General features: G+C 72.3%; 175 protein-coding genes and 7 pseudogenes (1 of these 182 running past the window's edge). 113 read left to right on the top strand and 69 right to left on the bottom strand.

The window, feature by feature from the left end:
* The 3 genes from ACZ3IJ_RS25910 to ACZ3IJ_RS25900 form a co-directional block, all read right to left on the bottom strand.
* The coding region (locus ACZ3IJ_RS25910) for an ABC transporter substrate-binding protein (protein WP_467471894.1) at window positions 1–434 on the bottom strand (434 nt) is incomplete at its 3' end.
* A gap of 108 nt (window positions 435–542) precedes the next feature.
* Window positions 543–653: a putative leader peptide gene (locus ACZ3IJ_RS25905; protein ID WP_467471893.1), complete on the bottom strand. Its 111-nt coding sequence runs from the start codon at window positions 651–653 to the stop codon at window positions 543–545.
* A gap of 140 nt (window positions 654–793) precedes the next feature.
* Window positions 794–1,252: an RrF2 family transcriptional regulator gene (locus tag ACZ3IJ_RS25900; protein ID WP_467471891.1), complete on the bottom strand. Its 459-nt coding sequence runs from the start codon at window positions 1,250–1,252 to the stop codon at window positions 794–796.
* A 588-nt stretch (window positions 1,253–1,840) separates the two neighbouring features.
* Between ACZ3IJ_RS25900 and ACZ3IJ_RS25895 the strand changes: the two genes are divergently transcribed.
* From ACZ3IJ_RS25895 to ACZ3IJ_RS25840, 12 genes and pseudogenes are all read left to right on the top strand, one after another.
* On the top strand, window positions 1,841–2,971 hold the full coding sequence (locus ACZ3IJ_RS25895) for an LLM class flavin-dependent oxidoreductase (RefSeq protein ID WP_467471890.1): 1,131 nt from the start codon (window positions 1,841–1,843) through the stop codon (window positions 2,969–2,971).
* Window positions 2,968–3,396: pseudogene (locus ACZ3IJ_RS25890) on the top strand (GNAT family N-acetyltransferase); the annotation flags it as partial. The gene ACZ3IJ_RS25895 and the pseudogene ACZ3IJ_RS25890, both read left to right, overlap by 4 nt.
* A 66-nt stretch (window positions 3,397–3,462) precedes the next feature.
* A complete protein-coding gene (locus ACZ3IJ_RS25885; protein WP_467471924.1) occupies window positions 3,463–4,452 on the top strand; it encodes an amino acid ABC transporter permease in 990 nt (329 codons plus the stop codon).
* Window positions 4,453–4,496: 44 nt separating this feature from the next.
* Window positions 4,497–5,249, top strand: coding sequence for an amino acid ABC transporter ATP-binding protein (locus tag ACZ3IJ_RS25880; protein WP_467471922.1), 753 nt, complete (start codon window positions 4,497–4,499; stop codon window positions 5,247–5,249).
* Window positions 5,250–5,336: 87 nt separating this feature from the next.
* Complete coding sequence (locus tag ACZ3IJ_RS25875; RefSeq protein ID WP_467471889.1) at window positions 5,337–6,329, top strand: ABC transporter substrate-binding protein; 993 nt, start codon at window positions 5,337–5,339, stop codon at window positions 6,327–6,329.
* A 73-nt stretch (window positions 6,330–6,402) separates the two neighbouring features.
* Window positions 6,403–6,963, top strand: a complete 561-nt coding sequence (ssuE, locus tag ACZ3IJ_RS25870) for an NADPH-dependent FMN reductase (protein WP_391796989.1) — start codon at window positions 6,403–6,405, stop codon at window positions 6,961–6,963.
* Between the two features lie 93 nt (window positions 6,964–7,056).
* Window positions 7,057–8,229 (top strand): LLM class flavin-dependent oxidoreductase, encoded by a 1,173-nt coding sequence (locus ACZ3IJ_RS25865; RefSeq protein WP_467471887.1) that lies wholly within the window; start codon window positions 7,057–7,059, stop codon window positions 8,227–8,229.
* A 409-nt stretch (window positions 8,230–8,638) separates the two neighbouring features.
* Window positions 8,639–9,766: an LLM class flavin-dependent oxidoreductase gene (locus ACZ3IJ_RS25860; protein ID WP_467471885.1), complete on the top strand. Its 1,128-nt coding sequence runs from the start codon at window positions 8,639–8,641 to the stop codon at window positions 9,764–9,766.
* Window positions 9,751–9,951: a hypothetical protein gene (locus ACZ3IJ_RS25855; protein ID WP_467471884.1), complete on the top strand. Its 201-nt coding sequence runs from the start codon at window positions 9,751–9,753 to the stop codon at window positions 9,949–9,951. Before ACZ3IJ_RS25860 ends, ACZ3IJ_RS25855 begins: the two co-directional genes overlap by 16 nt.
* Window positions 9,952–10,254: 303 nt before the next feature.
* The gene (locus ACZ3IJ_RS25850) at window positions 10,255–11,607 is read left to right on the top strand and encodes a uracil-xanthine permease family protein (RefSeq protein WP_467471920.1); all 1,353 of its coding nucleotides are present in this window, start codon (window positions 10,255–10,257) and stop codon (window positions 11,605–11,607) included.
* The gene (locus ACZ3IJ_RS25845) at window positions 11,604–12,992 is read left to right on the top strand and encodes an amidohydrolase family protein (protein ID WP_467471882.1); all 1,389 of its coding nucleotides are present in this window, start codon (window positions 11,604–11,606) and stop codon (window positions 12,990–12,992) included. Before ACZ3IJ_RS25850 ends, ACZ3IJ_RS25845 begins: the two co-directional genes overlap by 4 nt.
* Window positions 12,989–13,699, top strand: coding sequence for a sulfite exporter TauE/SafE family protein (locus tag ACZ3IJ_RS25840; RefSeq protein WP_467471880.1), 711 nt, complete (start codon window positions 12,989–12,991; stop codon window positions 13,697–13,699). The genes ACZ3IJ_RS25845 and ACZ3IJ_RS25840 overlap by 4 nt, the downstream gene beginning before the upstream one ends.
* Before the next feature lie 58 nt (window positions 13,700–13,757).
* Here the strand turns inward: ACZ3IJ_RS25840 and ACZ3IJ_RS25835 are convergent, their stop codons facing one another.
* The 4 genes from ACZ3IJ_RS25835 to ACZ3IJ_RS25820 all read right to left on the bottom strand — a co-directional run bounded on the left by ACZ3IJ_RS25835 (window position 13,758) and on the right by ACZ3IJ_RS25820 (window position 17,685).
* Entirely contained in the window at window positions 13,758–14,822 is a 1,065-nt protein-coding gene (locus tag ACZ3IJ_RS25835) for a LacI family DNA-binding transcriptional regulator (RefSeq protein WP_467471879.1), read from the bottom strand.
* An 82-nt stretch (window positions 14,823–14,904) separates the two neighbouring features.
* Window positions 14,905–15,912 carry an alpha/beta hydrolase gene (locus ACZ3IJ_RS25830; RefSeq protein ID WP_467471877.1) on the bottom strand — a complete coding sequence of 336 codons (1,008 nt, stop codon included), beginning with the start codon at window positions 15,910–15,912 and terminating at the stop codon, window positions 14,905–14,907.
* 13 nt (window positions 15,913–15,925) lie between these two features.
* A complete protein-coding gene (locus ACZ3IJ_RS25825; protein ID WP_467471875.1) occupies window positions 15,926–17,194 on the bottom strand; it encodes a cation:proton antiporter in 1,269 nt (422 codons plus the stop codon).
* Between the two features lie 5 nt (window positions 17,195–17,199).
* Window positions 17,200–17,685 (bottom strand): cation:proton antiporter regulatory subunit, encoded by a 486-nt coding sequence (locus ACZ3IJ_RS25820; RefSeq protein WP_467471874.1) that lies wholly within the window; start codon window positions 17,683–17,685, stop codon window positions 17,200–17,202.
* A gap of 230 nt (window positions 17,686–17,915) precedes the next feature.
* Between ACZ3IJ_RS25820 and ACZ3IJ_RS25815 the strand changes: the two genes are divergently transcribed.
* Both ACZ3IJ_RS25815 and ACZ3IJ_RS25810 read left to right on the top strand, forming a co-directional pair.
* The gene (locus tag ACZ3IJ_RS25815; protein ID WP_467471872.1) at window positions 17,916–18,332 is read left to right on the top strand and encodes a hypothetical protein; all 417 of its coding nucleotides are present in this window, start codon (window positions 17,916–17,918) and stop codon (window positions 18,330–18,332) included.
* Window positions 18,333–18,785: 453 nt separating this feature from the next.
* Entirely contained in the window at window positions 18,786–20,273 is a 1,488-nt protein-coding gene (locus tag ACZ3IJ_RS25810; protein ID WP_467471871.1) for a SulP family inorganic anion transporter, read from the top strand.
* Window positions 20,274–20,384: 111 nt separating this feature from the next.
* On the opposite strand, the gene ACZ3IJ_RS25805 is transcribed toward ACZ3IJ_RS25810, so the two are convergent.
* Together ACZ3IJ_RS25805 and ACZ3IJ_RS25800 are read right to left on the bottom strand one after the other, a co-directional pair.
* Window positions 20,385–21,548, bottom strand: coding sequence for an agmatine deiminase family protein (locus ACZ3IJ_RS25805; protein WP_467471869.1), 1,164 nt, complete (start codon window positions 21,546–21,548; stop codon window positions 20,385–20,387).
* A gap of 180 nt (window positions 21,549–21,728) precedes the next feature.
* Window positions 21,729–22,388, bottom strand: a complete 660-nt coding sequence (locus tag ACZ3IJ_RS25800) for a TetR/AcrR family transcriptional regulator (RefSeq protein ID WP_467471868.1) — start codon at window positions 22,386–22,388, stop codon at window positions 21,729–21,731.
* 158 nt (window positions 22,389–22,546) lie between these two features.
* Here ACZ3IJ_RS25800 and ACZ3IJ_RS25795 point away from each other — a divergent pair.
* The 9 genes and pseudogenes from ACZ3IJ_RS25795 to ACZ3IJ_RS25755 form a co-directional block, all read left to right on the top strand.
* Window positions 22,547–23,063 (top strand): annotated as a pseudogene (locus ACZ3IJ_RS25795) (serine/threonine-protein kinase); the annotation flags it as partial.
* 192 nt (window positions 23,064–23,255) lie between these two features.
* Window positions 23,256–23,837: a TetR/AcrR family transcriptional regulator gene (locus ACZ3IJ_RS25790; protein WP_467471918.1), complete on the top strand. Its 582-nt coding sequence runs from the start codon at window positions 23,256–23,258 to the stop codon at window positions 23,835–23,837.
* A gap of 233 nt (window positions 23,838–24,070) precedes the next feature.
* Entirely contained in the window at window positions 24,071–25,087 is a 1,017-nt protein-coding gene (locus tag ACZ3IJ_RS25785) for an agmatine deiminase family protein (RefSeq protein ID WP_467471866.1), read from the top strand.
* 61 nt (window positions 25,088–25,148) lie between these two features.
* Window positions 25,149–26,828 (top strand): ABC transporter substrate-binding protein, encoded by a 1,680-nt coding sequence (locus tag ACZ3IJ_RS25780; RefSeq protein ID WP_467471865.1) that lies wholly within the window; start codon window positions 25,149–25,151, stop codon window positions 26,826–26,828.
* Window positions 26,825–27,793 carry an ABC transporter permease gene (locus ACZ3IJ_RS25775; protein WP_467471863.1) on the top strand — a complete coding sequence of 323 codons (969 nt, stop codon included), beginning with the start codon at window positions 26,825–26,827 and terminating at the stop codon, window positions 27,791–27,793. Before ACZ3IJ_RS25780 ends, ACZ3IJ_RS25775 begins: the two co-directional genes overlap by 4 nt.
* Entirely contained in the window at window positions 27,790–28,650 is an 861-nt protein-coding gene (locus ACZ3IJ_RS25770; protein ID WP_467471861.1) for an ABC transporter permease, read from the top strand. The genes ACZ3IJ_RS25775 and ACZ3IJ_RS25770 overlap by 4 nt, the downstream gene beginning before the upstream one ends.
* Window positions 28,647–29,669, top strand: a complete 1,023-nt coding sequence (locus ACZ3IJ_RS25765; RefSeq protein WP_467471859.1) for an ABC transporter ATP-binding protein — start codon at window positions 28,647–28,649, stop codon at window positions 29,667–29,669. The genes ACZ3IJ_RS25770 and ACZ3IJ_RS25765 overlap by 4 nt, the downstream gene beginning before the upstream one ends.
* Window positions 29,662–30,504, top strand: coding sequence for an ABC transporter ATP-binding protein (locus ACZ3IJ_RS25760; protein ID WP_467471857.1), 843 nt, complete (start codon window positions 29,662–29,664; stop codon window positions 30,502–30,504). Before ACZ3IJ_RS25765 ends, ACZ3IJ_RS25760 begins: the two co-directional genes overlap by 8 nt.
* A complete protein-coding gene (locus tag ACZ3IJ_RS25755; protein ID WP_467471855.1) occupies window positions 30,501–31,613 on the top strand; it encodes an agmatine deiminase family protein in 1,113 nt (370 codons plus the stop codon). The genes ACZ3IJ_RS25760 and ACZ3IJ_RS25755 overlap by 4 nt, the downstream gene beginning before the upstream one ends.
* Window positions 31,614–31,625: 12 nt before the next feature.
* Here the strand turns inward: ACZ3IJ_RS25755 and ACZ3IJ_RS25750 are convergent, their stop codons facing one another.
* The 5 genes from ACZ3IJ_RS25750 to ACZ3IJ_RS25730 all read right to left on the bottom strand — a co-directional run bounded on the left by ACZ3IJ_RS25750 (window position 31,626) and on the right by ACZ3IJ_RS25730 (window position 36,579).
* Entirely contained in the window at window positions 31,626–32,273 is a 648-nt protein-coding gene (locus ACZ3IJ_RS25750; protein ID WP_467471853.1) for a class F sortase, read from the bottom strand.
* 64 nt (window positions 32,274–32,337) lie between these two features.
* Window positions 32,338–32,820: a hypothetical protein gene (locus tag ACZ3IJ_RS25745; RefSeq protein WP_467471852.1), complete on the bottom strand. Its 483-nt coding sequence runs from the start codon at window positions 32,818–32,820 to the stop codon at window positions 32,338–32,340.
* Window positions 32,821–32,943: 123 nt separating this feature from the next.
* The gene (locus ACZ3IJ_RS25740; protein ID WP_467471850.1) at window positions 32,944–34,884 is read right to left on the bottom strand and encodes a sensor histidine kinase; all 1,941 of its coding nucleotides are present in this window, start codon (window positions 34,882–34,884) and stop codon (window positions 32,944–32,946) included.
* Entirely contained in the window at window positions 34,871–35,581 is a 711-nt protein-coding gene (locus ACZ3IJ_RS25735) for a response regulator transcription factor (protein WP_467471849.1), read from the bottom strand. The genes ACZ3IJ_RS25740 and ACZ3IJ_RS25735 overlap by 14 nt, the downstream gene beginning before the upstream one ends.
* Window positions 35,582–35,637: 56 nt before the next feature.
* Window positions 35,638–36,579: a carboxylesterase family protein gene (locus tag ACZ3IJ_RS25730; RefSeq protein WP_467471847.1), complete on the bottom strand. Its 942-nt coding sequence runs from the start codon at window positions 36,577–36,579 to the stop codon at window positions 35,638–35,640.
* A 274-nt stretch (window positions 36,580–36,853) separates the two neighbouring features.
* On the opposite strand from ACZ3IJ_RS25730, the gene ACZ3IJ_RS25725 reads away from it, so the two are divergent.
* Entirely contained in the window at window positions 36,854–38,119 is a 1,266-nt protein-coding gene (locus ACZ3IJ_RS25725) for an NAD(P)/FAD-dependent oxidoreductase (protein ID WP_467471845.1), read from the top strand.
* 62 nt (window positions 38,120–38,181) lie between these two features.
* Here the strand turns inward: ACZ3IJ_RS25725 and ACZ3IJ_RS25720 are convergent, their stop codons facing one another.
* Window positions 38,182–39,063, bottom strand: a complete 882-nt coding sequence (locus ACZ3IJ_RS25720; protein WP_467471843.1) for a GNAT family N-acetyltransferase — start codon at window positions 39,061–39,063, stop codon at window positions 38,182–38,184.
* 268 nt (window positions 39,064–39,331) lie between these two features.
* Window positions 39,332–40,303, bottom strand: coding sequence for a helix-turn-helix domain-containing protein (locus ACZ3IJ_RS25715; RefSeq protein ID WP_467471842.1), 972 nt, complete (start codon window positions 40,301–40,303; stop codon window positions 39,332–39,334).
* 131 nt (window positions 40,304–40,434) lie between these two features.
* Here ACZ3IJ_RS25715 and ACZ3IJ_RS25710 point away from each other — a divergent pair, with 131 nt between their 5' ends.
* The gene (locus ACZ3IJ_RS25710) at window positions 40,435–41,463 is read left to right on the top strand and encodes a saccharopine dehydrogenase family protein (RefSeq protein ID WP_467471840.1); all 1,029 of its coding nucleotides are present in this window, start codon (window positions 40,435–40,437) and stop codon (window positions 41,461–41,463) included.
* Window positions 41,464–41,645: 182 nt separating this feature from the next.
* Here the strand turns inward: ACZ3IJ_RS25710 and ACZ3IJ_RS25705 are convergent, their stop codons facing one another.
* Entirely contained in the window at window positions 41,646–43,382 is a 1,737-nt protein-coding gene (locus ACZ3IJ_RS25705; protein WP_467471839.1) for an amidase, read from the bottom strand.
* A gap of 175 nt (window positions 43,383–43,557) precedes the next feature.
* Here ACZ3IJ_RS25705 and ACZ3IJ_RS25700 point away from each other — a divergent pair, with 175 nt between their 5' ends.
* Window positions 43,558–44,280 carry a TetR/AcrR family transcriptional regulator gene (locus ACZ3IJ_RS25700; protein ID WP_467471837.1) on the top strand — a complete coding sequence of 241 codons (723 nt, stop codon included), beginning with the start codon at window positions 43,558–43,560 and terminating at the stop codon, window positions 44,278–44,280.
* A gap of 72 nt (window positions 44,281–44,352) precedes the next feature.
* Here ACZ3IJ_RS25700 and ACZ3IJ_RS25695 read toward each other — a convergent pair whose 3' ends face one another.
* Both ACZ3IJ_RS25695 and ACZ3IJ_RS25690 read right to left on the bottom strand, forming a co-directional pair.
* Window positions 44,353–44,571, bottom strand: a complete 219-nt coding sequence (locus tag ACZ3IJ_RS25695; protein WP_467471835.1) for a DUF6243 family protein — start codon at window positions 44,569–44,571, stop codon at window positions 44,353–44,355.
* Window positions 44,572–44,652: 81 nt separating this feature from the next.
* Entirely contained in the window at window positions 44,653–45,780 is a 1,128-nt protein-coding gene (locus ACZ3IJ_RS25690; protein ID WP_467471833.1) for a magnesium and cobalt transport protein CorA, read from the bottom strand.
* A 158-nt stretch (window positions 45,781–45,938) separates the two neighbouring features.
* Here ACZ3IJ_RS25690 and ACZ3IJ_RS25685 point away from each other — a divergent pair, with 158 nt between their 5' ends.
* Window positions 45,939–47,060: a winged helix DNA-binding domain-containing protein gene (locus tag ACZ3IJ_RS25685; RefSeq protein ID WP_467471831.1), complete on the top strand. Its 1,122-nt coding sequence runs from the start codon at window positions 45,939–45,941 to the stop codon at window positions 47,058–47,060.
* Between the two features lie 87 nt (window positions 47,061–47,147).
* On the opposite strand, the gene ACZ3IJ_RS25680 is transcribed toward ACZ3IJ_RS25685, so the two are convergent.
* A complete protein-coding gene (locus ACZ3IJ_RS25680) occupies window positions 47,148–48,050 on the bottom strand; it encodes a helix-turn-helix transcriptional regulator (RefSeq protein WP_467471829.1) in 903 nt (300 codons plus the stop codon).
* A gap of 91 nt (window positions 48,051–48,141) precedes the next feature.
* Between ACZ3IJ_RS25680 and ACZ3IJ_RS25675 the strand changes: the two genes are divergently transcribed.
* Window positions 48,142–49,818, top strand: a complete 1,677-nt coding sequence (locus ACZ3IJ_RS25675) for an AMP-binding protein (protein WP_467471827.1) — start codon at window positions 48,142–48,144, stop codon at window positions 49,816–49,818.
* Window positions 49,815–51,398, top strand: a complete 1,584-nt coding sequence (locus tag ACZ3IJ_RS25670) for an AMP-binding protein (RefSeq protein ID WP_467471826.1) — start codon at window positions 49,815–49,817, stop codon at window positions 51,396–51,398. The genes ACZ3IJ_RS25675 and ACZ3IJ_RS25670 overlap by 4 nt, the downstream gene beginning before the upstream one ends.
* A 64-nt stretch (window positions 51,399–51,462) precedes the next feature.
* Here the strand turns inward: ACZ3IJ_RS25670 and ACZ3IJ_RS25665 are convergent, their stop codons facing one another.
* From ACZ3IJ_RS25665 to ACZ3IJ_RS25650, 4 genes and pseudogenes are all read right to left on the bottom strand, one after another.
* Entirely contained in the window at window positions 51,463–52,089 is a 627-nt protein-coding gene (locus tag ACZ3IJ_RS25665; protein WP_467471823.1) for a GNAT family N-acetyltransferase, read from the bottom strand.
* Window positions 52,090–52,111: 22 nt separating this feature from the next.
* Complete coding sequence (locus ACZ3IJ_RS25660) at window positions 52,112–52,951, bottom strand: TIGR04222 domain-containing membrane protein (RefSeq protein ID WP_467471820.1); 840 nt, start codon at window positions 52,949–52,951, stop codon at window positions 52,112–52,114.
* Window positions 52,952–53,046: 95 nt separating this feature from the next.
* Window positions 53,047–53,622, bottom strand: a complete 576-nt coding sequence (locus tag ACZ3IJ_RS25655) for a hypothetical protein (protein ID WP_467471818.1) — start codon at window positions 53,620–53,622, stop codon at window positions 53,047–53,049.
* 77 nt (window positions 53,623–53,699) lie between these two features.
* Window positions 53,700–54,128, bottom strand: a pseudogene (locus ACZ3IJ_RS25650) (hypothetical protein); the annotation flags it as partial.
* Window positions 54,129–55,091: 963 nt separating this feature from the next.
* Here ACZ3IJ_RS25650 and gcl point away from each other — a divergent pair.
* On the top strand, window positions 55,092–56,879 hold the full coding sequence (gene gcl, locus ACZ3IJ_RS25645; protein WP_467471816.1) for a glyoxylate carboligase: 1,788 nt from the start codon (window positions 55,092–55,094) through the stop codon (window positions 56,877–56,879).
* Window positions 56,880–56,888: 9 nt separating this feature from the next.
* Here gcl and ACZ3IJ_RS25640 read toward each other — a convergent pair whose 3' ends face one another.
* The gene (locus tag ACZ3IJ_RS25640; RefSeq protein ID WP_467471814.1) at window positions 56,889–57,908 is read right to left on the bottom strand and encodes a transcriptional regulator; all 1,020 of its coding nucleotides are present in this window, start codon (window positions 57,906–57,908) and stop codon (window positions 56,889–56,891) included.
* Between the two features lie 72 nt (window positions 57,909–57,980).
* Here ACZ3IJ_RS25640 and ACZ3IJ_RS25635 point away from each other — a divergent pair, with 72 nt between their 5' ends.
* Window positions 57,981–59,183, top strand: a complete 1,203-nt coding sequence (locus ACZ3IJ_RS25635; RefSeq protein ID WP_467471812.1) for an MFS transporter — start codon at window positions 57,981–57,983, stop codon at window positions 59,181–59,183.
* Here ACZ3IJ_RS25635 and ACZ3IJ_RS25630 read toward each other — a convergent pair.
* The 4 genes from ACZ3IJ_RS25630 to ACZ3IJ_RS25615 form a co-directional block, all read right to left on the bottom strand.
* Window positions 59,119–59,784, bottom strand: a complete 666-nt coding sequence (locus ACZ3IJ_RS25630) for an HNH endonuclease (RefSeq protein ID WP_467471810.1) — start codon at window positions 59,782–59,784, stop codon at window positions 59,119–59,121. The two genes, ACZ3IJ_RS25635 and ACZ3IJ_RS25630, sit on opposite strands and share 65 nt — an antisense overlap.
* A gap of 461 nt (window positions 59,785–60,245) precedes the next feature.
* Window positions 60,246–61,703, bottom strand: coding sequence for a catalase (locus ACZ3IJ_RS25625; RefSeq protein WP_467471808.1), 1,458 nt, complete (start codon window positions 61,701–61,703; stop codon window positions 60,246–60,248).
* Between the two features lie 190 nt (window positions 61,704–61,893).
* Entirely contained in the window at window positions 61,894–62,784 is an 891-nt protein-coding gene (locus tag ACZ3IJ_RS25620; protein ID WP_467471806.1) for a 2-hydroxy-3-oxopropionate reductase, read from the bottom strand.
* 133 nt (window positions 62,785–62,917) lie between these two features.
* Entirely contained in the window at window positions 62,918–63,751 is an 834-nt protein-coding gene (locus tag ACZ3IJ_RS25615) for a TIM barrel protein (protein WP_467471805.1), read from the bottom strand.
* 140 nt (window positions 63,752–63,891) lie between these two features.
* Here ACZ3IJ_RS25615 and ACZ3IJ_RS25610 point away from each other — a divergent pair, with 140 nt between their 5' ends.
* The 9 genes from ACZ3IJ_RS25610 (at window position 63,892) to ACZ3IJ_RS25570 (ending at window position 72,096) form a co-directional block, all read left to right on the top strand.
* Entirely contained in the window at window positions 63,892–64,140 is a 249-nt protein-coding gene (locus tag ACZ3IJ_RS25610) for a YkoF family thiamine-binding protein (protein ID WP_352189185.1), read from the top strand.
* Window positions 64,141–64,184: 44 nt separating this feature from the next.
* Window positions 64,185–64,523, top strand: coding sequence for a helix-turn-helix domain-containing protein (locus ACZ3IJ_RS25605; protein ID WP_467471916.1), 339 nt, complete (start codon window positions 64,185–64,187; stop codon window positions 64,521–64,523).
* A gap of 156 nt (window positions 64,524–64,679) precedes the next feature.
* Window positions 64,680–65,207, top strand: coding sequence for a 2-oxo-4-hydroxy-4-carboxy-5-ureidoimidazoline decarboxylase (uraD, locus tag ACZ3IJ_RS25600; RefSeq protein WP_467471803.1), 528 nt, complete (start codon window positions 64,680–64,682; stop codon window positions 65,205–65,207).
* Window positions 65,204–65,593 carry a hydroxyisourate hydrolase gene (gene uraH / locus ACZ3IJ_RS25595; protein ID WP_467471801.1) on the top strand — a complete coding sequence of 130 codons (390 nt, stop codon included), beginning with the start codon at window positions 65,204–65,206 and terminating at the stop codon, window positions 65,591–65,593. Before uraD ends, uraH begins: the two co-directional genes overlap by 4 nt.
* 5 nt (window positions 65,594–65,598) lie before the next feature.
* Entirely contained in the window at window positions 65,599–66,522 is a 924-nt protein-coding gene (pucL, locus tag ACZ3IJ_RS25590) for a factor-independent urate hydroxylase (protein WP_391796950.1), read from the top strand.
* A 70-nt stretch (window positions 66,523–66,592) separates the two neighbouring features.
* Window positions 66,593–68,071: a nucleobase:cation symporter-2 family protein gene (locus ACZ3IJ_RS25585; RefSeq protein WP_467471799.1), complete on the top strand. Its 1,479-nt coding sequence runs from the start codon at window positions 66,593–66,595 to the stop codon at window positions 68,069–68,071.
* 75 nt (window positions 68,072–68,146) lie between these two features.
* Window positions 68,147–69,538, top strand: a complete 1,392-nt coding sequence (locus tag ACZ3IJ_RS25580; RefSeq protein ID WP_391796948.1) for an 8-oxoguanine deaminase — start codon at window positions 68,147–68,149, stop codon at window positions 69,536–69,538.
* A 342-nt stretch (window positions 69,539–69,880) separates the two neighbouring features.
* Window positions 69,881–71,329 (top strand): nucleobase:cation symporter-2 family protein, encoded by a 1,449-nt coding sequence (locus ACZ3IJ_RS25575; protein ID WP_467471796.1) that lies wholly within the window; start codon window positions 69,881–69,883, stop codon window positions 71,327–71,329.
* Window positions 71,330–71,385: 56 nt separating this feature from the next.
* Complete coding sequence (locus ACZ3IJ_RS25570) at window positions 71,386–72,096, top strand: aspartate/glutamate racemase family protein (protein ID WP_467471794.1); 711 nt, start codon at window positions 71,386–71,388, stop codon at window positions 72,094–72,096.
* A gap of 294 nt (window positions 72,097–72,390) precedes the next feature.
* Here ACZ3IJ_RS25570 and ACZ3IJ_RS25565 read toward each other — a convergent pair whose 3' ends face one another.
* Entirely contained in the window at window positions 72,391–72,990 is a 600-nt protein-coding gene (locus tag ACZ3IJ_RS25565) for a TIGR03086 family metal-binding protein (RefSeq protein ID WP_467471792.1), read from the bottom strand.
* A 30-nt stretch (window positions 72,991–73,020) separates the two neighbouring features.
* A complete protein-coding gene (locus ACZ3IJ_RS25560) occupies window positions 73,021–73,599 on the bottom strand; it encodes a hypothetical protein (protein WP_467471790.1) in 579 nt (192 codons plus the stop codon).
* Between the two features lie 131 nt (window positions 73,600–73,730).
* Here ACZ3IJ_RS25560 and ACZ3IJ_RS25555 point away from each other — a divergent pair, with 131 nt between their 5' ends.
* The gene (locus ACZ3IJ_RS25555; RefSeq protein ID WP_467471789.1) at window positions 73,731–74,681 is read left to right on the top strand and encodes a fibronectin type III domain-containing protein; all 951 of its coding nucleotides are present in this window, start codon (window positions 73,731–73,733) and stop codon (window positions 74,679–74,681) included.
* A 54-nt stretch (window positions 74,682–74,735) separates the two neighbouring features.
* Complete coding sequence (locus ACZ3IJ_RS25550; RefSeq protein ID WP_467471787.1) at window positions 74,736–76,622, top strand: hypothetical protein; 1,887 nt, start codon at window positions 74,736–74,738, stop codon at window positions 76,620–76,622.
* 25 nt (window positions 76,623–76,647) lie between these two features.
* On the opposite strand, the gene ACZ3IJ_RS25545 is transcribed toward ACZ3IJ_RS25550, so the two are convergent.
* The 3 genes from ACZ3IJ_RS25545 to ACZ3IJ_RS25535 form a co-directional block, all read right to left on the bottom strand.
* A complete protein-coding gene (locus ACZ3IJ_RS25545; protein ID WP_467471785.1) occupies window positions 76,648–77,802 on the bottom strand; it encodes a GDSL-type esterase/lipase family protein in 1,155 nt (384 codons plus the stop codon).
* A 300-nt stretch (window positions 77,803–78,102) separates the two neighbouring features.
* The gene (gene aceB, locus ACZ3IJ_RS25540; protein WP_467471784.1) at window positions 78,103–79,734 is read right to left on the bottom strand and encodes a malate synthase A; all 1,632 of its coding nucleotides are present in this window, start codon (window positions 79,732–79,734) and stop codon (window positions 78,103–78,105) included.
* A gap of 225 nt (window positions 79,735–79,959) precedes the next feature.
* Window positions 79,960–80,574, bottom strand: a complete 615-nt coding sequence (locus ACZ3IJ_RS25535) for a nucleotidyltransferase family protein (protein ID WP_467471782.1) — start codon at window positions 80,572–80,574, stop codon at window positions 79,960–79,962.
* A 191-nt stretch (window positions 80,575–80,765) separates the two neighbouring features.
* Between ACZ3IJ_RS25535 and ACZ3IJ_RS25530 the strand changes: the two genes are divergently transcribed.
* Window positions 80,766–81,089, top strand: coding sequence for a DUF5955 family protein (locus ACZ3IJ_RS25530; protein WP_467471781.1), 324 nt, complete (start codon window positions 80,766–80,768; stop codon window positions 81,087–81,089).
* Between the two features lie 85 nt (window positions 81,090–81,174).
* Window positions 81,175–82,542, top strand: coding sequence for a pyridoxal phosphate-dependent decarboxylase family protein (locus ACZ3IJ_RS25525; RefSeq protein WP_467471779.1), 1,368 nt, complete (start codon window positions 81,175–81,177; stop codon window positions 82,540–82,542).
* A 54-nt stretch (window positions 82,543–82,596) separates the two neighbouring features.
* Here ACZ3IJ_RS25525 and ACZ3IJ_RS25520 read toward each other — a convergent pair whose 3' ends face one another.
* Both ACZ3IJ_RS25520 and ACZ3IJ_RS25515 read right to left on the bottom strand, forming a co-directional pair.
* On the bottom strand, window positions 82,597–83,235 hold the full coding sequence (locus ACZ3IJ_RS25520) for a response regulator (RefSeq protein ID WP_467471778.1): 639 nt from the start codon (window positions 83,233–83,235) through the stop codon (window positions 82,597–82,599).
* Entirely contained in the window at window positions 83,232–84,404 is a 1,173-nt protein-coding gene (locus ACZ3IJ_RS25515) for a sensor histidine kinase (RefSeq protein WP_467471776.1), read from the bottom strand. The genes ACZ3IJ_RS25520 and ACZ3IJ_RS25515 overlap by 4 nt, the downstream gene beginning before the upstream one ends.
* 112 nt (window positions 84,405–84,516) lie before the next feature.
* On the opposite strand from ACZ3IJ_RS25515, the gene ACZ3IJ_RS25510 reads away from it, so the two are divergent.
* Entirely contained in the window at window positions 84,517–85,602 is a 1,086-nt protein-coding gene (locus ACZ3IJ_RS25510; protein ID WP_467471775.1) for an ABC transporter permease, read from the top strand.
* Window positions 85,599–86,261 (top strand): ABC transporter ATP-binding protein, encoded by a 663-nt coding sequence (locus ACZ3IJ_RS25505; RefSeq protein ID WP_467471772.1) that lies wholly within the window; start codon window positions 85,599–85,601, stop codon window positions 86,259–86,261. Before ACZ3IJ_RS25510 ends, ACZ3IJ_RS25505 begins: the two co-directional genes overlap by 4 nt.
* 52 nt (window positions 86,262–86,313) lie before the next feature.
* Here the strand turns inward: ACZ3IJ_RS25505 and ACZ3IJ_RS25500 are convergent, their stop codons facing one another.
* Window positions 86,314–87,123, bottom strand: a complete 810-nt coding sequence (locus tag ACZ3IJ_RS25500; RefSeq protein ID WP_391796932.1) for an IclR family transcriptional regulator — start codon at window positions 87,121–87,123, stop codon at window positions 86,314–86,316.
* 327 nt (window positions 87,124–87,450) lie between these two features.
* Between ACZ3IJ_RS25500 and allB the strand changes: the two genes are divergently transcribed.
* Complete coding sequence (gene allB, locus ACZ3IJ_RS25495; RefSeq protein WP_467471769.1) at window positions 87,451–88,785, top strand: allantoinase AllB; 1,335 nt, start codon at window positions 87,451–87,453, stop codon at window positions 88,783–88,785.
* A 3-nt stretch (window positions 88,786–88,788) separates the two neighbouring features.
* Window positions 88,789–89,904 carry an allantoicase gene (gene alc / locus ACZ3IJ_RS25490; RefSeq protein WP_467471767.1) on the top strand — a complete coding sequence of 372 codons (1,116 nt, stop codon included), beginning with the start codon at window positions 88,789–88,791 and terminating at the stop codon, window positions 89,902–89,904.
* Between the two features lie 397 nt (window positions 89,905–90,301).
* Here the strand turns inward: alc and ACZ3IJ_RS25485 are convergent, their stop codons facing one another.
* Window positions 90,302–91,042 carry an SDR family oxidoreductase gene (locus ACZ3IJ_RS25485; protein WP_467471765.1) on the bottom strand — a complete coding sequence of 247 codons (741 nt, stop codon included), beginning with the start codon at window positions 91,040–91,042 and terminating at the stop codon, window positions 90,302–90,304.
* Window positions 91,043–91,215: 173 nt separating this feature from the next.
* Between ACZ3IJ_RS25485 and ACZ3IJ_RS25480 the strand changes: the two genes are divergently transcribed.
* The 3 genes from ACZ3IJ_RS25480 to ACZ3IJ_RS25470 all read left to right on the top strand — a co-directional run bounded on the left by ACZ3IJ_RS25480 (window position 91,216) and on the right by ACZ3IJ_RS25470 (window position 93,230).
* On the top strand, window positions 91,216–91,824 hold the full coding sequence (locus tag ACZ3IJ_RS25480) for a dihydrofolate reductase family protein (RefSeq protein ID WP_467471763.1): 609 nt from the start codon (window positions 91,216–91,218) through the stop codon (window positions 91,822–91,824).
* Between the two features lie 108 nt (window positions 91,825–91,932).
* Window positions 91,933–92,859 carry a DMT family transporter gene (locus tag ACZ3IJ_RS25475; RefSeq protein ID WP_467471762.1) on the top strand — a complete coding sequence of 309 codons (927 nt, stop codon included), beginning with the start codon at window positions 91,933–91,935 and terminating at the stop codon, window positions 92,857–92,859.
* 11 nt (window positions 92,860–92,870) lie between these two features.
* On the top strand, window positions 92,871–93,230 hold the full coding sequence (locus ACZ3IJ_RS25470) for a hypothetical protein (protein ID WP_467471760.1): 360 nt from the start codon (window positions 92,871–92,873) through the stop codon (window positions 93,228–93,230).
* Window positions 93,231–93,236: 6 nt separating this feature from the next.
* Here ACZ3IJ_RS25470 and ACZ3IJ_RS25465 read toward each other — a convergent pair whose 3' ends face one another.
* Window positions 93,237–93,455, bottom strand: a complete 219-nt coding sequence (locus ACZ3IJ_RS25465) for a hypothetical protein (protein WP_385850473.1) — start codon at window positions 93,453–93,455, stop codon at window positions 93,237–93,239.
* A gap of 146 nt (window positions 93,456–93,601) precedes the next feature.
* On the opposite strand from ACZ3IJ_RS25465, the gene ACZ3IJ_RS25460 reads away from it, so the two are divergent.
* The 4 genes from ACZ3IJ_RS25460 to ACZ3IJ_RS25445 are packed head-to-tail and all read left to right on the top strand — an operon-like array spanning window position 93,602 to window position 97,129.
* The gene (locus ACZ3IJ_RS25460; RefSeq protein ID WP_467471757.1) at window positions 93,602–94,819 is read left to right on the top strand and encodes a sensor histidine kinase; all 1,218 of its coding nucleotides are present in this window, start codon (window positions 93,602–93,604) and stop codon (window positions 94,817–94,819) included.
* Complete coding sequence (locus ACZ3IJ_RS25455; protein ID WP_467471755.1) at window positions 94,816–95,484, top strand: response regulator; 669 nt, start codon at window positions 94,816–94,818, stop codon at window positions 95,482–95,484. Before ACZ3IJ_RS25460 ends, ACZ3IJ_RS25455 begins: the two co-directional genes overlap by 4 nt.
* Window positions 95,485–95,517: 33 nt before the next feature.
* Window positions 95,518–96,696 (top strand): cytochrome P450 family protein, encoded by a 1,179-nt coding sequence (locus ACZ3IJ_RS25450; protein WP_467471754.1) that lies wholly within the window; start codon window positions 95,518–95,520, stop codon window positions 96,694–96,696.
* A gap of 4 nt (window positions 96,697–96,700) precedes the next feature.
* Window positions 96,701–97,129, top strand: a complete 429-nt coding sequence (locus tag ACZ3IJ_RS25445; RefSeq protein WP_467471752.1) for a PaaI family thioesterase — start codon at window positions 96,701–96,703, stop codon at window positions 97,127–97,129.
* 92 nt (window positions 97,130–97,221) lie between these two features.
* Here ACZ3IJ_RS25445 and ACZ3IJ_RS25440 read toward each other — a convergent pair whose 3' ends face one another.
* On the bottom strand, window positions 97,222–98,223 hold the full coding sequence (locus tag ACZ3IJ_RS25440; protein WP_467471750.1) for a Gfo/Idh/MocA family protein: 1,002 nt from the start codon (window positions 98,221–98,223) through the stop codon (window positions 97,222–97,224).
* A gap of 143 nt (window positions 98,224–98,366) precedes the next feature.
* Between ACZ3IJ_RS25440 and ACZ3IJ_RS25435 the strand changes: the two genes are divergently transcribed.
* The 7 genes from ACZ3IJ_RS25435 to ACZ3IJ_RS25405 all read left to right on the top strand — a co-directional run bounded on the left by ACZ3IJ_RS25435 (window position 98,367) and on the right by ACZ3IJ_RS25405 (window position 104,195).
* Window positions 98,367–99,086, top strand: a complete 720-nt coding sequence (locus tag ACZ3IJ_RS25435; protein ID WP_467471914.1) for a GntR family transcriptional regulator — start codon at window positions 98,367–98,369, stop codon at window positions 99,084–99,086.
* 75 nt (window positions 99,087–99,161) lie between these two features.
* Entirely contained in the window at window positions 99,162–100,181 is a 1,020-nt protein-coding gene (locus ACZ3IJ_RS25430; protein WP_467471749.1) for a sugar ABC transporter substrate-binding protein, read from the top strand.
* Window positions 100,178–101,233: an ABC transporter permease gene (locus ACZ3IJ_RS25425; protein ID WP_467471747.1), complete on the top strand. Its 1,056-nt coding sequence runs from the start codon at window positions 100,178–100,180 to the stop codon at window positions 101,231–101,233. The genes ACZ3IJ_RS25430 and ACZ3IJ_RS25425 overlap by 4 nt, the downstream gene beginning before the upstream one ends.
* Window positions 101,230–102,057, top strand: a complete 828-nt coding sequence (locus ACZ3IJ_RS25420; protein WP_467471745.1) for an ATP-binding cassette domain-containing protein — start codon at window positions 101,230–101,232, stop codon at window positions 102,055–102,057. Before ACZ3IJ_RS25425 ends, ACZ3IJ_RS25420 begins: the two co-directional genes overlap by 4 nt.
* 36 nt (window positions 102,058–102,093) lie before the next feature.
* Window positions 102,094–103,272 (top strand): ROK family glucokinase, encoded by a 1,179-nt coding sequence (locus ACZ3IJ_RS25415; protein WP_467471743.1) that lies wholly within the window; start codon window positions 102,094–102,096, stop codon window positions 103,270–103,272.
* The gene (locus tag ACZ3IJ_RS25410) at window positions 103,269–103,844 is read left to right on the top strand and encodes a hypothetical protein (protein ID WP_467471740.1); all 576 of its coding nucleotides are present in this window, start codon (window positions 103,269–103,271) and stop codon (window positions 103,842–103,844) included. The genes ACZ3IJ_RS25415 and ACZ3IJ_RS25410 overlap by 4 nt, the downstream gene beginning before the upstream one ends.
* A 96-nt stretch (window positions 103,845–103,940) precedes the next feature.
* Complete coding sequence (locus ACZ3IJ_RS25405; RefSeq protein ID WP_467471738.1) at window positions 103,941–104,195, top strand: hypothetical protein; 255 nt, start codon at window positions 103,941–103,943, stop codon at window positions 104,193–104,195.
* Window positions 104,196–104,200: 5 nt separating this feature from the next.
* On the opposite strand, the gene ACZ3IJ_RS25400 is transcribed toward ACZ3IJ_RS25405, so the two are convergent.
* Window positions 104,201–104,803 (bottom strand): hypothetical protein, encoded by a 603-nt coding sequence (locus tag ACZ3IJ_RS25400; protein WP_467471736.1) that lies wholly within the window; start codon window positions 104,801–104,803, stop codon window positions 104,201–104,203.
* Between the two features lie 126 nt (window positions 104,804–104,929).
* Between ACZ3IJ_RS25400 and ACZ3IJ_RS25395 the strand changes: the two genes are divergently transcribed.
* On the top strand, window positions 104,930–105,217 hold the full coding sequence (locus ACZ3IJ_RS25395; RefSeq protein WP_467471734.1) for a DUF6479 family protein: 288 nt from the start codon (window positions 104,930–104,932) through the stop codon (window positions 105,215–105,217).
* Window positions 105,218–105,326: 109 nt separating this feature from the next.
* Here ACZ3IJ_RS25395 and ACZ3IJ_RS25390 read toward each other — a convergent pair.
* Together ACZ3IJ_RS25390 and ACZ3IJ_RS25385 are read right to left on the bottom strand one after the other, a co-directional pair.
* Window positions 105,327–105,545 (bottom strand): annotated as a pseudogene (locus tag ACZ3IJ_RS25390) (MepB family protein); the annotation flags it as partial.
* Between the two features lie 7 nt (window positions 105,546–105,552).
* Complete coding sequence (locus ACZ3IJ_RS25385) at window positions 105,553–106,350, bottom strand: hypothetical protein (protein ID WP_467471732.1); 798 nt, start codon at window positions 106,348–106,350, stop codon at window positions 105,553–105,555.
* Window positions 106,351–106,707: 357 nt separating this feature from the next.
* Between ACZ3IJ_RS25385 and ACZ3IJ_RS25380 the strand changes: the two genes are divergently transcribed.
* From ACZ3IJ_RS25380 to ACZ3IJ_RS25340, 9 genes are all read left to right on the top strand, one after another.
* Entirely contained in the window at window positions 106,708–107,430 is a 723-nt protein-coding gene (locus ACZ3IJ_RS25380) for a dienelactone hydrolase family protein (RefSeq protein WP_467471730.1), read from the top strand.
* Between the two features lie 88 nt (window positions 107,431–107,518).
* Window positions 107,519–108,091 carry an SMI1/KNR4 family protein gene (locus tag ACZ3IJ_RS25375; RefSeq protein ID WP_467471728.1) on the top strand — a complete coding sequence of 191 codons (573 nt, stop codon included), beginning with the start codon at window positions 107,519–107,521 and terminating at the stop codon, window positions 108,089–108,091.
* Window positions 108,092–108,163: 72 nt separating this feature from the next.
* A complete protein-coding gene (locus ACZ3IJ_RS25370) occupies window positions 108,164–108,883 on the top strand; it encodes a FadR/GntR family transcriptional regulator (protein ID WP_467471727.1) in 720 nt (239 codons plus the stop codon).
* Between the two features lie 2 nt (window positions 108,884–108,885).
* Complete coding sequence (locus ACZ3IJ_RS25365; RefSeq protein WP_467471725.1) at window positions 108,886–109,635, top strand: sterol desaturase family protein; 750 nt, start codon at window positions 108,886–108,888, stop codon at window positions 109,633–109,635.
* 230 nt (window positions 109,636–109,865) lie between these two features.
* Window positions 109,866–111,134: a bifunctional 3-oxoadipate enol-lactonase/4-carboxymuconolactone decarboxylase PcaDC gene (gene pcaDC / locus ACZ3IJ_RS25360; protein WP_467471724.1), complete on the top strand. Its 1,269-nt coding sequence runs from the start codon at window positions 109,866–109,868 to the stop codon at window positions 111,132–111,134.
* A 40-nt stretch (window positions 111,135–111,174) separates the two neighbouring features.
* Window positions 111,175–111,807 (top strand): MBL fold metallo-hydrolase, encoded by a 633-nt coding sequence (locus ACZ3IJ_RS25355; RefSeq protein WP_467471723.1) that lies wholly within the window; start codon window positions 111,175–111,177, stop codon window positions 111,805–111,807.
* 66 nt (window positions 111,808–111,873) lie between these two features.
* Entirely contained in the window at window positions 111,874–112,653 is a 780-nt protein-coding gene (locus ACZ3IJ_RS25350) for an exodeoxyribonuclease III (protein WP_391796902.1), read from the top strand.
* A gap of 78 nt (window positions 112,654–112,731) precedes the next feature.
* Window positions 112,732–113,166, top strand: coding sequence for a DUF6278 family protein (locus tag ACZ3IJ_RS25345; protein ID WP_467471720.1), 435 nt, complete (start codon window positions 112,732–112,734; stop codon window positions 113,164–113,166).
* Between the two features lie 149 nt (window positions 113,167–113,315).
* The gene (locus ACZ3IJ_RS25340) at window positions 113,316–113,516 is read left to right on the top strand and encodes a hypothetical protein (RefSeq protein ID WP_467471719.1); all 201 of its coding nucleotides are present in this window, start codon (window positions 113,316–113,318) and stop codon (window positions 113,514–113,516) included.
* A 52-nt stretch (window positions 113,517–113,568) separates the two neighbouring features.
* Here ACZ3IJ_RS25340 and ACZ3IJ_RS25335 read toward each other — a convergent pair whose 3' ends face one another.
* Both ACZ3IJ_RS25335 and ACZ3IJ_RS25330 read right to left on the bottom strand, forming a co-directional pair.
* Window positions 113,569–115,122: an alpha/beta fold hydrolase gene (locus ACZ3IJ_RS25335; RefSeq protein ID WP_467471718.1), complete on the bottom strand. Its 1,554-nt coding sequence runs from the start codon at window positions 115,120–115,122 to the stop codon at window positions 113,569–113,571.
* Between the two features lie 123 nt (window positions 115,123–115,245).
* On the bottom strand, window positions 115,246–116,415 hold the full coding sequence (locus ACZ3IJ_RS25330) for a L,D-transpeptidase (RefSeq protein WP_467471716.1): 1,170 nt from the start codon (window positions 116,413–116,415) through the stop codon (window positions 115,246–115,248).
* Window positions 116,416–116,599: 184 nt separating this feature from the next.
* On the opposite strand from ACZ3IJ_RS25330, the gene ACZ3IJ_RS25325 reads away from it, so the two are divergent.
* On the top strand, window positions 116,600–117,211 hold the full coding sequence (locus ACZ3IJ_RS25325) for a hypothetical protein (RefSeq protein ID WP_467471714.1): 612 nt from the start codon (window positions 116,600–116,602) through the stop codon (window positions 117,209–117,211).
* A gap of 68 nt (window positions 117,212–117,279) precedes the next feature.
* A complete protein-coding gene (locus tag ACZ3IJ_RS25320) occupies window positions 117,280–118,497 on the top strand; it encodes a cytochrome P450 (RefSeq protein WP_467471912.1) in 1,218 nt (405 codons plus the stop codon).
* Here the strand turns inward: ACZ3IJ_RS25320 and ACZ3IJ_RS25315 are convergent.
* Window positions 118,469–119,236, bottom strand: coding sequence for a hypothetical protein (locus ACZ3IJ_RS25315; RefSeq protein ID WP_467471713.1), 768 nt, complete (start codon window positions 119,234–119,236; stop codon window positions 118,469–118,471). The two genes, ACZ3IJ_RS25320 and ACZ3IJ_RS25315, sit on opposite strands and share 29 nt — an antisense overlap.
* A 104-nt stretch (window positions 119,237–119,340) precedes the next feature.
* On the opposite strand from ACZ3IJ_RS25315, the gene ggt reads away from it, so the two are divergent.
* The 10 genes and pseudogenes from ggt to ACZ3IJ_RS25265 all read left to right on the top strand — a co-directional run.
* Window positions 119,341–121,146, top strand: coding sequence for a gamma-glutamyltransferase (gene ggt / locus ACZ3IJ_RS25310; RefSeq protein WP_467471711.1), 1,806 nt, complete (start codon window positions 119,341–119,343; stop codon window positions 121,144–121,146).
* A 183-nt stretch (window positions 121,147–121,329) separates the two neighbouring features.
* A complete protein-coding gene (locus ACZ3IJ_RS25305; RefSeq protein ID WP_467471709.1) occupies window positions 121,330–121,581 on the top strand; it encodes a helix-turn-helix domain-containing protein in 252 nt (83 codons plus the stop codon).
* A 19-nt stretch (window positions 121,582–121,600) separates the two neighbouring features.
* The gene (locus ACZ3IJ_RS25300; protein ID WP_383172682.1) at window positions 121,601–121,981 is read left to right on the top strand and encodes a PPOX class F420-dependent oxidoreductase; all 381 of its coding nucleotides are present in this window, start codon (window positions 121,601–121,603) and stop codon (window positions 121,979–121,981) included.
* Between the two features lie 154 nt (window positions 121,982–122,135).
* A complete protein-coding gene (locus ACZ3IJ_RS25295) occupies window positions 122,136–123,527 on the top strand; it encodes a serine/threonine-protein kinase (RefSeq protein ID WP_467471706.1) in 1,392 nt (463 codons plus the stop codon).
* A gap of 267 nt (window positions 123,528–123,794) precedes the next feature.
* Window positions 123,795–124,637 (top strand): nitrilase-related carbon-nitrogen hydrolase, encoded by an 843-nt coding sequence (locus tag ACZ3IJ_RS25290; RefSeq protein ID WP_467471705.1) that lies wholly within the window; start codon window positions 123,795–123,797, stop codon window positions 124,635–124,637.
* The gene (locus ACZ3IJ_RS25285) at window positions 124,634–125,914 is read left to right on the top strand and encodes an aspartate aminotransferase family protein (protein WP_467471703.1); all 1,281 of its coding nucleotides are present in this window, start codon (window positions 124,634–124,636) and stop codon (window positions 125,912–125,914) included. The genes ACZ3IJ_RS25290 and ACZ3IJ_RS25285 overlap by 4 nt, the downstream gene beginning before the upstream one ends.
* 28 nt (window positions 125,915–125,942) lie before the next feature.
* Window positions 125,943–127,346 (top strand): dihydropyrimidinase, encoded by a 1,404-nt coding sequence (gene hydA / locus ACZ3IJ_RS25280; protein ID WP_467471702.1) that lies wholly within the window; start codon window positions 125,943–125,945, stop codon window positions 127,344–127,346.
* Between the two features lie 12 nt (window positions 127,347–127,358).
* The gene (locus ACZ3IJ_RS25275; RefSeq protein WP_467471700.1) at window positions 127,359–128,375 is read left to right on the top strand and encodes a TIGR03842 family LLM class F420-dependent oxidoreductase; all 1,017 of its coding nucleotides are present in this window, start codon (window positions 127,359–127,361) and stop codon (window positions 128,373–128,375) included.
* 13 nt (window positions 128,376–128,388) lie between these two features.
* Complete coding sequence (locus tag ACZ3IJ_RS25270; protein WP_467471698.1) at window positions 128,389–129,228, top strand: YhjD/YihY/BrkB family envelope integrity protein; 840 nt, start codon at window positions 128,389–128,391, stop codon at window positions 129,226–129,228.
* Window positions 129,229–129,302: 74 nt separating this feature from the next.
* A pseudogene (locus ACZ3IJ_RS25265) lies at window positions 129,303–129,428 on the top strand (RidA family protein); the annotation flags it as partial.
* A gap of 21 nt (window positions 129,429–129,449) precedes the next feature.
* On the opposite strand, the gene ACZ3IJ_RS25260 reads toward ACZ3IJ_RS25265, so the two are convergent.
* Window positions 129,450–129,743 (bottom strand): hypothetical protein, encoded by a 294-nt coding sequence (locus ACZ3IJ_RS25260; RefSeq protein WP_467471697.1) that lies wholly within the window; start codon window positions 129,741–129,743, stop codon window positions 129,450–129,452.
* A 160-nt stretch (window positions 129,744–129,903) separates the two neighbouring features.
* Window positions 129,904–130,287, bottom strand: a complete 384-nt coding sequence (locus ACZ3IJ_RS25255) for a hypothetical protein (RefSeq protein WP_467471696.1) — start codon at window positions 130,285–130,287, stop codon at window positions 129,904–129,906.
* Window positions 130,288–130,459: 172 nt separating this feature from the next.
* Here ACZ3IJ_RS25255 and ACZ3IJ_RS25250 point away from each other — a divergent pair, with 172 nt between their 5' ends.
* Complete coding sequence (locus ACZ3IJ_RS25250; protein WP_467471694.1) at window positions 130,460–130,879, top strand: helix-turn-helix transcriptional regulator; 420 nt, start codon at window positions 130,460–130,462, stop codon at window positions 130,877–130,879.
* 171 nt (window positions 130,880–131,050) lie between these two features.
* Here ACZ3IJ_RS25250 and ACZ3IJ_RS25245 read toward each other — a convergent pair whose 3' ends face one another.
* On the bottom strand, window positions 131,051–131,599 hold the full coding sequence (locus ACZ3IJ_RS25245) for an SRPBCC family protein (protein ID WP_467471911.1): 549 nt from the start codon (window positions 131,597–131,599) through the stop codon (window positions 131,051–131,053).
* A 189-nt stretch (window positions 131,600–131,788) separates the two neighbouring features.
* Between ACZ3IJ_RS25245 and ACZ3IJ_RS25240 the strand changes: the two genes are divergently transcribed.
* From ACZ3IJ_RS25240 to ACZ3IJ_RS25215, 6 genes and pseudogenes are all read left to right on the top strand, one after another.
* Window positions 131,789–132,325: a cysteine hydrolase family protein gene (locus ACZ3IJ_RS25240; protein WP_467471692.1), complete on the top strand. Its 537-nt coding sequence runs from the start codon at window positions 131,789–131,791 to the stop codon at window positions 132,323–132,325.
* A gap of 74 nt (window positions 132,326–132,399) precedes the next feature.
* Window positions 132,400–133,080: a HemK2/MTQ2 family protein methyltransferase gene (locus tag ACZ3IJ_RS25235; RefSeq protein WP_467471910.1), complete on the top strand. Its 681-nt coding sequence runs from the start codon at window positions 132,400–132,402 to the stop codon at window positions 133,078–133,080.
* A pseudogene (locus tag ACZ3IJ_RS25230) lies at window positions 133,064–133,324 on the top strand (CDGSH iron-sulfur domain-containing protein); the annotation flags it as partial. The gene ACZ3IJ_RS25235 and the pseudogene ACZ3IJ_RS25230, both read left to right, overlap by 17 nt.
* Window positions 133,325–133,660: 336 nt before the next feature.
* Entirely contained in the window at window positions 133,661–134,638 is a 978-nt protein-coding gene (locus ACZ3IJ_RS25225; RefSeq protein ID WP_467471909.1) for an iron-containing redox enzyme family protein, read from the top strand.
* 2 nt (window positions 134,639–134,640) lie between these two features.
* On the top strand, window positions 134,641–135,132 hold the full coding sequence (locus tag ACZ3IJ_RS25220) for a flavin reductase family protein (protein ID WP_467471908.1): 492 nt from the start codon (window positions 134,641–134,643) through the stop codon (window positions 135,130–135,132).
* A 78-nt stretch (window positions 135,133–135,210) separates the two neighbouring features.
* Window positions 135,211–136,656: pseudogene (locus tag ACZ3IJ_RS25215) on the top strand (amidase); the annotation flags it as partial.
* Window positions 136,657–136,670: 14 nt separating this feature from the next.
* On the opposite strand, the gene ACZ3IJ_RS25210 reads toward ACZ3IJ_RS25215, so the two are convergent.
* Window positions 136,671–137,726, bottom strand: coding sequence for a lipoate--protein ligase family protein (locus tag ACZ3IJ_RS25210; protein WP_467471690.1), 1,056 nt, complete (start codon window positions 137,724–137,726; stop codon window positions 136,671–136,673).
* A 122-nt stretch (window positions 137,727–137,848) separates the two neighbouring features.
* Between ACZ3IJ_RS25210 and ACZ3IJ_RS25205 the strand changes: the two genes are divergently transcribed.
* From ACZ3IJ_RS25205 to ACZ3IJ_RS25195, 3 genes are all read left to right on the top strand, one after another.
* Window positions 137,849–138,685 carry an inositol monophosphatase family protein gene (locus tag ACZ3IJ_RS25205; protein ID WP_467471689.1) on the top strand — a complete coding sequence of 279 codons (837 nt, stop codon included), beginning with the start codon at window positions 137,849–137,851 and terminating at the stop codon, window positions 138,683–138,685.
* Window positions 138,686–138,749: 64 nt separating this feature from the next.
* A complete protein-coding gene (locus ACZ3IJ_RS25200) occupies window positions 138,750–140,171 on the top strand; it encodes a phytoene desaturase family protein (protein WP_467471687.1) in 1,422 nt (473 codons plus the stop codon).
* Between the two features lie 22 nt (window positions 140,172–140,193).
* Window positions 140,194–140,712: an O-acetyl-ADP-ribose deacetylase gene (locus ACZ3IJ_RS25195; protein ID WP_467471685.1), complete on the top strand. Its 519-nt coding sequence runs from the start codon at window positions 140,194–140,196 to the stop codon at window positions 140,710–140,712.
* Between the two features lie 30 nt (window positions 140,713–140,742).
* Here the strand turns inward: ACZ3IJ_RS25195 and ACZ3IJ_RS25190 are convergent, their stop codons facing one another.
* Window positions 140,743–141,204 (bottom strand): Lrp/AsnC family transcriptional regulator, encoded by a 462-nt coding sequence (locus ACZ3IJ_RS25190; RefSeq protein WP_391796871.1) that lies wholly within the window; start codon window positions 141,202–141,204, stop codon window positions 140,743–140,745.
* 161 nt (window positions 141,205–141,365) lie between these two features.
* Between ACZ3IJ_RS25190 and ACZ3IJ_RS25185 the strand changes: the two genes are divergently transcribed.
* Both ACZ3IJ_RS25185 and ACZ3IJ_RS25180 read left to right on the top strand, forming a co-directional pair.
* Entirely contained in the window at window positions 141,366–142,340 is a 975-nt protein-coding gene (locus ACZ3IJ_RS25185; protein WP_467471683.1) for a DMT family transporter, read from the top strand.
* Entirely contained in the window at window positions 142,333–143,514 is a 1,182-nt protein-coding gene (locus ACZ3IJ_RS25180; RefSeq protein WP_467471682.1) for an amino acid aminotransferase, read from the top strand. Before ACZ3IJ_RS25185 ends, ACZ3IJ_RS25180 begins: the two co-directional genes overlap by 8 nt.
* Window positions 143,515–143,543: 29 nt before the next feature.
* On the opposite strand, the gene ACZ3IJ_RS25175 is transcribed toward ACZ3IJ_RS25180, so the two are convergent.
* Entirely contained in the window at window positions 143,544–145,466 is a 1,923-nt protein-coding gene (locus ACZ3IJ_RS25175; protein WP_467471680.1) for a glycoside hydrolase family 5 protein, read from the bottom strand.
* 181 nt (window positions 145,467–145,647) lie between these two features.
* On the opposite strand from ACZ3IJ_RS25175, the gene ACZ3IJ_RS25170 reads away from it, so the two are divergent.
* Window positions 145,648–147,705 carry a SpoIIE family protein phosphatase gene (locus ACZ3IJ_RS25170; RefSeq protein ID WP_467471679.1) on the top strand — a complete coding sequence of 686 codons (2,058 nt, stop codon included), beginning with the start codon at window positions 145,648–145,650 and terminating at the stop codon, window positions 147,703–147,705.
* Window positions 147,706–147,748: 43 nt separating this feature from the next.
* On the opposite strand, the gene ACZ3IJ_RS25165 is transcribed toward ACZ3IJ_RS25170, so the two are convergent.
* Window positions 147,749–150,574, bottom strand: a complete 2,826-nt coding sequence (locus ACZ3IJ_RS25165; RefSeq protein WP_467471677.1) for a SpoIIE family protein phosphatase — start codon at window positions 150,572–150,574, stop codon at window positions 147,749–147,751.
* 246 nt (window positions 150,575–150,820) lie between these two features.
* On the opposite strand from ACZ3IJ_RS25165, the gene ACZ3IJ_RS25160 reads away from it, so the two are divergent.
* On the top strand, window positions 150,821–152,302 hold the full coding sequence (locus ACZ3IJ_RS25160; protein ID WP_467471676.1) for an AlkA N-terminal domain-containing protein: 1,482 nt from the start codon (window positions 150,821–150,823) through the stop codon (window positions 152,300–152,302).
* Window positions 152,303–152,317: 15 nt separating this feature from the next.
* A complete protein-coding gene (locus tag ACZ3IJ_RS25155; RefSeq protein WP_467471675.1) occupies window positions 152,318–152,815 on the top strand; it encodes a methylated-DNA--[protein]-cysteine S-methyltransferase in 498 nt (165 codons plus the stop codon).
* A 19-nt stretch (window positions 152,816–152,834) separates the two neighbouring features.
* Here ACZ3IJ_RS25155 and ACZ3IJ_RS25150 read toward each other — a convergent pair whose 3' ends face one another.
* Window positions 152,835–153,554 (bottom strand): SIR2 family NAD-dependent protein deacylase, encoded by a 720-nt coding sequence (locus ACZ3IJ_RS25150; protein WP_467471673.1) that lies wholly within the window; start codon window positions 153,552–153,554, stop codon window positions 152,835–152,837.
* Window positions 153,555–153,620: 66 nt separating this feature from the next.
* Between ACZ3IJ_RS25150 and ACZ3IJ_RS25145 the strand changes: the two genes are divergently transcribed.
* Both ACZ3IJ_RS25145 and ACZ3IJ_RS25140 read left to right on the top strand, forming a co-directional pair.
* Window positions 153,621–153,830, top strand: a complete 210-nt coding sequence (locus tag ACZ3IJ_RS25145) for a type II toxin-antitoxin system VapB family antitoxin (protein WP_467471671.1) — start codon at window positions 153,621–153,623, stop codon at window positions 153,828–153,830.
* 4 nt (window positions 153,831–153,834) lie between these two features.
* Window positions 153,835–154,353 (top strand): NUDIX hydrolase, encoded by a 519-nt coding sequence (locus ACZ3IJ_RS25140; RefSeq protein ID WP_467471668.1) that lies wholly within the window; start codon window positions 153,835–153,837, stop codon window positions 154,351–154,353.
* A 10-nt stretch (window positions 154,354–154,363) separates the two neighbouring features.
* Here ACZ3IJ_RS25140 and ACZ3IJ_RS25135 read toward each other — a convergent pair whose 3' ends face one another.
* Together ACZ3IJ_RS25135 and ACZ3IJ_RS25130 are read right to left on the bottom strand one after the other, a co-directional pair.
* On the bottom strand, window positions 154,364–154,858 hold the full coding sequence (locus tag ACZ3IJ_RS25135) for an NUDIX domain-containing protein (RefSeq protein ID WP_467471667.1): 495 nt from the start codon (window positions 154,856–154,858) through the stop codon (window positions 154,364–154,366).
* Window positions 154,855–155,922: an ADP-ribosylglycohydrolase family protein gene (locus ACZ3IJ_RS25130; protein ID WP_467471665.1), complete on the bottom strand. Its 1,068-nt coding sequence runs from the start codon at window positions 155,920–155,922 to the stop codon at window positions 154,855–154,857. The genes ACZ3IJ_RS25135 and ACZ3IJ_RS25130 overlap by 4 nt, the downstream gene beginning before the upstream one ends.
* Window positions 155,923–156,091: 169 nt before the next feature.
* On the opposite strand from ACZ3IJ_RS25130, the gene ACZ3IJ_RS25125 reads away from it, so the two are divergent.
* Complete coding sequence (locus ACZ3IJ_RS25125; RefSeq protein ID WP_467471664.1) at window positions 156,092–157,246, top strand: glycerate kinase; 1,155 nt, start codon at window positions 156,092–156,094, stop codon at window positions 157,244–157,246.
* 108 nt (window positions 157,247–157,354) lie between these two features.
* On the opposite strand, the gene ACZ3IJ_RS25120 is transcribed toward ACZ3IJ_RS25125, so the two are convergent.
* Entirely contained in the window at window positions 157,355–158,554 is a 1,200-nt protein-coding gene (locus tag ACZ3IJ_RS25120; RefSeq protein ID WP_467471663.1) for a PucR family transcriptional regulator, read from the bottom strand.
* A gap of 179 nt (window positions 158,555–158,733) precedes the next feature.
* On the opposite strand from ACZ3IJ_RS25120, the gene ACZ3IJ_RS25115 reads away from it, so the two are divergent.
* From ACZ3IJ_RS25115 to ACZ3IJ_RS25090, 6 genes are all read left to right on the top strand, one after another.
* Window positions 158,734–159,549: an ABC transporter ATP-binding protein gene (locus ACZ3IJ_RS25115; RefSeq protein ID WP_467471661.1), complete on the top strand. Its 816-nt coding sequence runs from the start codon at window positions 158,734–158,736 to the stop codon at window positions 159,547–159,549.
* On the top strand, window positions 159,546–160,337 hold the full coding sequence (locus ACZ3IJ_RS25110) for an ABC transporter ATP-binding protein (RefSeq protein WP_467471659.1): 792 nt from the start codon (window positions 159,546–159,548) through the stop codon (window positions 160,335–160,337). Before ACZ3IJ_RS25115 ends, ACZ3IJ_RS25110 begins: the two co-directional genes overlap by 4 nt.
* Window positions 160,334–161,224 (top strand): branched-chain amino acid ABC transporter permease, encoded by an 891-nt coding sequence (locus tag ACZ3IJ_RS25105; RefSeq protein ID WP_467471658.1) that lies wholly within the window; start codon window positions 160,334–160,336, stop codon window positions 161,222–161,224. The genes ACZ3IJ_RS25110 and ACZ3IJ_RS25105 overlap by 4 nt, the downstream gene beginning before the upstream one ends.
* A complete protein-coding gene (locus tag ACZ3IJ_RS25100; RefSeq protein WP_467471656.1) occupies window positions 161,217–162,344 on the top strand; it encodes a branched-chain amino acid ABC transporter permease in 1,128 nt (375 codons plus the stop codon). Before ACZ3IJ_RS25105 ends, ACZ3IJ_RS25100 begins: the two co-directional genes overlap by 8 nt.
* The gene (locus ACZ3IJ_RS25095; protein ID WP_467471654.1) at window positions 162,341–163,612 is read left to right on the top strand and encodes an ABC transporter substrate-binding protein; all 1,272 of its coding nucleotides are present in this window, start codon (window positions 162,341–162,343) and stop codon (window positions 163,610–163,612) included. Before ACZ3IJ_RS25100 ends, ACZ3IJ_RS25095 begins: the two co-directional genes overlap by 4 nt.
* Before the next feature lie 147 nt (window positions 163,613–163,759).
* Window positions 163,760–164,341 carry a GNAT family N-acetyltransferase gene (locus ACZ3IJ_RS25090; protein WP_467471653.1) on the top strand — a complete coding sequence of 194 codons (582 nt, stop codon included), beginning with the start codon at window positions 163,760–163,762 and terminating at the stop codon, window positions 164,339–164,341.
* Window positions 164,342–164,407: 66 nt separating this feature from the next.
* On the opposite strand, the gene pssA is transcribed toward ACZ3IJ_RS25090, so the two are convergent.
* The 9 genes from pssA to ACZ3IJ_RS25045 all read right to left on the bottom strand — a co-directional run bounded on the left by pssA (window position 164,408) and on the right by ACZ3IJ_RS25045 (window position 175,323).
* Window positions 164,408–165,283 carry a CDP-diacylglycerol--serine O-phosphatidyltransferase gene (gene pssA, locus ACZ3IJ_RS25085; RefSeq protein ID WP_383177307.1) on the bottom strand — a complete coding sequence of 292 codons (876 nt, stop codon included), beginning with the start codon at window positions 165,281–165,283 and terminating at the stop codon, window positions 164,408–164,410.
* The gene (locus tag ACZ3IJ_RS25080; RefSeq protein ID WP_260226710.1) at window positions 165,276–165,932 is read right to left on the bottom strand and encodes a phosphatidylserine decarboxylase; all 657 of its coding nucleotides are present in this window, start codon (window positions 165,930–165,932) and stop codon (window positions 165,276–165,278) included. The genes pssA and ACZ3IJ_RS25080 overlap by 8 nt, the downstream gene beginning before the upstream one ends.
* 180 nt (window positions 165,933–166,112) lie before the next feature.
* The gene (locus ACZ3IJ_RS25075) at window positions 166,113–167,318 is read right to left on the bottom strand and encodes an acyl-CoA dehydrogenase family protein (RefSeq protein WP_467471651.1); all 1,206 of its coding nucleotides are present in this window, start codon (window positions 167,316–167,318) and stop codon (window positions 166,113–166,115) included.
* A gap of 2 nt (window positions 167,319–167,320) precedes the next feature.
* A complete protein-coding gene (locus ACZ3IJ_RS25070) occupies window positions 167,321–167,845 on the bottom strand; it encodes a MaoC family dehydratase (protein WP_030320137.1) in 525 nt (174 codons plus the stop codon).
* 5 nt (window positions 167,846–167,850) lie between these two features.
* Window positions 167,851–168,816, bottom strand: a complete 966-nt coding sequence (locus ACZ3IJ_RS25065) for an HpcH/HpaI aldolase/citrate lyase family protein (protein WP_467471650.1) — start codon at window positions 168,814–168,816, stop codon at window positions 167,851–167,853.
* Window positions 168,813–170,825, bottom strand: a complete 2,013-nt coding sequence (locus tag ACZ3IJ_RS25060) for a protein meaA (RefSeq protein ID WP_467471648.1) — start codon at window positions 170,823–170,825, stop codon at window positions 168,813–168,815. Before ACZ3IJ_RS25060 ends, ACZ3IJ_RS25065 begins: the two co-directional genes overlap by 4 nt.
* Before the next feature lie 14 nt (window positions 170,826–170,839).
* Window positions 170,840–172,177, bottom strand: coding sequence for a crotonyl-CoA carboxylase/reductase (gene ccrA, locus ACZ3IJ_RS25055; protein ID WP_467471647.1), 1,338 nt, complete (start codon window positions 172,175–172,177; stop codon window positions 170,840–170,842).
* Window positions 172,178–172,568: 391 nt separating this feature from the next.
* Window positions 172,569–173,420 (bottom strand): TetR family transcriptional regulator, encoded by an 852-nt coding sequence (locus tag ACZ3IJ_RS25050; protein WP_467471645.1) that lies wholly within the window; start codon window positions 173,418–173,420, stop codon window positions 172,569–172,571.
* Between the two features lie 121 nt (window positions 173,421–173,541).
* On the bottom strand, window positions 173,542–175,323 hold the full coding sequence (locus ACZ3IJ_RS25045; RefSeq protein WP_467471644.1) for a 3-hydroxyacyl-CoA dehydrogenase family protein: 1,782 nt from the start codon (window positions 175,321–175,323) through the stop codon (window positions 173,542–173,544).
* A 311-nt stretch (window positions 175,324–175,634) separates the two neighbouring features.
* On the opposite strand from ACZ3IJ_RS25045, the gene ACZ3IJ_RS25040 reads away from it, so the two are divergent.
* Window positions 175,635–176,231, top strand: coding sequence for a HEAT repeat domain-containing protein (locus ACZ3IJ_RS25040; protein WP_467471643.1), 597 nt, complete (start codon window positions 175,635–175,637; stop codon window positions 176,229–176,231).
* A gap of 83 nt (window positions 176,232–176,314) precedes the next feature.
* On the opposite strand, the gene ACZ3IJ_RS25035 is transcribed toward ACZ3IJ_RS25040, so the two are convergent.
* Both ACZ3IJ_RS25035 and ACZ3IJ_RS25030 read right to left on the bottom strand, forming a co-directional pair.
* Window positions 176,315–177,955 carry an alpha/beta hydrolase gene (locus ACZ3IJ_RS25035; RefSeq protein ID WP_467471641.1) on the bottom strand — a complete coding sequence of 547 codons (1,641 nt, stop codon included), beginning with the start codon at window positions 177,953–177,955 and terminating at the stop codon, window positions 176,315–176,317.
* A gap of 110 nt (window positions 177,956–178,065) precedes the next feature.
* Window positions 178,066–179,091: an Rv2578c family radical SAM protein gene (locus ACZ3IJ_RS25030; RefSeq protein WP_467471907.1), complete on the bottom strand. Its 1,026-nt coding sequence runs from the start codon at window positions 179,089–179,091 to the stop codon at window positions 178,066–178,068.
* 162 nt (window positions 179,092–179,253) lie between these two features.
* Between ACZ3IJ_RS25030 and ACZ3IJ_RS25025 the strand changes: the two genes are divergently transcribed.
* Together ACZ3IJ_RS25025 and ACZ3IJ_RS25020 are read left to right on the top strand one after the other, a co-directional pair.
* Complete coding sequence (locus ACZ3IJ_RS25025; protein ID WP_467471639.1) at window positions 179,254–179,697, top strand: SRPBCC family protein; 444 nt, start codon at window positions 179,254–179,256, stop codon at window positions 179,695–179,697.
* A gap of 237 nt (window positions 179,698–179,934) precedes the next feature.
* A complete protein-coding gene (locus tag ACZ3IJ_RS25020) occupies window positions 179,935–182,346 on the top strand; it encodes an MFS transporter (protein ID WP_467471638.1) in 2,412 nt (803 codons plus the stop codon).
* Window positions 182,347–182,440: 94 nt separating this feature from the next.
* Here the strand turns inward: ACZ3IJ_RS25020 and ACZ3IJ_RS25015 are convergent, their stop codons facing one another.
* Window positions 182,441–183,559: a hypothetical protein gene (locus ACZ3IJ_RS25015; protein WP_467471636.1), complete on the bottom strand. Its 1,119-nt coding sequence runs from the start codon at window positions 183,557–183,559 to the stop codon at window positions 182,441–182,443.
* 203 nt (window positions 183,560–183,762) lie between these two features.
* On the opposite strand from ACZ3IJ_RS25015, the gene ACZ3IJ_RS25010 reads away from it, so the two are divergent.
* Together ACZ3IJ_RS25010 and ACZ3IJ_RS25005 are read left to right on the top strand one after the other, a co-directional pair.
* Window positions 183,763–186,153, top strand: coding sequence for a collagenase (locus ACZ3IJ_RS25010; RefSeq protein WP_467471635.1), 2,391 nt, complete (start codon window positions 183,763–183,765; stop codon window positions 186,151–186,153).
* 131 nt (window positions 186,154–186,284) lie between these two features.
* On the top strand, window positions 186,285–186,986 hold the 5' portion of the coding sequence (locus ACZ3IJ_RS25005; RefSeq protein WP_467471633.1) for an NAD(P)/FAD-dependent oxidoreductase. Its footprint extends 480 nt past the window's final position; the window shows 702 of its 1,182 coding nt (coding positions 1–702); the start codon lies at window positions 186,285–186,287; the stop codon falls past the right edge of the window.

The following is a 186,986-nucleotide window of genomic DNA, read 5'->3' as shown; positions in this document are numbered from 1 at the left end:
ATCTTCTCCGGGTTCACGACGAGCTTCACGCCGCCGGAGGCGGATCCGGAGATGATGCGGAGGTTCTTCCCCTTCGACTTGGTGTAGCCGTTGATGGAGGGGGAGGGGCCGATGAAGCCGATGTCGATGGAGCCGGCGTTGAGGGCCTCGATCTCGGAGGGGCCGGCGTTGAAGGTGGCGACCTTCAGCTGGGTTCCGCCCAGCTCCTTCTGGATGATGCCTTCCTCGTCGCCCACCAGGGCGGTGGCGTGGGTCAGGTTCGGGAAGTAGCCGAGCCGGACCGTGTCGGCCGAGAGCTTCGCGCCCTCGGCGGCCACCTTCTTCTCGTCGCTCTTGGCGTCGGAGCCGTAGCCGCACGAGGCGATCAGCAGGGGGAGCGCGGTGATGGCGGCGACGTTGCGCAGGGTGGTGGTGAGCGGTCTGGCGGCAGACACGGAGGTGTCCTCTCAGGGGCTGGGTGATCAGGAAGGTGCGGACGGACGGCCTGAGACGGATGGTTCACGCCTCGGGCGGGCGGCGGCCTGAGGCGGGCGGTTCACGCCTCAGGCGGGCCGACAGAGAGCGCTGGACGTACGGCCGAGATCGATGTGGCGACGGGAGGTCAGCAGGGGCGAGCGGCGGTCGTCGCGATCGAACGTGTGCAGGGCCGTCATGTGCCACCCTCCTGATCCCTAGTTCTCCTACCTGGTTGATAGGGATCGTGGCAGAAGGTCGCCGGTACCCCAAGAGGGATTTCATATTCCGGACGGGGATGTCTCGGAATGTGGAACTGGGTGGCGGGTGACCGGCTTGGTCAGGGGTTGACCCAGGCGTCCGGTGCCGTGGCCAACGCCGAGATCTCCGCAGGCAGTTCGGCTGACGCGACGTCGGCGAGCGACACCCCTTCGAGGATCTCGCGCACATTGGAGCGCAGTGCCACCCAGAGCGGGAGCAGCGACTCGGCGGAGCCCGTGTAGGACAGATCCGGTGGCCGGACCCCGCGTACCGAGACGAGCGGGCCGTCCACGACCCGTATGACGTCCGCGATGCTGATGGACTCGGCGGGCTTGGCGAGCCGGTAGCCGCCGTTGCCGCCCCGCCGGCTGAGGACGAGACCGCCCCGGCGCATGTCGTTCAGGATGCCTTCGAGAAACTTGTGCGGGATGTCCTGCGCCTCGGCGATCGCCTCCGTCTTCAGAGGCTCGTCCGACCGCGACACGGCGAGTTGCAGTGCGGCGCGTACCGCGTAGTCCGCCCTGGCTGAGATCCGCATGGGGGCAGTATCCCGCACCGTCCCGCGGACGCGGGTGGGGCGGGTGGCCCGGACCGCCGTCCGCCGGCGCCCGTTTGTGTCGGCCACGCTAACGATCCGACCAACTCGGCCCCGTAGGCCGGGCGATGGTTGACGGGCGGCGCGATGTACTGCTCAATGGGTCGCATGGATGCCGATCAGCGCCTGTCCACCCGCCACCACATCGACTTCTGTCGTGTGTGGTCCGCGGCGTGTCGCGGCTGACGCGGCAGCGGGCCGCCCGAACGGCCCCTCCCTCCACCGGTGCCCCCGTCGCGGGCCGTTCCCTCTCCTCGTAGCACCGTCGCACAGGCGCGCCGTGCCGACCGTCGCGCGTTCGTGTACGGAGAGTCCCGCATGACGTGACGCGCCGTCGCCGCACCATCCGGGCCGGGGCCCGCACCCCACCGCCCTCACCGCTGCTCACCCTCCGCACACCCTGAAGCGCCGGCGCGGCCGGCCGCGCCCCGGGCCGCTCCGGCGCGCCCGCACGCCGCCCCGCGCCCGCCCACGAGGCCCTGACGTCCCAGGGCCCCCGGACCCCCAGGACCTGAGGAAAGGCCAACTCCCATGCCAGTGGAATTCCTTGGCATCGCCGCCACCCACGACGGCTCCGAGACCACCGCGCGCTCCGGTGCCGCCTTCGACAAGGAGTACACGCTCCGGCTCGCCCGGGCACACGAGGAGCACGGCTGGGACCGGGTGCTGTTCGCCTACGGTTCCGGATCACCGGACCCCGCGCCGGCCGCCGCGTACATCGCGAGCCGCCTGGACCGGCTCCAGATCCTGCTGGCCCACCGCCCCAACGTCTCGTACCCGACCTTCGCCGCGAAGACCTTCGCCACCCTCGACCAGATCAGCGGGGGCCGGCTGACCGTCCACTTCATCACCGGCGGCAGCGACCACGAGCAGGGCCGCGAGGGAGACACCCTCACCAAGGACGAGCGCTACGCCCGCACCCGTGAGTACATCGGGATCGTCAAGAGGATCTGGACCACCCACGAGCCCTTCGACCACGAGGGCGAGCACTACCGCTTCCACGACTTCGTCAGCGACGTCTTCCCGTTCCGGCAGCCGCGCCCCGACGTGTCGTTCGGCGGTTCCTCGCCCGCCGCGTACGCCGCCGGCGGCGCCGAGGCGGACATCTACTGCCTCTGGGGCGAGCCCCTGGCGGAGACCGCCGCCCAGATCGAGGCGGTGAAGGCCGCCGCCAAGGCCGCCGGTCGGACCGACGTACCGCGCATCCAGGTGGCGTTCCGCCCGATCATCGCGCCGACCGAGGAACTGGCCTGGGAGAAGGCCCGGCGCACGGTCGGGGCCATCAGGGCGCGGCGCGCGGAGGGGCTCGTACGGCACCACCGCGGGGACGCCCCGCAGAACACCGGCTCGCAGCGGCTGATCGCCATCGCCGAGGCGGGCGAGCGCTACGACCGTGCCCTGTGGACCCCGACGGCCGCGGCGACCGGCGGCGCGGGCAACTCGAACGCCCTGGTCGGCACGCCGGAGACGGTCGCCCAGGCCCTGCTCGACTACTACGACCTCGGCGTCGACATCCTCTCCGCCCGCGGCTACGACCTGTTGGACGACGCGATCGACTTCGGCCGGTACGTGATCCCGATCGTGCGCGAGGAGGTCGCCAGGCGCGACGCGGAGCGCGCGCCCCGAGGTGACCGCCAGACCCTCGCGACGGTGAGCGGATGAGCTCCGTCACCCGACCACGCGCCTCCCGAGAGCCGTTGACGGTCGTCCGCGTCCCCGTGACCGACCCGCGCGTCGAGCCGCTGCTGCGGGAACTCGGCGACGAGTACGCCGCCCGCTACGGGACGGACGCCCACACCGAACTCGCCGCCTACCCGGACGAGGAGTTCACCGAGCCGTACGGCGGGACCCTGCTCCTCCTCCTGGAGGGCGGTGAGCCCGTCGCGGGCGGTGCCTTCCGCCGGTACGACCCCGACACCGCGGAGCTCAAGAGGATCTGGACGCACTCCGCCCACCGGCGGCGCGGACTGGGCCGCCGGGTGGTCGCGGAGCTGGAGCGGGAGGCGGGCGCCCGCGGATACCGGCGGATCTTCCTGACCACCGGTCCGCGCCAGCCCGAGGCCCATGGGCTCTACCTGGCCGCCGGCTACACCCCGCTCTTCGACACCGCCGCCGATCCGGCGACCCTGCGCCTGCTGCCGTTCGAGAAGCGCCTGCCGTTCGAGAAGCACCTGCCGGACGACGGCCGGGACACGGACGGCCTCCAGGTCGTCCCCGTCCGCCACTACGCCCGCTGGGCCGCGGCCGTCGCCGTCGCCGTACTGGTCGCCCAGTTCGGCCACGGCCTCGCGACCAACCCGGTCTGGGAATGGGACGTCTTCCGTGCCTACTTCCTGTCCGAGACCATCGTCCGGGCCGTGTGGGTCACCCTCCAGCTCACCGCCTATGCCACCGCCCTCGGCTTCCTCCTGGGCACCGCCCTCGCCTTCATGCGGCTCTCGCGCAGCCCGGTGCTCCGGACCGTCGCCTGGACCTACATCTGGATCTTCCGGTCCATCCCGATGATCGTCCAGCTGGTGTTCTGGTTCAATCTCAGCGCCCTCTACGAGAGGCTGGGCGTCGGGATCCCGTTCGGCCCGGTGCTCTGGTCCGTCGACAGCAACAGCCTGATCGGCACCATGGGCGCCGCGATCATCGGACTGACACTGCATCAGGCCGCTTACGCCGCCGAGATCGTGAGGGGCGGCGTCATCGCCGTCGACCACGGGCAGCTGGAGGCCGCCGCCGCGCTGGGCATCCCGCGGTCGCGGCAGATCCGGCGCATCGTGCTCCCCCAGGCCATGCGCGCCATCCTCCCCACCGCCGGCAACGAGATCATCGGCATGCTGAAGGGCACCTCGGTGGTCTACGTGATGGCGATCGGCGAGCTGTTCTACCAGGTGCAGGTGATCTACGGCCGCAACGGCCGTGTGATCCCGCTGCTGCTGGTCGCCACCGCCTGGTACGTGCTCCTCACCTCGCTGCTGTCGGTCGCCCAGTACTGGGTGGAGCGCCGCTTCGCCCGGGGGAGCGACCGCACCCCGCCGCCGACACCGTTCCAGCGCGCACGTCGACTCGTCCGCGATGTGCGCGATCTTCCCGCCCGCGCGGCCCGGCGCGACCGGGCCGTCGTCCCCCTGGAGCCTTTGCGAGGCGGCCGATGAGCGGCGTGCGCGAACGGCCTGAGGGGAACGGCGTCGGTCAGGTGATGGTGGACGTCCGCGGCGTCCACAAGAGCTTCGGTTCGCAGGAGGTGCTGCGCGGTATCGACCTGCGGGTGCGAGCCGGTGAGGTCACGGTCGTCCTCGGCCCGTCCGGCTCGGGGAAGTCCACGCTGCTGCGGACCGTCAATCAGCTGGAGAAGGCCGACCGGGGGTGGATCGCCGTCGACGGCGAGCTCATCGGCTACCGCCGCTCGGGCGGGAAGCTGTACGAGCTGAGGGAGCGGGACGTACTGAAGCAGCGCACCCACATCGGGTTCGTCTTCCAGAACTTCAACCTCTTCCCGCATCTGACCGTGCTGGGCAACCTCGTCGAGGCGCCGGTCTCCGCGCTGCGCCGGCCCCGCGAGGAGGCCGAGGAGACCGCACGGCGACTGCTCGCCCGGGTCGGTCTCGGGGACAGGGCCGACGCCTTTCCGCGGCAGCTCTCCGGCGGCCAGCAGCAGCGCGTGGCCATCGCCCGCGCGCTCGCCCTCGAACCGAAGGTGCTGCTCTTCGACGAGCCCACCTCGGCGCTCGACCCCGAGCTCGTCGGCGAAGTCCTGGACGTCATCAAGGACTTGGCCCGCTCCGGCACCACCATGATCGTCGTGACCCACGAGATCGGCTTCGCCCGCGAGGTCGCCGACACCGTGGTCTTCATGGACGACGGCGCCGTGGTGGAGCAGGGCCCGCCCGGGGCCGTACTCGACGCCCCTCGGCACGAACGCACCCGAGCCTTTCTTTCCAAGGTCCTCTGATCCGTCCTTCCCCTGCCCCGTTCTTCCCCCGCCTCTCCCTCCTCCGCCCCCTTCCTCACTCGCCTCTCCGGCACGCAAGGAGCACCCATGCCCACCCCGCTCACGCGCCGCACCACCACGACGGCCGCCGCGGCCCTCGGACTGGCCCTCACCCTCGCCCTCGCGGGCTGCGGAAACCCCACCGACGGCGGTACGACCGAGGTCGCGGCCGCGTCGGGCGCCACGACGAAGATCAACCTGAGCCCGGACCAGAACCGCGTGACCACGCCCAAGGTCGACTCGATAGCGGCGAAGGTCCCGGAGAAGATCCGCGAGAGAGGCACCCTGGAGATCGTCGACTCCTCCGGCTCCGCCGCGCCGCTGACCTTCTACGCCACCGACAACAAGACCGTCATCGGCGTCGAGACCGACCTCGCCTCTCTCGTCGCCGACGTCCTCGGCCTCGAACTCCACATCAACACCGTCTCCTGGGAGAACATCTTCGTCGGCCTCGACAGCGCCAAGTACGACGTCGGCTTCAGCAACATCACCGTCACCGAGGAGCGCAAGGAGAAGTACGACTTCGCCACCTACCGCGAGGACAACCTGGGCTTCGAGGCGAAGAAGGGCAGCGGTCTGAAGGTCGCCGGGCCCGAGGACGTGGCGGGCAGGAAGGTCGCCGTGAGCAGCGGCACCAACCAGGAGAAGCTGCTCGTGGAGTGGAGCAGGGAGAACGAGAGGGCCGGCCGGAAGCCGGTCGACATCGCGTACTACCAGAACGACAGCGACACCTATCTCGCCCTCCAGTCCGGCCGGATCGACCTCTACCTCGGGCCGAACCCCACCGCCGCCTACCACGCGGCCACCACAGGGAAGACCGAGGTCGTCGGCACCTACTCCGGGGCGGGGGCCACCCTCCAGGGCCTCATCGCCGCCACCACCAAGAAGGACAGCGGCCTCGTCGAGCCGCTCGCCGCCGCGCTCGACGAGGTCATCGAGAACGGCACGTACGCCGAGGTGCTGAAGCGCTGGGGCCTCTCCGACGAGGCCGTGCCCACCTCCGAGATCAACCCGCCCGGCCTCCCCAGGACCGCCGGCTGACGCCCGCACGACCGCCGACCGACGCCCGCACGACCGCCGACCGACGCCTGCTCACGCTCCCGAAGGATCCGACATGGCCACCGTCCTCTCCGTCTCCGGAAGTCCCTCCGCCACCTCCCGTACCGCCCGACTCCTGCGCCACCTGGACGCGCGCCTCGCCGCCCAGGGGCACGAGGTCGTCCCGCTGGACGTCCGTACCCTTCCCGCCGACGCGCTGCTCGGTGCCGACTTCGCGCACCCGGCGATCGTCGAGGCGGCCGCGCTCTTCGACCGGGCCGACGGGGTCGTCATCGGCACGCCCGTCTACAAGGCGGCCTACTCGGGGCTGCTGAAGTCCCTGCTCGACCTGCTTCCCCAGTACGCGCTCGCGGGCAAGGTCGTCCTCCCGCTGGCGACCGGCGGAACCACGGCGCACGTCCTGGCGATCGACTACGCGCTCCGCCCGGTCCTCAGCTCCATGGGCGCCGCGCACATCGTCCAGGGCTGGTTCACGCTCGACAAGGACCTCACGGTCGGCGGCGACGGCGTCCTGACCGTCGCTCCGGGCGCGGCCGAGGGCCTCGGCCAGGTCGTCGACCGCTTCTCCGACGCCCTCGCCCACCGCCGAACGGCCCTTCTGGCGGCCACCGGCTGAGCGGCCGTCGGCCCGCCTTCAGCCGTGCGGCCCGTCCGCGCCGTGCGGCCCGCACCCCCGCCTCGTACCGTCGACCAGGAAGGCACCGACTCCGTGTCCGCACCCTCCGCCCCCACACCCGCGTCCTCCCCGGCCCCGCCGCCGCACCTCCACCTCGCCGTCGCGCTCGACGGTGCGGGTCGGCACCCCGCGTGGCGCGAGCCCGGCCGCTGGGCCGACCTCGTGGCCGAGGCCGAGCGCGGCCTGCTCGACTTCGTCACGATCGACCCGCGGGGCCGCCTGGACGCGGTGCTCGTCGCCGCCCGGGTCGCCCGGCAGACCCGGCACATCGGCCTGGTGCCGACGGTGGTCGCCACCCACACCGAGGCGTTCCACGTGGCCAGGGCGATCGCCACCCTCGACCACGTGAGCGGCGGTCGCGCGGGCCTGCGCGTCCAGGTGTCGGCACGGCGGATCGAGACGGCGCAGGTCGGCCGCCGTACGTTCTCCGGGCTGCGGGCCGTGGACCGCGACACCCCGGGGGGCCGGGTGCTGACGGCCGAGCTCTTCGACGAGGCCGCCCACCACGTGGAGGTCGTACGCCGGACGTGGGACAGCGGGGCGGAGGCCGCGGACGCGCGGGACGTTCGCACCGGGAGTTCCGGAGGTCGCCCCCGACCCCACCATCTCGGCCTCGTGGGCAGGCGCTTCGGCGTGGTGGACGCGTCGGTCACGCCCCGGCCGCCGCAAGGACAGCCCGTCGTGAGCACGCCGGCCCACGGCGGTGTGGCGTACCGGCTCGTGGGCCGCGCCGCCGACATCGGGTACGTCACCCCGCGCGACACCGACCATATGCGCGGCGCTGTCGCCGGGATACGTACGGCCCAGGCGGCGGCCGGGCGCGCGGCGGAGCCGCTGCACGTCTTCGGCGACCTTGTCGTGTTCCTGGACGGCGACCCCGAGGAGGCCGAGGACCGCCGGGCCCGCCTCGAAGGCGGCGCGGGTGAGGCGTACACCGGCGACGCCACGGTCTTCACGGGCACCCCCGGCCGACTGGCGGATCTGCTCCTGGAGTGGCGCGCGGCCGGCCTGACCGGCTTCCGGCTGCGCCCCGGGGAGGTCACCCACGACCTGGAGCGGATCACCCGGGACGTGGTGCCGGAACTCCAGCGCCGCGACGCCTTCCGGCGCGCCTACGAGGCGGACACCCTGCGCGGGCTGCTCGGGCTCGGCAGCCCCGCCGGCCGCCGTGCCACCGCCCGACTCGCGGGAGCGGCACGAAGGTGAACGGCACAGCGCGGAGCCGATCGCCACCACAACGCCCTTCCGGGCAGAGCCACTTGGCCCGAGGTCCCGCGACCGCGGGCCCGCGACCACGGGGCCCACTGCCACGGGCCCGCGACCCCAGGTTCCACGACCCCAGGCCACTCGACCTCGGGTCCTACGCCCCCCAGGTCCCACGACCGCAGGCTCACGCCCCCAGGTCCCACGACCGCAGGCCCACGCCCCCGGGCCCCACGACCGCAGGCCCACGCCCCCGGGCCCCACGACCGCAGGCCCACGCCCCCGGGCCCCACGACCGCAGGCTCACGCCCCCAGGTCCCACGACCGCGGGCCCGCGCCACGCCCCGAGGTTCCACGCCTCCGAACCCTTCGACGCAGGCAACCCCGACCGACCGCTGAGGAGCACCCGACCATGTCCCGCATCCCGCTCGGGGTCCTCGACCTCGTCCCGATCTCGTCCGGCTCGACCGCGGCCGAGGCGCTCCGCAACACCGTCGACCTCGCGCGGCAGGCCGAGCGGTTCGGCTACAGCCGGTACTGGTTCGCCGAGCACCACCTCAACCCCGGTGTGGCCGGGGCCTCTCCGGCGGTCGTCCTGGCCCTGACCGCCTCCGCGACCTCCACGATCAGGATCGGATCGGGGGCCGTACAGCTCGGTCACCGCACCGCCCTGTCCACCGTCGAGGAGTTCGGGCTGATCGACGCCCTGCACCCCGGGCGCCTGGACCTGGGCCTCGGCCGCTCGGGCGGCAGGCCCCCGGGACCGGCGCAGGAGCCCCGGCCGACCACCACGCCGGTCGTCGACGGGCGGACCCCCAACGGGCTCAGGATTCCTCCGCGGTTCTCCTTCGAGAACCTGGTCGCCTCGCCGCGCCTCCTCCTCCAGCACCAGCTGCTGCACCAGCCCGGTGCCCGCCCCCAGGAGTACGGCGAGCAGGTGGAGGACATCCTCGCGCTCCTGCGCGGCGACTACCGCTCGGCGGACGGACTCGAAGCGCACGCCGTCCCCGGTGAGGGCGCCGAGGTGCAGGTGTGGATCCTCGGCAGCAGCGGCGGCCCGAGCGCCGACGTCGCGGGCCGCAACGGCCTCCGCTTCGCGACCAATTACCACGTCAGCCCGGCGACCGTACTGGAGGCCGCCGAGGGCTACCGCGCCGCGTTCCAGCCCTCCGACGACCTGGAGAAGCCGTACGTCAGCGTCTCCGCGGACGTCGTCGTCGCCGAGGACGACGAGACCGCCCGCGAGCTGGCCACCGGCTACGGCCTGTGGGTCCGCAGCATCCGAACGGGGGAGGGCGCCATCCCCTTCCCGACCCCGGACGAAGCCCTCGACCACGCCTGGACGGAGGAGGACCTGACGCTGGTCGCCGACCGTGTCGACACCCAGTTCACCGGCTCCCCGGGGCGGGTCGCCGACCAGCTCGAACAGCTTCAGGAGGCGACGGGCGCGGACGAGCTGATCATCACCACCATCACCCACTCCCATGCCGACCGGGTCCGCTCCTACCGCCTCCTCGCGGAGGAGTGGCACCGCCGCTGAACCGGGCCGGATGCTGGTGGCGGCGGCAGCCTGCCGATGGCGGGCATCCGACCGTGCTCGGCTCCGGCATCTCCACCGGCCGCATCGTCGCCGTCGCGCTGAAGCTCAACTTCAACCACCTTCGAATCAAGGCGGGTTCGGCCGTTCCGGTGGAGGCCGCACCGCCTGCGGCGCCTACGCACTGACACGGTCGCCGTACCGAGGAGCGCCGCTCGCCCGGGGTCGGGGCGGGCGGCGCTCTCTCGTCGTACCCCTTGACGCTCCTCCACAGCCCTTCGATACTGGCGGCCAAATCGATTTGGCCAAATCGATTTGGCTCTCCGTCCAGGGCCGGATCGCGGCTGAAATCCGAGCGTGCAACGACGCCCGAACGGAGCCCGAACGTGTCCAGTCCCCGCACGAACCCACCGCAACCCCAGACCCAGACGCACGACCAGTTCCAGCCCCATGCCCAGCCCCCGTCCCAGACCGAGCCCCGGCCCCATCCCGTGGACGAGTCCCGCCCCCTCGGCCGGATTCTGCTCTTCGGGATCCAGCACGTCCTCGTCATGGCAGCCACCCCCATCTCGGCGATCTTCCTGATGAGCGCGACCCTCCGCCTCGACCCCGGTCTGACCGTCAATCTGCTCTCCGCGGCCTTCGTGCTCTCCGGAGTGGGATCGCTGATCCAGTCGCTCGGCCCCTGGAAGTTCGGCCCCCGGCTGCCGTTCGTGATGCTTCCGGGCGGGGCGCCGCTCATCCTCTTCCTCGCCATCGCCGAACAGCACGGGCTGCGCACGGCCACCGGAGCCGTGATCCTCACCGCGGCCTTCTACTTCGTCGTGCTGCCGGTCTTCTCGCGGCTGCTGGCGTTCTTCCCGGCCCTCGTCATCGGCACGATGATCGTCATCGTCGGCGTCAACCTGGTGAAGGTCGGTGCGGTCCTCGTCACCGGACGACCGGGCCAGCCCGGCTTCGCCGACCCGCTCAACCTCGGCCTCGGCATGGCCACCATCGGCTTCACCGTCGCCTTCTACCTGCTCTTCAGCGGCATCCTGCGCCAACTCGCCGTCATGCTCGGACTGCTCGCCGGCACCGCTCTCGCCGCGGCTCTCGGCGCCGTCGACCTCGGCCGCGCCGCCGACGGCGGTCTGTTCACCCTGCCGCAGCTGATGCCCTTCGGCTCACCCCAGTTCAACCTGGTCGCCGCCCTGCCCCTGATGCTCTACAGCCTCGCCTCCATGGCGGAGGCGACCGGACAGACGGTGATCAACGCCGAGGCCGTCGGCAAGGAGATCGACAAGCGCACCGACGTCCCCAAGACCGTCCGCGGCGACGCGCTCACCTCGCTCTTCGGCGGCTTCTTCGGGCTCCCGCTCATGGTCACCAGCGGCGAGAACATCGGGATCGTCCGCGTCACCGGGGTCCGCAGCCGTTACGTGACCGCCGCGGCCGGCGCCGTCCTCGTCGTCATCGGCTTCCTGGCGCCCGTGACCCGTGCGATCAGTGTCATCCCGTCCGCGGTCGTCGGCGGCACCGCGATGGTCGTGTTCGCCGTGATCACCGTGCTGGGCGTCCAGATGCTCGGCCGTTCCGACCTCGACAGGCACACGAGCACCTTCGTCTGCGCCGTGGCCCTGGCGCTCGGCCTGCTGCCGATCCTCGTCCCGGGTGTGTACGGCGGCTTCCCGCCGAACGTCCGCATCCTCCTCGAAAGCGGCGTCGCCGTCGGCGCGTTCGTGGCCGCCGTCCTCAACATCCTCTTCCACCACGTCCGGCCGAGCGTCACGGCCCGCATGGCCCCCGCCACCCCGACCACCGCCCACCCGAGCGACACCTCCCGTACGGAAAGCGACCGATGAACCCGCTCACGCGCGACCTCCTCCACGGCCCCGGCCCGCTCCTCCTCGTACCGGACGCCGTCCTGCTGCCCGAAGGCCCGGCCGAGGGCCACGCGGCCGTCGTCGCCGACGGTGTCTTCCGGGCCGTGGGGCCCACGGAGGATCTGGTACGCACGCACCCGCACCTCGACCCCGTGCGCCTCTCCGGCCACGTCCTCATGCCCGGCTTCGTCGACGCCCACCACCACCTCACGCAGAGCTTCGGTTCCGCGCTCGCCTTCGGCGAACCGTCGGAGATCTTCCGCCGGGTGTGGGTACCGCTCGAAGGCTCCCTCGACGAGGAATCGGCCTACGTGGCAGCCAAGTTGGCCGCGTACGAGGCCCTCCGCGGCGGCTTCACCACCGTCGCCGACGCCGGGACCCGCGCCGACGTCGACGTCGAGGTGATCGCGTCCGCCGCCCGCGACGCCGGCATCCGCTGCGTGCTCGGGCTCGTCTGCAACGACGCCGACACCGGGAACCCGTCCGTCCTGGACGGTGCCGAGAAGCATCTCGCGCGCTACGAGGGCGATCCGCTCGTCCACCCCTCCCTCGCCGTCTCCATCCCCGAGGCCGCCACCGAGGAGACCCTCCGCGGCACGGCCCGCCTCGCCGCCGAGGCCGGGGCCGTCGTCCAGATCCACGTCAACGAGCACCTCGCAGGCGTCGAGCGCTCTCTCGTGCGACACGGACTGCGCCCCCTCGAACACCTCCACCACATCGGCGCTCTGGGACCCCAGTTGCTCGCCGCGCACGCCACCCTCCTCACCCCGCGCGAGCTCACCCTGCTCGCCGACACCGGTACGGCGGTCAGCTACAACCCCGTCGCCAGCGCCTGGAAGGGCAACGCAGTCGCTCCCGCCACCGCCATGGCCGAACGCGGGGTCCGCTTCGGACTGGGCACGGACGGCACGCGGGGCGACGGCTTCCGCCTCGCCGAGGCTGCCGAGTTCGCCCAGCGACTCGCGTACGGCCTGGTCACCGGCGACTCGTCCTGCGGCGCCGGCTGGACCTGGCTGGAGCACGCCACGCGCCGGGGCGCCGACGCCGTCGGGCTCGGCGCGCGGACCGGCGCGATCGCCGAGGGCCTCGCCGCCGACTTCCTCCTCGTCGACGTCACCAACCCCGAGCTCGCGCTCTCCTGGGACCTGCCCTGGGAGCTCGTACGACGCGGCAATCGCGACCAGATCAGCGCCGTGTTCGTCGCGGGCCGACTGCGCCTGTGGTGCGGCCGGCCCGTCGACTGGGACGGCCCCGCCCTCGTGAGCCGGGCGGTCGAACTGGCCCGCGCCGCCGTGGGAAAGGCCGCCATCACCCGCGTACACCCCACCTCCACGACGGCACGGGAACGGAGCACCGCGCGGTGAGCGCGGAGACCCTGGCGGTGCTCGCCGTCACCGTCGCCGTCGCCGCGTTCGTCCAGGGCGGCAGCGGGCTCGGCTTCGCCCTGATCGTCGCTCCGGTGGCGGGCATCCTCGACCCCGGTCTCCTCCCGGTGTTCGTCCTGGCGACGATGATCCCGCTCAACGCGTACGTCGTCTGGCGCGAACGGGCCTCGCTCGACCTGCGGGGCGCCCGCTGGATCACGGGCGCGCGGCTCGCCGCCACCCCCGGCGGACTGGCGCTGCTCTGGCTGATCCCGGACCGGAGCCTCGGCCTCTTCGTGGGCGTCGCCACCGTGCTCGCCGCCGTGGCCAGCCTGGCCGCGCCGGCGTTCACCCCCGGCAGGGCCGCCTACGTGGGCGCGGGTGCGGTGACCGGTCTGACGGAGACCGCGACGGGGGTCGGCGGTCCGCCGCTTGCGCTGGTCTACCAGCACCGGCCCCCGGCCGAGCTGCGCTCCACCGTCGCCGCGTGCTTCCTCGTGGGTGAAGTCGCCTCGCTGATCCTGCTGTTCGCGACGGGGGAGGGGGACCCCGCCGACCTCGCGCGGGCGGCGGCGCTGCTGCCCGCGATCGCGGTGGGGGCGTGGCTGAGCAAGCTGGTGCACCACCGCCTGGACGCACGGCGGATGCGACTCTTCGTGCTGGTCTTCGCCCTGGTCTCGGGGGTGGTCCTGATCCTCGGCATCTGAGCCGTCGCCCGCACCGCCCTTCGAGCCTGCGCCCGCACCGCCCTTCGAGTAGGCGCCCCTACGTGTTCCGCAGGGACGAGGCCCTGGCGATCACCCGCGGCTCAGGCACCGTCGCCGCCCCCGCCGTCCCAGCTGTCCCGGCCGTTCCCGCCGCCCCGATCGGGTCGCCGCGCAGCCGGGCGAGGAGCAGCTCGACGGCCCCCGCCGCCGCCCGGTCCAGGTGCAGATCGACGGCGGTCAGCGGCGGTTCGCAGGTGCGGGCGCGCAGACCGTCGTACCGGGTGACGACCATGACGTCGTCCGGGATGGCGCGCCCGCTGTCCCGCACGGCCCGCACCGCGCCCACCGCGAAGGCGTCCACCAGCGCGCAGACCGCGTCGATCCCGGGATGCTCGGCGAGCAGGGCCGCGCACCGGTCGTACCCGGCCTGTTCGCCGCCGGACTCGGGCGCCGTCGCCACGATCGGCGCCCAGCCCTCCTGCTCGGCGACCCGCGCGAAGGCGGCGCGGGCGTCGACCGCCGAGTGCCGCGAGCCGGCGCCGACGATCAGGGCGGGCTGCCGCGCGCCCTGATCGCGCAGATGGGCGAGGAGCAGTTCGGCGACGAGCCCGCCGCGCAGATCGACGTACGGCACGTCCTGGTCGGGGGAGACCGGCCGGCCGAGCGCCACGTACGGCAGGCCGCGCTCCTTGAGGGTCGCCACCGCCACGTCGTCCACGTCGGGCTCCACGACGATCGCCCCGTCGATGTCGACGGAGTAGAGGGCGGAACCGGACTGCACGGGGGGGACGAGCACGAGCGCGTAGTCGTGGACGAGGGCGCTCTCGGCGGCGGCCGCCGCGACCTCCATGTAGAAGCCGAGCCTGGACGGGCCTCCGGCCACCGCGAACGGCATGGACGAGGCGAGCGCGATGGCCTTGGCCTCGCCCCGCCTCAGCCTCTGCGCCCGCAGGTTCGGACGGTAACCGAGCTCCGCGGCGACCTGCTTGATGCGCTCCCGGGTCCGCGGGTCGACCTTGCCGATCCCGTTGAGGGCGTGCGAGACCGTCGTACGCGACACCCCGGCGACCCGCGCGACGTCGGCGATCGTCGGCGGCCTCGGACCGGCGCCGGAAGGGGGCATGTGCGGATGCGCTCCTCGCGTGATGAGGACGGGTGACCCCACCATCTTCGCCGAACGGCGATCATCGGGGGAGTGGCGGGGGCTACCGGCCTTCCTGCGCGAGGACGCGCCGGAGCCAGCGGAGACGGGCCTCGCCCGCGTCCCGGCTGAGCGCCGCGTCCGGCGCCCAGCTGTCGAATCCGTGGAAGGCGCCCGGCCACACGTGCAGTTCGGCCCGGCCCCCGGCGCGCCAGATCGCGTCGGCGTAGGCCACGGCCTCGTCCCTGAACGTCTCGGTCGAGCCGACGTCGATGTAGGCGGGCGGCAGCCCGGACAGATCCGTGGCGCGGGCGGGCGCCGCGTACGGCGGAACGTCGGCGGTGCCGTACAGCTCGCCGAGCAGCGCCTGCCACCCGGTGGCGTTCGAGATCCGGTCCCAGGTGTCGACGCCGGCCATCTGGCGGCTGGAGAACGTACCGCCGCGGTCGTCGAGCATCGGCGACTGCAGCAGCTGCCCGATCATCCGGGGCCCGCCCCGGTCGCGGTTGAGCAGGGCGAGCGCGGCGGCCAGCCCGGCTCCGGCGCTCCTGCCCCCGACGAGGAGACGGTCCGGATCGACGCCCAGCTCGGCCGCGTGCTCGGCAGCCCACACGAAGCCGGCGTAGCAGTCCTCCACCGGTCCGGGGTACGGCGTCCGCGGTGCCAGCCGGTACTCGACGGAGATGACGGCCAGCTCCAGCGTGACCGCCCACGAGTCCAGCACCCCGGGGAGCACGGACGGGGCGTTGCCCATGACCATTCCGCCGCCGTGCATGTAGTACAGCAGGGGCAGCGGTCGCGTGATCCCGGCGGGCCGCGCGCTCACGAGCGTGACCTCCGGTCCGCCCGGCGGCCCCGGGACGCGCAGCTCCTCCACCTCGAAGCGGCCGTCGGCCCGGAGCTCCGAGGCCGTCGGCCTGGGCCTCGTCGCGACGTCCCGTTCCTGCGCGGCGGCGAGGTCATCCGGAGTGAGAGGGGCGTACGCACCTTCCCCCAAAGCCGCCAGCACCGCACTCAGTTCGGGGTCGAACGGGGGAGCTCCCGCCTCGGGGCGCTCTGGTGTGAGGTCCATACGGCGCAGTCAATCACCTGGTGCCGTCGTCCACCGGCTCCAGCGTCTCCCGCGGCGGGGTGTCGCCGGAGTCGGCGGAGTCGGCGGAATCGACGAGGACCGGCCTCGACGCCGGACGCCCGCGGAGCCGCCCGGTGAGGTACGTGGCGACGGGCTCGGTGTAGCGGGCGGTGAGCGGACCGAGGACGACCAGGACGAGGACGTACGCGGTCGCGAGGGGGCCGAGGCCCGGCTCGATGCCCGCGGTCACCGCGAGACCGGCGATGACGATGGAGAACTCGCCGCGCGCGACCAGGGTCCCGCCGGCCCGCCAGCGGCCCTTCACCGAGATCCCGGCCCGCCGTGCGGCCCAGTAGCCGGTGGCGATCTTCGTCGCCGCCGTGACCAGGGCCAGGGCGAGCGCGGGCAGGATCACCGGCGGGATGCTCGCCGGGTCGGTGTGGAGACCGAAGAAGACGAAGAACACCGCCGCGAACAGGTCCCGCAGCGGGCTGAGCAGGTTGTGCGCGCCCTCCGCCACCTCCTCGGAGAGGGCGATGCCGACGAGGAAGGCGCCGACGGCGGCGGAGACCTGGAGCTGCTGGGCGATCCCGGCGACCAGCAGGGTCAGACCGAGGACGACGAGGAGGAGCTTCTCGGGGTCGTCGCTGGAGACGAACCGCGAGATGACCCGTCCGAAGCGGACGGCGAGGAAGAGGACCGTACCGGCGACACCGAGGGCGATGGCGAGGGTGAGGCTTCCGGCGGCGAAGCTCACCCCGGCGAGCAGGGCGGTGAGGATCGGCAGGTAGACGGCCATGGCCAGGTCCTCCAGGACCAGGATGCTCAGGACGGCCGGGGTCTCCCGGTTGCCGAGGCGGCCCAGATCGCCCATGACCTTGGCGATGACTCCGGAGGACGAGATCCAGGTGACGCCCGCGAGCACGACGGCGGCGACCGGGCCCCACCCGAGGAGGAGGGCCGTCCCCGCGCCCGGCAGGGCGTTGAGCGCGAAGTCCACCAGGCCCGCCGGGTACTGCGTCTTGAGGTTGGTGACCAGATCGCTGGCGGTGTACTCGAGTCCCAGCATCAGGAGCAGGAGGATCACACCGATCTCGGCGCCGATCGCGACGAACTCCTCGCTGGTGCCGAGCGGCAGCAGACCGCCCTCGCCGAAGGCGAGGCCGGCCAGGAGGTAGAGGGGTATCGGGGAGAACCGGAAGCGTCCGGCGAACCGGCCCAGGAGACCGAGCGCGAGAATGATCGCGCCGAACTCGATCAGGAAGACGGCGGAGGAGTGCACGGCGTTCACTCCTGGCCGAGGATCGCGGCGGCCGCCTCGACACCCTCGCGGGTGCCGATCACGATGAGCGTGTCCCCGCCCGCGAGACGGAAGTCCGGCGCGGGGGAGGGGATCGCACCCGCCCGGCGCAGGACGGCGACGATGGACGCCCCGGTCTCGGTGCGCATCCGGGTCTCGCCCAGGACGCGCCCGTTCCACTGGGAGTGCGCCGACAGTTCTATTCGCTCGGCGACCAGCCCCAGATCCGTGGTGGAGAGCAGATTGGGACTGTGGTGGGACGGCATCAGCGCGTCGATCAGCGCCTCGGCCTCCCCGGCGGTCAGCCTGGCCGAGAGCGCGCACTCGTCCGGGTCGTCCCTGCGGTAGGCGTTCAGCGTCCGGCTGCCGTCACGGTGGGCGATGACCGAAAGTCGACGGTGTTCGCGGGTGGTGAGGTCGTAGCGGACCCCGATTCCGGGGAGCGGGGTGTTGCTCATACGGGGAACGGGCATGGAAAATCTCCCTTTTGTTCGCGGTCGCCGGAAATGGGAGCGAACACGATCCGCCTCCGGAAGTCACCTTATCGACACGGGTTCCGCCCGGTCCGGTCGCGAAGGGGGCGCCGTGGGTGCTCAGTTGCGCGAGCGGGGCCCGGGACGAACCGGCATGCCGCGTACCCCCCGACGTGGTGCATCATTCTTCAGGGCCCCGACGGAGGGGCGGTGCGTGAAGGAGGCGCTGCATGATCGAATGGATGCGGATCCGCTCCCGTACGCGCCCTGTGCCGGACCCGGCCGCGACCTCCTCGATCTGGGCCGTGTCGGCGGTACTGGCCTTCGGCCTGGTCATCGCCCTCAACTTCCTCGACGGACACGGGGACCCGATTCTCGACCTCGTGGCGCTGTCCGTCGCCGTGGCCGCCGTCAGCACGGGAGCGCGGCTCGCCGCCGCCCCGGGCACCGCCCTGCTCTGCTGGCTCATCCTCAACGTCTTCGCCACCGCTCCCGTCGGGCAGCTCACCTGGGAGGCCGCCTACGACCTCGGGCGCATGGCCTGCCTCCTCGTCGCGGCGAGCACCGGGACCGTCATCGCCCGGCTCGTCCACGCCCGCGCGGCGCATCGCCGGCTGACCCCGTGGACACGCCCGCCCGGCCCCTGACGGCGGGTCCCTGTCTCGGGTCCCTCCGCCCCTGACGGCGGGTCCCTGTCTCGGGTCCCTCCGCCCCTGACGGCGGGTCCCTGTCTCGGGTCCCGTCCACGTGGTCGTCCGGGGCAGCCGTGCGCCGCACGGTAGAATCGCCGGTCGTGACGGCGTACCGAGCCGTCCCCGCCGAGTCCGACTTCCCGCTGGAGAGAGCGTGCGCGAGCCACTGACGCCGACCGCCGCCCTCTGCCCGCCGTGACGCTCCGCCCCGGGATCTGAGCCGTCCGGCCTCGCCGCCACGCCGGCTCCGTACCCCTCTCACCGACTTCCGGTCCGCCACCGCGCGGCCCGATCGCGGGGGTGCCGCCCCGGTCTTTCCGCGTCCCCCCACACGTCACGCACGTTCCGCCCCCGTCGCGTGGGCGTGCCCGAGCACGACAGGTGTCTGTTCCGTTGTCCTCATCCGCTGTGTCCCCGGCCAGGTGGTCGCGCGCCCTGCGTCCGACATGGCTGACCGACCCGAAGGTCTGGCGTACGGAGGTGCTGGCCGGTCTGGTCGTCGGCCTCGCGCTCATCCCCGAGGCGATCGCCTTCTCGATCATCGCCGGCGTCGACCCGGCCATCGGCCTCTTCGCCTCCTTCACGATGGCCGTGACCATCGCGATCTTCGGCGGCCGCAGGGCGATGATCTCCGCGGCGACCGGCGCCGTCGCGCTCGTCATCGCCCCGCTCAACCGCGAGCACGGCCTCGGCTACCTGATCGCCGCCGTCATCCTCGCCGGGGTGTTCCAAGTGGTCCTCGGCCTGCTCGGCGTGGCGAAGCTGATGCGGTTCATCCCGCGTTCGGTGATGGTCGGCTTCGTCAACTCGCTCTCCATCCTGGTCTTCATGGCCCAGGTGCCCGAGATGCGTGACGTCCCCTGGGCCGTCTACCCGCTCGTCGCCGCCGGTCTGCTCATGATGGTGTTCTTCCCGAGGATCACGAAGGTGGTCCCGGCCCCGCTCGTCTCCATCGCCGTCCTGACGGCCGTCACGATCGCCGCCGGGATCGCCGTGCCGACCGTCGGCGACAAGGGAGCCCTGCCGTCCTCGCTGCCGGTCCCGGGCCTTCCCGACGTGCCGTTCACGACGGACACCCTCGTCCTCGTCGCTCCGTACGCCTTCGCCATGGCACTCGTCGGCCTGATGGAGTCGCTGATGACGGCCAAGCTCGTCGACGACATCACCGACACCCACTCCAGCAAGAAGCGCGAGTCGATCGGCCAGGGCATCGCCAACATCGTCACCGGTTTCTTCGGCGGCATGGGCGGCTGCGCCATGATCGGCCAGACGATGATCAACGTGAAGGTCTCGGGTGCCCGTACCCGGCTCTCCACGTTCCTCGCCGGTGTGTTCCTGATGGTGCTGTGCATCGTCTTCGGGCCGGTCGTCTCCGACATCCCGATGGCGGCGCTGGTCGCCGTCATGATCATGGTCTGCTTCGCGACCTTCGACTGGCACTCCGTGGCGCCGAAGACCCTCAGGCGGATGCCGCTCGGGGAGATCGCCGTCATGGTGATCACCGTGGTGTGCGTCGTCGTCACCCACAACCTCGCCGTCGGAGTGGTCGCCGGCTCGGTCACCGCGATGGTGATCTTCGCCAGGCGGGTGGCCCACCACGCCGACGTCACCGCCGTGAAGGACCCCGACGGCACGACGGTGGTCTACCGGGTGGCGGGAGAGCTGTTCTTCGCCTCCGCCAACGAGCTCGTCGGGCGGTTCGACTACGCCGGCGACCCGGACAGGATCGTCGTCGACCTCTCCGCGGCCCACGTCTGGGACGCCTCGTCCGTCGCCGTGCTCGACACGATCGAGGCGAAGTACGCACAGCGGGGCAAGACCGTGGAGATCACGGGCCTGAACGCCCCGAGCGCGGACCTCCACAACCGACTGACCGGCGAACTCGCGGGCCACTGACACGAGGGGCCGGGTCCGGGTCCCGGGGCGTTCAGGCGCCGGGGAGCGCGGAAGGCGGCGCTCCCCGGCGCCCCGGTCGGGCGGTGACAAGCCGGTCGGGCGGCGCCCCGGTCAGGCGGCGGGCTTTCCGGGCTGGTCGTGGGTGGCGCAGTGGATGCCGCCACCGCCGGAGGCGATGGTGTCGATCTGCACCATGACGACGTCCCGGTCGGGGAACTGCTCCTGGAGAATGGCCTTGGCACGCGCGTCGGCCTTCCGGTCGCCGAACCTGGGCATGAAGACCGAGTCGTTCGCGACGTAGAAGTTGGCGTAGGTGGAGACGAAGTCGTCGCCCTCGCCGGTGATCCTGTCGAGGTCGGGCTGCGGCAGGTCGACGATCTCGAAGCGCCGGCCCCGGGCGTCGGTCGCCTTGTCGAGCACGGAGCGGGCCTGGTCGGCCGAGCGGGACCAGGAGTCCGGGGGAGTGCCGGGGAACGCCTGGTCGAGAAGAACGACGCCTGGTGCGGTGAACCGCACCAGGCTGTCCACGTGCGCGTCGGTGATGTCCTCGCCCCGCACACCCGCCAGCCAGACGACCTTCTCCACCCCGAGGGTCTCGATCAGCTCGTCCTCGATCTGGTCCCGGCTCTTCCCGCGATTGCGGTTGTCGTTGACGATCGAGCTCTCGGTGAGGAGCAGCGTGCCCTCGCCGTCGGTCTCGAACGAGCCGCCCTCGGCCACGAGCGGTGCCTGCTCGCGCGGGATGCCGTACCGGGCGAGCAGCTCGCGTCCCACCTGGGCGTCGTTGGTGTGCTCCTGCTTGTTCCCCCAGCCGTTGAAGTTGAAGTCGACGCCGACGAGCTCGCCCCCGTCCTCCACGAACACGGGAACGGTGTCGCGCGCCCACAGGTCGTCGACGGCGAGCGGGATGACCTCGACCTGCGAACCGCAGGCACGCTGGGCCGCCGCCACCTGCTCCGGGCGGGCCATCATCACGACCGCCTCGTACTCCCCGACCGCCCGGGCGATGCGGGCGATGTCCTCCCGTACGTAGGGCAGGTCGTCCTCCCAGACCGAGGCGAGGGCGGGCCAGGACATGAACGTACGGGTGTGGCTGTCCCACTCGGCGCCGAACCGGCGCTCGCCCGCGGGGGCGGGGTTGCTGCGGGAGGCGCTGGTCGCTCCGCTCCGAGGCTGCTCACCAGGGCCGCAGGCGGCGGCGCCGAGGGCGAGCGCGCCCCCGGTCCCGGCGAAGGCGCGCAGGGCGGTGCGGCGGGAGGGGAGAAGGTGGGACACGCTGTGCTCCGATCGTGGGCTGGCGAGACTATCCGGCGGCGGACGGCGGATCGCGGTGACGCGCGCGGCGGCGGGGATCGCGGGCCTGGCTGCACACCTGCGGCGTCCGAGGGAGACGGCTGCGCGGGGCGTGCGTGGGGGTGGCCGTTGACTCCACTCTGGCATTGACTGAATTTTCAGTCAAACTCCACGCCGCATCGGCACCCGCGAAGGGATCGAACGACCGCGTCTGCCGACCGGGCAGACGGCCCTCGGCCGCGCCACTCGCAGGCCCTCGACCTCCACCGCGACCGCCACCCGCATCAGCTCCCGGGCGTGAGCGACCGGCAGCGCCCCGGTCAGCCACCGGGTGCTCAGGCCCTCCAGCAGGACGGTCAGCCGTTCTGCCGCGGCGACGAGGGCGGTACCGGGAGCGGTCGGCGTGACCTGCCCGAGCAGTTCCGCGATCTCGCGCAGCCACTCGGCGCTCGCCTCGCGCAGTCCCTCCCGCAGGTCCGGATCGAAGACTGCGCCGGCCCGCAGCTCCGCCCAGGCGGTGCTGTTCTCGCGCACCTCGGGGGTCTCCTGGAGCTCCTGTGCCAGCCTGCGTTCGAGCTCCCGCAGCGAGCCGCCGGGTTCACCGGACCAGGGCGGTCGGTGCCGGGTGTACCGCTGCGCCCGGTCGCCGATGAACCGCAGGGTGTGGTGCAGCAGGCCCGCGCGATCGCCGAAGTGGTAGTAGACGAGCGCCTTGGAGACGTGCGCCTCGGCGGCCAGCTCCTCCATCCGCAGCCCGCGCACCCCGCGGCGGGCGATGACCCGGGCGGCGGCTTCGAGGATCACCCTCTTCCGGTCCTTCACCCTCTGCTCCTTCTCGCGGGCCTCATTCGATGAGGTCCACCTCTTGTTGACTGAAACTTTAGTCAACGAGCACGATCGTGCGCGGGGGTGTACGCGCATCTGCTCCCGTTTACTGCCGCCGTTCTCTGCCGCTGTCCCTACCGCCGAAACAACCGCCCATGTCCTCCACCCAGCCGGCCCGGGTGCAGCCGGTCCACCACCTGCCCCTGTCGTCCGACGACCCCCACGAGATCGGCCTCTACCGGATCCACGTCCGGCTCGGCTCCGGAGGCATGGGTGTCGTCTACCTCGCCCACACTTGGGGTGGCCGGCCCATCGCCCTCAAGGCCGTCCGCGCGGACTTCGCCGCCGACCCCGACTTCCGCCGGCGGTTCGCGCAGGAGGTCGAGAGCGCCCGCCGCATCCACGGCCTGTTCACCGCCCAGGTCGTGGACGCCGGCGTCGAGGCCGCCGTGCCCTGGCTCGCCAACCGCGTACGTCGCCGGGCCCTCGCTCCAGCAGGTGGTCGAACGGCACGGTCCGCCCCCGGCGCGCACCGTGCTGCTCCTCGTCGCGGGAATCGCGGAGGCTCTCCAGGCCATCCACGGCGCGGGCGTGGTCCACCGCGACCTCAAGCCCGCCGACGTCCTCGTCGCCGGTGACGGCCCCCGCGTCATCGACTTCGGGATCGCGCGCGGCCGACGCCACCGGACTCGAGAGCGGCTCGTCCTGGCGCGGCTGGTGGAGGCGGACTCCGGCGGCGGGCCGGTGACGGTCGTGCTGAGCCAGTACCGGAGGGACAGGTGGGCGGAGCCGGCACGCGGGCGTCGTTCAGCCGGGGTGACGGCCGTGGACGGGGCGCCCCGTGCGCCGGATAGGGTTCGTGACATGGCGTCTCGCAGTACTCAGATCCTGGAAGCGGCCGCCCGGGTCATCGCCCGGCGCGGGGTCCGCGGGCTCCGTGTGGAGGAGCTGGCCGAAGAGGCCGGTGTCTCCACCGGCCTGATCTACTACCACTTCAAGGACCGCACCGGAATCCTGCGCCACACGCTGGAGTTCATCAACGACCGCGCCGAGCGGTACACCACGGCCCAGGACCCGGACGCGGAGCCGCTGACGCCCCGCGAGGAGCTCGACGAGGTCCTGCTCCTGGAGCTGCAGGACACCCCCGAGGTGCGGGAGAACAGCACGGCGTGGGGCGAGCTGCGGGCGAGTGCCGTGTTCGACCCCGTCCTCCGCGAGGACCTGGCCCGCGCGACGCTGATGTGGGTGCAGGAGGTTGCCGCGCTTCTGGGCCAGGTCCAGCCCCTGACGCCGGCGGCGACGCTCGCCGCGGCAGCCGAGCGGCTCACGGCCCTGCTCGAAGGCCTGAGCATGCGCTGGCTGAGCGGCGGACTCGCGCTCGACCACGCACGCACCCTCATGGCGGAGGCCGTGGAGGTCGAACTGACCCGGCTGGGGCGACGCTAAAGCCCCGCGTCGCGCCGATGTGAACGGTCGGCGAACCCTCTCTGTGCCATCGGTGGTGTACGCCCGTCCGCTCTCTTGACTGAATTTTCAGTCAGTGCCACAGTGTGCGCATCGCCGGGGACGCTTGGGTGAGGAGAGCCTCCGGAGCCTCTTTCCGGCGCCTACCTTCTCAGCTGCATTGACTGAAATTTCAGGTAGGGCGATCCAGCCGACTACTCCTCGAAAGAGCCCCGATGACCGCTTTTCGTATGCCCGCCGAGTGGTCCGAGCACGAGGGCTGCCTGATGGCCTGGCCCACTCGTGAGGACCTGTGGCACGACGTCCTGGACGCCGTGAAGGAGGAGTACGCCGATGTCGCCCGCACGATCGCGCGCTTCGAACCCGTCACGATGGTCGCCCCTCCAGGCTTCGCCACCGACGCCCGCGCCCACTGCGGCGACACCGTCACCGTTGTCGAACTGCCCCTCGACGACTCCTGGTTCCGGGACTCGGCCCCGATCTTCGTCCTGGACGGCGACGGCCGCCGCGCCGGTGTCGACTTCCGCTTCAACGCCTGGGGCCGAAAGCACCATCCGTACGACTCCGACGACCGGATCAGCGCCCTGCTGCTGGACCACCTCGGGGTCGACCGGATCGCCTCCGGCATGATCCTGGAGGGCGGCGCGATCACGGTCGACGGCGAAGGCACCCTCATCACCACCGAGCAGTGCCTCCTCCATCCCAACCGCAACCCGGAGATGACCCGGGAGGAGATCGAGGCGGAGCTGAAGGCGCGGCTCGGCGTCGAGAAGATCATCTGGCTTCCGTACGGCGGACTCCTCGACACCGAGACCGACGGTCACGTCGACGGTGTCTGCGCGTTCGCCGCCCCCGGCAAGGTCGTGGTCTCGACGCCCGACGACCCCGGGCACCCCGATCACGCCCGGATGCGCGCCAACCGCGCCGTCCTCGAGGTCTCCACAGACGCCCGGGGCCGCGCCCTGGAGATCGTCGACGTACCCCAGACCGCGTTCGCCGAAGTCGCGGGCGGCCGGGTCGAGGTGTCGTACCTGAACTACTACGTCGCCAACGGCGGAGTCGTCGTCCCGGTGGCCGGGGTGCCGCAGGACATGGCCGCCCTGGAGGTGATCGGCGCCGCGTACCCCGACCGCAATGTCGTCGGCGTACGGGCCCCGGTCATCGCGTACGGCGGAGGAGGCGTCCACTGCATCACCCAGCAGATCCCGGCAGCCGTCCGCCCCGGCGCGTAACCCCGGCACACGACCCCACGTCCTCCCTCCTCCCCTCGCCGTACCGAAAGAGAGCGCGACGATGAGCACCGCACCACCTCCGCCCCGCCTCCCGAGACCTCGACCGTCGAAGACCGCGCTCGCGGCACTGGCCTCGGCCGCCGCCCTCACCGCCCTCACCGCGTGCGCCGGCCCGCCCGCCGGCGGTGCGGACGGAACAGGTGCCTCGTTCGCGCTCTCCGCCGGCACCCCCAAGCCCAGGGGCGACATCGACGCGTTCACCTGGGCCGTCTACGCGGAGCCGCCCACGCTCGACTACACGATGGCGTTCGACTACCCGCAGAACACCATCCTCTCCAACGTCTGCGAGAGCCTGATGCGTTGGACGCCCGGGCTCACGCTCGAACCCGGGCTCGCGGAGAAGGCGTCCAACCCCGACCCGACCACCTGGGTGTACGACCTGCGGCGCGGCGTGCGGTTCCACGACGGCGGGACCATGACGGCGGACGACGTCGTCTTCAGCCTCGGCCGGCAGACGGACCCGAAGAACGCCGCCGCCTGGGCGCAGAACTTCCAGAACGTCGCCTCCGTGCGCAAGACCGGTCCGCTCCAGGTGACCGTCACCCTGAAGAAGCCCGACTCGCAGTTCCCGCAGTACATGGCGACCGCCGCCGGTGTCGTCGCCTCGCGGTCCGGGGTAACCGCGGCCGGCGCCGACTACGGCACGTCCGGAGGCCTCGCCTGCACGGGTCCGTTCACGCTCGGCGCCTGGCAGAAGGGCCAGTCGCTCGAACTGAACCGCTTCGACGGCTACTGGGGCACGCGTGCCAAAGCCGGCAAGGTGGTCTTCCGCTTCCTCACCGACGCCTCGGCCCGTACGAACGCCCTGCTCAGCGGTGAGGCCGACGGCGGCTATCTCATCCCCACCGAGAGCTACGGCCGCCTCAGGGACAGCGGGGTCGGCACCCTTCACTTCGGCGAGGGCCTGAGCACCGTCAACCTCGGCATCACCGACATGAAGGGCGCGCTCGGCGACGTACGCGTACGCCGGGCCCTCTCCCTCGCCCTCGACCGCTCCGGGTTCGTGAAGGCCGGTCTCGGCGGCGCGGGAACCGCCACCACCTCGCTCACCAGCCGCGCCGCGTGGGCGCAGGCCTCGCCGGAGGTGCGCGCGGCGGCCTTCGACGGACTGCCGCCCACGGACCGGGACGTCGAGCGGGCGCGAGCGCTCGTCAAGGAGGCCGGAGCCGAGGGCAGGTCGCTGACCGTCGCCACCAGCTCCATCGGCCAGGACGTCTCCCTCCTCGCCACCGCCGTCCAGGCCGCGGGCAGTGAGATCGGGCTGAAGGTCACCCTCAAGTCCGTCGCGCCCAACGCCTTCACGGCCCTCTTCACGGACCCCGGGGCGCGCGAGGGCATCGACCTGTTCCCGCTCACCTACTACGACTCGATCACCGACCCGCTCGACCTGCTGACGAACTTCAGGACCGGCGCCTACCTCAACTTCGCCGGATACAGCGACAAGCGGTACGACACCCTGGTCGAGCAGGCCACCGGCACCTACGACAAGGACAGCCGGCTGCGCGTCGAGACCGAGCTGCAGAAGCACGCCGCCGAGCAGCTGCCCTGGATACCCGTCGCCGAGTGGCCCACCGCCCTCTTCCTCAACAAGCGGATCACCGGCGCCCCCACCACCATCGCGTACATGTACCACCCGTGGGCCGCCGACATCGGCGCCACGGACCCGGGGGCCGCACCGTGACCCCCGCCGACTTCGCCAGATTCGCCGCGCGCCGGGTCGCCGGGATGGCGGCCACCCTCCTCGTCGCCTCGTTCGTCGTCTTCGGCGCCCTCTACCTGGCGCCCGGCAGCCCGGCCGGCTTCCTGCTCTCCGGCCGCTCCGCCTCGCCCGAGGCGCTCGCCGCCGTCAACGCCCGCTACCACCTCGACGACCCCTTCGCCCTGCGCTACCTGCGCTGGCTCGGCGACATGGTCCAGGGCGACTTCGGCCGCTCCCTCACCTACCGTACGGACGTCTCCCGGCTCCTCGCCGACCGGCTGCCCACCTCGCTGCTGCTGATCACCATGGCGCTGGTCGTCGTCGTCATCGTGGGCCTCGTGCTCGGCCGGATCGCCGCGGTGCGCGGCGGCACCACCGACTCGGCCGTCCTCGTCACCACCGCCTTCGCGATCGGGACCCCGTCCTTCGTCGCCGCCGTCCTGCTCCAGGGCCTCTTCGCCGTCAACCTCGGCTGGTTCCCGAGCAGCGGTTCCGGCGACGGCCTCCTCGACATGGTGTGGCACCTGACCCTGCCGGCCGTCGCCCTCGCGCTCTACCTGATCGGGATGCTCGCCCGGGTCACCCGCGCCGCCATGCTCGAAGCCCTCGACGGCGAACACGTCACCGTCGCCCGCAGCCGGGGCGTCCCCGAACGCCTGGTCATCCGCCGCCATGTGCTGCGCAACGCGCTCGGGACCGTCCTCACCACCGGCGGCCTCATCGTCTCCACGCTCCTGGTCTGCACGATCCTCGTGGAGACGGCCTTCAGTATCGGCGGCATCGGACAGCTCCTCGAACTGGCCACCACGACGAAGGACTTCCCGACCGTCCAGGCCGTCTCCCTGATCATCGTCGGCCTGTTCATGGCCGTGAACCTGATCGTCGACCTCCTGCTGCCGCTGGTCGACCCACGCATCGCCCTCGGAACGAGAGGGGCCGCCGTATGACCGCCGTCCTCACCCGGCGTCCCGGCCTCGCGAAACTCCGTGCCCCGTCCGGCCGTTCACCGCTCCACCTCGCATGCCTGACCGTCGTCGGACTCGTCGTCGCCGCCGCGCTGCTCGCGCCCTGGCTGGCGCCCCACGACCCCAACGCCGTCGACCTGGGCGCGGCGCTCGCCGGACCCTCGGCCGGCCATCCGCTCGGCGCCGACACCGCCGGCCGCGACACGCTGTCCCGGCTCCTCCTCGGAGCCCGTACCTCCCTGCTCGGCCCGCTCGGCGTGGTCGCCGTCTCCACCCTCGTCGGGGTCGCCGTCGGCACCGTGGCGGCCTGGCGCGGAGGCCGGCTCGACTCCCTCCTGTCCCGCTCCACCGAACTCGTCTTCGCCTTCCCCGGGATGCTGCTGGCGATCCTGGTGGTGTCGGTGTACGGCGAGGGCCTGCTCGCCCCGGTCGTGGCGCTGGGAGTCGCGTACCTGCCGTACGTCTGCCGGCTCACGCGCTCCCTCGTCCTCGCCGAACGTGCCCGCCCGTACGTCAGCGCCTACCGCGTCCAGGGCCACTCCGGGCTCCAGATCTGTCTGCGTCACGTCCTGCCCAACATCGCCCCGGTCGTCCTCGCCCAGTCGACCGTCAACTTCGGCTACGCCCTCATGGACCTGGCAGGGCTGTCCTTCCTCGGTCTCGGCGTGCCACCGCTCACGCCCGACTGGGGCCGCATGGTCTTCGACGGCCAGACCGCCATCCAGCACGGCTACCCGCTCTCCGCGATCCTGCCGTGCGTCCTCGTGGTCCTGACCGTCGTCGCGTTCAACGTGGTCGGCGAGCGCTGGGCCGACCGCGTGGCCAGGAGAGACCGATGACCACACCGCCGCACCCCGAGCAGTCCACCGCACCGACTCCCACGCTCGACGTCCGGGATCTGCGCCTCACGCTCCCCGGCACCGCCCGCCCCGTCCTCGACGGCGTGCGCCTCACCGTCGGACCCGGCGAGACCGTCGCACTCGTCGGCGAGTCCGGTTCCGGGAAGTCCCTCACGTCACGCAGCGCACTCGGCCTGCTGCCGCCCGGCGCGACCACCGAGGGCACCGTCCTCGTCGAGGGCCGGGACGTCCTCGCCATGAACGCCGACCGACTGCGCGCCCTGCGCACGGGCACCGTGGCGATGATCTTCCAGGACCCGCGGGCCACGCTCAACCCGCTGCGCCGCATCGGCGACTTCCTCACCGAGGGCGTCCGCGCCGCCGGAACCCTGGACCAGGCCGCCGCCACCGCCCGCGCCACCGAACTCCTGCACGCCGTCGGCCTCGACGACACCGTACTGCGCGCCTACCCGGGCCAGGTGTCCGGCGGCATGCTGCAGCGCGTCGTGATCGCCGCGGCGCTCATGGGCGAGCCCGTGCTCCTCCTCGCCGACGAACCCACCACCGCGCTCGACGTCACCACCCAGGCCGAGGTGATCGCCCTGCTGGCCCGGCTCCGCCGGTCCTTCCGCACCGGTCTGCTCTTCGTCACCCACGATCTCGACCTCGCGGCGGCGATCAGCGACCGCGTGTACGTCATGTACGCCGGCCGGATCGCCGAGACCGCCCCCGCGGCCGCCCTCTTCGAACGCCCCCGCCACCCGTACACCGCGGCGCTGCTCGCCTCCACGCCCCGTCTCACCACCCCGGGCGGCAGGCTCTCCGCCATCCCCGGGCAGCCGCCCGACCTGCGGACCGCGACGACCGGCTGCGCGTTCGCCGCCCGCTGTCCCCTCGCCACCGAGGTCTGCGAGCGGACGGTCCCCGAGCCGCTGCCCGCTCCCGGCCTGCCCGGACACCTCGCCGCCTGCCACCACAGCGAACGCCTCGCACCGGAAGGAGCGGTCATCGATGGCTGAACCCCTGCTCCAGGCCGCCGGCCTGAGCCGCGCCTTCGGCGCCGTACGGGCCGTGGACGGTGTGTCGTTCACCCTGCCCGAGGGACGCTCGCTCGGCATCGTGGGCGGCTCCGGCTCGGGCAAGACCACCACCGCCCGCATCGTCGTCGGTCTGGAGCGGGCCGACGCCGGAGAGGTACGGATACGGGGCCGGGCCCGCCCCGCCCGGGCCCGCGGCCGGGAACAGCGCCTGGCCAGAGCCCGCGAGGTGCAGATGGTCTTCCAGGACCCCTATCTGTCCCTCGACCCCAGGACCAGCGTCGAACGGGTCCTCCGCGAGACACTGCGCCTGCACTTCCCCGACCGGAACCCCGAGCCCCGCATCCGCGAACTCCTCGACCAGGTCGGCCTCTCCACCCGCGCCGCCGACGCCCTGCCGCGGCAGCTCTCCGGCGGTCAGCGCCAGCGTGTCGCCATCGCCCGCGCGCTCGCCGTGGAACCGGCCGTCCTCGTCCTCGACGAGGCGGTCGCCGCGCTCGACGTGTCCGTCCAGGCCCAGATCCTCAACCTGCTCGCGGACATCCGCGCACAGACCCCCGTCGGCTACCTCTTCATCACCCACGACCTCGGCGTGGTCCGGTGCGTCACCGACGAGGTCCTCGTCATGCGCCACGGCAGCGTCGTCGAGGCCGGCGCCACGTCCGACGTGCTCGCCGCGCCGCACCACCCGTACACCCGGCTGCTCCTGGACTCCGTCCCGCACCCCGGCTGGAACCCGCACCGGATCGCGGCGGCCCGCCAGGAGCTCGCGTCCCTCCCGTCCCCGCAGGCACCCCCACCCAGGAGGCAGAAATGACCAGAGGCCTGAACCGGCGAGGATTCCTCGTCGCCGCCGGAGCGACAGCGGCCGGCGCCGCCCTCGCCACCACGACCCAGGGCACGGCACGCGCCTCGGCGGGCACCTTCCGGGTCCCCGCCGAGGACGTCCGCCACACCCGCACCTGGATGTGCTGGCCGGACAGCACCTCCGTCTGGGGCGGCACCCTGAGCGGCGTCCAGGCGGACATCGCCCTGATCGCCCGCACGATCGCGAAGTACGAACCGGTCGTCATGTGCGCCAACTCCGGCAGCGCCGCCAGGGCGCGCTCGATGTGCGGCTCCACGGTGACCGTCATCGGCTCGATCCCCGTCGACGACTGCTGGACCCGCGACAGCGGCCCCGTCTTCCGTACGGACGGGGCCGGCGCCCTGGACGCCGTCGGGCTCAACTTCAACGGCTGGGGCAACAAGCAGACCCATGCCAGGGACGCCCTCGTCGCCGAACGGATCGCCGCCTACGCGGGCGTCCCGTTCACCTCCGCCGACCTCGTCGGGGAGGGCGGCGCGATCGAACAGGACGGCGCCGGAACGCTGATGGCCACCCGCAGCAGCCTGGTGAACCGCAACCGCAACCCCGGGATGTCGGAGCGCGCCCTCGCGACCGCGATGTGCGAGGCCTACGGAGCCTCCAAGGTCATCTGGTTCGACGGCGTACGAGGCCAGGACATCACCGACGACCACGTCGACGCCACGTCCCGCTTCCTCGCGCCGGGCGAGGCCCTCGTCCAGATGCCCCTCGCCTCCGACACCGACGCCTACGCCCGTGACGCGCGGCAGCAGTTCAGCATCCTGTCCGCCTCGACGACGTCCACCGGCGACCCGATGGAAGTGCTGCGCCTCCAAGGTCCGGACTACGACAAGATCCGCTCCAGGAACCGGGACTTCCTCGCCTCGTACGCCAACTACTACCTCTGCAACGGCGCCGTCATCAGCGCCCACTTCGGCGACACCCGCGCGGACCAGGCGGCCCGGGCGACCCTGGCACGCCTCTACCCGGACCGTGTGATCGAGCAGCTGAACATCGACCGGCTCGGGGCGGGAGGCGGGGGCATCCACTGCGTCACCCAGCAGCAGCCGGTCGCGTAGCCCCGCGTCGGGTCAGGGTGCGACGGCGTAGACGATCAGGTTGTCCACGGGGTGGCCGGCCGCGTCGAACGCGCCGTCGCACGTGATCAGCCGCAGCGCTCGCTCGCGGGTGGTGCCGTAGACCTTCCTCGTGGGAAAGGCGTCCTTGTCGACGGTCTCGGTCCCCGTGACGGTGAAGCGGACGGTGCCGCCCCGGCTGTCGCGTACGTCGACGGTCGCGCCTTCGCGTATCCGCTTGAGGTCGTGGAAGACGGCCCGGCCGAAGCGGGTGTCGTTGTGGCCGATGATCACCGCGGCGCCTGCCTCTCCCGGTCGGACGTTCCCGGTGTACCAACCGGCCGTCATCCCCTTGTCCGGCGGGGGTACTTGGACCATGCCGTCCTGATTGAGGCCGAGCCCCATCAGCTCGCTGTCGATGCCGAGCGACGGGACGGACACGCGGACCGGGACGGCCTTCGTCGCGGTCGACGGGGGTGGGTCCGCCGGCTCCCGGGGCCCGGCCTCACGGTCGGGGGCCTGTGAGGCCGTCGCCGCCGGGGAAGCGCTCCGGGCGCCGTCGGTCGCGCAGGCTCCGACGGTCGTGCTCAGGACGGCGCAGAGCAGCAGCGGCCGGACGTACGTCCGCCAGGCCCGTGCTCGTCGGCCGGTGGTGCGGATCATGGGGGCTCCCGTGGCGCCGAGCCGTGGTGCCGCCGTCGCCGACGGCACCACGAGGCGTCGGTCGTCAGTCGTTGCGGTGGGCGGTGTCCCGGCGGCGCAGTACGAGAGTGGCACCGGCGCCCGCGAGGAGCACCGCACCGACGGCCGCACCGGCGACGGCGGTGGCCGGGTTCCCGGCCTCCTGGCCGACGGGGCGCTCACCTGCGGCGACACCACCGCGCGGCGCCGCCACCTCGCCGGGGGCGCGCTCCGCGACGGGGCGGGTCCGTCCGTCCGCGCGCTCACCTGCGGCCACACCACCGCGCGGCGCCGCCACCTCGCCCGAGGTGCGGTCCGGTACGGGGCGCGGAGTGGCGGAGCCGGAGTCGCGGGGGGTCTCCGAGGCGCTCGCCGACGGGACGGCGCCCGGCTCCGACGGCGCCGCGGACGGCCTGTCGTCGGCGAACGCCGACGTCGAGGGCAGGAGCACCCCGCCGATCACGGCGGTGGTGAGAGCTGCGGCGCGCAGACTGCGACGGCGCCGGGACGGGCTGCGGTGGGACGGCATGGCTGTGGCTCCCTATCGGTACGGAAACGGCCGGCGCCCTCGCCTCGATCCGCTCGGGCGCCCGGTGATCGCCATGCTCACCGGAACATGTCAGAAAGCTGTCAGACGCCTGTGGCTTTGCCGTCAGACCTTCGCGGCGCGGCCCGCTTCCTCCCGCACCCCCGGCGGAAGACGCAGCGTGAACGTCGAGCCGACGCCCTCCGTCGACGCGGCGGTCGCCGAACCGCCGTGGGCCTCGGTGAGTTTGCGGACGATCGCCAGGCCCAGACCGCTTCCGCCGGTGCGCCGGCTGCGGGACCGCTCCGCACGCCAGAACCGGTCGAACACGTACGGCAGATCGTCGGCCGCGATCCCACCGCCCGTGTCGGCGACCTCCACGACGACCTCCGCCACGGCCCCGTCGCGCGCACCACGGACCGCTCCGTACGCGCGCAGATCGACGCGACCGCCGCGCGGGGTGTGGCGGACCGCGTTCGAGACCAGGTTGCCGACGACCTGCCGCAGCCGTACGGGGTCCGCGGTCAGCGCGGGCGTCGGCCCGGGCACCTCGACGGCCAGGCTGACACCCGCGCGCTCGGCCTCGGCCTGGTGCGCGGCGGCGACCTGGCCGAGGAGCTCCGCCACGTCGACCGGCTCCCGGTGCAGCCGTAGCGCACCGGCGTCCGCCTGCGCGAGGTCCTGCAGGTCGTCGATGATGTGCTGAAGCTGGACGGCCTCCTCCAGGAGCGAGGCGATCAGGGCCGGATCGGTGTCGGCCACCCCGTCCTGCGCGGCTTCCAGCCAGCCCCGGATGTTGCTCAGCGGCGTACGCAGCTCATGGGCGACGTCGCTCACCATCGCCTTGCGCTGGGCTTCGAGCCGGGCCCGATGTTCCGTCAGTTCGTTGAAAGCGGCGGCGAGTTGTCCGATCTCGTGGTCGGCGGGGACCGTGATGGGGGTGGCCTCGCCGCCCTCCTTCAACCGCTGGGCCGCGCCGGTCAGCGCGCGCAGCGGGCGGGCGAGCCGACGGCCCATGACGACCGAGACGCCGATGGTGAGCGCGAGGACGAGCGCCGCGGCGCCCGCGATGCGGGCCGTGCTCGCGGCGGAGAGGTCGAAGCCGGGAACGCTGCCCCTGTCGGGATCGCCGATGAAGAGCAGCGCGGGCCGGGCCACGTGCGAACTCAGCTGCTCCCGTCGTGCCGTGTTCACGCACGAGCCGATCGCCTCGTCGGCCGACCGGTCGACCGCGCTCGGCGCGGGAACCGGCATCGGCACCTCCGAGGGGGCGGCCGGCCGGCGTGGTCGGTCCTGCCAGGTCAGATCCGCGTTCAGGATGACGGCCGGACGGTCCTGGCGGCTCAGGCAGGCGTTGGCGAGCTTGGTCAGGGCCTCGAGGGCCTTGGCCTCGGTCGCCGTGGGGGTGTCGAAGCCGGTGGTGGGGCACTCGTCCGGTGCCAGGAGGCCGCTGGTGGCGGCGGAACGGGTGACGCGGGGGCGCCCTGACGGGCCGTCCGTCACGACGGCGTTCTCACCGGCCCGGTGCAGACAGGCCACGAGGCGATCCGCCCTGGCGCGCAGCTCACGGCGTTCCGAGGACGGCAGCCGGAAGGGGCCGACGGCCCGCGCGTCGATCCGGTCGGTCGACGACGTGGCATCGCCCTGGCCCGCCTTCACGGCGCCGGAGAGGGCGCTGTCCACGGAGAGCGGATCGACGACGGCCGACGGCCGGGCGGGCAGCTGCGCTCCCGCGCCCCCGGCCGAGTCGGCGAGGGGCCCGCGGTCGTGGGTGGTGAGGGCGATACGGCGCCCGAACCGCGCCGCCAGTTCCTCCACCTCCCGGTCCACCCCGTCCCAACGGGGGTGGGTCGCCGCGTACCCGAGCAGCGCGTCGTAGATCCGGGCGTCGTCGGCCAGGGCCTGGCCCTGCTCCTGCTTCAGCGCCCCCGAGGTGGTCTGGGAGGCCAGCCACGCCGTCGCCGCGACCGAACACGCCGCGACCAGGGCGAAGACCCCGAGGAAGCGCCCGAGCAGGCTCTTGCGCAGCGGCAGCCGTGCACGCGCCCCGCGGTCACGACGACGCACGCGGTGCGCCCTTCGCGGGGTCGGTCAGCTTGTAGCCGACGCCGAAGACGGTGAGCAGACGGGCCGGCGTGCGAGGCTCGGTCTCCAGCTTCCTGCGCAGGTTCATGATGTGCATGTCCACGGTGCGTTCGCTGACGTACCGGTCGAAGCCGTGCAGCTCCTCCAGGAGCCGCGGCCGTGTGAAGACCCGGTCGGGCTCGGCGGCCATGGCGGCGATGATCCGGAACTCACCGGGCGTGCACTCCACGGGCGAACCGCCGACGGTCACCTCGTGCCGGTCGGGGTCGACCCGCAGCGCGCCCACGGACAGCACCCGCCCGTCGTCGGCGACGGGCGCCCCGGCCCGGCCGGTGCGGCGCAGCAGGGTCCGTACCCGCGCCATCAGCTCGCGCGGGCTGTACGGCTTGGTCATGTAGTCGTCCGCGCCGAGGTCGAGCCCGAGCAGCAGGTCGTCCTCGGTGGAGCGGGCCGTGAGCATCAGCACGGGCAGCTCCCTGGCCTCGCCGCGCAGCACCCGTACGACGTCGAGGCCGTCGGTGCGCGGCATCATCACGTCGAGGACCAGCAGGTCGGGCTCCCGCTCCCGGACCAGGTCCAACGCCGCCCGCCCGTCGGCCACGACGGTGACCGAGTGCCCTTCGCGTTCGAGATAGCGCCTGACCAGCTCGGCCTGCTTCTCGTCGTCCTCTGCAACCATCACGTCAGCGCACACGCGGCCGATCGTAGGCGATCCGTTCGAGGCCCGGCCGACGCCTAGCGGCCGGTCAGGGACAGTACGGGAAAGGTGTGGTCCTGCCAGATCAGGCGGGAGGACTCCTCCGGGTAGGCGGTGACGGCGGGGCTCGTGTCGAAGAGCCGGACGAGTCGCCGCTCGGTGTCGTACGCGGGCCACCCGGGGTCGCCGTGGGCGGCGAACGCGGTCCACGCGGCGCGCATGCGGGCGGACAGGGCTTCGGCCTCAGGCGAGGGCGCCTCACCGATCAGCAGGGCGGGTCGACCGCGGTCCAGGTTGCCGAAGACGAGAGGTACGTCGAGTCCGTGGCAGGCGCCGAGGGCGCCGCCCATGCCCGGGGCGGACCAGGTCAGCTCGTAGACGTGGGCGCGGCCGCCGGCGGCCGTGTGCGCCTGGGCGAGGTGGAGCGACGGCATGCGGAACAGCCAGTCGGAATGGACCCGTTCGTACAGCGCCTCGGCGTCCGCCGCCGGAAAGGCGTCGCGATACCTGCGAGGGCCGTCCGGGCCCGGGGCGAGGACGCGGAGGGCGGCGGCGGCCCGCTCCTCGCCCACCTCGCCGAGCAGCCCGTCGATCGCCGTGAACAGACGCTGCTCGTCGCGAGTGTGGCCGACGAGGAGTTCGATGTCGCGGGCGGCGCCGCCGGAGAGGGCCTGCCACGGCGTGACGGGGAGGATGTCGCCGTCGACGACGGGCGAGAAGGGGATCGTCCGGTACGCGGGCTGCCCCCAGCGCTCCGTCCGGCGGCCCATCGTGGCGCCGAGCGCGTCACTCGCGGCGGGCAGCCGGTGCGGCGGAACAGCGGACAGGTCGGTCGCCGTGGGCCGCAGCCCCAGTTCTGCGGCGCAGGCGGCTGCGATGTCCGCGGCGAGCTCCGTCGAGAAGAAGGTGCCCTGCGCACTCTGCGCGACGGCCCGGCGGAAGAGTCCCGCCGGAGACCGCTGCCAGCACCTTGTCTTCACCTCACCCGGCCTCGACCGTGACGGGCTGGAGCGACTTCTCGACTCCTGCCTGCTGACGGACGCGGTACGAGTCGGGCCGCGAGGCCTGGAGAGGACTGTCCGCGGCCTGCGACTCCCTTCTGGGCGCATCCTGAGAGCCGATCGGCGCCGTGTGCGGCCGCGGCCTGAAGACGCCTCGGCCGAGGGGCGGTTCCCTACACTTGGTCATGCGCCTGACAGCGGAGGCGCTGCACCACTCCCACGAACGGACATACCCGAAGGGGGCGATCGGCGCATGACCAGGCCTGAGAGCGCGGCACACGACTACGACGTCGTCATCAGCGGAGCCAGCCTCGCCGGCAGCGCGGCGGCGACCCTGCTGGCGCGGCGCGGCGCCCGCGTCGCGCTGCTGGAACGCCGCTCGGACCCCGAGGCGTACAAGGTGCTGTGCACCCACTCCGTCACCGCCTGTGCCTACCCGGTACTGGACGAACTCGGCCTGGTCCCCGCCCTGGAGAAGGCGGGAGCCGTCCGCAACGAGGCCCGCTGGTACACCCGCTGGGGCTGGATCCGGCCGAGGGCCGCGCCCGCGGGACCCGAGCTGCCGTACGCGTACAACATCCGGCGCAGCGTCCTCGATCCGCTGATCAGGTCGAACGCCGCCGAGACCCCTGGCGTCGACCTGCTCCTCGGCCACCGCGTGACCGGGGTCGTCATGGAGGCCGGGCGGACCGTGGGGGTGCGCGCGACGACGACGGAGGGCGAGCGCGAGATCAGGGCCCGCCTCGTCGTCGGCGCCGACGGCAAGGACTCGGCCGTGGCGAAGTTCGCCGGTGTGCCCGAGCGGGAGCACGAGAACGCGCGCTTCGGCTACCTCGCGCACTTCCGTGACCTTCCGCTGCACGACGGGATCGGTCAGACGTGGTTCCTCGAACCCGACATGGCGTACGCGTTCCCGAACGACGACGGGGTGACGGTCCTCGCCGTGCTCCCGGACAAGAAGCGGCTGCCGGCCTTCCGGGAGGACCTGGAGGGCAGCTTCCTCGACTTCGTACGCGCCCTGCCCGAGGCACCGCCCATCGACTCCGCCGAGCGTGTCTCGAAATTCATCGGCCTGGTCGACTACCCCCTCCACAGCCGGAAGCCGACCGCACCGGGCCTCGCGCTCATCGGCGACGCCGCCCTGACCGGCGATCCGCTCTGGGGAGTGGGATGCGGCTGGGCCCTGCAGTCCGCGCAGTGGCTGGCCGAGGCGGCCGCCCCGGCCGTCGCCGGCCGGGCGGAACTCGACAAGGCGCTCGCCGTGTACGCCCGCCGGCACGGACGCCGGCTCCGCGGTCACCAGTACCTCGGCGCCGACTTCGCCAAGGCCCGGCCGTTCAACCCCGTGGAGCGGCTGATGTTCGCGGCGGCGGCGCGCGACGAGTCGGTGGCGCGCCACATGCACCTGTTCGCCAACCGCCTGATCGGCCCTCTGCGGTTCCTGAATCCCTTGGCGGTGGCCAAGGCCTCGGCCGTGAACATCAGGCACCGCAGGGCGGTCGGAGCGTCCGCACGCTGAGCTGCCCGGGCCGGAGCGGTGCGGCGCCCCCCTTCGGCCCGGAGCCGACCCGACGACGACCGCTACAGATCGAGCTGGAACTCGTACGCCACGTGCGTCGGCAGGTAGCCGAGCCCGTCGTTGACGTGCCGCATGTACGGGTTGTTGTCGGCGGTGTCGGTGAGCAGGCCGCCGAGTCCGGGGTGGCGCTCGCGGGCCCCGAGGATCGCGGCGGCCTTCATCCAGCGGGCCAGGCCGTGGCCCCGGTGGCCGGGCAGGACGGCCGTGCCGTAGTGCTGGGCGTCGCCGGTTCCGCTGCCGGGCACCACGAGTTCGGTGAAACCGACGACGGAGCCGTCCGACCGGTCGACGGCGGCGACGGTGTGCAGGATCTCCCCGCGCGCCGCGACGGCCGCCGCAGCGGCCCGCATCCGTTCGGCGTCCCAGACCACCGTGCCGTAGTCGACGGCGCCCATCGGCATGTCGTCCATCGCCCGGCGCGACGCCACGTAGGTGTCGGCGAGCTCGTCCGGCACCATCCCCTCCCAGGCCGTCAACCGGTAGCCCTCGTACGGGGCTTCGGCGATCGAGGTCAGGGCGGGGAGGTCCGCGTCGGCCAGGGCGAGCCGGGCGTAGGTCAGGGTCAGGGCGACCCGGAACCCGCGGGCAGCCAGGAAGGCCTGGCCGGAAGTGCCCTCCTCGGCCTGGGCGACGACGCTCCGCCGGCCGTCCGCACGGGCTGCCGCCACGGCCGCCGCGAGCAGTTGGGAGCCGGCCTGCCTGCGCCGCTCGGCGGGATGGATCTGAAGGTCCAGTTCGGCGAGGTGGCGCTGGCCCTCCCTGGTGAACAGGCGGAGGAAGGCGGACCCGACGGGGCGGCCGTCGGCCTCCGAGGCCAGCCAGGCCAGACGGCGGCTGGAGGAGGACTCTTCGGGGTCGGTCAGGGCGGTGATCCGGACGGACAAGCTGTCTCCGTGGCTGGGTTCGGTACGGCGTGGCTGTCCGCGAAGAGTACTGACGGCACGTCACCGTGCCGATGGCGGGGCTCACTCCGGGCTAGGGCGTGTTGCGAGAGTAGCGCCGTCCGCCCGAAGGGCGGGCCCCGCGGCGTCTGGTGCGTGCGATCGCAAGGCGGAGGGTCGTCCTCGTACCGGGTGTACTCGGACGATCCCGACAACGCAGCGAGCGTGCGTGCCAGGCGTCGCGGGGCAGGCGGGACTTTCGCAACACGCCCTAGGGGGTTCGGATCTCCTGTCGGGCGTCGCGGGTCCGGGTGCGGAACGTGCGGCGGTAGGTGTCCGGCGGGACGCCGACCGTCCGGGCGAAGTGTCGGCGCAGGGTGGTGGCGGTGCCCATGCCGGTCGCCGTCGCGACCGTGTCGACGGTGCCGTCGGTGGTCTCCAGCAACTCCTGCGCATGCCGGATGCGTTGCGTGAGCAGCCGCTGCAGTGGAGTGGTGCCGGTGACCGCTCTGAAGTGGCGCCCCAGGTGGCGCGAGCTCATCCCGGCCTGACGGGCCAGGTCCTCCACGGTGAGCGCCTGGTCGAGACGCTGCAGCACCCAGGGGAGCAGGTCGGCCAGCGGGTGGTTGCCGGGGGCGGGCACGGGAGTGGTCACGAACTGGGCCTGGCCCCCGTCGCGGTGCGGAGGGACGACCAGGCGCCGGGCGATCGTGTTGGCGACGGCCGAGCCGTGGTCGAGGCGTACCAGGTGCAGACACAGGTCCATGGCGGCGGCCTTGCCCGCGGAGGTGAGCACGCTGCCGTCGTCCACGTAGAGGACGTCGGGATCCACCGTGACCCGGGGGTGGCGTCTGATCAGCTCCTCGGTGTGCGCCCAGTGCGTGGTCGCGACCCGGTCGTCCAGGAGGCCGGCGGCGGCGAGGACGAAGGCACCCGTGCACAGCGAGGCCACACGGGCGCCCGCCTCGTGGGCCGCTCGCACGGCGTCGACCAGCTCGGCCGGCGGCTCCTGGTCGACGTCGGCCCAGCCGGGGACGATCACGGTGTCGGCTCGCCGGAGGTGGTCGAGCCCGTGGTCGGGATCCAGCCGGAACCGGCCGACCCGGACGGCGCTCGGGCCGCAGAGCGCGACGTCGTACCAGGGGTCGACGATGTGGGTCAGATCGGATCCGAAGACCTCGATCGCCAGGGACAGTTCGAAGTGGAGCATGCCGTCGGTGAGGGCCAGGGCAACGGTGGTCACGTCCGGAAGTGTACGGGTCATGTCGTTCCGGACACTCGTGTGAAGGCCTGGCCCGCGCCAGGATTCTCATGACGGAGCGCGGCGGATCACACGGATCCGCGGCACGGCACTCGGCGCGGAGGAGCGGGTTCATGGGATCGGGGCAGCTGGTGGCGGTGTTCGGCGCGTACGGGCACACAGGTCGTTTCGTGGTGGCGGAGCTGGTGGAGCGGGGCTTCGTCCCCGTGCTGTCCGGCCGCGACACGGGCAGGCTCGAGACGCTGGCGGACGAGTCCGGTCTGGACGCCCGCCCCGCGACGGTGGACGACCCGGCATCGCTCGACCGTGCGCTGGCCGGTACGGCCGCCGTCGTCAACTGCGCCGGGCCCTTCGCCTCGACGACCGCCCCCGTGATCGAGGCGGCCCTCCGGGCCGGGATCCCGTACCTGGACGTGGCCGCCGAGCTGGAGGCCAACATCGACACCTTCGCCCACTACGCCGACCGGGCGCGCGACGCCGGCGCGGTGGTCGTTCCCGCGATGGCCTTCTTCGGCGGCCTCGGAGACCTGCTCGCCACCGCCGCCATGAGCGACTGGACCGAGGCCGACGAGGTGCACATCGCCTACGGCCTGAGCAGCTGGCACCCCACCGCGGGGACGCGGCGCTCGGGCGCGGTCTCCCGGGAGCGGCGCGGTGAGCGACGCATGCGCTACACCGGCGGACAGTGGGAGTACCGCACCGACGCCCCGCCCACCCTCACCTGGCCCTTCCCGCGGCCGATGGGCCCCCGGCCCGTGATCGGGGAGTTCACCATGGCCGACGTCGTGACCGTGCCCAGCCACCTCTCCGTCCCGGAGGTCACGACCTACATGACGGTCGACGCCGTCCAGGACATCGCGGCCCCCGGCACACCGGCGCCGGCCGCCGCCGACGAGAGCGGGCGGTCGGACCAGACCTTCGTCGTCGACGCGGTCGTACGGCTCGGCGGCGCCGAGCGCCGCGCGGTGGCCCACGGACAGGACATCTACGCCGTCACGGCGCCCCTCGTCGTCGAAGCCCTCGAACGCGTGCTCACCGGCCGCACCCGCACCGTCGGCGTCGCCGCCGCGGGCGAGATCTTCGACGCCGCCGACTTCCTGCGCGCCCTCGCCCCGCACGTCACGCTCGAACTGCTCCCGTAGCGCGACTCCGGCCGACGTGAACCCGGCGCCCGACCGGCGCCACCCGCCGTGGACGAGAACGCGGGCACCAACCCGTCGCGCACGCGGGGGGCGTACGGGGCGTGTACGCGACCGCCAGGCTGTCCGCGCACGCGGAGGAGGGGGCGTGGCCTGCGGCCACGCCCCCTCCTCCGCGCGTCAGGTCACCGCGCGGTCAGGCGCGGCGTGCGCGGCGGCGCCGTGCGTCGGCTGCCGGTCTTCTCGAAGGCCGCAGCGAGGGCCAGCAGGGCGTTGTCGTCGTAGGCGCGGCCCGCGAAGGTCAGCCCGACGGGCATGCCGGTGTCCGTCATGGTGCCCATGGGCACGGTGACGGTCGGGATGCCCAGGTGGCGGGGGACCAGGTTGCCGTTGGCGACCCAGACGCCGTTGCGCCAGCCGAGGTCGGCGGACGCCACGTCGACGTCCATGTCCGCGGGGCCCACGTCGGCCACCGCGGGGAAGACCACCGCGTCCAGGCCCAGTCCGTCCATCCACAGCTCCAGGTCGACGCGGCGCGTCTCCTCCAGTCCGCGCAGTCCCTGCTCGAGGAGCGGCATGTCGGCGAGGGACGCGTACGGGCGCTCGCGCACGAAGCGGGGGTAGTCGCCGATCGTGTCGTCGAAGCCGTCGTACCGGTCGGGCAGTTCGCCCTCCTGCTTGGGCCAGATGCGGTCGCCGTCGACGTCGGCCAGGGTGGAGAGCGCGGGGTCGCCGTTGGCGCGCAGGAAGTCGTCCCAGGCCCAGGCGGAGAGGTCCTCGATCTCGAAGGTGAGGTACTCGCGGCTGACCAGTCCGCGGGTGAGCAGCGAGGGCGCCCCGGGGCGGTCGGACTCGTAGCGGGACACCACGGGGAAGTCGACCTCGACGACCTCGGCGCCGGCGGCCTCGAGGTCGCGGCGGGCGGCTTCCCACAGGGTGATCACCGAGGGGCGGGTGTCGATGCGCTGTCCGGTCTGGCCGCCGATGCCTCCGTCGGGGTTCGTTCCGGCGTCGGGGTCGGCGTTGATGTACATCCGGGGCACGCCGACCCGCTTGCCGGCGAGCGCTTCGGATGCGGCCGCGGCGTCGGCGGGGGCGAGGGCCGGGTAGGAGGCGGGGCGTACCTGGGACGGCGAGGGCAGTGCCACCCACGGCTGTGCGCGCCAGAGGTCCCCGCGGGTGTGCGGGTCGTCGGCGACGACGACGTCGAGCAGTTCGAGCAGGTCGGCCATGGTGCGGGTGTGCGGGACCACGACGTCCATGGTCGGTACGAGCGGCCAGTTGCCACGGACCGAGATCACGCCGCGGCTGGGGGTGTAGGCGCACAGCGCGTTGTTGGAGGCGGGGGCACGGCCCGAGGACCAGGTCTCCTCGCCGAGGCCGAACGCGCCGAAGGAGGCCGCCGTCGCCGTGCCGGAGCCGTTGGAGGAGCCGGAGCCGTAGGCGCTGGTGAGCCAGTCGGCGCTGTACGGGCTCTCCGCGCGGCCGTACACGCCGCGCTGCATGCCGCCGTTCGCCATCGGCGGCATGTTGGTCAGGCCGATCAGGACCGCGCCGCCGGCGCGCAGGCGCTCGATGGCGAAGGCGTCGTGCTGGGCGACGAGGTGCTCGAACGCCGGGGAGCCGGACGCGGCCGTGAGTCCTTCGGCGAGGTAGCTGTCCTTGGCGGTGTACGGGATGCCGTCCAGCGGGCCCAGGGTCTCGCCGCGCGCGCGGCGGGCGTCGGAGGCCTCCGCCTCCGCCCGGGCGCGCGGGTTCATCACGACCATCGCGTTCAGAGCGGTGGCCGTACCGGGCCGGTCGTACGCGTCGATCCGCGCGAGGTAGGCGTCGAGCAGTCCGACCGCGGTCGTCTCGCCCTTCTCCAGCGCTGCGCGCAGGTCGGCGATACAGGTCTCCACGACATCGAATCCGCGCGTCATGTGGGTTTCTCCCGGGTGGTGAGCAGGGCAGGTGGGCCGCTGGCCGTCGGGGCGGCCGGGTACAGCCGGCCGTCACACTCCCCATCACATTAACTAGATTTTCAGTCTAGACTAAGAGTCTAGATTTTCGGAACCTAGACTTGGGGCCTGGATTTCCGGAACCGAAAGCGAGCTCATGGCAACGTCAGAGACCGGACCCGGGCTGCCCGACCGCCTCCTCCGGCCGAAAGGCGTGACCGGGCCGGCGGGCGCCGGGAGCGGCGCCGTCTCGCGGCCCGAGGCCCGGGTCCCGATCGACCGGAAACGTCAGTCCAGCGGGGACGAGGCGCGGGGGAGGGCCATGCAGGCCGCCATCAGCGTCATCGCCGAGAAGGGCACGGCGGCCCTGCGGATGTCGGACATCGCCGAGAGGGCCGGCATGAGCACCGGGCACATCCTCTACCACTTCGGCAAGAAGGACCGGCTCCTGCTCGAAGTCCTCGCCTGGAGCCAGGCGGACCTCTGGACCCGGTTCCGGCAGGCCACCGACCAGGCCGCGTCCCCCGCCGAGAAGCTGGACCTGTTCGTCCGCTTCTACCTCCCCCGCCACCAGGGCGACGAACGCTACGCGCTGTGGACGCAGGTGCTCGCCCAGCGCCACGACGAAGCGGGCCGACGCGTCCTCACCGAGCTGCTGGACGGCTGGGACGAGCGCCTGGAGGCGATCCTTCGCGAGGGGCGGGACCTGGGGCACTTCGCCGACGTGGACCTCCCCGAGTTCACCATCCGGGCCGTGGCCATGCTGAGCGGGCTCGCCGAGGACGTGATGTTCGGCCGCTCCCGCTGGCAGCACACCTCGGCACACGCGTTCGCCCTCGCCGCCCTCGAACGCGAACTGCGCCCTGCCCGTCAGGGCTGACGGCAGGGCCCGGACCGCTGCGTCGCGGTCCGGGCCCTGTCCCGTGCGGTGCCGCCCTGCGGCGGCGGTGCGTCAGCTCTGCGTGGCGTCCTCGCCCGCCTGCCCGGCGGCGGGCTCGGTCGCGCGGGCCTTCTCGCGCATCTTGCGCACCAGCTCCGCCTTCCTGTCGGCGGCGCCCTGCCGGTCGAGGTTGCGGTGCGGACCGTTGTTCTGCCGCTCGGCGCGGGACTGCCTCTTGCGCTGGCCGCCGCCCTGGCCCACGGGGTTGTTGATGTTCTTGCTGTCGGTCACGGGTTCTCCCGGTGGTGAGATGGGTGATACACGGCTCTCGGTCGGCGACCGCTGAGTCGATCAAGCGTTTCGAGGTGCGGCCTACAGCCAGTCCTTCTTCTTGAAGACCACGTACAGACTCGTACACACCACCGCCATCAGCACCACCGCGAACGGATACCCGCCCGCCCAGTGCAGCTCCGGCATGTTGTCGAAGTTCATCCCGTAGATCGTGCCGACCAGGGTGGGGGCGAAGAGGATGGCGGCCCACGAGGAGATCTTCTTGATCTCCTCGTTCTGCTCGAAGCCCGCCTCCGCCAACGCCCGCATCTCCGCGTTCTGCTGCTGTGTCACCAGCGTCGCGTTCACCGTCAGGATCTCCGTCAGGGCCTGGCGGAAGCCGTCCACGCGTTCGCTGGTGTGGGTGACGTGGTCGGCCACGTCGCGGAGGTAGCGCTGGAGTTCCTCGTCCGTGCCGTATTTGGCGAAGCCCGCCATCAGGCCGTGCAGCATGCCCACCAACGGGCGGGTCGCGCGCTGGAACTCGACCATCTCCCGGGAGAGTTCGTAGATGCGGCGCGAGACCGCCGGGTCGCCGCCGAAGACCTCGGTCTCGATCTCGTCGATGTCGTTCTGGACCCCCGCCACCACCGGCGCGTAGCCGTCCACGACCGCGTCGAGGATCGCGTACAGGACCGCCTCCGGGCCGAGGGCCAGCAGATCCGGGTCCTCCTCCATGCGGTGGCGGACGGCCGACAGGTCCGGGGCGGCCCCGTGGCGGACCGTGATCACGAAGTCCCGGCCCACGAAGACGTGCAGCTCGCCGAAGTCGACCTCCTCCTGGGCGTCCAGGTAGCGGGCCGCGCGCAGCACCACGAAGAGCGTGTCCCCGTAGCGCTCCAGCTTCGGCCGCTGATGCGCCTCGAGCGCGTCCTCGACCGCCAGCTCATGGAGGTCGAACTCGCCCGCCAGCGAGTGCAGTTCGGACTCCGTCGGGCGGTGCAGGCCGATCCACGCCATGCCGTCCGGGTGCTCGCGCAGCTGGCGGAACGTCTCGGCCAGCGTCGCGGGGGAGGCGACCTTGCGGCCGTCACGGTACAGCGTCGCCTGCACCACGCTCGGCCGGTCCGCCTGCTCGGAGCCGGGTCCGGACGGCTGCGGCTCCGGGCGCTGCGCCGCCGGCGGTTCCGGTTGGCGGCGCCAGGCTGCGCGGGGGCGACGATCCGACATCGTGGGGTCCATCTCCGTATGCATGATCGGGGCCGGTGGCTCCCAGGAAGGATATACGGGGCGAATTCGAGCGGCTCGGCGGCGGTGGTCCGCAACCGCCGAGCCGGACATCCGTATTGCGGACCATAGCTGTCCGCAAGTCCGGGTAGCGTGCCCGTATGGCCTCCACCTCCACGAACCCGGTCCTCTCCACCCGCGCCCTGGGCCGTGCCACGCTGGCCCGCCAGCTCCTCCTGGAGCCCGCCGCACTCTCCGCCGAGGACGCCGTCTCCCACCTCGTCGGCCTCCAGGCGCAGAACACCAAGCCGCCGTACCACGCCCTCGCCGCCCGTCTCGCCGGCTTCCGGCCCGAGCACCTCTCCGACCTCATGGAGTCCCGCGCGGTCGCCCGGATCGTCACCATGCGCTCCACCATCCACACCCACACCGCCCACGACGTGCTCACGCTGCGGCCCCTCGTCCAGGCCGCCCGCGACCGCGAGCTGACCATGTTCCGCAAGGGCCTCGACGGCGTCGACCTCGACCGGCTCGCCACCCTCTCCCGCGAGCTCGTCGAGGAGGCGCCCCGTACGCCGAAGGAGATCCGCGAGGCGCTCCTCGCCCACTGGCCCGACGCCGACCCCCAGTCGCTCTCGGTCGCCGCCCGCTGCCTCCTGCCGCTCGTCCAGGTCACCCCGCGCGGACTCTGGCGCCGCAGCGGGCAGGTCCGCCTCACCACCGCCGAGAACTGGTTCGGCCGCCCCTCCGAACCCACCCCCGCCCCCGACGCGACGGTCCTGCGCTACCTCGCCGCCTTCGGACCCGCCTCCGTCAAGGACATGCAGACCTGGTGTGGCCTCACCCGCCTCCGCGACGCCTTCGAGCGCCTGCGCCCCGAGCTCCTCACCTTCCGGGACGAGCACGGCGTCGAGCTCTTCGACCTCCCCGACGCCCCCCGCCCCGACGCCGACATCCCGGCCCCGCCGCGCTTCCTCCCCGAGTACGACAACCTCCTCCTCTCCCACGCCGACCGGACGCGCTTCGTCTCCGCCGAGGCCAGGAGCCGCACCTGGAAGGGGAACCAGGCCTTCTCCGTGTTCCTCCTCGACGGCCTCGTCGCCGGGCTGTGGCGCCTGGAGGAGACCAAGGAGCGCACGACGACGACCATCCAGCCCTTCGGCCGCACGACCAAGGCCCAGCGAGCCGCCCTGACGGAGGAGGCCGAGCGCATGGCGGGAGCCGGAGTGTCGGGCGTGGAGGGCGTTCCGTTCGCCGTCGAGTTCGGTGTCGTGGACGCGTAGCGCAGACGCCCCGACGACCGTCGCGCGCTAGGGCAGCAGCCCCGCCGGGTGCCGAGGACGCCCGGATCCCCCCACCACGATCAGCCGCTACGGCAGCAGCCCCGCCCTCCTCGCCGCCACCACCGCCTCCAGGCGCGTGTGCGCCCCCAGCTTCCGCATCGTCGAGCGCAGATAGCCCTTCACCGTCTCCGCGCGCAGCCCCAGCCGCTCCGCCGCCACCGCGTTCGTCGCCCCCGTCGCCACCGCCGCGAGGACGTCCAGCTCGCGGGGCGTCAGCGACACGCCCGCCGGACGCTCCGGGCCCGCCGAGGCCGTCTCCAGGCGGCCGCACACCGCCAGGAGCCGGGCCCGCAGCTCCGGGTCCGTGATCCGTGGGGCCAGTTCGCGCAGCTCGCCGTGCGCCTGGCGGACCTCTTCCCACGACGGCGACGAGGCCCCGCCCGGCCCCGGCTCCAGCCCCGGCTGCGACCCCGGCCCCGCCCCCGGCCCGGGACCACGCCTCGCGGCGTGACCGCCGAGCCCGGGGCCCGCCGCCCGCTCCCGCAGCCCGTCCCGGACCGCCAGCGCCTGCTCCACGTCCCTGGCCGCCGACACCGCCGCGTCGAGGACGCGCTCACCCAGCGGCAGCGCGTCCCGCAGCGCGCCGTACAGCACTCCCCGCACCTTCCGCCGTACGACCACGGGCACGGCGATCACCGAGCGGAGCCCCTCGGTCGAGACCGGACCGTCGTACTCGTGCGTGATGTGCCGCGCCGACGGATAGTCGACGACCGCGCAGGGCCGCGACAGCGCCAGGCACTTCCCGCCGAGCCCGCTGCCCGTCGAGATCGCGAGCCCCCGCAGGGCGGGCGTCAGGGCTCCGTTCAGCTCCGCGATCCGCAGCCGGCGGCCGTCGTGCAGCAGACCGCCGAAGACGACGGCGAGGCCGGTGGTGCGGCGCATCCGCGCCAGCGCCGCCCGCAACTCCACCGATTCGATCCGCTCGGTCACGCGACCACTCCTTCACCCCCGAACGGGGGTAGTGAGACCTGGGTCACTGATTACACGATGTCCGTGACCGGAACCGCAACGAGGAGGACACATGACGGCCACCACCGCGACGGAGAGGTTCCGGGCAGCCCGCGACTTCCTGCTCCAGCACCGGGAGGACTACGAGACGGCGTACGAGGGCTTCGCCTGGCCCCGCCCCGACCGGTTCAACTGGGCCCTCGACTGGTTCGACGTCATCGCCGCGGGTAACGACGGGACCGCGCTGCACATCGTCGAGGAGGACGGCACCGAGACGCGGCTGAGCTTCGCGGAGATGTCCGTACGCTCCCACCGGGCCGCCAACTGGCTGCGCGCACAGGGGGTACGGGCCGGTGACCGGATCATCGTCATGCTCGGCAACCAGGCCGAGCTGTGGGAGACCGCGCTCGCCGCGATGAAGCTACGGGCCGTCGTCATCCCCGCCACCCCGCTCCTCGGCCCCGCCGATCTGCGCGACCGCGTCGAACGCGGGCGGGCCCGGCATGTGATCGTGCGCGCCGAGGACACCGCCAAGTTCGACGACGTACCGGGGGACTACACCCGGATCGTCGTCGGGGGCGAGCGCGCGGGCTGGGCTCCGTACGAGGGCGCGTACGACGAGTCCGGGAGCTTCGAACCCGAGGGCGTCACACGCGCCGACGACCCGCTGATGCTGTACTTCACCTCCGGCACCACCGCTCGCCCCAAGCTGGTCGAGCACACCCACACCTCGTACCCCGTCGGCCATCTGGCGACCATGTACTGGATCGGCCTCAAGCCCGGCGACGTGCACCTGAACATCTCCTCGCCGGGATGGGCCAAGCACGCCTGGTCCAACCTGTTCGCGCCGTGGAACGCCGAGGCGACCGTCTTCATCCACAACTACACGCGCTTCGACCCGGCCCGCCTCATGGCCGAGATGGAGCGGAACGGCGTCACCAGCTTCTGTGCGCCGCCGACCGTATGGCGCATGCTCATCCAGGCCGACCTCACGCAGCTGAGGCAGCCGCCGCGCGAGGTCGTCGCGGCCGGCGAGCCGCTCAACCCCGAGGTCATCGAGACCGTGCGCCGGGCGTGGGGCGTCACGATCCGCGACGGCTTCGGTCAGACGGAGACCGCCGTCCAGGTCTCCAACAGCCCCGGCCAGCGCCTGAAGGAGGGCTCGATGGGGCGTCCGAGCCCCGGCTTCCGGGTCACGCTCGTCGACCCGGTGAGCGGGAAGGCGGACGTCGAGGAGGGTGAGATCTGCCTCGACCTGTCGAACGACCCGGTGGGCCTGATGACCGGGTACCACGGCGACCCCGAGCGCACGGCCGAGGCGATGGCGGGCGGCTACTACCGCACCGGTGACATCGGCTCCCGCGACGCCGAGGGGTACATCACCTACGTCGGGCGGGCCGACGACGTCTTCAAGGCCAGCGACTACAAGATCAGCCCCTTCGAGCTGGAGAGCGCGCTCCTGGAACACGAGGCGGTGGCCGAGGCGGCCGTCGTCCCGGCCCCCGATCCGCTGCGGCTCGCCGTCCCGAAGGCGTACGTCGTCCTCGCGGAGGGCTGGGAGCCGGGGGAGGAGACGGCACGGGCCCTCTTCGCCCACTCGCGCGCCGTGCTCGCCCCGTACAAGCGGCTGCGGCGCATCGAGTTCGCCGAGCTGCCGAAGACGGTATCGGGCAAGATCCGGCGGATCGAACTGCGCGAGCGTACGGCGAAGGGCGAGGGCACGGAGTACGCGGAAGGGGACCTCGCATGAGCCTCTCCTACGCGCACGGCGCGAGCCCCACCCCGCTCCTCGGCGACACGATCGGCGCGAACCTCGACCGGGCGGTCGCGACCTGGCCGGAGCGCGAGGCGCTCGTCGACGTGGCCACCGGACGCCGCTGGACGTACGCACGGTTCGGCGCGGACGTCGAGCGGCTGGCGGACGCGCTGCTCGGCAGCGGGGTGGCCAAGGGCGACCGGGTGGGGATCTGGGCGGTGAACTGCGCCGAGTGGGTGCTCGTCCAGTACGCCACCGCCCGCATCGGCGCCGTCATGGTCACCATCAACCCCGCATACCGAGCCCATGAGTTGGAGTACGTGCTCCGGCAGGCGGGGATCTCGATGCTCTTCGCCTCGCTCACACACAAGTCCAGTGACTACCGGGCGATGGTCGAGCAGGTCGAGGGCGACTGCCCGGAGCTGCGGGAGACCGTCTACTTCGGCGACGCCGGATGGGACGACCTGCTCAGCCGTACGGCCGGAGAGCTGCGCCCGGCCGCGCTCTCCTGCGACGAGCCCGTCAACATCCAGTACACCTCGGGCACGACGGGGTTCCCCAAGGGAGCGACCCTCTCCCACCACAACATCCTCAACAACGGTTACTTCGTGGGCGAGATGATCGCCTACTCGGAGCAGGACCGGATCTGCATCCCGGTGCCCTTCTACCACTGCTTCGGCATGGTGATGGGAAACCTGGCGGCGACCTCGCACGGCGCCTGCATGGTGATCCCCGCCCCGTCCTTCGACCCCGCGGCCACGCTCCGCGCGGTCCAGGAGGAGCGGTGCACCTCGCTGTACGGCGTACCGACGATGTTCATCGCCGAGCTGGGCCTCCCCGACTTCGCCTCGTACGACCTCTCCTCCCTGCGCACGGGCATCATGGCGGGCTCGCCGTGCCCGGTGGAGGTGATGAAGCGGGTCGTCGCCGAGATGAACATGGCGGAGGTGTCCATCTGCTACGGCATGACGGAGACCTCGCCCGTCTCCACCCAGACGCGCCGCGACGACGACCTGGAGCGCCGGACGGGCACGGTCGGCCGCGTCCTGCCGCACGTGGAGGTGAAGATCGTCGATCCGTCCACCGGCCTCACCGTGGAGCGCGGGGAGGCGGGCGAGCTGTGCACCCGCGGCTACGGCGTGATGCTCGGCTACTGGAACGAGCCGGACAAGACCTCCGAGGCGATCGACCCGGGCCGCTGGATGCACACCGGCGACCTCGCGGTGATGCGCGAGGACGGCTACGTCCAGATCGTCGGCCGGATCAAGGACATGATCATCCGCGGCGGTGAGAACGTGTACCCGAGGGAGATCGAGGAGTTCCTCCACGGGTACGACAAGATCGCCGACGTCCAGGTCGTCGGCGTCCCCGACTCTCGCTACGGCGAGGAGATCCTGGCCTGCGTGATCCCGCGCGACCCCACGGATCCGCCCAGCCTGGACGACATCGCCGCGTACTGCCGTGACCGGCTGGCGCACTACAAGATCCCGCGCCGGGTGGAGGTCCTCGCCGAGTTCCCGATGACGGTGAGCGGGAAGGTGCGGAAGGTGGAGCTGCGGCAGCGGTACGGGTGAGGGCGGAGCCCCCGCGCGGGGCGTGCCCCGGGCCGGAGTGGCCCCCTGCGGCCTTCCCCCGGTGTCACGGGGAGGGTGCCCGGTCCGGGGCTCGCCCCTGCGCTCGCTCCGGGGCCGGCGCCCGCTCCGGGGCCGGCGCCCGCTGCGGCGGCGGGACGGCGTGGGGTGCGGGCGCCGCCGCCAGCTCGCGGCGCATGCAGACCCGGGGCCAGGTCGCCAGACCGTGGGCGGCCTCGGCCAGCTGGATGGCGCGCAGGCCGGCGGTGAGCTCCGGGTCGGACTCGGCGAGCGGACGGAAGCCGAGACGGGTGTAGTACGGGGCGTTCCAGGGGACCTCGGTGAAGGTCGTCAGGGTCAGCGCCGTGAGACCCCACCCGGCCGCCTCCACGGCGAGGTGCTCGATGAGGGCGCGCCCGATGCCCCGGTGGGCGGCGTCCGGGTGCACGGAGACCTGCTCGATGTGGGCGGCGCCGTCGACGGTGTCGGCCAGCAGGTAGGCGACCGGGTGGTCGGCCTCGTCGGCGGCCACCCAGGCGCGGCCGGCCAGGCGGTAGGCGTCCAGGACGTCCAGCGGCAGGGGCTCGTCGTCTGCGATGACCGCCATGCCCAGGGAACGGAAGGGTTCGCCCGCGGCGCGCTCGATGTCCTGGAGCAGCGGGAGTTCGGCCGGTGCGGCCGCTCTGATGCGCATACGACGAGTATGGCGCGCGACCTCAGTCCGAGCCCCCTCCTGCGCCGCCTGCTCCGCTCCCGCCGCCGGGCTCGCCGCCGGTGCCGCCGACCGTGTCCCCGCCGCCGAACCAGCTGCGGCCGGTCGCGTAGCCGTCCGAGCCGCCGCCCCGGCCGAGCAGCCCGCCGTCGCGGGAGAACCGGGGGAGGAACAGGGCGAGCGCGGGGTCACCGTAGAGGGCGACGTACAGCAGCACCAGGTTGCCGTCCGTCACCTCGCGCCGATGCGCGGGCAGCGGGTGCCGCTCGCGGAGCCCGGCGAGGAGCCGGCGGGCGGCGCGGGTCGTCGGCGGCAGGAAGAGCAGGGCGAGCGCGGCACCGGCCGGTCCGGCACCGAGGGTGAGCGCGAGCGCGAGCCCCGAGCCGGACGGGCCGGTGACGACCAGGCCCGCCACCACTGTGACCACCGCGCCCACGAGCAGCGTGCGCGCGACGAGCAGGCGCCCCGGCGGGCGGAGCAGCCCGTCCCGGCCGAGTTCGGCCCGTAGAGCGTCCACGGCGCGCCGGGCCCGCGGCTGCGAGACCAGGACACGCAACCCCAGGGCACGGCGCAGCGAACCGTGCACGCCCAGCTGCACGGGATCACGAGTGCGGCCGGGGCCGCCGTTGGCCCGAATCGTTCCCTTGCGGCCGGCCGCGACCGCCCCGCGCTGGTGCAGCGCGACGAGGGCCACGACGACCACCGCCCGCCGTCCGCCCCTGAGCAACGCCAGTGCCTGCGGGGCGAGTTCGGTCCGCTGCGGGCTGCGCGTTCGCAACAGGAAGAGCGCGCAGAGCAGTTGCGCGCAGGACGCGCCGATGAACCACCACGTGTCCGCCCCCATGACGCAACACCCCCCGAGGGTGTTGTGCCCGGCGTAGGGTGATCATCACGCGTGAATGGCCGAAATCTGAGGTTAATTTGAGCTGAGGGCCGGCCTCAGAGCTTCCCCCACACCCGGACGACCCGATGGCCGCCGAGCGCGGCGGCGAAGGCGTCGAGGAAGCGCGGGTCGAACTCGCTCCAGTCCCAGAACTCGAAACCGAGGTACCCGAAGGCGTAGAAGTCGTCGGCCCAGGTCCAGGCGGTCAGTTCACCGGCCCGGCCGCAGTGGACGCAGTCGACCGCGGCCGATCCCGTCGCGTGCCAGGTCGCCATGGCCCGGTCGAAGGGCTCCGACGCACCCTCCACCTGGTCCCAGTCGTCGGTGTAGAGCGTGGTCCGCGCGGCGCAGTGCGGGCAGGTGGCGTACTGGGCGTCGCCCTGGCCGCCGTGGAAGGCCGTGCGCCCGACCTCGATCCGCAGGCCGCCGCCCGGATCCCAGTCCTCGATCGCCACGGCCGCCGCCCAGCGCGGCCCGGGCGGATGCCCGAGGGGCGCGCCGAGCACGCAGTCGGCCGGCTCGGCCAGGACGATCCCCTCCGTGACGAGCCAGTCCAGGGCGCGCAGGGCGAGCGTGGGGGCCTCCGCGGCGGTGGCGTCGAGATCGACGACGGTCTGGAAGTGGTTTCCCATGCCCGCGACCGTAGTGGGTCCCACCGACAGCGTTCGGGGGGATCCTCGGCGCGGATCAGGCTCCGGGCGCCCGGAGCCTACGCGCCGGTGGCGATCAGTTCGTCGGCCGGGGTGTTGACGGGCTGGGGCGTGCCGGTGAGGTCCAGGACGAAGAGCGGTATGCCCAGCTCGTCGGCGCGGGAGCGGGCTTCCGGGGTGTAGCCGGCGAGGGAGAAGAACACGCTCACGGCCGCGTTGCTGAGACCGTTGAGCCAGAGGCACTCGACGGCGCGCAGGGCGGCGGGGCGGGTGCTCGGGTCGACCTGGGCGACGAGCCCGGGGGCCCGGAGGTCGACGCCGGACGCGGACCGCTCCTCGGGCTGGACGACGTCCCGGAACCCCAGCCAGCGCAGATACCCGGCCGAGGTGGCGACCGCGTCCCGGGCCGTACGGATGGTCATCGGCCGGAACGACGGCCTCGGCGGTGCCGGGTGCGCGGCGGTGGGCGGCAGCGGTATGTGGGCGGGGTAGCGCTCGGCGAAGGAGCGGTGCCCGCTCGTTCCGGGTGTGGCGTGGGCGCGGCTCTCGGAGGGTCCGGCCGGCGGATGCGGGTCGCCCCCGAGGCCGGCGTCCTCGCCGCCCGCGCGGCCCGGCGGCGTGCGCCCGGCGCCGCCGACGTCTCCGATCCCGCCGGTACCGCCCGTGCCGCTGCCGGTACCGCCCGTCTCGCCTGTCGTGCCCCTCGGCGTGAACCAGCCGCCCGGCGCCGGTTCCGCGTCGCCGCGCGGCTCGGCGCCCGTCTCGTGGCCGGGCTCGTGATCGGTTCCGTGGTCGGTCTCCGGCCACCCGTCCAGGGCGGCCGCGTCCGTGGCCGGGCCCGCGACCCGGCCGCGCGGCCAGGCGCCCGTGTCGGCGCCCGCGCCCTGGCTCGTGGCGCCGCCCGTCGCCGTACCCGCCGTCGCGCCCGGTCCCGGGCCCGTACCGCCGCCCGCCGCGTGGCCGCCGTCCGGCGGACTCACAGGAACCCGCAGGACCGTGCCGCAGCTGCAGCCGAGCTCCGGGTGGGGCCATTCGTCCTCACGGCCGCAGGCGGCGCAGCGGACCGTGACCCACTCGTCCGTCCAGTTGCGGTGCGTGACCGGCTCGCCCGTCGCCCCCGTGAGCAGCGGCGGCACGACCGGGGTGCCGCACGCGCAGGGGAAGACGGGAGCCGCGTACGGCTGTGTACGGAGGCATTCCGGGCACCGCACCGGAACCGAGTCACCCACACCGAACCCCACGCCGAACCCCCTGTCTTCCCGACCCCATCGTCCACCAATCCGCCACGCGAGGGGAGTGAGTTCGGCCAACGTCCGACCTCACTCCCTTGACGACTCTCGGCCCCCCGACCTACATTGCTTCCACATAGTAGAACAATACTTCCGCAATACGGAAACGAGCCACGAGCCGGTGGCGCACCCGTTTCCGCCTGGCCGAAGCAGGAGCCCTCCATGCCTCGTATGACCGCCGCCGCAGCGGCCGTTGAGATCCTCAAGCGCGAAGGCGTCACCAACGCGTTCGGCGTGCCCGGCGCGGCGATCAACCCCTTCTACCGCGAGCTCAAGAACGTGGGCGGCATCGCCCACACCCTCGCCCGCCACGTCGAGGGCGCCTCCCACATGGCCGAGGGCTACACCCGTGCCAAGGCGGGCAACATCGGTGTCTGCATCGGTACCTCCGGCCCCGCCGGAACCGACATGATCACCGGCCTGTACTCCGCGATCGCGGACTCGATCCCGATCCTGTGCATCACCGGCCAGGCCCCGGTCTCGAAGCTCCACAAGGAGGACTTCCAGGCCGTCGACATCGCCACGATCGCCAAGCCCGTCACCAAGGCCGCCACCACGGTCCTGGAGGCCGCGCAGGTCCCCGGCGTCTTCCAGCAGGCGTTCCACCTGATGCGCTCCGGCCGTCCCGGCCCGGTCCTCATCGACCTGCCGATCGACGTCCAGCTGACCGAGATCGAGTTCGACCCGGAGACGTACGAGCCGCTGCCGGTCTACAAGCCGCAGGCCACTCGTGCGCAGGCCGAGAAGGCCCTGAACTTCCTCCTGGAGTCCGAGCGCCCCCTGATCGTCGCCGGTGGCGGCATCATCAACGCCGACGCCTCCGACCTGCTGGTCGAGTTCGCCGAGCTGACGAACATCCCCGTCATCTCCACCCTCATGGGCTGGGGCACCATCCCGGACGACCACGCGCTGGCCGCCGGCATGGTCGGCGTCCAGACCGCGCACCGCTACGGCAACGCCACGTTCCTGGAGTCGGACTTCGTCCTGGGCATCGGCAACCGCTGGGCCAACCGTCACACCGGTTACAACATGGAGGCCTACACCAAGGGCCGGAAGTTCGTCCACGTCGACGTCGAGCCGACCCAGCTCGGCAAGATCTTCGCCCCGGACTACGGCATCGCCTCCGACGCCAAGGCCGCCCTGGAGCTCTTCGTCGCGATCGCCAAGGAGTGGAAGGCCGCGGGCAAGCTCCCCGACTTCTCCGCCTGGGCCGACTCCGCGCAGGAGCGCAAGGCCACCCTGCAGCGCCGTACGCACTTCGACAACATCCCGATGAAGCCGCAGCGCGTCTACGAGGAGATGAACAAGGCCTTCGGCCCGGACACGCGCTACGTCACCACCATCGGTCTCTCGCAGATCGCGGCCGCGCAGTTCCTGCACGTCTACAAGCCGCGCCACTGGATCAACTGCGGCCAGGCCGGCCCGCTCGGCTGGACCATCCCGGCCGCCATCGGTGCCGCCACCGCGGACCCGGAGACCCCGGTCGTCGCCCTCTCCGGCGACTACGACTTCCAGTTCATGATCGAGGAGCTGGCGGTCGCCGCCCAGCACAAGGTCCCCTACGTCCACGTCCTCGTGAACAACGCCTACCTGGGCCTGATCCGTCAGGCGCAGGGCGGCCTGGGGATCAACTTCGAGGTCAACCTCGAGTTCGAGAACATCAACACCCCGGAGATCGGCGTCTACGGCGTCGACCACGTCAAGGTCGCCGAGGGCCTGGGCGTCAAGGCGATCCGCGTCGAGGACCCGAGCAAGCTGGGCGAGGCGCTGGAGCAGGCCAAGAAGATGGCCGTCGAGTTCCAGGTCCCGGTCGTCGTCGAGGCGATCCTGGAGCGCATCACCAACATCGCGATGTCCAAGACGGTCGACATGAGCGACGTCACCGAGTTCGAGGAGCTCGCGACGGAGCCCGGCCACGCGCCGACCGCGATCAAGGCCCTGAAGGTCTGATCCACCCCGTCACCGAACGGCCCCCGCCCCGCGAGCACCGGAGCGGGGGCCGTTCCGTGCGCCCTGCGCCCGGACCAGCGTCGCCCCGGCCTCCGTCCAGTCGTAGAGGACCGAGCGGCCCGCCCTCCTCCGCCGTACCAGCCGGGCGTCGAGCAGCACCTTCAGATGCCGCCCCACCGACCCCAGCCCCTGTCCCGTCAGCGCCACCAACTGGCTGGTGGACAGAGGGGATTCCAAGCGGACGAGCACCCCGGCCCGTGCACTCCCGAGCAGCGCGCCGAGCGCCTCGGGCACGGCAGGGCCGTCCGTCCCGGCCAGGGCCCCGGCGCACGGGTAGACGATCGCGAACCGCTCCGCACCCTCCCAGGACACCCATCCCCGGCTCGGCGTGACCGGTACGAGCACCAGCTGCCCGCCCGCGACCGAACGTGGCGGAAAGTCGCGGGAGTTGACCTGGAGGCGGCCGTCACCCAGCCAGCGCGTCCGGCCCGGGTTCAGCTCGTCCAGGGCGGCCGCCCAGCCCTCCCTGGTCAGCCGTGCCGTGCGCGCCAGCACATCGGCCTCCAGGATCCGCCGGCGCCGGGGCCAGGTCGGCAGGACCGTCTCCCGCCACACCCAGGCGAGCAACTCCGCCATCCGGTGCGGGAGATCGGTCGCCGAGGCCAGCGGCTCGGGGACCGGCCCGCCGAGCGACACCGCCAGGTCCGCCACGGCTGCCGCGGGCGGTGTCCCGCGGATCCGGGTCAGCTCCTCCTCGAAGCTCCGCTCGCCGTCGCCCACCGGTGTCGGAGTCACGAAGTCGGCGTTCCACGAGGTGCCGAGCGCCGCCGGGACGAGCAGCGTGTCGACCGGGTCGGCGGCCAACCGGGCCCGGTAGGCGGGCAGATGGGCCTCCAGCCACGCCCGCTCGCCGGGATGGGCGGCCGACCTGAGATCCAGCGTCTGGAGCGCGGCGGTCGTCTCGGCCAGCGGTGAGAGCAGGAACCTGCTCCCCGCGATCGCGTCCGCGTCGATCTGCCACCAGCCCATGCTCCGCCCCCTAGTTTCGCCCCTCCGCGAAACAATAACGGCCCTCCCGCCGACCCCCGCAGACTCCGCCGCATGCGCAGCTACCGCGAACTCTTCCGTGTCCCCGAGTTCACCCCGCTCTTCCTCACCGGCTCCGTCCAGGTCGCCGCCCAGACGGTGGCCGGCCTCGGACTGGCCACACTCGTCTACGGCCGGACCGGCTCCCCGCTCCTCTCCTCCCTCGCCCTCTTCGGCCCGGCGCTCGCCCAGCTCCTCGGCGCCGCCACGCTCCTCTCCGCCGCCGACCGGCTCCCGCCGCGCGCCGCGCTCGCCGGGACGGCGCTCTTCCACGCCGTGGCCGGCGCGGCGACGGCCGTCCCGGGACTGCCGGTCGCGGCGGTCTTCGCGATCCTGCTCGCGCAGGGTCTCGTCGGCTCCGTCGGCGGGGGTGTGCGGTACGGGCTCCTCGGCGAGGTCCTGCCCCGCGGGGGCTACCTGCTGGGCCGCTCCGTGCTGAACATGGCGGCCGGAGCCTGCCAGATCACCGGGTTCGCGGCCGGCGGCCTGCTCGTCGCGGTCCTCTCGCCGCCCGGAACCGTCCTCACCGGCGCCGCCCTCCACCTCGCCGCGGCCCTCCTCGCCCGCCTCGGCCTCTCCCGGCGCGCCCCGCGCGCCGGCGGCCGCCCCTCGCCGGCCCAGACCTGGCGGAACAACCGACGGCTGTGGTCCTCGCGGGCCCGCCGCCGGTTGTACCTCGCGCTGTGGGTGCCCAACGGGCTGATCGTGGGCTGTGAGTCGCTCTTCGTGCCGTACGACCCCGAGCGCGCCGGTCTGCTCTTCGCCTGCGGCGCGCTCGGGATGCTCGCGGGGGACACGATCGTCGGCCGGTTCGTCCCGAAGGGCCTCCGCACCCGGCTCGCGGCCCCGCTCCAGGCGCTCCTCGCCGCCCCGTTCCTGTGCTTCGCGCTGGACCCGGGCCTGCCCTGGGCGCTCGCGGCGGTGACCGTCTCCGCGATCGGATACGGCGCGAGCCTGCTGTACCAGGAGCGGTTGACGGCCCTTGTCCCGGACGAGCTGAGCGGTCACGCCCTCGGGCTGCACTCCTCGGGCATGCTCGCCCTCCAGGGGCTGAGCGCGGCGCTGGCCGGCGCCGTCGCCCAGGTCACCTCGCCGCGGACGGCGATGGTCGTGCTCGCCCTGGCCTCGCTCGCGGTCACGCTGACGCTCGTCCTCACCGAGGGGCCTTCGAGCGGACCACGACGGTCTCCTCGCAGGGCCCGTCAGCGAACAGCTTGAGGGCATCCACCTCGTCCTTGTCGGCGCTCAGGCCCCAGCGCAGCTTGGTACCGACCCACTCGGCGACGTAGCGGCAGTACTGGGTGGAGGCCGACGGCACCCAGCCGGCCGGGTCACGGCCCGCCTTGTCCTTCTGGCTGCGGGCGGTGACGGCGACGAGCGTGCCGGGGGCGCCCTGGTCGTTGGCGTACTTCTCGCGCCGGGCCGCGGTCCAGGCCGAGGCGCCCGACTCCCAGGCCTCGTCGAGCGAGACGACGTGGTCGACACGGAGCGCGGCGGGGTCGGTGACGGTCTGGCCGTCGTAGTACGAGGTCCACCTGCCGCCCGTCAGGACGCAGCCGGTGCCGGCCTTCGGGGCGTCGACGGCCTCCTCCAGGAGGACCTCCGCGCGGGTGTCGCAGCCGTCCGCCGGGTCGAGGCCGGCGTTCCAGTGCGGGAAGGCGGAGACCTTGTAGCCGGCGGGGTCCTCGACGGCCTCGGTGAGGTCGGCGAGGGCGTCGGGGAAGAGGACGACGTTCGCCGAGAGCGCCGGGGAGGGGACGGCGAGCGGGGACAGGATGAGCGCCAGCGGGGCCAGGCCCCGCACCAGGTTCTTGATCATGTGCGACTGGATAGCGGCGGGGGAGGGGCGCACGGAGGGCGAATCGCGGTGCGCTCGCCCGAGCGGGTGTGGATCTTCACCGCAGAAACGATGCGCTGGGCGCAGGTCCCGGCAGGGACGCGAAAGAGCGCGGAACCAGGGACCGTAAACCTGGTTCCGCGCTCTCGTTGTGCCCGCCCGACGGTGCGAGGCTGGCGCGACAGGACGTTCGCGCCGCCGGGCGGAGTCTTGGGGGGAGGTGGGGCGTTGGGACCGCGGCGACGGCGACGGATGGACCGGGAACCCTTCCTTCAGGTCAAGAAGGGGCCTGGTCCGCCCTTACCACCGCACTGGCTCGTCGTCGCCGCGGTCCTCACGCTGTCCGTACCGCCGGCCACCCCTCATCCGGGCCGTCGGTCCGGACGGCGTACGACATCTGACCTCCCGTCATCTGCCGTACGCGGTCTGGATACCGCCGGGGATCAGTCCTCGCGCAGGGCGCGGACCGCCTCGGCCACGCGCTTGCCGTAGTCCGCGTCGGCGGCGGCGAAGTGCGCGATGTTCTTCTCGATGACGTCCTCGCGGGACACCTGGGACAGACCGCCGGCGATGTTGGCGATCAGACGGCCCTTCTCGGCCTCGGACATCAGGCGGTAGAGCTCGCCGGCCTGGAAGAAGTGGTCGTCCTTGGCGTGCTCGGGCGCTGCGTGGGTGCCGGTCCAGCCGTGGATCGCCAGCGGTGCGGCGAGCGCCTCGTCGGTCTGCGCGGGGCCGGAGTACGAGTTGGGCTCGTAGTTCTTGTCGTGGCGCGAGCCCTGGCGGGTGGCCATGAGGCCGTCGCGGCCGTAGTTGTCGGCGACGGTCGCCTTCGGGGCGTTCACCGGCAGCTGGGTGTGGTTGACACCGAGGCGGTAGCGGTGGGCGTCCGCGTAGGCGAAGAGGCGGCCCTGGAGCATCTTGTCCGGCGAGGGACCGATGCCCGGGACGAAGTTGTTCGGGGAGAACGCGGCCTGCTCGACCTCGGCGAAGACGTTGTCCGGGTTGCGGTCGAGGACCAGTCGGCCCACGCGCTGCAGCGGGTAGTCGGCGTGCGGCCACACCTTGGTGAGGTCGAACGGGTTGAAGCGGTACTCGGCGGCCTCGGCGGCCGGCATGACCTGGACGTACAGGGTCCACGAGGGGTTCACACCGCGCTCGATGGCCTGCAGCAGGTCGGTCTGGTGCGAGTTCGCGTCCTTGCCGACGGTCTCGGCGGCCTGCTCGGCGGAGAGCGAGCGGATGCCCTGGTTCGTCTTGAAGTGGTACTTGACGAAGAAGGCCTCACCCTTCTCGTTCGTCCACTGGTACGTGTGCGAGCCGTAGCCGTTCATGTGACGGTACGAGGCCGGGATGCCGCGGTCGCCCATGAGCCAGGTGATCTGGTGCGTCGCCTCGGGGGCGTGCGCCCAGAAGTCCCAGACGTTGTCCGGCTCCTGCTTGCCCGTGAAGGGGTCGCGCTTCTGGGAGTGGATGAAGTCGGGGAACTTGATCGGGTCCTTGATGAAGAACACCGGGGTGTTGTTGCCGACGAGGTCGTAGTTGCCCTCTTCGGTGTAGAACTTCAGGGCGAAGCCGCGCGGGTCACGGACGGCGTCCGCGCCGCCGAGCGAGTCGGCCACGGTGGAGAAGCGGATGAACGTCTCGGTCCGCTTGCCGACCTCGGAGAGGAAGGCGGCCTTGGTGAAGCCGGTGACGTCGTCGGTGACCTCGAAGTACCCGTACGCGCCGGAGCCGCGGGCGTGGACCACGCGCTCCGGGATCCGCTCACGGTTGAAGCGCGCGAGCTTCTCCAGGAGGTGCTGGTCCTGGAGGAGGATGGGGCCACCGACGCCGGCGGTGGCGGAGTTCTGGTTGTCGGCGACGGGGGCGCCGGACTCGGTCGTAAGCACGCGCTTCGACATCGTGACCTTCCGTACGGGAGCTGCACTGGTGACGGTGTCAGGAGCGTAAGGAGCAGCTGAAGCGAACGTCAACAGTTTGTTGAAAACGAAGGAGGGTGTTCCGGGCGGCGGCGGCGCCTGGGCGCGACAGGACAGGTTGTCAGCGCCGCCGCCGACCGGAAGTCTGGGGCCCCGTGACCGGGGCGCTCGGTCAGACCTGCTGGCCGGAGAGGCGCTCGACGGCGCGCAGCAGGGCCGAGTGGTCCAGGCCGCCGTCACCCTGCGCGCGCAGGGAGGCGACGAGCTGGGCGACGACGGCACCGACCGGGAGGGCCGCACCGACGTTGCGGGCGGCGTCGGTGACGATGCCCATGTCCTTGTGGTGCAGGTCGATCCGGAAGCCGGGCTTGAAGTCCCGGTTCAGGAAGTTGTCCTTCTTGCGGGTCAGGACCGTGGAGCCGGCCAGGCCGCCGTTGAGGACGTCCAGGGCGGCCTGGAGGTCCACGCCGGACTTCTCAAGGAAGACCACGGCCTCGGCGCACGCCTGGATGTTGACGGCGACGATGAGCTGGTTGGCCGCCTTCACGGTCTGGCCGGAGCCGTGCGGACCGCAGAGCACGATGACCTTGCCGAGGGCCTCCAGGATCGGCAGGGCCTCGTCGAAGTCGGCCTGCTCGCCGCCCACCATGATCGAGAGCACGGCCTCGATCGCGCCGGCCTCGCCGCCGGAGACGGGGGCGTCGATGACGCGGATGCCCTTCTCCTTGGCGTTCTTGGCCAGGTCCACGGAGGTCTGCGGGGTGATCGACGACATGTCGACGATCAGCGCGCCCGACTTGGCGTTCTCCAGGATGCCCTCGGGGCCGTAGGAGATGGCCTCGACCTGCGGGGAGGCGGGCACCATCGTGACGATGACGTCGGCGTCCTTGACGGCCTCGGCGATCGACGCGGCGACCGTGCCGCCGGCCGCGGCGAGGCGGTCCAGCTTGTCCTGCTCGAGGGTGTAGCCGGTGACGGAGTAGCCGGCCTTGATCAGGTTCTCGGACATGGGGGAGCCCATGATGCCGAGACCGATCCACGCGATCTTGGGGAGGTTGCTCATTGGGGTACCTCTCGGGGTTGTGCGATGTCAGGGGGAGCTGACGCCCGCGTCGTGGCGCCGGTCGCCGGCCGGTGAGGCCGGGCCGGAGCCACGGGGGGCTCGTGCGGACGGGGGTGTCGGCCCCCGTCCGGCGTCAGCGGGCCGCGCGGGCCTCGGCGGGGAGCCACGCGAAGGACGCGGCGGCCTCGGCGGCCTTGTACTCCAGGCCGACCCAGCCGTCGTAACCGGCCTTCTTGAGCTCGTCGAGCAGCTGCTCCAGGGGGAGCTCGCCGGTGCCCGGCGCGCCGCGGCCCGGGTTGTCGGCGATCTGGACGTGGCCGGTCTTGTCGGCGTACTCCGCGATGACCTGGCTGACGTTCTCGCCGTTCATCGACAGGTGGTAGATGTCGAGGAGGAACTTGGCGTTGCCGAGCCCGGTGGCCTCGTTGACCTTGTCGACGACCTCGATGGCGGCGGGGGCGCTCACCAGCGGGTAGAGCGGCGACTCCGGCTTGTTGAGGGTCTCGACCAGCAGGATCGCGCCGATCCGGTCGGCCGCGCGGGCCGCCAGGACCAGGTTCTCCAGGGCGAGGGCGTCCTGGACCTGCGGGTCGACGCCTTCGACGCGGTTGCCGTAGAGCGCGTTGAGCGCCTTGCAGCCGACCGAGGCGGCGAAGTCGGCCGCCACCTCGATGTTGGCGCGGAAGCGGTCCGACTCCTCACCGGGCACGGAGAGCGCGCCGCGGTCGGGACCCGGCAGCTGCCCGGCGTAGAAGTTGAGGCCCACCAGCTGGGTGCCGGCGTCGTCCAGAGCCTTCTTGAGAGCGTCGAGCTCACTCTGGGCGGGGGTGGCGGTGTCGATCCAGGGCCACCACAGCTCGACCGCCGTGAAGCCCGCCGCGGCGGCGGCCGCGGGGCGCTCCAGGAGCGGGAGTTCCGTGAAGAGGATCGACAGGTTCACATCGAAGCGCTGGTCCGTGTATCCCATGAGGGGCGGCGCTCCTTCCGTATTGCGGAAGTAACTTTCTGTCTGACGGAATGTTGCAAGGGGAGCCGCGCACTTGTCAAGAGGGTCCGGCAGCTCAGGGCTGCCGTCGGTGCCGTTCCGGCCAGTAGCGTGGGGCCATGGTGCGTTTGAGAGTGGAGTTCACGACCGAGCCCTTCGACCTGGACGAGGCGCCGGAGCACGCGGTCGTGGCCCGTGAGGTCATCCAGGCCGCCGACCTGGACGCGGTGGACGTCGGTCCGTTCGGCAACACCGCGGAAGGCGGCTCCGACGAGGTCCTGACCGCCGTCGACGCGCTGCTGCGCAAATCCCTGGCGGCCGGCGCGACCCGCGTCTCCCTCCAGGTCAACGTGATCGGGGAGGAGTCGTGACCGAGCACCCCCTGGTGGCGGCGGTCAAGCCGCTGGTCGACGCGATGGGTGCCGAGATACTCGGTCCCGAGCAGGCCGGTACCGACGACGTGGTGCTCGCCTGGGAGGGTGAGGACGTGATCGCCGTACGGCTTCCCCAGCTCTCGGACTCCCTGGACCACATCCTGGCGGCCATGGAGCGCCGGCACGGGATGCCACTCGCCTCGCTCGACCGCAAGGCGAAGCAGGAGGCGGTTCGGATGCTGGAAGCGCGTGGCGCCTTCTCCGTCCGTCATGGGGTGGAGACGGTGGCCGGGGCACTGGGTGTCAGTCGCTTCACCGTGTACAACTACCTGAACCGGGAGACCGCCCTGAACAGGGAAAAGGCCGCCGGGAACGGTTAGTTGATCATGTGTGGCCGGAGGCCGTCGTCCAGATGTCGGGACGGCGGCCTTTGTGTCACCGAGTTTTCAACAAAGTGTTGACGTGGTGTTGCGGGAGGGCGTTAGCTATCCGCAGCCCGTCCGACGCACAGCGAAAAACAGCCACGGAGGCTTCCCGTGACTTCAGGTACGACACCGGGTCTGACCCGGTTCAACACCTCGGCGGACAGCGACGCTGTCGCCGCGCTCCACGAGGTGTGCTCCAGCTCGGCGTGGGGGAGCAAGCTTCTCGCCCAGCGCCCGTACGCCACCGTCGAAGCCCTCTTCCTCGCCAGCGACGCCGCCATGGCCGAACTGACCGCGGAGGATCTGGCCGAGGCGATGGCGGGCCACCCGCCGATCGGTCGTCCGAAGGCAGGGGACCCGACCTCCTCCCGTGAACAGAGCGGGATGGCCGGTGCCTCCGAGGAGCTCAAGGCCGAGATGCTCGAACTCAACCTGGCGTACCAGGACAGGTTCGGTCATGTCTTTCTGATCTGCGCGACCGGCAAGACCGGTGAGCAGATGCGCGACGCGGTCCGCGAGCGGATCGAGAACTCGCCCGAGCAGGAGCGGGAGATCGTCCGCGCCGAACTGGGCAAGATCAACCGCATCAGGCTGACCCGTCTCGTAGAGCGCGCAGAGAACGAGGAAGAGAACGCATGAGCACCGACACCACCGCTTCGGTGTCCACCCACATCCTGGACACCAGCATCGGCCGCCCCGCCGAGGGCGTGGCCATCACGCTCGAGGCCCGCAGCGGCTCCGACGCGCAGTGGATCACGCTCGGTGGCTCCGCCACCGACGCGGACGGGCGCTGCAAGGACCTGCCGGCCCTGCCGGAGGGCACCACCCACGTACGTCTCGACTTCGAGACCGAGGCGTACTTCGCAAAGAAGCAAGCCGAGGCGCAGCAGGACGCCCCCCGCGTAAGGGACAGCGGCGCGTTCTTCCCGGAAGTGACCATCACCTTCGCGGTGACTCCGGGCGAGCACTACCACGTACCGCTGCTGCTCAACCCGTTCGGCTACTCCGTTTACCGAGGGAGCTAGCAGACATGCCCACGATTCTCGGCCAGAACCAGTACGGCAAAGCAGAGAACCGCGTCGTCAAGATCACGCGGGATGGCGCCACCCACCACATCAAGGACCTGAACGTCTCCGTCGCCCTCTCCGGCGACCTCGACGACGTCCACCTCACGGGCTCCAACGCCCACTGCCTGCCCACCGACACGACCAAGAACACCGTGTACGCCTTCGCCAAGGAGTACGGGATCGAGTCGGCCGAGCAGTTCGGCATCCACCTGGCCCGCCACTTCGTGACGAGCCAGGAGCCGATCAAGCGGGCGCGCATCCGGATCGAGGAGTACTCGTGGGAGCGGATCGCCAGCTCCGACGCCAACTCCAAGTTCATCGGCTCGGACGAGGTGAACCACTCCTTCGCCCGCAAGGGCCAGGAGACCCGCGTCACCCAGATCACGTACGACGGTGAGAAGTGGGAGGTCATCTCCGGCCTCAAGGACCTCATCGTCATGAACTCCACCAACTCGGAGTTCTGGGGCTACATCAAGGACAAGTACACGACGCTCCAGGAGGCGTACGACCGCATCCTGGCCACGCAGGTGTCCGGTCGCTGGCGGTTCAACTGGACCGACGACGACCAGCGGATGCCCAACTGGGAGAAGTCCTACGCGCAGACCAGGCGCCACATGCTCGAGGCCTTCTCGGAGACGTACTCGTACTCGCTGCAGCAGACGCTGTACCAGATGGCCACGCGCATCATCAACCACCGTTCGGAGATCGACGAGGTCCGCTTCTCGCTCCCGAACAAGCACCACTTCCTGGTGGACCTGGAGCCCTTCGGGCTCAAGAACGACAACGAGGTCTACTACGCCGCCGACCGCCCCTACGGCCTCATCGAGGCCACGGTGCTGCGTGACGGAGCCACGGCGCAGATCCCGGTCGACATGACCAACCTCTAGGCGGCACCGCGTGGCCGCCCCCGCCCGCCCGCAGTCGGGCGGGGGCAGCCACCACCGGAGGGACGTACCCATGGCACAGCCCGCAACGGGGCCGGCACCTGCCGAAGGCCCTTGTTCCACCCCATCGGACACCTCACAGGTCGGCTCGGCGGTCACTCCGCCCGTCGGCCCGGCGGTCACCTCGCCGGTCGCCACGGCGCTCACCGCGGTCGAGGTCCACCCGGTGGACGAGAAGCTCCCCGCCTCGCGGCTCGTTCCCGCCGCGCTCCAGCACATCGCCGCGATGTACGCGGGCGTGGTCACCCCTCCGCTGATCATCGGCCAGGCGGTCGGCCTCGACGCCGCGGGAATGACCCGGCTCATCGCCGCGAGTCTGCTCATCGCCGGCTGCGCCACCGTCCTCCAGACCCTCGGAGCCGGCCGCTTCGCCGGAAACCGGCTCCCCTTCGTCAACGCCGCCTCCTCGGCCGGCATCGCCCCGATGCTCGCGATCGCCGAGACCAGCGCCCCCGGTCACCAACTCCCACCCATCTACGGCGCGGTGATGGTCGCCGGAGTCTTCTGCCTCGCCGTCGGCCCCTTCTTCGGGCGACTGCTCCGCTTCTTCCCGCCGCTCGTCACCGGCGTCGTGATCACCCTGATCGGCGTCACCCTGATGCCCGTGCCCGTGACCTGGGCCCAGGGCGGGAACAAGGAGGCCGCCGACTTCGGCGCCATGAAGTACCTGGCGCTCGCCGGATTCACGCTCGTCGTGATCCTGCTCTTCCAGCGCTTCGGCAAGGGCTTCGTCAAGCAGATCGCCCTGCTGCTCGGCCTCTTCATCGGCACCGTGGTCGCGATCCCGTTCGGGATGGCCGACTTCACCGCGCTGCGCGAGGCGCCCGTCGCCGCGCTGCCCGCCCCCTTCGCCTTCGGCGCACCGGAGTTCCAGCCCGCCGCGATCCTCTCCCTGTGCATCGTGATGCTGGTCCTCATGACCGAGTCCAGCGCCGGGATGCTCGCCCTCGGCGAGATCTGCGGGCGCAGGAGCGACGGAGGCACGATCACCCGGGGACTGCGGACCGACGGCATCGCCACGCTCCTCGGCCCCGTCTTCGGCGGATTCCCCACCTCGGCCTTCGCCCAGAACGTCGGAGTGGTCTCCCTGACCCGGGTCCGCTCCCGCTACGTCGTCGCCGTCGCCGGTGGCGCCCTGCTCGTCCTCGGCGCCTTCCCGGTCCTCGGAGCGGTCGTGTCGATGGTCCCGATGCCCGTCCTCGGGGGTGCCGGCATCGTCCTCTTCGGCTCGATCGCCGTCTCCGGAATCCGTACCCTGTCGGAAGCCGGACTCGACGACAGCTCCAACATCATCCTGGTGGCCGTCGCGCTCGGAGCGGGCATCATCCCGCTCGCCGCGCCCACCTTCTACGCCGACTTCCCGGCCTGGGCACAGACCGTGCTCGGCTCCGGCATCAGCGCCGGAGCGCTCGTCGCGGTCACGCTCAATCTGTTCTTCCACCATCTCGGCACCCGGACCCGTCACGCGGCTCCGGCACTCAAATCCTCCTAGGGTCCTGCCGTGCCCTCCCCCACGACTCCTTCGTGGAGGGAATCCCAACCCCCGAGGAATGAAGGAAGCACCGCCATGGCAGCACCTTCGGCAGCAGTCGAGCGCATCGTCATCGAGAACTGTGCGATCGCGACCGTGGACGCCAACGACACCGAGTACGCCACCGGCCACCTCGTCGTCGCCGGCAACAAGATCGAGTCCATCGGCGCCGGCAAGGCACCCGAGGGCCTGGAGAACGTGGTCCGCCGGATCGACGCCACCGGTCATCTGGTGACGCCCGGTCTGGTCAACACGCACCACCACTTCTACCAGTGGATCACCCGGGGCCTGGCCACCGACCACAACCTCTTCAACTGGCTGGTCGCGCTCTACCCGACCTGGGCCCGCATCGACGAGGCCATGGTCCGCGTCGCCGCCCAGGGCTCGCTGGCCATGATGGCCCGCGGCGGTGTCACCACCGCCATGGACCACCACTACGTCTACCCGAAGGGCTCCGGCGACCTGTCCGGCGCCATCATCGGTGCCGCCCAGGACATGGGCGTCCGCTTCACCCTCGCCCGCGGTTCGATGGACCGCAGCGAGAAGGACGGCGGCCTGCCGCCGGACTTCGCCGTCGAGACCACCGAGGGCGCCCTCGCGGCGACCGAGGAGACGGTGAAGAAGTACCACGACGCCTCCTTCGACGCGATGACCCAGGTCGCCGTCGCCCCCTGCTCCCCCTTCTCCATCTCCACCGAACTGCTCCGCGAGGGCGCCGCGCTCGGCCGCCGCCTCGGCGTGCGCATGCACACGCACGGCTCGGAGACCGTGGAGGAGGAGAAGTTCTGCCACGAGCTCTTCGGCATGGGCCCGACGGACTACTTCGAGTCCACCGGCTTCCTCGGCGAGGACGTGTGGATGGCGCACTGCGTCCACATGAACGACTCCGACATCGAGGCCTTCGCCCGTACGAAGACCGGTGTCGCCCACTGCCCGTCCTCCAACGCGCGGCTGGCCGCCGGCATCGCCCGGGTACCGGACATGCTGCGGGCCGGCGTCCCGGTCGGCCTCGGTGTCGACGGCACCGCCTCCAACGAGTCGGGCGAGCTCCACACCGAGCTGCGCAACGCGCTTCTCATCAACCGCCTCGGCGCCCACCGCGAGGCCGCGCTCAACGCCCGCCAGGCCCTGCGCCTCGGTACGTTCGGCGGCGCCCAGGTCCTCGGTCGCGCCGACTCGATCGGCTCGCTGGAGGCCGGCAAGCTCGCCGACTTCGTCCTCTGGAAGATCGACGGCCTCGGCCACTCCTCGATCGCCGACCCGGTCACCGCGATCGTGTTCGGCGCCGCGGCCCCGGTGACGGCCTCGTTCGTCAACGGCAAGCAGATCGTCGAGAACAACCGCCTGCTCTTCGCGGACGAAGAGGCGATCGCGCGCGACGCGCGCGCGGAGGCGCAGCGCCTGGCCCGGATCACGGCCCAGGGCTGACCTCCCCAAGGAGTCCGACCGAGGGGGACGGCCCTCGGTCGGTCGCCGCGGACCCGAGCGGGGTCCGTGGCCGGCTGGACGGGGGGTGCCCGTACGAAAAGAGGTACGGCACCCCTCGGACGGTCGACGTGTCCCCCCTCCCGGGGCACGACCGGACGGTACCCCCACAGCCGCTCGACCGTATGTCCCCGCAGCACCCGAAGACCGCAGCACCCGAAGACCCCGTGGCACCCCGCCACATCCTCATGAGCCGCACACCGTGAGGCGCACGACTGCACCACTTTGCACCACCTCCCTGACATCCGCGTCACCGCCGACGTGTAACCGACCGGAGGAACCGCCGTGGCCGCCAAGCCCAGGTTTCGCAATGATGCACACGACGCCAGCGCCGACACCGAAGACCAGAAGCATCCGGTCGACGAGACGTTGCCGCCCCTGAGAATGTTCACCAGCGGCCTCCAACACGTGGCCGCCATGTACGCCGGGGTCGTGGCCCCGCCCCTGATCGTCGGCGCGGCCGTCGGACTCTCCGGCACCGAGCTGACCTTCCTCACCGGAGCCAGCCTCTTCACCGCGGGGCTCGCCACCTTCCTCCAGACGCTCGGCATCTGGAAGATCGGCGCCCGGCTGCCGTTCGTCAACGGCGTCACCTTCGCCGGTGTCGCGCCCATGCTGGCGATCGTCGACACCACGGACGACAAGGCCGACGCGCTCCCGATCATCTTCGGCGCGATCATCGTCGCCGGCGTGCTCGGCTTCATAGCCGCCCCGTACTTCTCCAAGCTCGTCCGCTTCTTCCCGCCGGTCGTCACCGGCACCGTGATCACCCTCATCGGTGTCTCGCTGCTGCCGGTCGCCTTCGGCTGGGCCCAAGGGCCCAACCCGGCGGCGAAGGACTACGGTTCGACGACCTACCTCACGCTCGCCGCGATCACGCTCGTGGTCGTCCTCGTCCTGCGCCGCTTCACCCGCGGCTTCCTGAAGCAGATCGCGGTCCTGGTCGGCCTGGTCATCGGCACGGTCATCGCGATCCCGTTCGGGGTCACGGACTTCAGCCCGGTGGCGGAGGCGTCCGTCGTCGGCTTCCCGTCGCCGTTCCACTTCGGCGCCCCGCAGTTCGCGGTCGCCGCGATCATCTCGATGTGTGTGGTCATGCTGGTCTCGATGACCGAGTCGACCGCCGACATGCTGGCGCTCGGTGAGATCGTCGAGCGGCCGGCCGACGAGAAGACCATCGCGGCCGGACTGCGCGCCGACACCCTGGGCTCGGCCATCAGCCCGTTCTTCAACGGGTTCATGTGCAGCGCCTTCGCCCAGAACATCGGGCTCGTGGCGATGACGAAGATCCGCAGCCGGTTCGTGGTCGCCTGCGGCGGCGGCTTCCTGGTCCTGATGGGTCTCTCGCCCGTCGCCGCCTCGCTGATCTCGGTCGTCCCGCGGCCGGTGCTCGGCGGCGCGGGCGTCGTCCTCTTCGGATCGGTCGCGGCGAGCGGTATCCAGACGCTGGTCAAGGCCGGTCTGGAGAAGGACAACAACGTGCTGATCGTCGCGGTCTCGCTGGCCGTCGGCATCATCCCGATCACGGAGCCGGAGTTCTACCACGCCTTCCCGGAGACGGCGAAGATCATCCTGGACTCGGGCATCTCGACCGGCTGTGTCGCGGCGGTCCTGCTGAACCTCGTCTTCAACCACCTGGGCAGGCGCGGCGACGAGGACACGGTCACCGCGCCCATGGAGCCGGGCGAGGAGATCTCCGAGACCCGCACGGCCAAGGCGGCGCACGTCCACTGAGCGCCTCCACCCCGCCCGACGAGCCGGTTCCCGCGTGTGACGCGGGAGCCGGCGTCGTGCGTGGGGCGGGCGGCTCCGGCCCCCGTTCGGAGGCGGCCCCGTCAGCCGAACCCGCCGTACCGGCGGTCGTCCTCGTCAACCCCAACACCGCGGCGGCGACGACCGCGATGATGACGGGGATCGCCCGCCGGGCCCTCGGGCCGGCGGTCCGCGTCCGCGGGGTGACCGTGGCGCGCGGTCCGCGGATGCTCACGGACCCGGCGGCCCTGCGTGCCGCGGCCCCCGAGGTCGTCGCCGCCGGCCGCCTGGCCCTCGCCTCCGGTGACTGCGCGGCGCTGCTGGTGGCGGCGTTCGGCGACCCGGGCGTGGCGGAGCTGCGGGCCTTCGCCCCGGTCCCGGTCGTGGGCATCGGGGAGGCCGCGATCCTGGAGGCGTCCGCCGGGGGCGCTCGCTTCGGCATCGCGACGACGACCCCGGGCCTGGCGGGTCCGATCGCAGACGCGGTGACGGCGCTGGGCCTCCGCGACCGCTTCACCGGCCTCCGCCTCGCCGGAGAAGACCCCCACGCCCTGTCCGCCGACCCGGCCGCGCTCACCGAAGCCCTGGCCCGCGCGGTCCGTGAGTGCGTCGTACGGGACGGCGCCCGGGCCGTGGTCATCGGCGGCGGCCCCCTCGGCGAAGCCGCGGAGGCCCTGCGCCCCCGCTTCACCGTCCCGGTGATCGCCCCGATCCGCGCGGCCTGCCACCGCGTGACGAGGCTGCTGTAGGCGAGGCGCGGGAGGGAGTGCTCCGGCGTGTCGGCGACGGGACCCACGCCGCCGCACGGGTCAAGGCCCGGTTCCGCGCGGACTGCCACAGTGTGGCGAGGCCGCCTCGCTGGAGCCGGGAGCGGCACGACGGCTCGCGGCTCCGGCCACGCGGCCTCGCCGGTCGGGCGACGCAGGTCAGGCGACTTCGCGTTGTCCGGCGCTCTCACAGGGGCCGCCCCGCCCAGGCCGCCCCGCTCAGGCGGCCTCGCCGCGGCGCTCGCGCCAGGATCGCCCCGACACGGCCCGGCCGTCCTACTCCGGGCGTTCCGGGGTCCAGTCCGGACGGCGGCCGCTCAGGCCCACCACGCGGTCGAGCAGGGGCGCGTCGTCCGGGACCGTGACGACGGGGCCGAAGAAGCCGTCCTCGGGCGGGGCGTCGTCCGCCGGGGTCAACAGCGCCTCGGACACGGCCAGGTCCTCCGCCGTCACCTCGTACGGCTGGCCCGTCGCCCGCGCGAGGTCCCAGCCGTGGATCACCAGTTCGTTCAGCGCGACCTGCCCCATGACCGCCGCCGGCATCTCGACGCCGCCCGCCTGGGTGTCGCCCTCCCACGCCCCCGGCTCGCGCCAGGCCGCCGCCAGCTCGTCCAGGGCCTTCGGCAGCGCCGTGCGCCAGTCCTCGGCCAGGACCGGGCGGACGGAGCCGGGCGGCGTCCCGGTCGTCTCCCCGACGTGCTTGCGGGCGGCGTCGCGGAAGGCCACGCTCAGCCCCGTGAGATGCGCGAGGATCTCCCGCACCGCGTACTCGGGACACGGCGTCGGGTCCCCGAGCCGTTCGTCCCCGATGCCCTCGGCGAGTCGTGCCACCCGCGCCGCGGCCGATCCCAGATCGATGTGCTCCGTGTTCTCCATACAGATGCAGACCGCCGGGGGCGCCGGAACTCATCGCTCGGTCCCGATGCGACGCCCGCACTCCTGCGCCAGCGCGGGATAGGCCGCCGCGATCGCCTCGTAGACCCTTCGCCGCAGCAGCCGCTCGGCCTCGGCCCGGCCCGTCGAGCCGTACAGCCCGTCGAGCAGGTACTCGTACCGCGACAGGGCGTGCCGGAGGTAGTTCACCTGCCACCGCACCAGCGCCCCGGCCCCCGCCCCGCCGGGGCTGCGCGCCCCGAGGAGATGCCGGTGCCGCACCGCGCGCCGCTCCAGCTCCACCGCCGGAAGCCGGGGCACCTCGATCGGCTGTGCCCGGATCGCGGCGAGGACCGCGCGCCGTCGCCGCTCCGCCCCCGCCTCCGCCGCCGAGGAGCGACTGCCCGAGACCGCCGCGCACCGAGTGAACTCCGGCGTCCTCTCCACCGCTTCCACCCGCGCCATCAGATACAGCCGCACGGGCGCGACGGACCACCGCCGCGGATCCCGTCCCTGCACATCGGGCGCGCCCAGCAGGTCGCGCACCATCGCGTCGCTCCAGCCCCGCCCGCGCAGCCCGGCCAGTGTCGTGTAGATCGTACGGTCCGTCATGATTCCCCCTCGTTCCGTCACGGAGAGTGACGAACCCAGTGAAGCGCACCCCACTGACAACGACCCCTTGCCGGGCGCCTCCACGGCGTGGGATACAGGTCTGGACCTTTTCGACGGACGGAGGCATTCCTGTGCAACGCCCGCTCGCCGCAACCGTGTTGACCGTCGCCCTCCTCGCCGCGGCGGCCTGCTCCGGCGGCCCCGATAAGGACACCCACGCCCCCGGCGCCCCCACCGGAGTCACCGCGTCCGCCGGCAGCGCGAGCACCGTCCACGTCATGTGGAGCGCGGCCGGCGACGACCGGGCCGTCACCGGGTACGAGGTCTACCAGCAGGGCCGCAAGGTCAAGGACCTCCCCGCGACGACCCTCATGACCGACATCGTGAACCTCACGCCCTCGACCCCGTACGCCTTCACCGTCCGCGCCCGCGACGCCGCCGGAAACCGCTCCCCGCACAGTGCCGCCGTCCCCGCCACCACCCTCGCCGCAACCGCCCGGGACCGTACCGCGCCCACGACGCCCCGGGCCCTGCGCGCGACCCCCGACGGCAGCCACGCGGCCACCCTGACCTGGACCGCGGCCCGCGACGACACCAAGGTCACCGCGTACGACGTCTACCAGGCCGACGCCCGCGTCCACACCGTCCCCGGCACGGACACCACCGCCCGGCTCACCGGCCTGCGCCCCGGAACGGTCTACTCCTTCACGGTCCGCGCCCGCGACGCCGCCGAGAACTCCTCCCCGGACAGCGCCCCCGCCGACCTCACCACCGCCCCGGCCCCCGGAGCGGCCCCCAACACCGCCCCCACAGACCTGAGGGCCGAGGCCGTGAAGGGCGAGATCACCCTGACCTGGACCCCGCCCCGCACCGGCGCCCCGGTCACGGAACACCAGCTCTACCTGAACGAGGCCTTCGCCACCACGATCATCTGGGGCACCGACCCCCCGCCCGCCGAGGCCACCTACACCTTCACGGTCCCCACCGCCCAGGGCACCCGCTACAGCGTCAAACTCCGCGCCCGCCTCCCCGACGGCACCTGGGGTGACTTCTCGGCCCAACGCACCGTTGTCGTCCCATGACGGCGCCGCCACGCGCCTCGTCGTCCGGCGCGTGCCGGAACTACCCTGGGAAAGGTGGCAGGGACCGTGCTCACCAACACCGGGCTCGACGCGTTCCTCGACGGAACACCGCAGCTCCGTGATCCATCGTCCGTACGCGCCGCCGACGCGGTGCTCGCGCTGCTGGCCCTGCGCGGGGCCGACCGGCGCAGCGGGCTGCCCGAGCCCAGCGTGGAGCTGGTGCGGCGGCTGCTCGTCGAGGACGCGCCGGCGTTCGTCTACGCGACGCCCGAGGAGCTGCCTGCCTACCCCGCCGTGCTCGTCGCGCTCACCGAACGGGTGCGGGAGGCCGGGCGGCTGAACGCCAAGCGGCAGGCGCGGATCGTGGCCGCGGTCGAGGACATCGTGCCCGACTTCGAACGGGCGATGACGGACCCCGCCAACTACACCTGGCAGCGCTGGTACGCCTCGCTGCTGCGGGCCGACGGCGCCGACCCCGGCGACCCCGCCGCAGTACGGGCCTGGCTCGCCGGACACGACGGGGTACGTCCGCCCGACGGGCTCAACCGGGCGGACCTGATGAACCGGAGCGACTTCGCGGACATGCTCCTCGCGGACGCCCTCACCGGGGCGTACGTACGGGAGGCGGAGCGGCCCTCCCCCGCCGGACCGCTGCTGACCGACGCTGACGTATCGCACGGCGTGGCCGAACTCGGCGGCCGGCTGGTCGACCGGTGGACCGCCGCGGGGCTCGCGGGCGCGCTCACGGGCCCGTACGCCCATCTCGCCCCGGGCCCGGACGCCTTCCCGCACCTCGTCCTCGCCGACACGCTCCTCGACGAGCACCTGAACTACTACGGCGACTCCTCCGTCCCGCTGCCGCCCCCGCCCATGGAGGCCCACGAGCCGCAGCGGTCCGTCGAGGCCGGCGCGGATCTGCTCGCCGCGGCCGTCGAGGAGATGAAGAGCGAGGACGGCGGTCTGTACGACGGTGAGGCCGCGCATCTGCTCTACGCGCTCTACCAGCGCGGCTCCTGCGCAGAGTCGGTGGCCCGCCGCGCCGCCGAGTTCGAGGACTGGCCGGTCGATCCCCGGCTGGAGGACGCGCCCGTCCTCGTACCGGCGACGGCCCCCGAGGAGTACCGGGTCCCGCCCGCCGACGAGCTCACCCGGCTCTTCGGATCGCCGGTCACCGACGAGGACCGGACCCGCCTCGAACCGGCCGCGCGTTCCATGGCCGAGGCCGTCGACCGGCTGACCGGCACCGGCATGGTCTTCCGTACCGGTGACGCCTTCGGCCTCACCCCCTGGGGCGTCGAGGTCCTGCACTACCTGCTGCGGGTGCGCTGGGTCGCGGCGCCCGACGCCAAGGAGGCCGCGGCCTGGGACGCCCCGACCGTGATCGCCGCCGCCGAAGGCTGGTCGGCCTCCGCCGCCACCCGCGTCCTCGCCGAATGGCTGCACGCGCACGGCGACACCGTCGAGGCCTGGTCCGCGCTGATCGACGCCCTCGGCACGGTCAACGCGGGCACGTTCGAGGCGGCCTACACCCGCGCCCTGTTCGGCTTCCTCGACCCCGAAGCAGCCCCCGTCGAGGCGCTGCGCGAGGCCCTGGACGACCCGGTGATGGGCGCGTACGCCTGCGGGGTCCTGCGGGCCCGGGGCGAGCCGGCGGACGAGGCCCGCGTGCCGCTCTCCGCCCGCGCCGTGCTGATCCTGGACCGGCTCCACCGCCGCACCGCCGCCGGGCGGGCGCTCCTCGACTCCGCCGCCGAGGGCTGGCCGGGCGGAGTCGACGCCCTCGTCAAGGAGATGGCCGCCGCGGACCCGTACCGCGCGGAGCGGACCCTCGGAGCGCTGGGCGTCGCGCTGCCCCGTACGCGCGGACGGATCGGTATCGGCACCAGGAGGACGAGCGAGCGGGCGCGGCGTCGCGGTCGGCGCGGACGCCACGCCCGCTGATCCCCGTGGGGGGCTTGCGCGACCGTCAGGAGACGGCCGTCAGGTACATGCCGGAGGCGCCGGTCCCCGCCGTGTTGCGGCAGGAGAAGTTGCCGCTCGGCCGCGCGTGGATGAGAGCGAGACAGCGGCCGAGCGCCAACTGGCCGTAGTGGTTGGGATGGACGTTCTCCTGGATCGGCCCCTGGGTCTCGTTCGGGTCGATCCACCTCGCCCACTCGCTCGTCGAGGCCGAGGCCGGCACCGTCGCGCTGACCAGCTTGCTGGTCTTCGCGCACACCTCACGCCCCTGCAGCATGTCGCGCAGATCCATGAACTGCACGCCCTTGCTCGCCGCGACGCCCTTCAGCCGCTGGGCGACCTGGGGGACCAGGGTGTCCCGCGCCCAGTCGGAGTCCAGGTTCCAGAAGGGGCAGCCACCCGTGTTGGTGCGGCTCCAGCCGCTCTCCCCGTACCGGTTCTCGGACGCGCGGGGGATGGGGGAGGGGTACGACTGGAGCACGATCCGGTAGTCGGAGGCCGCGTAGCCGGCGCCCGCCATCACCGCGCGGATCTCGTCGACGGACTTGCCGACGTTGGCCATCACCGTGTCGATCTTCGCGTCGACCTCGGCCTGCTGGTCGTCGTGGCAGTACGAGTACCAGACGATGTAGTCGGTCGCGCAGCTCGTGATGATGTCGGCGAAGCCCAGGTCGTTGCCGCCGATCGAGAGCACGATCGCCTCGACGTCGTGGGAGGCGGCGACGGCCGCCAGCTGGTCGGCCTGCGGGGCCTCGCCCTTGTACGCGACGCCGCCGTTCGACGCGCGGAAGACGTTCCGGGTCGTCGCGCCCGAACAGGCCAGGTTGATCAGGGCCGAGGCGATCCCGCCCGCGCTCCTCACCTCGGCCGAGTCGGACCGGTGGCAGCCGTTGGCCGCCGTCGCGCCGTACACGCGGGAGGGGTCGTACGCGCTCCCCGTCCACGCCCGGTCGGTGCCGTTCCGGCTGCCCGTGGTGGTCAGGCTGTTGCCCTGCCAGCGCCCGGCCTCCCCGGAGATGTAGCTGTCGCCCATCGACACGACGGCGGTCGGGCCCGAGCCCTGGGCGGCGCCGGCGGGGGTCACTCCGGCGGCGAGCAGGCCGATCAGCGACACGGCGGCGGCGAGGGATCTTCGGACCGTGCGGTGGGGGGTTCTGGGCATGGCTGTGTTCTCCTGCGTCGGTGCAGAGGAGTGGGGGACAGCCGCCGGCCGGTGGCATGCGGAATCTGGCACGCCGTGGCTTGTTACCGCTAGGTAGGTGCGTGTTTCGGTTGCGTCACGTGCCCTGTGAAACACACCGGAGCGAAAATCTCCGGAGCAGGGGCTCGCCGGGCGGCGAATCTCCGAAGCGAGCACGGCTCCGCCCCCGGCGCTGTGCGTTCACCGGGGGCGGAGCCGTTGTTTCCGCGGCTGCGCCGCGTGTTGTCCGGCCGCTGTGCGGGTCGGCCGAAGCGGGGGGACTCAGCCGATCAGCTGGTCGTACGCCGGGAGCGTCAGGAAGTCGGCGTAGTCGGCGTCGAGGGAGACGTGGAGCAGGAGGTCGTGCGCCTGCTGCCACTTTCCGGCCGTGAAGGCCTCCTCGCCGATCTCCTCGCGGATCGCCGCCAGTTCCTCCGCGGCGACCTCGCGGGCCAGCTCGGGGGTGGCCTTCACCGTCTTGCCGTCGTGCTCGAACACGACGCCGGCGTTGATCCACTGCCAGATCTGCGAGCGCGAGATCTCGGCCGTGGCCGCGTCCTCCATCAGGTTGAAGATGGCGACCGCGCCGAGGCCGCGGAGCCAGGCCTCGATGTAACGGGTGCCGACCTGGACGGCGTTGCGCAGGCCCTCGTACGTCGGCTTCGCGTCGAGCGAGTCGATCGCGATCAGGTCGCCCGGGGCCACCGAGACGTCCTCGCGCAGCCGGTCCTTCTGGTTCGGCCGGTCGCCGAGGACGGCGTCGAAGGAGGCCATGGCGATCGGGACCAGGTCCGGGTGGGCGACCCAGGAGCCGTCGAAGCCGTCTCCCGCCTCGCGGTCCTTGTCCGCCTTGACCTTCTCGAACGCGACCTTGTTGACCTCGGCGTCCTTGCGGGACGGGATGAAGGCCGCCATGCCGCCGATCGCGTGCGCGCCGCGCTTGTGGCAGGTGCGGACGAGGAGTTCGGTGTACGCCCGCATGAACGGGGCCGTCATCGTGACCGCGTTGCGGTCCGGGAGGACGAACTTCTGCCCGCCGTCACGGAAGTTCTTGACGATGGAGAAGAGGTAGTCCCAGCGGCCCGCGTTGAGGCCCGCCGCGTGGTCGCGGAGCTCGTAGAGGATCTCCTCCATCTCGTACGCGGCCGTGATCGTCTCGATCAGGACGGTGGCGCGGACGGTGCCCTGCGGGATGCCGACGTACTCCTGGGCGTAGACGAAGATGTCGTTCCAGAGGCGGGCCTCCAGGTGCGACTCCGTCTTCGGCAGGTAGAAGTACGGGCCCTTGCCGAGCTCGATGAGGCGCTTGGCGTTGTGGAAGAAGTACAGGCCGAAGTCGACGAGCGCGCCGGGGACCGGACGGCCCTCGAAGGTGAGGTGGCGCTCCTCCAGGTGCCAGCCGCGCGGCCGCATCACGACCGTGGCCAGCTCGGCGGCCGGCTTGAGGGCGTAGGACTTGCCCGACTTCGGGTCCGTGAAGTCGATGTTCCGCGTGTACGCGTCGATCAGGTTGACCTGACCCAGGATCACGTTCTCCCAGGTCGGGGCGGAGGCGTCCTCGAAGTCCGCGAGCCAGACCTTGGCGCCCGAGTTCAGGGCGTTGATCGTCATCTTGCGGTCGGTCGGACCGGTGATCTCCACCCGGCGGTCGTTCAGGGCCGCCGGGGCCGGCGCGACACGCCACGAGTCGTCCGCGCGGATCGCGGCGGTCTCCGGCAGGAAGTCGAGGGTCGAGGTTCGGGCGATCTCGGCGCGGCGCTCCGCCCGGCGGGCAAGGAGCTCGTCCCGGCGTGGCGTGAACCGCCGGTGCAGCTCAGCCACGAATGCGAGGGCCGCGTCGGTCAGCACCTCCTCCTGCCTCGGCAGGGGCTCGGCTTCGACGACGGCCAGGGGGGACGGCGCTGGTGCGGACATGAACGGTCACTTCCTTCAGCGGACTTCACGGGCGGTGCCTTGCGGCCGCCGGGCGTCAGGGGTCGGCACGGAGTGCCGCAGGCGCCGAGATACGGCCGCGGAGCGCCGTCAGGAATCAGGCGCTTCTGAACAGTGGATACTAGTTTCCTCATGGTGGAAGTTCAATGGTTTGTTGATGTCGAGATTCTCCGGATCGACAGAACATGGCGCTCAGTGCCACACCCTTTACTCAAGGTGCGCCAGATCGGCCTCCGTGTCGATGTCGTAGGGCTCGGCCACATCCGAACAGTCCACCAGGGTGATCGCATCCCGGTGGGTCTTCAGGTAGTCGCGCGCTCCCTGGTCGCCGAGCGCCCCCGCCGCGATCCCGGCCCAGCGGTCCGCGCCGAACAGCACCGGATGGCCGCGCTTCCCGTCGTACGAGGCCGCCGCCAGCGAGTCGCGCGAGCCGTACGCGGACAGGACCCGCGCCACCGCCTCCGCGCCGATCCCCGGCTGGTCGACCAGCGAGACGACCGCCGCGTCCACCGGCAGCGCCTCGGCGGACAGCGAGGCGAGCCCGGCCCGCAGCGACGACCCCATGCCCTCCGCCCACTCCGGGTTGTCTACCAGGACGCAGCCGGGCAGCTGGGCCCGCTCCCGTACGACCTCGGCCGAGGCGCCCAGAACGACGTGGATCACCTCGCAGCCGCCCTCGCGCAGCACCCGCACCGCGTGCTCGACCAGCGGGCGCCCGCGGTGGGTCAGGAGGGCCTTCGGGCGGCCGCCGAGCCGTCGCCCGCCGCCCGCGGCGAGGAGCAGACCGGCCACGAGCGGAGGGGATTGCCGTGTGTTCGTCATGCTCACTGCATACCGCATGACACGGACGCCTGAATTGTGTCCGCACAGTGGCGCGCCGGGCGCGCGATGGCGTTAACTTGCTCGCGACTCCGGGCGCCCGACCACCGATCCACGGCTCGGGCCGGTGATCCCCCAGGGCACGAAGGGGGGCGGCGGAGTCCGGCGCACAGTGTCGTGCGAGGGGGAGAGACTTGTTGCGTAGCGTTGGGCAGAGGCGTGTGACAACCGGCAGCGGCGTGGACCCGAGGGTGGTGGAGCTGCGTGCTGCCGTGTCCCGACTCCGCCGCGAACTGGCGGGCCACCCGGCCGAGTTCACCGACCGGGGCATCGCCGAGGACGAGCTGGCCGCACTGGACGCGATGGCCGTCAGCGGAGTCCCCGAGGTCCGGCGGCTGCGCCGCTCCCTGCTCCTGATCGCCGGATCGATCGGCTCGGTCAGCGCGCTGTCGAACGGACTGACGAGTGTCCGCCAGGCCGTCGAACTGTTCGGGGAGCCTCCGGGCGACCAGCCGTAGGTGTCGGTCGCCCCGATGCGTGACGGCGCGCGGGTCGGCGGGCGGCGGCTTGCGGGCCGGCGGCGACTGTCCCATAGTCCGAGGTATGGACGCGCGCGAGGCGGCGCTCCGCCAGGCGTACGACCATGCCGTCCGCTGGCTGGCCAGCCTGTCCGACCGCCCGGTCCCCGCCCGCGCTACGGTCGACGAGATCGTACGCGCGCTCGGCACCGCACTGCCCGACGACCCCAGCCCGCCCGCCGACGTCGTCGACCTGCTGGCCGCGGCCTGCGAACCCGGGCTCACCGCCTTCCCCAGCGGGCGCTTCTACGGTTTCGTCGTCGGGGGCGGCGAACCGGCCGCGCTGGCGGCGGACTGGCTGGTCAGCGCCTGGGACCAGAACTGCGTGATGCGCACCGTCACCCCCGCCTACGCGGCGGTGGAGGAGATCGCGGGCGTCTGGCTGCTCGACCTGCTCGGGCTGCCCGACGGCAGCGCCGTCGGCTTCACCACCGGCGCCACGATGGCGAACTTCACCTGCCTGGCCGCCGCGCGCGACGAGGTGGTGCGGCGGGTCGGCGGCGACGTCGCCCGCGAAGGACTCGCGGGCGGGCCCGCCGTCCGCGTCGTCGCCGGGGAGCACCGCCACATGGCCATCGACCTGGCCCTGCGCTATCTGGGCCTGGGGCGGCCCGAACTGGTGGCGGCGGACGACCAGGGACGCATGCGCCCCGAGGCCCTCCGGGCCGCCCTGGCGGGCGGCGGGCGGACCCCCACCCTGGTGATCCTGCAGGCCGGGGACATCCACTCCGGCGCCTTCGACCCCTTCCCCGAGACGATCCGAGCCGCGCGCGAGGCGGACGCCTGGGTGCACGTCGACGGCGCCTTCGGCCTCTGGGCCGCCGCCGCACCGCCGTACGCGCGGCTGTCGGCCGGCTGCGAGCAGGCCGACTCCTGGGCGACCGACGCCCACAAGACCCTGAACGTCCCCTACGACTGCGGCCTCGCCATCGTCCGCGACCCGTCCGCACTCCGGGCGGCCATGGGCCTGCGGGGCGACTACCTCATCCAGCACGAACTCGGCGACCCCATCGACAAGGTCCCCGAACTCTCCCGCCGCGGCAGGGCCTTCCCCGTGTGGGCGGCCCTCAGGTCCCTCGGCCGGTCCGGCGTGGCCGACCTCGTCGAGCGGCTCTGCCGGCACGCCACCGCCTTCGCCGACGGCATCGCGGGGATCGACGGCGCCACCGTCCTCAACGACGTGGTGTTCACCCAGGTCTGCGCCGAGTTCGGCGACGACGCCCGTACGGAGCGGGTGCTCGCCCGGCTCCTCGACGACGGCACGACGTGGATCAGCGGCTCGACCTGGCGCGGCCGGCGCGTCATGCGCATCTCGGTCAGCAACTGGGCCACCACCGAGGACGACGTGACGCGCGCGCTCGACGCGATCCGGCGCGCCGCCGAGGGCGTCTGAGGCCTGACGACCGAGGACTGACGCCTGAGGTTTCAGGCGCGCGGGGCCGGCCCGCTACCGGCGGATCAGGCGACGCGTCGTCGCCGTGGCCACCGCCGCCGTACGGGAGTCCACGCCCAGTTTCGCGAAGATGTGCACCAGGTGGGACTTCACCGTCGCCTGGCTCAGGAACAGGGCCTTGCTGACCTGCTGGTTGGACAGACCCTCGCCCACCAGCTGCAGCACCTCCAGTTCCCGCTTCGTCAGCGCCTCCGCCGGGGTCCGCATCCGGTCCATCAGCCGGTGCGCCACCGCCGGGGCCAGCGCCGACTGGCCGGCCGCCGCCGTACGGACCGCCGCCGCCAGCTCCTCCGGCGGGGCGTCCTTCAGCAGATAGCCCGAGGCCCCCGCCTCGACCGCCGCCAGGATGTCCGCGTCCGTGTCGTACGTGGTGAGGACCAGCACCCTCGGCCCGCCCGTGCGCGCGGTGATCGCCGCCGTGGCCTCCGAGCCGTGCATCCCGGGCCCGAACTGCAGGTCCATCAGGACCACGTCCACCCCACCCGCCCCGGCCAGCTCCGTCGCCAGCTCCACCGCGCGCTCGGCCGTCGCCGCCTCGCCGACCACGGCGAAGTCGGGCTCCGTGTCCAGCACGGCGCGCAGCCCGGCCCGTACCACCGGATGGTCGTCGGCGAGCAGGAGTCGGATCGTCATGTCGACACTCCGGTGGGAAGGGGGAGGGACACGGCGACGGCCGTGCCCTGACCGGGCGCGGACTCCACCGTGAACACCCCGCCCAGCGACTCCGCCCGCGAGCGCATCGCCGGCAGCCCGAAGCCGCCCTCCGGTGAGGACGAGAGCAGCGCGGGGTCGAAGCCCTCGCCGTCGTCGACGACGTCCAGCGTCACCGAGGCGTCCATGTACGACAGCGTGACCTCCGCCCGGGCCGCCGAGGCGTGCCGCACCGCGTTCGCGAACGCCGACTGCGCGATCCGGAGCAGCGCCACCTCGTAGGGCGTCGGCAGCTCCACCGGCGTCCCGCTCACCGTGAAGCGTGCCCGCAACGCCCCCTCCGGACCGGGGCCCGGTTCGCAGAGCCGCTCCAGGGCGGCGGCCAGTGAACCGTGCTCCAGGTCCGCGGGCGACAGCGCGCGTACGAAGCGCCGCGCCTCCGCCAGATTGTCCTGCGCGGCCCGCCGCGCCGCCTCGATGTGCCCGGCCGCCGGCGAGCCCTCCGGCAGCGTCCGCTCGGCGGCCCGCAACAGCAGCTGGATCGAGGAGAGCCCCTGCGCCAGCGTGTCGTGGATCTCCCGCGCCAGGCGCTCGCGCTCCGCCAGCGTTCCGGCGTGCCGCTCGGCCGCCGCCAGCTCCGCCCGGGTCGCGATCAGCTCCTCGACCATCCGCCTGCGCCGCTCGCTCTCCCGGTAGAGCGCCTGATAGCCGAGGACCGTCGCCACGGCCACCGCCCCGCCGAGCAGCGGCCCGATGAAGACCCCGGGGTTGAGCGTCGCGCCATGGCGTACGTACGACAGGATCGCCGCGCCCGCGGTCAGGGCCACGGCCGGCAGCGCCCAGCGCACGGGCAGCAGGTGCAGCTGGAGGAAGTAGAGCGGGAACGCCACCCACAGCCCGTCGGGGTTGGCCCAGAGCAGCGCCAGCCAGGACGCGCAGAGGAGGGCCAGCCAGAGCGCCGCCGCGCGCGGGGAGTCCCGTACGGCGGGGAGGACGGACCCGGTCGCGTAGACCGCGCCCGTCAGCACCGCGAGCGCGACACCGGTGACGGAGTCCGCCCGGACGGCCGCGAGGGCCAGCAGCCCTGCCACCAGCAGATGCAGACAGAGGCGCAGCGCGCGCAGGGCGGGGGTGAGGGAACGCGGATCCATGGTCTGTCCAGCGTAGGCGGGGGCAGACAATCCGGACTCAACCGAAAGTTTGATTGCGGAGCCATCCGTGGCGCGATGCCGCGAGGTGCCGGAGGCCGGAAGGCTGGGCCGCATGTTCGTGGCATGGAGAGACCTGAGATTCGCCAAGGGGCGATTCACCCTGATGGGCACGGTGATCGTGCTCATCACCCTGCTCGTCGGGCTGCTGTCCGGGCTGACCGCCGGACTCGCGCGCGAGAACATCTCGGCGATCACCGGCCTCCCGGCCGACCGGCTCGCCTTCGCCGCGCCGCCCGCCGGCCAGTCGGTGTCCTTCACCAACTCGACGGTGACCGAGAGCCAGTGGCGGCGGTGGGCGGAGCGGCCCGGCGTCTCGAGCGCGCGGCCGCTGGGCATCCGTACGCTCAACGGCGCCGCCGGGGACCGCACGGCCGCCGTCTCCGCGTTCGGCACGGAGCCGTCGGCGGGCCTGGCGCCGGAGAGCGGGCGGCTCGGGCCCGGCCGGGTCGTCCTCTCGTCCTCCGCGGCCGGGGAACTGGGCGTCGGCGTGGGCGGGGCGGTACGCCTCGGTCCGCTGGAGGCCACGGTGGCGGCCGTCGCGGGCGACGCCTCGTACAGTCACACGCCCGTCGTCTGGACCTCTCTCGACGACTGGCAGGAGCTCGGGCACGACGGCACGACCCCGCAGGAGCAGGCGACGGTCGTCGCGCTGGACGTGGCGGACGACGCCGGCCTCGGAGCGGGCGACGCGGCGCTCGGCACCGAGTCGCGGACGATCGACGAGGCGCTCACCGCCATAGGGTCGTACCAGGCCGAGAACGGCTCGCTGCAGCTGATGCGCGGCTTCCTCTTCGCCATCTCGGCGCTCGTCATAGGGGCCTTCTTCACCGTCTGGACGATCCAGCGGAGCGGTGACGTCGCCGTGCTGAAGGCGCTCGGCGCCTCGACTCCGTACCTGCTGAGGGACGCGCTCGGGCAGGCGGTCCTGATGCTGACGGCGGGCACCCTGCTCGGCACCGCACTGGCGGTGGGAGCGGGTGTGCTGATCAGCGGCGGGAACGTGCCCTTCGTGCTCGAACCGCTGACCGTGCTCGGGCCGGCGGCCGTGATCATCGTCCTCGGTGTCCTCGGCGCCGCCCTGTCCATCCGGCGGATCACCGCCGTCGACCCTCTGACCGCGCTCGGGAGCGCCCGATGACTCTGCTGCTGGACGACGTGACCCTGACGTACCCCGACGGCGACGGGCGCCTGACGGCTCTCGACGCGGTCTCCCTGGCGGTCCCGGCGGGCCGCGTGACGGCGGTCGTCGGACCCTCCGGTTCCGGCAAGTCCAGCCTGCTGGCGGTCGCCGCGACGCTCGTGACCCCGGACCGGGGACGGGTCGTCGTGGCCGGTACGGAGACGGGGGCGCTGGACCGGTCGGAGCGGGCGGCGCTACGGCGGGAGCGGATCGGGATCGTGTTCCAGCAGCCGAACCTGCTGCCGTCGCTGACGGCCCTGGAGCAGCTGCAGGTGATGGCTCACCTGTCGGGAGCGAAGCCGCAGGCGGCACGGGAGCGGGCCCTGGCACTCCTGGACGCCGTCGGCCTCCCGGACCTGGCGGCCCGCCGTCCGCACCAGCTGTCCGGAGGGCAGCGGCAGCGGGTCAACATCGCACGGGCGCTGATGAACGAGCCGTCGGTGCTGCTGGTGGACGAGCCGACGAGCGCGCTGGACCACGAGCGGGGCGGAGCGGTGATGGACCTGCTGGTCGCGCTGACGCGGGAGCGGGGGACGGCGACGGTCCTGGTGACGCACGACGAGGGGCACGCGGGGCGGGCGGACGACGTGGTGCGGGTGGAGGACGGCCGCGTGTAGTGGTGGGCATCGGCTCCGCCCCGGCGGAACGAATGCCCCCACGGGGGCGGAGTTACGCGGTGCCGTTGCCCGCCGTGTTCGCGAGCGCCGTCGAGAGTTCCTGCGCCACCTCCTGGAGGATCGGCACGATCTTCTCCGTGGCCGCCTCCGTCACCCGTCCCGCCGGTCCCGAGATCGAGATCGCCGCCGCGGTCGGGGAGTCGGGGACCGAGACCGCGAGGCAGCGGACCCCTATCTCCTGTTCGTTGTCGTCGACCGCGTACCCCGCGTCCCGCACCACGGCGAGCGCGTCGAGGAAGCCCTCGGGCGTGGTGATCGTCTTCTCCGTGGCCGCCGGCATTCCCGTACGGGCCAGCAGCGCCCGCACCTCGTCCGCCGGCGTGTACGCCAGCAGCGCCTTGCCCACACCCGTGGAATGCGGCAGCACGCGCCTGCCGACCTCGGTGAACATGCGCATCGAGTGCTTGGACGGCACCTGCGCGACGTACACGATCTCGTCGCCGTCGAGCAGCGCCATGTTCGCTGTCTCGCCCGTCTCCTCGACGAGCCGCGCGAGGTACGGCCGCGCCCAGGTGCCGAGCAGCCGGGAGGCCGACTCGCCGAGGCGGATGAGACGGGGGCCGAGCGCGTACCGGCGGTTGGGCTGCTGGCGTACGTAGCCGCAGGCCACCAGCGTGCGCATCAGTCGGTGGATGGTCGGCAGCGGCAGTCCGCTGCTGGCGGAGAGCTCGCTCAGCCCGACCTCGCCCCCGGCGTCGGCCATCCGCTCAAGGAGATCGAAGGCACGCTCGAGGGACTGGACGCCACCGCTCGCGGCGGCGGGCTTGGCGGCGTCGGTGGTGCTGGCGCTGGACGTCGGCACGTCAAGGTCCTTTCGGGGCAGGCGGGCAAGGCAGCAGCCTACCGGGCCGTCCGGTCGGACACACGGTCCCGGTCCCGGTGTACGGGCCGGTCAGGGGGGTGTTTGTCCGGTGTCGGCGGCTGCCCGGCGGCGTCCGCCTCCACTCCGCCTGTACGGAGCTACGTTCTACTGTACGAAATTCTCATTCCACTTCATGGAAACATCCAAGTAGCGGGCGGCGCGAGTCGGGGCGACGGGGTCATGCTGGAAGTGCACCCTTGACGCCATGTCGTCCCGAGTGAAGACTCCTTCAACAGTTCGTTGAAATTCTGCTGGAAAGGGGTACGGGTGGACGTCAACCTGGTACTGCGCTCGACTCGCGTCATCACCCCCGAGGGGACGCGGCCCGCGTCGATCGCCGTCTCCGGCGGGACCATCGCCGCGGTACTGCCGTACGACGCCGAGGTACCGGCCGGTGCCCGGCTGGAGGACGTCGGCGACGACGTCGTGCTCCCCGGGCTCGTCGACACCCACGTCCATGTGAACGACCCCGGCCGCACCGAGTGGGAGGGCTTCTGGACCGCCACCCGCGCCGCGGCCGCCGGTGGCATCACCACGCTCATCGACATGCCGCTGAACTCGCTCCCGCCGACCACCACGGTCGACCACCTGCGCGTCAAGCAGGACGTCGCCCGCGCCAAGGCGCACATCGACGTCGGCTTCTGGGGCGGCGCGCTGCCCGACAACGTCAAGGACCTCCGCCCGCTGCACGACGCCGGTGTCTTCGGCTTCAAGTGCTTCCTGTCGCCCTCGGGCGTGGAGGAGTTCCCCGAGCTCGACCAGGAACAGCTGGCGAACTCGCTCGCGGAGATCGCCGGCTTCGACGGCCTGATGATCGTGCACGCCGAGGACCCGCACCACCTGGCCGCGGCGCCGCAGAGGGCCGGCGGCAAGTACGCCGACTTCCTCGCCTCCCGGCCGCGCGACGCCGAGAACACGGCGATCCAGAACCTGGTCGACCAGGCCCGCCGGCTCAACGCCCGCGTCCACGTCCTGCACCTCTCCTCCTCCGACGCGCTCCCGCTGATCCGCGCGGCGAAGGCCGAGGGCGTCAAGGTCACGGTCGAGTCCTGCCCGCACTTCCTCACGCTCACCGCCGAGGAGGTCCCGGACGGGGCGACCGAGTTCAAGTGCTGCCCGCCGATCCGCGAGGCCGCCAACCAGGACGCGCTGTGGGAGGGGCTCGCGGACGGGACGATCGACTGCATCGTCTCCGACCACTCGCCCTCCACCGCCGACCTCAAGACCCCGGACTTCGCCTCCGCCTGGGGCGGCATCTCCTCCCTCCAGCTCGGCCTGCCCGCCATCTGGACCGAGGCCCGCCGCCGCGGCCACGACCTGACCGACGTCGCCCGCTGGATGTCCGAGGGCCCCGCCCGGCTCGCCGGCCTGGAGCGCAAGGGCGCCATCGAGGCCGGCCGCGACGCCGACTTCGCCGTCCTCGACCCCGAGGCGACGTTCACCGTCGACCCGGCCGAGCTGGAGCACCGCAACCGGGTCACCGCCTACGCCGGCCGGACCCTGCACGGTGTCGTGACGTCCACCTGGCTGCGCGGAGAGCGCATCGCCGACCGCGGCACCCTGGCCGAACCCTCCGGCCGCCTCCTCGAAAGGACCAACTGAACCGTGACCGGCATACCCTCCTTCACCGGCGACGCCAGCCCCTTCGGCGGCGGTGACCCGTACGCCGACTACCGCACCGCGGACTTCCCGTTCACGCAGTACGCGGACCTGGCCGACCGCCGCCTCGGCGCCGGTGTGATCGCCGCCAACGACGAGTTCTTCGCCGAGCGCGAGAACATGCTCAAGCCCGAGGCCGCCGAGTTCGACCCCGAGCACTTCGGGCACAAGGGCAAGATCATGGACGGCTGGGAGACCCGCCGCCGCCGTGGCGTCTCGGCCCAGGAGCCCCACCCGACCGCCGAGGACCACGACTGGGCGCTCGTACGCCTCGGCGCCCCCGGCGTCGTCCGCGGCATCGTCGTCGACACCGCGCACTTCCGCGGCAACTACCCGCAGGCCGTCTCGGTCGAGGCCACGTCCGTCGCCGGCTCCCCGTCGCCCGAGGAGCTTCTCGCGGACGACGTGAAGTGGACGACCCTCGTCCCGCGCACCGCCATCGGCGGCCACGCCGCCAACGGCTTCGCCGTCGACGTCGAGCAGCGCTTCACGCACCTGCGCGTCAACCAGCACCCCGACGGCGGCATCGCACGCCTCCGCGTGTACGGAGAGGTCGCCCCGGACCCGCGCTGGCTCGGCGTCCTCGGCACCTTCGACCTCGCGGCGCTGGAGAACGGCGGCCAGGTCGAGGACGCCTCCGACCGCTTCTACTCCCCGGCGACCAACACCATCCAGCCGGGCCGCTCCCGCAAGATGGACGACGGCTGGGAGACGCGGCGCCGCCGCGACAAGGGCAACGACTGGATCCGCTACAGCCTGGCCGCCGAGTCCGAGATCCGCGCCGTGGAGATCGACACCGCGTACCTCAAGGGCAACAGCGCGGGCTGGGCGGCGCTGTCCGTCGCCGCCGAGGGCTCCGAGGACTGGACCGAGATCCTGCCCCGGACGCGCCTCCAGCCCGACACCAACCACCGCTTCGTGCTGGACACGCCGGCGGTCGGCTCCCGGGTCGGGATCGACATCTACCCCGACGGCGGCATCTCCCGCCTCCGCCTCTTCGGTTCGCTCACCGAAGAGGGCGCGGCGCGCCTGACGGCGCGCCACCAGGAACTGGGCGGGTAACGACACCCCGCCCGGCCCGCGAGGGCGCACCGGCCGACAGCACCGGCGCGCCCTCGCGAACCCCCTATTTTCTTGGGCTCGGTTCGCCTCCGGGCGCCTGAGCCGGGCTCACGACCCCGACCGTGCTCGCCCCGCTCGTTCCTCGCGGGCCTGCGCGCGCTCGCGGCTGTTCCCCCGGCGCGCCCTTCGGCTCACTCGCCTTCTTTTTCAGGGCTCGGTTCGCCTCCGGGCGCCTGAGCCGGGCTCACAGCCCCGACCGTGCTCGCCTCCCTCGTTCCTCGGCTGGCTCCGCGCGCTCGGGCCCGTTCCCCCGGCGCGCCCTCCGGCTCACTCGCCGGGCCCCTCGGGGGTTGACGGCAGGGACGGTGGTGTTGTCGGTACGGGGCCTTGTCGCGGTCTAGGCCGCGTGGCCGCCGTCCACGGAGAACTCCGCGCCCGTCACGTACGCCGCGCCCGGGCCCGCGAGGAACGTCACCGCGGTCGCGATCTCGTCCGCCGTGCCGAAGCGGCCCAGGGCCGTCAGGGCCGCCTGGTCCGCCGTGTACGGGCCGTCCGCCGGGTTCATGTCGGTGTCCACCGGGCCCGGGTGGACGATGTTCGCCGTGATGCCGCGCTCGCCCAACTCCCGCGCGAGCGCCTTGTTGAGGCCGGTCAGCGCCGCCTTGCTCATCGCGTAGAGCGTGCCGCCCGGCCCCGGCACCCGTGTCGTCATGCACGAGCCGATCGTGATGATCCTGCCGCCCCGCTCCATCCGAGCGGCCGCCGCCTGGGCGGCGAGGAACGCGCCCCGGACGTTGACCGCGAGGACCCGGTCGACGTCGGCCAGGGCCAGCGCGTCCAGCGGGGCGATCACCCCGACCCCCGCGTTGTTGACCAGCACGTCGAGCCGCCCGAGCGCGTCCGCCGCCCACTCCACCGCGCCCGCCGCGTCACCGGCGTCCGCCGCGTCGGCCCGCAGGGGGAGCGCCTTGCGTCCGGCCGCCTCGATCCCTGCCGCGACCTCCTTCGCCCGGTCCTCGCCCGCCACGTACGTGAACGCCACGTCCGCGCCCTCCCGGGCCAGCCGCAGTGCCGTCGCCGCGCCGATCCCGCGGCTGCCGCCCGTCACCAGGACCGCCTTGCCGTTCATCGTGGACATCCCGAAACCTCCGTAAAAGGCACCGTGTGGTTGCGGGTTCAATCAAACTCGGGGCCGGACTCCGCCGCTGGCGGCAATCGGACACCGATGACTTCCGCCGAGCGGTGGAGTCGGAGCTTGTGAGACACGATGGACCGGGGATCCCGATCCCGGCAGGAGCGAAAGGCAGCGCCATGGGCAAGCTCTCCCTCACCCAGTTCGTGACCATCGACGGCGTGTACCAGGCGCCCGGCGGTCCCGAGGAGGACCCCAGCGGCGGCTTCGCACACGGGGGCTGGTCCGTCCCGTACGGAGACGAGGACTTCGGCGCCTTCATCGACGAGGTCTTCGCGCGCCCCGCCGCCTTCCTGCTCGGCCGCCGTACGTACGAGATCTTCGCGAGCTACTGGCCGAAGCAGACCGACCCCGCCGACCCCGTCGCCTCGCAGCTCAACGCGCTCCCCAAGTACGTGGCCTCGACCACCCTCAAGACCGCCGACTGGGCCGGCACCACCGTCCTCGGCGGCGACGCGGTGCAGGAGGTCGCGGCCCTCAAGGGCCGTGTCGACGGCGAGGTGCAGATGCACGGCAGCGGCGGCCTCGCCAAGTCCCTCCTCGCCGCCGACCTCATCGACACGATCCACCTGCTCGTCTTCCCCGTCGTCCTCGGCACGGGCCGCAACCTCTTCGACGGCGTCTCGCCCACCGCCTTCCGCAACGTCGGCGCCAGGACCACGGGCGCGGGCGTCTCGATCACCACGTACGAACTGGCGGGCCGCCCCGAGTACGGCAGCTACGTCTGAGGCCCGTGGAAACGTGTAGCGACCACCCGTCTTCCCGGGTACGGTGATCGTCCCGCGTGCGAGCCGCCGAAGTCTCCACACCGTCCGACGTGTTGGAGCAGGCCCACGATGTCCTCGATCGCCGCCTCCGTACCCTTCCCCGCCCCGCGCCGCGCCTGGCTCACCGACCTTCCGGTCCTTCTCGTCGCCGTGGTCTGGGGCGCCAGCTACCTCGCGGCCAAGGGCATCACCACCACGCACACGGTCGTCGCCGTTCTCGTCCTGCGGTTCGCCGTCGTCCTGCCCGCCCTCGCCGTCGCAGGATGGCGGGGGCTGCGAGCGCTGGACGCGGCCCAGTGGCGGGGCGCGGGCCTCCTCGGGCTGATCCTCAGCGGGATCTTCCTTCTGGAGACCTACGGCGTCGTCCACACCTCCGCCACCAACGCCGGCCTGATCATCAGCCTCACCATGATCTTCACGCCGCTCGCCGAGGCCGCCGTCACCGGAGTCCGGCCGCCCCGCGCCTTCCTGGGCGCCGCAGCGCTCTCCGTCGCCGGCGTGGTGCTCCTGACCCAGGGCGGCGGCTTCACCGCCCCCTCCCTCGGTGATCTGCTCATGCTCCTCGCCGCGCTCGCGCGGACCGCGCACGTCCTGGCGATGTCCCGGATCAGGTCCGTCCGGAGCGCCGACGCGCTCTCGCTCACGACCGTCCAACTCGGCTCCGCCGTCGCCGTCTTCGCCCTGCTCGCCACCCTCCCCGGCACCGGCGCGTCCCCCTGGTCCGTGGCGCTCGACTTCGGTCCGCGCGAATGGGCCGGGCTGCTCTTCCTCTCCGTCTTCTGCACGCTCTTCGCCTTCTTCGTGCAGATGTGGGCCGTCCGCCGCACCTCCCCCTCCCGGGTCAGCCTTCTGCTCGGAACGGAACCGCTCTGGGCCGCCGCCGCGGGCATCGCGATCGCCGGCGACCGCCCCGGCGTCCTCGGCCTCGCGGGCGCCATCCTGGTTCTGGCCGGGACCAGTTGGGGCCGTCGCGCGGCCGACGAGAGCGCCCGGTAGGTTCTTGCCCCATGCGCTCACTGCCGTACGACATAGAGTTCCGGAGCCGCGCCCGGCGTACCCAGGGCTGGGGACTCGGGCTGCTGGCCCTCGCCGGACTGATGTGGATCTGGTTCGCGGTGCTGCTCTTCACGCCGTACTCGCCCGAGGAGTCCAGCCGCGAATGCGTGTCCCGCTTCAGCAGCGAGAACCTCCACAACGGATCCAGCGGCTGTGTGGCGGAACGCGACTGGCCCGAGCTGCTCGCCGTGCTCGGTGGATCGATTCCCTTCGCGGTGATCGGCGGCGTCCTCTACACCAGCGGCTCCGTCTCGCACCGGATGGCCGAGCACCTCGCCGAGGTCACCCGCCTCAACGAGGCCTCCCGCTGACCCTCGTCACGTGCGGCGGGTCGTGTCCGCGATCATCACGATCACGAAGCCGACCACCGCGATCACGACGTTCGCGAACAGCGCCCGGTCCTCCAGGAACCACACGTTCTCCGTCAGGGCCCGGGTGAACCCCATGAACGGGAACCAGCCCGTCAGCTCGCGCACCACCCCCGCGATGCCGCCGACCAGCACCACACCGCCCACGAACTCCAGAATCTTCTTCATGGGCCGATCATGGTCCGGGGCGCCCGCCGCCCGCGTCGGTCCGTGGGACACAGTGGGTGCTACCGAAGTCTCGGACCGTGCGACTTTGGTAGCTTCCGGCCCTCCGTGACCGGCCGCGCGCCTCTGACGTGCGTACTTTGGTGCTTATGACACGTACGGACCCCAACGCCTGGCTGCTGCCCTCGGCCATGGCCGATCCCGCGGCCTCCGGTGAGCCCGGACGCAGGCCGCGGCGGACCGTACGGGACTGGGTCGTCGACAGCGTCCTCTTCCTCTGCGCCGCCTTCGTAGGACTCCTCGCCGCCGAGACCAGCGACCAGTACAACAGCGAGGCCGTCGCCTTCGCCGACCAGCTCGTCGGCGCCGCGGCCTGTTGCGCCCTGTGGCTCCGCCGCCGGTGGCCCGTCGGCCTCGCCGTCGCGCTCTCCCTCGTCAGCGTCGTCGCGCCCGTCGCCGGGGGCGCCTTCCTCGTGAGCCTGTTCAGCGTCGCAGTCCGGAGGCCCTTCCGCGAGATCGCCTGGATCGGCGCGCTGGCCGCCGCCTGCAACGTCGCCCAGGTCTTCGTACGCCCGGACCCCGCCACCGGGACCCTCCTCGGGATCGCCATCGGCCTCATCCTGATCCTGCTGATGACCGCCTGGGGCATGCTCGTACGCTCCCGGCGCCAGCTCGTGGAGGCGCTGCGCGAGCGCGCCCGGCGCGCCGAGGCCGAGGCAGAGCTGCGCGCCGAGCAGGCGCAGCGGCTCGCCCGCGAGGCCATCGCCCGCGAGATGCACGACGTGCTCGCCCACCGCCTCACCCTGCTCAGCGTGCACGCCGGAGCGCTGGAGTTCCGCCCCGACGCCCCGCCCGAACAGGTCGCGCGCGCCGCGGGCGTCATCCGCGACAGCGCCCACGAGGCGCTCCAGGACCTCCGGCAGATCATCGGCGTGCTGCGCACCCCCGGCGAAGCCGCGGACGGCGACCGGCCCCAGCCCACGCTCGCCACCCTCGACGCGCTGGTCGCCGAGTCCCGCGAGGCCGGGGCGAAGGTCGTCCTCGACTCCACGATCGACGATCCGGACGCGGTCCCCGCCGCCACCGGCCGCACCGTCTACCGCATCGCCCAGGAGGGCCTCACCAACGCCCGCAAGCACGCCCCGGGCGCCGAGGTCACCCTCACCGTGCGCGGCCGTCCCGGCGACGGGCTGACCGTCGAGGTCCGCAACCCGGCCCCCACCGGCCCCGTCCCGCACGTCCCCGGCTCCGGCCAGGGCCTCATCGGCCTCACCGAGCGCGCCACCCTCGCGGGCGGGCGACTGGACCACGGTCCGGCCCCCGACGGCGGGTTCGCCGTGCACGCCTGGCTACCGTGGCCCTCATGACCATCCGGCTGCTCATCGTCGACGACGACCCCCTGGTCCGCGCGGGCCTCACCCTGATGCTCGGCGGCGCCGAGGACATCGAGATCGTGGGGGAGGGCACCGACGGGCGGGACGTCCCCGAACTCGTCGCCCGCCTCGCCCCGGACGTCGTCCTCATGGACATCCGGATGCCGCACGTCGACGGCCTCACCGCCACCGAACTCCTGCGGACCCGCCCCGAGGCCCCCGAGGTCGTCGTCCTCACCACCTTCCACGCCGACGAACAGGTCGTCCGGGCCCTGCGGGCCGGCGCGGCCGGATTCGTCCTCAAGGACACCCCTCCCGCCGAGATCGTCGCCGCCGTGCGCCGCGTCGCGTCCGGTGACCCCGTCCTCTCCCCGGCTGTCACCCGCCAGCTGATGAGCCATGTCGCGGAGCGGCCCGAGCAGTCCCGGAGCGCGACCGCCGCGGGCCGGATCGCCGAACTCGCCCAGCGCGAACGCGAGGTGGCCGTCGCCGTCGGCCAGGGCCGGTCCAACGCGGAGATCGCCGCCGCGCTCTACATGAGCGTGCCCACGGTCAAGACCCACGTCTCGCGCATTCTCGCCAAGCTCGACCTCAACAACCGTGTCCAGATCGCCCTCCTGGTCCACGACGCGGGGCTCCTCGACGACGGGGAGGCCTAGGGCACCGGAACGGGGGCCGCCTAGGCTGAGGCGATGTCCACCATCGAACTGGGGGAGTGGGGCGCGGACTTCACCGCGAATCCGTATCCCTATTACGCGAAGCTCCGTGAGAGCGGTCCCGTCCACCACGTCCGCATGCCCGACGGCTGGGAGTTCTGGCTCGTCGTCGGACACGAGGAGGGGCGCGCGGCCCTCGCCGATCCCCGCCTGGTGAAGTCGCCCTCCATCGTCGGCGTCACTCCGGTCGACGAGGAGGTCATCGGCCCCAATCTGCTCGCCGTCGACGCACCGGACCACACCCGGCTGCGCAAGCTCGTGACCCGCGAGTTCACCGGCCGGCGGGTGGAGGCGCTGCGCCCCCGCGTCCAGGAGCTCGCCGACGAGCTGGCGGACGCGATGGCGCCGGCCGGGCGGGCCGACCTCGTGGACTCCTTCGCGTTCCCGCTGCCCATCACCGTCATCTGCGAGCTCCTCGGCGTCCCGGCGGCCGACCGCGACTCGTTCCGCCGGTGGTCGAACGAGCTGGTGGCGCCGACCGGGGGGACGCCCGAGCGGGAGGTCGTCGAGGGCTTCGGCGCCTACCTCGACGAGCTCATCGAGGACAAGCGCGCCTCGCGGCCCACGGACGACCTGCTCTCCGCGCTGATCACCACCCGCGCCGAGGACGGCGACGCGCTGTCCCTCCCCGAACTGCGCGGAATGGCCTATCTGTTGCTCATCGCGGGTCACGAGACCACCGTCGGTCTGATCACCAACACCGTGCGTGCCCTGTTCGCCCACCCCGACCAGCTCGCCGATCTCCGCGCCGATCCCGGGCTCATCGACGGGGCGATCGAGGAGGGGCTGCGCTACGACGGCCCCGTCGAGACCTCCACCTTCCGGATCGCCAGGGAGGCGGTCACCGTGGGCGACACCGCCATCCCGGCGCTCTCGCCCGTCTTCGTCTCCCTCGCGGCCACGGACCGCGACCCGAAGCGCTTCCCCGAACCGGACCGCTTCGACATCCGCCGCGAACCGCGCGGCCATCTGGCCTTCGGACACGGCATCCACTACTGTCTCGGCGCGCCGCTCGCCCGTCTGGAGGGCGGCATCGCGATCCGGACACTCCTGGAGCGCTTCCCGCGGCTGGAACTCGATCCCGAGGGCGCCCCCTGGGAGTGGATGCCCGGCCTCCTCGTCCGCGGTGTCCGCCGCCTCCCCGTCCGGTGGTGACCCGATGACCGATCCGTCGAACCGACTCGACCTCGACCTCGCGCGAAAGGTCCTGGACGCCCAGCCGTTCAGCCGGCTCGTCGGCGCCCGGATCACCGCCTTCGGCGACGGCGGAACCACCCTGGAGGTGGACCTCCGCGAGGAGCTCCGGCAGCAGAACGGTTTCGCGCATGGCGGTGTGCTCTCGTACGCCGCAGACAACGCGCTCACCTTCGCGGCCGGCACGGCGCTCGGCCCCGCCGTCCTGACCGCCGGCTTCTCCATCCAGTACGTCCGTCCCGCCCGCGGACGGACGCTCGTCGCCCGCGCGAGCGTGGTCCACGCGGGCCGACGGCAGGCGGTGGTGCGGTGCGATCTGCTGACCGTGGACGAGGAGGGTGCCGAGACGCTGTGCGCGGTGGCGCAGGGGACGGTGCTCTCCGCGACCGGCTGACGGCCGGCGGGGCCGTCGGGACCGCGGGTCCGGACGGCCCGCCGCACCCCGCCGACCCGTCGGACAGCCCTGGGACAGCCCTCGGACGGTCCCTACGACGGGATCTCGTCCAGCGCCACCGGCCGGTGTTCGCGCCGGGAGCGCTCGCACGCCTCGGCGACCCGGAGGGCCTGGAGCGCCTCCCGGCCGTCGCAGGGGTTGGCCGCCTCGCCGCGCACCAGCCGTACGAACGCGTCCAGCTCGGCCTCGTACGCCGGGGCGAACCGGTCGAGGAACCCGGGCCAGGGCTTGACCGGGGAGGGCGGCCCCGCCGCCTCCACCGAGGTCAGCGGGGTCCGGTCGTCCAGCCCCACGGCGATCTGGTCCCGCTCGCCGGCCAGCTCCATGCGTACGTCGTAGCCGGCGCCGTTGCACCGGGTCGCCGTTGCCGTCGCCAGCGTGCCGTCGTCCAGGGTGAGCAGCGCGGCCGCCGTGTCGACGTCGTCCGCGGCGCGGAACATCGCCGGGCCGGCGTCCGAACCGGTGGCGTACACCTCGACGACCTCGCGCCCGGTCACCCAGCGCAGTATGTCGAAGTCGTGCACCAGGCAGTCCCGGTAGAGGCCGCCGGAGAGCGGCAGATACGCGGCGGGCGGCGGGGCCGGGTCCGAGGTCGCCGCCCGTACGGTGTGCAGGCGGCCGAGGCGCCCGGACCGTACGGCCTCACGGGCCGCCCCGTATCCGGCGTCGAAGCGGCGCATGAACCCCAGCTGGAGCTCCGTGCCCGCGGACTCGACCGCCCGCAGCGCGCCGAGCGTCCCCGGCACGTCCAGGGCGATGGGCTTCTCGCAGAAGGCCGGGAGCCCGGCACCGGCCGCGCGGACGATCAGCTCGGCGTGGGCCGCGGTGGCGGAGGTGATGACGACCGCGTCGAGAGCGTGGCCGAGGAGCGCGTCCACGGTGGGTGCCACGGTGGCGCCGAGCGCCCCGCCGACCCGGGCCGCCCGGGTGGTGTCCGCGTCCGCCACGACCAGCGACTCGACCTCCGGGTGTCGGGCGAGCACGCCCGCGTGGAAGGCCCCGATACGACCCGTTCCGATCAGTCCGATACGCATGGCCCCAAGGTGGTGCCGGACGGTCACCCTGTCAAGGATTTGTCAGGACAATCGGACTTCACCACTTCCTGTCATCATCTCCTGGGGCTACGCTCCCGAGCGTGTCCAAGCCGTCGTCGTCCGCCGCCTCGCCACCCCTCTCCGTGGACCGCACCAGCCCGGTACCGCTCTACTACCAGCTCGCCCGGCAGCTGGAAGCGGCCATCGAGAACGGAGCCCTGGCCCCCGGCAGCCTGCTCGGCAACGAGATCGACCTCGCCACCCGGCTCGGTCTGTCCCGCCCCACGGTCCGGCAGGCCATCCAGTCCCTGGTCGACAAGGGCCTCCTGGTCCGCCGGCGGGGGGTCGGCACCCAGGTCGTGCACAGCCAGGTCCGGCGTCCGCTGGAGCTCAGCAGCCTCTACGACGACCTGGAGGCCGCGGGACAGCGCCCCGCCACCCGGGTCCTCGTCGACCGTGTCGAGCCCGCCGCCGCCCGGGTCGCCGCCGCCCTCGGCGTACCGGAGGGCAGCGACGTGCGCTACGTGGAGCGGCTCCGCACGGCGCACGACGAGCCCATGGCGTACCTGCGCAACCACCTCCCGGCCGGACTGCTCGACCTGGACGCCGGCAGTCTGGCGACGACCGGCCTCTACCGGCTGATGCGCGGCGCCGGTATCACTCTGCACAGCGCCCGGCAGACCGTCGGCGCCCGCTCCGCCACGGCCGCCGAGGCGGAGCTGCTCGCCGAGGCCGAGGGAGCACCGCTGCTCACGATGGAACGCACCACCTTCGACGACACGGGACGGGCCGTCGAGTTCGGCTCCCACCTCTACCGGGCCTCGCGGTACTCCTTCGAGTTCCAGCTGCTGGTCCGCCCCTGACCCACTGACGTCCGCGCGATCCCCATGACCGATACTGCAATGCACGCAGAAGGACACAAAGGAGGGCACGGCCTCGTGACCAGGCTTCGGACAGGAGGGGTACGCGCCGCAGTCGGCGCCGTGCTCGCGGTGGCGCTCACCGCCGCACTCGCGGGGTGCAGCAGCACCGGCGGGAAGCGCGCTGAGGACGCCCGCAAGGCGGCCGCGGCCCAGGGGAAGGCGGCCGTGAACACCCCCCGGTGGACCTTCGCCATGGTGACCCACTCGGGAGACGGCGACACCTTCTGGGACATCGTCCAGAACGGCGCCGAGCAGGCCGCCGTCAAGGACAACATCAACTTCCTCTACGCCCACAGCGACGAGGCGCAGCAGCAGGCCCAGCTCGTCGACTCGTACATCGCCAAGGGCGTCGACGGACTCATCGTCACCCTCGCGAAGCCCGACGCCATGAAGGCCGCCGTCGAGAAGGCCGTCAAGGCCGGCATCCCGGTGATCACCGTCAACTCCGGCTCCGAGCAGTCCAAGGCCTTCGGCGCGCTCACGCACATCGGCCAGGACGAGACCGTCGCCGGCGAGGCCGTCGGCGAGGAGCTCGACAAGCGCGGGAAGAAGAAGGCCCTGTGCGTCCTGCACGAGCAGGGCAACGTCGGGCACGAGCAGCGCTGCGCCGGAGCGAAGAAGACGTTCGGCGGGGACCTGCAGAACCTCTACGTCGACGGCACCAACATGCCCGACGTCCAGGCCTCCATCGAGGCCAAGCTCCAGGCCGACCCGGCCATCGACTCCGTGGTCACCCTCGGGGCGCCCTTCGCGGACGCCGCCGTCCAGGCGAAGAAGACCGCTGGCTCCGAGGCCGAGGTCGACACCTTCGATCTCAACGCGAAGGTCGCCTCCGCGCTCGCCGCCGACACCCTCGGCTTCGCCGTGGACCAGCAGCCCTACCTCCAGGGGTACGAGGCCGTCGACCTGCTCTGGCTGTACCGGTACAACGCCGACGTCCTGGGCGGCGGCAAGCCGGTCCTGACCGGCCCCCAGATCATCACCAAGGACGACGCCGAGGCGCTGAAGGGCTACACGGAGCGGGGCACCCGGTGAGCGCGACCGTCCCCACCGGTGACGGCCTCGACCATGTCGACGAGCGGCTGCTGCGCACCTCCCCGCTGAGGAAGCTCCTGGCCCGCCCCGAACTCGGCTCCGTCGTCGGCGCCGCCGCCGTCTTCGTCTTCTTCTCGCTGGTCGCCGACGGGTTCCTGCGCGCCTCGAGCCTCGGCACGGTCTTCTACGCGGCCTCCACCATCGGCATCATGGCGGTACCCGTCGCGCTGCTGATGATCGGCGGCGAGTTCGACCTGTCGGCCGGCGTGATGGTCACCACCTCGGCGCTGGTCTCGTCGATGTTCAGCTACCAGATGACCGCCAACGTCTGGGTCGGCGTCGGCGTCTCGCTGCTGGTCACCCTCGCCATCGGCGTCTTCAACGGCGTCATGCTGACACGCACGAAGCTGCCGAGCTTCATCATCACCCTCGGCACGTTCCTGATGCTGACCGGCCTGAACCTCGGCTTCACCAAGCTGATCAGCGGCACGGTCTCCACCAAGTCGATCGCCGACATGGAGGGCTTCCCCTCCGCCAGGAAGCTCTTCGCCTCCCAGCTGACCATCGGCGGCGTCGACCTCAAGGTCACCATCCTGTGGTGGATCGGCCTGGTCGCCGTCGCCACCTGGATCCTGCTGCGCACGCGATTCGGCAACTGGATCTTCGCCGTCGGCGGCGGCGCCGACGCGGCCCGCGCGGTCGGCGTCCCGGTCGTCAGGACGAAGATCGGCCTCTACATGGGCGTGGCCTTCTGCGCCTGGATCTCCGGCCAGCACCTGCTCTTCTCCTTCGACGTCGTTCAGTCCGGGGAGGGCGTCGGGAACGAGCTGATCTACATCATCGCGGCCGTCATCGGCGGCTGCCTGATCACCGGCGGATACGGCTCCGCCATCGGCTCGGCGGTCGGCGCGTTCATCTTCGGCATGACCAGCAAGGGGATCGTCTACGCGGAGTGGAACCCGGACTGGTTCCAGTTCTTCCTGGGAGCGATGCTCCTCCTCGCGACCCTGCTGAACGCCTGGATCCGCCGGCGTGTGGAGGCAACGAAGTGACCACCCCCGAGACCACCGCACCGGCCGCGTCCCCGGCCCCGGGCACCGCGCTCGTCGAGCTCGACGACGTCAGCAAGTACTACGGCAACATCCGCGCCCTCGAAGGGGTCTCCCTGGAGGTCCACGCGGGAGAGATCACCTGCGTCCTCGGCGACAACGGAGCCGGCAAGTCCACGCTCATCAAGATCATCGCCGGGCTGCACCGGCACGACGCCGGAACGTTCCGCATCGAGGGCGAGGAGGTCTCCCTCGCCAATCCGCGCGAGGCCCTGGACCTCGGCATCGCCACCGTCTACCAGGACCTGGCCGTCGTCCCCCTCATGCCGGTCTGGCGGAACTTCTTCCTCGGCTCCGAGCCCACCAAGGGCGCCGGCCCCTTCAGGCGCCTCGACGTCGAGCTGATGCGCGAGACCACGCGCACCGAGCTGCTGCGCATGGGCATCGACCTGCGCGACGTCGACCAGCCCATCGGCACCCTCTCGGGCGGTGAGCGCCAGTGCGTGGCCATCGCCCGCGCCGTGTACTTCGGGGCCAAGGTCCTCGTCCTGGACGAGCCGACCGCCGCCCTCGGCGTCAAACAGTCCGGAGTGGTCCTGAAGTATGTGGCCGCGGCCCGTGACCAGGGCCTCGGAGTGGTCCTCATCACCCACAACCCGCACCACGCCTATCTCGTCGGCGACCGATTCGTCCTGCTCAAGCGCGGGGTCATGGCGGGCAGCCACACTAAGGATTCGGTGACCCTGGACGAGTTGACCCGGCAGATGGCGGGCGGCAGCGAGCTGGAGGACCTCCGCCACGAGCTGGAGCGCCCCCCCTCTTCGTAACGGCCCCCCGACACCGCACCTGGCAGAATCGAGCCGATGAGTACCTACCGCGACTTCGCCAACCGGGGCTCCGCACGGGCCACGGTGCTGCGGACCGTCGGCACCCGGGAGCGGCGCTCGCACCTGACCGCGCCCCGGGTGCCCACCGTCGGCATCGACATCGGCGGTACGAAGGTGATGGCCGGGGTCGTCGACGCGGACGGCGTGATCCTGGAGAAGATCCGCACCGAGACGCCGGACAAGTCCAAGAGCCCCAAGGTCGTCGAGGACACCATCGTCGAACTGGTCCTCGACCTCTCCGACCGGCACGACGTGCACGCCGTCGGCATCGGCGCGGCCGGATGGGTCGACGCCGACCGCGCCACCGTCCTCTTCGCCCCCCACCTCGCCTGGCGCAACGAGCCCCTGCGCGATGCGCTGCAGTCCCGGCTCGCCGTCCCCGTCATGGTCGACAACGACGCCAACACGGCCGCGTGGGCCGAGTGGCGCTTCGGCGCCGGACGCGGCGAGGACCACCTCGTCATGATCACGCTCGGCACCGGCATCGGCGGCGCGATCCTGGAGGGCGGGCAGGTCAAGCGGGGCAAGTACGGGGTGGCCGGCGAGTTCGGCCATATGCAGGTCGTCCCCGGCGGACATCGCTGCCCCTGCGGCAACCGCGGCTGCTGGGAGCAGTACAGCTCCGGCAACGCGCTGGTCCGTGAGGCCCGTGAGCTGGCCGCCGCCGACTCCCCGGTCGCGTACAACATCATCGAGCGGGTCAAGGGCAACGTCCCGGAGATCACCGGCCCGCTCATCACCGAGCTGGCCCGCGAGGGCGACGCCATGTGCGTCGAGCTGCTCCAGGACATCGGCCAGTGGCTCGGCGTCGGCATCGCCAATCTCGCCGCCGCCCTGGACCCCTCCTGCTTCGTCATCGGCGGAGGCGTCAGCGCCGCCGACGACCTGCTGATCGGCCCGGCCCGGGACGCCTTCCGGCGTCATCTCACCGGCCGCGGCTACCGCCCCGAGGCCCGGATCGCCAAGGCCCAGCTCGGCCCCGAGGCCGGCATGGTCGGCGCCGCCGACCTGGCCCGGCTCGTCGCCCGCCGCTTCCGCCGCGCCAACCGGCGCCGGGTCGAGCGCTACGAACGGTACGAGCGCTACGCGCAGGCCCTGCGCAACGGCACCGTCCCACGCGCCTCCTCCCGCACCACCCAGGACCCGCCTTCATGACCCTCCCCTCCCCGACCACCTCTCCCGAACAGAGCCCGAAGATGCCGGAGGACCGACGCCACATGATCCGCCGCCGCTGGCTGACGGCGATCATCATCGTGCTGCTCGTCGGCATCCCCGCCGGATACCTCGTGATCTCCGCCGGGCAGAGCCGCGACAGCGGCCGGGACAAAGAACGCGAGTCCTCCGCCACCGGTCTGCGCGAGAACTGGCCGTCGCTGATGAAGCGCCGCGTCTTCGAGGTCCCGATCCCGCAGGGCAGCACAGGTGTCGCCTACTACGAGACCAGCAACTGGAAGACGAGCCGGCTGTACGTCCAGTTCACGACGAGCGCGGGACGGCTCGACGCCTTCCTGAACGAGATCGGCTCCAGCCGCTCGGCGCTGGCCCCGGGCGAGGTCACCGTCAGCGACCGTGACGCCGACATCGTCGGCTGGGACTTCTCCGGGGACGGCACCTGGTCGGGCACGACCGTCAGCCGGGACAAACCGCGCCCCCACGAGGCCGTCACCGTCGACCTCAGCGACCCCGCGGCCCCCACGGTGTACGTGGTGTCCACGACGACCCCCTGACCGCTGTACGTGGTGTCCACGACGACCCCCTGACCGCTCGGGGCGCCACGCCCGCCACGGCTACGGGGCGGGGGAGGAACCCGGCTCGGTCGCCTGATGGTCGGCCCGCCCGGACGGGCCTGGCACTTCGAGCTGACGCACGACCCCGAGCGGCCGCTGGAGCCGACCCCGACGGTGGACGACCTGTTCGTCGTCTACCTCGGCGAGCCGGTGGACGCCTCGCGGAGCGACCGTCTGGTGGCGGCCGGCGGGCGTGTCGCGGCGCACAACCCCTACGGGGACGAGTACGGCGTCACGATCGCCGACCCGGACGGCTACCGTCTGGTGCTGTGCTCCCGTACCTGGGCCTGACGGTGTCAACCGGTCCGCGAGCCGGAGCCCGCATGACGCTTCTCGGCGTCGGCGTCGGCGTCGGCGCCGGGCCCGGCGCCGGCCTCGCCGCCGGATGAGGGGAGTTCCGCGCCGAACACCTCGGCGGCGCGCTCCAGCCGGATGGCGTCCAGTGCGCGGGACTGTTCCTCGGCACGGGTGAGGAGCCGGTCGAGCTGTGCGCCGTCGAGACCGGAGCCGGTCTCGGCGAGCGCGCGCAGAGCCCGCCAGCACGCCGCCTTGCCCTCGACGCCGATGAGCATCGCCTCGAGCTCCAGCACGTCGCTGAGCGGGGAGCGGGAGAACAGTCTGCCGTTCAGCTTGAGCCGTCCCGCCCTCTCCCCGAGCCGGCCCACGATCTCGCGCAGCGGCCTCACGGGAACGTCGAGGTCGCGCATGATGCGGCGCAGGCTCCGCCGGTCCTCCTCGATCTGGCGGGCCAGTGCGTCGAGCACCGGACCCGATGCCGTACGGCGCTGACGGTCGGCGATGCGGTGGATCAGCCGTACGCCGGCGGCCGAGCCGGTGAGGTGATCGTTCAAGTACACGGTGAGGAGAGGTTCCGACCGGGTCTCGGGCTTCCCACGCATGGCACTGCCTCCGTTCCGGGCCCTTCACGCGCTTCGTGCCCCAGCGACTCTCCGCTTTCCCTCAGGCGAAACAAACGCCGTGCCCCGTACGGCCGCGTTTGCGGGCGCCAGGAGAGGACAGGCGCGATGAGCAGCGCTTGGACCCGTTCGAGAGAGGCGATCATGACCCCGTTCACCACCCTCACAGCGACACCCGCTCTCGCATCGGCAGGAACCAACGCCGTGCTCTTCGCCGTCGTCCTCGGCGTGGTGGTCGTCGCACTGCTCATCGGCGCGTTCTGGTGGGGCAGCCGTCGCGTCGCGCGCCGGCGGCGGCCGGTCGGCGACCCCACGCAGGCGCACCCCGAAGCCGCCCGCGACGACTCGTGGACCACCCCCGACGCCGACCCGGACCTCGGCGACTCCCGCCGTTGACGCCGGCCCTCCCGCCCGGCCCGCTGTCTCCCTTCCCGCCGACTCCTACCGGCTCCTACCGGCGGCGGTAGAGCTCCCGGGCGCGCGTGGAGATGCCGGGCCCGTCCTCCCGGCCGACCTTGGTGGGGGTTGTTCGGGCGGCGCGGAACCGGACGGAGAGCCCGTCGAGGGTGAAGGTGTGGGCGGCGTAGTCGGCGCTCTCGGGCTCGGGAACCGGCTGCGAGCAGGTGAACCCGCAAGGGTCGCAGACGCGTGGCTTCGCCGCGAGGAGATCACCGTGCGCCGGGGCCGTGTCCGGCCACGGGTCGGAGGAGCAGGTGCCGTTCACCCTGGCCTCAGGCAGGGGGCCAGACCCTCCCCGCGGTCGCCTCGCGCGCGAGGCGATGCCACTCCTCCTCTCCACCCGGCAGGGGCCAGGCCCAGGTGGGCTGCGCGGCCGTGTCCAGGGCGTGGAGACGGCGGACGAGCTCGGGACCGGCGGTGGCGGCGCCGTCCGGGACGGTAGGGCCGTGGACGGCGCGGAGCCCGGCGAAGCGGGCCAGTTCGTCCGCGTAGGAGCCCACGGCCTCGTCGACGCGCTCCGCCCGGTCGTCGGGCGCCACCGTGCGGTGCAGCTGGAGCAGCGGGGGCTCCACGGACTCGGCGATCGCCGCGGCGAGCCTCGCGTGACCGTCCAGGACCAGATGGCAGTCCAGACCGCTGACCCACCACAGCAGGACGGGTGGGAGCGTGCCTTGACGGACCTGCTTGCGGTACGCCTTGACCCGGCTGTCGTCGACGTCCGGCATCGGCCGCAGCGGAAAGACCTCCCACGCGATGGAGTGGACGTGCCAGTCGATGTATCCGTCGGGATGGCCCTCGACGAGCATCGAGCTCCAGTACTCGGCATGCGAGGTGCCGGGGTGGCGCCACCGGGGGAGCGGGCTCTCGGGCGAGAGCAGCCATCGGCCGTCGTGCAGCGGGCTGTCCGGCGCGTCGACCAGGTACCCCGCGAAGCGATGGGCCCACCGCTCGGGGCCGCCCGCCATCGCCCGCCCCGCATCGGCCCGGAGTGGCGGTACGCAGGAGCGGTACCCGTCGCTCCGCCAGAAGTCCACGCCCTGGAGATGCTCGTCGACGTCGGCGAGCAGCACGGTCCGATCCTCCTGCGAGACCACCAGCCGCGACCCGGTACTCCACACCCCCAGCCCCGGCCGAGAACGCTGCCGCACGTCAAGCGCCAGCCCCACCCACGTACCGTCGCTCCGCGTGACATCGCTGCGCTGCATGATCCGAGAGCGTACTCACCGGGCGGGAGTCGACCGCCGAGCCCGGCGAAATCGGATGGCGGGCCGCCGATGGCCGCTGCTACGTTCTCGGAGGCCGTGCGAGAGACCGAGGAGGTGGTACCCGTGGACGCAGTTTCGACGTGGGTGCTCTCCTTCGGGGTCACGGTCGGGCGGTAGGTCGTCCGGGAGCGCCGTTCCAGCGCATTCCCGAAAGGCACGACCATGCGGTTCACTTCCGAGCGGCGCCTCGATGACGGCGTCCTCCAGCGCGAGTTCACCCTCGGCGCGATTCCCGGCACCCTCTGGACGCCCGCGTCAGCCGCGCCTGTGCCGCTGATCCTGATGGCCCACAACAACGGCCTGCCCAGGTCGGCCGACCGGCTGGTGGCCCGGGCACGGCACTCCGCGGCGTGCGGATACGCGGTCGCCGCCATCGACGCACCCGGGTGCGGTGACCGGCCCCGATCCGCCGCCGACGAGCAGGCCCGCGCCGACATCGGCCGGGCGATGCGGGCCGGTGAGCCGGTCGACGACATCTTCGAGGCCTTCATCGGCCCGTTGGTCGAGAAGGCGGTCCCGGAATGGCGGACCACTCTGGACGCCCTCCTCGCCCTGCCCGAGATCGGCGGCCGGGTCGGGTACTCGGGGTGGGCCGCCGTCGGCATCCGCCTCGCGGCGGTCGAGCCGCGGATCGCGGCCGCCGGTCTCTTCGCGGGGGGTTACGTGCCCCGCGCCCAGCGCGAGGAGGCCCGGCAGGTCACCGTTCCGCTGCTGTTCCTGTTGCAGTGGGACGACGAGGGGAACCCGCGGCAGCGAGCCCTGGACCTCTTCGACGCCTTCGGCAGCAAGGAGAAGACGCTGCACGCCAACATGGGCGGACACGTCGGCACGCCGTGGTTCGAGGTGGAGGACGGGAACCGCTTCTACGACCGGCACCTGAGGTGAGGCCCGGCCGTCGGGCCGGCCACCACCACTGAGGGGCAAGCGCCGGGCGGCCCATGCCGCCCGGCGTCCCGCCAGTAGCGTTCAGTCCATGATCGCTCTCGATGCACTCGCCCGTCTCTGCCCTCCGCCCGCCGGTCCGCCGCGCGCCGTCGACTGGGCCCGGACCGAGCGGGCCCTGGGTACAGCCCTGCCCGGCGACTACAAGCGGCTCGTCGAGACGTACGGCGACGGCATCTTCGACGACACGATCTGGCTGCTCGTCCCCGACTCCGCCTATGACGACTGCGATCTGTACGCGCAGACGGTGGAACGGGACGAGATCCTGGCCGGCCTCTGGAGGTCCGAAGCGAAGCCCGCAGCCCTGCTGGAGCCGGGGGCCCGCGTCCTGCCGTGGGCGTTCGAGGAGGGGACAGGCGCCTTCCTCTACTGGCTGGCGAGGCCCGGGCGGCAGCCCGACGAGTGGACCGTGCTCTACAACGAGGGGCGCGGCCCCCTGTGGGAGCACCACGAGACGAGCTGTTCGGACTTCCTGCTGGCGGTGCTCGCGGGCACGGCGGAGACGGCGTACTTCGACCACCTCCGCGACGTATCGCAGCCCCCCGGGCACCGCTTCGCGACGGCGGGTCAGACCCTCGGAACGTCCCACCCCTCCGACCACTGACCCTGCCCGAGCCGCTCAACTCGACTGGTCTGACCACTAGACCATCTGTCCGGTCACCTCTATGGTCTCCGCATGCCCCTGCAACCAGTCAACCGACGCTCGGTTCCTGACGAAGTGTTCGACCAGCTCTTCGGGGAACTCGTGAGCGGCAGCCTCGCTCCGGGCGAGAGCCTCCCCAGTGAGCGGCGACTCGCCGAAGTCCTCGGCGTCTCACGCCCCGCGGTGCGGGAAGCCCTGCAACGGCTCGCGCATGCAGGTCTGGTCGAAGTCCGTCAGGGCGACGCCACCACCGTGCGCGACATCCGCAGGGCGGGCGGCCTCGATCTGCTGCCCCGCCTCCTGTTCGCCGGCGGCGAGATCGACCTGGGGGTCGCCCGCAGCATCCTGGAGGCCCGGCTCCACGTGGGCCCGAAGATCGCCGAACTCGCGGCACGGCGCAAGGGGCCGGAACTCGCCGGCCCGCTCCGTGCCGCCGTCCGGGCGCTCGAGGACGACGCCGATCCCGTCAACAGGCAACGGCTCGCCCTGGCTTTCTGGGAGCACGTCACGGACGCGGCCGAGTCCGTGACCTTCCGCCTGATGTTCAACAGCCTCCGAGCCGCCTACGAACCCGCCCTGGACGCCCTGGCCCACGTCATGGCCGCGGAGGTGGACCGTACCGACGCGTACGCCGCCCTCGTGGAGGCCATCGTCCAGGGGGACGCGCCCGCCGCCCGCACGCGCGCGGAGGACCTGCTCGGCCCGGCCACCACGGCCCTGATCGACGTCATCGATCTGCTCGACGAGGAGTAGCCATGAACCTGCGCAGGACGATCACGCGCATACGGACGTCCGCCGACGGAGCCTCGGACGAGGCCGCCCGGGCCCGCGTCCGGGCGGACGAGGCCGCACAGTCGGTGCCGCGCCGCACCGATGTCACGCTGGGCAGCGTGTTCCGGGCCTTCTGGCGCTACCCCTCACCCTGGATGATCAGCGGCACGCTGGTGACCGTGCTCGTCTGCCGGACCGTGCTGGGCGACTGGCGCGCCACCGACGCGTACGCCCCGGTGATCCTGCTGCTGCTGTTTCCGTTCCTGGAGTGGCTGATACACGTCTTCGTGCTGCACTGGCGGCCGCGCGAGGTCGCCGGAGTCGTCCTCGACACCCTCCTTGCGAGGAAGCACCGGGAGCACCATGTCGACCCGCGTGACGTCCCGCTGGTCTTCATACCCTGGCGGGCGCTCGTCTGGGTCGTCCTCGGCTACAACGCCATCGCCCTGATCGCCTTCCCGCGGCTGGGCCAGGCTCTGACGTTCATGCTGAGCGTGGCGGTGACGGGTCTGGTCTACGAGTGGACGCACTACCTGATCCACAGCGATTACCGGCCTCGGAGCAGGGCCTACAAGGCGGTCTGGCGCAACCACCGGCTTCACCACTACAAGAACGAGCACTACTGGTTCACCGTCACCACGACCGCCAGCGCCGACCGGCTCCTCGGGACCTACCCCGATCCGGCCACCGTGCAGACCTCGCCGACCGCCAAGAACCTGCACGGCGCCGCCTGACGCACCGACCAGGCCGTGCGTCGCCGTTCTAGCCCTCGGACCTGATCAGCGCTTCGTACTGCTGCGGGCTCAACAGGCCGGCGGCGGCAGGGCCCGACAGGGGGTGACCTCGATCAGCCATCCGTCGCCGTGCCGGGCGAGCGGCGCCCGGAGCGGTCCTGGCGCCGGTGGCTCCCCCCAGGTCCGACCCGGCGCCGCGGGTTCCGGTGCGGGATGAGAGGGTCTGGCGGGTGAGTGAGACACCGACGAACACCCTGCAATACCGCATCGACGGCCCCGACGACGCCCCCGTGCTGGTGATCGGACCCTCCCTCGGCACCACCTGGCACATGTGGGATCGGCAGATACCCGAGCTCACCCGGCAGTGGCGCATCGTCCGCTTCGACCTGCCGGGACACGGCGGGGCACCCTCCCGGCCCTTCACCTCCGTGGCGGAGCTCGGCGACCGGCTGCTGGCCACCCTCGACGACCTGGGCGTGCAGCGCTTCGGCTACGCCGGCTGCTCCATCGGCGGCGCCGTCGGCCTGGACCTCGCGCTGCGGGCGCCCCACCGGGTCGCCTCCCTCGCCCTGGTCGCCACCTCGCCCCGGTTCGGCAGCGCCGACGAGTTCCGCCAGCGCGGAGTGATCGTCCGCACCCACGGCCTCGAACCCATGGCCCGTACGGCACCCGAGCAGTGGTTCACGCCCGCCTTCCGCGCCGCGCAGCCGGCGATCGTCGAGTGGGCCGTACAGATGGTCCGCACCACCGACCCCGGCTGCTACATCGGCGCCTGCGAGGCGCTCGCCGTCTTCGACGTACGCGAGGCCCTCGGCCGGATCGGCGTCCCGGCGCTCGTGCTCGTCGGCTCCGACGACCAGGTCACCGGCCCCGCCGAGGCCCGCACCCTGGTCGCCGGGATCGCCGACGCCCGGCTCGCCGTCGTCCCCGGCGCCTCCCACCTCGCACCGGTCGAGCAGCCCGCCGCCGTCACGGAGCTGCTCACCGGCCACTTCGCCGGTGTCGTGCACGACACGCAGAGCGCCGTGCCCGCCCTGGCGATGCCGCCCGTCTCCGCCCCTGTCGTGCCCGTCGCCGAGATCGCGCCCGCCGAGCTGGCGGGCGAGCCCGCGTACGCCGTGCGGACCGACCCGTACGACCAGGGCCTCAGGCTCCGCCGCGAGATCCTGGGCGACGCCCACGTGGACGAGGCGCTGACCGACGAGTACGGCGCCGACCTCCAGGCCCTCCTCACCCGGTACGCCTGGGGTGAGGTGTGGAGCCGGGAAGGCATCGACCGCCGCACGCGCAGCTGTGTCACCCTCACCGCGCTGATCGCCGGCGGCCACCTGGACGCGCTCGCCGACCACACCAGGGCCGCCCTGCGCAACGGGCTGACGCCCGACGAGCTCCGCGAGGTCGTGCTGCAGACCGCCGTCTACTGCGGGCTGCCCGCTGCGGAGAGCGCCCTGCGCGTGATCGGTAGGGTGATCAAGGAGGAGACGACGCCCCAGGCGTAGGCTGAGCGGGCCGGTACGGCCCGTCGCGAGGTGGAGTCCTGTGAAGCTGACGAAGATGTCCCACGCCTGCGTCCGTCTGGAGAAGGACGGGCGGACGCTCGTCATCGACCCGGGCGCGTTCAGCGAACAGGACTCCGCCGTCGGTGCCGACGTCCTGCTCGTCACCCACGAACACCCGGACCATTTCGCCGAGGACCGGCTGCGCGCCGGTCTGGAGTCCAATCCGGCTGCCGAGATCTGGACGCTGCGCAGCGTCGCGGAGAAGCTCTCCGCCGCGTTCCCCGGCCGCGTCCACACCGTCGGCCACGGTGACACCTTCACCGCGGCCGGTTTCGACGTCCAGGTCCACGGCGAACTGCACGCCGTGATCCATCCCGACATCCCCCGGATCACCAACGTCGGCTATCTCGTGGACGGCACCGTCTTCCACCCGGGCGACGCGCTGACCGTGCCCGAGCACCCGGTGGACACGCTGATGCTCCCGGTCATGGCCCCCTGGAACAAGATCGCCGAGGTCATCGACTACGTCCGGGAGGTCAGGCCGCGCCGCGCCTTCGACATCCACGACGCCCTGCTCACGGACCTCGCCCGGCCCATCTACGACCGGCAGATCGGCGAGCTCGGCGGCACGGACCACGGCCGTCTGACCCCGGGGGACTCCACCGAACTGTGACGCAGCGGCGGCGCGGGACGGGCGCGGGACCGGTGACTGTCACACCCCGCCGTTAGGCTTGCGCACATGCGCATCGCGACCTGGAACGTCAATTCGATCACCGCCCGCCTGCCCCGACTCCTGGCCTGGCTGGAGAGCACCGGCACGGACGTGCTGTGCGTCCAGGAGACCAAGTGCACCGCCGAGCAGTTCCCCTCCGAGGCGCTGCGCGAGCTCGGGTACGAGTCGGTGGTCAACGCCACCGGCCGCTGGAACGGCGTGGCGCTGATCTCGAAGGTCGGCCTGGAGGACGTCGTCACCGGACTGACCGACGGCCCCGACTACGAGACGCTCCAGGAGCCGCGGGCCATCTCCGCCACCTGCGGCCCGGTCCGCGTCTGGTCGGTGTACGTGCCGAACGGCCGCGAGGTCGCCCACGAGCACTACGCGTACAAGCTCCGCTGGCTGGAGGCGCTCCGGGCGGCCGTCGCGGAGGACGCGGCGGGCGAGCGGCCCTTCGCCGTCCTTGGCGACTACAACATCGCGCCGACCGACGACGACGTCTGGGACCGGGCGGCCTTCGAGGGCCTCACGCACGTCACCGAACCGGAGCGCGCCGCCCTGGCCGGCCTCCGCGAGACGGGCCTCACGGACGTGGTGCCGCGCCCCCTGAAGTACGACCACCCCTTCACGTACTGGGACTACCGCCAGCTCTGCTTCCCGAAGAACCGGGGCATGCGCATCGACCTGGTGTACGGCAACAAGCCGTTCGCCGACGCGGTCAAGGACAGCTACGTCGACCGCGAGGAGCGCAAGGGCAAGGGTGCGTCCGACCACGCCCCGGTCGTCGTCGACCTGGACGTCTAGCCTTCCGGGACCCGCCCCCGTAGACGATCTCCGCGCGCCGGGTGGTGCCACGGGAGGGTGAAATGCGACGCTGTTCGGATGAACATCCCGTTCCTGGACAACTGGCGCAAGCGGCATGAGGCCGAGCACTCCCTGGCCGCGGCCTTCGACCGCGACCCCCAGGGGGTGGGTGAGCTGCTCGCCGAGTGCGAGCTGCTCCGCGCCAGGGTCCAGGACGCCGGGGTGGTGCTCGACGACACTCCGCGCTCGCTCGCGGCCCTCGACCAGCTTCCGCCGCGCTGGCGCGACGATCCGGAGGAGCTGCCCTGGCTGGGCAACGACGCCGGGCTCTATCTGGGCACCGTCATCGTGCGGAACGTGCCGGGCGCGAGCTGGCAGGTGTGGCCCGGCGGGCAGCCCGTGGTGCGACTGGCCTCGGGGCGTGAGATCAACGTCGTCGAGGCGGGGCTCGACTGGGCCATGAGCGGATCGCCCGAACTCTCCCAGGTGTACGGGGAAGCCGCCGAGTTCTGACCCGGCGCACAGGCCCTCAGCGGCCGCGCACCCCCTCCCTGCAGTAAATACGGCTTATGCCGGTTTTTTGCGTGTCGACCGTGAAGTCCCTTTTGGGGTGGATAGTTTGCGCTGACCTCGACAGTGCCGAAAAGGGGGCAGGGGAGCGTATGGCGGTCGCCGATCTGTTGATCGAGCTACGTGACGTCAACAAACACCGCGGCGCGTCGCACGTGCTGCGGGGGATCACTCTCACCGCCGAGGTATCGCCGGCGCGGACCGGGGTCCGCGAGCGCACACAGGCCGTCGAGCTCGCTCCGGCCGAACCAGGGACGCTGCTGCCGGGTGGGGGCCCCGCCGAGGGGACCTAGCCGCCGCGCAGCAGCGCGCAGGGAGCCATGCCCGCCCGGCAGCAGCCGGTGATCACTCCGCCCGCAGGGGAACCGCCACGTACGAGGGGTCGGACTCCGGGGAGGAGAAGGTCAGCTGTGCGCCGGTCGGGTTGTGCTCGATGTAGAGCGGGTCGACGGTGTCGACGACCAGGGCGAGACGGTGTCCGGCGGGCACGTCGTAGGCCGTGGAGAACAGCTCCAGGTCGACGCCGAACGGGGCGCCCGGCGCCTTGCCGTGGAACGTGTACGGGGCATTGGTGACCAGCTTGCCGAGGCCGAGCGGGCCCACGTCGTAGAGGTACGCGACGAGGGTGCCGCTCTCCTTGGTGGAGGTGACCGTGGTGTGTACCTTCACCGTGCCGCGCACCTTCTGGGACGTGTGGTGGCGCTCGGACTGCCATACGCCGGCGAAGGCGCGGGGGAGGAGGGGGACGGAGGCCACGGGCGGGGTCCTGAACAGCTGGTCCAGGAGGTTGGTGAGCATCACGACGCCGCCGTTGGCGCCGGAGTCGACGTTGGCCCAGATCCGCTGGGTGGAGCCGAGCGCGAACTTCCGCTCGTCCGCGCCGACCGACTTCCAGTCCGGGTAGCCCTCGTAGCCCCCGGTGGAACGGGACTTGAGCTGGACGGGCTGTTCGCGGTCGATGCCGTTGTCGGCGCCCTTGAGATAGCGGTCGAACCAGCGGTGGGCGTTCGTCCACGTGTCGTTGGGCAGCCCGAGCAGGCCGGTGGCCTCGGCGGTGGCGTGGTCGCCGGGCCGGAACTCCAGGCGCTTGGGACCCTGGAGCTTCTCGTAGAAGGAGGCGTACTGGTTGGGCGGGAAGATCGTGTCGCCCCAGGCGTTGCCGAGCATGATCGCGGCGCCGTTGGCGTTGATCCGGTCGAGGTAGGTGACCGCGGAGCGCTTCCTGCCCCACTCGATCATCTCCCCCTCCTTGGCGAGGTTGGAGGAGAGGAAGTCGCCAAGGATCTGCTGGAGTTCGGGTCCCGGGCGGCCGGTGAGGTAGCCCGCGCCGCCGAGCAGCCCGGCGGCCTGGCGGTGCTGGGTGCGACCGCTGTAGATGGACTCGATGAGGTCGGCCCAGCCGCTGAGGGCCGTGACGGCCTTGATCCGGTCGTCGTGCGCGGCGGCGAGGAGGCTGATCCCGGCGCCGTAACTGACGCCCGCCATACCGACCTTCGCGGGGTCGGCCGGGGTATGGGCCAGCGCCCAGTCGATGACCTTGGACGCGTCGGCCACGTCCTTGGGCCCCGCGGTCTCGATCTGGCCACCGGACTGCCAGAAGCCGCGCGAGTTGTAACTCACCACGACGTAGCCGGAGTCGGCGAGCTTCTGGGCCTGTGCCAGGTACTCGATCTGGGGCATGGCCCAGCTGGTGGGGAGCACGATCACGGGGTAGCGGGCCGAACCGTCGGCACCGGCGGGGGTGACGACGTTGGCCTTGAGGACGGTGCCGCCGTCGCCGGCGATGTCGACGAAGCGTACGGACGTGCCGGACTCCGCGGCGTGGGCGGCGGGGGCGAGCCCGAGGGCCGTCCCGGCCACCAGGGCGGCCGAGACGGCGAAGACGAGAGATGTACGCACGGGTCACTCCTCACTCGTGTCACTGGTGGGGACAGTGCAAAGTGACCCGACGGTAACCGGCCAGACTTACCTGGGGTAACCGGTCGGTAAGTTACGCGAGGGTAACGATTGTTGAACGCGAGATCAGCGCAGCGCGCTCTTGGCCTGCCACTCGGTCCAGGAGAGGTTCCACTCGCCATAGCCGTTGTTCAGGGCCTGCGTCCCCTTGGCGCCGGAGCCCGTGATCTCGAAGGGGTCACCCACCTGCACCGCGTCGTACACACTCCGCGCGTTCGCGTCGCTCATGCCGATGCAGCCGGAGCTCCTGTTGGCGCTGCCGAAGTACGCGGCGTTCCACGGGGCCGCGTGGGCGTACATCCCCGACCAGGTCAGGCGCATCGAGTAGTCGACCATCTTGTCGTACGCGTCCCCGAGGCCGACGGTCTCGGAACGCATGTTGATGGTGCCCTCCTTCGACATCAGGACGGTCTTCCCGCGCCAGGACGCCTTCTCGCCGCCCGGCGTGCCGGCCGACATGGGCACGTCCTTGACGGTCTGGCCGTCCCGCAGCAGCCTGAGCCGGTGGTTGTCGAGATCCACCGAGACCAGCTGGTTCCGGCCGATCGTGAACGTGGTGGTGTAGTCGCGTACGAACCAGCCGCCGACGCCGGAGTCGATCCCGCTCAGCGTGGCGTCGAGCGTCACCTTCGTCCCGGACTTCCAGTACTCCTTCGGCCGCCAGTCGACCCGGTCCTTGCCGGACCAGTCCTGCATCCAGCCCCACGAGCCCTCGGTGTCGTTCGAGGTGGTGACCTTGAGGTGCTTCTCGACGTCCGCCTTGTTCTTCACCGGGTGGTCGAACACGATCGACAGCGGCTGGGCGATGCCGACGGTGGTGTTCTTCCCTGGGGCCAGGGTCAGCTTGTTGACCTTGTCCGGGGCGGCGGTGGTGAAGTCCGCCTTCGCGCTGCCCCCGGCGGTGTCCCGCGCCTCGATCGCGTACGCCGTCCCGGGCGCCGCCCGCCGCGCGGACGTCCAGCTCTTCCCGTCCGCCGCCACCTTGCCCTCCAGCCGGGCACCCTTGGAGTCGGTGACGTTCACCTCCTTGAGCCGCTCGCCCTCGGCCAGCGTCACGGTGACGGGCTCGCCGGGCCGGGCCTTGTCACCGGTCAGGTTCACCGAGATCCGCGTCTTCGGCGGAGCCTTGTCGTCACCCCCTGGGCCGCCCGCTCCGCCGGGGCCGCCGGAACACGCACAGAGCCCCAGGGTCAGGGCGGCGGTGACGAGCAGGGCGGGCACGGGTATGCGGTTCACGAGGACGACCTCCGGTGGTGATCTCTTACGGAGGGTGAGAGGGCCGGTGACCGTGATCGGTTCCGAATATGTGGACTATTTCGCCGATGTCGGATGTGAGATGGGCGATACGCGTCGGGACCGGGGCGCCGTGACGGCCTGCCATGATGGGCCGGCTCATCCCCTCGCCCAAGCGATCGGTGTCATGTCCTCCTCCTCCCACGGCTCGGCGGTACCGGGCCTCACTCCGTACCAACACGCCCTCCGGGAGCGGATTCTGGCCGCACCTCAGGTCGCGGCGCCCGCGCCCTGGCGGTCCGTGTTCGACACGTGCGCGCCCGTCGGAGGGCTTGTCGGGATCGGGTTCGGGGAGGATCCGGAACATGGGGGAGACCTCGTGATGGTCGTCTCCCACGCCGGGCGCGGGGTGTTCGACGCCACCACCGGAGAGCGGATCGCTCGTGACCAGGACCCCGAGGGCGAGATCCCCGAGGGACCGGGCCTCACCTGCCCGGGGCTCGGACCGCTCGCCGGGACGCGGGTGCGGATCGCCGGGCTGTACGGAGGAGGGCTGCACACCACCGCCTCCGGCGGGTGGCACGTCGAGGTCGTCGGCCCCGACTGGCCGAACGAACGGGTCCTGCTGAGCGCTTCCGGAGGCATGTTCCACCGCGACGCCCACGGCGAGAAGTGGTGGCATGTCTTCCACTCCCGCTGGTCGGAACTGCGCGCGGTCGGCTTCTCACCCTCCGGGCGGACGCTCGCCGTCGCGACCAGCAGTGACCTCACCCTCTGGACCCGCGCCGAGGCGACCTGATCCCTCAGGACCTGGAATTCCGGCGGTCGTCGCCGCAAGCTGGGGGCGTGGACCGCGACGACCGTGACATGCCCGATGTCTTCGACCCCCGGATCTACGCCGAGGGGATCCCCCACGAGGCCTTCCGGGCGCTGCGTGAGCGGTGGCCCGTCGCCTGGCAGGAGGAGTACGAAGTGCTCGGCTGGCCGGCCGGGACCGGGTTCTGGGCCGTGACGCGCCACGCCGACGTCGTACGGGTGCTCAAGGACTCCGCCGCCTACTCCTCGTACCTCGGCGCCACCCAGATCCGCGACCCCGACCCGGCCGATCTGCCGTTCATCCGGCGGATGATGCTCAACCAGGACCCCCCGCGCCACGGCCGGCTGCGGCGGCTGGTCAGCCGCGCCTTCACGCCCCGGCGGATCGAACGGTTCGCCGCGACCGCGCGGGCGCGCGCCCGCGAGCTGCTGACGGCAGCCGTCGACGCCGGCCCCGAGGTCGACCTCGTCCACGCGGTCACCGACGACTACGCGCTCCTCAACCTCACCGACCTGCTCGGCGTCCCCGCGAGCGACCGCGGTCTGCTGCTCGGCTGGACCGAGCGGGTCATCGCCTACCAGGACCCCGACGAGCCGCCCGTCCTCGACGAACGGGGCCGGCCCGTCAATCCCCGGTCGCCCGCCATGCTCGCCGAGATGTTCGACTACGCCCAGGAGCTCGCCGCCCACAAGCGGAAGAACCCCGCCGACGACATCATGACCACGCTCGCCACCTCCGAACTCCTCCCCGCCGAACTGGAGATGTTCTTCTTCCTGCTGACCGTCGCCGGCAACGACACGGTCCGCAGCGCCGCCCCCGGCGGGCTGCTCGCCCTCGCCGAGCACCCGGACGAACGGCGACGGCTCTGGAGCGGCGAGACCGGCGTCGGGCGGGCCGTCGACGAGCTGCTGCGGTGGCACCCGCCCGTGCTCTCGTTCCGCCGCACCGCCGTCCGCGACACCGAGCTCGCCGGCCGGCCCGTCGCCGCGGGTGACAAGGTCGTCGTCTTCCACGCATCCGCCAACCACGACGAACGCGTCTTCACCGACCCCCACCGCCTCGACCTGGACCGGAGCCCGAACCCGCACGTCTCCTTCGGAGAGGGCCCGCACGTCTGCCTCGGCGCCCACTTCGCCCGGCTCCAGCTCCGCGTCCTGCACGAGGAGGTACGCGACATCCTGGACGACCTCACGCTCGCCGCACCGCCCCGGCGCCTCGTCTCCAACTTCGTCAACGGCGTCAAGACCCTGCCGGTTCGGGTGCGGTAGCAGGGGTCTCGGCCTGCTCGGCCGACCGGGGCGGCTCTGTCCGCGCCGCCCGTGTGACGTCGGCGACCAGCTCCACCACATCGGGGCCGTACGCGTCGGAGTTGACCACCTTGAGGAGCAGCACGAAGGGCCCGCTGCCGTACTTGCGCGCCAACTTCTCGTGATGCCGTGCCAGATGACGGGCCGCCGCCTGGTTGGTCACCGCGGTCTGGCCGCAGAAGAGGAAGACCGGCCGACCCCCGTCGCCTCCGGTGAGGCGCGCGAGGACCACGTACTCGGTCACCCCCTTCGTGAGCCGGTACGTCTCGCCCCCGACCGTGACCTTCCCGCGATGCGCGACCGGGTCCGGCTCCACGGTCATCGTCAAGCCCGGCAGCAGGGACGAGAGATGCGCCGCCATCCGGCGGTTCGACGACGGTCCGCCGACGCAGAACTCCGCGCGGTCCCCGAGACCCTGGCGTGCCTCGTCGTGCTGGACGATCGCAGGCCGCGCCCCGCAGTCCTTGATGAGGGCCGAGAGTTCGAGCAGGGCGGAGACGTCGATGTTGTGCACCGTCCGCTCGCCGCCCGCCTTGCGGTTCATCACCAGCAGGCACTCGGAACCGTCGGTCAGCCCGAAGAACGCCTGCTTGCGCCGGAGCTTGCGGCGCCAGAGATAGGTCCGGGCCAGCCAGCCCAGTGAGGCGCTGACCCCGGTCGCCAGGACCCCCAGCACGACATTGCGCAGGTCTTCATTCATGGGGGCGCATGCTAGCGGCCCGGCGCACCGGTGTTCGAGGCGGTCCTGACGCGAGGGCGGGACGGAAGTTACGCTGCGCGGACGGTCGTTGACTGGAGGTACTAGTGGGACGCTCCACCGCTCGGAAGGTCTCTCTGCTCGCCGTCGCCGTGACGGTGCTCTCCGTGGGGGCCGCGGCGCCGCCGGGCGGCCCCACACCGCCGGCGCCCCCCGTGAAGGAACCCGTCGCCGTCGGGTACGGCGGAGCTGTCGCCAGTGTCGACGCCGACGCCTCCGCCGCCGGAATCGAGGTGCTCCGCAAGGGCGGCAACGCCGTCGACGCGGCCGTCGCCGTGGCCGCGGCCCTCGGCGTCACCGAGCCGTACTCGGCGGGCATCGGCGGGGGCGGGTTCTTCGTCCACTACGACGCCAGGACCCGGACCGTCGGCACGATCGACGGCCGCGAGACCGCGCCCGCCTCGGCGGACGCGAACCTCTTCGTGGAGAACGGCGCGCCCATCCCCTTCGAGGAGGGCATGACCAGCGGCCGGGGCGTCGGGACCCCCGGCACGCCCGCCACCTGGGAGGCCGCGCTCGACGCCTGGGGCACCAAGCCGCTGCGTACCCTGCTCGAACCGGCCGAGCGCCTGGCCCGCGACGGCTTCACCGTCGACGCGACCTTCCGCGCCCAGACGGCCTCGAACGAGGCCCGCTTCCGGGACTTCCCCGCCTCCTCCGAGCTCTTCCTGCCGGGCGGGCAACTCCCGGCCGTCGGCTCCGTCTTCAAGAACCCCGACCTGGCCCGTACGTACGACAAGCTGGGCCGCGAAGGCGTCGGCGCCCTCTACCGGGGTCCGCTGGCCCGGGACATCGTCGACACCGTCCGCAAGCCTCCGGTACGGGAGGGGGCCACGCGTGTGGTCCGCTCCGGCGATCTGACGCAACGTGACCTCGCGGCGTACGAGACCGAACGGCGCAGGCCCACCAAGGTCTCCTACCGCGGTCTCGACGTCTACGGCATGGCCCCCTCCTCGTCCGGCGGCACGAGCGTCGGCGAGGCGCTCAACATCCTGGAGCGCACCGACCTCTCCGCCGCCTCGCAGGCCGCCTATCTGCACCGTTTCATCGAGGCGAGCCGGATCGCCTTCGCCGACCGGGGCCGCTGGGTCGGCGACCCGGCCTTCGAGGACGTGCCGACACGAGAACTGCTCTCGCAGCGGTACGCCGACTCCCGGGAGTGCCTGATCCGGGACGACGCCGTGCTCGCCAGCCCCCTCGCGCCGGGTGACCCGCGCGACCCGGCGGCCTGCGCGAGCGGGGGGACGGCCGCGCCGACCACGTACGAGGGCGAGAACACCACGCACCTCACGGTGGCCGACAAGTGGGGCAACGTCGTCGCGTACACGCTGACCATCGAGTCGACGGGCGGCAGCGGGATCACCGTCCCGGGCCGCGGCTTCCTGCTCAACAACGAGCTGACCGACTTCTCCTTCGCCCCGGCGAACCCGGCCGTCCACGACCCGAACCTCCCCGGTCCCGGGAAGCGCCCCCGCTCCTCGATCTCCCCGACGATCGTCCTCGACCGCCACGACCGACCGGTGCTCGCGCTCGGCTCCCCGGGCGGGGCGACCATCATCACCACCGTGCTCCAGACGCTGACCGGCGTCGTGGACCGGGACCTGCCCCTCGTCGAGGCCATCGCGGCCCCGCGCGCCAGTCAGCGGAACCAGACGACGACGGAGCTGGAACCGGCCCTGTGGAACAGCCCGTTGCGCGCCGAGCTCGAGGCCATCGGCCACGGCTTCCGGCAGAACCCGGAGATCGGCGCGGCCACCGGCGTCCAGCGGCTGCCGGACGGCCGCTGGATCGCCGCGGCGGAGAAGGCGCGGCGCGGCGGCGGCTCGGCGATGGTGGTGCGGCCGGCGGGGTAGGCCGCGCACGGGCCCTCGGGCCCGCCTGGCATACGCCCCCACGGGGGCGGGACTGGTACACGAGGTCCCGCCCCCGCCCTACAGCGCCGTCAGGATCCGCGGGCCGTCGTCCGTGATGGCCACCGTGTGCCCGGGCGTCCCTCGCGGGATCCCCATTACTGTACCGGTATTACAATGGTGGGCATGGTGCGCACACCCCTGACCCTCGAAGAGCGCGAACGCGGCGAGCGGCTCGGCCGCATCCTGCGCGAGGCGCGCGGAGGTCGCTCGATGGTCGAGATCGCCGCGGCCGCGGGACTCTCCGCCGAGACCCTCCGCAAGATCGAGACCGGGCGGGCCCCGACCCCCGCCTTCTTCACCGTCGCGGCCCTCGCCGGAGTCCTCGGACTCTCGATGGACGACCTCGTCACCCGGTGCGCACTGGTGCCGGTCTGACGCCACTAGGCTCGGCGGCATGATTCCCGAGGAGCTGCGACGCGGTCGCTACGTCAGCCTGACCACCTTCCGCCGGAACGGCACCGGTGTCGCCACGCCGGTCTGGTACGCGGTCGAGGGCGACGAGCTGTACGCCTGGACCCGTACCGACTCCTGGAAGGTCAAGCGGCTGCGGAACGACCCGCGGACCGTCGTCGCCGTATGCGACGTGCGCGGGAACGTCGCGGAGGGTGCGGTGCGCCTGGAGGGCTCCGGCCGGCTCCTGGAGGGTGAGGAGCTGCGACGGGTGCGGAAGCTCCTCTCGCGCAAGTACACCTGGCAGTTCTGGCTCGTCGACTGGCCCGCGACGATCGCCCGGCTGGGCAAGCGGCCGCACACCGGCATAGCGGTGAGTTTCTGACCCGTTCGCCACCGGAGCGGGCGACGGACGAAAACAGTCCGTAGCCGTCCCGTAACACGACTGGGGTCGAATACCCCCGGACCGGAAGGGCCCAGTCGAGTGCGCGGGCGGTGCGGACGATATGACGGTGTATCAACTCCCTTCGGAGGTAGGCGTGTTCGCGCGCTACCTCAGAGGCATTGCGGCGAGCCTGGTGCCGGGTGAAGGCTGGTACGGCGTCTTCGCCGGCCGTGACCCGGAAGGTCTGCGGGCCTGCTTCGACGGTACGGAGATCCTGCCCTGGGACGTCGTCGAGTCGCTGCTCCACGATCTGGGCGAGCCGGCGTCCGGGCCGCAGGCCACCCGGGCGCGGGTCCTGCACGGCGCGGCCGCGGCGGCCCACGACCGGCGCCCGGGCGGGGCGGAGGCGCTGCGCGGACGCCTGGAGGCGATGGAGCGCGAGCGGCGGTACGCCGAGGCCCGCGCCCAGGAGCTGGGCGCCGCGCTGAGGGAGGCGCGGGGCACCCCGGACGCCGACCGGATCGACGGCGAACTGGCCTGGACCCGGGACGACCACGCCCGCGCGACCGCGCGCATCGCCGACCTCACGTCCCGCCTGGCGGCGCTCAGGCCCGAGGGGGCCCCCGACTCCGTCTCCGGGCCCGGCGCGGGCCATGGGTCCGGCTCCGTCCCCGGGCCCGCCTCCGGCTTCCCGTCCGCTTCCGGTCCGGCGCACGCTTCCGGCCCGGCATCCGCCTCCGGCGCCCGGCGATCCGGCCCTGCCTCCGGCGCGGGCCCGGCGCCTGACACCGCCCCTGAGGCCGCCGCCCCCGCCCCCGCCCCTGCCTCCGCCCCCGCGTCACGGCGGAGGGCGCGGGGTGCGCGGTACGCGGGGCTCGGTGAGGTCGAGTCGGGCGCGGAGGGCGTACCGGTGCCCGCGCCCGTGCCCGACCTGCCGACGGCCGGCGCGGCGCCGCGCGGGGCCAGGTTCGGGGGAGTCGAGGAGCCCGTCGCCTCCGACCCCGTTCCCGCCGCCGAAGCGGCCCGCGCGGCCGGGAACGCGGTCTACGCGCTCCAGCGGCTGCGCTCCCAGGGGCGAAGCGGCGAGGCGCACGCACTGCTCTGCGAGGCCGTCTCCGGGCCGCCCGCGTGGCTCCCCGCGCTCGCCGAGGAGCTGCACCGGGCCGGCCTCGGCGCCGACTGGTCCACGCTCCTGTGGGAGGCGGCGCTGCTGCCGCCCGAGCGGCTCGCGGCCGTCGCCGGGGCGCTCGCCGACGCGGGCCGGTCCGAGGACTGCGAGCGGCTGCTGCGGCAGGGAGTCGCCCGCCCGGTCGGCGAACTCGCGGGCGCGTGCGCCGCGCTGCACGCCGAAGGGCACCATCGCGAGGCGCAGGCCCTGCTCACCGCCTTCCTCCTGGTCCGTACGCCCGTGGACGCCGCCCACCTCGCCGCCGCCGACCCGCAGACGCTGATCCCCCAACTCCGCACCGCCGCCGCCGCGATCTCCCCGGCCCTCGGGCGCGACCTGGCCCACGCCCTGCGCGTGGCGGGCCTCGCGGGAGCCTGACCCGGCTCCGGGCCCGGATCCTGGCCCGGCGCCGAGCCCGGCCCGAGCCGATGTGTGCGCGCCGCGTGACCGGTGACAACCGCTCGTACCTCAACCCGATCGTGTCGGTGCGTGTCCGACATGGACCAGTCGGGTATGAAACATGATCGACTCCGGCGGTTCACGGCGGTGGTCTTGCTCCGGGGTGTGACGGGGCTTACGTTCTCCTCCTACGCACCGTGTCTACGTGCGTAGAGGCTCTCTGACGCCGTGCCGAAGGAGCAGCTCATGACCGACGTCGTACGCGCCGCACTCGTCCAGGCGACCTGGACCGGCGACACCGAATCCATGATCGCCAAGCATGAGGAGCACGCCCGTGAGGCGGCCCGGCAGGGCGCCAAGGTCATCGGGTTCCAGGAGGTCTTCAACGCCCCCTACTTCTGCCAGGTCCAGGAACCCGAGCACTACCGCTGGGCCGAGCCCGTGCCGGACGGCCCGACCGTCACGCGGATGAAGGAGCTGGCCCGCGAGACCGGCATGGTGATCGTCGTCCCCGTCTTCGAGGTCGAGGGCGCCGGTTTCTACTACAACACCGCCGCCGTCATCGACGCCGACGGCTCCTATCTCGGCAAGTACCGCAAGCACCACATTCCCCAGGTCAAGGGGTTCTGGGAGAAGTACTACTTCCGCCCCGGCAACCTCGGCTGGCCGGTCTTCGACACCGCCGTGGGCAAGGTCGGCGTCTACATCTGCTACGACCGCCACTTCCCCGAGGGCTGGCGCCAACTCGGCCTCAACGGAGCACAGTTGGTCTACAACCCGTCGGCCACCCACCGCGGGCTCTCCTCCTACCTCTGGCAGCTCGAGCAACCGGCCGCCGCGGTCGCCAACGAGTACTTCGTCGCCGCCATCAACCGTGTCGGGATCGAGGAGTACGGCGACAACGACTTCTACGGCACCAGTTACTTCGTCGACCCCCGCGGCCAGTTCGTCGGAGAGACCGCCTCGGACAAGACGGAGGAACTCGTCGTCCGCGACCTCGACTTCGGGGTCATCGAGGAGGTCCGCCGGCAGTGGGCCTTCTACCGGGACCGGCGCCCGGACGCCTACGACGGGCTGGTGCAGCCGTGACCGGCCTCTACGACCGCCATCGCGCGGTGATCCCCGACTGGGTCGCCCTCTACTACAAGGACCCCATCGAGATCACCCACGGCGAGGGCCGCCACGTCTGGGACGCCGAGGGCACCCGGTACCTCGACTTCTTCGGCGGCATCCTCACCACCATGACCGCCCACGCCGTGCCCGAGGTCACCAAGGCCGTCGCCGAGCAGGCCGGCCGGATCATCCACTCCTCCACGCTCTACCTCAACCGGCCCATGGTGGAGCTCGCCGAGCGCATCGCGGCCCTCTCCGGCATCCCGGACGCCCGGGTCTTCTTCACCACCTCCGGAACCGAGGCCAACGACACGGCCCTGCTGCTCGCCACCGCGTACCGCCGCTCCAACCAGATCCTGGCGATGCGCAACAGCTACCACGGCCGCTCCTTCTCCACTGTCGGCATCACCGGCAACCGCGCCTGGTCGCCCACCGGTCTCTCCCCGCTCCAGACCCTGTACGTGCACGGCGGCGTCCGCACCCGCGGACCGTACGCGCAGTACAGCGACGAGCGGTTCATCGACGCCTGCGTCGCCGACCTCGAAGACCTCCTCGGGCACACCCGTGACGTCGCCGCGCTCATCGCCGAACCCGTCCAGGGCGTCGGCGGCTTCACCTCCCCGCCGGACGGGCTCTACGCCGCGTTCCGGCGGGTCCTCGACCGGCACGGCATCCTCTGGGTCTCCGACGAGGTGCAGACCGGCTGGGGCCGCACCGGCGACCACTTCTGGGGCTGGCAGGCGCACGACCAGGCGGGACCGCCGGACATCCTCACCTTCGCCAAGGGCATCGGCAACGGCATGTCGGTCGGCGGGGTCGTCGCCCGCGCCGAGATCATGAACTGCCTCGACGCCAACTCCATCTCCACCTTCGGTGGTTCGCCGGTCACCATGGCCGCGGGTCTCGCCAACCTCGGCTACCTCCTCGAACACGACCTGCAGGGCAACGCCCGGCGCGTCGGAGGGCTGCTGATCGAGCGGCTGCGGGCCGTCGGCGCCTCCGTCGACGCCGTACGCGAGGTACGCGGCCGCGGCCTGATGATCGGCATCGAGCTCACCCGGCCGGGCACCGACGAGGCCGACCCGGCGGCGGCCGCCGCCGTCCTCGAGTCCGCCCGCGAGAACGGGCTCCTCATCGGCAAGGGCGGCGGTCACAACACCAGCTCGCTGCGGATCGCGCCACCCCTCTCGCTCACCGTAGCCGAGGCAGAGGAGGGCGCGGACATCCTCGAACAGGCCCTCTGCTCCCTGTAGTTCACCGCATCCAGCCAGGGGGACACACGTGACCACCCGCACCCTCATCCGCGGCGGCCTCGTCGTCACCGCCGCCGACGAGATCCACGCAGACGTCCTGATCGAGGACGGCCGGATCGCCGCGCTCGCCGCGCACGGCTCCGACGCGGCCGCCGGATGGACCGCCGACCGCACCATCGACGCCACCGACCGCTACGTCATCCCGGGCGGCGTCGACGCGCACACCCACATGGAGCTGCCGTTCGGCGGCACCTTCGCCTCCGACACCTTCGAGACCGGCACCAGGGCCGCCGCCTGGGGCGGCACGACCACCATCGTCGACTTCGCCGTCCAGAGCGTCGGCCGCTCCCTGCGTGAAGGGCTCGACGCCTGGTACGCCAAGGCCGACGGCAAGTGCGCCATCGACTACGGCTTCCACATGATCATGTCGGACGTCAACGAGTCGACGCTCAGGGAGATGGACCGGCTCGTCCAGGAGGGCGTCAGCTCGTTCAAGCTGTTCATGGCCTATCCGGGGGTCTTCTACTCGGACGACGGCCAGATCCTGCGCGCGATGCAGCAGGCCGCCGACGACGGCGGGCTCATCATGATGCACGCCGAGAACGGCATCGCCATCGACGTCCTGGTCGAACAGGCCCTGGCCCGCGGCGAGACCGACCCCCGCTACCACGGCGAGGTCCGCAAGGTCCTCCTGGAGGCCGAGGCTACCCACCGGGCGATCCAGCTCGCACGGGTCGCCGGAGCGCCGCTGTACGTGGTCCACGTCTCGGCGGAGGAGGCGGTCGCGGAGCTGGCGGCGGCCCGGGACAAGGGGCTGCCGGTCTTCGGCGAGACCTGCCCGCAGTACCTCTTCCTCTCCACCGACAACCTCGCCGAGCCGGACTTCGAGGGCGCCAAGTACGTCTGCTCGACCCCGCTCAGGCCGAAGGAGCACCAGGCGGCCCTCTGGCGCGGACTGCGGACCAACGACCTCCAGGTCGTCTCCACCGACCACTGCCCCTTCTGCTTCGTCGGCCAGAAGGATCTGGGCCGGGGTGACTTCTCCAAGATTCCCAACGGCCTTCCGGGGGTGGAGAACCGGATGGACCTGCTCCACCAGGCCGTCGTCGACGGTCACATCAGCCGCCGCCGCTGGATCGAGATCGCCTGCGCCACGCCGGCCCGGATGTTCGGCATGTACCCGCAGAAGGGCACGATCGCGCCGGGCGCCGACGCGGACGTGGTGATCTACGACCCGCACACCGTCCAGACGCTGTCGGCGGAGACCCACCACATGAACGTCGACTACTCGGCGTACGAGGGGAAGACGGTCACCGGCCAGGTCGAGACCGTCCTGTCGCGCGGCGAACTCGTCATCGACCAGCGGAAGTTCACCGGGCGCGCCGGGCACGGCGCCTTCACCCCGCGATCCACCTGCCAGTACCTGAACTAGGAGAACCACGACGTGGACTTCGGACTCGTCCTGCAGACCGACCCGCCCGCCTCCGAAGTCGTCGGCCTGATGCGCCGCGCGGAGCGCAACGGCTTCCGCTACGGCTGGACCTTCGACTCCGCCGTGCTCTGGCAGGAGCCCTTCGTCATCTACAGCCGCATCCTCGAACACACCACCAAGCTCCACGTCGGCCCGATGGTGACGAATCCGGGGACGCGGACGTGGGAGGTGACGGCCTCCACCTTCGCCACGCTCAACGACATGTACGGCAACCGGACCGTCTGCGGCATCGGCCGCGGCGACTCCGCCATGCGCGTCGCGGGGCGCAGGCCCAACACCCTGGCCAGGCTGGGCGAGGCCATCGACGTCATCCGCGACCTCGCCGAGGGCCGCGAGGCGGTCGTGGACGGCAACCCGATCCGTATCCCCTGGGTGGCGGGCGGGAAGCTGCCGGTCTGGATGGCCGCGTACGGCCCGAAGGCGCTGGCGCTCGCCGGACAGAAGGCGGACGGCTTCATCCTCCAGCTCGCCGACCCGTTCCTCACCGAGTGGATGGTGAAGGCGGTCCGTCAGGCGGCGGTGGACGCGGGCCGTGACCCCGACGCGCTCACGATCTGCGTCGCCGCCCCCGCGTACGTCACCGCCGACGACTCGCCCGAGGCGCTGGCCCACGCGCGCGACCAGTGCAGGTGGTTCGGCGGCATGGTCGGCAACCACGTCGCCGACCTGGTCGCCAAGTACGGCGAGCACTCCGGCATGGTTCCGGACGCGCTCACCGCGTACATCAAGGACCGGCACGGCTACGACTACAGCCACCACGGCCGCGCCGGGAACCCCTCCACGGACTTCGTCCCCGACGAGATCGTGGACCGCTTCTGTCTCCTCGGCCCGGCCGAGGCGCACGTCGAGAAGCTGAGGAGGCTGCGGGAGCTCGGCGTCGACCAGTTCGCCGTCTACAACATGCACGACGCGCGGGAGGTGACGATCGACGCGTACGGCTCCGACGTCATCCCGGCTCTCAGCGCCTAGCGGGGGAGGCGGGATGTCGTGGTCGACCCGGGTACGGAGGTTCCAGGCCGGGGCCGAGAGCCGGTTTCCCGTTCTCACCGAGGTGACGAGCAGGCTCGTCAGCGGGAACCTCCTGGACTCGGGCACCAGGCTCGCCGCCACGGCGTTCCTGGCCGCGGTGCCACTGCTGTTCGTCCTGTCCGCGTTCGCTCCCAAGAGCGTGCGCGACCAGATGCACGAGTCGCTGCGCGCGATGTTCGGGCTGACGGGGCCGTCGGACCGCGAGCTCCAGCAGGTCCTCGACCCCTCCGCCTCCGACGCGGTGCGGGAGACCACCGGTGTCGTCGGCGCGCTCCTGGCCCTGGTGTCGGCCACGAGCTTCAGCCGCGCCATGGCCAGGGTGTGCGAACGGGCGTGGCGGCTCCCCCGGGCACGGACCCGGATCGCCGCCTGGCGCTGGGCCGTGTGGCTGCTGACCCTGATCCTGGTCGTGCTCCTCCAGGCGCCGATCAGGGGCGGTTTCGGAGTGGGGCTGTGGCTGGGCACGCCCGTGTTCTTCCTGGTGAGCACGGGCGTGTGGCTGTGGACCCAGCATCTCCTGCTGGTCGGCCGGGTCCCGTGGCTGCCGCTCCTCCCCGGGGCCCTCCTCGCCGCGACGGCCTCGACGGTCCTCGGGCTCACGGCCCGCCTCTACATCCCCGGTGCGCTCAACCGGGCACTGGCGGAGTACGGCTCACTGGGACTGGTCCTGACGATGTTCTCGTGGCTCATCGTGGTCTGCGCCTCCGTCACGTTCGCGTTCACCATCGGTGCGGTACTGGCGGTCGAACCCCCACTGAACCGCCGCTTCGGCCTGGACCGCCCCGACACCTGACGCCCGCCCCCTCCGCGTAGGTTCGTCTCGTGTGTCACTACGCCGACCCGGTCGAGCAGCGCTCCCTCGACCTCGGCGCCGCCGGGGCGGCCGCCAGGTCGGGCGTCACCCCCGTACCGCCCGTCACGCTGCTGGGCCTCGCGGCGCTTGACGTGCTCGACCACCTCGTCGAGATCGAGGCCACTGCGGTCGTCGACTGAGAGGGGAGCCGCGCCCGGGCGTCAGGCGGCGGCGCCCGAGGGGGCGGGGCCCGGGTCCGGTGTGGAGAGCCGGGTGGGGCCGACCACGGTCAGCGGGATGCCCAGGTGCTCGCAGAGGCGCCGGGCGCGCGTGAGCGCGCTCAGCGAGGCCGCCGAGGGGTCGCGGGTGGGCAGCTGCACACGCACGTGTCGGGGGCGGTGGGAGTGCACGAGCGCCTCGGTCTCCAGAGAGGCGGCCGCCCGGCTGCTGACATCGAGGTCGCGCAGAAAGGTCACGTGCAGGACGCCGTCCTCGATGGCGTGGGTGATCAGCATTGACGGTCTCCTTCTGTGCCGACGCCCCAGCTGGACGGGACGTTCCATGCCCGACGGGGCGGCTCGGAGTAGGCCACCAACGAGTCATTGTCCGAGGAAACCGGGGTTCCCGCACGCTGCCGCGCGACGCGCGGAACGGGCGTCGCGCCGATGCCGCAGGTCAGGAGGTGTCGCCGTGGCGCCTCTCCTGGCGCGAGGCGTGGGGGAGGTGCGTGATCCAGAGAGCCCCGGCTTCGAGCTGTGCCTGGTCGAGCCCGGTCTCCTGGCTGAGGGCCGCCATGCTGAGCCCCTGATGGTGCCGGCCCATCGCGCGGGTGATCTTCGCGAACCACAGTTCGGCGTCGTGGTACGGCCGTCCCCTCAGCTCCTCCTCCAGCAGCGCGAGGTGCTCGACGCTGCAGGCCAGCAGGGGACGCTGGCCGTCGTGGAGGGGATCGTCGGGGTCGACGTACGAGGAATCGGGTGCGCGACCATTGTGCGGACGCGGGCCGAGCGGGCATCCGCAGACCGCACACGGAGTGTGGCGGTGGGCTTCGGTGGTCATCGTGCACACCCCCCAGCAGGGTGGCGGGCGGCGAGTGCCGCCTGAGGCCGGTCGGATTCCGTGGGGAAGCTTCACTCGTCATGGTGCGCGTGGCCCAGACATACGTCAAGGATTACCTGAAAATCAGGACGTATAGAGCATGAATCGCGGTCGGTGCGGGCAGTGGTAGGTCATGGCCGATGGTGCCCGCCACCACCCGAGCTGGACGTTCCTCACCAACCACGCCCGGGTGCTCCTGATGCTCTCCCGTGATCCAGGGATCCGGCTGAGAGATGTCGCCGCCGAGTGCGGGGTGACGGAGAGGACCGTGCAGGCGATCGTCGCCGACCTGGAGGCGGACGGGTACGTCACCCGCGGGCGCGGTTCGGACGGCCGTCGGAACCGCTACGAGATCAACCCCAACGCCCAGTTCCGCCACCCCGCCGAAGCGGGGCACGAGATCGCCGGACTCCTCGACCTGCTGGGTGCCCGCGTGCACTCCGGACCGCCCCCCGGCGACTCCGAGAACGCCCGTGTCGCGACGGCCGGCACAGGAGGAGGGGCACCCGACAGCCCCAAGCGGGGCGCCCTCCGGCGCGACCGCGAGACGTGAGCCCCGGGCGGGGCGCGCGACCGGCAGGCGATCGACGGACAGGCGACGGACAAGGGCGATCGACGGACAGGCGCGACGGACGAGGGTGGCCGCCGACCCCGCGGGGTCGGCGGCCACCCTCCGTACACAAGGCGACGCGTGGGCCCGTGGGGCCCACGAGGCCGCGCGAGGTCAGCCGTGCCGCATGTCGTCAGGGTCCACCGGCATTCGGCCGGGGCCCGGCATCGGAGGCGTGTCGCCGACGCCCTGCCCGGACATGGCGTCGCGTTCCGCCGGCGTGATCCGGCCGCGCCATCCGCCGGTCTCCCGGCCGCGCTCCTCGATGAAGCCCTTGAACCGCTTCAGGTCACCCTTCACCCGACGGTCGAGCACGCCCAGCGCGTCTCCGGTCTTCTCCGCCATGCCCTCGGGCTGAAAGTCCATGGCGAGCATGACCCGGGTGTGGCCGAGGTCGATCTGCTCGAACGTGACGACACCCTTCTGCTGTACGTCGCCGCCCACCGTGCGCCAGGAGATCCGCTCGTCGGGCAGCTGGTCGACGATCTCGGTGTCGAACTCTCGCTGGACACCGGCCACCTTCGTACTCCAGTGACAGTGCTGGTCGTCAAGCTGTCGTACCGTCTCCACGCCCTCCATGAAGTTGGGGAACTCCTCGAACTGCGTCCACTGGTTGTAGACATGACGCAGCGGGACGTCGACTTCGATGGATTCCTTCACCATGCTCACGAGTCTCCTCCTTCACTGCTCCGACCGGACATCTCCGGTCAAACGGTCGGCTGCCCGTCGCGAGGGTCTTCAATCCTCCGTCGTGCCGGAGCGCCCCGATCGGCCGGTTCCGGGGGCGCCACTCGGCCCACCGCACGGCATCGCCGCCCCGGCCGCGGCCGGGGCGTCTGCGAGGTTGAGGGGATGAGGAAGTCCGCGCTGGTCGTCGTCGACATGCTCAACCCGTACGAGCACGCCGACGCCGACCTCCTTCTGCCGTCCGTGACCGAGATCGTCCCCGTCGTCGAGGACCTGCTGCACCACGCTCGGGAGCACGGCATCCCCGTGATCTACGCGAACGACAACTTCGGGCAGTGGCGCTCGCACCACGGCGAGATCCTCGATACCGCCCTCGCGGGCCGGCGCCCCGACCTCGTCGAGCCGGTCAAGCCCGACGAGGACTCCCTGTTCGTGGTCAAGGCCCGCCACTCGGTGTTCTACGAGACGCCTCTCGCCTACCTGCTCGGCAGTCTCGGCATCGACCACCTCGTCCTCTGCGGACAGGTGACCGAACAGTGCATCCTCTACTCGGCCCTGGACGCCCACATCCGGCACCTGTCGGTGACGGTGGTCGAGGACGCGGTCGCCCACATCCATGAGGACCTCGCCCGGGCGGCGCTGCGGATGATGGAGCGGAACATGGCGGCGAGGGTGCTGCGCGCGGCGGACGTCGACTTCTGACGTCAGGGATATGTTCCCCGCTTCGGGGAAGCCGCCGTGCTGATCGCCCCCTACATCGGAGGTGCCCGGTGTCCCTGACCGCCTCATCTGCGAGAAGCGGGCCCGAGCGGCTCGTCACACTGCCCGGTGTGTACCGCCCGCAGGCAGACACACGGCTGCTCGCCGACGCCCTCAGCCGCGAGAAGCTGGGGCCGGAGAAGCACGTCGTGGAGATCGGCACCGGCACGGGCGCGCTCGCGTTGAGCGCGGCCGCGACCGGCGCGCACGTCACGGCGATCGACGTCTCCCTGCAGGCGGTCATCGCGGCCCGCATCAACGCGCTGCGACGTGGGCTGACGCTCCGCGTACTGCACGGGGACTTCGCGGCCCGCACGCGAGGCCGCCGCTTCGACCTCGTCCTGGCCAACCCGCCGTACGTCCCGTCCCCGCAGGCCCGGCCGCCGTCGCGCGGCGCCGCGCGGGCGTGGGACGCGGGGCCGGACGGACGGGAGCTCATCGACCGGATCTGCGAGCGCGCCCCGGCTCTGCTGTCGCCGGGCGGCGTTCTCCTGCTCGTCCACTCGGAGATGAACGGGGCGGCGACCACGGTGCAGCGCCTGCGGCGCCTGGGACTTCAGGCGCGCGTGACGCGGCGCGCCGTCGTTCCCTGGGGGCCGGTACTCCGGTCTCGGCGCGCCTGGCTGGAGCGGCAGGGACTTGCCCGAGCTGTCGAGGACCGGGAGGAACTGGTGATCATCCGTGCGCAACGCTCCTGAGCGCGACCCCGAACGCGAACGGCCGGACCGTGCTTCCGAGCCGGACGGTGCCCCGGAGCCCGACCGGGCGCACGGTGCCCCGGCGGGCCCGTCTCCCCGCCGCGTGGCCGTGGACCCGCAGGGACCGGTACTGGTCGAGGGGCCGGTGGAGACCGTAGGGGACGATGGCACCGTGGTGCGATCGGACCGGTTCATGGTGGCCGTGTGCACGTGTCGCCGCAGCCGGACCCAGCCGTGGTGCGACACCAGCCATCGGCACCGCCGGCGACCGGGCTCCGAGCGACCGGGCTCCGAGCGGACGGATTCCGAGCGGACGGATTCCGAGCGACCGGATTCCGAGCGACCGGATTCCGAGCTGCCGCCCTCCGAGCTGCCGCCCTCCGAGCTGCCGCCCTCCGAGCTGCCGCCCTCCGAGCGGCAGCCCTCCGGGCCGGAGCCCTCCGAGCGACCGGGCCCCGGGCCTTCGGCGCCCGAGCGCTCGGCCGCCGGCCCGCGCTCGAGCGCTTCGCCGGAGCCGGCGCCCGCGGACACCGGACGGCGGACGAGCGGCCGCCCCGTCCTCCCCCAAGCGCGGGGGGAACTGTCCGAGGCCGTACGGGACGCCCTGTGTACGGGCTCCCCGCCCTCGTACGACCCCCGGGCCCTCCTGACGGCCGACCCCTGGGGGGAGGACCTCCAGCTGGCGCTCCATCTGCTGTACGAGCTCCACTACCGGGGCTTCGACGGGGTGGACGACGCGCGCGAATGGGATCCCGACCTGCTGCGGCTGAGGCAGGGCCTGGAGACCCGGTTCCTGCACGCCCTCCGTACCGAGGTGCCGGACGGCGACCGCTCGGTCGACGAGGTGTTCGCACCGCTGCTGGAAGAGCCGGTCGACCTGGGCGGCAGCGTCAGCCGCTTCCTCGAGACCGACGGCCGGCTCCAGCACCTGCGAGAGTACGCGGCGCTGCGCTCGGTCTACCACCTCAAGGAGGCCGACCCGCACGCGTGGGTCATCCCCCGGCTGACCGGGCGGGCCAAGGCGGGCATGGTGGCGATCGAGTACGACGAGTTCGGTGCCGGGCGGGCTCCGGACATCCACGCGCGGCTCTTCGCCGACCTGATGGAGGACCTGGGTCTCGACCCGGCCTACGGCACGTATGTGGACCACGCGCCCGCACCTCTGCTGGCCACCGTCAACGTGATGTCCCTGTTCGGTCTCCACCGCGCCCTGCGCGGAGCGCTGGTCGGGCACTTCGGCTGCGTCGAGGTCACCTCCTCGCCGGGCTCGCGGCGTCTGGCCCGAGCGATGCGCCGCTGCGGCGCGGGGCCGGCCGCCGAGCGGTTCTACACCGAGCACGTCGAGGCCGACGCCGTCCACGAACAGGTCGTACGGCGCGAGGTCGTCGGCGGCCTGCTCGCCGACGAGCCCGGCCTGGAGGCCGACGTCGTCTTCGGCTGCGCCGCGACGGTCATGCTGGAGGACCGGCTGGCGGCGTTTCTGCGGGAGTCGTGGGACCGGGGAGGCTCGGCCCTGCGGGTCCCCCTGGCGCAGGAGCCTCGACGGACGGACAGGTGACCGTGGCCGACCTGGACGCCTTCACCGCGCTGCTCGATCACCCTCTGTGCGTGGTGACGACCGCGGCGCCGGACGGCGAGCGCGGCGGCTGCCTCGTCGGGTTCGCCTCCGCCTGCTCCATCCGTCCGCCCCGCTTCGTCGCCTGGCTGTCGCGGGAGAACCACACCTACCGGGTCGCCTGCCGCGGCGAGTTCCTGGCGGTCCACGCCCTGGGGCCGGGACAGCGGGAGACGGCCCGGCTGTTCGGTGAGGAGACCGGGGACCGTGTCGACAAGTTCGCGCGCGCCTCCTTCGCACCGTCCGCGTACGGGGGAGTGCCCGTCCTCTCCGACTGCCTCGCCTGGTTCGTCGGGCGGGTGGAGGCGCGGCTCGATGGGGGAGACCATGTGGGCTTCCTCCTGGCGCCCGTCGCCGAGAGCCCTCCCGGGAAGCCGGACGCTGCCCTGATCCGGCTGAGCGACGCGGTGGACTTCGCACCTGGCCATCCGGCCTGACTTCCCGGACGTCAGACGGGTGGTGACAGCGAAGTTACGCTCCAGTAGGGTTCCGGCAGCCGAAGCGAGGAGGAGGCTGCCGTGACCGAGGGCGACTACACCGGACTGGCCGAACAGGCACGGCAGTTGGCGGAGGGGACCGTCACCTCGACCGCCCTCGTCCAGGCCGCGCTCGGCCGGATCGAGGCCACGCAGCCCACGCTCAACGCCTTCCGCTGCCTCCGGCCGGAGGCCGCCCTCGCCGAGGCCGCCGACGCCGACCGCAGGCTGGCCGCGGGCGAGAGGCTGCCGTTGCTCGGCGTACCGATGGCCGTCAAGGACGACACCGACGTGGCCGGTTTGCCCACCCGCTTCGGCTGTGCCGGAGACATCCCTGACGCGACCGAGGACGGCGAGGCCGTGCGGAGGCTGCGGGCCGCCGGTGCCGTCATCGTCGGCAAGACCAACTCCTGCGAACTGGGCCAGTGGCCGTTCACCGAGGGCCACGCCTTCGGTGCCACCCGCAATCCCTGGAACACCGCCCACACTCCCGGCGGTTCCTCCGGAGGCTCGGCCGCGGCCGTGGCCGCCGGCGTCCTGCCCGCCGCCCTCGGCTCCGACGGGGCCGGCTCCATCCGCATACCCGCCGCCTGGACCCATCTGGTCGGCATCAAGCCGCAGCGCGGCCGGGTCTCCGTCCACCCGTACGACGACTGCTTCCAGGGCCTCACCGTCAACGGACCGCTCGCCCGGACCGTCGCCGACGCCGCCCTGCTCCTCGACGCGGTCGCCGGGCCGCATCCCGGCGACCGCTTCCAGCCGACCGCCGTCGACGCCTCGGCCGCGGCGCGCCGGGAGCCCGGCCGGCTGCGGATCGGGCTCGCCTGGCGCGCGCCGTTCACCGCCACGTACAACCCGCTCGACGCAGGTGTGCGGCGGGCCGTCGCCGATCTCGCCGAAGCGCTCGCCGGACTCGGCCACACGGTGGAGGAGGCGCGCCCGCGCTACGGACTCATCGGGCTGAGCTTCCTGCCGCGCGCGACCGCGGGCATCGCCGAATACGCCGACCGGCATCCCCAGCCCGCGCTGCTCGACCCGCGCACCCGCAGCGCCGCCCGCAACGGCCGCCGCCTCGCCGGACGGGCCCTGCGTGCCGCCCGCGGCCGTGAGGCGCACCAACACCGCAGGATCGGCGCGATCTTCGACACGTACGACGTCCTGATCGCCCCGACGACGGCGGTGCCACCGCCCCGGATCGGCACCTTCGACACGATGCCGGCCTGGCGCACCGACCTGACGATGGCGTCCGCCTGCCCCTACGCCTGGCCCTGGAACGTCCTCGGCTGGCCGGGCGTCAACGTCCCAGCCGGCTTCACGCCGGACGGCCTGCCGGTCGGGGCGCAACTCCTCGGCCCGGCGGGCGGTGAGCCGCTGCTGATCTCGCTGGCGGCCCAACTGGAGGACGACCGGAAGTGGTTCGCCCACCGCCCGCGGCTCCCCGGAACCGGAGCCGGGTCCGGAGCCGGGTGCGCGGCGGCCGGCTGAGACAGGCCGCGGGACTACGGGACCCGGGCCGTCCACTCCTCCGTCGCGAACTTCGACGCGGCCAACTCCTTCGCCAGCGCCGTCTCCTCGGCCGTCACCACGCCTTCCGTCAGGCCGTACCGGTTCCGGAAGGAGTCGATCATCCGCTCGATGACCGCCTCGCGCGGCAGGCCCGTCTGGCGGCGGAGCGGGTCCACCCGCTTCTTCGCGCTCCTGGTGCCCTTGTCGGAGAGCTTCTCGCGGCCGATCCGCAGCACGTCCGACATCTTGTCGGCGTCGATGTCGTACGCCATCGTCACGTGGTGCAGGACCGCGCCCTCGCCCGCCACCATCCGCTTCTGCGCCGCGCCCGCGATCTTGCCCGCGTCCGTCGCGATGTCGTTCAGGGGCTGGTACCAGGCCTTGACGCCCATGTCGCCGAGCGCGCCCAGGACCCAGTCGTCCAGATAGGCGTAGCTGTCCGCGAAGGAGAGCCCCTGGATCAGCGCGTCGGGGACGGAGAGCGAGTACGTGATGGTATTGCCGGGCTCGATGAACATGGCCCCGCCGCCGCTGATCCGGCGCACCACCTCGATGCCGTGCCGCTCGGCCGCCGCCGGGTCGACCTCGTTGCGCAGCGACTGGAAGCTGCCGATCACCACGGCCGGCGCGCCCCACTCCCAGACCCGCAGGGTCGGCGGGCGCCGGCCGGCCGCGACCTCGGCGGTGAGCACCTCGTCCAGGGCCATGTGCAGCGCGGGGGGCTGCGGCGGCTCGTGGATCAGCTGCCAGTCGTAGTCGGTCCAGTCGGTGGCGTGCGCGAGTGCCCGGCGCACGGCCACCCCGATTCCCTCCGTGGTGAGCCCGTACATCTCGGTGCCCGGGGGGAGCGCCGCGTCGATCCGGGCCGCGAGGCCGGACGCGTCGATGTCGACGGGGGCGCCTTCGAGCGCGCGGTCGATGGCGAGGATGGCCTCGTCCGGCTCCAGGAAGAAGTCGCCCGCGACCCGGACGTCCGTCAGGACACCGTCACGCGACTCCAGGTCGACGACCACCAGCTTTCCGCCCGGAACCTTGTACTCGCCGTGCACGGACCCTCCCTCGCCCCGATGTCCCCGTAAGGGGTGAACCGGTCCAAAGCGTACTCCGTGGGGAAACGGAGGGTTAAGGGACGGTCTCCCGGAATGTCAGAGCGTCGTGCTTAGCTGGACGCATGATCGAAGACTTCCTTGACCACGTCCTCTCCGGCGGTACGACCGAGGTGGAGGAGGCTGTCCGCAAGGCGGCCGCAGCCGAGATCACGCCCCGCTTCCGTCAGCTCGCCGCGCACGAGATCGTCGAGAAGAACGGGCCGCACGACCTGGTGACGATCGCCGACCGGGCCGCGGAGGAGCACCTGACCGCGTCCCTGACGCAGCTGTTGCCCGGTTCCGTCGTCGTCGGAGAGGAGGCCGTCCACGCCGACCCGGCGATATACGACGCCCTTCAGGGCGACGCCCCGGTGTGGATCGTCGACCCCGTCGACGGCACCCGCCAGTTCGTGCGCGGCGAGCCCGGGTTCTGCACCCTCGTCGCGCTCGCCCGCCAGGGGGAGCTGCTCGCCTCCTGGACGTTCGCACCGGCCCTCGACCAGATGGCGATCGCGGTGCGCGGCCGCGGCGCCACGCTCAACGGGCAGCCGATACGCTCCGGCTCGCCGGCGCCCGGCGCCGTCCTGGACGTCGCCACCTCCCACCCCGACTACACGACCGCGGACCAGAAGCGCGCCCTGCTCGGTCTCGACACCGAAGGTGTGCGCCCACGCCCCTGCGGCTCGGCCGGACTGGAGTATCTGGACGTGGCCAGGGGCCTCCTCGACGGCATCGCCTTCTCGTGGGAGTACTCATGGGACCACGCGGCCGGGCTGCTCCTGGTGACCGAGGCGGGCGGTGCGCACACGACGGTCGCGGGCGAGCCGTTCCGTGTCACCGGTGGCAACGCGCTGCCGTTCACCGCGGCCCGCGACCGGGCCACCGCCGACCGGATCCGGACACTGCTGCGGGGGCGATGAGGGCCGCGGGGGCCCAGGAAATATCCTGGGAGCCTTGGCCATCGGCTGACGAAGGAGTCCGAAGGTGCCATCGATGCTCGACGCCGTCGTCGTGGGGGCGGGCCCCAACGGACTGACCGCCGCTGTGGAGCTGGCCCGCCGGGGTCTCTCCGTCGCCGTGTTCGAGGCCAAGTCCACCGTGGGCGGCGGCGCCAGGACGGAGGAGCTGACCCTCCCCGGCTTCCGCCACGACCCCTGTTCCGCCGTGCATCCGCTCGGGGTCGGCTCGCCCGTCTTCAAGACGATGCCGCTCGACCGGTACGGCCTCGAGTGGCTGCACCCGCGCCTCCCCATGGCACACCCCTGGGACGACGGCACGGCCGCCGTGCTCTCCCGGTCGGTCGCCGAGACCGCCGCGTCCCTCGGACCGCGCGACGCCGGGGCGTACCGCCGCCTCGTCGCCCCGTACCTCGGCAAGTGGGACACCCTGGCACGGGACTTCATGTCCCTGCCGCTCACCGCGCTGCCCCGGGACCCCGTCACGCTCGCCCGCTTCGGCATCGACGGACTCCGGCCGTCGACCTGGCTCATGCGCCGCTTCCAGGACGACAAGGCGCGTGCGCTCTTCGCCGGACTCGTCGGCCATGTCATCGCCCCGCTGGGCGGGTTCGCCACCTCGGCGGTCGGTCTCGTCTTCGCGCTGGCCGCGCACGAGGGCGGCTGGCCGATGCCCCGCGGCGGCTCCCAGGCGATCTCGGACGCCCTCACCGCGTACCTGAAGGCGCTCGGGGGCGCGGTCCACACGGACTACGAGGTCAAGCGCCTCGACGACCTCCCGCCGGCCCGCGCCTACGTCTTCGACACCTCGCCGACCGCCCTCGCCAGGATCGCCGGGTTCGGCGGCGCGTACGACCACTACCGTTACGGCGCGGCCGCGTTCAAGGTCGACTACGCGCTCGACGGCCCCGTGCCCTGGACGGCGGAGGCGGCACGCGAGGCCGGTACCGTCCAGATCGGGGCCGGGATGCGGGAGATCGGCACCGCCCTGGACCAGGCCTCCTCCGGTACGGCCCCCGGAAGGCCGTTCCTCATCACCGCGCAGCCCAGCCTCGTCGACCCGAGCCGCGCGCCCGAGGGCAAGCACGTCTTCTGGGCGTACGGCCATGTGCCGAACGGCTGGGAGGGCGACCTCACCGAGGCGATCGAGCGTCAGATCGAGCGCTTCGCCCCGGGCTTCCGCGACCGGGTGCTCGCACGCGCGACGGCCGGGCCGGCCGAACTGGCCTCCCGCAACGCCAACTACGTGGGCGGCGACATCGCCTGCGGTGCCGCCCGGGGGCTTCAGCTGCTGCTGCGTCCCAAGCTGTCCCTCTTCCCGTACGCGACCCCGCACCCCGCCGTGTTCCTCTGCTCCTCCGCCACCCCGCCGGGCCCCGGCGTGCACGGCATGTCCGGCCACAACGCGGCCAAGGCGGTCTGGCGCAGCCTGCGCCGGGCGGGGCGATGATGATCGTATGAGAGATGACCGTATGAGTACGGAACCGGCCCTCGTCCTCGTCCGCGGCGACATCACCGAGCAGCAGGTCGACGCGATCGTGAACGCGGCGAACTCCTCGCTCCTCGGCGGAGGCGGCGTCGACGGCGCCATCCACCGCCGGGGCGGCCCCGCCGTCCTCGAGGAGTGCCGCAAGCTCCGCGCGGGCCACTACGGCCGCGGGCTCCCCACCGGCCGGGCGGTCGCCACGACGGCCGGCCGGCTCGACGCCCGATGGGTCATCCACACCGTGGGCCCGGTCTGGTCCCGGGAGGAGGACCGCTCCGGGCAGCTGGCCTCCTGCTACCGAGAGTCGCTCCGGGTGGCCGACGAGCTGGGAGCCCGTACCGTCGCGTTCCCCGCCATATCCACCGGGATCTACGGCTGGCCCATGGACGACGGCGCCCGCATCGCCGTCGAGACCGTACGGGCCGCCGTGACGTCGGTGGCCGAGGTGCGCTTCGTCCTGTTCGACGCGGCGGCCTACGCGGCCTTCGAGGCCGCCACCGGCTGACGCGGGACACGCGAGGGGATCGCCCGGGTCTCACTTCACCGGCGCCCCGGGACGTGGGTAGATCCGGGACTGCTTCACGCTGCCGAAGGCGAAGCTGGACTCGATCGACGCGATGCCCGGGATGGCGTGGATCCGGTTGCGCACCAGCGCCTCGTACGCCTCCAGGCTCTCGATCACGACCCTGAGCAGGTAGTCGCTGCTGCCCGCCATCAGATAGCAGTCCTGGATGTGCTCGATCTCCCCGACGTGCCGCTCGAATACGTTGACGGCCTCGGCGGTGTGGCGTTCCAGCCGGATCCGTACGAAGACGGTGATCGGCAGCCCGAAGGCGACCTGGTCCACCATGGCCGTGTAGCCGCGGATCAGCCCCGCCTCCTCCAGCCGGCGGACCCGGCGCAGACAGGGCGAGGGGGAGAGCCTGATCCGGTCGGCGAGGTCCTGGTTGGACAGCCGGCCGTCCTGCTGCAACTCGTGGATGATCTGCAAGTCCACCGCGTCCAACGTCGCTCCCTCGTCGTTTCCCGCACCGCTCCGCCGATCCTTGGCAGATTCTGCTCCCACGCTAGGGCTGGAGGGCATAACTGGCAATCGGCTGCCCCGCCGAAAGCTCTACCGTTGCGGGGATCAGTGGTGACGAGCGGGAGGACCCTTCGGTGGGCGGGATACGTACGGCGGGGGCACCGCCCGTGGAGCCGGCACGCCGTGCCGGTCCGACCGGCAGGGCGCTCTCGCCGCAGACCGTGGGCCTGGTGGCCCTGCTCCTCACCGTGGCGATCTGGGCCGCGTTCGCCCTGAGCGCCCGTGCCCTGAGCACCTCCACGCTGCTGCCCGCCGATGCCGCGCTGCTGCGTTTCGGTGTGCCCCTCGTCGTCCTCGCGCCCGCCCTGTGGCGGCGCAGGCGCCGGCTGGCCGCGGTCCGTCCCGGTCCCGCCCTCAAGATCGTCTGCGGTGCGGGTGTGCCGTTCTTCCTCGCCGCCATGTACGGCGGTTCGCTGACGTCGGCCGCGTTCGTCGGGGCGATCGTCCCCGGCATGGTCCCCCTCTTCGTCTCCGCCCTCATGGTCGCCGGCGGCCGGAGCGCCCCCCGCGGTACGCAGTCGGCGGGCCTCGCCCTGATCGTGGCCGGAGTCGCGGCCCTGGTCTGGCGCTACACGGCCGCCCTGGACGCGGACGTCCTGATCGGCGCGGGAACGCTCCTCGTGGCCAGCGGGCTGTGGGCGCTGTACACCGTGGGCCTGCGCGAGGTGGACCTCGACCCCGTCGGCTCCATCGGACTCCTCTGCCTGCCCTCCTTCGCCGTGATCGCACTCCTGGTCCTGACCGGCGTCCTGCCCACCGGCATCGCCCACGCGGCCGGTTCCGACATCGCGCTGTTCCTCGTCGTCCAGGGCCTCGGCGTCGGCCTCTGCGCCGGACTGCTCTACGCGTTCGCCATCCGCCGCCTCGGCCCGGAGCGCAGCTCGGTCGTCGGCAGCCTCAGCCCGGTCGCCGTCGTCCTGCTCGCCGTCCCCCTCCTCGACGAGTCGCCGACCCTGCCCGTCCTGATCGGCGTCCCCCTCATCACCCTCGGCGTCGCACTCGCCAACCGCCGCCCCCGCACCCGAACCGAGGTCCCCGCCGATGCTTGAGCTTCTCGCCGCCCCGCCCGTCGACCCGCTCTGGGACCTGTCGGCCGAGTACGCCGCCGACCCCCGTCCCGAGCGCCTCGACCTCGTCCTCGGCGTCTACCGCAACCACAACGGCGTCACCCCGGTCATGGCGGCGGTCAAGGAGGCCGAGATACGCCTCGCGGACCGCTCCGAATCCAAGGAGTACCGCGGACTCTCCGGCCACACCGCCTTCAACCGGGCCATGCTCTCCATGGTCCTCGGCACCGAGGCCAGGACCGCGCGCGCCACGGCCGTCCAGACCGTCGCGGGCACCGGTGCGCTGCGGCTCCTCGCCGACCTCGTACGCCAGACCCGGCCCGGCACCACGGTGTGGATCAGCGACCCCGCGTACGTCAACCACCGCCCCATCCTGGAGGGCGCGGGGCTCTCCGTCCGGACGTACGGCTGCGGCGACGGCATGCTCGACGACCTGCGCGGCGCCCGGCGGGGCGACGTCGTCCTGCTCCAGGGCTGCTGCCACAACCCCACGGGGATCGACCCCGACGCCGGGACGTGGGAGGCGCTGGCCGGACTCGCCGCGGCACACGGCTGGGTCCCCTTCGTCGACCTCGCCTACCACGGGCTCGGCGACGGCCTCGACGCCGACCTGTGGGCCACCCGCATGCTGGCCGACCGGCTGCCCGAGGTGCTGATCGCCGTCAGCTGTTCCAAGAACTTCGGTCTCTACAGCGACCGCACCGGCTGCGCCATCGTGCTCGGCCCCTCGCGGCAGACGCTCCGGCACGTCGAGACGGCCCTGCAGAACGCCGCGCGCGTCATGTACTCCATGCCGCCCGACCACGGCGCCGCCGTCGTCGCCACCGTCCTGGACGACCCGGGGCTGCGGGCCGTCTGGCGCGAGGAGCTCGACGCCATGCGCGGACGGATCACGGCCAACCGGGCGGACCTCGTGGCGCACCTGGACGCCCTGGGGTGCCCGGACGCGGCGGCCTCGCTCCGGCGCCAGAAGGGCATGTTCTCCATGCTGCCGCTGACACCGGAGCAGATGCGCCGGATGCGCCGGCAGTCCGCCATCTACGGCACGAACGCGGGCCGCATCAACATCGCGGGCGTCTGCGCGCACCGCATCCCGTTCCTGGCGCAGGGCATCGCCGCCGCTCTGGAGACACCCCTCGCAGTTCCCGCGCTCTGAGCCCTGAGGCCTGTCCTTCGGATCAGGCCCTACGCCTCCGCGGGCGCCGGGCGGCACAGCAGGGCGGCCGGGGAGGGTCGGGAGCCGAACCGGGTGGTGAAGGCGATGCCGGCCGCGTACTCGGTGGGCAGGCACTGGCCCTTGTAGTGGCCGCTCGCGTACTCCCCGCCCGGCGCCCCCGCCGGGCGGTTGTCACCCCGGTCGAACCACACCGTCCGGCCGGCGCCCGCCGGGAGCGCCGTACGGGCCGGGGCGCACAGGGCGGCCGAGACCCGCTCCCCGCGCACGCTGTAACCGATCACGAACCCGCCCGCCGGGCACTGGAACTTGGTGTAGCCGCCTGCCCAGTCGCCGCCCGCGGGGACGTACGACTCGTCCCGGACGACCGTGTGCCCGCCGGTGCCCGCCCGCAGGCCCGAACTCGCGCAGAGCCCGCGGCCTCCGGTGTGGCTCAGCCCGGCCAGCCGGGAACCGTCGGGGCAGACCGCCTTGCGGGCGCCGCTGTCCCAGTCCCCGCCCGCCCTGACGCGCAGCGAGGCGTTGTGGTCGCGGTGGTCGGTCGTCAGCTGGTACCAGGAGGGCGTGACGGGGACGGCTCCGGTGCGGCCGGGCGCGTCCGTCAGCCCGGTCCACAGCGGGGTGCGCCAGTCGCCCCCGTCGAGGACGCCGGTCCGCCGGCCCTCGGAGTCGTACCGCAGCAGCGCCCAGCTGTCCCCGCCGCCGCCACCGCTCCAGCCGACCAGCGGCCAGTAGGCGTAGTCCACGTCGGCGTCGGCGAAGAGCTCGGTCAGGTTGCGGAACCAGTCGCGCGGGCGGCTGTTCGCCTCGTCGGCCCCGATGCCGAACTCGCTGACCCAGACCGGGGCGGTGAAGTGCCGGCCGGTCTCGGCGGAGACGTAGAGCGCCTGGTCGTGGACGGTCCGGCGGAGCTGCTCGCGGGTGAGGTCCTGGTAGCGCGGGTCGCTGGTCTCGCCGATGCCCGTGGCGCCGCTGTGGTTCGGGCCCGTGTAGCCGTAGAAGTGGGCCGAGTAGACGAGCTTGCCCGACACCACCAGGGTGTGCGAGAGGGTACGGACCGGGGTGAGGGTGGGGCGGCCGTGTGGGAGGCCGTCCACCGGAATGCCCTGCCAGTTGATGCCCTCGACGACGATCAGCAGGTCCGGGTTGGCCTCGGTCAGGATCCGGTCGCCGGTCTCCTGAGCGGCGGCGTGCCAGTCGTGGTTGTCGCCCAGTCCCCAGTTGGGGTCGTCCCAGACGTCACGGCGGACCTCGTTGTAGAGGTCGGCGCCGACCACGCGCGGATCGGCGCGGTAGCGCTTCGCCATGAAGACCCAGTCGTCGGCCCACCGGGCGGTGGACTGCCCGCTGCTGTTCCAGCGCTCGTTGCCGTCCACGCCGCAGCACCATCGGGTCGTCACGGTGTGGTTGTTGAGGATCACCGCGAAGCCGTCGGCGGTGAGTGCGGCGACGACGGCGTCGAAGACCCGGAGCGGTGTCAGGCCCCGCAGGGCCGGATTGGCCGCGACGGCTGCGTCCGGCACGGGGGCCGTCGCCCGCAGCATCTCGTTGGAGAAGGGCAGCCGGATGCTGTTCAGACCCAGGGCACGGAAGTCGGCGAGGAGCGTCGGCAGCGGGGCGCGGTCCAGGCCGACCGGGATGCCGTGGGCGTTCTGTCCGGCGTGGTGGTTGGCCGGGTCGGCGATGTCTCCCGAGCCGTTCCAGGAGCCCTGGGCGCCGTCCCAGTTGGCGGAGCGCAGCCGGAAGCGGTCGCCGTCCGCGTCGACGATGTGCCGTCCGCGGGTGGACAACGGCGGTGTCCAGTCGGTGGCGGTGGCGGTGGCCTGTGCGTCGGCGGGCGGGGCGGGCCGCGCCGCGGCGGAACCCGGCAGGACAGGGACGAGGAGGGCGCCCGCCAGAAGGGCGCCTCGGATCGTACGTAACAAGCGCTGCATCGGGTACCTGCCATGCCGTGGGGGAGTGGGCGGCGCCAAGTTACCGGCGGGTCGCCCAGGGAGGAACCCCCTGGCCGAAAGCGGGTCCACCACCGTCCGGAGCCGTACCGCCGGGCCCCGCGTCGAGGGCTCGGCTAGGGTGATCGGGTAGGAACGCACCCCCCGGGGACAGGTCGGATCGTTGGACACTACGCAGTCGCCGAGCGAGACGCCGGAGCGACCACCGGCGGCCATCGGTTACGCCGGTGTCCTGCGTGAACTCCTGCCGATCGCCCTGTGGCGGGAGGACGCCGACGGGCGGGTCGTCGAGTGGTCGCTCGCCGCCCAGGACCTGCTCGGATACCGTCCCGACGACGTGCTCGGGCGGGTCGCGACGCCCATCCTGGTGCCGGACGCCAATCGGGAGCTCGCCGGACAGCTGACACGGCGGGTCCAGTCCGGCGAGACCGTGGTCGGCACCCTTCCCGTTCGGCACCGCGACGGTCACGAAGTGACCATGGAGATGTGGATCGTCCCCGACGTCGACCCCCGGGGGCGGCCGGGCGCCATGCTCATCGCGGTCGAGACCTCCGAGGTCCTGCGGATGCGGGACTCGCTCGCCGCGCTCCAGAGCCTCTTCACCCAGTCCCCGATCGGCCTCGGGACCCTCGGCACCGACCTGCGCTTCATCCGCGTCAACGACGCCCTGGCACGGATGAACGGGGTCTCCGCCGTCGAACACGTCGGCAGGCGGCTCACCGAGGTCGTGCCCGGCGTCAACGCCGTCGCCCTCGAAGCCACCATGCGCGAGGTCCTGGAGAGCGGCCGGGCCTCCGTCGACGTGCGCCGCACCGGCCGGACCCCGGCCGACCCCGACCACGACCGGACCTGGTCCTGCTCGTACGCCCCGCTCCTCGACGGGTCCGGCCGGCGGCTCGGGCTGATCGCCTCCCTCATCGACATCACCGAGGGCCAGCGCGCCCTCGTCGAGGCCGAGCGGGCGAAGCGCCGCTTCGCCCTCCTCGCCGAGGCGGGCACCCGGATCGGCACCACCCTCGACCTGCTCCAGACAGCCGAGGAGATCGTCCAGGTCCTCGTGCCGCAGCTCGCCGACTCGGCCGACGTCCAGCTGCTCGAAGCCGTGCTCGAACCCGACGACGCGGCAGCCACGCAGGGCCTGCTGCGCCGCCTCGCGGCCGTCTTCCCCGACCCCACCGCCCCCACGGCGCTGCTCACCCCGGGACAGACCTTCCAGATCCCGCTCGACACCGTGTACGAGCGGGTCATCAACGCCGCCCTGCCCCTGAACCTCTACCACTCCGACCTGCCCGCGCTCTTCCCCGACCCCCGCACCGCACCCCTGCGCGACTACTTCGAGTCCCACATCGGATCGGCGCGCCTCGTGCCCCTCGTCGCCCGCGGCACGGTGCTCGGCGCCGTCACGGTCACCCGGCTCAACGAGCGCGAACCCTTCGACGAGCAGGACTTCGTCCTCATCGACGAACTCGTCGCCCGCGCGGCCCTGAACATCGACAACGCCCGCATGTACACCACCCAGCGCGAGGCCGCCCTCACCCTCCAGCGCAGTCTCACCAACGACGCCCTGCCCACGGTCGACGGCCTGGAACTCGCCGGCCGCTACCTCCCGGCGAGCGACCACGACGTCGGCGGCGACTGGTACGACGTCATCCCGCTGCCCGAGGGGCGCACGGCGCTCGTCATCGGCGACGTCATGGGCCACGGCATCCACGCGGCGGCCGTCATGGGCCAGCTCCGTACGGCGGTACGGACCCTCGCCCGGCACGGCGTGCCGCCCGCCGAACTCCTCAGCTCGCTCGACGCGGTCGTCGCCGACGTGGGGGAGGACGAGATGGCGACCTGCGTGTACGCCGTCCACGATCCGGAGACCGGCCGCGTCGTCATCGCCCGGGCCGGTCACCCGCCACCGGCCGTCGCCACGGCCGACGGGGCGATCACCTTCCTGGAGGGGCCGCCCGGCACCCCGCTCGGCACCGGCGGGCAGGAGTTCGGGACCGAGGAGCTCCTGCTCCCGCCCGGCAGCCTGCTGGTGCTGTACACCGACGGCCTCATCGAGGCCAGGGACCGCGACCTCGACCAGGGCATGGACCAGCTCGCCGAGGTACTCCTCCACCTCGAACGGCCGCTCAGCCGGCTCTGCGACGACATCCTCGAACAGCTGCTGCCCTGTGCCCCGGGGGACGACGTCGCCGTCCTGCTCGCCCGCACCGCGCTGGGCTGACCCGCGCGGGGCCGACCGGCCCGGCGCGACCGGCGCCGTCGGCTCACCAGGCGAGGTCCTCCAGCGCGTCCAGATCCGGCGCCAGGGCCGGCAGTTCCGCGTCCTCGGTGGTCAGGGGCAGCTCGGCCCAGATCACCTTCCCCCGCTGGGTGTACCGCGTGCCCCAGCGCTCGGCGAACTGGGCCACCAGGAACAGACCGCGGCCGCCCTCGTCGGTGGTCGCCGCGTACCGCAGGTGCGGAGCCGTACTGCTGCCGTCGGAGATCTCGCAGATCAGCCTGCGGTCCCGCAGCAGCCGGACCCGGATGGGCTCGGCGCCGTACCGGATCGCATTGGTGATCAGCTCGCTCAGGATGAGCTCGGCCGTGAACGCGATGCCGTCCAGACCCCACGAGGCCAGCTGCGCCGCGCCCGCGTTGCGGATCCGGGAGACGTCCGCCGGATCGGGCGGCACGTCCCACTCCGCGATCCGCGCGGCCTCCAGCCGACGGGTGTCGGCGACCAGCAGGGCGATGTCGTCGTCCGGCGCGGGCCCCAGCAGGGCCGTCAGCACGTCCCCGCAGGCCTGCTGGGGGCTGCGGCCCGTGGTGGCCAGCGCCTCGGCCAGCAGCCCGAGACCGGTGTCGAAGTCCCGGTCGCGGTCCACGAGCAGGCCGTCCGTGAACAGGACCAGCCGGCTCCCCTCGGGCAGGTACAGCTCCGTCGTCTCGAACGGCATCCCTCCCACGCCCAGCGGCAGCCCGGCGGGCAGCTCGGGAAACTCCACCCGGCCGTCCGGATGGACGAGCGCGGGCCCCGGATGGCCGGCCCCGGCCATGAGGCAGCGGCCGTCGGCGGGGTCGTAGATCACGTACAGGCAGGTGGCGCCGGTGATCCGCTCGCTCCCCTCCTCGCCCTCGGCCGAGCCGTCCGCGGCCGAGGAGCCGTCCGCCGTACGGCCGGGGTCCGCGCCGCCCGGCGCCCCGGAGCCGCCTCCCGATCCGCCCGCCGGCTCGCCGTCCGATCCGCGGTCGATGCGGTCGATGCGGTCGATCAGCTCGTCCAGGTGGCCCAGCAGCTCGTCCGGCGGCAGATCCAGGGTGGAGAAGTTGTGCACCGCCGTACGCAGCCGCCCCATCGTCGCCGCCGCGTGCAGCCCGTGCCCGACGACGTCGCCGACGACCAGCGCCACCCGCGCGCCCGGCAGGGGGATCACGTCGAACCAGTCGCCGCCCACCCCGGCCTTGGCTGGCAGATACCGGTACGCGACGTCCACGGCGGACAGGTCCGGCAGGATCCGCGGCAGCAGGCTGCGCTGGAGCGTCACCGCCATCGCGTGCTCACGGGTGAACCTGCGGGCGTTGTCGATGGAGACCGCGGCGCGCGCGGTCAGCTCCTCGGCGAAGGTCAGATCCTCCTCCCCGAACGGCTCCTGCGTCTCGGCCCGCCAGAAGTTCGCCATCCCCAGCACCACGCCCCGGGCCAGCACCGGCACGGCGACCAGCGAATGCAGCCCGTACGCGAGCGCCTCGTCCGCGCCCGGAGGGTCCTGTGCGCGCCAGCCGTCGGCGTCGTTCAGCCGCTCCACCAGGACCGCGTGGCCGCTGTCCAGCGCCATCGCCATCGGTGTCGTCGGCACGATGCAGCGGATCAGGTCGCCGACCGGCTGGAACGGATGCTCGGCGCGGACGCCCGTCAGCGCCGTCCTGCGCATCTCGGTGAACGCGCCGGAGGGCTCCTCGCCCCGGAGCACCGGTTCGAGCAGCTCCACCGTGACGAAGTCGGCGAACTTGGGGACGGCGACCTCCGACAGCTCCTCCGCCGTCCGCACCACGTCCAGGGTGGTGCCGATCCGCACCCCCGCCTCGTACAGCAGCTGCAGCCGTCCCCTGGCCACCTCGGCCCGCCCCGACACCGTGGCGAGCTCGGTCGAGTCGCGCAGCGTCATCACGGTGCCGGTGGGCCGGCCGCGATACGGGGCCGTGGGACGTACGTTGACGGCGAGCAGCCGGTCGCCGGCCAGGTGCACCTCGTCGGTGACGACCCGTCCGGAGGAGAGCAGCGCGGCGGTACGGGGATCGAGACCCAGCTCGTTCACGTGCCGCTGCTCGGCGTCGGGGGCCAGGTCGAGCAGCCGGCGGGCCTCGTCGTTGGCGAGCAGCAGCCGAAGGTCCGCGTCGATGATGAGCACCCCCTCGCGAACGGCGTGCAGCACGGCCTCGTGGTGCTCGTTGATCCGGGTCATCTCGACCGGGCCCAGGCCGTGCGTCTGCCGCCGCAGCCGCCGGCTCACCAGCGCCGCGCCGCCCACCGCGAGCGCCAGGGCGCCCGCGGCCGTGCCGAGCAGCAGCGGCAGCTGGTCCTCGACCACGTTGCCGACGTTCTCGATCTCGATACCGGTGCTGACCAGGCCGACGATGTCGCCGTCCTCCGTACGGACCGGAACGATCGCCCGGACGGCGTCCGAGGGCTCCCCGTGGAAGATCTCCGTGAACGACTCGCCCTCCCGGGCGCGCGCGAAGTCGCCCGTGGAACGCTGCCCGATCAGCTCGGGCCGGGAGTCGGTGTAGCGGATCCCGTCGGGTGTCATCACGGCGAGGAAGTCGAGGCCCGAGGCCCGGCGTGCGTTCTCGGCCCGGGTCTGGAGCAGGGCGGTCGGATCGTCGGCGCGCAGGGAGTCGACCAGACCCGGGGCGTGCGCGAAGGACTCCGCGGCGGCGAGGGAGCGGTTCTTGGCGTCACGCTCCGTGTCGTAGCGGGCCTGGAAGATCAGGGCCAGCGCGCCCACGGTGACGAGCAGCACCACGATGATCGCCTGGAGGGCGAACACCTGCCCGGCGACGCTGCGCAGCCCCAGCCCCTTGGGCCGGTGGCCAAGCCGTCCGGTCATGGGGTGTCTCTCGCTGATTCGGCTGTCGTCGGAGCTGCTGGCGTCAGGGATTCTGCACTCACCCGTCCACTTCCTCGGTTCCTCGGCCCGCCGGCGGCGTCGGGAATCCGCTCCTTCCATGCTGCTCCAGTGTCGGCGGGATATCGAGACGGGGCGAGTCGCGACACCCGGACCGGGCCCCGTCGGCGGAAGGTCCATGTCGTTTTCTCGCCAGCCAGGGCCCCTCCGGTCCCCGACCATGGAGGCATGCACACCGACACCGAGCGCTGCGTGCGGGCCGTCCGTTCGAAGGACGCCCGCTTCGACGGCGTGTTCTTCACCGCGGTCCTCACCACCCGGATCTACTGCCGTCCCAGCTGCCCGGTCGTACCGCCCAAGGCCGAGAACATGGTCTTCCACCCGAGCGCGGCCTCCTGCCAGCGCGCCGGGTTCCGCGCCTGCAAGCGCTGCCGCCCGGACACGAGCCCCGGTTCCCCCGAATGGAACGTCCGCGCCGACGCCGTCGCCCGGGCGATGCGGCTGATCCAGGACGGGATCGTGGACCGTGAGGGCGTCCCGGGCCTCGCCGCCCGGCTCGGCTACTCCACCCGGCAGATCGAACGCCAGCTCCTCGCCGAACTCGGCGCCGGGCCCCTCGCCCTGGCCCGCGCCCAGCGCGCCCAGACCGCGCGGCTGCTCATCGAGACGACACCCATGCCGATGGCCGAGATCGCCTTCGCCGCCGGCTTCTCCTCGATCCGGACCTTCAACGACACCGTCCGCGAGGTCTTCGCGCTCGCCCCCGGGGAGCTGCGCGCCCGGGTCACGCGGTCGCGGACGGCCGCCCGGACTCCCCGCACCCCGGGCGTGATCGCGCTCAGGCTGCCGTACCGCTCGCCCCTCAACCCGTCCAACCTCTTCGGCCACCTCGCCGCGACCGCCGTCCCCGGGGTGGAGGAGTGGCGGGACGGCGCCTACCGCCGCACCCTCACCCTCCCGCACGGGCACGGCATCGTGTCCCTCGCCCCGCGGTCCGACCACATCGCCTGCCGGCTCTCGCTCACCGACCCCCGGGACCTGACCCTCGCCATCAGCCGCTGCCGCTGGATGCTCGACCTCGACGCGGACCCGGTCGCCGTCGACGGGCAGCTGCGCACCGACCCGCTGCTGGCGCCGCTCGTGGAGCGGGCGCCCGGCCGGCGCGTGCCCAGGACCGTCGACGCGGCCGAGTTCGCCGTACGGGCCGTGCTGGGCCAGCAGGTCTCCACGGCCGCCGCCCGTACCCACGCGGCCCGGCTCGTCACCGCGCACGGCGTGCCGGTGGAGGACCCCGAGGGCGGACTCACCCACCTCTTCCCGGCCCCCGAGGCGCTCGCCGGCCTGGACCCCGAGTCCCTCGCGCTGCCCCGCAGCCGCCGCGCGACCCTCCTCAGACTCGTCGAGGCCCTCGCCGACGGCTCGCTCGGCCTCGGCCCGGCCACCGACTGGGGCGAGGCACGCGCGCGGCTCCTGGCCCTGCCCGGTTTCGGCCCCTGGACGACGGAGGTCATCGCGATGCGGGCGCTCGGCGACCCCGACGCCTTCCTCCCCGGCGACCTCGGTGTCCGCCGCGCCGCCGCGGGACTCGGCCTGCCCTCCACGCCCGCCGCGCTGACCGCCCGCGCCGCGCGGTGGCGGCCCTGGCGCGCGTACGCCGTCCAGTACCTCTGGGCCACCGACAGCCATCCGATCAACCACCTCCCCGCATAAGGAAGTCGCCCCGCCATGACCGACGTCCGGCACACCGTCATCGACAGCCCGTACGACCCGCTGACCCTGGTCGCGGTCGACGGCGAGCTGAGCCGTATCCACATGACCGAGCAGCGCCACCGACCCGCCGAGGAGACCTTCGGCGAGCCGGACCCGCGCCCTTTCGGCGAGGTGATCCGCCAGCTCGACGCCTACTTCGCCGGGGAACTGACCGACTTCGACCTGCCGTTGAGGCTGATCGGCACCCCGTTCCAGCTCCGGGTGTGGGAGCGGCTCCGCCGCATCCCGTACGGCGAGACGCGCACGTACGGGGAGTTGGCGGAGGCCCTCGGCAGCCCCGGAGCCTCCCGGGCCGTCGGCCTCGCCAACGGCAGGAACCCCGTCAGCATCGTCGTACCCTGCCACCGCGTCGTCGGCGCGGGCGGCTCGCTGACCGGGTACGGCGGCGGGCTCGGCCGCAAGCGGCGGCTGCTCGCCTTCGAGTCGGGCGCGGAACCGGACGCGCTCTTCTAGCGAAGGGGCGTGGGCGGCTTCAGCGCAGCGCCTCCAGGAGCGCGGGCAGGGAGGTCCCGATCGGCTCGCGCACCACCTCGTCGGCGAGCGCGTCGTACGGCGTGGGCTCGGCGTTCACGATGATCAGCCGGGCCCCGTTCTCGGCGGCCACACCGGCGAGCGAGGCGGCCGGCTGGACCTTCAGGCTCGTCCCGGCGGCGATGAAGACCTCCGCCGCCTTGGCGATCGACATCGCCTGGCCGAGCACCTGGGGATCGAGCCGCTGCCCGAACATGACGGTCGCCGACTTCAGGATCCCGCCGCACACCCGGCACGGCGGATCCTCCTCGCCGGCCTCCACGCGTGCCAGCGCCTCGCCCATGGCGGAGCGGTCGTGGCACGCGGTGCACACCACCGACCGTGCGGTGCCGTGGAGTTCGACGACCTTGCGGTCCGGCATTCCGGCGAGCTGATGGAGCCCGTCCACGTTCTGCGTGAGCACGCGCACGGCGACCCCGGGTGCCTTCTCCAGCTCGGCGACGGCCAGATGGGCCGCGTTGGGCCGGGCCTTGAGCGCGGGGCTGTTCCGCCGCATCTCCCAGGCACGGCGGCGGATCTCGGGGTCGGCCATGTAGAAGTCGTACGTCACGAGCTTCTCGGCCTCGGGGTCCCGCCGCCAGAGGCCCTGCGGGCCGCGGTAGTCCGGAATCCCGGAGTCGGTGGACACCCCGGCCCCGGTGAGAATCGCCACGAGAGTCATACGACGAGCGTAGGCACCCAGGGGAACCCGCCGCGAGCCGATTTCCGCGGGTGCTAGGTTCCCGCCATGGCCAAGGTGAACATCGAACTCGACGCCGAACTCGTCGTGGAAGTCATGGTCCTCGCGGGCGTCAACAACCCGCGGGACGCGGTCGAGGCCGTCGTCCGCGACTACATCGCCCGCGGACACCGCACGGAGGCCCGGGTGGCCACGCGTGAGGCCGAGGCCCCTCCCCGCGGCGGCAACCCGCTCACGACCGAACCCCCGCAGGGCTGACGCGATGCGGACACCACGACGCACCCCGCGACGCGCCGCCCGCGTCGCCGTGCTGGACCCCGACGGCGCCGTCTTCCTCTTCCGTTACGACAACGAGGAGGTCGGCGTGCACTGGGCCATGCCCGGCGGCGGCCTCGAACCCGGGGAGAGTCCGCGCGCCGGAGCCCTACGGGAGCTCCGGGAGGAGACCGGCTGGGAGGGGATCGAACCGGGCGAGCTGCTCTGCACCTGGGAGCACGACTTCACCCGCGCCGGCGTCCCCGTGCGCCAGCACGAACACATCTACGTGGCGTACGGGCCGCGCCGCGAGCTCGCCGGTGACCTCGCGGCCGCGCACGCGGAGGACCGCATCCAGCTCGGGCGCTGGTGGAGCCCCGGGGAGCTCGCCGCGGCCGACGAAGCCCTCTGGCCCCCGGACCTGGCCGACCGGCTCGCCCGGTTCGGAGCGTCGGGCGCCGACGGGGGCCGCGGTGGCGACGGGATCGGTGACGGCAGTGGTGAGGCCGGCGGGGGAGCGGCCTGAGAGGCCGGGGTCACCCGCCGGCGGGGCGTCCGTTCTCCAGCTCGGCCGGGCCACGGCCGGAGCCGGCGGCGTCGAGGGCCGCCAGGACGCGCGGCCCCAGGGTGCCCAGGAGGTGGCCGGCGACCTCGGCGGGTTCGATCAGCTTCCAGGAGATCAGCTCCTCCTCCTGGAGGCGGATCGCGGCGAGCCGCTCCTCGGACAGCACCCCGCCGTCGTACACGTAGGCGACGATCGGCGGCCGCCCCACGCCGTGCACCCAGTCGACCGCCAGCAGCGCCCCCGGCTCCAGGTCGAGACCGATCTCCTCCGCCGTCTCCCGGCGCGCGGCCTGGCGGGGCGTCTCGCCCTCGTCGGACTCGATGGTGCCACCGGGCAGTACCCAGCCCTCACGGTAGTTCGGCTCGACGATCAGGACGCGACCCGCCGCGTCCCGGAAGAGCACGGCGGCACCGGCGAGGACACGCGGGAGGCCGGCGATGTACGTGGCGTAGTCGGTCGTCGTCATTCCGTCAGCGTAGCCAGCCGGAGCGTCCGCTCGGCCAACTCGCTGATCCGCACCCCGTCGAAGCCGAAGACGGCGCTGTGCACCCGGTCCCGCAGCGGCTCCGACCACTGCGGCGGGATCGCCGCCGCCCCGCACAGCACCCCGGCCACCGAGCCCGCCGTGGCCCCGTTCGAGTCCGTGTCCAGGCCGCCGCGGACGGTGAGCGCGATCGTGGTGGTGAAGTCCCCGCCGCCGTACAGCAGTCCGGCCGTCAGGACCGCCGCGTTGGGGATGGTGTGGATCCAGCCGAGCCCGTTCGTCCGCTCCGCGAGTTCGGCGAGGGCGGCGGACCACTCCACGCCCGACTCGTGGAGCGCGATCGTGTGCCGCACCGTGCGCGCGAGGCGGCTGCTCGCCGGGATCCGCTCCAGCGCCGTCTCAAGGGCGGCGCGCACGTCCGGAGCCGTGAAGGCGGCGGCGATGAGCGCGGCGGCCCACATCGCGCCGTAGACACCGTTCCCCGTGTGCGACAGCACCGCGTCACGGCGGGCCAGCGAGGCGGCGCGGCGCGGGTCGCCGGGGGAGGTCCAGCCGTACACGTCCGCCCGGATCAGCGCGCCGATCCACTCCTGGTGCGGGTTGTCGTACGTCGCGGTGAGCGGCGGCTTCAGACCGTTCGCGAGATTGCGGTAGGCGGTCCGCTCGGCCGTGAAGGTCTGCAGGTACGGCAGGCGCAGCAGCCAGAGCTCGCCCAGCTGCTCGGTGGTGAACGCGAAACCGTGCGTCTCCAGGAGGTGCAGGCCCAGGACGGAGTAGTCGACGTCGTCGTCCCGGCAGCTTCCGTCGATCCGCCCGCGCACGCACCGGGGCCACTCGGGCCGCAGCTCGAACCCCGCGACGTCGGCGGGCGGCGGGGGCAGGTAGTCGGTGAGCGGCAGCGCGTCCGTCAGCCGCAGATACCGGTCGATGTGCTCGGGCGTCCAGTGGTCGCCCCGCTCGACGGGCTTGCCGAGCATGTTCCCCGCGATCCGTCCGGTCCAGCCGCCGAGGATGCGATCGGCGAGTTCGCCGTGCGTGAGCGCCATACGTCCGGTGTACCGAATCCCCGGCCCCTGCGCGCGCCGACGCGTCCGCGCGCCGATACGGACCCACTATGGTCCGGAATATCGTCTTATCAGGGGGTGGCATGGCGCCGGGAGGTCCGGATAGGGTCGGCTCGGCGCGACTGCACGTTCGAAAGCAAGGGATGCAAGGGTGACGGACGGAGCAGTAACTGAGGTCGCACGCGTACTCGTCGCGGCCGACAAGTTCAAGGGCTCGCTCACGGCCGTACAGGTCGCGGAGCGCGTCACAGCAGGTCTGCGACGGGTCGTCCCGGAGCTGGAAGTGGAGACCCTGCCGGTTGCGGACGGCGGCGACGGTACGGTCGCGGCCGCGGTGGCGGCCGGTTTCGAACGCCGTGAGGTGCAGGTGGCCGGGCCCCTCGGCGAGCCGGTGACGGCGGCGTTCGCGCTGCGCGGGACCACGGCCGTCGTGGAGATGGCGGAGGCCTCCGGCCTCCAGCTCCTGCCGGCGGGTGTGTTCGCGCCGCTGACCTCGACGACGTACGGCTCGGGCGAGCTGCTGCGCGCCGCGCTGGACGCGGGCGCCACGACGATCGTCTTCGGCGTCGGCGGCAGCGCGACGACGGACGGCGGCGCGGGGATGCTGGCCGCGCTCGGCGCGGTCTTCCTGGACGGCGAGGGCGAGCCGGTCGGACCCGGCGGGGCGGCGCTGGCCTCTCTCGCCTCCGCGGACCTGTCGGGCCTCGACCCGCGGTTCGCATCGGTCGAGCTGATCCTCGCCAGCGACGTCGACAACCCGCTCACCGGGCCGAAGGGCGCGCCCGCGGTCTACGGTCCGCAGAAGGGCGCGACGCCGGAGGACGTCCAGACGCTGGACTCGGCGCTCGCTCACTTCGTGACGGTCCTGGAGGAGGCGATCGGCCCGAAGGCGTCGGAGTGCGCGGTCGCGCCCGGTGCGGGCGGTGCGGGCGGTATCGGCTACGGCGCGCTCGTCGGTCTGGACGCGAGCTTCCGACCCGGCATCGAGCTCATGCTCGACGTCCTGGGCTTCGCCCCGGCGCTCGAGCGGGCCACGCTCGTCATCACGGGCGAGGGATCGCTCGACGAGCAGACCCTGCACGGCAAGGCCCCGGCGGGCGTCGCGGCGGCCGCGCGTGCGGCGGGCAAGGAGGTCGTCGCGGTCTGCGGCCGCCTGGCCCTCGCGCCCGAGGCCCTGGGCAAGGCGGGCATTCGCCGCGCCTACCCCCTGACCGATCTCGAACCCGAGCCGGCCAAGTCCATCGCCAACGCGGGCCCGCTCCTGGAGCAGGTGGCCTCCCAGATCGCCCGGGACTTCCTGGCGTAGCCCCGCGGTCCGCGGCCCACCCACCCCGGCGAGTCCTGCCGCCCCGCCGGGGTGCGCCCCGTCGTCGGTCGCGAAGCGGGGTGGGGGCCGCCCCGGACCGACCGCCCCTCACGCCGTCGTCGTCAACCGGAACGCGTCCAGGGCCAGGGTCATCTCCGTCAGGTCCCGGGGACGGGACAGGGACCTCGACGTGAGTTGTTCCAGGCGGCGCAGGCGGTTGAAGACCGTGTTGCGGTGGCAGTACAGGCGCGAGGCCGCCCGCCCCGCCGAGCCCTCGCAGTCGAGCCAGACGTCCAGCGTCTCCAGCAGGACCGCCCGGTCCGCCGGATCCAGTTCCAGCAGGCCGCCCAGCACGTCCGCCACCAGCAGGCCCGCCAGTTCCGGCTGCCCCACCACCAGCGCCCCCGCCATCCGGCGGTCCAGGCGGACGATCTGCCGGGAGTCCGGCGGACTCGTCCGCAGCGCCAGCTCCGCGAGCCGCCGCGCCCGGCCGAGCTCCGCGAGCCCCGTCACCACCGGACTGATCCCGCCCGGCCCCGGGCACCGCCCCTGAAGCAGCTCCGACAGCGCGTCCAGACCCGTGCCCTCCGCCAGCGACACCACCCCGATCTCGCAGTCCGCGCCCATCCGCCACAGGAACCGCACCCCGGCCCCCTGCACCCGCCGGTGGAACGGCTCCGGCACCTCCCGGCGGTCGTGCCGCAGCACCACCACCGCGTACCGCCCGTGCTCGGGCAGATCCAGGCCCGCCGCCGCCTGCGAGGTCACCTCGGGCGAGCGCTGCCCCTGCAGCAGCGCGTCGAGCAGCGCCTGCAGCTGTTCGTCCGTACGGCGCCGCAGCTCCAGCTCCGTCGCCCGGTACGCCTCCGACGCCGTGTCCGCCTGGGCGTCCACCGCCGACCAGACGATCGTCGCCGACTGCGTCAGCGCCGCGAGCCGAGGGGGGAACGCCGAGGCGTCCTCGATGAGCGCGTCCCACACCAGATGACCGGCGTGCCGGTACGCGTGCACCACGAGCTCCAGCGGCATCCCCTGCTCGGCCCGCCGCCGGCCCATCTCGTCCGCGTGCTCCAGATCCCGCCGGGGCGAATCCCGCGGCGCCGAGATCATCTCGATCCCGATCCGCATCGCCTCATGGGCCTCCTGCCAGTGCTGGTCGTACGGCACGATCCGGCCGTACGCCGGCTCGTACCCGTGCAGGTCCCTCAGATGCTCGTCCACCAGCTCCGGCAGCCGCTCCAGAAGTGCCGTGCACGCCTCGGCAAGCAGCTTCCAGTCGTCACCGGTCCGCGGTCTGCGCCGTCCCATGCCCGGAGGATGCCACCCCCGACCCCGTCCCGACAGGCCCCTGACACGCGGTGTTGTGCGCGTGCACAACCCACCCCGGCGCCCGCTGGTCACCGGCAGCGTTTCGGCCGCTGCACGTGGACGGGCGGCCGTCCCGGTGCTGGGGTGAGCGCCACTGAACGGGCCACGGAAGGGGAACCATGGGAGGGACCGCACTCGCTCTCGAGATCGCGGACCTGTCGGCGGGGTACGGACCGGTACGCGCTCTGAGGCAGGTGTCGCTCACCGTGCCGGAGGGCGACGTCGTCACCGTCCTCGGCGGCAACGGAGCGGGCAAGTCCACACTGCTGCGGGCCGTCTCGCGCACACTGTCGTTCCACGGCGGGGCCGTCACCTCGGGCACCGTGACCTACGGCGACCGCCCCATCGGCGGGCTCCCGCCCGACCGGGTCGTCGCCGCCGGTGTCTGCCAGGTGCCGGAGGGACGGCGGGTCTTCGCCCGGATGACGGTCGAGGACAACCTGCGGGCGGGGGCGCTCGGCGCACGGGGCGACCGCGCCGCGAAGGCGGCGGCCCTGAAACGCGTCCACGAACTCTTCCCCGTCCTCGCCGACCGCGCCCACCAGCACGCCGGACTCCTCTCCGGCGGCGAGCAGCAGATGCTCGCCGTCGGCCGCGCCCTGATGGCCTCGCCGAAGCTGCTGCTCCTGGACGAGCCCTCCCTCGGCCTCGCCCCGCTCATGGCCGCCCGGATCGCCGACACGATCCGCGAGATCAACGCCCAGGGCACGGCCGTCCTCCTCGTCGAGCAGAACGCGGCGCTCGCGCTGCGGCTCGCCTCCCGGGCGTACGTCCTGGAGGTCGGCGAGGTCACCCTCTCCGGTCCGGCCGCCGAACTGGCCGCCTCCGACGAGGTACGCCGCCGCTACCTGGGCGTCGTCGACGAGGACGCCGCGGCCGACGCGGCGACCGCCACCACCGCCCACCCCGTCCTCTCCCGCTGGGAGGGCCGATGACCGCGACCGCGGAGCCCGTCCCCGCCCTCGACGTCCGCGACGTCACGGTCCGCTTCGCCGGACTCACCGCCCTCGACTCCGTCTCCTTCACCGTCCGCCCCGGCACGGTCCACGCCGTCATCGGCCCCAACGGCGCCGGCAAGTCCACCTGCTTCAACGTGCTCTCCGGCGTGTACAGGGCGACCTCCGGCAGCGTCCGCTTCGGCGCACACGAACTCACGGCCCTGCCCCCGCACAGGATCGCCGACCTCGGGGTGGCCCGGATCTTCCAGAACCTCGCGCTGCCGCCCCGCGCCACCGTCGAGGACAGCCTGATGCTCGGCCGCCACCGGCTGACCCGGAGCGGTTTCCTCGCCACCGGGCTCCGGCTGCCGGCCGCCGCCCGCGAGGACGCCCGGCACCGTGCCCGCGTCCGCGAGATCGCGGCCTTCGTCGGGCTGGAGAAGCAGCTCGCCCAGCCCGCCGGCTCGCTTCCGTACGGGCAGCAGAAGCTGGCCGAGCTCGCCCGCGCCCTCTGCATGGAGCCCAAGCTGCTCCTCCTCGACGAACCGGTGGCCGGCATGACCGCCGACGAGCGGCGCCGTACAGCCGCCGTCATCGCCGGCGTCCGCGACAGCCTCGGGATCTCCATCGTCCTCGTCGAACACGACATGGGGGTGGTGATGCGGCTCGCCGACGCCGTCACCGTCCTCGACTTCGGCCGTCGGATCGCCGACGGCGCCCCCGGCGACGTACAGAACGACCCGGCGGTCGTCCGCGCCTACCTCGGAGAGGAGACCGCCGAGTGACCACCTTCGCCGAACTGCTGCTCAACGGAGTCTCGTTGGGCTCGATCTACGCCCTCATCGCCCTCGGCTTCGTGGTGATCTTCCGCGCCACCGAGGTCGTCAACTTCGCCCACGCCTCCCTGCTGCTCGCGGGCGGCTACTTCACGGCCGTCCTCCACGAGGACATCGGCTTCTGGCCCGCGCTGCTCGTCGGCATCGGCGGCGCGGCGCTGGTCGGCGCGGCCGTCGAGTTCCTCGTCATGCGCCGCTACCGCGGCTCCGACCACAGCGTCCTCGCCATCGTGACCATCGGCGTCGACATCCTGCTCGCCACCGAGCTGACCCGCCGCATCGGCACGGACATCCTCGCGCTCGGCGACCCCTGGGGCGACGCCGTCGTCACCTTCGGGCCGGTCAGCCTGGCGCAGACCCGGATCGCGGCCTTCCTCGCCGCGGCGCTGCTCATCACCGCGTTCCTGCTCGCCTTCCGCCACACCTCCTGGGGCGTCGCCATGCGCGCCGCCGCCGAGAACCAGGAGACAGCCGCCCTGATGGGCATCCGCCTCGGCCGGGTCTCCCTCGGCGCCTGGGCGGTGGCCGGCGGACTCGCCGCCGTCGCCGCGCTCTTCCTCACCGTCTTCCCGACGCCCGGCCTGGAGCGCAGCACCTCGTTCGCCGCGATGAAGGCCTTCCCGGCCGCCATCCTCGGCGGCCTCGACTCCACGACCGGCGCCCTCGTCGGCGGCCTCCTGGTCGGCGTCACCGAGTCCCTCGCCACCGGCTACCAGGGCGATCTGACCTTCCTCGGCCGGGGCATCGGCGACCTCGCCCCGTACCTGGTGATGGTTGCGGTGCTGCTGATCCGTCCGGCCGGACTCTTCGGCACGAAGGAGCTGGCCCGTGTCTGACGCGCTTCCCCGCCGTGGCGTCGCCACGCTCGCCCGCCCCCGTGTGTACGGCTGGGCAGCCGCCGGTCTCGTCCTCGCGGCCTTCCCCTTCTACCTGGACCGCTTCTGGCTCCAGGCCGGGCTCTTCGCGATGGCGGCCGCCATCGGCGCCATCGGCATCAACCTGCTGACGGGCGCAACCGGCCAGCTCTCCATGGGCCACGCCTTCTTCCTCGCCGTCGGCGCGTACGGCTACTGCGCCTTCGCCGGCGACGGGACGGACGGGCTCACCGGACTCGGCCTGCCGGGCTGGCTCGCCGCCGTCCTCGCCGTCGTCCTCGCGGGCCTGGCCGGCGGGGTGTTCAGTCCCATCGCGGGCCGGCTCACGGGGGCGTACCTCGGTATCGCCACCCTGGCACTGATCTTCATCGGCCAGCACGTCCTCTTCAATGCCCACGACCTCACCGGCGGATTCAACGGCCGGGCGGTCCCCCCGCTCAGCCTCTTCGGCCTCACCTTCGACGACACCGAACTCCTCGTCGCCCAGGTGCCGTTCGGCTCCGCGGAGAAGCTCTGGTACCTCGGCCTGGTCCTCCTCCTCGCGGGCGCGCTCTTCGCCCGCGGAGTCCTCCGCGGGCGCCCCGGCCGGGCCATGAACGCGATCCGGGACCACCGGATCGCCGCCGGGGTCATGGGCATCCCCGTGGCCCGCTACCGCGCCGCCGTCTTCGTCCTGTCGTCCATGTACGCGGGCCTGGCCGGCGTCCTGCTCGCGCTGGTCTTCCAGCGGACCGTGCCGGAGTACTTCGGCATGCTGCTCTCCCTCGAGTATCTGGCCATGATCGTCATCGGCGGTCTCGGCTCGGTCGCCGGCGCGGTGGTGGGAGGCGTCTTCGTCTCCCTGCTGCCGCAGCTCCTCAACCGGTACAGCGACGCTCTGCCCCTGGTCTCCGCCCCCGGGACGGGCGGGATCGCACCGGGGGAGGCCGCCCGCTATCTCTACGGCGCCGCCGTCGTCGCGGTGGTGCTCTTCCTGCCCGGAGGCCTGGTCAGGCCGGGCTTCCGCAGACCCGCCCGTACAACCGCCCGCACAACCGAGCGAACCGCCCAACCCTCGCACTCCTCTGGGGAGGAACGATGATCCACCGACGACAGGCGACCAGAACCATGGCCGTCGCGCTCGCCACCCTCGTCGCACTGACCGCCGCCGGCTGCAGCTCCAAGGCCAAGAGCGGCGACGAGAAGGGCACCGGCGCGGGCGGGGTGAAGGCCGGCACGGGCGTCACCGACAAGACCATCGCGGTCGGCGCGCTCACGGACATGACGGGCGTGTACGCCACCCTCGGCAAGAGCGTGACGCAGGCGCAGCAGCTCTACGTGAAGCAGGTCAACGCGGCCGGGGGGATCTGCGGACGGAAGCTGGAGCTGACCGTCCGCGACCACGGCTACGACCCGCAGAAGGCGCTCTCCGCCTATACCGAGCTGGAGCCGAAGGTCGCCGGCTACATGCAGTTCATCGGTTCCCCGTTCGTCGCCGCCGTCAAGCAGCGCGTCGACGGCCAGGACAAGGGGCTGGTGCTGCCCCAGGCCTGGTCGGCCTCGCTGCTCGGCTCCCCGTACATCCGCGTCCTCGGCTCCACGTACGACGTCGAGACGATCAACGCCGTCGACTTCCTCGTGAAGGAGAAGGGCCTGAAGTCCGGCGACAAGCTCGGCCACGTCTACTTCGAGGGCGACTACGGCGAGAACGCGCTGGCGGGCTCGAAGTACGCGGCCGGGAAGGCGGGTCTGACGGTCGTCGAGCAGAAGATCAAGCCCACCGACAACGACATGTCGGCCCAGGTCGCGGCGCTCAAGCAGGCAGGGGTGAAGGGCATCGTCATCAGCGCCGGACCGCGCCAGGCCGCCTCCCTCGTCGGCGTCGCGGCGGCGACCAAGCTCCTGGTACCGGTCATCGGCAACAACTCGGCCTTCGCGCCGCAGCTCCTCGGCACCCAGGCGGGCCCCGCGCTGGAGAAGATGTACTGGTTCGCCTCCCCGAGCCTGCCGATCGGCGCGGACACCCCCGCGGCCAAGAAGCTCGTCGCCGACTACAAGGCCGCGTACCCGAGCGACAGCCTCGACAACGGCATCGTCGCGGGCTGGACGGCGGCGAGCGTCTTCGGCGAGGCCCTGAAGACGGCGTGTGACGCCAAGGACCTCAGCCGCGAGGGCATCGACAAGGCGCTGCTGACGCTGAACGCCTACGACGCCGGATTCGGCACGCACGACTTCAGCGACCCGAAGGCCCCGTCCTCGCGCGAGTCCGTCATCCTCCAGCCGGACAAGTCCGTCCCGGGAGGCATGCGCACGGTCCGCGAGCCCTTCGTCTCCGACGCGGCGAAGGAGTTCACCCCGAAGGCCAGCTGAGCCGGGAGGCCGAGCCGGAGCACGACCCACGCCCCGCCGCGCATACCGCGCGGCGGGGCGTCCGTCGTGCGCGTCTCACCGCGCGCCTGCGGACGGCGCGGACCGCCGTGTCACCTCGGGGAAACACCGGCGTGTGAGGCTCGGCGCATGAGCACACCCGTCACCCCGCCGGCGGCCCCCGGCGCCCCCGCCACGGCCGAGCCCGCCCCCTCGGCCGTCCGGCTCGACCCGTCCACGATCCGCGCCCGGGCCTCCGACGGCCTCGCGGACCTCCTCGTCGACGCCGTCGGGGGCGGAGCCTCCCTCGGCTTCCTCGCGCCCCTGGACAAGGCCGAGGCGGTCTCCTGGTGGCGGGCGGTCGCCGAGGAGGCCGAGCGGGGCGTACGGGACGTCTGGGCGGCCCTCGGACCAGCGGGCGAGGTCCTCGGCGCGGTGACGCTCGTACGGACCGAGAAGCCGAACGGCCGCCACCGCGGCGAGATCGCCCGCCTGATCGTCCACCGCGAGGCCCGGGGCCGGGGCCTGGGCGGCCGGCTGCTGGCCGCCGCGGAGGCCCACGCCGCCCGCGAGGGCCTCACGCTCCTGATCCTGGACACCGAGACCGGCAGCCCCGCCGAGAGGCTCTACCGCAAGGCGGGCTGGATCCCGGCCGGAACGATCCCGGACTTCGCCGCGGACCCGGCCGGGACCCTCCGTCCCACCACGCTCTACTACAAGCGCCTGCCCTGATCCGGACACGACGAAGGGCCCGGGTGCTTCCCGCACCCGGGCCCTTCGTCGTCGTACACGTACCGCCTACGGCAGCTGAGCCGCCTCCGCCTGCCGCGCCTCCCGGCTTTCACGCCGGTTGTCGCGGAAGGTGTTCACCCGCCGGGCCGTGGCGAAGAGGGGGATCACCGCGCCCAGCACGACCTGCAGCGCGCAGCCGGTCTGGAGCAGCAGCTGTCCGCCGGGCGCGTCGAACGCCCAGGCCGCCAGCATCCCCATCGCACCCACGATCCAGCTGAGCATCGCCACCGCGAGGATGCCCCGCGGCTTGGGGTACTCGACCCGGCTCACCATCAGCCAGGCGACACCGATGATCGCCAGCAGCGTCGGGATGAACGGCAGCTCGAGAAGGACGATCGAGACGACCGTCAGCGCGCCGAAGGGGCTCGGCATGCCCTGGAACATGCCGTCCTTCATCGTCACGCACGAGAATCTCGCCAGCCGCAGCACCACCGCGAGCAGCACCACGATCGCGGCCACCGCCGAGACCTTCTGCTGCGCGCCGGGCGTGACCATGCCGTACACGAGTACGAAGTAGGCCGGGGCCAGCCCGAAGCTGATCAGGTCCGAGAGGTTGTCCAGCTCGGCGCCCATCGGCGACGAGCGCAGCTTGCGCGCCACGATGCCGTCGAACAGGTCGAAGATCGCCGCGGCGAGCATCAGGATCACGGCGGTGGCGGCGCTGTTGCGCGCCATGCCGGTCTCGGTGCTGCCGGTGAGGTGCGGGATGAGGATCCCGGTGGTGGTGAAGTACACCGCCATGAATCCACACGTCGCGTTACCGAGCGTGAGGGCGTCCGCTATGGACAGCCTCAGCGACAGCGGCATCTCCTCGGCGTCCTCGGCCTCCTCCGCGTCGCTGTCGGCGACCCACTCGGCGGCCCTGGTGTCGGGATCAATCACGGTCAATGCGAGTCACCCCCGCGGTCGTGGTCTGACCGACCTCGACGGCGACGTCCACACCCTCCGGAAGGTAGATGTCGACGCGTGACCCGAAACGGATCAGACCGATGCGCTCGCCCTGCTCCACCTTCGTCCCCTGGGGGATGTACGGCACGATGCGCCGGGCCACGGCGCCGGCGATCTGCACCATCTCGATGTCACCGAGCTCGGTGTCGAAGTGCCAGACAACGCGCTCGTTGTTCTCGCTCTCCTTGTTGAACGCCGGGACGAACCCGCCGGGGATGTGCTCCACGGACGTCACCGTGCCGGCCAGCGGCGCGCGGTTGACGTGGACGTTCAGCGGGCTCATGAAGATGGCGACCCGGGTGCGTCCGTCCTTCCACGGCATGATGCTCTGCACCACACCGTCGGCGGGGGAGATGACCCGGCCCTGAGCGATCTCGCGCTCGGGGTCGCGGAAGAACCACAGCATGCCCGCCGCCAGAGCGGTGGTGGGCACGGCGATGGCCGCGGCGCGCCGAGACCGGCGCGCACGCACGAGGCTCAGCGCCGCGGTGGCGACGGTCGGCAGAAGCCACGGCGATGCTCCGCGTGCGATGCGTACGCCGGCGAGGCTGTCGCGAGGTGCAGAGGTTTGGCTGTGGGGCATGGATGACCTTCGTAGCGGATGATGCCGCACTGGCAACGGGGGACGGCGGCTTTCCATCGATGCTATCGGGTGGGAGCCGCAACTGGGTAAGCCAGAAGCCGAGTCGGTCGGCCGGAAACGCTCAGAGAACGCTGACAGGGTGTGATCTTCTTCGCGGCCGAACCGACTCAAAAGCGACAATCAACCCTGGAACCGGTACTCCTCGAGCAACCGGCGGCCAATGATCATTTTCTGGATCTCGGCGGTACCTTCACCGATGAGCAGCATCGGAGCCTCGCGGTAGAGGCGCTCGATCTCGTACTCCTTCGAGAACCCGTATCCACCGTGGATACGGAAGGCGTCCTCGACGACTTCCTTGCAGTATTCGGAGGCGAGGTACTTCGCCATCCCTGCTTCGAGGTCGTTTCGTTCCCCGGAGTCCTTTTTGCGTGCTGCGTTCACCATCATGGCATGAGCGGCCTCGACCTTGGTAGCCATCTCGGCGAGCTTGAACTGAATCGCCTGGTGCTGGGCGATCGGCTTGCCGAAAGTGTGACGTTGCTGGGCATAAGAGACACCCAGTTCGAAAGCACGCTGAGCGACACCGCAGCCACGGGCCGCGACATTCACGCGGCCGACCTCCACGCCGTCCATCATTTGGTAAAACCCTCGGCCGGTGGCTCCGCCGAGTACCCGATTGGCCGGAATGCGCAGTCCGTCCATGATGAGTTCGGTCGTGTCGACGCCCTTGTAACCCATCTTGTCGATCTTCCCGGGGATGGTGAGGCCGGGGCGGACCTCTCCGAAGCCGGGCTCCTTCTCGACGAGGAAGGTCGTCATCGACTTGTGGGGCGCGGTGCCCTCCGGGTGTCCTTCGTCACTTCGGACGAGAACGGCGACCAGCGTTGACGTTCCGCCGTTCGTCAGCCACATCTTCTGGCCGTTCAGGACGTACTCGTCGCCGTCCTTGACCGCCTTCGACGTGATCGCCGACACATCCGAGCCGAGGCCCGGCTCCGACATCGAGAACGCGCCACGGGTCTCGCCGGCCGCCATCCGCGGGAGGAAGTAGTCCTTCTGCTCCTGCGTGCCGTGCTGCTTGAGCATGTACGCCACGATGAAGTGGGTGTTGATGATGCCGGAGACCGACATCCAGCCGCGGGCGATCTCCTCCACGCACAGCGCGTACGTGAGCAGCGACTCACCCAGACCCCCGTACTCCTCGGGGATCATCAGACCGAAGAGGCCGAGCTCCTTGAGCCCGTCGACGATCTGCTGCGGGTACTCGTCGCGGTGCTCGAGCTCGGTCGCGACCGGGATGATCTCCTTGTCGACGAACTCCCGGACGGTCTTGAGGATCTCCTGCTGGACATCCGTGAGCCCGGCGGTCTGGGCGAGTCGGGCCATGGCTACTTCTCCGTCTTCTTCGCGGGCTCGATGAGCTCGGGGCGGCCGGGCTGCTCGCCGCCGCGCTCCTTGATGTACGTCTCGGTGGGGACCATCACCTTGCGGCGGAACACGCACACCAGGGTGCCGTCCTGCTTGTAGCCCTTGGTCTCGACGTAGACGATGCCGCGGTCGTTCTTCGACTTCGACGGGGTCTTGTCGAGGACCGTGGTCTCGCCGTAGATGGTGTCGCCGTGGAAGGTCGGGGCCACGTGGCGCAGCGACTCGATCTCCAGGTTGGCGATCGCCTTGCCCGAGACGTCCGGGACGGACATGCCGAGCAGCAGGGAGTAGATGTAGTTGCCGACGACGACGTTCTTGCCGAAGTCCGTCGTGTTCTCGGCGTAGTTCACATCCATGTGCAGCGGATGGTGGTTCATCGTCAGCAGGCAGAAGAGGTGGTCGTCGTACTCGGTGACCGTCTTTCCGGGCCAGTGCTTGTAGACGGCGCCGACTTCGAACTCTTCGTAGGTGCGGCCGAACTGCATCGGACTCAGGCCTCCGGGATCTCGAACTTGGTGGTGCGCTCCATGCCGGCGGCGCGGCCCTTGCCGGAGATGACCAGCGCCATCTTGCGGGAGGCCTCGTCGATCATCTCGTCGCCGAGCATGGCCGAGCCCTTCTTGCCGCCGGCCTCGGAGGTGTAGTAGTCGTACGCGTCCAGGATCAGCTCGGCGTGGTCGAAGTCCTCCTGCGACGGGGAGAAGATCTCGTTCGCGGCGGCGACCTGGTCCGGGTGCAGCACCCACTTGCCGTCGAAGCCGAGCGCCGCGGCGCGGCGGGCGACCGCCTGGTAGCCCTCGGGGTTGCGGATCTGCAGGTAGGGGCCGTCGATCGCCTGGAGGTTGTTGGCGCGGGCGGCCATCAGGATCTTCATCAGGATGTAGTGGTAGGCGTCGGCGTCGTAGCCGGGCGGCTGCTCGCCGACGACCAGGGACTTCATGTTGATGGAGGCCATGAAGTCGGCCGGGCCGAAGATGATGGTCTCCACGCGCTGCGAGGCGGTCGCGATCGCGTTGACGTTGTTGAGGCCCTGGGCGTTCTCGATCTGCGCCTCGATACCGATCTTGCCGACCTCGAAGCCCATGGTCTTCTCGATCTGCGTCAGCAGCAGGTCGAGCGCCACGATCTGCTGGGCGTCCTGGACCTTCGGCAGCATGATGCAGTCGAGGTTCTGGCCGGCGCCCTCGACGACGGTGACGACGTCCCGGTACGTCCAGTGGGTCGTCCAGTCGTTGACGCGCACGACACGGGTCTTGCCGGTCCAGTCGCCCTCGTTGAGGAACGTGACGATGGTGTGGCGGGCCTCGGGCTTGGCGAGCGGCGCGCAGGCGTCCTCCAGGTCGAGGAAGACCTGGTCGGCGGCGAGCCCCTGGGCCTTCTCCAGGAAGCGCGGGTTGGAGCCGGGGACCGCCAGACACGAGCGACGCGGGCGGAGTCGGTTCACGGGGCTGGTCATGCGGGGACCTCCAGGGGGTCGAGCTTGTTCGCTTTCCGGATCTCGTCGACGATACGGCCGATGATCTCCGTGATACCGAAGTCCTTCGGTGTGAAGACGGCGGCCACACCCGCGCGCTTCAGTTCTGCGGCGTCGGCGTTCGGGATGATCCCGCCGACGATGACCGGCACGTCGGTCGCCCCCGCCTCGCGGAGTCGGTCGAGGACGTCCGGGACCAGCTCGGCGTGCGAGCCGGAGAGGATCGACAGACCCACGCAGTGCACGTCCTCCGCGAGGGCCGCGTTGACGATCTGCTCGGGCGTCAGCCGGATCCCCTGGTAGACCACCTCGAAACCGGCGTCACGCGCGCGCACGGCGATCTGCTCGGCCCCGTTGGAGTGCCCGTCCAGGCCCGGCTTGCCGACCAGGAGCCGCAGCCGCCCGGAGCCCAGCTCCGTGGCCGTCCGCGCCACCTTCTCCCGTACGAGGGCCAGCGGGGTGCCCTCCTCGGCCGTCACCGCCACGGGGGCGGAGGAGACGCCGGTGGGGGCGCGGAACTCGCCGAAGACGTCCCGCAGCGCCCAGGACCACTCGCCGGTCGTGACACCCGCACGGGCGCACTCCAGGGTGGCGGCGAAGAGGTTGCCGTCCCCGGCCGCCGTGGCCTTGAGGGCCGCGAGGGACTCCTGCGCCCGGTTCTCGTCACGGTTGTCGCGCCACTCGTGGAGCTTGGCGACGACCTTGGCCTCGTTGGCCGGGTCGACGGTCATGATCGCCGTGTCGAGGTCCGAGGTGAGCGGGTTCTCCTCGGTCGACTGGAAGATGTTCACACCGACGATCTTCTCGTCGCCGGCCTCGATCCGGGCGCGCCGCTCGGCGTGCGAGGAGACGAGCTGCGACTTGAGGTAGCCGGACTCGACGGCGGCCATCGCGCCGCCCATCTCCTGGATCCGGTCGATCTCGGCCAGGCACTCCTCGACGAGCGACTCGACCTTCGCCTCGATCACGTGCGACCCGGCGAAGATGTCCTCGTACTCCAGCAGGTCGGACTCGTGGGCGAGCACCTGCTGGATGCGGAGCGACCACTGCTGGTCCCAGGGCCGGGGCAGGCCGAGCGCCTCGTTCCAGGCGGGCAGCTGGACGGCGCGCGCGCGGGCGTCCTTGGAGAGCGTGACGGCCAGCATCTCCAGGACGATCCGCTGGACGTTGTTCTCCGGCTGTGCCTCGGTCAGACCGAGCGAGTTGACCTGGACGCCGTAACGGAACCGGCGCTGCTTGTCGTTCTCGATGCCGTACCGCTCCCGCGTGACCTTGTCCCAGATGCGGCCGAAGGCGCGCATCTTGCACATCTCCTCGATGAAGCGGACGCCCGCGTTCACGAAGAACGAGATGCGGGCGACGACTTCGCCGAAGCGGTCCGCCGGGACCTGGCCGGAGTCCCGGACCGCGTCGAGCACCGCGATCGCGGTCGACATCGCGTACGAGATCTCCTGGACCGGAGTGGCCCCCGCCTCCTGCAGGTGGTAGCTGCAGATGTTGATGGGGTTCCACTTCGGGATGTTGTTCACCGTGTAGGTGATCATGTCCGTCGTGAGGCGCAGCGACGGGCCGGGCGGGAAGACGTGCGTCCCGCGCGACAGGTACTCCTTCACGATGTCGTTCTGCGTGGTGCCCTGGAGCCGGGTGACGTCCGCGCCCTGCTCCTCCGCGACCACCTGGTAGAGCGCCAGCAGCCACATCGCCGTGGCGTTGATGGTCATCGAGGTGTTCATCTGCTCCAGGGGGATGTCCTGGAACAGCCGGCGCATGTCACCGAGGTGCGAGACCGGGACCCCGACCCGGCCGACCTCGCCGCGGGCGAGGATGTGGTCGGGGTCGTAGCCGGTCTGCGTGGGCAGGTCGAAGGCGACCGAGAGTCCGGTCTGTCCCTTGGCCAGGTTGCGCCGGTACAGCTCGTTGGACGCCTCGGCGGTCGAGTGACCGGCGTAGGTCCGCATGAGCCACGGCCGGTCCTTCTGACGCTCTGTCATGTGCGGTCCCGGGCTCAGATGTTACGGAAGCGGTTGATGGCGTCGATGTGCTTCGCGCGCATCTCCGGGTCGCGCACGCCGAGGCCCTCCTCGGGGGCGAGCGCGAGGACGCCGACCTTGCCCTGGTGCAGGTTCCGGTGGACGTCGTACGCGGCCTGGCCGGTGTCCTCCAGGGAGTAGACCTTGGAGAGCGTCGGGTGGATCTTGCCCTTGGCGATCAGGCGGTTGGCCTCCCACGCCTCGCGGTAGTTGGCGAAGTGCGAGCCGATGATGCGCTTGAGCGACATCCACAGGTAGCGGTTGTCGTACTCGTGCATGTAGCCCGAGGTGGAGGCGCAGGTGGTGATGGTGCCGCCCTTGCGGGTGACGTAGACGCTCGCGCCGAAGGTCTCGCGGCCCGGGTGCTCGAAGACGATGTCGATGTCCTCACCGCCGGTGAGCTCGCGGATGCGCTTGCCGAAGCGCTTCCACTCCTTCGGGTCCTGGGTGTGCTCGTCCTTCCAGAACTTGTAGCCCTCGGCGTTGCGGTCGATGACCGCCTCGGCGCCCATGGCCCGGCAGATGTCGGCCTTCTCGGGGGAGGAGACGACACAGATCGGGTTGGCGCCGCCGGCCAGCGCGAACTGGGTGGCGTAGGAGCCGAGACCGCCGCTCGCGCCCCAGATCAGGACGTTGTCGCCCTGCTTCATGCCGGCGCCGTTGCGGGAGACGAGCTGGCGGTACGCGGTGGAGTTGACGAGACCGGGGGAGGCCGCCTCCTCCCAGCTCAGGTGGTCGGGCTTCGGCATCAGCTGGTTGGACTTGACGAGAGCGATCTCGGCCAGGCCGCCGAAGTTGGTCTCGAAGCCCCAGATCCGCTGTTCGGGGTCGAGCATCGTGTCGTTGTGGCCGTCCGAGGACTCCAGCTCGACCGAGAGGCAGTGCGCGACGACCTCGTCGCCGGGCTTCCACGAGTTCACGCCGGGGCCGGTGCGCAGCACGACGCCCGCGAGGTCGGAGCCGATGATGTGGTACGGCAGGTCGTGGCGCTTGCTCAGGTCGGAGAGGCGGCCGTAGCGCTCCAGGAAGCCGAAGGTGGAGACCGGCTCGAAGATCGAGGTCCAGACCGAGTTGTAGTTGACCGAGCTGGCCATGACGGCGACCAGGGCCTCACCCGGCCCGAGCTCGGGCAGCGGAACGTCGTCGAGGTGGAGCGACTTGCGCGGGTCCTTGTCGCGGCTCTCGAGACCGCTGAAGATCTCGACCTCGTCCTTGTGGACGGTCACGGCTCGGTACGACTCGGGGAGCTCGAGGTTGGCGAAGTCCGAGGACGTGGAGTCCGGGGACTGGATCGCGTCCAGGATGTCCTTCACGGGGTGCCTCCGGCGGTGCGGCGTCTGAGGGAGACGCGCTGAGGGTTACGTCTGGGAGTGCTGCTCTGGAGGTGTGCCGTCGGTTCGGCGGGTGGTGCGGTGGCGGCGCCGGGTGGGCGCTGTGGGTTGCCTGTGACGCAGGCGTCCGGGCGCACAACCACGATGGCTTGTGGGGACAGCCGGCGCACGAGGAGACCTCGGCGCGCCGGCCGCCCGGACAACATCAACGTATGGCACCGCGTGTCACCTGACAAGGCACTGCGTGCCAACAATTTCACTCATATGCAATCCGCTGGTCACACATGAGCGATGATCGATCGAACGTCGGGGCAAAACGGGACGAGGGCCGCCCCCGGATGGGGTCGGCCCTCGTCGTGCGTGAGTCCGGTGTTCAGTCGCGGTTGAGCGCGTCCTGGATGGTCCGCATGACCTCGTCGAGCGGAGCGTCCGTACGCGCCACCGCCACGAGCACCCCGCCCTCGGCGGACGCGGTGGCCGCGGGAGCCTGCGGGGCCGTCTGGGAGCCCTGGGCGGCCGTCTGGGGGCCCGACTGCGGAGCCGAGGCCGGCCGGGCGCCTATGCCCGTACCGAACGTCTCCCGCACGATGGCGAAGGCGTGGTCCAGCTGCGCCTCCACGTCCCCCTGGCCGCCGGCCCGCAGCCAGCGGCGCAGGACGTGGTTGTGGGCCGTGACGACGGCCGAGGCGGCCACCTCGGCCAGCAGCGGGTCGTCGTTGCCGTCGTGATGGTCGCGCTCGTCGAAGTGGCCCAGCAGATAGCGGGTGAACAGCCGCTCGTAGCGGGCCACCGAGGCGATCTCGCGCTCCCGCAGAGTGGGCACCTCGCGGGTCAGCCGGTACCGCTCCACGGAGACCGCAGGGGACCCCGCGTACATCTTCATGACTTCCTTGATGCCCCGGCAGACGGTGTCCAGCGGGTGCTCGTGGGGCGGGGCGGCGTTCAGCACCGCCTCCGCCCGCACCAGCGTGTCGTCGTGGTCGGGGAAGATCGCCTCTTCCTTGGAGCGGAAGTGGCGGAAGAAGGTCCGGCGGGCGACCCCGGCGGCGGCGGCGATCTCGTCGACCGTCGTGGCCTCGTACCCCTTGGTGGCGAAGAGCTCCATGGCCGCGGCGGCCAGCTCGCGGCGCATCTTCAGCCGCTGCGCGGCCGCACGGGTGCCCGCCGCACTCTCCTGACCGTCGGAGGTGGACGTGGCACGGGGTGACTTCGCGGCCTTGGACATGTCCTGAACGTACTGCATCAGTGCGGGAGTGTGCCCAGGTGGGGGAGGGTCGCCCGGGCCCGTGCCGGGGGTGCCGTTGGGACCCCCGGGGCTCAGCAACCCTCCCCAGCCCGCGTAGGGCTCAGCGTCGGGCATATTCGCGGAAGCCGCGCCCCGTCTTGCGGCCGAGGCAGCCGGCCGCCACCAGGTGCTCCAGGAGAGGCGCCGGAGCCAGGCCCGGGTCGCGGAACTCGCGGTGCAGGACCTGCTCGATGGCGAGCGAGACGTCCAGGCCGACGACGTCGAGCAGCTCGAACGGACCCATCGGGTAGCCGCCGCCGAGCTTCATGGCGGCGTCGATGTCGTCCAGGGTCGCGTAGTGCTCCTCGACCATCTTGATCGCGTTGTTCAGGTACGGGAAGAGCAGCGCGTTCACGATGAACCCGGCCCGGTCGCCGCAGTCCACCGGGTGCTTGCGGATCTTCGCGGTGACCTCGCGGACGGTGGCGTGGACGTCGTCCGCGGTCAGGACCGTACGGACGATCTCCACCAGCTTCATCGCGGGCGCCGGGTTGAAGAAGTGCATCCCGATGACGTCCTGCGGGCGCGAGGTGGCGCGGGCGCAGGCGACGACCGGCAGCGAGGAGGTCGTGGTGGCGAGCACCGCGCCCGGCTTGCAGATCTTGTCGAGCCGGGCGAACAGCTCCTGCTTGACCGCCAGGTCCTCGGCGACCGCCTCCACGGCCAGGTCGACCTCGGCGAAGGCGTCGAGCGAACCGGCCGGGGTGATCCGGGCCAGCGTCTCGTCGCGGGCCTCGCCGCTCATCCGGCCCTTGTCCACGGAGCGCGCGAGGGACTTCGCGATCCGCGCCTTGGCGGTGTCGGCCTTCTCCTGGGAGCGGGCGGAGAGGACGACGTCGTACCCGGCCTTGGCGAAGACCTCGGCGATCCCGGAGGCCATCGTGCCGGAGCCGGCGACGCCGACCGAGCGGACCTCGCGGCCGCCGCCGACGGCGGCACTCTCCAGCGGGGTCAGCGCGTCGCGGACGACGGTGGCCGAGCCGGGCGCGTCGTACGTGTAGAACCCGCGGCCCGACTTGCGGCCCGTGAGACCGGCCTCACTGAGCTGCTTGAGGATCGGCGCGGGGGCGTGGAGCCGGTCGCGCGACTCGCTGTACATCGCCTCCAGGACGGTGCGGGCGGTGTCGATGCCGATCAGGTCGAGCAGCGCCAGCGGGCCCATCGGCAGACCGCAGCCCAGCCGCATGGCGGCGTCGATGTCCTCACGGGAGGCGTACTTCGCCTCGTACATCGCCGCGGCCTGGTTGAGGTAGCCGAAGAGCAGGCCGTCCGCGACGAAGCCAGGGCGATCGCCGACCGCGACGGGCTCCTTGCCCAGGTCGTGGACGAGCGCGGTGACGGCCTCGACGGCCTTCGGCGAGGTGAGGACGGAGGAGACGATCTCCACCAGCTTCATGGCCTGGACCGGGGTGAAGAAGTGCAGGCCGAGCACGCGCTCCGGGTGGGCGGAGTCGGCGGCCAGCCGGGTCACCGAGAGGGCGTTGGTGCCGGTGGCGATGATCGCGTCGGGCCGGACGACGGCGTCCAGGGCCCGGAAGACCTCCTGCTTGGCCTCGTACGACTCGGGCACGACCTCGATCACGAGGTCGGCGTCGGCCGCCGCCTGCAGGTCGGAGTAGGTGCGGAAGCGGGCGAGGACGTCCTGCCGCTCCTCCTCGGTGATCCGCTCGCGGGCCACCGCACGGGCGGTGGACGCCTCCAGGGCGGCGACGGCCTGGGTGGTGGCGGCTTCGCTGATGTCGATGCCGATGACCTCGCGGCCGGCCCGGGCGAGGACATCGGCGATGCCCTTGCCCATGGTGCCGAGACCGACGACGGCGATGGTGGAGAGAGGGGTGTCCATCAGGGGACTCCAGGAGGGAAGAGTGACGACTGAAGGCGGCGCGTGCGGGCGCGAACGGATCGCGAACGGAAAGCGCGGAGAGTTCGCGACGGAAGCGCGAAGAGGTCGCGTGGAAAAGGCGATGGACCCTGTCCCGGAGTCACATCGAAAACTGCCGAACCGACAAACTCGATCTCACGACGGCTGCGTCACCAGGCCGTTGTGAGCTTGCGGGGGTTACCCGCTCACCTGAGATTAACCGGCGGGTAACGAGCGCGCCAGTCCCGGGGAGTTCGGAAAATGTGATCTGGATCGCGGATACGCTGGCGGCCATGGAAATCGCCCAGGACCCCGAATTCTGCTCGATGATCGATCGATTGCGGGACGAGATCCACGACGGCACGGAAGGTGATCGAAAGGCATTCGAAGAACTCGCCGCCACCGAGGATCCCGAGGTGTTCGCCCGCGTCCTGACCGCGTCCGGGCACCCTCTCTGGGCCCGCGAGATCGCCGCCTTCCGGCTCGGCCTCGGCCGCGACCCCCGCGCCTTCGAAGCCCTGGTCCTGTTCCTCAACCACCGCGACCCCGAGCGCTGCGTCTCCGCCGCGTACGCCCTGGCCCGGCTGGGCGACCCGCGCACCGCGCGTGCGGCCGCCGCTCTCGCCACCAACGAACTCCGCGTCGCGTACGCCCTGTTGCCGGTGCGGCTGCTCGCCGACCTGCGCGCCCCCGAGTCCGTGCCGGCCCTCGTCACCGTCCTGGAGCGGCGCCTCGGGGCCGACGACCCGCACTGGCGCGTGGGCGTCGCCTGCGCCGAGGGGCTCGGCACCCTCGGTGACCCCCGCGCCCTGCCGGCCCTCGAGGCGGCCCTCCCTCACCCCCGCCTGGGCCGGGCGGCCGCGGAGGCACTGGCCCGGCTCGCCTCTTAGCGGCCCCGCTCCCGGTGGGCCGGACGCGCCTGGAGCGAGGCCGGGCCGAGGGCCTCGCCCCGCGCCGTCCGGACGGCGGCTCCTCAGCGCGCGTGGCCGAGGAGGCCGTGCAGGACCGCGCCGGCCGGGCGGTCGGCCGCCGTGGCGCTCGTGCCGTCCGGCGCCGTGCCGTCCGGCGCCCCGCCGTGTCGAGGAGTGGAGCTCGCCTTGAGCGGCTTCGGCTCGGGGAGCGCCTCGCAGACCGCGTCCGCCTCCGACAGCCCGTCGCCCCGCGGCACGGTTCCCGTGGCGAGGTACTCCGCGAGGTGCTCGTCCAGGCAGTCGTTGCCGGCCAGCGTCACTCCGTGGTTCCCGCCGCCCTCCTCGACCACCAGGCTGGAGCCCCGCACCATCCGCCGCAGCGCGAGAGCGCCCTCGTACGGGGTGGCCGCGTCGTCCGTCGCCTGGAGGATCAGGACCGGTGCCACCTCGTCGTTGGTGACGTCCGGGGGCGTCAGCGAGTCCACCGGCCAGAACGCGCACGGAGCGTTGTACCAGGCGTTGTTCCAGGTGGCGAAGGGCGCCTTGGCGTGCACGTCCCAGTTGTCCGTACGCCAGGTGCTCCAGTCGCGCGGCCACTTCGCGTCCCGGCACTGGACGCTGGTGTAGACCGAGTAGCCGTTGTCCGACGCCTTGTCCGGGGCCGCGTAGCTCTCGTACGCCCGGGTCAGCGGGACCGCGTCCGCGTCGTTGACGTACGCCGAGAAGGCCCCGGCGAGGGACGGCCAGTAGCCGTTGTAGTACCCGCCGGGCAGATAGGTGTCCTCGAGTTCGCCGGGGCCGACCTTGCCGCCCGCAGGGGCCTCCCGCAGGGCGTCCCGCATCCGGTACCAGGCGGCTTCGACCGCCGCCGGGTCCGAACCGAGCTTGTACGTCGCGTTCTGGCGGGCCACCCAGGCCATGAAGTCCTTGTGGCGCGTGTCGAAGGCGAGGTCCTGCGCGAGGTTGTCCTCGTACCAGACACCCCGCGGGTTGACGACGGAGTCCAGCGCCATCCGGCGCACCCGCTCCGGATACAGCCGCGCGTACACGGCGCCCAAATAGGTGCCGTAGGAGTACCCCAGGTAGGTGAGCCGGGGCGCGCCGAGCGCCTCGCGGATCGCGTCCATGTCCCTGGCCGCGCTGACCGTGTCGATGTACGGCAGGACGTCGGCGTACTTCTCGCCGCACGCCGCCGCGAAGGCCCGCGCGCGCTCGACGCCCTGCTGCTCGGCCTCCGCGCCGCTCGGGAGCGAGTCGGGGCGTACCGGGGCGAAGTGGCCTGGCCTGCAGTCGAGTGCGGGCTCGCTCCTGCCGACCCCGCGCGGATCGAAGCCGATCACGTCGTACTGCGCCGCCACCGCCGCGGGAAGCGAGGCGGCCACGTACCCGGCCAGGGTGCGTCCACTGCCGCCCGGTCCGCCCGGGTTCACCAGCAGCGGCCCCTGGGACTCCTTCGCCGAGTGCGGGATCCGGGTCAGCGCAAGGGTGATGCTCCGGCCGGCCGGGTCGTCGTGGTTCAGCGGCACCTCGAGCGCGGCGCACTGGAGCTTCGGATACGCCGAGGTGGCACAGCCGCTCCAGACGAGCGGCGCGATCGGACGGGGGGACGGCTCGGGCCGGGGGGTCGCGGACGCGGGCAGGACGGTGGCCGTCCCGGCGACCAGCGCCCCAGCGGCGAGCAGCATTCCTGCGCGTGTGGTCATAGGGCGTCCGTGCCCCGGCAGGCATCCGGAAGGACCTGTTCCGGCGAGAGTTGACCCGATCAGGCGATCCGTCCGAGCCGTTCAGATCCTCCGGGGTCCGTGATGCGCCGTCAGAGGAGGCTGAGCTGCTCGGGCGTCCCGGCGAGCGCGGGCTCCTCCGGCGCAGGGATCCGGCGTGGTGTGCCCCGGCGGGCCGGTCCGATGCCGAACTCCGCGGCCAGCTCGTGCACCTGACGGGTGATCCGGCGCTGGTACCAGGTCGGTGCGTAGGCCCCGGCCGCGTACATCCGCTCGTACCGCCCCACCAGATGCGGGTGGTGCTGCCGCAGCCAGGTGAAGAACCATTCGCGAGCGCCCGGCCGCAGATGGAGGACGAGCGGGGTCACGGAGGTCGCGCCCGCCTCCGCGACGGCGCGCACGGTCTCCCGCAGCTGCTCGGGGCGGTCGCCGAGGAAGGGGATCACCGGGGCCATCAGCACCCCGCAGCCGATGCCGTGCTCGCCGAGTGTGCGGACGACGTCCAGGCGCCGCTCGGGGGAGGGCGTCCCGGGCTCGACCGTGCGCCACAGCTCCCGGTCGGTGAAGCCGACGGAGACGGAGATGCCGACCTCGGTCACCTCCGCGGCCTGCACGAGCAGGTCGAGGTCGCGCAGGATCAGGGTGCCCTTGGTGAGGATGGAGAACGGGTTGGCGTGGTCCCGCAGGGCCTCGATGATCCCCGGCATCAGGCCGTAGCGTCCCTCGGCCCTCTGGTAGCAGTCGACATTGGTGCCCATCGCGATGTGCGCGCCCTGCCAGCGGCGGGAGGCGAGCTGGCGGCGCACCAGCTCCGGCGCGTTGACCTTCACCACGATCTGGGAGTCGAAGCCGAGGCCGGTGTCGAGGTCCAGGTAGCTGTGGGTCTTGCGGGCGAAGCAGTACACGCACGCGTGCGTGCACCCGCGATACGGGTTGACCGTCCACTCGAAGGGCATGCGGGAGGCGCCCGGCACCCGGTTCACGATCGAGCGGGCCCGCACCTCGTGGAACGTGATCCCGCGGAACTCCGGTGTGTCGAACGTACGGGTGGTGACCGCGTCCGTACCGAACAGAGCGGTCCCGGCGGCGCTGTCGTCGCCCAGGTTGTCCCAGCGCATGGACGCCTCCTCGGTGGCTGTCGCCTCGGTCCTGGACACAGAATAGAACACCTGTTCCCTTGATCGTCGCAAGCCGGTAGGGGAGCCCGGATTTGGGGGGCCCGCGCCCAGGTGGTTGGCTGGTGCCACACCCCTGAGGAACCGAGTGCTGGAGGAAGTGCAATGGCGCAGGTCGAGGCCACCACGGAGCGGATCATCGCGGCGGACGCGGAGACGGTGTTCGACGCTCTGGCCGACTACAGCGGCACCCGCGCGAAGGTGCTGCCGGAGCACTTCAGCGAGTACGAGGTGCGCGAGGGCGGCGACGGCGAGGGGACCCTCGTCCACTGGAAGCTCCAGGCCACCAGCAAGCGGATCCGTGACTGCCTCCTGGAGGTCACCGAGCCCACCGACGGACAGCTCGTCGAGAAGGACCGCAACTCCTCCATGGTCACCACCTGGACCGTCACCCCGGCCGGGGAGGGCAGGTCCCGGGCCGTCGTCACCACCGTCTGGAACGGCGCCGGAGGCATCGGCGGCTTCTTCGAGAAGACCTTCGCGCCCAAGGGGCTCGCCCGCATCTACGACGCCGTGCTGGCCAACCTCGCCGCCGAGGTGGAGAAGTAACGCTCCGGCGCTCACCGATTCGAGTGGTCTTCGCGCGACCCCCGCGCCGGCGCCCCGTGCGCCCGGGGGTCGCGCGGCTCTCCGTAAACGCGCTGATGAGCGCCCCAAGTGCGCCGCCTCGCAGGCCCGTTCGCGGCCGCGGGCGTGACTGGCCACCCGTACCGCCCGACTTGCTCCCGCTTCGCGCCCAATGCGAAGAATGACGCGGCGCTGAAGCCGTGACGAGGGGAGCAGCACGTGGGTGCGATCACGCTGGTGAAGGACGACGTACCGCACGTCGCGGACGATCCGCCCTCCGGCCAGGTGCCGGCGTCCCCGGCCGAGGACGGCGCCCTCGATCCCCGCCGCGTCCGGCTCGTCTTCTTCGGCCTCATGCTCGCGCTGCTGCTCGCCGCGCTGGAGCAGATGATCGTCGCCACCGCCCTGCCGAAGATCGTCGGTGAACTCCAGGGCCTGGACCGGATGTCGTGGGCGATCACCGCCTATCTCCTGACCGCCACCATCGGCCTGCCGATCTACGGAAAGCTCGGCGACCTCTTCGGCCGCAAGGGCGTCTTCCTCTTCGCCATCGTGGTCTTCGTCATCGGATCGGCCCTGGCCGGCTGGTCGCGCTCGATGGACGAACTGATCGCGTTCCGCGCCGTGCAGGGCGTCGGCGCGGGCGGCCTGATGATCGGCGTCCAGGCGATCATCGCGGACATCGTCCCGGCCCGCGAACGCGGCCGGTACATGGGACTCATCGGCGCCGCCTTCGGGCTCGCCTCGGTCGCGGGCCCCCTGCTCGGCGGCTTCTTCACCGACCACGTCTCCTGGCGCTGGTGCTTCTACTTCAACGTGCCCTTCGGGCTGGTCACCCTCGCGGTGGTCGCCGCGGTGCTCAAGCTCCCCAGGCCGCGGACCCGGGCCAGGCTCGACGTCCTCGGCTCGGTCCTGCTCGCCGCCGCCTCCACCTGCCTGGTCCTGCTCACCAGTTGGGGCGGGACCGAGTACGCCTGGGACTCGCGGGTCATCATCGGCCTCGGCGCCGGAGCGGCCGCGACGACCCTGCTCTTCCTCGTCGTCGAGCACCACGCGCCCGAACCCCTCATCCCGCTAAGGCTGTTCCGCGACTCGGTCTTCACCGTCACCAGCCTCGTCGGCGCGGTCATCGGCATCGCGCTCTTCGGCGCCGCCAGCTATCTGCCGACCTTCCTGCAGATGGTGGAGGGCGCCAGCGCCACCGAGTCCGGCCTCCTCATGCTGCCGCTGATGGGCGGCATCGTCGTCGCCTCGATCGTCTCGGGCCAGCTGATCACCCGCACCGGCCGCTACCGGATCTACCCGGTGCTCGGCGGCGCCGTGTCCGTGGTCGGGATGTGGCTGCTCTCCAGGATGGAGGCGGACACCCCGCGCCTGCACCACAGCGTCTGGCAGGCCGTCCTCGGCGTCGGCATCGGCATGGTCATGCCGGTCCTGATCCTCGCCGTCCAGAACTCCGTACGCCCCACCGACCTCGGCACCGCCACCAGCGCGCACAACTACTTCCGCCAGATCGGCGGCAGCGTCGGAGCCGCCGTCTTCGGCACCCTCTTCGCCTCACGCCTCGACGACGCGCTCGCCGACTTGCTGCCCCGCACGGGCGGGGCGTCGCTGCCGGCCGCCGAATCGATCACTCCCCAGGCGGTGCACACCCTTCCGCCCGCCCTGCGCGACGCCTACATCCAGGCGTACGCGGACGCGATGCCCCGCATCTTCCTCTACCTCGTGCCGGTCCTGGTGCTCGGCCTCGTCCTCGCCTTCTTCCTCAAGGAGCAACCGCTGGTGTCCCACCACACCCCCGCCACCGAGGCCCCCACCGCCGTTCCGCGCGCCCGTGCGGCCGCCGCCCCCGCCGGCTCCGGCGCGTACACCGCGGGGCTCCCGGTCTGCGGCACGGTCCAGCACCACGACGGCAGCCGCGTCCCGCGCGCGGCCCTGACGCTCATCGATGTCCAGGGGCAGCAGATCGGCCGCGGCGGCAGCGGCGAGGACGGGCGGTACGCCCTCAGCGTCCCCGGGCCCGGCTCGTACGTCCTGATCGCGGCGGCCGGCGGCCACCAGCCGCAGGCCGTCTCCGTCACCGTCGGCGAGCGGCCGGTGGAGCTCGATGTCGTGCTCGGCGGCGCGGGCCGCCTCGCCGGTTCCGTCGTGACCGCCGACGGAACCCCCGTACGGGACGCGGCGGTCACCCTCACCGACGTGCGCGGCGAGGTCGTCGCCTCGACCCGCAGCGGACGCGAGGGCGGCTACGTCATCACGGAGCTGGTGGCCGGGGAGTACACGCTGGCCGCCAGCGCCCCGGCCTTCCGCCCCGCCGCCCTGCCGGTGAGCGTGCAGGCCTCCCGCGAGACCCGCCAGGACATCGAGCTGGCGGGCGGTGCGGTGCTGCGCGGGACGGTGCGCGCGGGGGGCGGACAGCCCGTGGGTGACGCACGCGTCACGCTGCTCGACGCGGCGGGGAACGTCGTCGACACCCTGACGACGGGCCCGGACGGCACCTTCCGGTTCGTGGACCTGTCCTCGGGTGAGTACACGGTGATCGCGGCGGGCTATCCGCCGGTCGCGACCGTGCTGCAGGTCGCGGGCGGCGGACGCACCGAGCGCGACCTCCAGCTCGGTCACGAGGACTGACGGCCCACCCCACGGGCCCAAGGGCGACGCCCCCTCCGGGACGATCGGAGGGGGCGTCGCCCGGTGGGGCTGCCCGGTGCGGGGCGCCGGAGGGTCAGGACGCGGCGGTCGCCCTGCGGAGGGTGTCGATGCAGGTGCCGATCGCCGTCTGCAGGGCTTCGAGCCGCTGGAGCATGTCGTCCTCCACGACGTCCTCCTCCAGCACCTCGTCGAGCGTCAGCTCCTCGAAGACCTTCGTCGCCTTCTGCAGGCTGTTGTAGAACTTCGTACGGCGTTCCTGGACGCGCAGTTCGGGATCCGCCTCGACGGCCTCGGCGACCATCTCCTTCACCGCGTCGTAGGCCTCGCCGGCCCACTCGCCCGCGCCCTCGGCGTCGTCGAGCTCGTCGATCAGGGAGAGGTGCCGCTCGGCCTCGGCGCGCAGCGCGGGCGGCGCCTCGACCGTCTGCCCCGCGGGCGTCCTGATCCGGCCCTTCTCCGCGACCTGACGCACGTACGCGATCCGGTCGGCCGTCCTGGCCTCGCCGGCGACGGCCTTCTTCAGCTCGTCGGTCCGCACGATGGCGCGGGCCATCCCGGTCTGCAGCGCCGGGTCCTCCTTCATCCGGTCGAGCAGCGCGCCGCGAGCGGCCTCGGCCGTACCGGGGTCGGCGAGGATCGCCGCCCGCAGGGCGGTGGGGTTCTCGGCGACCTCCAGCGCCTTCGTCGGCCGGATGCCCTCGGCCTCGGCCGCGGCGGTGATCGCGTGACCGCGCACGGAGGCGGCGCCGGAGCGGGAGGAGTAGTACGACAGCCAGACGTCGGCCTCGGGAAGCTCGATGTCCACGCCCGGGACCAGCGCCTCGAACTGCGGGACGACGCCGTCGTCGGCGGCCATGTCCCAGGCCTTGTAGTACCGCATGACGCGCTCGGGGGAGCACTCCGCCAGCTCGGCGAAGGCCTTGGCCGACACCTTCGCACCGGAGATCCCGGACTCGTCCGCCGCCTGCCCGCCGGGCCTGACGCTGCGCGCCACCTTCAGTGCGAACGCCCAGCCGCCGGTGCGGGCGTAGGCCCCGAACTCGCGGGCGTCCCTGACCACGGCGTCGGGCACGTCCTGGACGACGAAGTCCGTCGTCCCGGCCTGGGGGGCGGCTTCGGCGGCGGCGATCGCGGTGCTCAACGCGGGGACTCCTGACGGCTCGGGGGCGGGGTCCGACAAGCCTATACGCACCCGGTGGGGAGATTTGACCCGGTTCGTACCCGGAGGCTCGGCGGGGGAGGCCCGCAAACTCGTGCGACCCGAGGGGTTGTCAGTGCAATTTCACATTACTATGTTACAGCGCACACGGCAGAGTGAGGCTCCGTCACATGCCGTGCGAGACCCAACAGTTCCCGCTCCACCCCCACAGCCACCCCCTCACCGCAGGAGTTCTGTTGTCCATCCACAGACGTGTGCGCTCGTCCCTGCTCGCCTCCGCGATAGCGGTCACCCTCCTGGCCTCCGCCGGCCAGACCGCCGTCTCCGCGGCCGGCACGGACTCCCCGCCCGCCCCCGCCCCCGCTCCCGCCTCCCCGGCCCGGGCACTCGGTGCGGCCGCGCCCCAGGCCGGACAGGGCGCCAACCCCTTCGACGAGGTCGAACACCTCGCCTCCGCGCCGCGCCGGACCTTCGGACCCGCGCCCGCGCCCGGCGGCCTCGTCACCGGCCGTGTCCCCGGCCGTGCGCCGGCCGCCACCGCAGCGAAGGCCGGTGCCGCCAGCGAGAAGGCCGGTGCCGCCGCCACCGCCACCGCGGCCGGCGTCCCCTGCACGCTCGACGGGATCACGGGACTCGCCCCCGAGGCGTTCGCCGACTTCCTCGCCGATCCGGCCGTCACCGCCGACGGCTGTCTGCGCGGCCTCGTCTGGACCTGGGACGCCCGGCTGACGCCCGTCATGTCCGACGCCCATGTACAGGCCGTCTCCCGCCGGATATCGAGCCTGGCCGCCTCCCACGACGGCCGGAACTCCTCGCACCTGGAGGAGATGTTCACCTACCTGCACGCGGTCGCGTACCACGACTTCTCACGCGACGAGATCGACGTCACCGACGCCCCGACCGTCGACGCCATGCGCCGCGCCGTCGCCGACTTCGGCGGCGCCGCCCGCACCTTCGACGTCACCCCGAGCAACGCCCGGACCCTGAGGGAGGCCCTGTACGCCGCCAGCGCCCCGGGCCTGCGCCACCACCAGCTCACCCTGATCAGGAACGTGCTGGCCACCATGGGCCCCGACCGCCCGGCCACCCACCAGGACGCCGGCTGGGCGGGCGCCGCCCTCGCCGCCCTCTCCGTCAACTACCTCGGCGTCTACCCGGGCAACCGGGACACCGCCTTCCACGCGGCCGCCGCCGCCGACCCCGCCTACCGCGCCGCCTTCAAGGCCTTCGCCGGATACACCCACCTCAAGGGCGGGGCCAACGCCTGGGTGACCCGCGACGCGCTCGGCGAGTACGGCCGGTTCGGCCAGATCGACGGGCTGAAGGACGCCGTCGTCGCCGACCTCGGCGGCCTGATCGGCCCGGTCCGCAACGACTGGGGCGCCGGCAGCGCGCCCTGGGCCACTCTCGTCTCCTGGCTCAACCACTACGAGGCGTGCAAGCCCTACGGCGTGTGCAAGGAGGACATCGAGAAGCAGCTCTTCCCTCACACGTACACCTACGACAACGGGGCGATCAAGGTCCGCACCGGTCTCGACCGTGCCACCGTCGACCAGTTGTACTACGCGAGCAAGCAGGTCAAGGCGCAGTACCACCGGGTCCTCGGCACCGAGCAGCCGCTCGTCGGCGACCCCAACACCTCGCTGAACATCGTGCTGTACGCCTCGCGCGCCGACTACGAGAACTACCACCCGATCCTGACCGGGATGGACACGAACAACGGCGGCATCTACATCGAGCGGGGCGCCACCTTCTACACGTACCAGCGCCGCGTGCCGCAGGACTCCTCCCTCACCCTGGAGGAGCTGTTCCGGCACGAGTACGTCCACTACCTCAACGGCCGGTTCGCCGTGCCCGGCTTCTTCGGCGAGGGACCCTGGTACGAGGGCGACCGCACGACCGCGATGGACGAGGGGACGGCCGAGTTCTTCGACGGCGCGACCCGCGACAACGGCATCGCCGTCCGCAAGTCGCTCGTGCGCGGCATCATCGCCGACACCGCGGGCGGCAGCCCGCGCATGAACGTGGAGCAGATCCTCAACGCCACCTACGACGGCGACGGCTTCCGCTTCTACAACTACGCCGGCACGTTCTTCGAGTACCTCTGGACCGAGAAGCCCTCGCTGCTCCGCGAGATGTACACCCACCTGCGCGCCAACGACGTCCAGGCGTACGACTCCTGGCGGCACCGGACGGGCGCGGACACCTATGTCCAGCGCGGCTACGACCGCTTCCTCGACGCGCAGATCGCCAAGGTCGACGACCTCTACGTCCCGAACACCACGTACACGCCCAACGACCGGCTGCGCGACTCCACGCTCGCCGCCGTCAGGTCCTCCTTCGCCACCGCCACCTACAACACGCCCGACTGCGTCGAGAACGGCGACCCGGGCAAGCGCCGGTTCACCTGCACCGGCCGGATCACGGCCAACCTCTCCAGGTGGTCGAGCGACGACCAGAACTTCAAGGACATGTCCGAGACGGTCGACTACTTCCTCCTCGACCGCGCCGGTGCGGCCTCCACCAATCTGGCCGACATGAACTGCAGCTTCGGACCCGTGGAGATCTGGTCCAACAAGGTCGCGGGAACATCGAGCTACAGCTGCGAGGGCCCGCTGCGCAGCTGACCCGCCCCGGCGAAGTGCGCCGGCAGCCCCGGCCCCGCGACGCGCGGGGCCGGGGCGCGGCTCATCAACCGGTTCCGCGGGTTCTCGCGCGGAGTCTTGGCGAACGGTGTGCCATGTGAAATATTACTGACGTGCTCACGAGAAACAGCTCGGACGTGATCGTCGTCGGCGCCGGCGTCGTCGGCGCGGCCTGCGCCCACTACGCCGCCGAGGCCGGCCTCACCGTCACCGTCGTCGACCGCGGGCCCGTCGCCGGCGGCACCACGGGCGCGGGGGAGGGGAACCTCCTGGTCTCCGACAAGGAGCCCGGCCCGGAACTCGAACTCGCACTGCTCTCCGGGGCGTTGTGGCGCGAGCTGGCCGAACTGCTGCCGCGGGGAATCGAGTACGAGGCGAAGGGCGGCCTCGTCGTCGCGACGGGGGAGGGCGGCCTGGACGCCCTGCGCGCGTTCGTCGCCGGACAGTCCGACGCCGGGGTCGACGCCAGGGAGGTCCCGGCCGAACTGCTGCACGAGTTCGAACCGCACCTGGCATCCGGCCTCGCCGGTGGTGTCCACTATCCGCAGGACGCCCAGGTCATGCCCGCCCTCGCAGCCGCACACCTGCTGCGAGCAGGCCGGGCCGGAGGAGCCTACGAGACCGGTGGGACCGTCCGGCTCAGGCTCGGCGAAGAGGTCCTCGCGGTGCTCACCGGATCCTCCGGCGAGGTGCGCGGAGTCCGTACGCCGTCGGGCGAACTCCACGCCCCGCACGTGGTGAACGCCGCCGGAGCCTGGGGCGGGGACCTCGCGCGCCTCGCCGGGGCCGAGCTGCCCGTCCTGCCCCGGCGCGGC

This window comes from Streptomyces sp. NPDC013317 (assembly GCF_055563155.1).
The sequence above is the reverse complement of the archived record's forward strand: the minus strand, read 5'-3'. Positions and strand labels throughout refer to the sequence as shown.

Excerpts from the sequence above, each read along its gene's own strand:
- ACZ3IJ_RS25480 (WP_467471763.1), top strand. The coding sequence starts at position 91,216 with ATGGGCAAGCTCTCCCTCACCCAGTTCGTGACCATCGACGGCGTGTAC.
- ACZ3IJ_RS25065 (WP_467471650.1), bottom strand. The coding sequence starts at position 168,816 with ATGACCAGCCCCGTGAACCGACTCCGCCCGCGTCGCTCGTGTCTGGCG.
- ACZ3IJ_RS25305 (WP_467471709.1), top strand. The coding sequence starts at position 121,330 with ATGGTGCGCACACCCCTGACCCTCGAAGAGCGCGAACGCGGCGAGCGG.
- ACZ3IJ_RS25405 (WP_467471738.1), top strand. The coding sequence starts at position 103,941 with ATGGTCGGCCCGCCCGGACGGGCCTGGCACTTCGAGCTGACGCACGAC.
- ACZ3IJ_RS25465 (WP_385850473.1), bottom strand. The coding sequence starts at position 93,455 with ATGAAGAAGATTCTGGAGTTCGTGGGCGGTGTGGTGCTGGTCGGCGGC.
- ACZ3IJ_RS25630 (WP_467471810.1), bottom strand. The coding sequence starts at position 59,784 with ATGATCAAGAACCTGGTGCGGGGCCTGGCCCCGCTGGCGCTCATCCTG.
- ACZ3IJ_RS25030 (WP_467471907.1), bottom strand. The coding sequence starts at position 179,091 with ATGCGCTGGGACAACCTGGGCGACGACAGCGCCGCCGGGACCGCTCTG.
- ACZ3IJ_RS25290 (WP_467471705.1), top strand. The coding sequence starts at position 123,795 with ATGACCGACGTCGTACGCGCCGCACTCGTCCAGGCGACCTGGACCGGC.
- ACZ3IJ_RS25780 (WP_467471865.1), top strand. The coding sequence starts at position 25,149 with ATGAGCACCGCACCACCTCCGCCCCGCCTCCCGAGACCTCGACCGTCG.
- aceB (WP_467471784.1), bottom strand. The coding sequence starts at position 79,734 with ATGTCCGCACCAGCGCCGTCCCCCCTGGCCGTCGTCGAAGCCGAGCCC.
- ACZ3IJ_RS25660 (WP_467471820.1), bottom strand. The coding sequence starts at position 52,951 with ATGGGGGCGGACACGTGGTGGTTCATCGGCGCGTCCTGCGCGCAACTG.
- ACZ3IJ_RS25725 (WP_467471845.1), top strand. The coding sequence starts at position 36,854 with ATGACCAGGCCTGAGAGCGCGGCACACGACTACGACGTCGTCATCAGC.
- ACZ3IJ_RS25380 (WP_467471730.1), top strand. The coding sequence starts at position 106,708 with ATGCGGTTCACTTCCGAGCGGCGCCTCGATGACGGCGTCCTCCAGCGC.
- ACZ3IJ_RS25845 (WP_467471882.1), top strand. The coding sequence starts at position 11,604 with ATGAACCCGCTCACGCGCGACCTCCTCCACGGCCCCGGCCCGCTCCTC.
- ACZ3IJ_RS25700 (WP_467471837.1), top strand. The coding sequence starts at position 43,558 with ATGGCAACGTCAGAGACCGGACCCGGGCTGCCCGACCGCCTCCTCCGG.
- ACZ3IJ_RS25470 (WP_467471760.1), top strand. The coding sequence starts at position 92,871 with ATGCGCTCACTGCCGTACGACATAGAGTTCCGGAGCCGCGCCCGGCGT.
- ACZ3IJ_RS25690 (WP_467471833.1), bottom strand. The coding sequence starts at position 45,780 with ATGTCGGATCGTCGCCCCCGCGCAGCCTGGCGCCGCCAACCGGAACCG.
- ACZ3IJ_RS25040 (WP_467471643.1), top strand. The coding sequence starts at position 175,635 with ATGGAAATCGCCCAGGACCCCGAATTCTGCTCGATGATCGATCGATTG.
- ACZ3IJ_RS25075 (WP_467471651.1), bottom strand. The coding sequence starts at position 167,318 with ATGGCCCGACTCGCCCAGACCGCCGGGCTCACGGATGTCCAGCAGGAG.
- ACZ3IJ_RS25565 (WP_467471792.1), bottom strand. The coding sequence starts at position 72,990 with ATGGAGAACACGGAGCACATCGATCTGGGATCGGCCGCGGCGCGGGTG.
- ACZ3IJ_RS25615 (WP_467471805.1), bottom strand. The coding sequence starts at position 63,751 with ATGGGATACACGGACCAGCGCTTCGATGTGAACCTGTCGATCCTCTTC.
- ACZ3IJ_RS25045 (WP_467471644.1), bottom strand. The coding sequence starts at position 175,323 with ATGGACACCCCTCTCTCCACCATCGCCGTCGTCGGTCTCGGCACCATG.
- ACZ3IJ_RS25175 (WP_467471680.1), bottom strand. The coding sequence starts at position 145,466 with ATGCAGCGCTTGTTACGTACGATCCGAGGCGCCCTTCTGGCGGGCGCC.
- ACZ3IJ_RS25510 (WP_467471775.1), top strand. The coding sequence starts at position 84,517 with ATGTTCGTGGCATGGAGAGACCTGAGATTCGCCAAGGGGCGATTCACC.
- ACZ3IJ_RS25755 (WP_467471855.1), top strand. The coding sequence starts at position 30,501 with ATGACCAGAGGCCTGAACCGGCGAGGATTCCTCGTCGCCGCCGGAGCG.
- ACZ3IJ_RS25370 (WP_467471727.1), top strand. The coding sequence starts at position 108,164 with ATGCCCCTGCAACCAGTCAACCGACGCTCGGTTCCTGACGAAGTGTTC.
- ACZ3IJ_RS25585 (WP_467471799.1), top strand. The coding sequence starts at position 66,593 with ATGGCACAGCCCGCAACGGGGCCGGCACCTGCCGAAGGCCCTTGTTCC.
- ACZ3IJ_RS25560 (WP_467471790.1), bottom strand. The coding sequence starts at position 73,599 with ATGACGGACCGTACGATCTACACGACACTGGCCGGGCTGCGCGGGCGG.
- ACZ3IJ_RS25080 (WP_260226710.1), bottom strand. The coding sequence starts at position 165,932 with ATGCCCCACAGCCAAACCTCTGCACCTCGCGACAGCCTCGCCGGCGTA.
- ACZ3IJ_RS25250 (WP_467471694.1), top strand. The coding sequence starts at position 130,460 with ATGGCCGATGGTGCCCGCCACCACCCGAGCTGGACGTTCCTCACCAAC.
- ACZ3IJ_RS25460 (WP_467471757.1), top strand. The coding sequence starts at position 93,602 with ATGACACGTACGGACCCCAACGCCTGGCTGCTGCCCTCGGCCATGGCC.
- ACZ3IJ_RS25790 (WP_467471918.1), top strand. The coding sequence starts at position 23,256 with ATGGCGTCTCGCAGTACTCAGATCCTGGAAGCGGCCGCCCGGGTCATC.
- ACZ3IJ_RS25765 (WP_467471859.1), top strand. The coding sequence starts at position 28,647 with ATGACCACACCGCCGCACCCCGAGCAGTCCACCGCACCGACTCCCACG.
- ssuE (WP_391796989.1), top strand. The coding sequence starts at position 6,403 with ATGGCCACCGTCCTCTCCGTCTCCGGAAGTCCCTCCGCCACCTCCCGT.
- ACZ3IJ_RS25325 (WP_467471714.1), top strand. The coding sequence starts at position 116,600 with ATGTCCTCCTCCTCCCACGGCTCGGCGGTACCGGGCCTCACTCCGTAC.
- ACZ3IJ_RS25505 (WP_467471772.1), top strand. The coding sequence starts at position 85,599 with ATGACTCTGCTGCTGGACGACGTGACCCTGACGTACCCCGACGGCGAC.
- ACZ3IJ_RS25180 (WP_467471682.1), top strand. The coding sequence starts at position 142,333 with ATGCTTGAGCTTCTCGCCGCCCCGCCCGTCGACCCGCTCTGGGACCTG.
- ACZ3IJ_RS25880 (WP_467471922.1), top strand. The coding sequence starts at position 4,497 with ATGGTGGACGTCCGCGGCGTCCACAAGAGCTTCGGTTCGCAGGAGGTG.
- ACZ3IJ_RS25900 (WP_467471891.1), bottom strand. The coding sequence starts at position 1,252 with ATGCGGATCTCAGCCAGGGCGGACTACGCGGTACGCGCCGCACTGCAA.
- ACZ3IJ_RS25255 (WP_467471696.1), bottom strand. The coding sequence starts at position 130,287 with ATGACCACCGAAGCCCACCGCCACACTCCGTGTGCGGTCTGCGGATGC.
- ACZ3IJ_RS25860 (WP_467471885.1), top strand. The coding sequence starts at position 8,639 with ATGTCCCGCATCCCGCTCGGGGTCCTCGACCTCGTCCCGATCTCGTCC.
- pucL (WP_391796950.1), top strand. The coding sequence starts at position 65,599 with ATGCCCACGATTCTCGGCCAGAACCAGTACGGCAAAGCAGAGAACCGC.
- ACZ3IJ_RS25545 (WP_467471785.1), bottom strand. The coding sequence starts at position 77,802 with ATGCCCAGAACCCCCCACCGCACGGTCCGAAGATCCCTCGCCGCCGCC.
- ACZ3IJ_RS25130 (WP_467471665.1), bottom strand. The coding sequence starts at position 155,922 with ATGGCGCTCACGCACGGCGAACTCGCCGATCGCATCCTCGGCGGCTGG.
- ACZ3IJ_RS25475 (WP_467471762.1), top strand. The coding sequence starts at position 91,933 with ATGTCCTCGATCGCCGCCTCCGTACCCTTCCCCGCCCCGCGCCGCGCC.
- gcl (WP_467471816.1), top strand. The coding sequence starts at position 55,092 with ATGCCTCGTATGACCGCCGCCGCAGCGGCCGTTGAGATCCTCAAGCGC.
- ACZ3IJ_RS25145 (WP_467471671.1), top strand. The coding sequence starts at position 153,621 with ATGGCCAAGGTGAACATCGAACTCGACGCCGAACTCGTCGTGGAAGTC.
- ACZ3IJ_RS25340 (WP_467471719.1), top strand. The coding sequence starts at position 113,316 with ATGGCGGTCGCCGATCTGTTGATCGAGCTACGTGACGTCAACAAACAC.
- ACZ3IJ_RS25835 (WP_467471879.1), bottom strand. The coding sequence starts at position 14,822 with ATGCCCCCTTCCGGCGCCGGTCCGAGGCCGCCGACGATCGCCGACGTC.
- ACZ3IJ_RS25245 (WP_467471911.1), bottom strand. The coding sequence starts at position 131,599 with ATGGTGAAGGAATCCATCGAAGTCGACGTCCCGCTGCGTCATGTCTAC.
- ACZ3IJ_RS25785 (WP_467471866.1), top strand. The coding sequence starts at position 24,071 with ATGACCGCTTTTCGTATGCCCGCCGAGTGGTCCGAGCACGAGGGCTGC.
- ACZ3IJ_RS25670 (WP_467471826.1), top strand. The coding sequence starts at position 49,815 with ATGAGCCTCTCCTACGCGCACGGCGCGAGCCCCACCCCGCTCCTCGGC.
- ACZ3IJ_RS25640 (WP_467471814.1), bottom strand. The coding sequence starts at position 57,908 with ATGGGCTGGTGGCAGATCGACGCGGACGCGATCGCGGGGAGCAGGTTC.
- ACZ3IJ_RS25350 (WP_391796902.1), top strand. The coding sequence starts at position 111,874 with ATGCGCATCGCGACCTGGAACGTCAATTCGATCACCGCCCGCCTGCCC.
- ACZ3IJ_RS25240 (WP_467471692.1), top strand. The coding sequence starts at position 131,789 with ATGAGGAAGTCCGCGCTGGTCGTCGTCGACATGCTCAACCCGTACGAG.
- ACZ3IJ_RS25160 (WP_467471676.1), top strand. The coding sequence starts at position 150,821 with ATGCACACCGACACCGAGCGCTGCGTGCGGGCCGTCCGTTCGAAGGAC.
- ACZ3IJ_RS25450 (WP_467471754.1), top strand. The coding sequence starts at position 95,518 with ATGTCCACCATCGAACTGGGGGAGTGGGGCGCGGACTTCACCGCGAAT.
- ACZ3IJ_RS25815 (WP_467471872.1), top strand. The coding sequence starts at position 17,916 with ATGATCGAATGGATGCGGATCCGCTCCCGTACGCGCCCTGTGCCGGAC.
- ACZ3IJ_RS25770 (WP_467471861.1), top strand. The coding sequence starts at position 27,790 with ATGACCGCCGTCCTCACCCGGCGTCCCGGCCTCGCGAAACTCCGTGCC.
- uraH (WP_467471801.1), top strand. The coding sequence starts at position 65,204 with ATGAGCACCGACACCACCGCTTCGGTGTCCACCCACATCCTGGACACC.
- ACZ3IJ_RS25205 (WP_467471689.1), top strand. The coding sequence starts at position 137,849 with ATGATCGAAGACTTCCTTGACCACGTCCTCTCCGGCGGTACGACCGAG.
- ACZ3IJ_RS25150 (WP_467471673.1), bottom strand. The coding sequence starts at position 153,554 with ATGACTCTCGTGGCGATTCTCACCGGGGCCGGGGTGTCCACCGACTCC.
- ACZ3IJ_RS25155 (WP_467471675.1), top strand. The coding sequence starts at position 152,318 with ATGACCGACGTCCGGCACACCGTCATCGACAGCCCGTACGACCCGCTG.
- ACZ3IJ_RS25400 (WP_467471736.1), bottom strand. The coding sequence starts at position 104,803 with ATGCGTGGGAAGCCCGAGACCCGGTCGGAACCTCTCCTCACCGTGTAC.
- ACZ3IJ_RS25270 (WP_467471698.1), top strand. The coding sequence starts at position 128,389 with ATGTCGTGGTCGACCCGGGTACGGAGGTTCCAGGCCGGGGCCGAGAGC.
- ACZ3IJ_RS25515 (WP_467471776.1), bottom strand. The coding sequence starts at position 84,404 with ATGGATCCGCGTTCCCTCACCCCCGCCCTGCGCGCGCTGCGCCTCTGT.
- ACZ3IJ_RS25830 (WP_467471877.1), bottom strand. The coding sequence starts at position 15,912 with ATGGACCTCACACCAGAGCGCCCCGAGGCGGGAGCTCCCCCGTTCGAC.
- ACZ3IJ_RS25455 (WP_467471755.1), top strand. The coding sequence starts at position 94,816 with ATGACCATCCGGCTGCTCATCGTCGACGACGACCCCCTGGTCCGCGCG.
- ACZ3IJ_RS25750 (WP_467471853.1), bottom strand. The coding sequence starts at position 32,273 with ATGATCCGCACCACCGGCCGACGAGCACGGGCCTGGCGGACGTACGTC.
- ACZ3IJ_RS25875 (WP_467471889.1), top strand. The coding sequence starts at position 5,337 with ATGCCCACCCCGCTCACGCGCCGCACCACCACGACGGCCGCCGCGGCC.
- ACZ3IJ_RS25520 (WP_467471778.1), bottom strand. The coding sequence starts at position 83,235 with ATGACGATCCGACTCCTGCTCGCCGACGACCATCCGGTGGTACGGGCC.
- ACZ3IJ_RS25415 (WP_467471743.1), top strand. The coding sequence starts at position 102,094 with ATGAGTACCTACCGCGACTTCGCCAACCGGGGCTCCGCACGGGCCACG.
- ACZ3IJ_RS25120 (WP_467471663.1), bottom strand. The coding sequence starts at position 158,554 with ATGGGACGGCGCAGACCGCGGACCGGTGACGACTGGAAGCTGCTTGCC.
- ACZ3IJ_RS25905 (WP_467471893.1), bottom strand. The coding sequence starts at position 653 with ATGACGGCCCTGCACACGTTCGATCGCGACGACCGCCGCTCGCCCCTG.
- ACZ3IJ_RS25655 (WP_467471818.1), bottom strand. The coding sequence starts at position 53,622 with ATGGGAAACCACTTCCAGACCGTCGTCGATCTCGACGCCACCGCCGCG.
- ACZ3IJ_RS25315 (WP_467471713.1), bottom strand. The coding sequence starts at position 119,236 with ATGAATGAAGACCTGCGCAATGTCGTGCTGGGGGTCCTGGCGACCGGG.
- ACZ3IJ_RS25070 (WP_030320137.1), bottom strand. The coding sequence starts at position 167,845 with ATGCAGTTCGGCCGCACCTACGAAGAGTTCGAAGTCGGCGCCGTCTAC.
- ACZ3IJ_RS25395 (WP_467471734.1), top strand. The coding sequence starts at position 104,930 with ATGAGCAGCGCTTGGACCCGTTCGAGAGAGGCGATCATGACCCCGTTC.
- ACZ3IJ_RS25685 (WP_467471831.1), top strand. The coding sequence starts at position 45,939 with ATGGCCTCCACCTCCACGAACCCGGTCCTCTCCACCCGCGCCCTGGGC.
- ACZ3IJ_RS25375 (WP_467471728.1), top strand. The coding sequence starts at position 107,519 with ATGATCGCTCTCGATGCACTCGCCCGTCTCTGCCCTCCGCCCGCCGGT.
- ACZ3IJ_RS25665 (WP_467471823.1), bottom strand. The coding sequence starts at position 52,089 with ATGCGCATCAGAGCGGCCGCACCGGCCGAACTCCCGCTGCTCCAGGAC.
- ACZ3IJ_RS25320 (WP_467471912.1), top strand. The coding sequence starts at position 117,280 with ATGCCCGATGTCTTCGACCCCCGGATCTACGCCGAGGGGATCCCCCAC.
- ACZ3IJ_RS25090 (WP_467471653.1), top strand. The coding sequence starts at position 163,760 with ATGAGCACACCCGTCACCCCGCCGGCGGCCCCCGGCGCCCCCGCCACG.
- ACZ3IJ_RS25300 (WP_383172682.1), top strand. The coding sequence starts at position 121,601 with ATGATTCCCGAGGAGCTGCGACGCGGTCGCTACGTCAGCCTGACCACC.
- ACZ3IJ_RS25625 (WP_467471808.1), bottom strand. The coding sequence starts at position 61,703 with ATGTCGAAGCGCGTGCTTACGACCGAGTCCGGCGCCCCCGTCGCCGAC.
- ACZ3IJ_RS25705 (WP_467471839.1), bottom strand. The coding sequence starts at position 43,382 with ATGACGCGCGGATTCGATGTCGTGGAGACCTGTATCGCCGACCTGCGC.
- ACZ3IJ_RS25365 (WP_467471725.1), top strand. The coding sequence starts at position 108,886 with ATGAACCTGCGCAGGACGATCACGCGCATACGGACGTCCGCCGACGGA.
- ACZ3IJ_RS25195 (WP_467471685.1), top strand. The coding sequence starts at position 140,194 with ATGAGTACGGAACCGGCCCTCGTCCTCGTCCGCGGCGACATCACCGAG.
- ACZ3IJ_RS25895 (WP_467471890.1), top strand. The coding sequence starts at position 1,841 with ATGCCAGTGGAATTCCTTGGCATCGCCGCCACCCACGACGGCTCCGAG.
- ACZ3IJ_RS25605 (WP_467471916.1), top strand. The coding sequence starts at position 64,185 with ATGGGTGCCGAGATACTCGGTCCCGAGCAGGCCGGTACCGACGACGTG.
- ACZ3IJ_RS25095 (WP_467471654.1), top strand. The coding sequence starts at position 162,341 with ATGATCCACCGACGACAGGCGACCAGAACCATGGCCGTCGCGCTCGCC.
- ACZ3IJ_RS25260 (WP_467471697.1), bottom strand. The coding sequence starts at position 129,743 with ATGCTGATCACCCACGCCATCGAGGACGGCGTCCTGCACGTGACCTTT.
- ACZ3IJ_RS25580 (WP_391796948.1), top strand. The coding sequence starts at position 68,147 with ATGGCAGCACCTTCGGCAGCAGTCGAGCGCATCGTCATCGAGAACTGT.
- ACZ3IJ_RS25820 (WP_467471874.1), bottom strand. The coding sequence starts at position 17,685 with ATGCCCGTTCCCCGTATGAGCAACACCCCGCTCCCCGGAATCGGGGTC.
- ACZ3IJ_RS25760 (WP_467471857.1), top strand. The coding sequence starts at position 29,662 with ATGGCTGAACCCCTGCTCCAGGCCGCCGGCCTGAGCCGCGCCTTCGGC.
- ACZ3IJ_RS25025 (WP_467471639.1), top strand. The coding sequence starts at position 179,254 with ATGGCGCAGGTCGAGGCCACCACGGAGCGGATCATCGCGGCGGACGCG.
- ACZ3IJ_RS25140 (WP_467471668.1), top strand. The coding sequence starts at position 153,835 with ATGCGGACACCACGACGCACCCCGCGACGCGCCGCCCGCGTCGCCGTG.
- ACZ3IJ_RS25440 (WP_467471750.1), bottom strand. The coding sequence starts at position 98,223 with ATGCGTATCGGACTGATCGGAACGGGTCGTATCGGGGCCTTCCACGCG.
- ACZ3IJ_RS25445 (WP_467471752.1), top strand. The coding sequence starts at position 96,701 with ATGACCGATCCGTCGAACCGACTCGACCTCGACCTCGCGCGAAAGGTC.
- ACZ3IJ_RS25535 (WP_467471782.1), bottom strand. The coding sequence starts at position 80,574 with ATGACGAACACACGGCAATCCCCTCCGCTCGTGGCCGGTCTGCTCCTC.
- ACZ3IJ_RS25525 (WP_467471779.1), top strand. The coding sequence starts at position 81,175 with ATGGACGCGCGCGAGGCGGCGCTCCGCCAGGCGTACGACCATGCCGTC.
- ACZ3IJ_RS25115 (WP_467471661.1), top strand. The coding sequence starts at position 158,734 with ATGGGAGGGACCGCACTCGCTCTCGAGATCGCGGACCTGTCGGCGGGG.
- ACZ3IJ_RS25135 (WP_467471667.1), bottom strand. The coding sequence starts at position 154,858 with ATGACGACGACCGACTACGCCACGTACATCGCCGGCCTCCCGCGTGTC.
- ACZ3IJ_RS25060 (WP_467471648.1), bottom strand. The coding sequence starts at position 170,825 with ATGACAGAGCGTCAGAAGGACCGGCCGTGGCTCATGCGGACCTACGCC.
- ACZ3IJ_RS25345 (WP_467471720.1), top strand. The coding sequence starts at position 112,732 with ATGAACATCCCGTTCCTGGACAACTGGCGCAAGCGGCATGAGGCCGAG.
- ACZ3IJ_RS25165 (WP_467471677.1), bottom strand. The coding sequence starts at position 150,574 with ATGACCGGACGGCTTGGCCACCGGCCCAAGGGGCTGGGGCTGCGCAGC.
- ACZ3IJ_RS25710 (WP_467471840.1), top strand. The coding sequence starts at position 40,435 with ATGGGATCGGGGCAGCTGGTGGCGGTGTTCGGCGCGTACGGGCACACA.
- ACZ3IJ_RS25035 (WP_467471641.1), bottom strand. The coding sequence starts at position 177,955 with ATGACCACACGCGCAGGAATGCTGCTCGCCGCTGGGGCGCTGGTCGCC.
- ACZ3IJ_RS25050 (WP_467471645.1), bottom strand. The coding sequence starts at position 173,420 with ATGTCCAAGGCCGCGAAGTCACCCCGTGCCACGTCCACCTCCGACGGT.
- ACZ3IJ_RS25410 (WP_467471740.1), top strand. The coding sequence starts at position 103,269 with ATGACCCTCCCCTCCCCGACCACCTCTCCCGAACAGAGCCCGAAGATG.
- ACZ3IJ_RS25620 (WP_467471806.1), bottom strand. The coding sequence starts at position 62,784 with ATGAGCAACCTCCCCAAGATCGCGTGGATCGGTCTCGGCATCATGGGC.
- ACZ3IJ_RS25635 (WP_467471812.1), top strand. The coding sequence starts at position 57,981 with ATGCGCAGCTACCGCGAACTCTTCCGTGTCCCCGAGTTCACCCCGCTC.
- ACZ3IJ_RS25745 (WP_467471852.1), bottom strand. The coding sequence starts at position 32,820 with ATGCCGTCCCACCGCAGCCCGTCCCGGCGCCGTCGCAGTCTGCGCGCC.
- ACZ3IJ_RS25110 (WP_467471659.1), top strand. The coding sequence starts at position 159,546 with ATGACCGCGACCGCGGAGCCCGTCCCCGCCCTCGACGTCCGCGACGTC.
- ACZ3IJ_RS25675 (WP_467471827.1), top strand. The coding sequence starts at position 48,142 with ATGACGGCCACCACCGCGACGGAGAGGTTCCGGGCAGCCCGCGACTTC.
- ACZ3IJ_RS25735 (WP_467471849.1), bottom strand. The coding sequence starts at position 35,581 with ATGGTTGCAGAGGACGACGAGAAGCAGGCCGAGCTGGTCAGGCGCTAT.
- ACZ3IJ_RS25485 (WP_467471765.1), bottom strand. The coding sequence starts at position 91,042 with ATGTCCACGATGAACGGCAAGGCGGTCCTGGTGACGGGCGGCAGCCGC.